213 protein-coding genes, 5 tRNA genes and 1 pseudogene (2 of these 219 running past the window's edge) are annotated in these 230,686 nt (G+C 37.4%); 91 read left to right on the forward strand and 128 right to left on the reverse strand.

Annotated elements, in window-relative coordinates; translation table 11 throughout:
• The 10 genes from Q0948_RS02305 to Q0948_RS02350 all read right to left on the reverse strand — a co-directional run.
• Positions 1–391: the start of a DEAD/DEAH box helicase family protein gene (locus Q0948_RS02305; protein ID WP_298347934.1), read on the reverse strand. The gene continues 2,642 nt to the left of window position 1, outside the view; 391 of the gene's 3,033 nt are visible here — the first part of the coding sequence; it begins with the start codon at positions 389–391; its stop codon lies beyond the left edge, outside the window.
• On the reverse strand, positions 392–3,307 hold the full coding sequence (locus Q0948_RS02310) for an NACHT domain-containing protein (protein WP_298347933.1): 2,916 nt from the start codon (positions 3,305–3,307) through the stop codon (positions 392–394). It abuts the gene before it with no gap.
• 71 nt (positions 3,308–3,378) lie between these two features.
• A complete protein-coding gene (locus tag Q0948_RS02315; protein WP_298347932.1) occupies positions 3,379–3,771 on the reverse strand; it encodes a hypothetical protein in 393 nt (130 codons plus the stop codon).
• Entirely contained in the window at positions 3,768–4,805 is a 1,038-nt protein-coding gene (locus tag Q0948_RS02320) for a DUF1643 domain-containing protein (protein ID WP_298347931.1), read from the reverse strand. The genes Q0948_RS02315 and Q0948_RS02320 overlap by 4 nt, the downstream gene beginning before the upstream one ends.
• 111 nt (positions 4,806–4,916) lie before the next feature.
• Positions 4,917–5,426 carry a hypothetical protein gene (locus Q0948_RS02325; protein ID WP_298347930.1) on the reverse strand — a complete coding sequence of 170 codons (510 nt, stop codon included), beginning with the start codon at positions 5,424–5,426 and terminating at the stop codon, positions 4,917–4,919.
• 3 nt (positions 5,427–5,429) lie between these two features.
• Complete coding sequence (locus tag Q0948_RS02330) at positions 5,430–6,761, reverse strand: restriction endonuclease subunit S (RefSeq protein ID WP_298347929.1); 1,332 nt, start codon at positions 6,759–6,761, stop codon at positions 5,430–5,432.
• 15 nt (positions 6,762–6,776) lie between these two features.
• Positions 6,777–7,988, reverse strand: coding sequence for a PD-(D/E)XK nuclease family protein (locus Q0948_RS02335; RefSeq protein ID WP_298347928.1), 1,212 nt, complete (start codon positions 7,986–7,988; stop codon positions 6,777–6,779).
• Positions 7,988–9,736 carry a class I SAM-dependent DNA methyltransferase gene (locus tag Q0948_RS02340; RefSeq protein WP_298347927.1) on the reverse strand — a complete coding sequence of 583 codons (1,749 nt, stop codon included), beginning with the start codon at positions 9,734–9,736 and terminating at the stop codon, positions 7,988–7,990. The genes Q0948_RS02335 and Q0948_RS02340 overlap by 1 nt, the downstream gene beginning before the upstream one ends.
• 242 nt (positions 9,737–9,978) lie before the next feature.
• Positions 9,979–12,135, reverse strand: a complete 2,157-nt coding sequence (locus Q0948_RS02345; RefSeq protein ID WP_298347926.1) for a hypothetical protein — start codon at positions 12,133–12,135, stop codon at positions 9,979–9,981.
• Positions 12,132–12,392 (reverse strand): helix-turn-helix transcriptional regulator, encoded by a 261-nt coding sequence (locus Q0948_RS02350; protein WP_298347925.1) that lies wholly within the window; start codon positions 12,390–12,392, stop codon positions 12,132–12,134. Before Q0948_RS02350 ends, Q0948_RS02345 begins: the two co-directional genes overlap by 4 nt.
• A 125-nt stretch (positions 12,393–12,517) precedes the next feature.
• Here Q0948_RS02350 and Q0948_RS02355 point away from each other — a divergent pair, with 125 nt between their 5' ends.
• The 3 genes from Q0948_RS02355 to Q0948_RS02365 all read left to right on the forward strand — a co-directional run bounded on the left by Q0948_RS02355 (position 12,518) and on the right by Q0948_RS02365 (position 14,093).
• Positions 12,518–12,910 (forward strand): lipocalin family protein, encoded by a 393-nt coding sequence (locus Q0948_RS02355; protein WP_298347924.1) that lies wholly within the window; start codon positions 12,518–12,520, stop codon positions 12,908–12,910.
• A 67-nt stretch (positions 12,911–12,977) separates the two neighbouring features.
• A complete protein-coding gene (locus tag Q0948_RS02360; protein ID WP_298347923.1) occupies positions 12,978–13,748 on the forward strand; it encodes a DUF6591 domain-containing protein in 771 nt (256 codons plus the stop codon).
• Between the two features lie 81 nt (positions 13,749–13,829).
• A complete protein-coding gene (locus Q0948_RS02365) occupies positions 13,830–14,093 on the forward strand; it encodes a hypothetical protein (protein ID WP_298347922.1) in 264 nt (87 codons plus the stop codon).
• 44 nt (positions 14,094–14,137) lie between these two features.
• Here the strand turns inward: Q0948_RS02365 and Q0948_RS02370 are convergent, their stop codons facing one another.
• Together Q0948_RS02370 and Q0948_RS02375 are read right to left on the reverse strand one after the other, a co-directional pair.
• Positions 14,138–16,018 carry a hypothetical protein gene (locus Q0948_RS02370; protein ID WP_298347921.1) on the reverse strand — a complete coding sequence of 627 codons (1,881 nt, stop codon included), beginning with the start codon at positions 16,016–16,018 and terminating at the stop codon, positions 14,138–14,140.
• A gap of 4 nt (positions 16,019–16,022) precedes the next feature.
• Positions 16,023–17,213 carry a hypothetical protein gene (locus Q0948_RS02375; protein WP_298347920.1) on the reverse strand — a complete coding sequence of 397 codons (1,191 nt, stop codon included), beginning with the start codon at positions 17,211–17,213 and terminating at the stop codon, positions 16,023–16,025.
• Between the two features lie 401 nt (positions 17,214–17,614).
• On the opposite strand from Q0948_RS02375, the gene Q0948_RS02380 reads away from it, so the two are divergent.
• From Q0948_RS02380 to Q0948_RS02390, 3 genes are read left to right on the forward strand one after another with little or no spacing between them, the layout of a single operon-like run.
• A complete protein-coding gene (locus Q0948_RS02380; protein WP_298347919.1) occupies positions 17,615–18,220 on the forward strand; it encodes a recombinase family protein in 606 nt (201 codons plus the stop codon).
• A gap of 1 nt (position 18,221) precedes the next feature.
• Positions 18,222–20,882 carry a UvrD-helicase domain-containing protein gene (locus Q0948_RS02385; RefSeq protein WP_298347918.1) on the forward strand — a complete coding sequence of 887 codons (2,661 nt, stop codon included), beginning with the start codon at positions 18,222–18,224 and terminating at the stop codon, positions 20,880–20,882.
• A gap of 38 nt (positions 20,883–20,920) precedes the next feature.
• A complete protein-coding gene (locus tag Q0948_RS02390) occupies positions 20,921–21,448 on the forward strand; it encodes a YqiA/YcfP family alpha/beta fold hydrolase (RefSeq protein ID WP_298347917.1) in 528 nt (175 codons plus the stop codon).
• Positions 21,449–21,489: 41 nt separating this feature from the next.
• Here Q0948_RS02390 and Q0948_RS02395 read toward each other — a convergent pair whose 3' ends face one another.
• From Q0948_RS02395 to Q0948_RS02420, 6 genes and pseudogenes are all read right to left on the reverse strand, one after another.
• Positions 21,490–23,202 (reverse strand): recombinase family protein, encoded by a 1,713-nt coding sequence (locus Q0948_RS02395; protein WP_298347916.1) that lies wholly within the window; start codon positions 23,200–23,202, stop codon positions 21,490–21,492.
• 53 nt (positions 23,203–23,255) lie between these two features.
• A pseudogene (locus Q0948_RS02400) lies at positions 23,256–24,098 on the reverse strand (magnesium chelatase domain-containing protein); the annotation flags it as partial.
• Positions 24,099–24,674: 576 nt separating this feature from the next.
• Positions 24,675–26,552 carry a CocE/NonD family hydrolase gene (locus Q0948_RS02405; protein ID WP_298347915.1) on the reverse strand — a complete coding sequence of 626 codons (1,878 nt, stop codon included), beginning with the start codon at positions 26,550–26,552 and terminating at the stop codon, positions 24,675–24,677.
• On the reverse strand, positions 26,553–28,568 hold the full coding sequence (locus Q0948_RS02410) for a thioredoxin family protein (RefSeq protein WP_298347914.1): 2,016 nt from the start codon (positions 28,566–28,568) through the stop codon (positions 26,553–26,555).
• A complete protein-coding gene (tilS, locus tag Q0948_RS02415; protein WP_298347913.1) occupies positions 28,565–29,872 on the reverse strand; it encodes a tRNA lysidine(34) synthetase TilS in 1,308 nt (435 codons plus the stop codon). Before tilS ends, Q0948_RS02410 begins: the two co-directional genes overlap by 4 nt.
• A 9-nt stretch (positions 29,873–29,881) precedes the next feature.
• Complete coding sequence (locus tag Q0948_RS02420) at positions 29,882–30,064, reverse strand: CAL67264 family membrane protein (RefSeq protein WP_035334232.1); 183 nt, start codon at positions 30,062–30,064, stop codon at positions 29,882–29,884.
• Positions 30,065–30,225: 161 nt separating this feature from the next.
• On the opposite strand from Q0948_RS02420, the gene Q0948_RS02425 reads away from it, so the two are divergent.
• Positions 30,226–31,854, forward strand: a complete 1,629-nt coding sequence (locus tag Q0948_RS02425; protein ID WP_035325179.1) for a carboxyl transferase domain-containing protein — start codon at positions 30,226–30,228, stop codon at positions 31,852–31,854.
• 63 nt (positions 31,855–31,917) lie between these two features.
• The gene (locus Q0948_RS02430) at positions 31,918–32,346 is read left to right on the forward strand and encodes a cytochrome c oxidase assembly factor Coa1 family protein (RefSeq protein ID WP_298347912.1); all 429 of its coding nucleotides are present in this window, start codon (positions 31,918–31,920) and stop codon (positions 32,344–32,346) included.
• Here the strand turns inward: Q0948_RS02430 and Q0948_RS02435 are convergent, their stop codons facing one another.
• Positions 32,347–33,735 carry a sodium:alanine symporter family protein gene (locus Q0948_RS02435; RefSeq protein ID WP_298347911.1) on the reverse strand — a complete coding sequence of 463 codons (1,389 nt, stop codon included), beginning with the start codon at positions 33,733–33,735 and terminating at the stop codon, positions 32,347–32,349.
• 106 nt (positions 33,736–33,841) lie between these two features.
• On the opposite strand from Q0948_RS02435, the gene Q0948_RS02440 reads away from it, so the two are divergent.
• Complete coding sequence (locus tag Q0948_RS02440) at positions 33,842–34,921, forward strand: DNA topoisomerase IB (protein ID WP_298347910.1); 1,080 nt, start codon at positions 33,842–33,844, stop codon at positions 34,919–34,921.
• 83 nt (positions 34,922–35,004) lie between these two features.
• On the opposite strand, the gene Q0948_RS02445 is transcribed toward Q0948_RS02440, so the two are convergent.
• Entirely contained in the window at positions 35,005–35,955 is a 951-nt protein-coding gene (locus Q0948_RS02445; RefSeq protein ID WP_298348792.1) for a phosphoribosylaminoimidazolesuccinocarboxamide synthase, read from the reverse strand.
• Positions 35,956–36,070: 115 nt separating this feature from the next.
• Positions 36,071–37,027 carry a PhoH family protein gene (locus Q0948_RS02450; protein ID WP_035325186.1) on the reverse strand — a complete coding sequence of 319 codons (957 nt, stop codon included), beginning with the start codon at positions 37,025–37,027 and terminating at the stop codon, positions 36,071–36,073.
• 185 nt (positions 37,028–37,212) lie between these two features.
• On the opposite strand from Q0948_RS02450, the gene Q0948_RS02455 reads away from it, so the two are divergent.
• Positions 37,213–38,049: an SAM-dependent chlorinase/fluorinase gene (locus Q0948_RS02455; protein ID WP_035325187.1), complete on the forward strand. Its 837-nt coding sequence runs from the start codon at positions 37,213–37,215 to the stop codon at positions 38,047–38,049.
• Positions 38,046–38,342 carry an antibiotic biosynthesis monooxygenase family protein gene (locus Q0948_RS02460; RefSeq protein WP_298347909.1) on the forward strand — a complete coding sequence of 99 codons (297 nt, stop codon included), beginning with the start codon at positions 38,046–38,048 and terminating at the stop codon, positions 38,340–38,342. The genes Q0948_RS02455 and Q0948_RS02460 overlap by 4 nt, the downstream gene beginning before the upstream one ends.
• Here the strand turns inward: Q0948_RS02460 and Q0948_RS02465 are convergent.
• The 30 genes from Q0948_RS02465 to Q0948_RS02610 form a co-directional block, all read right to left on the reverse strand.
• A complete protein-coding gene (locus Q0948_RS02465; RefSeq protein WP_298347908.1) occupies positions 38,339–39,355 on the reverse strand; it encodes an AraC family transcriptional regulator in 1,017 nt (338 codons plus the stop codon). The two genes, Q0948_RS02460 and Q0948_RS02465, sit on opposite strands and share 4 nt — an antisense overlap.
• A 45-nt stretch (positions 39,356–39,400) precedes the next feature.
• On the reverse strand, positions 39,401–39,976 hold the full coding sequence (locus tag Q0948_RS02470; protein WP_298347907.1) for a biliverdin-producing heme oxygenase: 576 nt from the start codon (positions 39,974–39,976) through the stop codon (positions 39,401–39,403).
• Positions 39,973–40,518 (reverse strand): response regulator, encoded by a 546-nt coding sequence (locus Q0948_RS02475; protein WP_298347906.1) that lies wholly within the window; start codon positions 40,516–40,518, stop codon positions 39,973–39,975. The genes Q0948_RS02470 and Q0948_RS02475 overlap by 4 nt, the downstream gene beginning before the upstream one ends.
• Before the next feature lie 2 nt (positions 40,519–40,520).
• Complete coding sequence (locus Q0948_RS02480; RefSeq protein ID WP_298347905.1) at positions 40,521–40,928, reverse strand: response regulator; 408 nt, start codon at positions 40,926–40,928, stop codon at positions 40,521–40,523.
• Positions 40,928–43,135, reverse strand: a complete 2,208-nt coding sequence (locus Q0948_RS02485; RefSeq protein ID WP_298347904.1) for an ATP-binding protein — start codon at positions 43,133–43,135, stop codon at positions 40,928–40,930. Before Q0948_RS02485 ends, Q0948_RS02480 begins: the two co-directional genes overlap by 1 nt.
• 4 nt (positions 43,136–43,139) lie before the next feature.
• Positions 43,140–46,736: a CheR family methyltransferase gene (locus Q0948_RS02490; RefSeq protein WP_298347903.1), complete on the reverse strand. Its 3,597-nt coding sequence runs from the start codon at positions 46,734–46,736 to the stop codon at positions 43,140–43,142.
• A 269-nt stretch (positions 46,737–47,005) separates the two neighbouring features.
• On the reverse strand, positions 47,006–47,326 hold the full coding sequence (locus Q0948_RS02495) for a DUF3467 domain-containing protein (protein WP_298347902.1): 321 nt from the start codon (positions 47,324–47,326) through the stop codon (positions 47,006–47,008).
• A 247-nt stretch (positions 47,327–47,573) separates the two neighbouring features.
• Entirely contained in the window at positions 47,574–51,875 is a 4,302-nt protein-coding gene (gene rpoC, locus Q0948_RS02500) for a DNA-directed RNA polymerase subunit beta' (protein WP_298347901.1), read from the reverse strand.
• A 96-nt stretch (positions 51,876–51,971) separates the two neighbouring features.
• A complete protein-coding gene (rpoB, locus tag Q0948_RS02505) occupies positions 51,972–55,793 on the reverse strand; it encodes a DNA-directed RNA polymerase subunit beta (protein WP_021778474.1) in 3,822 nt (1,273 codons plus the stop codon).
• A gap of 194 nt (positions 55,794–55,987) precedes the next feature.
• Positions 55,988–56,362, reverse strand: coding sequence for a 50S ribosomal protein L7/L12 (rplL, locus tag Q0948_RS02510; protein ID WP_021778473.1), 375 nt, complete (start codon positions 56,360–56,362; stop codon positions 55,988–55,990).
• Positions 56,363–56,418: 56 nt separating this feature from the next.
• The gene (gene rplJ, locus Q0948_RS02515) at positions 56,419–56,940 is read right to left on the reverse strand and encodes a 50S ribosomal protein L10 (RefSeq protein ID WP_021778472.1); all 522 of its coding nucleotides are present in this window, start codon (positions 56,938–56,940) and stop codon (positions 56,419–56,421) included.
• 15 nt (positions 56,941–56,955) lie between these two features.
• A complete protein-coding gene (gene rplA, locus Q0948_RS02520; RefSeq protein WP_298347900.1) occupies positions 56,956–57,654 on the reverse strand; it encodes a 50S ribosomal protein L1 in 699 nt (232 codons plus the stop codon).
• 21 nt (positions 57,655–57,675) lie between these two features.
• The gene (rplK, locus tag Q0948_RS02525; RefSeq protein ID WP_021778470.1) at positions 57,676–58,116 is read right to left on the reverse strand and encodes a 50S ribosomal protein L11; all 441 of its coding nucleotides are present in this window, start codon (positions 58,114–58,116) and stop codon (positions 57,676–57,678) included.
• 82 nt (positions 58,117–58,198) lie between these two features.
• The gene (gene nusG / locus Q0948_RS02530; RefSeq protein WP_021778469.1) at positions 58,199–58,753 is read right to left on the reverse strand and encodes a transcription termination/antitermination protein NusG; all 555 of its coding nucleotides are present in this window, start codon (positions 58,751–58,753) and stop codon (positions 58,199–58,201) included.
• Between the two features lie 10 nt (positions 58,754–58,763).
• Positions 58,764–58,967, reverse strand: a complete 204-nt coding sequence (secE, locus tag Q0948_RS02535; protein WP_298347899.1) for a preprotein translocase subunit SecE — start codon at positions 58,965–58,967, stop codon at positions 58,764–58,766.
• 102 nt (positions 58,968–59,069) lie between these two features.
• A tRNA-Trp gene (locus Q0948_RS02540) sits at positions 59,070–59,142 on the reverse strand.
• A 131-nt stretch (positions 59,143–59,273) separates the two neighbouring features.
• Positions 59,274–60,461: an elongation factor Tu gene (gene tuf / locus Q0948_RS02545; protein ID WP_021778467.1), complete on the reverse strand. Its 1,188-nt coding sequence runs from the start codon at positions 60,459–60,461 to the stop codon at positions 59,274–59,276.
• 116 nt (positions 60,462–60,577) lie between these two features.
• A tRNA-Thr gene (locus Q0948_RS02550) sits at positions 60,578–60,649 on the reverse strand.
• Positions 60,650–60,698: 49 nt separating this feature from the next.
• A tRNA-Gly gene (locus Q0948_RS02555) sits at positions 60,699–60,771 on the reverse strand.
• Positions 60,772–60,819: 48 nt separating this feature from the next.
• Positions 60,820–60,901 (reverse strand) — tRNA-Tyr (locus Q0948_RS02560).
• Between the two features lie 101 nt (positions 60,902–61,002).
• Positions 61,003–61,076 (reverse strand) — tRNA-Thr (locus Q0948_RS02565).
• Positions 61,077–61,186: 110 nt separating this feature from the next.
• Complete coding sequence (locus Q0948_RS02570) at positions 61,187–61,492, reverse strand: HPF/RaiA family ribosome-associated protein (protein WP_298347898.1); 306 nt, start codon at positions 61,490–61,492, stop codon at positions 61,187–61,189.
• Between the two features lie 69 nt (positions 61,493–61,561).
• On the reverse strand, positions 61,562–62,452 hold the full coding sequence (locus tag Q0948_RS02575) for a tyrosine-type recombinase/integrase (RefSeq protein WP_298347897.1): 891 nt from the start codon (positions 62,450–62,452) through the stop codon (positions 61,562–61,564).
• Positions 62,453–62,614: 162 nt separating this feature from the next.
• On the reverse strand, positions 62,615–62,809 hold the full coding sequence (gene rpsU / locus Q0948_RS02580; protein WP_013749868.1) for a 30S ribosomal protein S21: 195 nt from the start codon (positions 62,807–62,809) through the stop codon (positions 62,615–62,617).
• A gap of 83 nt (positions 62,810–62,892) precedes the next feature.
• Positions 62,893–64,077, reverse strand: coding sequence for an acyl-CoA dehydrogenase family protein (locus tag Q0948_RS02585; protein ID WP_298347896.1), 1,185 nt, complete (start codon positions 64,075–64,077; stop codon positions 62,893–62,895).
• A 54-nt stretch (positions 64,078–64,131) separates the two neighbouring features.
• Positions 64,132–65,016 (reverse strand): helix-hairpin-helix domain-containing protein, encoded by an 885-nt coding sequence (locus Q0948_RS02590; RefSeq protein ID WP_298347895.1) that lies wholly within the window; start codon positions 65,014–65,016, stop codon positions 64,132–64,134.
• Positions 65,017–65,027: 11 nt separating this feature from the next.
• Complete coding sequence (locus tag Q0948_RS02595) at positions 65,028–66,713, reverse strand: sodium:alanine symporter family protein (protein WP_298348790.1); 1,686 nt, start codon at positions 66,711–66,713, stop codon at positions 65,028–65,030.
• Positions 66,714–66,810: 97 nt separating this feature from the next.
• On the reverse strand, positions 66,811–67,830 hold the full coding sequence (locus tag Q0948_RS02600) for a TrkA family potassium uptake protein (protein ID WP_298347894.1): 1,020 nt from the start codon (positions 67,828–67,830) through the stop codon (positions 66,811–66,813).
• The gene (locus Q0948_RS02605; protein ID WP_298347893.1) at positions 67,827–68,057 is read right to left on the reverse strand and encodes a PspC domain-containing protein; all 231 of its coding nucleotides are present in this window, start codon (positions 68,055–68,057) and stop codon (positions 67,827–67,829) included. The genes Q0948_RS02600 and Q0948_RS02605 overlap by 4 nt, the downstream gene beginning before the upstream one ends.
• Before the next feature lie 103 nt (positions 68,058–68,160).
• Entirely contained in the window at positions 68,161–70,356 is a 2,196-nt protein-coding gene (locus tag Q0948_RS02610; protein ID WP_298347892.1) for an ATP-dependent DNA helicase RecQ, read from the reverse strand.
• Between the two features lie 85 nt (positions 70,357–70,441).
• Between Q0948_RS02610 and Q0948_RS02615 the strand changes: the two genes are divergently transcribed.
• From Q0948_RS02615 to Q0948_RS02635, 5 genes are all read left to right on the forward strand, one after another.
• The gene (locus Q0948_RS02615; RefSeq protein WP_021778458.1) at positions 70,442–71,407 is read left to right on the forward strand and encodes a KpsF/GutQ family sugar-phosphate isomerase; all 966 of its coding nucleotides are present in this window, start codon (positions 70,442–70,444) and stop codon (positions 71,405–71,407) included.
• Entirely contained in the window at positions 71,407–72,246 is an 840-nt protein-coding gene (gene tatC / locus Q0948_RS02620) for a twin-arginine translocase subunit TatC (RefSeq protein WP_298347891.1), read from the forward strand. The genes Q0948_RS02615 and tatC overlap by 1 nt, the downstream gene beginning before the upstream one ends.
• A 70-nt stretch (positions 72,247–72,316) precedes the next feature.
• Positions 72,317–72,676, forward strand: a complete 360-nt coding sequence (locus Q0948_RS02625; protein WP_021778456.1) for a carboxymuconolactone decarboxylase family protein — start codon at positions 72,317–72,319, stop codon at positions 72,674–72,676.
• 98 nt (positions 72,677–72,774) lie between these two features.
• Positions 72,775–73,512: an LPS export ABC transporter ATP-binding protein gene (gene lptB / locus Q0948_RS02630; protein ID WP_021778455.1), complete on the forward strand. Its 738-nt coding sequence runs from the start codon at positions 72,775–72,777 to the stop codon at positions 73,510–73,512.
• Positions 73,513–73,564: 52 nt separating this feature from the next.
• The gene (locus Q0948_RS02635) at positions 73,565–74,413 is read left to right on the forward strand and encodes a phosphatase PAP2 family protein (RefSeq protein WP_298347890.1); all 849 of its coding nucleotides are present in this window, start codon (positions 73,565–73,567) and stop codon (positions 74,411–74,413) included.
• A 1-nt stretch (position 74,414) separates the two neighbouring features.
• Here the strand turns inward: Q0948_RS02635 and Q0948_RS02640 are convergent, their stop codons facing one another.
• Positions 74,415–74,792 (reverse strand): MotA/TolQ/ExbB proton channel family protein, encoded by a 378-nt coding sequence (locus Q0948_RS02640; protein WP_298347889.1) that lies wholly within the window; start codon positions 74,790–74,792, stop codon positions 74,415–74,417.
• A gap of 211 nt (positions 74,793–75,003) precedes the next feature.
• Here Q0948_RS02640 and Q0948_RS02645 point away from each other — a divergent pair, with 211 nt between their 5' ends.
• The 7 genes from Q0948_RS02645 to Q0948_RS02675 all read left to right on the forward strand — a co-directional run bounded on the left by Q0948_RS02645 (position 75,004) and on the right by Q0948_RS02675 (position 80,928).
• Entirely contained in the window at positions 75,004–76,077 is a 1,074-nt protein-coding gene (locus Q0948_RS02645) for a histidine kinase (protein WP_298347888.1), read from the forward strand.
• On the forward strand, positions 76,053–76,751 hold the full coding sequence (locus tag Q0948_RS02650) for a LytTR family DNA-binding domain-containing protein (protein WP_298347887.1): 699 nt from the start codon (positions 76,053–76,055) through the stop codon (positions 76,749–76,751). The genes Q0948_RS02645 and Q0948_RS02650 overlap by 25 nt, the downstream gene beginning before the upstream one ends.
• Before the next feature lie 120 nt (positions 76,752–76,871).
• Positions 76,872–77,555 carry a GTP cyclohydrolase I FolE gene (folE, locus tag Q0948_RS02655; RefSeq protein ID WP_051583766.1) on the forward strand — a complete coding sequence of 228 codons (684 nt, stop codon included), beginning with the start codon at positions 76,872–76,874 and terminating at the stop codon, positions 77,553–77,555.
• A 115-nt stretch (positions 77,556–77,670) separates the two neighbouring features.
• The gene (gene cysS / locus Q0948_RS02660) at positions 77,671–79,155 is read left to right on the forward strand and encodes a cysteine--tRNA ligase (RefSeq protein ID WP_298347886.1); all 1,485 of its coding nucleotides are present in this window, start codon (positions 77,671–77,673) and stop codon (positions 79,153–79,155) included.
• Entirely contained in the window at positions 79,155–79,409 is a 255-nt protein-coding gene (gene yidD / locus Q0948_RS02665; protein WP_298347885.1) for a membrane protein insertion efficiency factor YidD, read from the forward strand. Before cysS ends, yidD begins: the two co-directional genes overlap by 1 nt.
• A gap of 96 nt (positions 79,410–79,505) precedes the next feature.
• Positions 79,506–80,444, forward strand: a complete 939-nt coding sequence (gene lgt / locus Q0948_RS02670; protein ID WP_298347884.1) for a prolipoprotein diacylglyceryl transferase — start codon at positions 79,506–79,508, stop codon at positions 80,442–80,444.
• Positions 80,431–80,928: a DUF192 domain-containing protein gene (locus tag Q0948_RS02675; protein WP_021778445.1), complete on the forward strand. Its 498-nt coding sequence runs from the start codon at positions 80,431–80,433 to the stop codon at positions 80,926–80,928. The genes lgt and Q0948_RS02675 overlap by 14 nt, the downstream gene beginning before the upstream one ends.
• Before the next feature lie 176 nt (positions 80,929–81,104).
• Here Q0948_RS02675 and Q0948_RS02680 read toward each other — a convergent pair whose 3' ends face one another.
• From Q0948_RS02680 to Q0948_RS02710, 7 genes are all read right to left on the reverse strand, one after another.
• Complete coding sequence (locus Q0948_RS02680; protein WP_021778444.1) at positions 81,105–81,257, reverse strand: DUF4295 domain-containing protein; 153 nt, start codon at positions 81,255–81,257, stop codon at positions 81,105–81,107.
• A gap of 3 nt (positions 81,258–81,260) precedes the next feature.
• Positions 81,261–81,443, reverse strand: a complete 183-nt coding sequence (rpmG, locus tag Q0948_RS02685) for a 50S ribosomal protein L33 (RefSeq protein ID WP_013749890.1) — start codon at positions 81,441–81,443, stop codon at positions 81,261–81,263.
• A gap of 19 nt (positions 81,444–81,462) precedes the next feature.
• Entirely contained in the window at positions 81,463–81,702 is a 240-nt protein-coding gene (gene rpmB / locus Q0948_RS02690; RefSeq protein WP_021778443.1) for a 50S ribosomal protein L28, read from the reverse strand.
• Between the two features lie 191 nt (positions 81,703–81,893).
• A complete protein-coding gene (locus Q0948_RS02695) occupies positions 81,894–83,144 on the reverse strand; it encodes a competence/damage-inducible protein A (protein ID WP_298347883.1) in 1,251 nt (416 codons plus the stop codon).
• Positions 83,145–83,480 carry an Hpt domain-containing protein gene (locus Q0948_RS02700; protein WP_298347882.1) on the reverse strand — a complete coding sequence of 112 codons (336 nt, stop codon included), beginning with the start codon at positions 83,478–83,480 and terminating at the stop codon, positions 83,145–83,147.
• Between the two features lies 1 nt (position 83,481).
• A complete protein-coding gene (locus Q0948_RS02705; protein ID WP_298347881.1) occupies positions 83,482–84,096 on the reverse strand; it encodes a fumarylacetoacetate hydrolase family protein in 615 nt (204 codons plus the stop codon).
• Positions 84,097–84,099: 3 nt separating this feature from the next.
• Positions 84,100–84,873 carry a 3'-5' exonuclease gene (locus Q0948_RS02710; RefSeq protein WP_298347880.1) on the reverse strand — a complete coding sequence of 258 codons (774 nt, stop codon included), beginning with the start codon at positions 84,871–84,873 and terminating at the stop codon, positions 84,100–84,102.
• A gap of 98 nt (positions 84,874–84,971) precedes the next feature.
• Between Q0948_RS02710 and Q0948_RS02715 the strand changes: the two genes are divergently transcribed.
• Positions 84,972–85,442: a hypothetical protein gene (locus Q0948_RS02715; RefSeq protein ID WP_298347879.1), complete on the forward strand. Its 471-nt coding sequence runs from the start codon at positions 84,972–84,974 to the stop codon at positions 85,440–85,442.
• Positions 85,435–86,088, forward strand: coding sequence for a hypothetical protein (locus tag Q0948_RS02720; protein ID WP_298347878.1), 654 nt, complete (start codon positions 85,435–85,437; stop codon positions 86,086–86,088). Before Q0948_RS02715 ends, Q0948_RS02720 begins: the two co-directional genes overlap by 8 nt.
• Positions 86,089–86,166: 78 nt before the next feature.
• Here the strand turns inward: Q0948_RS02720 and Q0948_RS02725 are convergent, their stop codons facing one another.
• The 4 genes from Q0948_RS02725 to Q0948_RS02740 form a co-directional block, all read right to left on the reverse strand.
• The gene (locus tag Q0948_RS02725) at positions 86,167–87,486 is read right to left on the reverse strand and encodes a dihydrolipoamide acetyltransferase family protein (protein WP_298347877.1); all 1,320 of its coding nucleotides are present in this window, start codon (positions 87,484–87,486) and stop codon (positions 86,167–86,169) included.
• A gap of 79 nt (positions 87,487–87,565) precedes the next feature.
• The gene (locus Q0948_RS02730) at positions 87,566–88,696 is read right to left on the reverse strand and encodes a glycosyltransferase family 2 protein (protein WP_298347876.1); all 1,131 of its coding nucleotides are present in this window, start codon (positions 88,694–88,696) and stop codon (positions 87,566–87,568) included.
• A gap of 35 nt (positions 88,697–88,731) precedes the next feature.
• Complete coding sequence (gene recR / locus Q0948_RS02735; RefSeq protein WP_298347875.1) at positions 88,732–89,349, reverse strand: recombination mediator RecR; 618 nt, start codon at positions 89,347–89,349, stop codon at positions 88,732–88,734.
• Between the two features lie 58 nt (positions 89,350–89,407).
• Positions 89,408–90,049 (reverse strand): protein-L-isoaspartate(D-aspartate) O-methyltransferase, encoded by a 642-nt coding sequence (locus tag Q0948_RS02740; protein ID WP_298347874.1) that lies wholly within the window; start codon positions 90,047–90,049, stop codon positions 89,408–89,410.
• 181 nt (positions 90,050–90,230) lie between these two features.
• On the opposite strand from Q0948_RS02740, the gene Q0948_RS02745 reads away from it, so the two are divergent.
• The 7 genes from Q0948_RS02745 to miaA are packed head-to-tail and all read left to right on the forward strand — an operon-like array spanning position 90,231 to position 97,276.
• Positions 90,231–91,190: a Gfo/Idh/MocA family oxidoreductase gene (locus Q0948_RS02745; RefSeq protein ID WP_298347873.1), complete on the forward strand. Its 960-nt coding sequence runs from the start codon at positions 90,231–90,233 to the stop codon at positions 91,188–91,190.
• 58 nt (positions 91,191–91,248) lie between these two features.
• Positions 91,249–92,136 carry a 3-hydroxyacyl-CoA dehydrogenase family protein gene (locus tag Q0948_RS02750; protein WP_298347872.1) on the forward strand — a complete coding sequence of 296 codons (888 nt, stop codon included), beginning with the start codon at positions 91,249–91,251 and terminating at the stop codon, positions 92,134–92,136.
• A gap of 29 nt (positions 92,137–92,165) precedes the next feature.
• A complete protein-coding gene (locus tag Q0948_RS02755) occupies positions 92,166–93,386 on the forward strand; it encodes a DUF1015 domain-containing protein (RefSeq protein WP_298347871.1) in 1,221 nt (406 codons plus the stop codon).
• Positions 93,386–94,033, forward strand: a complete 648-nt coding sequence (locus tag Q0948_RS02760) for a YggS family pyridoxal phosphate-dependent enzyme (RefSeq protein WP_298347870.1) — start codon at positions 93,386–93,388, stop codon at positions 94,031–94,033. The genes Q0948_RS02755 and Q0948_RS02760 overlap by 1 nt, the downstream gene beginning before the upstream one ends.
• A gap of 59 nt (positions 94,034–94,092) precedes the next feature.
• Positions 94,093–95,472 carry an exonuclease domain-containing protein gene (locus Q0948_RS02765; protein ID WP_298348787.1) on the forward strand — a complete coding sequence of 460 codons (1,380 nt, stop codon included), beginning with the start codon at positions 94,093–94,095 and terminating at the stop codon, positions 95,470–95,472.
• 39 nt (positions 95,473–95,511) lie between these two features.
• Positions 95,512–96,372, forward strand: a complete 861-nt coding sequence (locus tag Q0948_RS02770) for an ion transporter (protein ID WP_298347869.1) — start codon at positions 95,512–95,514, stop codon at positions 96,370–96,372.
• Positions 96,323–97,276, forward strand: a complete 954-nt coding sequence (gene miaA, locus Q0948_RS02775) for a tRNA (adenosine(37)-N6)-dimethylallyltransferase MiaA (RefSeq protein ID WP_298348785.1) — start codon at positions 96,323–96,325, stop codon at positions 97,274–97,276. Before Q0948_RS02770 ends, miaA begins: the two co-directional genes overlap by 50 nt.
• A 46-nt stretch (positions 97,277–97,322) precedes the next feature.
• Here miaA and Q0948_RS02780 read toward each other — a convergent pair whose 3' ends face one another.
• From Q0948_RS02780 to Q0948_RS02840, 13 genes are all read right to left on the reverse strand, one after another.
• The gene (locus Q0948_RS02780) at positions 97,323–98,033 is read right to left on the reverse strand and encodes a response regulator transcription factor (RefSeq protein ID WP_021778425.1); all 711 of its coding nucleotides are present in this window, start codon (positions 98,031–98,033) and stop codon (positions 97,323–97,325) included.
• Between the two features lies 1 nt (position 98,034).
• The gene (locus Q0948_RS02785) at positions 98,035–99,618 is read right to left on the reverse strand and encodes a HAMP domain-containing sensor histidine kinase (protein ID WP_298347868.1); all 1,584 of its coding nucleotides are present in this window, start codon (positions 99,616–99,618) and stop codon (positions 98,035–98,037) included.
• Between the two features lie 70 nt (positions 99,619–99,688).
• Positions 99,689–100,288 carry a dephospho-CoA kinase gene (gene coaE / locus Q0948_RS02790; RefSeq protein WP_298347867.1) on the reverse strand — a complete coding sequence of 200 codons (600 nt, stop codon included), beginning with the start codon at positions 100,286–100,288 and terminating at the stop codon, positions 99,689–99,691.
• Between the two features lie 2 nt (positions 100,289–100,290).
• Entirely contained in the window at positions 100,291–101,235 is a 945-nt protein-coding gene (locus Q0948_RS02795) for a hypothetical protein (protein WP_298347866.1), read from the reverse strand.
• A 15-nt stretch (positions 101,236–101,250) separates the two neighbouring features.
• Positions 101,251–102,261 (reverse strand): glycosyltransferase, encoded by a 1,011-nt coding sequence (locus Q0948_RS02800; protein WP_298347865.1) that lies wholly within the window; start codon positions 102,259–102,261, stop codon positions 101,251–101,253.
• Positions 102,262–102,369: 108 nt separating this feature from the next.
• Positions 102,370–103,197, reverse strand: coding sequence for an SDR family oxidoreductase (locus Q0948_RS02805; protein WP_021778420.1), 828 nt, complete (start codon positions 103,195–103,197; stop codon positions 102,370–102,372).
• Positions 103,198–103,287: 90 nt separating this feature from the next.
• Positions 103,288–104,940 carry a DNA repair protein RecN gene (gene recN / locus Q0948_RS02810; RefSeq protein ID WP_298347864.1) on the reverse strand — a complete coding sequence of 551 codons (1,653 nt, stop codon included), beginning with the start codon at positions 104,938–104,940 and terminating at the stop codon, positions 103,288–103,290.
• Between the two features lie 108 nt (positions 104,941–105,048).
• The gene (locus Q0948_RS02815) at positions 105,049–105,939 is read right to left on the reverse strand and encodes a DUF4835 family protein (protein WP_363317789.1); all 891 of its coding nucleotides are present in this window, start codon (positions 105,937–105,939) and stop codon (positions 105,049–105,051) included.
• A complete protein-coding gene (gene coaBC, locus Q0948_RS02820; RefSeq protein ID WP_298347863.1) occupies positions 105,936–107,141 on the reverse strand; it encodes a bifunctional phosphopantothenoylcysteine decarboxylase/phosphopantothenate--cysteine ligase CoaBC in 1,206 nt (401 codons plus the stop codon). Before coaBC ends, Q0948_RS02815 begins: the two co-directional genes overlap by 4 nt.
• Positions 107,142–107,145: 4 nt before the next feature.
• Positions 107,146–107,484: a DNA-directed RNA polymerase subunit omega gene (locus tag Q0948_RS02825; RefSeq protein ID WP_021778416.1), complete on the reverse strand. Its 339-nt coding sequence runs from the start codon at positions 107,482–107,484 to the stop codon at positions 107,146–107,148.
• 11 nt (positions 107,485–107,495) lie between these two features.
• Positions 107,496–108,308, reverse strand: a complete 813-nt coding sequence (bamD, locus tag Q0948_RS02830; RefSeq protein ID WP_298347862.1) for an outer membrane protein assembly factor BamD — start codon at positions 108,306–108,308, stop codon at positions 107,496–107,498.
• Between the two features lie 123 nt (positions 108,309–108,431).
• The gene (dapA, locus tag Q0948_RS02835; RefSeq protein ID WP_298347861.1) at positions 108,432–109,307 is read right to left on the reverse strand and encodes a 4-hydroxy-tetrahydrodipicolinate synthase; all 876 of its coding nucleotides are present in this window, start codon (positions 109,305–109,307) and stop codon (positions 108,432–108,434) included.
• Positions 109,307–109,828 carry a hypothetical protein gene (locus Q0948_RS02840; RefSeq protein ID WP_298347860.1) on the reverse strand — a complete coding sequence of 174 codons (522 nt, stop codon included), beginning with the start codon at positions 109,826–109,828 and terminating at the stop codon, positions 109,307–109,309. Before Q0948_RS02840 ends, dapA begins: the two co-directional genes overlap by 1 nt.
• A gap of 57 nt (positions 109,829–109,885) precedes the next feature.
• Here Q0948_RS02840 and Q0948_RS02845 point away from each other — a divergent pair, with 57 nt between their 5' ends.
• Both Q0948_RS02845 and Q0948_RS02850 read left to right on the forward strand, forming a co-directional pair.
• The gene (locus Q0948_RS02845) at positions 109,886–110,659 is read left to right on the forward strand and encodes a 5'-nucleotidase C-terminal domain-containing protein (RefSeq protein ID WP_298347859.1); all 774 of its coding nucleotides are present in this window, start codon (positions 109,886–109,888) and stop codon (positions 110,657–110,659) included.
• Positions 110,656–111,579 (forward strand): bifunctional UDP-sugar hydrolase/5'-nucleotidase, encoded by a 924-nt coding sequence (locus tag Q0948_RS02850; protein ID WP_298347858.1) that lies wholly within the window; start codon positions 110,656–110,658, stop codon positions 111,577–111,579. Before Q0948_RS02845 ends, Q0948_RS02850 begins: the two co-directional genes overlap by 4 nt.
• 1 nt (position 111,580) lies before the next feature.
• On the opposite strand, the gene Q0948_RS02855 is transcribed toward Q0948_RS02850, so the two are convergent.
• The 6 genes from Q0948_RS02855 to Q0948_RS02880 form a co-directional block, all read right to left on the reverse strand.
• On the reverse strand, positions 111,581–112,297 hold the full coding sequence (locus Q0948_RS02855) for a hypothetical protein (protein ID WP_298347857.1): 717 nt from the start codon (positions 112,295–112,297) through the stop codon (positions 111,581–111,583).
• Complete coding sequence (ligA, locus tag Q0948_RS02860; protein ID WP_298347856.1) at positions 112,290–114,284, reverse strand: NAD-dependent DNA ligase LigA; 1,995 nt, start codon at positions 114,282–114,284, stop codon at positions 112,290–112,292. The genes Q0948_RS02855 and ligA overlap by 8 nt, the downstream gene beginning before the upstream one ends.
• Before the next feature lie 76 nt (positions 114,285–114,360).
• Positions 114,361–115,062: an aquaporin Z gene (aqpZ, locus tag Q0948_RS02865; protein WP_298347855.1), complete on the reverse strand. Its 702-nt coding sequence runs from the start codon at positions 115,060–115,062 to the stop codon at positions 114,361–114,363.
• Positions 115,063–115,208: 146 nt separating this feature from the next.
• Positions 115,209–115,805, reverse strand: coding sequence for a TIGR00730 family Rossman fold protein (locus Q0948_RS02870; RefSeq protein ID WP_298347854.1), 597 nt, complete (start codon positions 115,803–115,805; stop codon positions 115,209–115,211).
• Between the two features lie 49 nt (positions 115,806–115,854).
• Positions 115,855–116,724, reverse strand: a complete 870-nt coding sequence (gene prmC, locus Q0948_RS02875) for a peptide chain release factor N(5)-glutamine methyltransferase (protein ID WP_298347853.1) — start codon at positions 116,722–116,724, stop codon at positions 115,855–115,857.
• The gene (locus Q0948_RS02880; protein WP_298348781.1) at positions 116,721–117,206 is read right to left on the reverse strand and encodes a GNAT family N-acetyltransferase; all 486 of its coding nucleotides are present in this window, start codon (positions 117,204–117,206) and stop codon (positions 116,721–116,723) included. Before Q0948_RS02880 ends, prmC begins: the two co-directional genes overlap by 4 nt.
• A gap of 26 nt (positions 117,207–117,232) precedes the next feature.
• Here Q0948_RS02880 and ribD point away from each other — a divergent pair, with 26 nt between their 5' ends.
• From ribD to Q0948_RS02895, 3 genes are all read left to right on the forward strand, one after another.
• Positions 117,233–118,234, forward strand: a complete 1,002-nt coding sequence (ribD, locus tag Q0948_RS02885) for a bifunctional diaminohydroxyphosphoribosylaminopyrimidine deaminase/5-amino-6-(5-phosphoribosylamino)uracil reductase RibD (RefSeq protein ID WP_298347852.1) — start codon at positions 117,233–117,235, stop codon at positions 118,232–118,234.
• A complete protein-coding gene (locus tag Q0948_RS02890) occupies positions 118,231–119,100 on the forward strand; it encodes a DMT family transporter (protein WP_298347851.1) in 870 nt (289 codons plus the stop codon). Before ribD ends, Q0948_RS02890 begins: the two co-directional genes overlap by 4 nt.
• A gap of 187 nt (positions 119,101–119,287) precedes the next feature.
• On the forward strand, positions 119,288–119,596 hold the full coding sequence (locus Q0948_RS02895; protein WP_298347850.1) for a hypothetical protein: 309 nt from the start codon (positions 119,288–119,290) through the stop codon (positions 119,594–119,596).
• A 4-nt stretch (positions 119,597–119,600) separates the two neighbouring features.
• Here the strand turns inward: Q0948_RS02895 and Q0948_RS02900 are convergent, their stop codons facing one another.
• The 3 genes from Q0948_RS02900 to Q0948_RS02910 all read right to left on the reverse strand — a co-directional run bounded on the left by Q0948_RS02900 (position 119,601) and on the right by Q0948_RS02910 (position 121,839).
• Positions 119,601–120,050: a hypothetical protein gene (locus tag Q0948_RS02900; protein ID WP_298347849.1), complete on the reverse strand. Its 450-nt coding sequence runs from the start codon at positions 120,048–120,050 to the stop codon at positions 119,601–119,603.
• A gap of 17 nt (positions 120,051–120,067) precedes the next feature.
• Positions 120,068–121,243: a GlmU family protein gene (locus Q0948_RS02905; protein ID WP_298347848.1), complete on the reverse strand. Its 1,176-nt coding sequence runs from the start codon at positions 121,241–121,243 to the stop codon at positions 120,068–120,070.
• A gap of 131 nt (positions 121,244–121,374) precedes the next feature.
• The gene (locus Q0948_RS02910) at positions 121,375–121,839 is read right to left on the reverse strand and encodes a DUF4442 domain-containing protein (protein ID WP_021778401.1); all 465 of its coding nucleotides are present in this window, start codon (positions 121,837–121,839) and stop codon (positions 121,375–121,377) included.
• A 143-nt stretch (positions 121,840–121,982) separates the two neighbouring features.
• Between Q0948_RS02910 and Q0948_RS02915 the strand changes: the two genes are divergently transcribed.
• The 5 genes from Q0948_RS02915 to Q0948_RS02935 all read left to right on the forward strand — a co-directional run bounded on the left by Q0948_RS02915 (position 121,983) and on the right by Q0948_RS02935 (position 126,092).
• A complete protein-coding gene (locus Q0948_RS02915) occupies positions 121,983–122,513 on the forward strand; it encodes a DUF4870 domain-containing protein (protein ID WP_298347847.1) in 531 nt (176 codons plus the stop codon).
• Between the two features lie 112 nt (positions 122,514–122,625).
• The gene (locus tag Q0948_RS02920) at positions 122,626–122,967 is read left to right on the forward strand and encodes a PadR family transcriptional regulator (RefSeq protein WP_021778399.1); all 342 of its coding nucleotides are present in this window, start codon (positions 122,626–122,628) and stop codon (positions 122,965–122,967) included.
• Positions 122,964–124,760: a PspC domain-containing protein gene (locus Q0948_RS02925; RefSeq protein WP_298347846.1), complete on the forward strand. Its 1,797-nt coding sequence runs from the start codon at positions 122,964–122,966 to the stop codon at positions 124,758–124,760. The genes Q0948_RS02920 and Q0948_RS02925 overlap by 4 nt, the downstream gene beginning before the upstream one ends.
• A 6-nt stretch (positions 124,761–124,766) precedes the next feature.
• The gene (locus Q0948_RS02930; RefSeq protein ID WP_298347845.1) at positions 124,767–125,213 is read left to right on the forward strand and encodes a nuclear transport factor 2 family protein; all 447 of its coding nucleotides are present in this window, start codon (positions 124,767–124,769) and stop codon (positions 125,211–125,213) included.
• 141 nt (positions 125,214–125,354) lie between these two features.
• Positions 125,355–126,092: a head GIN domain-containing protein gene (locus Q0948_RS02935; protein ID WP_298347844.1), complete on the forward strand. Its 738-nt coding sequence runs from the start codon at positions 125,355–125,357 to the stop codon at positions 126,090–126,092.
• Between the two features lie 82 nt (positions 126,093–126,174).
• Here Q0948_RS02935 and Q0948_RS02940 read toward each other — a convergent pair whose 3' ends face one another.
• Positions 126,175–126,930: a helix-turn-helix transcriptional regulator gene (locus Q0948_RS02940; RefSeq protein WP_298347843.1), complete on the reverse strand. Its 756-nt coding sequence runs from the start codon at positions 126,928–126,930 to the stop codon at positions 126,175–126,177.
• Positions 126,931–127,196: 266 nt separating this feature from the next.
• Between Q0948_RS02940 and Q0948_RS02945 the strand changes: the two genes are divergently transcribed.
• From Q0948_RS02945 to Q0948_RS02970, 6 genes are all read left to right on the forward strand, one after another.
• On the forward strand, positions 127,197–127,592 hold the full coding sequence (locus tag Q0948_RS02945) for a hypothetical protein (RefSeq protein WP_035334318.1): 396 nt from the start codon (positions 127,197–127,199) through the stop codon (positions 127,590–127,592).
• 11 nt (positions 127,593–127,603) lie between these two features.
• Positions 127,604–128,317 carry a PspA/IM30 family protein gene (locus tag Q0948_RS02950; RefSeq protein WP_298347842.1) on the forward strand — a complete coding sequence of 238 codons (714 nt, stop codon included), beginning with the start codon at positions 127,604–127,606 and terminating at the stop codon, positions 128,315–128,317.
• Between the two features lie 28 nt (positions 128,318–128,345).
• Positions 128,346–129,059 carry a hypothetical protein gene (locus Q0948_RS02955; protein WP_298347841.1) on the forward strand — a complete coding sequence of 238 codons (714 nt, stop codon included), beginning with the start codon at positions 128,346–128,348 and terminating at the stop codon, positions 129,057–129,059.
• A 54-nt stretch (positions 129,060–129,113) separates the two neighbouring features.
• Entirely contained in the window at positions 129,114–131,180 is a 2,067-nt protein-coding gene (locus Q0948_RS02960) for an SPFH domain-containing protein (protein ID WP_021778391.1), read from the forward strand.
• 147 nt (positions 131,181–131,327) lie between these two features.
• On the forward strand, positions 131,328–136,205 hold the full coding sequence (locus Q0948_RS02965) for a DNA repair ATPase (protein WP_298347840.1): 4,878 nt from the start codon (positions 131,328–131,330) through the stop codon (positions 136,203–136,205).
• Between the two features lie 123 nt (positions 136,206–136,328).
• Positions 136,329–137,315: a hypothetical protein gene (locus Q0948_RS02970; RefSeq protein ID WP_298347839.1), complete on the forward strand. Its 987-nt coding sequence runs from the start codon at positions 136,329–136,331 to the stop codon at positions 137,313–137,315.
• A gap of 268 nt (positions 137,316–137,583) precedes the next feature.
• Here Q0948_RS02970 and Q0948_RS02975 read toward each other — a convergent pair whose 3' ends face one another.
• Together Q0948_RS02975 and trxB are read right to left on the reverse strand one after the other, a co-directional pair.
• Positions 137,584–137,967, reverse strand: a complete 384-nt coding sequence (locus Q0948_RS02975; protein WP_298347838.1) for a hypothetical protein — start codon at positions 137,965–137,967, stop codon at positions 137,584–137,586.
• A 4-nt stretch (positions 137,968–137,971) separates the two neighbouring features.
• Complete coding sequence (trxB, locus tag Q0948_RS02980; protein WP_035325262.1) at positions 137,972–138,970, reverse strand: thioredoxin-disulfide reductase; 999 nt, start codon at positions 138,968–138,970, stop codon at positions 137,972–137,974.
• 283 nt (positions 138,971–139,253) lie between these two features.
• Between trxB and Q0948_RS02985 the strand changes: the two genes are divergently transcribed.
• The 9 genes from Q0948_RS02985 to Q0948_RS03025 all read left to right on the forward strand — a co-directional run bounded on the left by Q0948_RS02985 (position 139,254) and on the right by Q0948_RS03025 (position 147,411).
• Entirely contained in the window at positions 139,254–140,369 is a 1,116-nt protein-coding gene (locus Q0948_RS02985) for a PQQ-dependent sugar dehydrogenase (RefSeq protein WP_298347837.1), read from the forward strand.
• Positions 140,369–140,794, forward strand: coding sequence for a cytochrome c (locus tag Q0948_RS02990; protein ID WP_298347836.1), 426 nt, complete (start codon positions 140,369–140,371; stop codon positions 140,792–140,794). Before Q0948_RS02985 ends, Q0948_RS02990 begins: the two co-directional genes overlap by 1 nt.
• Positions 140,795–140,898: 104 nt before the next feature.
• Positions 140,899–142,011 (forward strand): outer membrane beta-barrel protein, encoded by a 1,113-nt coding sequence (locus Q0948_RS02995; protein ID WP_298347835.1) that lies wholly within the window; start codon positions 140,899–140,901, stop codon positions 142,009–142,011.
• A 118-nt stretch (positions 142,012–142,129) separates the two neighbouring features.
• On the forward strand, positions 142,130–142,897 hold the full coding sequence (locus Q0948_RS03000) for an AAA family ATPase (RefSeq protein WP_021778385.1): 768 nt from the start codon (positions 142,130–142,132) through the stop codon (positions 142,895–142,897).
• A gap of 3 nt (positions 142,898–142,900) precedes the next feature.
• The gene (locus tag Q0948_RS03005; protein WP_021778384.1) at positions 142,901–143,800 is read left to right on the forward strand and encodes a ParB/RepB/Spo0J family partition protein; all 900 of its coding nucleotides are present in this window, start codon (positions 142,901–142,903) and stop codon (positions 143,798–143,800) included.
• On the forward strand, positions 143,790–144,389 hold the full coding sequence (locus Q0948_RS03010) for a DUF5683 domain-containing protein (RefSeq protein WP_298347834.1): 600 nt from the start codon (positions 143,790–143,792) through the stop codon (positions 144,387–144,389). Before Q0948_RS03005 ends, Q0948_RS03010 begins: the two co-directional genes overlap by 11 nt.
• Position 144,390: 1 nt before the next feature.
• On the forward strand, positions 144,391–145,095 hold the full coding sequence (dapB, locus tag Q0948_RS03015; RefSeq protein WP_298347833.1) for a 4-hydroxy-tetrahydrodipicolinate reductase: 705 nt from the start codon (positions 144,391–144,393) through the stop codon (positions 145,093–145,095).
• Between the two features lie 51 nt (positions 145,096–145,146).
• Positions 145,147–146,766, forward strand: coding sequence for a signal peptidase I (lepB, locus tag Q0948_RS03020; protein WP_035325268.1), 1,620 nt, complete (start codon positions 145,147–145,149; stop codon positions 146,764–146,766).
• A 9-nt stretch (positions 146,767–146,775) separates the two neighbouring features.
• Entirely contained in the window at positions 146,776–147,411 is a 636-nt protein-coding gene (locus Q0948_RS03025) for a WbqC family protein (protein ID WP_298347832.1), read from the forward strand.
• Here the strand turns inward: Q0948_RS03025 and Q0948_RS03030 are convergent.
• The 7 genes from Q0948_RS03030 to Q0948_RS03060 form a co-directional block, all read right to left on the reverse strand.
• A complete protein-coding gene (locus tag Q0948_RS03030) occupies positions 147,392–148,423 on the reverse strand; it encodes an endonuclease/exonuclease/phosphatase family protein (protein ID WP_298347831.1) in 1,032 nt (343 codons plus the stop codon). The genes Q0948_RS03025 and Q0948_RS03030 overlap by 20 nt on opposite strands.
• Before the next feature lie 3 nt (positions 148,424–148,426).
• On the reverse strand, positions 148,427–149,311 hold the full coding sequence (locus tag Q0948_RS03035) for a rhomboid family intramembrane serine protease (protein WP_298347830.1): 885 nt from the start codon (positions 149,309–149,311) through the stop codon (positions 148,427–148,429).
• A 9-nt stretch (positions 149,312–149,320) separates the two neighbouring features.
• On the reverse strand, positions 149,321–150,055 hold the full coding sequence (locus Q0948_RS03040; protein WP_298347829.1) for a rhomboid family intramembrane serine protease: 735 nt from the start codon (positions 150,053–150,055) through the stop codon (positions 149,321–149,323).
• A 3-nt stretch (positions 150,056–150,058) separates the two neighbouring features.
• Entirely contained in the window at positions 150,059–151,939 is a 1,881-nt protein-coding gene (mutL, locus tag Q0948_RS03045; protein WP_298347828.1) for a DNA mismatch repair endonuclease MutL, read from the reverse strand.
• Between the two features lie 14 nt (positions 151,940–151,953).
• Positions 151,954–152,241: a riboflavin synthase subunit beta gene (locus Q0948_RS03050; protein WP_298347827.1), complete on the reverse strand. Its 288-nt coding sequence runs from the start codon at positions 152,239–152,241 to the stop codon at positions 151,954–151,956.
• A 125-nt stretch (positions 152,242–152,366) separates the two neighbouring features.
• On the reverse strand, positions 152,367–152,864 hold the full coding sequence (gene ribH, locus Q0948_RS03055) for a 6,7-dimethyl-8-ribityllumazine synthase (protein WP_298347826.1): 498 nt from the start codon (positions 152,862–152,864) through the stop codon (positions 152,367–152,369).
• Positions 152,865–152,926: 62 nt separating this feature from the next.
• Positions 152,927–153,712, reverse strand: a complete 786-nt coding sequence (locus Q0948_RS03060) for a tetratricopeptide repeat protein (protein WP_298347825.1) — start codon at positions 153,710–153,712, stop codon at positions 152,927–152,929.
• A 46-nt stretch (positions 153,713–153,758) separates the two neighbouring features.
• On the opposite strand from Q0948_RS03060, the gene Q0948_RS03065 reads away from it, so the two are divergent.
• From Q0948_RS03065 to Q0948_RS03080, 4 genes are read left to right on the forward strand one after another with little or no spacing between them, the layout of a single operon-like run.
• Positions 153,759–153,884 (forward strand): hypothetical protein, encoded by a 126-nt coding sequence (locus tag Q0948_RS03065; protein WP_298491189.1) that lies wholly within the window; start codon positions 153,759–153,761, stop codon positions 153,882–153,884.
• Positions 153,856–154,947: a DNA replication/repair protein RecF gene (locus Q0948_RS03070; RefSeq protein ID WP_298347824.1), complete on the forward strand. Its 1,092-nt coding sequence runs from the start codon at positions 153,856–153,858 to the stop codon at positions 154,945–154,947. The genes Q0948_RS03065 and Q0948_RS03070 overlap by 29 nt, the downstream gene beginning before the upstream one ends.
• Positions 154,948–154,995: 48 nt before the next feature.
• The gene (locus tag Q0948_RS03075; protein ID WP_298347823.1) at positions 154,996–155,412 is read left to right on the forward strand and encodes a hypothetical protein; all 417 of its coding nucleotides are present in this window, start codon (positions 154,996–154,998) and stop codon (positions 155,410–155,412) included.
• Positions 155,412–155,705, forward strand: a complete 294-nt coding sequence (locus Q0948_RS03080) for a DUF721 domain-containing protein (protein ID WP_035325280.1) — start codon at positions 155,412–155,414, stop codon at positions 155,703–155,705. The genes Q0948_RS03075 and Q0948_RS03080 overlap by 1 nt, the downstream gene beginning before the upstream one ends.
• A gap of 78 nt (positions 155,706–155,783) precedes the next feature.
• Here the strand turns inward: Q0948_RS03080 and argS are convergent, their stop codons facing one another.
• Positions 155,784–157,562 carry an arginine--tRNA ligase gene (argS, locus tag Q0948_RS03085; protein ID WP_298348779.1) on the reverse strand — a complete coding sequence of 593 codons (1,779 nt, stop codon included), beginning with the start codon at positions 157,560–157,562 and terminating at the stop codon, positions 155,784–155,786.
• A 181-nt stretch (positions 157,563–157,743) separates the two neighbouring features.
• Here argS and Q0948_RS03090 point away from each other — a divergent pair, with 181 nt between their 5' ends.
• Positions 157,744–158,175 (forward strand): hypothetical protein, encoded by a 432-nt coding sequence (locus tag Q0948_RS03090; RefSeq protein WP_298347822.1) that lies wholly within the window; start codon positions 157,744–157,746, stop codon positions 158,173–158,175.
• A gap of 3 nt (positions 158,176–158,178) precedes the next feature.
• Complete coding sequence (locus Q0948_RS03095) at positions 158,179–159,615, forward strand: SDR family oxidoreductase (protein WP_298347821.1); 1,437 nt, start codon at positions 158,179–158,181, stop codon at positions 159,613–159,615.
• A 252-nt stretch (positions 159,616–159,867) separates the two neighbouring features.
• On the opposite strand, the gene Q0948_RS03100 is transcribed toward Q0948_RS03095, so the two are convergent.
• The 5 genes from Q0948_RS03100 to trkA all read right to left on the reverse strand — a co-directional run bounded on the left by Q0948_RS03100 (position 159,868) and on the right by trkA (position 165,208).
• Positions 159,868–160,275, reverse strand: coding sequence for an Rrf2 family transcriptional regulator (locus Q0948_RS03100; RefSeq protein WP_035325284.1), 408 nt, complete (start codon positions 160,273–160,275; stop codon positions 159,868–159,870).
• A gap of 14 nt (positions 160,276–160,289) precedes the next feature.
• Positions 160,290–161,231, reverse strand: coding sequence for a citrulline utilization hydrolase CtlX (gene ctlX / locus Q0948_RS03105; protein WP_298347820.1), 942 nt, complete (start codon positions 161,229–161,231; stop codon positions 160,290–160,292).
• 151 nt (positions 161,232–161,382) lie between these two features.
• Positions 161,383–162,357 carry a YpdA family putative bacillithiol disulfide reductase gene (locus Q0948_RS03110; protein WP_298347819.1) on the reverse strand — a complete coding sequence of 325 codons (975 nt, stop codon included), beginning with the start codon at positions 162,355–162,357 and terminating at the stop codon, positions 161,383–161,385.
• Positions 162,357–163,853 carry a potassium transporter TrkG gene (locus tag Q0948_RS03115; protein ID WP_021778363.1) on the reverse strand — a complete coding sequence of 499 codons (1,497 nt, stop codon included), beginning with the start codon at positions 163,851–163,853 and terminating at the stop codon, positions 162,357–162,359. Before Q0948_RS03115 ends, Q0948_RS03110 begins: the two co-directional genes overlap by 1 nt.
• A gap of 5 nt (positions 163,854–163,858) precedes the next feature.
• Entirely contained in the window at positions 163,859–165,208 is a 1,350-nt protein-coding gene (gene trkA / locus Q0948_RS03120; RefSeq protein WP_298347818.1) for a Trk system potassium transporter TrkA, read from the reverse strand.
• A 247-nt stretch (positions 165,209–165,455) separates the two neighbouring features.
• Between trkA and ubiE the strand changes: the two genes are divergently transcribed.
• Both ubiE and Q0948_RS03130 read left to right on the forward strand, forming a co-directional pair.
• The gene (gene ubiE, locus Q0948_RS03125) at positions 165,456–166,184 is read left to right on the forward strand and encodes a bifunctional demethylmenaquinone methyltransferase/2-methoxy-6-polyprenyl-1,4-benzoquinol methylase UbiE (RefSeq protein WP_298348777.1); all 729 of its coding nucleotides are present in this window, start codon (positions 165,456–165,458) and stop codon (positions 166,182–166,184) included.
• Positions 166,185–166,188: 4 nt separating this feature from the next.
• Positions 166,189–166,893 (forward strand): porin family protein, encoded by a 705-nt coding sequence (locus tag Q0948_RS03130; RefSeq protein ID WP_298347817.1) that lies wholly within the window; start codon positions 166,189–166,191, stop codon positions 166,891–166,893.
• A gap of 10 nt (positions 166,894–166,903) precedes the next feature.
• On the opposite strand, the gene Q0948_RS03135 is transcribed toward Q0948_RS03130, so the two are convergent.
• Complete coding sequence (locus tag Q0948_RS03135; protein ID WP_298348775.1) at positions 166,904–167,644, reverse strand: RNA methyltransferase; 741 nt, start codon at positions 167,642–167,644, stop codon at positions 166,904–166,906.
• 38 nt (positions 167,645–167,682) lie between these two features.
• On the opposite strand from Q0948_RS03135, the gene Q0948_RS03140 reads away from it, so the two are divergent.
• The 3 genes from Q0948_RS03140 (at position 167,683) to accD (ending at position 172,543) form a co-directional block, all read left to right on the forward strand.
• Positions 167,683–170,253 (forward strand): BamA/TamA family outer membrane protein, encoded by a 2,571-nt coding sequence (locus Q0948_RS03140; protein ID WP_298491185.1) that lies wholly within the window; start codon positions 167,683–167,685, stop codon positions 170,251–170,253.
• Positions 170,254–170,434: 181 nt separating this feature from the next.
• Entirely contained in the window at positions 170,435–171,502 is a 1,068-nt protein-coding gene (gene fbaA, locus Q0948_RS03145) for a class II fructose-bisphosphate aldolase (protein ID WP_298347815.1), read from the forward strand.
• Positions 171,503–171,685: 183 nt separating this feature from the next.
• On the forward strand, positions 171,686–172,543 hold the full coding sequence (gene accD, locus Q0948_RS03150) for an acetyl-CoA carboxylase, carboxyltransferase subunit beta (RefSeq protein ID WP_298347814.1): 858 nt from the start codon (positions 171,686–171,688) through the stop codon (positions 172,541–172,543).
• An 85-nt stretch (positions 172,544–172,628) separates the two neighbouring features.
• Here the strand turns inward: accD and Q0948_RS03155 are convergent, their stop codons facing one another.
• Positions 172,629–173,606: a polyprenyl synthetase family protein gene (locus tag Q0948_RS03155; RefSeq protein ID WP_298347813.1), complete on the reverse strand. Its 978-nt coding sequence runs from the start codon at positions 173,604–173,606 to the stop codon at positions 172,629–172,631.
• A 130-nt stretch (positions 173,607–173,736) separates the two neighbouring features.
• Between Q0948_RS03155 and Q0948_RS03160 the strand changes: the two genes are divergently transcribed.
• On the forward strand, positions 173,737–174,585 hold the full coding sequence (locus tag Q0948_RS03160) for a choice-of-anchor J domain-containing protein (protein WP_298347812.1): 849 nt from the start codon (positions 173,737–173,739) through the stop codon (positions 174,583–174,585).
• 73 nt (positions 174,586–174,658) lie between these two features.
• Here the strand turns inward: Q0948_RS03160 and rlmN are convergent, their stop codons facing one another.
• The 4 genes from rlmN to aceB all read right to left on the reverse strand — a co-directional run bounded on the left by rlmN (position 174,659) and on the right by aceB (position 180,536).
• Positions 174,659–175,699 (reverse strand): 23S rRNA (adenine(2503)-C(2))-methyltransferase RlmN, encoded by a 1,041-nt coding sequence (gene rlmN, locus Q0948_RS03165; RefSeq protein WP_298347811.1) that lies wholly within the window; start codon positions 175,697–175,699, stop codon positions 174,659–174,661.
• A 138-nt stretch (positions 175,700–175,837) separates the two neighbouring features.
• On the reverse strand, positions 175,838–177,001 hold the full coding sequence (locus Q0948_RS03170) for an alanine--glyoxylate aminotransferase family protein (protein WP_298347810.1): 1,164 nt from the start codon (positions 176,999–177,001) through the stop codon (positions 175,838–175,840).
• Positions 177,002–177,265: 264 nt separating this feature from the next.
• Entirely contained in the window at positions 177,266–178,876 is a 1,611-nt protein-coding gene (locus Q0948_RS03175) for an isocitrate lyase (RefSeq protein WP_298347809.1), read from the reverse strand.
• A gap of 64 nt (positions 178,877–178,940) precedes the next feature.
• Positions 178,941–180,536: a malate synthase A gene (gene aceB / locus Q0948_RS03180; protein ID WP_298347808.1), complete on the reverse strand. Its 1,596-nt coding sequence runs from the start codon at positions 180,534–180,536 to the stop codon at positions 178,941–178,943.
• Positions 180,537–180,661: 125 nt separating this feature from the next.
• Between aceB and Q0948_RS03185 the strand changes: the two genes are divergently transcribed.
• Positions 180,662–182,134, forward strand: a complete 1,473-nt coding sequence (locus Q0948_RS03185; RefSeq protein ID WP_298347806.1) for a helix-turn-helix domain-containing protein — start codon at positions 180,662–180,664, stop codon at positions 182,132–182,134.
• 197 nt (positions 182,135–182,331) lie between these two features.
• On the opposite strand, the gene queA is transcribed toward Q0948_RS03185, so the two are convergent.
• The 7 genes from queA to rsgA form a co-directional block, all read right to left on the reverse strand.
• Positions 182,332–183,381 carry a tRNA preQ1(34) S-adenosylmethionine ribosyltransferase-isomerase QueA gene (queA, locus tag Q0948_RS03190; RefSeq protein ID WP_298347804.1) on the reverse strand — a complete coding sequence of 350 codons (1,050 nt, stop codon included), beginning with the start codon at positions 183,379–183,381 and terminating at the stop codon, positions 182,332–182,334.
• A gap of 103 nt (positions 183,382–183,484) precedes the next feature.
• On the reverse strand, positions 183,485–184,738 hold the full coding sequence (locus Q0948_RS03195) for a 3-phosphoshikimate 1-carboxyvinyltransferase (RefSeq protein ID WP_298347802.1): 1,254 nt from the start codon (positions 184,736–184,738) through the stop codon (positions 183,485–183,487).
• Between the two features lie 3 nt (positions 184,739–184,741).
• Positions 184,742–185,068, reverse strand: coding sequence for a nucleotide pyrophosphohydrolase (locus tag Q0948_RS03200; RefSeq protein WP_021778348.1), 327 nt, complete (start codon positions 185,066–185,068; stop codon positions 184,742–184,744).
• A gap of 191 nt (positions 185,069–185,259) precedes the next feature.
• Positions 185,260–187,266, reverse strand: a complete 2,007-nt coding sequence (locus tag Q0948_RS03205) for a DUF3857 domain-containing protein (protein ID WP_298347798.1) — start codon at positions 187,264–187,266, stop codon at positions 185,260–185,262.
• A 5-nt stretch (positions 187,267–187,271) separates the two neighbouring features.
• Positions 187,272–189,167, reverse strand: coding sequence for a DUF3857 domain-containing protein (locus Q0948_RS03210; protein ID WP_298347796.1), 1,896 nt, complete (start codon positions 189,165–189,167; stop codon positions 187,272–187,274).
• A gap of 56 nt (positions 189,168–189,223) precedes the next feature.
• Complete coding sequence (gene dtd / locus Q0948_RS03215; protein WP_298347793.1) at positions 189,224–189,676, reverse strand: D-aminoacyl-tRNA deacylase; 453 nt, start codon at positions 189,674–189,676, stop codon at positions 189,224–189,226.
• A complete protein-coding gene (gene rsgA / locus Q0948_RS03220; protein WP_298347791.1) occupies positions 189,676–190,629 on the reverse strand; it encodes a ribosome small subunit-dependent GTPase A in 954 nt (317 codons plus the stop codon). The genes dtd and rsgA overlap by 1 nt, the downstream gene beginning before the upstream one ends.
• Before the next feature lie 142 nt (positions 190,630–190,771).
• Here rsgA and Q0948_RS03225 point away from each other — a divergent pair, with 142 nt between their 5' ends.
• On the forward strand, positions 190,772–192,421 hold the full coding sequence (locus tag Q0948_RS03225; protein WP_298347789.1) for a hypothetical protein: 1,650 nt from the start codon (positions 190,772–190,774) through the stop codon (positions 192,419–192,421).
• Positions 192,422–192,504: 83 nt separating this feature from the next.
• Here the strand turns inward: Q0948_RS03225 and Q0948_RS03230 are convergent, their stop codons facing one another.
• The 4 genes from Q0948_RS03230 to Q0948_RS03245 form a co-directional block, all read right to left on the reverse strand.
• Positions 192,505–193,596, reverse strand: a complete 1,092-nt coding sequence (locus Q0948_RS03230; protein ID WP_038600953.1) for a bifunctional 3-deoxy-7-phosphoheptulonate synthase/chorismate mutase type II — start codon at positions 193,594–193,596, stop codon at positions 192,505–192,507.
• Between the two features lie 57 nt (positions 193,597–193,653).
• The gene (locus tag Q0948_RS03235) at positions 193,654–194,505 is read right to left on the reverse strand and encodes a prephenate dehydrogenase (protein ID WP_298347786.1); all 852 of its coding nucleotides are present in this window, start codon (positions 194,503–194,505) and stop codon (positions 193,654–193,656) included.
• 74 nt (positions 194,506–194,579) lie between these two features.
• A complete protein-coding gene (locus Q0948_RS03240) occupies positions 194,580–195,725 on the reverse strand; it encodes an aminotransferase class I/II-fold pyridoxal phosphate-dependent enzyme (protein ID WP_298347785.1) in 1,146 nt (381 codons plus the stop codon).
• Entirely contained in the window at positions 195,722–196,540 is an 819-nt protein-coding gene (locus tag Q0948_RS03245; protein WP_298347784.1) for a prephenate dehydratase, read from the reverse strand. The genes Q0948_RS03240 and Q0948_RS03245 overlap by 4 nt, the downstream gene beginning before the upstream one ends.
• Before the next feature lie 563 nt (positions 196,541–197,103).
• Between Q0948_RS03245 and gldA the strand changes: the two genes are divergently transcribed.
• The 9 genes from gldA (at position 197,104) to Q0948_RS03290 (ending at position 208,874) form a co-directional block, all read left to right on the forward strand.
• On the forward strand, positions 197,104–198,000 hold the full coding sequence (gene gldA / locus Q0948_RS03250; RefSeq protein ID WP_298347782.1) for a gliding motility-associated ABC transporter ATP-binding subunit GldA: 897 nt from the start codon (positions 197,104–197,106) through the stop codon (positions 197,998–198,000).
• A gap of 97 nt (positions 198,001–198,097) precedes the next feature.
• A complete protein-coding gene (rpsO, locus tag Q0948_RS03255) occupies positions 198,098–198,367 on the forward strand; it encodes a 30S ribosomal protein S15 (protein WP_298347780.1) in 270 nt (89 codons plus the stop codon).
• 452 nt (positions 198,368–198,819) lie between these two features.
• Positions 198,820–201,048 carry a polyribonucleotide nucleotidyltransferase gene (locus tag Q0948_RS03260; protein ID WP_298347778.1) on the forward strand — a complete coding sequence of 743 codons (2,229 nt, stop codon included), beginning with the start codon at positions 198,820–198,822 and terminating at the stop codon, positions 201,046–201,048.
• Positions 201,049–201,404: 356 nt separating this feature from the next.
• Complete coding sequence (locus Q0948_RS03265) at positions 201,405–201,830, forward strand: hypothetical protein (protein WP_298347776.1); 426 nt, start codon at positions 201,405–201,407, stop codon at positions 201,828–201,830.
• Complete coding sequence (locus Q0948_RS03270) at positions 201,827–203,068, forward strand: hypothetical protein (RefSeq protein WP_298347774.1); 1,242 nt, start codon at positions 201,827–201,829, stop codon at positions 203,066–203,068. Before Q0948_RS03265 ends, Q0948_RS03270 begins: the two co-directional genes overlap by 4 nt.
• 218 nt (positions 203,069–203,286) lie before the next feature.
• Positions 203,287–204,534 (forward strand): hypothetical protein, encoded by a 1,248-nt coding sequence (locus Q0948_RS03275; RefSeq protein ID WP_298347772.1) that lies wholly within the window; start codon positions 203,287–203,289, stop codon positions 204,532–204,534.
• 174 nt (positions 204,535–204,708) lie between these two features.
• Entirely contained in the window at positions 204,709–205,845 is a 1,137-nt protein-coding gene (locus Q0948_RS03280) for a hypothetical protein (protein WP_298347770.1), read from the forward strand.
• A gap of 36 nt (positions 205,846–205,881) precedes the next feature.
• Positions 205,882–206,706: a M23 family metallopeptidase gene (locus tag Q0948_RS03285; protein WP_298347768.1), complete on the forward strand. Its 825-nt coding sequence runs from the start codon at positions 205,882–205,884 to the stop codon at positions 206,704–206,706.
• A gap of 203 nt (positions 206,707–206,909) precedes the next feature.
• A complete protein-coding gene (locus Q0948_RS03290; protein ID WP_298347766.1) occupies positions 206,910–208,874 on the forward strand; it encodes a DUF2075 domain-containing protein in 1,965 nt (654 codons plus the stop codon).
• A gap of 166 nt (positions 208,875–209,040) precedes the next feature.
• On the opposite strand, the gene Q0948_RS03295 is transcribed toward Q0948_RS03290, so the two are convergent.
• Complete coding sequence (locus tag Q0948_RS03295; RefSeq protein WP_298347764.1) at positions 209,041–211,440, reverse strand: O-antigen ligase family protein; 2,400 nt, start codon at positions 211,438–211,440, stop codon at positions 209,041–209,043.
• A gap of 307 nt (positions 211,441–211,747) precedes the next feature.
• On the opposite strand from Q0948_RS03295, the gene Q0948_RS03300 reads away from it, so the two are divergent.
• The 10 genes from Q0948_RS03300 to Q0948_RS03345 all read left to right on the forward strand — a co-directional run bounded on the left by Q0948_RS03300 (position 211,748) and on the right by Q0948_RS03345 (position 220,032).
• Entirely contained in the window at positions 211,748–212,515 is a 768-nt protein-coding gene (locus tag Q0948_RS03300) for a hypothetical protein (RefSeq protein ID WP_298347762.1), read from the forward strand.
• Positions 212,516–212,721: 206 nt separating this feature from the next.
• Positions 212,722–213,852, forward strand: coding sequence for a hypothetical protein (locus Q0948_RS03305; protein WP_298347760.1), 1,131 nt, complete (start codon positions 212,722–212,724; stop codon positions 213,850–213,852).
• A 481-nt stretch (positions 213,853–214,333) separates the two neighbouring features.
• Positions 214,334–214,999 carry a hypothetical protein gene (locus tag Q0948_RS03310; protein ID WP_298347758.1) on the forward strand — a complete coding sequence of 222 codons (666 nt, stop codon included), beginning with the start codon at positions 214,334–214,336 and terminating at the stop codon, positions 214,997–214,999.
• Positions 215,000–215,233: 234 nt separating this feature from the next.
• Complete coding sequence (locus Q0948_RS03315; RefSeq protein ID WP_298347756.1) at positions 215,234–216,013, forward strand: FRG domain-containing protein; 780 nt, start codon at positions 215,234–215,236, stop codon at positions 216,011–216,013.
• Positions 216,006–217,127: a DUF262 domain-containing protein gene (locus tag Q0948_RS03320; RefSeq protein ID WP_298347755.1), complete on the forward strand. Its 1,122-nt coding sequence runs from the start codon at positions 216,006–216,008 to the stop codon at positions 217,125–217,127. The genes Q0948_RS03315 and Q0948_RS03320 overlap by 8 nt, the downstream gene beginning before the upstream one ends.
• A gap of 237 nt (positions 217,128–217,364) precedes the next feature.
• Positions 217,365–217,880 (forward strand): NUDIX hydrolase, encoded by a 516-nt coding sequence (locus tag Q0948_RS03325; RefSeq protein ID WP_298347753.1) that lies wholly within the window; start codon positions 217,365–217,367, stop codon positions 217,878–217,880.
• An 11-nt stretch (positions 217,881–217,891) separates the two neighbouring features.
• Entirely contained in the window at positions 217,892–218,203 is a 312-nt protein-coding gene (locus tag Q0948_RS03330; protein WP_298347751.1) for an immunity 53 family protein, read from the forward strand.
• A 77-nt stretch (positions 218,204–218,280) separates the two neighbouring features.
• Entirely contained in the window at positions 218,281–218,766 is a 486-nt protein-coding gene (locus tag Q0948_RS03335; protein WP_298347749.1) for a MepB family protein, read from the forward strand.
• Between the two features lie 75 nt (positions 218,767–218,841).
• Complete coding sequence (locus tag Q0948_RS03340) at positions 218,842–219,405, forward strand: TetR/AcrR family transcriptional regulator (protein WP_298347747.1); 564 nt, start codon at positions 218,842–218,844, stop codon at positions 219,403–219,405.
• Positions 219,406–219,474: 69 nt separating this feature from the next.
• On the forward strand, positions 219,475–220,032 hold the full coding sequence (locus tag Q0948_RS03345) for a carboxymuconolactone decarboxylase family protein (RefSeq protein ID WP_298347745.1): 558 nt from the start codon (positions 219,475–219,477) through the stop codon (positions 220,030–220,032).
• Between the two features lie 151 nt (positions 220,033–220,183).
• Here Q0948_RS03345 and asnB read toward each other — a convergent pair whose 3' ends face one another.
• Positions 220,184–221,854 carry an asparagine synthase B gene (asnB, locus tag Q0948_RS03350; protein ID WP_298347743.1) on the reverse strand — a complete coding sequence of 557 codons (1,671 nt, stop codon included), beginning with the start codon at positions 221,852–221,854 and terminating at the stop codon, positions 220,184–220,186.
• Between the two features lie 251 nt (positions 221,855–222,105).
• Here asnB and Q0948_RS03355 point away from each other — a divergent pair, with 251 nt between their 5' ends.
• Positions 222,106–222,642: a DUF2911 domain-containing protein gene (locus Q0948_RS03355; protein ID WP_298347741.1), complete on the forward strand. Its 537-nt coding sequence runs from the start codon at positions 222,106–222,108 to the stop codon at positions 222,640–222,642.
• 89 nt (positions 222,643–222,731) lie between these two features.
• Here Q0948_RS03355 and Q0948_RS03360 read toward each other — a convergent pair whose 3' ends face one another.
• The 8 genes from Q0948_RS03360 to tgt all read right to left on the reverse strand — a co-directional run.
• Positions 222,732–223,262: a hypothetical protein gene (locus Q0948_RS03360; RefSeq protein WP_298347739.1), complete on the reverse strand. Its 531-nt coding sequence runs from the start codon at positions 223,260–223,262 to the stop codon at positions 222,732–222,734.
• A gap of 5 nt (positions 223,263–223,267) precedes the next feature.
• Positions 223,268–224,452, reverse strand: a complete 1,185-nt coding sequence (locus tag Q0948_RS03365) for an asparagine synthetase B (RefSeq protein WP_363317793.1) — start codon at positions 224,450–224,452, stop codon at positions 223,268–223,270.
• Between the two features lie 74 nt (positions 224,453–224,526).
• Positions 224,527–225,108 carry a hypothetical protein gene (locus Q0948_RS03370; RefSeq protein WP_298347736.1) on the reverse strand — a complete coding sequence of 194 codons (582 nt, stop codon included), beginning with the start codon at positions 225,106–225,108 and terminating at the stop codon, positions 224,527–224,529.
• Between the two features lie 161 nt (positions 225,109–225,269).
• Positions 225,270–226,826 carry a replicative DNA helicase gene (gene dnaB / locus Q0948_RS03375; RefSeq protein WP_298347734.1) on the reverse strand — a complete coding sequence of 519 codons (1,557 nt, stop codon included), beginning with the start codon at positions 226,824–226,826 and terminating at the stop codon, positions 225,270–225,272.
• 167 nt (positions 226,827–226,993) lie between these two features.
• A complete protein-coding gene (locus tag Q0948_RS03380) occupies positions 226,994–227,947 on the reverse strand; it encodes an acetyl-CoA carboxylase carboxyltransferase subunit alpha (protein WP_021778310.1) in 954 nt (317 codons plus the stop codon).
• An 80-nt stretch (positions 227,948–228,027) separates the two neighbouring features.
• Complete coding sequence (locus tag Q0948_RS03385) at positions 228,028–228,933, reverse strand: DMT family transporter (RefSeq protein WP_298347731.1); 906 nt, start codon at positions 228,931–228,933, stop codon at positions 228,028–228,030.
• The gene (locus Q0948_RS03390; protein WP_298347729.1) at positions 228,920–229,996 is read right to left on the reverse strand and encodes an LptF/LptG family permease; all 1,077 of its coding nucleotides are present in this window, start codon (positions 229,994–229,996) and stop codon (positions 228,920–228,922) included. Before Q0948_RS03390 ends, Q0948_RS03385 begins: the two co-directional genes overlap by 14 nt.
• Positions 229,997–230,686 carry the 3' portion of a tRNA guanosine(34) transglycosylase Tgt gene (gene tgt, locus Q0948_RS03395; protein ID WP_298347727.1) on the reverse strand. It continues 441 nt past the right edge of the window, so 690 of the gene's 1,131 nt are visible here — the last part of the coding sequence; its start codon lies beyond the right edge, outside the window; its stop codon occupies positions 229,997–229,999.

A 230,686-nucleotide genomic window follows, 5' to 3' on the forward strand; every position in this document is an offset into this window, starting at 1 on the left:
AATAAAGCTGTCTAGTAATGCTTAGATGGTTTTTGTTATACAGTGCTTCACTTTCAGGATTTAAGCTCGTCTCAGGCTTAAAATAGCCCATTTTAAACTTCACTCCGTAATCTGTGAAACCATTTCGACATATATCCAGAGTACCTCTCAAATCCAACTCACGAATAAGGCGCTGAACAACTTTAGTCTCAACGTCATCCTTATGTATGTTTGAAAGCCTATCCCATTGTTCAGGTTGAGTGACTTTTAAAAAATCTATTATGTAGGAAGGAAACAAACCGAGCTGAGCATCGAAATCTTTTGAATCTCCTTTGACGTAACCACCGTCTGAAAGTAAAGAAGCCTCTATAGCTTCTTCAAACGTTAACTCTGTATGTATTCCTTTTGCCATTTAATTTATGTAATTAATATCTTTATTGCATATTTTGTCTAACTCCTCAAACAGAGTAATAAACCCACTATACAAATCAGGATTTACTTCATTTAGTATAAGTTTATTAAATTTTGTTTTGCCACCTGTCACCTCGTATACACCATCTATTCCTGTTTCGGCTATCATACTTTGCTCTTGAAGAAATGCTTTAGGGAAATAGTGTTCAATTTCAAAAAATTTAAAAGCTTGTTTATCTTGATTAAATGAAATTAAGTCCTCTGGTATAGGTAATAGAATCGCATATATATTCAGGATTTTATGTTTTTTAATAATGCCGTTGATTGACTCAAAATCTTCACCTAAACTTCCATTATACTCTTGAAACCCTTTTGCATCGTTATCAAAAACCCCTATAACTGTTTTGCTTTTATCAGCATCGGTTTGAATTTTCTTGGATAGACTTTCTAAGTGTTTCGCAAGCTGCTGAGCACCGCCAGCTTTAGCAGAAATTATGTCCTCAACAGCTGTTATATTCCAATATGGTTCTTCATTCATTGTGCATACTCGAAAAGCGTGACTAATAATTGATGCATCTGTTTTTCCCTCAGTAAAAATCTCTACATTTTTAATTGGCTGTAACCTTTCAAAAGTAGTGTGCCTAAGGTCTGATGTTTTATTATCTAATAAAAAACGTATTCCATTTATGTGTTTATTCTTTCTAGATTCAAGTTTATAATCTTTTCTTATTTGGGATTGATTACTATATTCTAAAAGCTCGATAGCTTCATTGAATAGAAAAACGAAAAGAGGTATAGAAAGAATTTTGTCTTCTTCAAATAGTAAATTAAGTTTTGTGTTGTCGGCAACTCGCCCTGTATTTAATGTTGAAGCAATACAGAAAAGTTTATAGTACTCTGTGATTAAATCACTTTCAAACACAGTATCAGCGAGAGCTTTCGCATTTTGGTGTAGCTCTTCAAAAGCAAGAATTAGTGGGTCTCTCAATGTTATAGAGTTATAATGCAAAAAGAACCATCCAAGATTAGATAGTGCTATGTCCGTGTCCTTGATGCCATTAAAAAACGGAAAACCTTGCTCAGCCATTTGCTTAACCCCTGTATCAGCTTTCATCAATAAATCAAGTGCTCTTAAAACAGCATTTTTTCTATCTTTTGAGTCGGTCATCCATAGAGATTGCAAAACGTAACCTAAACCTGATATAGACAGTAACTGGTCAGGCAGTCTTCTATATTCATCAACTCTATCAACCAATTTGTCTAAAAACTTAGACATTTTTTTTGTTCGACCTGTATAGAATATTGCTGTGTTCTGCCAATTGTACTCCGTAAATTTTTTAATAATTTCATCTTCTAACTCTACTCTGTTCTCACTATTAAAAATCTCACGTGAAGCATAATACTCTAAGAAGTGGTCGTGCTGATATGTTACATATTCTTGTTCATCTATACTTAAGATACCAGTTCCATCAGTCATACCTTTAATCAACTCTGGAATAACTCCTTCTTCAATTGTTTTAGATTGCCCCTCAAAATAGTCTACAAGATATTTAATGAAATCATCTTTCTTCTTGCGTGTTCTATTAGGTGTTTGAATAATCTCTAGGGCATACATTTCAAGTATAGCTTCCTTTAGATTAATTTTTAAAAAATCAAGATTTGAGTTAACGCTAAGCCTGCCTAATAGGAACGTGTTGAAATTATCATAGACATCAGTTATCGTCGCAGGTACTTCATAGCCATTTTCCTCATACAGAATTGAAAGTAAAGACAAAGTTAAAGGTGTAGCAGGTATCTTATCAAGAATTTTATTTTCAAGGAGGCTATCCCACAGCTCGTCTGACTTCTTTAAGTCTTGCTTAAAAAATGTTGTCAAATACTGTTTAACCTGTCTTAAATCAAAGTTTGAAATGAAAGTAAGTAAATGCGGAAGCACTTCACATTCCTTGGAGAGAGATTCGTAATTTCTAGTCGCTAAAATGAAATTTGTACCTTGATTATCAGTCAAAGTGGTCAACTCCTTAAAAATGCTATTTTGCTTTTCTATCTCAAACTCGTCTATAGAATCTAATAAAATCAGCACTCTGTAATCGTCAAAGACCTTATTATAATTCTCTTCTCCTACAAAGTCAGTAATTTCCTTTGTTATGGCAGTTTGAATACTGTAATTAGAAGTAACAATTAGGTTGGTTTTTAATCTAATAGGTAAAACTTTCTCTGTTACCGTATCATTTAGTTTTACAGCGAGTCTCCCTATTTCTTTTAACAGAGTTGTTTTACCTGTTCCTGCATCACCTGTGATAATATAGTTGCCTTTTGTGAGGTAACTTTCCAACTTGAATTTAACTCTAATCTGCCTTTGAGTTTCTGCACTTTCTTTTAAATAAAATATTTTCGGCTCAATGAAGAAATTAAGAAGCTTCCCAAATTTGTCATCTAATTTAAGTACTTGATTTAATTCAGAATTACCTTGTGTAGAGGCTATAAATGCGTCTTCAAATGCTTTTAAAAAAACATCATTATGACCCCAGTATTCTGGCAGGTGCACATCTATTGATTTTGAAATATCCACGGCATTCCAAAAAGCAATCTTGTCAGTGTTTATATTTTTTTTAATCCAATTCTGAAAATACGAGGATATACTTTTTCGATGACTAGAGATAAGGATTACATTGTCGTCATCTTGATAAGTTTGTTGAATAGTTTCTAAAACAAAAGGTGTCTTCCCATTTAGTTCACTTAGAAAACAGTAGACCTTAAATGGTCTATCGTCAACTATACTTTTTTCAATTGCAGAGATGGTATATTGGTCAATAATCTTAACCTCAGTAAAGCCTATTTTTTCTAAAAGTTTTGCTGTTAGTGTTATTAAACTTTCAGTGTTTTCTATATGCTCTAATCTATATTTATCTCCCATCTTAATTCTTGTAATAATTCTCTAATTTAACACTTCTTCTTTAACAACTACTTTACCAGTAAACACATTACCTAATTATTTCTCTTTTCTAATTCAACCATTATTAAATCACACTTCTCATTTAACTCATCTAAATCTGGGACTAGCTCCATAGAATTTGCTTCTGCAAGCCATTGCTGTGGGTTACTCCAAAACTTACTCTTCTGTCTTAATCTTTCTGCCAGAGCTTTATCAATTTTAATCATTGCGGTAAAAGCACTTAGCCAAAGAGTGGATAAGTTTAAATTAGGCTCGTAGTTGTTTTCTCCTGCTACAAGAAATGCTTTTGTTGCATTTATCGCTAACTGCATAGTAGAGACCGCATCTACCTTATTTTGAATACGAGTTCCTTTCTTAGACAATACTTTGCCTACTAGTGAGTCTGCGGTTTTTATTCCCGAAAATAGCGTGCTTAATTGTATCATCCTTTTAAATAATTTTTAATGTCGAAACTACTAAACCCTTTTGAGTATGAAACATACAAAGGATGTCTAGGATGACCATACTTAGTACACTCATCATAATGAAGCCATTTGTATGAATCATCAAAGTTTTTTGAAAGTTCTACTAAACAGTCTTTGAGAAATGGTCTATGCTCAATTGTAGTTCCCCAAGCTGCCCATATATCTTGAAAGTTATATCTATTCAAGACTTCCTTAATTGCTCTGTTGTTTGCTTTGACACCTTCGTCATTGCTTACTAAATCAATATTGTCTGGGTAGGTATCTCTCTGAGGATAGACATTGAGCATTAGCCAACCGTCATAACCGTTTAGTCTTGCTATCTCACTTACCTTTTTAAGTGTTGGGTCAAGGTCTTCTGGTGTTGCTGTACTAGGATTAATACCAATGCAAATAAGGTTACGAGCACCTACTTTACCAAGTGTATATCTGATACTATTATCCTCATTATGGTCATAGACCCATTTGTTCTTATTTGAAGTAAGCTTTAAGAAATAGAAGCTGCCAACAGTTGTCCATTTAAAAACATAACTACCATCAAGTTTTATAGACACATCATAACCACCTATAGGTGTGTTAATGGTTGCTCCATTCGTAATAGTAGCACCCTGTGAAATATCGTAATGCCACTTTTTACCTTTTTTTGATTTTGGAAATGGAATTATCGAATAATCAGTCATTACAAGGCAAATACCACTCAAATAAGATTCTAGACTCTCATAGCTTTCAAGTAATTCTAAATCGTGATACACGTCTTTAAAAAAGATATCAGAAGCACCTCTTTTACCACCGCTAGAAGCATATTCTTTATAGCATTTCATTTCAATAGGTAAGAAAGCTTTTTGGTCGCCCTTTTCAATCTCGATTACGATGTCACATTCTCTAGTACGATTTCCTAACTTGATACCAGTTTCTAGTTCTAGCTCTACTGACTCATCATCATTATAAATAGCTAAATCTAATGTGTTTTTAAGTAGATAGGCGAATTGCAATTGCATTGAAGCTTCTTTATTAATAGTAATCAAGCCACAGCCTACTTTTGCTGAGAAGCTATCCCAACATAAGTCTATAGTCTTATGAATTCTATTAATTAACGCTATCATTGGGTCTTATAAATTATTAATAAATGTATTTCTTAGTTGAATATCTAGGCTCCAATCATTAGCACCTTTTGCTTTTAATATGGCTGTAAAATCTGTTACTTCTCTTACTATTGTCATAGAGCTATCTACATACTCTTTTACTGTCCATTCCCTTTGTGGATTCCAATATTCATTACCTAGAGCTTCAAGATGACGATGGTTTTGCCCCAAATTACCTATTAAATCTGACAGCACTATTGGAGCAGAAATAGGACTGGGCATTTCAACTTCATAAACATAGTATACATCATTTGTACATTCATTCTTACTAAAATAATAGAGGCAGTGAGCAACTTCGGCAAACGCAAAATAGGCTTTAGACCTAGGAAAAGCCACAGGATTTATTTCTTCTAAAAAATCATTTACCCAACCATTTTCTCGCTCAACCGCTCTGAGATGAAAATCACTATGTTCATCTCTTTCAATAAATGAACGACCTTCTTCGTAGTGATTACAAGATATATGATATAATGGCATAGTCTAATTTAATATTTCTTCTCTTACGTCTATTTTACCAGTAACGACCTCGCTTATTAAAGTGGATTTGTATTCTTTGAGGTAGTGTATTTCGTTAATTAAATTTTGCTTAGCTATATCAATTTGATTGTTTTTTTTATCAAGATATTTAACAATAACCTCTAATTCTTCCATTTTAGGAATAACAAAATAGATGAGACTTCTTAAATCACCTAGTGATAAAAAGCCTTGTGCTCCACCTCTCGAATTTAAATCTATCTGTATTTGTAATAAAGAACTTTTTAGAATATAGTATAGGTGTTTAGCAATAATTGGTCTACCTGTGGTCTTAAATAGACAAACATTTTTAATAGAAAATTTTTTATCAGTATCAACAAGAACCATATTACCGATGTTTCCACCAATCATTGACATCAAAATATCTCCTCTCTCAGTGTTTGACCGCTTATATATTATTTCGTGGTCTTCTGGTGATATGTTTTTTGCATTTTCAAAAACTATATTTCCATTTTTAAAGTCTTTTGATGTAATTAGAGGAAATGTTTCTTCACTTTTAGGTAATTGACTTGGTGAGTCGTGAGTACCATCTTTTACTTTAATTACTCGGTTAATCCTTGTTGTCATCCAATGCTCGGGAATCTCACCTAACCAGTCAATACCAGAGTCTTTCATTGGCACAGATAAATCAAGCCCTTTTGTGACCGCTTGATTAATAATAGCTGTACGCTCTTCTTCTAGTAAGGCAATGAGGCGTTCTTTTTTGGCTATTAAACTATCGAGTTGTTGAGTCTTGTGGTTAAGGTAGTGTGCTATTTGGGTTTGTTCTTCTAAAGACTCAGGAATAGCTATATAAAAATTATTTAGTGTCCCAGAAGTTAATTGATTTATTGTAGATGTAAGAAATAATCCAGATTGAGATTTAAAAATAGGAGAGTTAAAGAAGTGTGATAAGAACTTCCAATAACCAGACCTAAATACCATCATAAATGCTCCAAAAGTTTGACCTTCTGTTCTTTCATCAATACAGATGTTTTTCCCAATTAACCTTTTACTTCCATTTCTAGAGCAAATTAAAATATCCCCTTTCCTAATAATTTTCTTTTCAGGAATTTGTGCATTAATGTAAACTGTATCCTTTAAGCATAACGTACTATTTTGAATATTAGAAGACCTAAGAACAAGAGCGTCATTCGTATTATCTGTTATGTCTCTAGGTGAATATGTGACACCTCCAAAAGCATCACCTAGGAACTTCATTCTCGTAAGTCTCCATTCAGATGGTATCTTCCCTATCCATTTAATTCCTGAATCTTTATATGTGTCGTATTTCTTCATTTAAGTATGTGCTACTTAGCTTTGCCCTGATGAGGAATTTTTAGATTTTTTATGAGGTAAGGCTAACGAGACTATAAACTTTTCTGCCTCTTTAACTAGACCTTTATCACCCATATATGTTTCTTCTAACGCTTTCGCGAAAGCGGTCTTTAAATCTGTCTTTTCAGTAATCACATCTTGGATACTTGTAATGGCTATATGTGTATAGCCAGAGCGACTTTCTTTGTTAGCACGAGTTTTATTAAAGCGAGAAATAATCGGTTTAAAGTGATTAAATAATGCATCTACATTATTTGTGTTTCTAATGGTTTTATTCAGCTCGTTGCGCACTTCTAGGGTGAACCATAACTTATTATCTTTAAGAATAGATACACTTCTAGGTACAAAAAAATGTAATGGTATAGTAGATTCTTTGTTCGTATACCAACTACCTACCTTCTCGTAACCATATTCAGAAAATACATCTGCTATCTGCTGGTCTAAAAACTTAGCTGTTTGTGCTACTTTGTTTTGAATTTCTTCTACTTTATTACGGTGTTCTGTAATAGTCAAGGCTATTTTATTGTATTCTGGTGCGCTCATCTGTGTTTGATAATGTGAGTCAATGGTCTTGATGTATTCTTTTAGGTATAGTAATCCCTCAATAGTTTTTACATCACCTACATTGAGTTGATTTTGAACTTCATTAATCCATTCTCTATGGGTAATGTTGAGGTAGATTACTTTTGTGCCCTTTACTGTGACTTCAATCTTCTCTTTCTTAGTAGGGAATAGCGTAAGCACAATACCTATGATATTTTCACCACAGTACTTTCTAGTGTGTTCCCAATAGGCTTTTAATGGATTTACCAGATTGTGATACAGTTTGTTTTCAATAATGACTCCCCACTTTTCTTCACCTAAAATCGATATGTCAATACGTTTTTTTGTTTCCGTCTCAGCATAGGCAGTAGTGTCTTCTGTAAGTACATTAAACGCTCCGCTAAAAAATTCTAGAAATGTAGTATCTGCGTAATCTTTTGCTTCGATTATGCTTTTTAAGCTATCAAAGAAAACTGATTGTAAGCCATGAGATTCGTTGATGTCAAGAAAATAAGCAAGGATTCTAGAATTTATAGTTTCCTTATTACGAACTCCTAAAATATCAAACAGATTTTTAGGAGCTTGCTCAGGTAAGTCTGGCAGGCGTAGTGCTACATCTTCTATGAGTATTTCTAAATCTTGCATTAGCTAATAGCCTTTTTTAAGAGTCCATCAGTATCATTTTCTAAAGCAAGAATATCTGCTCTTATTTCATCTAAAGAGCGTAAAGGTTTGTATTCATAGAAATACTTTGTAAAATTAATTTCATAACCCACATTTGTCTTTTTCTCATCCACCCAAGCATCTGGAACGTGCGGTAATACTTCACGCTCCATATAGGCATCAATATCTTCTTTAAGAGGTATGTTCTCAGTGTCACGTAAACTACTATCAGGTTTTGCATTTCCTTTCTTGTCAACGACTACGTTTCCATTTTTACGCAAAGGGCGTTCTACAGTAACTTTTGAATAACCGAAATCAGTATTGTCAAAAATTTTGCAGTGTTCGCTTTCCCTAAAGCTACCGTACATTGCGGTTATTTCATTGATGTGTTCTTCACTAAGCTCGTTACGTTTGTCACCTAAAGACTTACTCATTTTCTTGAAAAAGTCTACTCCATTAATAAGTTGAACTTTTCCTTTACGTTCTTTACTCTTGTGATTACAAAGCATCCACACATAAGTGCTAATGCCTGTGTTATAAAATAACTGATTAGGTAACGCTATTACAGATTCTAAGAGGTCGTTTTCTATAATCCATTGGCGTATGGAGCTCTCATTTTTCTTACTACTAGGAGAGCCTGAGAATAATGGAGAGCCGTTAAATACAATTGCCAAACGAGAGCCACCGTCTTCGGGACTCTTCATTTTACTAATGAGGTTCATTAAGAACAAGAAAGAACCATCGCTTACAGAAGGTAATCCTGCACCGTAGCGACCACCGTGACCTAGTTCGCTATGTTCTTCTTTTACTTCTTTTTCTACCTTTTTCCATTTAACACCGAAAGGAGGATTTGTAATGAGGTAATCAAATTTATGATTGACAAATTGGTCTCCTTTTAGTTTTAGTCCATCCTTTCGTTTTAAGCTATTACCACGTGCTACGTTAGAAGGGTTTTGCCCTTTTATAAGCATATCACTTTTACAGATAGCATAAGACTCAGGATTTAACTCTTGACCAAATACTTCAAGTCGAGCATCTGGATTTAATTCGTGTAGATATTCCTCAGCAACGGAAAGCATTCCGCCTGTACCTGCACAACAGTCAAAAATAGTTTTTACAATGCCTTTTTGAGTTAGTATCTCTCTATCATTCATAAAGAGCAGGTTTACCATTAGGCGAATAACTTCTCGAGGTGTAAAGTGCTCCCCTGCTGTTTCATTTGAGATTTCAGAAAACTTGCGGATAAGCTCCTCAAACATATATCCCATCTCCATACTAGAGATTTTCTCTGGATGTAAGTCTACTTCCTGAAAACGTTTTAAAACCATAAAAAGAAGGTTTGAATCTTCTAGCTTGGTTATCTGATTGTCAAATTCAAATTGCTCAATAATCTCTCTGGCATCTTCTGAGAAACCATTGATGTAGTTTCTTAGATTAGAAGCAATGTTATTTGGGTCGGCAATTAGTTTTTCAAAATCGTAACTGCTTTTATTGTGAAAGTTATATCCTGCGACTTTATTTAGAATTGGGTCAAGATTCTGAATATTCATCGTCTTGGTTTGCTCGTGCTTTTTTAAAACATTTTCTTTAGTGTTTTCAAGAACACAGTCAAGCCTTCTAAGAACGGTTAGCGGTAAAATAATTTTACCGTAATCACTTTGTTTATAGTCTCCCCTAAGCAGGTCTGCGATAGACCATATAAAATTTGCTGATTCCTTCGTGTTATTCATTTGTGAGTTGGGTTAATTAAAAACCGACCAATCTCGCTAAGATAAAAAATACTTTAATCTGTAAACGAATATTTTAAAATAAATATTTGATTGACAGTTTTATTATAATCTATACAATAAAAGCTCAAAACTGCTATCTTAAAATATCATTACGGTATTATACTCTAAGACATAAATAGGATTTAGTAACAAATTTTTAAGGAAAATAACAAAGACTGGTGGAGCGGTAAATAGTTATGAAATTAGAAAGGTAAATCAGATTCTACATCAGTATTGTAATCCCCCAGATTAAGCTTATCCACAAATATTTTATTCCTAATTTTTGCTCTTTTAAGTAAGGTTGAGTATTTAATCACCTCTGTATACAAAGAGCCATCCTTTCCTTCATTAGAGTAAATTCCTGCTACAGTTTTTGAAGGTCTGAATAGATAATCAAAATTATGAGCATTCTTAAAATCTGCATCGTGCGCTCGTACATCATTCGGCGCTATTTTTTCACCTATCAAATAGCCGTAGAATGTTGTGAGTTGTAACTCAGGTATAGAAAAATTCCTAAGTAACGTAGCGTAGTTATTTATCTGTGTTAGATGTTTAGCTACACTTACATCTGGATTTTTAAATTCTAATATCACACATTTCTGTTCTTGTGGAAATAGTAAAATATCTGGTTTCTTTCCAAGTCGATTTTCACCTAATGATGTAATGAAACCCTGCTCGGCATCACTCAAATCTTTTCTGATTATGTTTTTTCCATTCAATCGAACATCAGAGATTTTACTTTCAGATACTCCATTAAAATGAATAAAATCTTCATTGATTATCCAAAGGTCACTGGAATTTGTATCCTCGCTCCCTTGCTTAAACATCAGGTTGTGTAACAAGGCTTCATCCTTATTCCTGACATCTCCTTGTTGTACTAATAGCTTCTTACCTAATATTCTAGTGAAAAGTTCTAGTACCAACTTCCTACGAGCGATGTAGTGGGTAAGTTCGATTTTATTCTGTTGCGGAATCGATTTCACTAATTCATCTATTTGCTGCCCCAGCTCTTCATCGTAATCTTCACTAGTAGTGTCTAACTTATCAAGATTGTCAATAGATGCTTTTAAGTGCGAATCAAGTTCAGCTTTCTTCTTAGCTTCTGCGATGTAGAACTTCTCTAAAATCTTCTTACTACTATCATTAATGGAAATTTTGAGTTCACCAGCAAGGTCATCAGAAAGTAAGAACATTTCTTTAAGTGACTCTAAATCTTGATGATGTTGTTTTTGAACTTCCTCTATTTGTGGATATAACTCCCAAATACCAGCATTAATTTGGTTTTCAAGCAAGTCTAAAATAATCTCTTCATCTTGATAAAAAAGATTAGCTCCATTTATGAATTCATCATAGTTGGGAATATTAAAACTACCTCTTTCATCAGTATCGATTTCATCAAGATACTTGCTTGATACAAGAAATAGAAAATGATGATTATCAATACTATCCTCTTTTGCAAGCACTTCTAAGTTAATGTCAAAATTCTCAACAATCTCGTCTTTACTAGTTAATTTTAGTTCGTTATGATTTAAGAAGGACTTATTAAGTTTATAAGAGTTTAATGTAAACACTTCTTTTTTGTCACTACTTACCAGTTGCTTCCCATCATCAGATATCTTAGAATATTCGACAACAACCTCTTTAGTGTCATCTATTGATGGAAGGTCAGATTCAGATATCGTTGAAGTGCTTTCCAAATCATTGAACAAAAATTGTTTAATGATAATCTTCGGGAGACTGTTTTTATTTAAGCAAAAATATTGAATGTATCTTTTTAAAAGTTTTGCTTTAAGCTCAATATCGCTGAGACTGTGATAAACCATAACATTATCATCCAGTAAGCCTTCAAAAGTAACAGTAGTTCTAAAAAATGAGTCCTCTGACTCACGGTTATATTTGTGGAATATAATAGAGTCATTATTTAGAAAATCATCTTTTTTAGAAAGTAAAAATTCTCTTTTTTTAAATGAATCACTTTCCAAATAATTACTAGTGAACTTTGTGCTATCAAAATAATGTGCATATTGAATTCTTCCTGAACCTAAGTTCTTGAACCCCTTAGTAAAATCCTTGTAAGTAGAGAACCTTTTAAACTCATCGTCATTAAAGCCGATACCATTATCCGAGACTTGTAATTTAGAAAATAATGTAGTCTGGTCAGTGGTTTGGGTTTGATATATACGAATCTCGATTTCACCATCAAATTGTTCATCTCTTTGACGTATTTTGATGGATTCAAGAGCATTTGTGAAGGCTTCATAAACTGGTTGCAAAACCACAGGAGACCTCTTAACATCTCTAAAAACACCTTTATAATAGATTCCTTCTCCCGAGATATATGTGTTATCCTTATAACTCATTCTTCGTTCTCTTTTAGGATATCAAAATTTAAAAGCTCAGAAGTTGTAATAGAGAAAGCAGTGGCAATTCGTTTCAACATACCCACTTTCATCTCTTGTTTACCTAACTCATATTTTCTTAGATTTTGTGCATCAATTTCTGCTTTAAACGCAATCTCCTCGATAGTGATATTGTTTTCTTTTCTAAGATTTCTTATACGCTCTCCTAAAAGCCCTACTATCTGGGGCATTTCTTTTTTGCTTACTTGTTTTGACATACTCCACAAAGTGCAAACAATCCATTATTTTTAACGAATTGAATATAACAGGTTGTTTATAACCTTTTATTCGAGTAGTTTTGTTGCAAACATTTAATATGAAAAAAATTAAAATACTTCCATTTATGGCAATAATGTCAATACTATCATCTTGCACAACAGATGATGAAAAAATGATAAACCCTGACTATATAGGTGATGTGAGTATGTTCATTGGTACTTGGAAAGAATCAAACGTACTGATTAATGGAGTTCAAAGTCAAAATCAAATTATCTGTAATGGAGAGAGAGAACAATATATGTTTAATGATGACAATACATTTACAGAGAGGGACTTTGGAGACAACTGTCAAGAAAGAATAGAAGGTGGCACATTCTCTGAAACAGACACCTCATTCACTCTAGAGTTTACAAATGATTCTGAAGTATATGAGCTTATAGAGTTGACTGACACTACGCTTAGATTTTCATTTAATGATGGAGGTAGCGTTATTGAACAAATTTATACTAAACTATAAGTAAAGAATTAGCCAACTATCAGCTGAAAGTCAAAATGTTAAATTCAAATTAATTAAACCAAAATAAATGAACCAAATCAAACTTATCCTAACTGTTATTATTTTAAGTATTATCATCTCTTCTTGTGAAGAGAAAAAGATTGATAATGCTATTGTTTCACCGCAATCAACATCTGTAAAAGGAGACTTAACAGAATTCATATCTATAGAAAATGGTAATTATGAAATAGCCGATGGAAACGGAGGTAAAATGGCTGTAAAGATAAATGCTTTAAAGCCGTATCCAGATGATATAAAAAAATTGAAAATTACCTTCACAGCATCATTACTCGACGCAAATGGGATGCCTTTATCTGGTGTTAATGACTTTAAAATAGATTATCAAGGAGAAGAAAAAATTAAAACTCTATTAAAAAACGGTATAGGTCAAGAAGTTATTTCTTTTAAAGGTTTCTTCGGAGATTATAAATCCGAAAAGTATGCGAATAAAGTTAAGTCGTTCTCTGTATCTTCATCTCTAAAACAAAAGAAAGTAAAAAGCAAAAGTAATCAAACAAATAAGGCTGTAACAAGTCCTACTAGCACAGCAAAAGCTTCTAATAAGTGGGATAAGACATTAGATACTTACTCAGAGTACGTTGACCAGTACGTAGTCCTTATGAAAAAAGCAAATAAGGGAGATTTAGATGCATTATCTGAATACCCATCAATGATGCAGAAAGCAACTAAGCTAAATGAACAACTTAAAGATGCTGGTAACGATTTAACACCAAAGCAATTGAAAAGAATGACCGCTATTCAAACGAAGATGACTAACGCTTTATACGATATGCAATAGACGGAAATTCGCCTATTATTTGAAGCAATAATTAATTTACAAGCCACTCTCACAAAGAGTGGCTTACTTATTTTTGGAAGTATGAGCAGTAAAAATCAGTTTAAAACATATTACGGAAGTAATAAATTAAAATACACTCTGGTATTCACCAAGAGAAAAAACATTGTATTTAAAACTTATCCAACAGGTGAAATAAAGGCTTTTGCTCCATACGGCACTGCTTTGACCCTTATCCGAAATAGGGCTGATTTAGAGTCAGAGAATTTATTCCGTCAAGTCTTTTTTCATATGCTTTTAAATCCTTATGTTAATAAGAAGTTTATTATCACAAATAATACGATTTAGAATCACTTAATATTTATAGAAAGAATTAATATCACATAGAGACCTTATTTATTGTAAATCTTATTGAACTCTAAATATTTTGGTATTATTAACCATTCGCTCGTATCAATTGTATTTACTTCTTCTTTCTCAATTAAGAAGCATAAGAAAGGGAATCTATAAAATTGCTCGTAACTTTCTTGTAGTTCCTCAAAACCATCAGACATGTAGTTTTCTTGTAATTCGATATCTGGATTTTGTAAAAACTTCATTTTAGTGTAAATTAAATTTACGTTACGCAGATAATCCATTGGGGGTAGATTGCCGTTCTCAATCACTCTATTTAGCCAAAATAAATAAGTAGATATGTTATTAACGTAATACAGATTTTCAATTTTATTATTAACCACATTTGGTGGAGAGGACAAAACAGAACTTCTAACACTATTAGACTCACTGATATCAATTTCTAATGATTTTAATCTATCAAAATCAAGATGTCCATTATAATCAACTAAAATCGGCGTAGAATATTGAAAAAATCTTGAAAAATTAACTCGTAAGAATGTTTTATAACCGCTGAAACTCTTTCTGAATGTCCCAGATTTATGTCCAAAAATATCAGTTTTGTCCTTCTCAGTGATGGTGTCTTCAAAATATGGACTAATGGTCATCACCGCTTCGTTATTTTCATTATAAAATGTTGCCCTAGTTTCTAGTTTTCTAACTTTATTAAGTTTGCTTTTAAATATTTCTACTTTAATATAACCATTGGAGGTATCAAATACAACCATAATGCCTTTATCAGTTGATGTAATGAGCTCAGTTGCTAAATTCACCAAATTATCCACAGGCTCATCATATCTAGATTCGATACCCACCACTCTCAGGCTATGCTCTCTTATGTTTTTAATAAGATTTTTACTGTTTTTTGAGTTTCCATTTTTTAGCTCTAATATCAATTCAATTCTTTTAAGCTTATCTATAAGCTCCTTTCGGTTTGTTTGAGATGATGCACTACCTAATTCTTTAATAGTATCATGCAGTACATTAGACCAGTTATAATCATAACTATTCCATGCATTCTTTTTGATTTTTTCACCCGTGAGTTTACTATTAAATGAAAGTGTCAAGGTGGATGGATGCTCTACATCTATACCTCCAATTATTTCAGTCCCATGATGATTTTCAACTTTACGACCTCCTACATTATATTTTTTATTGTTCCTATTGATATTAAAAATCATCGAAACAGGTGAGTCTTTATCTAAAAATGTAAGTCTTTCCCCATCGAAATAGACGTCTTCTGGTGCTTTAATAGTGTCCAAAAATCGCTTGTTAGCATCCTTTTTTTCTTTGATATGATTTACATATGATATTACTTTTAAATCGATATTATTGTTTTCATAATCGATAAATGGGTTAACCAATGTCTTCTCATTATCAAGCGTATAGTAGTCCTTAAGTTCAATTTGAGAGTTAGTTATGCACTCTTGTAGCCTTCTGTAAAACTCCAAATCTATTGGGTTTAGACTTGCTAAGATTTTACAATGAACAAATTTTCTATGCCTCATTATGATTCGCTTTTCAACGTCAGGCAAGTAAGAATCCTCAAACACTTTACAGTCAGGCTTATCGTCTGCATCTTCCAATAATGAAAGCTCGATTATCTTTTGTACTGAGATGTCCATACTTTTATCTATTGAGCGTAGTTTCCATAGATATTTCATCAAAAAAACAACATTAACAGCTGCTAGATTATCTAAAAAAAGATGGTCGATATGTTTGTATTCCTTTTCTACTACTTGTTCAAGGTTATTTGCTTGATAGAGGTAAATAGGGATACTACTATCAAACTCTTGAATATAACTCAATAATGGCTTTTTACTTTTTTCACTTGATTCAAATATCAACTCCAAAAAAATACTCGTTTTGTTTTTATTCATAATATTAAAATCCCAATTCACTGCCCTTTAAAGAGTCGCACCAACTTTTATACATCTCATCATTTTTATCTACTATCAGAAATGACTTTACTATTGATTTTGCTATCTTCATCTTTTTTCCATTTATTATTTTGTATTTATCCGTGTGTTGGATTTCTTCAAACTTATCTTTCACTATGTTTAGTTCTTCAACACTTAGATTGTAATGGTGTCCTTCATATTCCCATTCATTACTAAGAATCATTTTTATAAAATCACCATTAGCTAATCTGCCAATTTTAATAAGCTTATTTGGCTTGTAATTGTCTTTCAAATCTTTAAGAAAAGCCCTGTAATTTCTATCTAATTGAAGTATCTCTTCATCTTCATGCGATTCCCTGGTGTTCCAAGTTTTGTAATTAAGTATGTCGTATGCGTTTTGTAAAGAAATATTAAACCTATGAGCAAGTTCATTAACCGATAAATTCGAGCCTCGGATACTTAAAAGATTGCTGTAGGTAAGCTTTTTTTGGTATGTTGGAATCATTTTTGTTGATTTTGTCTTAATCCAATAACAGTTCTCAGGTGCATAGTCTCCTTTATTATTATAACGCTTTAATTCAAAAAAAACATTTTTATATCCATTTGTCGTTGACCAGTCAAAAAAGGTAGTCTCGTCCTCAACCCATTTTTTGTCAACTTTAATTACTGAAGCTTGTCCTCTTACACTGTTGTATACCCTTAGTTTAATAGATTTTAAGATTTCGTGAAGTCTTATATGTAATCCATTTGCCATCTCGTATTCTGACATATCCACCCATTTGCAGTTGTCTGGTTCAAACCCTCTTGATTCATCTAAAAGGATTAGTTTTTTATTTTGCTCATAAGCATTTTCGGTAGACCACTTATGAAAGCTTTGTTCATCATTAACCCATTGATTATAAGTTTCAGATGTTGGATGCTTCAACATTTCTTCATACGTCCAAGAAAGCCTTGGGCTATTTTTATTCAATTCAGCTTTTGTAGAATTCAATTTTCTTCTAAGACAACCACAAGATTTAGTTCGTCCTCTTTTCACATTATCTAAATCCGCTTCAAACTCATTCCCACAATTACAAACGAACTTTCCTCTTCTAGCTTTTGGGTTTATCCTCTGAACTTCTTTGACTAGCAGTAAGCCATTTACCGTATCACCAGTATTTATTTTTCTTCTCATAAGTAGTTTCTATATCTTATATATGGTTTAGAGTATTATACAGTAATGATAATTTAAGATAGTAGTTTTTAAGCTTTCTTACATAAATTAAAATAACACAGGATTTATACTTTTAAGATTGATATTTAAAATCTTCTACACTTAATTTTAGGAAAAGGTCTCTTCGAATTCATTTTATACCGTACTGACAATTTAAGATAGTTGTTTTCGAGTGTTTTTACTTAATTAATAAATTAAACTAGGTGTGCCTAGATGGTTATAATAATTAATGGAATTGACTGTTTATCACTTTTAGGCTATGCCCTAAAATGACACACCTATATTAGTTAAATAGCTTTATATACAGTGTATTTTTTAGCCATCCTAAATATATACACTATATTGCAAAAAAATTACCTTTTATGAAAGTGAAATATATAAGAGTATCAACTTTAGAACAAAATACTCAAAGACAACAAAAGAATGAAAGTGAGTTCGACAAAGTATATCTCGAAAAAATAAGTGGCGTAATTTCTTTTTTCGAAAGACAAGAAGCAAAAAAACTAATTAGAGAAATAGAAAAAGGTAACATTGATGAAGTACATGTTACATCAATTGATAGGATAGGTAGAAATATACTAGATATATTGACAGTTTGTGAATTTTTGAATAATAAAAAAGTCAATCTATATGTTGAAAATATAGGAATGTTTTCACTGGTAGATAATGAATCTAATCCAATATTTAAGATGATTATTAGTGTACTTGGTAATGTCTCTGAAATGGAACGTATCTATATGCTTCAAAGACAGAGGCAAGGAATAGAAATTGCAAAATCAAAAGGAAAATATAAAGGACGTTTACATGGAGCATCAATGAGTGATGAAGATTTCCTTAAAAAATATAAGAAAGTAAAACAAGAGCTAGAGAATGGCGAATCACTTAGACGTGCAGCAAAATTAGGAGAATGTTCTCTCGGTACTGCTCAAAAAGTAAAAAAAATACTTTTAAAACCTGAATTAGTATAATATGTGGTACTTAATAGGAGGAGCTGTAATTGTTGCTTCGGTAGCAATAAAAAATGCTATTGACAATAATAAAAAAAGAAAAGAAGAAGAACTTAAACAGAAACAAGATAAACAAATAAGACAAAATCTTTTTGATAAAAACATTTTAAAACTCACTTTGGTAGTCTCTCAGTTTAAAGAACTAATAACATTGAGAGATGGTAGTTACTTTGATAATAATAAACTTAGTCAATGGTTACTATCAAATCCATTTTATCCCAACTCTAATATATTATCTACTAAATTTAAAGACTTACAACTTACTGAACAGCAGAAAAAAGATATAGAGTATTTAATTCATTTTACTAAAAACTCAGAATCTATAAGAGAGCAATTTAATAATGATTTTTTGCAAAAAGAATTAAGCTCATCTAAAGCCTTGTTAAGTGATATAGACAATGGGAAATCACTAGACGGTCAACAAAGGGAAGCTATAATCAGGGATGAAGACAATAGTCTTGTTATAGCTGGTGCAGGCTGTGGTAAAACGACAACAATAATGGGTAAAGTGAAATACCTAACGGAAAGATTAAACGTTTTACCCAACGAAATACTTTTGATTTCATTTACTAAGAAAAGTGCAAATGACTTAGTTTCAAAGCTTAATTTTAAAGGAATTAATGCAAGTACATTTCATAAATTAGGATTAGATATAATCAAGCAGGCAGAACATAGCCCTCCTTCTATTTACGACCAGAGCAGTCAATACTTTATAGAAAACAAGTTCAAAGAATTTTTAAAACAAGATGAATATTTAAAAAAAACGATAAGATATTTTACTGATTTTATGCGGCTTGAAAAAGATGATTTTCAAACAGAAAATTTCGAACAACACATCCAACATTTAAAAGACCAAAACTACAGACCATATAAAAAGAAAATAATAGTAAAGAATGGTAGAGAAACTATTCTAAGAGAGATTGTGAAAAGTCAAGAAGAATGTAAGATTGCTAATTTTCTTCTTTTCAATGGATTAAAGTATGAATATGAGCAGAAGTATGAGATAAATACACGGACACCTGATTACCGACAGTACGCACCTGATTTCACAATTTATCAGAACAATAAAAAAATATATTTAGAACACTACGCTATTGATAAAGACGGTAATGTTCCACCTTTTTTTGCAAACGAAACTATTAATCTTGAAGAGGCTAAGATTAATTACAACAATGGAATTAAGTGGAAAAGAGATTTACACTTATCAAACAAAACTACTTGCCTAGAGACTTATAGCTATAACTTCAAAGAAGGTACAATTTATAAATCACTAGAAAAACAGCTTAATGATAATGGTTTTCATCTTAACGAATTAACCAATGAAGAAAAATGGGCGTTAATAAACGAAACTGCTTCTGATGAAGTAAAAGGTTTAACAAGACTTTTTAATACGTTTTTAAGTCTTTATAAATCTAACAATCTGACCTTTGAAGATTTGAAGTCTAAAGTAGAATCTTTATCAGGGTTTAATAAGACTAGAACAGTTTTATTTATCAATCTATTTAATCCAATTCTTTGGGCTTATGAGAAAATGTTACAACAAAGAGAACAAATCGATTTCAACGATATGATAAATAAGGCTACCGATTATGTAGTTTCTGGTGCTTATAAATCAAATTTTAAATACCTAATAGTAGATGAATTTCAAGATATATCGTTCAGTCGGTACAATTTATTAAAGGCATTAAAAGAACAAACAAATACTAATAAAGTTTTTGCAGTTGGAGATGATTGGCAATCTATATTTCGTTTTACAGGGAGCGATATAAAATTGTTTAATAATTTCGAAGATTATTTTGGGTTTACTTACACTTCAAAAATTGAAACAACATATCGCTTTGGTCAGCCACTCATTGATATTTCTAGTGATTTTGTAATGAGTAATCCTTCACAAATTAGAAAAGATTTAAAAACTAAGCTTGATATTCAAACAAACATCAAAATCTATTATAGTCAGGAAGTTGTTAATGATGATACAAAAGCGCTTGAAGAAGCTATAAAAGATATTGTAGAAGAAGCCTTAGCTAAAGGTGAAAATATAGGTCTTTCACAATCTGACATTATTGGTATACTTAAAAAGAAATCATTCTACATACTCGGAAGGTATAATTTTGACATAAATAGAATTGATGTTAGTGATTCTAGTAATTTTAAATCTACTGGTCAAGAGGAGCTTGAATTCAAATACAATGATACTTTAACTATTAAATTAAGTTTCTTTAGTGTTCATCGTTCTAAAGGATTGGAAGCAGATTTTGTATTTATTCTTAACTGTAATTCAGGCAAAATAGGATTCCCCAGTGAAATGATGGATGACCCTGTTTTAAATCTTATTTTAGGTAACTCAGAATCATATCCAAATAGCGAGGAAAGAAGATTATTTTACGTCGCACTGAGCAGAGCTAAAGAAAAAACAGTTTGTATTAGCAATGCAAATTTCACATCAAAATTTATAATTGAACTTAATAATGAAATAAATGAAGGAACAGGTTACAAATGTCCAAGATGTAAAACTGGTGATTTAACAACTAAAAGAGGAATATCTAACACTAATAAACCTTGGGCTTTCAAGAGTTGTTCAAACTATGCAGCATATAATTGCACATACAAAGTATGGCTTTAAATGATTATCTTACTTAAAAATGTAATTTTATATTGTAAATGAGAATACTATACTTACATGGCTTGATGAGCAAGCCGACCTCGGTAAAAGTTGAGTGGTTAAAGGATATCGGACATAAAGTGACAAGTCCCCTGCTAGACTACAAGAAAGAATCTGATAAAATATATCAAATGCTTCAAGAGTTATGTATTAAGTCTGATTTTGATTTAATTATTGGGAGTAGTATGGGGGGATTTTTAGCTTGGTCATTATCTAATCAGTATGATATCCCAAGTTTATTATTTAATCCTTCACTAGCTGCAAACAAAATAAAAAAACCATCAGTAATTAGTTTTGTTAATCACTCTATTCTTCATACCGTAATATTTGGTAGAGATGATATAGTTGTTATTCCATCGGAAACACTAGAGCATCTAAAAGATGCTAAATCCAACTTCGAGTATACTTATGAATCAAATGGGCATCGTACTCCATTTAGTACGTTTTCTAAGCACTTTAATGCTTTAGAAAAAAATAATGATAGAGAATTTGAATTATATATTAGAAGTGTTGATTTTAATGGTTAAGTTGTTTGAATAAGAATTGAAATAACTTATTATAATTACTTTTAATTGAATTTAAGTAGATTACTATGAATAAGCATGATATCGTTAAACTTATTCATAATGTTGTTTTCAGTAATTGCTTTATTAAATAGATATCCGTCAATCGCTTTATTTGTTTCGGTATTTGTAAAATTTGCAGTTTGAAATACTCTTGACCATATAAGGTTGGGGCGTTTAGATACCCAAGTCATTTTATCAGAGTTATTTATATTCAAGTTTTTATATTCTATATTAATCTCGAATACTACAATATCTTCATTATCTCCCACTTCTATTACATTGCTCTTGTAACTATTAATTTTGATTTCTTGAATTAATTCTCGAATTGCTTTTTCAAGAGACAAGAAATCTGTTTTGTTATTTAATTTTTTTCCTACTTCATCATAAATTTTTACCCCCTGCTTTTTCTCAATATCCTTTAGAACCGAAGTAAGTGTTTTCTTTTCTCCTATTAATCTTAATTGTAACGATTTCTTCGATTTATATTCTCTTTTAAAATCTTCATCGCCAGCAAACTCACCAAACATCAATTTAGTATTAACCCTAATAACTCTTTCTACTTCGGCTAAGTCTTTGTTTACCTTTTCTAATTTAAATGATATTTCTTTATAATAGTCAGATTTTTCATCAATATTTTTAAGTGCTTTTCTTAAATCTGTATAAACAAATAAGTGTTGTATAATGAAATTTTCCAACATTGTAATATTAATCCCTGCATTACCACACTTAGTTGCTGCTGTGCGTGTACTAGAACATATGTATATATAATCTTTAGATGATTTATTGATTCTTCCGTAATAGTTGCGACCACATTTACTGCACCTAATAAGTCCTTTAAGTAGATATCTATATTTTGATGTATTCGCCCTTGTTCCTCGCTTCTCTTTCAATGACTTTTGAACTTTGTCAAAAATCTCATATTTTAAAATGGGCTCAACGGAGAAACTTTCACCAGCATAGATTCGCTCACCGATATACCATTTATTTTTAAGTATTAGCAAGACAGTACGGTCGCTCCACACTATATCCTTATAAGGTTTATATGTGATTTTTTTCGTGTATTTGTTTTTCAGTTTCTTAGACTTGTCGCCGTATTTATGGTATTTCGTAGTGATTCCGTCTCTATTCAAACCATTTGCAATAGCTTGCGCTCCTTTGCCTTGAAGATATTCATCATAAATTCTTCTGACGATAATAGCCTCTTTTTCATTGACCTGTGGTTTATTATCGATAATCTCATATGCATAAGGGATAATCCCCCATACACGTCCCTCTCTTGCACTATCTCTTAATGCTTTCTTAGTCTGCGCTCCTTGAAGTTTTGCCTGATATTGATTTATAACAGAGAAAAGAAGGCTTTGAAATTCAGAATTTGGGTCTTCGTAATCAACTCTTTTATCACCGTAGTAGACAATAACATGATTTTTCACTACTATATCAACGAAAAGTAGGAAAGAGGATGTATTACGTTCTAGGCGATTTTGATTTCTCATCCAAATTGATGAGACCTTATTATCTAGTATATCTTGAATTAACCTACCTAACTCTTCACGTTCAGTTAGTTCTGACGTTCCACTAACACCTTCACCTTCGTTATAAAACTCAAACTCTTTAAAACCGTTTTTTTGGGCGAATGTTTTCCCCTCTCTCATTTGGTTTTTGATACTTGATGAAGAATCATCTTCTCGTGATAGTCTGGTATATATAGCTAACATTACTTTTTTAACAAAAGTACTAAATCTAATCTACCCACACATAACTACAAAACCACATCTGATATAGTATGATGCGGACTTCTAAAGGGTCGCTCGCTCATTAAACCTTGATTATCTTTTACCCTACCTACTACCGAATGTATTTTTGTAGTCTCTAGCGCTTCACGCAATGACATAGGTGGTAATATACTAGGTAATCGCTTACTCAACATTGTTTTACCAGACCCTGGAGGGCCTATAAGAATAATATTATGACCGCCAGCGGCAGCTATTTCCATACAACGTTTTATAGACTCCTGGCCTTTTACATCTGCAAAGTCAAATTCTGGATGCTCTAGACTTTTATAAAACTCAGCTCGAGTATCTATTACGGTTGCTTCAAGGGGTACATCTTTATCAAAAAATTGTATCACTTCACTTATATTCTCTACACCATATACCTCAAGACCATCTACTATAGCTGCTTCTTTTGCATTTTGTGCTGGTAGTATAAAACCTTTAAAGCCTTCTTCACGGGCTTTTATTGCAATAGGTAATGCTCCTTTTATAGGTTGCAAGCCACCATCTAGTGAGAGCTCTCCCATTATCACATACTTATCTACTTCATCACCCTTTATTTGCTCTGTAGCAATGAGAATGCCTATCGCAAGTGATAAATCATAAGCAGATCCTTCTTTGCGGAGGTCTGCCGGTGACATATTAAGAATAAGTTTTTTACCTGGTATTTTATAGCCGTTATTTTGAAGTGCTGCGGCAATACGATAGCTACTTTCTTTTATAGCATTATCCGGAAGTCCTACTAGATGGTATCCTACACCTTTATCTACATTTACCTCGATTGTTATAGTTGTAGCATCCACGCCAAAAACGGCGCTTCCATAAACTTTTGTGAGCATTAGCTTATAATTTGCTTAAATATAGGAAAGTAGATTGAAAGCTTAAAGCACTATTTCGTCATCACCATAATAACATTTGTTACAATACATAGGAGTAAAAGGTAACGCACACTCATTATGTTAATGATTACACCTGTTAAAATCCTATATAGGGGCAAACACCCCTACTGTAAAAACTAATGGCATATTAACTTTACTATCAAATAAAACTACGATTTGTTATGGTAAGTTTTAAAAGTTTTGAATTTCATTTGTTTTAAGATTAAAGTCGCAATGAAGATTTGAACTTACAAATTTAGGGGTGAAAGGCATCCTTGCTTTGCAAGGGTGTTTTTCTTTTTAACAAGTTAAAAATTAACTTTTTATCCTCTCATTATTTAAAAAACAAAGTTATATTTGGCGCGCCTTAAGACATTAAGGTTTGGGAGCTATTTATTTAGCTATCATAAATTTAGGGGTGAAAGGCATCCCTGCTTAGCAGGGGTGTTTTTCTTTTTTTTACAAGTAAATTGTTGTCACAAAAAAAAGGTCTGAGATAAAATATATCTCAGACCTTTTTTTATCGTATTCTCTGCACTACTCTATTAAAATACTAAACTCAATCTTAGAATTATGGAATACTGAGTGTGTTTGCTTAGTAAAATCTTCTTCCTTTGCTTCAAAGATATTATCTACATACGTCTGAGGATTCAAATCTATAAGTGGAAACCAAGTACTTTGTATCTGCACCTGTAACTTGTGTCCCTTTTTAAAAGTATGAAGCACATCTTGTAACTTAACAAAAACCTCATCTTTTTCTCCCGCTACAAATGGTTGAGGACGCTCAAAACTTTTTCTAAAACGACCACGCATTACCTCACTACGCACCATCTGGTGGTAACCAGCCATCTCTACTCCTTCTTCTGTTTCTTCAGTGTTAGGGACATCATCTGGATATACATCTATAATTTTTACAATCCAGTCTGCAGATGTTCCGGTGGTTGCTACATTAAGCTTTGCCATTATATCACCTACAAGAGTAAGATCATCTTCTAGCACAGGCGTTTCATAAACAAGTACATCCTCACGAGCCGCAGCAAATCTCTGATCGTCAGACATATATTTACGTGGTGTAAATACCATCTTTTTACCCTCTGCATATGGTACAGGGTTTGCTGGATCACTTACAAACTTTTCTGCATCATATTTTGTAGAAGGACTTCCCGTAAGAGCATTGTCTTTTCCTAAAAAGAAAGAAGCTTTCATTGATTTTTTAGGTGGCCATTGCTCAAAGGAGTTCCACTCTTTACTTCCTGAGTCAAAAACGTGTGCTTCTGGTAATCCTGTTGCTCCACCTTTATCACCTCCTTTTAAGAAGTGATTAAAGAATTTTGTCTCAATATCTCTTTGAAAATAGTCTGAAATATTATCGCCAAAATAAACATTACCTACAGCCTGTCTCTTTTTGTTACGTGCCCAGTCTCCGTGACTCCAAGGTCCAAAAACAACCGTATTGTAATTATTACTGCGTTTCTCGATGTTTTTGTACGTCTCCCAAGGTCCGTATAAATCTTCGGCATCATATAGTCCTCCTACAACCATTACGGCTGGCTCTATATTTTCTAGGTGCTGTATAAGCCCTCTAGATTGCCAGAATTCATCATAGTTAGGGTGCTCTTTTAATTGCGTCCAGAACTCATTAGTTTCATCATAATATTTATCTAAGTTTGATAAAGGACCTGTTTTTAAGAAAAAGTCAAACTGGTCATCACTATCTAAATCTGGAAAATCATACCAAGACTCTGTAGTAGGTGCATCCTTCTGATATCCAAAAACCGCCGTAGCTCTCCAGTAACTTAACAAGTAAGCTCCGTTATGGTGAAAGTCATCAAAAAAGAAATCACCTATACACGCTTGTGGTGAGGCTGCTTTAAGCGCAGGGTGTCCACTCAAGAGCGAGTAGGTTGCATAAAAACCTGGGTAAGAAATTCCCCAAGTACCTACATTACCATTATTATTTTCTACATTATTAACAAGCCACTCTATAGTATCATAAGTATCACTTGCCTCGTCTACCTGAGTACCTGTTTTATTAGGTATAAAAGCGCGCATATTATCATACTTACCCTCACTCATCCAGCGACCACGTACATCTTGATATACGATAATATTACCCTCTTGCATTAAATAAGCATTAGGTGCTATCGCTGTGCGCATCTTTCCTTCTCCATAAGGTTTAGAGCTATAAGGCGTGCGCTGCATTAAAATAGGATACGTTTTTGAGGTATCCTTTGGCGAGTAAATAGTAGTATGAAGATGTACGCCATCTCTCATTTTGATGCGTACTTCTTGTTTATTATAATGCTCAGAAACCTGATAAGTAGTGTCTAAGATTGTTTCTCGTGATTGTGCAGATGACGCTTTCGCGAAAGCAAAAAAGCATACTACACAAAGTAGTTTGAAGATGTTATTCATTTATTGATTGTTAAAAGTTATGATGGCTTTCTCCAGCCACTTTTCATATTTTTTTGCATTAGGTGTGTACCCAACAGGTTTATTTAGGAGTGTTTCGTCGTGATCTAGCATTACGTAATAAGGCGCCGCAACAATGTTATAACGCTCTATCTGGAAGTTGCTCCACTTATTACCTACCGTTTTAATACGACGGCCAGAAGCACTCACGCCTTGCTCTTCTTCTGGTAACTCCTCTTGTGAGTCTCCATAGAGAGAGATAAGTACAACATCGTTCTTTAGTAAGTTAAGCACCTCAGGCTTAGACCACACCAGCTCCTCCATACGACGACAATTTACACACGCCTTACCTGTAAAGTCAAGTAAAACAGGTTTATTTTCTTGACGCGCATAAGCCATACCTGCTTCATAATCTGTAAAGGATAATAATCCGTGAGGACCTATCTCTGCATTATCCGGAAACTCCTCAGACGAGTTAGACAGTGTGTTTTGTCCTCCTATACCGTAAGGTGACTCGCTATAATTCATAGGTGGCGGGAAGCCGCTTATAAGTTTAAGTGGAGCACCCCAAACACCTGGTATGAGATAAAGAATAAATGCCGTTGTGAGTATACCTAGTAGCAAGCGACCTACCGAGATATGTTTTACTTCTGTATCGTGTGCTAGTTTAATTTTTCCAAATAAGTACAAGGCAAGGCCTATCATTATCGCAATTAAGAGTACTAAAAATACTTCTCTAGGCAAGTAATTACCATCTACTACAAGATCTGCATTTGATAAGAATTTGAGTGCTAGCCCTAGTTCTAAAAATCCTAGAACTACCTTTACTGTGTTGAGCCATCCGCCAGATTTTGGCAAACTATTTAACCATCCTGGAAACATTGCAAATAGTGCAAATGGCAAGGCAATCGCACTAGAGAAACCTAGCATACTTATGATAGGTGTGATACCACCCTCTGTTATAGACTGCACTAAAGCGACACCTACTATAGGTCCCGTACAGCTAAAAGAAACAATAGCAAGTGCAAGCGCCATAAAAAAGATACCTAGGTAACCTCCTCTATCTGCTTTACGATCTATCTTATTTGCCCATTTTTGAGGAAGCATAATCTCAAATGCTCCAAAAAATGAAATAGCAAACACTACAAGTAATACAAAGAATACTAAATTAAAAGTGACACTTGTAGACACCTCAACAATTGCAGTCGCGCCAAAAATTGCCGTGACCGTAAGACCTATAACCACATATATAATAATGATAGAGATACCGTAAATAATCGCGTTACGTATACCAGCTGCTCTAGACTTACTTTGTTTTGTAAAGTAACTCACCGTCATAGGGATCATAGGGAATACACAAGGTGTAAATAATGCTGCAAGACCTCCTAAAAATGATAAGAAAAAGACCGTCCACAGCCCTTTGTTGCTTGTGCTTTCATCCTCTTCATAATCATCATCGCTATCGCCTTTATCCTTTTGTGCTGGAGTAGCACCATATTTTTCAAACTCATTATAATCTGTAAAGACTTTTGCCTTTCCAGTTTTTAAGTTGTGAGCAATGTAAAAGTCTTGAGGAATACACACCTCTTTACAAACCTGATAGTTTATAACCGACTTGACAATGGTTATACTCTTATCTGTAAGTGTAATAGGCATAGAGAGCACAGGGTTCTGCCCTACATACTTTATGACATCTTCTTCAAAAATCTCATCAAAGTCTGTCTTTGTCTCACTCTCTTGTGCAAACTTCTCACGAGTAACTCCTGCGTCCTTTTGTAAAAACTCAAAATTAAACGGAATACCAGCTGGCGATTTTTGAGCATAAATATACCATCCCTCTTCTATGGTGGCCTCGTAGTTTAAAATATATTCTGTGTCCGATTTTTTCTCTACGCTTCCAGCCCATTGTACTGGATCTACAGTAACTTCAGAAATGCCAAAACTAAAATCTTGTGCACTTACAGCAGTCGCCATAAGTACTATAAACGAACTTAATATTATGAATGCTTTACGCGTCATATAGTTGTAAATTTTATCATTTTTTGTGTGTCATCAGCTACCTTAAAACGGTCATCTGCTCTGTGACCTATCACCCACACAATATCTTTACCATTACAAAGCAGCCACACGTGCTCCTTTGCTATCAAAGATACCTTTTCATCTTTTAAATACTTACTCAACTTCTTTTTTCCTTTCATCCCAAAAGGATAGAAAAAATCACCTTCTTCCCACTTTCTTATCGTAAGCGGAAATGTCAACTTTGTCGCATCTACCACTATCTCCTTTCTTGAGGTGCTCTTAAAAGTATCGCTCGTCTCAAGCCTTAATTTACCAAAGTCACCTTCCATCATACTTACACCAGATTCCCAGGTATAAGTTGTAGGTTGTGCAACGGCATTTTCTGTAAGTAATAGCACGTCTCTATCTTTTACTAAACGATGCGTTTCAGAAAATATTTGCTTGCCAGATTGTGCATCAAGCAGCTCATAAACATCACTCCACGCTGTAAAGTTATAAGGCTGTAGTAACTGGTATAAAACCGCCTGTGGCTCCTCGTGTTTCTTTAGCGCTGGTACGTCTATTACTTGTAGCCCATCTCGTGTTGCCACATACGCCTTCCTTAAAGACGCTGTGTAGATTGCTAGTAACTTATCTGTTTGATGTAAATGTTGCTGCGTGGTCTGTAAACCCTGCAAAGTAGCTGGTTGCGCTGCCACCATACTCGGTATCGCGTGATGCCTCAAGTGGTTGCGTACGTAGTTATCTGTTGCATTACTGCTATCCTCACGCCACGCTATTTTTTCTTGTAATGCATATTCTTTTATACGCTTTCGCGAAAAAGGCAACAGTGGTCTCACAACCCGTCCGTTTATTTCTGGGATGCCAGTAAGACCTTTAACACCCGTACCGCGACCTAAGTTTATGAGAAACGTTTCTAACTCATCATTGAGATGATGGGCAGTTAAGATATAATCCAAACCTTCGGTAGCCGAAAGTTCTTTAAACCACTGATAACGCAGCTCTCTTGCGGCGATCTGGGTTGATGTTTTTTCAATTTTCGCGTAAGCTGAAGTATCAAAACTCTTTATGTAAATAGGAATGTTATGAAGCTTGCAATAGCTTTCTACAAAAGCCTGATCACCATCACTCTCTACTCCTCTTAAATTAAAATTGCAGTGTGCTACACGTATCGTAAGGCCTGCCTGACGACACAGTAACAATAAGAGCATACTATCAAGCCCACCACTTACTGTGACGAGGATCTTACTATCAAGAAGAAATGGTAAATCTTTTGCGATATGGTGCTTAAAATCCTCAAGCATCCTCACACATTATACACGACCCTTAAGGGCATTAAATACCCAAGCAATGGCAAAGAATCCAACACCTACAGAGGCAAAGCCCCATCCGGCAACATCGGTATATTTAAAAACGCCTAGAGCAATAAGTCCTAAACCTACTAAAATCATTATAAAAGTGGCCCACGCCAAAACGGTATTTTTATTCATACCCATAGTTTTATTTTTAGGGAAAATCTTATGTAATAAGACAAGCTACAAATATCGGTTATTTATTGGAATTTGGGTAGTCGGTAATTTTTACAATTCTCATTTCAAGCTTGTGCTACAATACTTACCTTTATAGACAGAAAAACATTCAAGCACACACACATTTTATGGATTTAAAATTCAATAAAAACGAAGATCATAATAAGCTACTCTTATCAGAGATGAGAAACCGCCTTGCCGAAGTAAAACTAGGTGGTGGGCAAAAACGTATAGATAAACATAAAGCTAAGGGTAAAATGACTGCCCGAGAGCGCATAGATTACCTAGTAGACAACCCAAAAAAGTGTATTGAGATTGCCGCTTTTGCTGGAGAAGGGATGTATGAAGAACACGGCGGATGCCCTTCTGGTGGTGTGGTTGTAAAAATAGGATACGTATCTGGCAAGCAATGTCTCATCGTTGCTAACGATGCTACTGTTAAGGCTGGAGCCTGGTTCCCTATCACAGGAAAGAAAAACCTAAGAGCACAAGAAATCGCTATGGAAAATAAACTCCCTATTATCTACCTAGTAGATAGTGCAGGTGTTTATCTCCCTATGCAAGATGAGATTTTTCCAGATAAGGAGCACTTTGGACGCATCTTCCGTAACAATGCGGTGATGAGTAGTATGGGTATCACACAGATTTCTGCAGTAATGGGAAGTTGTGTTGCTGGTGGTGCATACTTACCTATTATGAGTGATGAAGCGCTTATAGTAGATAAAACGGGAAGTATTTTTCTTGCGGGAAGCTACCTTGTAAAAGCAGCAATAGGTGAATCTATAGATAATGAGACACTAGGAGGAGCCACTACACACTGTGAGATTTCTGGTGTGACAGATTATAAATCTAAAGATGACAAGGACGCTCTTGATACCATTAAAAAATTGATGGGAAAAATAGGCGATTATACAAAAGCAGGTTATAACCGTATTGAACCTGCAAAGCCTGCAAAAGATCCAGAAGAACTTTTTGGCATCCTTCCTGCCTCTCGTGCAGATCAATATGATATGCGAGACATTATAGACAGACTGGTAGACAACTCTGAGTTTGACGAATACAAGGAAGGCTACGGGCAATCTATACTTACGGGTTATGCTCGCATTAATGGATGGGCAGTAGGTATCGTTGCAAACCAGCGCAAGCTTGTAAAAACTAAAAAAGGCGAAATGCAGTTTGGAGGAGTGATTTACTCCGATAGTGCAGATAAGGCGACGCGCTTTATAGCCAACTGTAACCAGAAAAAAATACCGCTTGTATTCTTGCAAGATGTAACTGGCTTTATGGTAGGTAGTAAAAGTGAGCACGGTGGTATTATAAAAGACGGAGCAAAAATGGTAAATGCTGTTTCAAACTCGGTCGTGCCTAAGTTTACTATTGTTATAGGAAATTCTTATGGAGCAGGAAACTACGCAATGTGTGGTAAAGCTTACGACCCAAGACTCATAGTAGCCTGGCCTAGTGCAGAGCTTGCGGTAATGTCTGGTAATAGTGCTGCAAAAGTATTACTACAAATAGAAACTGCATCTCTTAAAAAGCAAGGGAAAGAAATTACACCAGAGGTAGAAAAAGAACTTTTTGACCGTATTAAGTCTCGTTATGATGATCAAGTATCACCATACTACGCAGCATCAAGAATCTGGACAGATGGCATTATAGACCCACGAGACACGCGTAAGTGGATATCAATGGGTATCGAAGCCGCAGACCACGCTCCTATCGAGAAGCCTTTTAATCTTGGGGTGATCCAAGTGTAATCACAATAGCTGTAACAGATATGAAGGTTGTTCGTTTACTCTATAAACGAACAACCTTTTTTTATGCCTTATAACAACGAACTCATTACAAAAAAGCCTTGGCTACATCGCAACTGGAAGTGGTTTGTGCCCACCACTCTTATCATTGTTTGTTTTACACTATTCATTATGGCTGCTGGTGATTTTATAAACGCAATGGGAACTGCAATGGCAGATCCAGAACTTATTGAGAAAGCTAGAGAAGAGGCAGAAAAGAATAAGGAGGTAACGACCTACTTTGGATCACCGTTACAAATAGGCAATATTATAGATGGTGATATTCTCATAGATGATAAAGCAAAAACCATACGCATTACTGTCCCTCTTAAAGGAAACAAAGGTTCAGGCAAGATTGATATTTATGCACATCTTGCAGAGGAAAAATGGCAGCACGACTCTATAGATGTTCGGCTTAAAAAACCAGAAAAGCGCACCTTTAAGGTATTGCGATAATTAACCCAACTCCTTAAAATACCTCCTCGCTTCCTTCATCACTCTTGGTGCGAGATACAGGGTTGCAATCATTGTTGGTATTGCCATTATGGCAAAAAATCCGTCTATCAAGTTAATCATCATACTAAGTGATGTGGTCGCTCCTATCAAAATACTCGCGATGTAAGCGATGTTATAGTACTTCTTGTTGTGCGCTCCAAAAAGGAAACTCAAGCACTTGGTCCCGTAGTAACTATATGAGAAAAGCGATGAGATACTAAACACGGCGATGCACAATAATAATATGTATTTACCTGCGGGTGATAACGCTTTCGCGAAAGCGGAAGCCGTAAGCGTAACTCCATTTGCATCTGTCGTTTGCCACACGTCTGTTACCAAAATTGCAAGCGCAGTAAGTGTACACACGACAATGGTATCTATTGCAGGGCCCAGCATTGCCACCAGTCCTTCACGTATGGGTTGTACAGTTTTTGCAGCGCCGTGCGCCATAGGTGCCGTACCTACACCAGCCTCGTTTGAAAAAGCTCCACGTTTTATACCTAATAAAATCAATCCACCTACCACGCCACCCAGCAGTTTATCTCCCGTATAAAAATCGGCAGAGAAGGCATCTGTAAATATGAGACCCAGATATTTAGGAACTACATCTATGTTTACAAAGAGTATAGCCATTACTGCTACAAAGTAAATAAAGACCATCGCAGGCACTAGTCTTGACGCAGTTTTAGAAATACGATCGAGTCCGCCTAGTATGACAACTGATGTGATAGCAACAAGCACAAGCCCGATAATCAAGTTAGAGGTAAAACCCACCTCAACTCCCTGAGGTACGAGCAATATATCATTTACCGCCTGTGTGAGTTGGTTTACATTAAAAACCGGCAATGCTCCCACGAGTCCCGCAATGCTGAAGATTACGGCAAGCGGTTTCCAAGCTTTACCCATTCCTTCTGTGATAAAATACATAGGTCCTCCCTGTGTTTTGCCCTCACTATCTTTACCTCTATACATTATGGCAAGTGAGCCTGTAAAAAACTTTGTTGCCATACCCACAATAGCACTCATCCACATCCAGAAAACAGCACCTGGACCTCCTATGGCAATCGCTACTGCCACACCTGCGATGTTACCCATACCTACAGTTGCACTAAGCGCTGTAGTGAGCGCCTGAAAGTGTGTAATCTCTCCTTCATCATTTTCTCCATCGTACTTTCCTCGCAAGACTGCAACAGCGTGACCTAGATATCTAAATGGCAAAAATCTCGAATAGATGAGCAAAAACAGACCGCCACCTATAAGTAAGCACACGAGCGGGATTCCCCACATAGCGCTAGAAAAATCTGCTATAAGTTCATTAGCCTGATCGTAAAATGATGGTTGTGCTTGCATACAAGATCTATTTATATGGTGAAGTAACAAAAATTAAGAGCAGTTTACCAAAACGTTCACATATATTTTTGAACAGGCATTTGTTTTCGTCACTAAATTTACTCTTATGACACTCACCGCCAGCCAAATCGAGAACATCCTAAGAAACCCAGAGGAAACTGCAGCCGCAGCAAATCTCATTTACGTCTCTGATGCAGACCTCAACATAAGAAGGAAAAAGAAGAAGAAAAACTTTCACTATTACTTTAATGATAAGCCTCTTAAGGACAAAAAGGAATTAGAACGCATCAATAATCTTGTGATACCGCCTAACTGGGAGAAAGTGCGCATTGCATATCCTCCTAACGGACATTTACAAGTGGTAGGACGAGATGCTAAAAACAGAAAAGTATACCGCTATCACGACCTATGGTCAAAAATTAGAAACCAAACTAAGTTTTATAAACTAGCCAATTTTGGAAACGCACTGCCTAGCATACGCGAGCGCATAGATGAGGATCTTGATGCTCCAGAGATGTCAAAACGCAAGGTGCTTGCACTTGTCCTCAGGCTTATGGAAGAAACCCACATACGTATAGGTAACGACTACTACGCAAAGCGCAATAAAACCTACGGCCTCTCTACCTTACGCACCAGACACGTGACAACTACCAAAGAGAAAATTCGCTTTGAGTTTGTGGGTAAAAAAGGTAAAAAGCACAATATCACCCTACGCAATAAGAAACTGGCAAAACTTGTAAACCGTTGCGAAGAAATACCTGGCTGGGAGTTATTTCAATTTTATGATGCAAATGGCGAAAAGCACCGAGTAGATAGCACGATGGTAAACGATTACATACACGAGCTGAGTGGCGACTTATTTTCGGCAAAAGATTTTAGAACTTGGGGAGCTACAAAAACTTTCTTTGAAACCGTGCACGACCTAGGCTACACAGAAGACGAAAAAGAAAACAAAGCAAACATACTCACCGCCTTTGATGCCGCTGCAGAAGCTCTAGGCAATACACGCAATGTATGTCGCAAGTACTATGTGCATCCTCAAATAGTAGATGCCTATGAGTCTGGATCTATCGTCGCTGAGTTTAAAAAGGTAGATGCTCATCAAGGAGCAAGGCCATTCTTTACAGAAACTGAGGAGGTATTACTGCAAATGATTTCAAAGTTTGAATTAGATTTTAGTAAATGATATAAGTACGCTTTCGCGAAAGCGTACCACAAAAAAAGCCCCTTCGTAACGAAAGGGCTTTTAGTTTTTAGAATGCTATGCTGTTATTTTGCAAGGTATGCGAGCACGTTTTTCTCGATACGCTCTTGAATGTTTGAAGTATCCGCTTTCGCGAAAGCGTCACCTGTAATATTCTCGTACAACTCAATATATCTTTCTGATACAGTCTCTATGTACTCATCTGTCATCTCAGGCACCGTTTGCCCCTCTAGACCTTGAAAGTTATTTGAGATAAGCCACTGTCTCACAAACTCTTTAGATAGTTGTTTTTGAGCTTCGCCAGCTGTTTGACGCTCCTCATAACCTTCTGCATAGAAGTAACGAGAAGAGTCTGGAGTATGTATCTCATCTATGAGAACAATCTCACCATCTGCGGTTTTTCCAAATTCATACTTAGTATCTACCAATATAAGTCCTCTAGATGCTGCAATCTCACTTCCTCTTTGAAAAAGCTTGCGTGTGTAATCTTCTAGAACGAGGTAATCCTCTTCCGAAACGATGTTCTTTTTAATAATATCTTCTCTTGAGATATCCTCATCGTGGTCACCCATCTCTGCCTTAGTAGCTGGCGTGATGATAGGCTCTGGAAAGGCATCATTTTCTTTCATTCCTTCTGGCATCGCAACACCACAAAGTATTCTCCTACCTGCTTTATACTCTCTAGCCGCGTGCCCAGACATATAGCCACGTATTACCATCTCCACTTTAAAAGGCTCACATCGCTTCCCTATTGCCACATTAGGATCTGGAGTAGCCACGAGCCAGTTAGGCACAAGGTCTTCTGTATCCTTCATCATTTTAGTAGCAATCTGATTTAAGATTTGTCCTTTGAAAGGAATTCCCTTAGGCATTACAACGTCAAAGGCGCTTAGCCTATCTGTTGCAACCATAAGTAATAAATCATCTTCGAGTGTGTAGACTTCTCTCACTTTACCCTTATAGATAGATTTCTGACCAGGGAAGTTAAAATTAGTGTCTGTAATAGTGTTCACTATAGGTTGGTTTGAACGGTTATATTAATCCTTTTGAGGTATTAAAACAACACGATTAGTTATTCTTCAAAAGTAAAATTCTGAATGATATATTACGAATTAAAAGTATAGAAATATATTAGTCGTTTCTATTTTCTATCTCGCGATAAGCCGCAATCATTTTCTTTACTAGAGGATGGCGCACCACATCTTTATCATCAAGATAAATCATCCCTACTCCTTTTACGGTTTTGAGGATAAGTAATGCTTCCTTAAGACCACTGGTGACACGTCTAGGTAAATCTATCTGCCCTGGATCTCCAGTAATCATAAACTTTGCATTACGCCCCATACGAGTAAGGAACATCTTCATCTGGGCGTGTGTTGTGTTTTGAGCTTCATCAAGTATCACAAAAGCATTATCAAGTGTACGACCACGCATAAAAGCCATAGGTGCAATTTGTATCACTCCTTTCTCAATAAAGGTCTCTAGCTTTTCACTAGGTATCATATCCCTAAGGGCATCATAAAGTGGTTGCATATAAGGGTCGAGCTTCTCCTTCATATCACCAGGCAGAAAACCTAAATTTTCTCCAGCCTCTACAGCAGGTCTCGTGAGTATAATACGTTTTACTCGCTTCTCTTTAAGGGCTTTTACGGCTAGTGCAACGCCTACATATGTTTTACCAGTACCGGCAGGACCTATAGCAAAGGTTAGGTCATTCTTTTTTGAAAGCTCTACAAGTTTACGCTGGTTTGCCGTTTGTGGTTTTATGAGTTTACCACTCACGCCGTGTACAAGTACATCGCCACTCTCTACAGGCGTCTCATAATCTTCTTTACTCACACTTGTAAGTACGCGCTCTATTGAGTTTTCATCTATCTTATTATACTTCCCAAAGTGATCCATTAGCATCGTCATACGCCTATCAAACTCTTCTAGAAGATCTTCATCTCCGTAAGCTTTAATTTTATTACCTCTAGCTACTATCTTCAGTTTAGGAAAATACTGCTTAAGGAGTTCTATATTAGCATTGCGCTGTCCAAAAAATTCGCGCGGATTGATTTCTGAGAGTTCTAAGATTAATTCGTTCAAAAGGCAGAAGGATTTAGTGAGTTACGTCCGTAAAATATTTTAGCTTTGTTTACTACTAAAATACGTCTTTTTTAATCAGCAAAACACGAGTTCAACACCCTGTTAACGATTAAATAATAAACAATGATGGTTTATAACTATTTTAAACAAGTAACTCTTTAAGAAAACAAAGCACAGTACTTTATATGAAATTAATCACTCTTACAACAGACTATGGCGAGAAAGATCCTTTTGCAGGAGCCGTAAAAGGAGCGATTTACTCAGAGCTAGAGGATGTGCGTATTGTAGACATATCGCACTCTGTATCGCCTTTTCATCTTATGGAGGCAGCTTATATTATTCAAAATGCGTATCAAAATTTCCCGAAAGGGTCCATACACGTTATAGGTGTAGACAGCGAGCTCACACCAGAAACAAACCACATAGCCGTAAAACTAGATGGTCATTATTTTATATGTGCAAATAATGGTATCATATCGCTACTCACAAAAGATATCGTACCAGAAGAAAAAGTAGAGATAAACATACACGACCGCACACTTACTAACTTTACTGTACTAGATGTGTTTGTAAAGACGGCCTGCCATATCGCACGCGGCGGCACCCTTGGTGTGATAGGTAAAAACATAGATAACATAAGACAACTTACAGGTATCGCACCTGTTATAAACACGGCTCGCAACCAGATATCTGGTAACGTCATTTATATAGATAACTATGGTAATGTGGTAAGTAACATCACAAAAAAACTATTTGACGAAGTGGGCAAAGGTCGCAGCTTTAAGCTTGAAGCACGTGGTGCAGACATCACAAAAATCTATAAGCAGTATAGCGATGCCATAAACTTTGACATAGAAAAGTCTAAGCGAGAAGAGGAAGGCAAGAAACTAGCCGTTTTTAACTCTGGTGGTTACATCGAGCTTGCTATTTATAAAAGTAATCCAAGCACTGTGGGAAGTGCTGCTAGCCTCTTTGGCCTCAACTATAGAGACACGGTAATGATAAATTTTACAGATAAATGATCGTAAGACTGGTGAAATTACGCTTTCGCGAAAGCGAGATACCCTCTTTTTTATCCAACTTTGAGAAGGTAAAAAATGATATACGTGCTTTTAAGGGTTGTCTCTACTTAGAGCTACTGCAAGATGCCGAAGATCCTTCTATATTCTTTACACACAGTCACTGGGAATCTAACGAGGCTCTGCAGGGTTACCGCAACTCAGATCTCTTTAAAGGCATATGGGCCAACACAAAACCAAAATTTTCTGGAAAACCAGAAGCCTGGAGTACAAATTCTCTTGATAAACAAGATTAGAGCTCTGGCACCTTGCGCAATGAAGAAGGAGGAATACCATACTTTTCTTTAAATATTTTTGAAAAGTAGCTCCTACTGGATAGTCCAAGTGCATAAACAACCTCAGAGACATTCTTATCTTCTGAGGTGAGCATTGTTAAGGCTCGTTTTAATCGATACTCTTTTATATAGTCATTTACGGTCATCCCGTAATTGCGCTTAAAGCCATCTTGTAACCTATGAGCTTCTATACCTACGGCTTCGGCAATTTCTGGTATGGTCTCAAGTTTTGAAATGTTATTTTCTATATAGTTTACTGCAGCTACCACAGTATCCATATCTGATAGTCTTAATGTGGTACGTTTATTACCTTCTAGCGAGTCCTCCCTATACAGTTTAAGCATAAGTGAGGTACACTCAAGTGCCTTTGCTCCTAGGTAATTAGTACGAACCAGACCTTGATCTTCGTTATTGAGAATACTATCTATGATATCAGAAATCTGTAGACTGTAGTAACCTTTATGGGTAATTTGGGTTAGCCCATTTACATCTGCAAAAAGCGAATAATAAGCTGCGTCTATCTTATTAAGATCATACGATAACTGCTCTTGAAACTTAACTTTATTTATCTCCAAATAACAAATAACGGCCGGACTATCTTTTTTTATAATATAAATCTGGTCTTCCTCATAGGTAGGTGCGGCAATAAGATGCTCTGCACGACGTATAGCAATCTCTTCTTCGCTAGATGAAAACTTATGAGCAATCTCCCCTTTCATACAGTATATGAACCTTAGAGAGTTTATACCATTATTTTCAAAATAGAACTCGGTATCATCGTGCATATCACAGTTTATGATATGTAAACCTATACCGTTAGGAAAATTAATACCCTTTATCTCTCCAGTACCTATGTGAGATGGCATTCTCACCGCAAACTCTCCAAAACTATTTGTAAAATTTACGCCAAAGGCATCTGCAATCTCAGGTACAAAGTCATCTACCTGTTCTATTTTAAGTTTGTAAGATTTCATAAGTCTCTAAAAAAAAGTAAATCGTAGTAATGATATGAGGTGATACTACATTGTGGGCTTTTTATAAGCTTTTTTAAAGTGCTCAAAAATATGAATGGCACTTACACCAGCCTTATCTATATCCTCACTTGTAAACTTGCAACTCAATACAGCTTCCTTAAATGATTTCCATCTAGTAGCAGCTACTTTTGTGTCTGTGTTATAAAAATTATGCGCTTCTATATGAGACAACTTCTCACAAGATTGTAGTTTTTTACTCATCATCATCCCTCCCATCATAGATCCCTCTATTACATATAAAGCTCCTACAAGCGTACCTAAGTCACGAGGGCCTGTAATGGCTGTAGGTTGTGGTAATGGGAAGTTAGAAAAACCAGCTATATCCTTTGCCAGTGCATTTGTTTTTTGATAACCAGCAAAGGGCTTAAGCTCGTCTGGCAAGTTATCATAACGTGCGTTTATAAAATCTTCAACCGCCTTGTAAACAGAAAAGTTTTGCCTCAAGAGCTCTTCGTATTGCGCTTGATTTATACTGCCATCCATAATAAAGCCCGTAAGGTTATCTTCTTCTACCTCATCGTGTATCGCTTTAGTCTTTTCTTTAAGATGTTCTAATATCATAGGGATTTTTTAATTTTTTCTAGATGTTCTCTTATTTTAGCAATGCGCTCTTGATGAGTAATGTTTTCTTTATTAATATCATCCATATAATCTTTAATGTCATTAACAAGATCTGTACTCTGTTTTATTCTGTTTCTTGTGTTTTGAACGATTATAGGTCTATTTTTTATTTTATCTATATAAGGTGACAACTTAGATGCTAGTACGTTTATATGCTTTTTAAGTATGAAACCATCTGCGCCATTTAATATAGTTTCTGCCGCTAGTTCTTCATCTTGTAATGTGCCTGTAACAAAAAGAAAAACAGCAGTAGGTGACTTATCTCTAGATAACTCTAACACCTCCATCCCAGTACAAGTAGGAAGGTTGTAATCAGAAATTATGAGTTGAGGATTAAAAGTTTTTATCGCAACCTCTAGATCAGACAGATTATCTACTACTTGAACTTTATAATTTTTATCTAATTTGTGTATTTGTCTAGTGATAAGAGCAGCATCAGAGTCTGTATCTTCTACTAGTAATATATGTACTTCTGTTGCCATAATTATTTATTTAGGGTTAACCAGTAGTTTGAAATTACAGGTAACATTTCTTTTAACTCTGTATAACTTTTAGGCTTTTCTAAATAGCTATTTGCACCGTATGCATAAGCCTTATCTCTATCACTTAGTTGGTCTGAAGAGCTCATTATAACAATAGGTGAATTTGTAAAAAGCTCTATTTTTCTAATTTCTTTTAGTAAGCTTAGCCCATCTAATTTAGGCATTTTTATATCTAACAGAATTAAATCTGGAGTATTTTTAACATCCTTAAAGCTCTGAAACCAGGCTAGCGCAGTAAGAGAGTCCTCTAAAATATGGATTTTTACTAAGGGCATCTCACGCTCAAAAATGCGCCTCATTAAGGCACAGTCATTTGCGTTATCTTCTACAGAAACTATAAATCCTTTCATTATCTAATAGGGAGTTGAAAATAAAAAGTGGCTCCTTGATCTACCTTTCCTTCTGCCCAGATAGTTCCCTTATGTTTATCTACAACACGCTGTGCTATGGCTAGGCCTATACCAGATCCCTCAAACTCATCTTTTACAAGTCTATTAAAAACGCCAAATATTTTTTCCTTATGAGCCTCATTAAAACCTATACCATTGTCTTTTATAAAAAAAACTGCTGGAGACTCATCTCTTCTTGCTCCTATATATATGGTAGGATTTTCCTCTGTATGACTATATTTTAAAGCATTACCTATGAGGTTACTTAATAACTGAAAAATCATCCCTCTATCTCCATATGCTTTGGGTAAATCTCCCTCTACCTCTATAGTGTTGTTATTATATTTTTTATCGAGCTGTAAAAATTGCAACACCTCACCTACTAGCTCTTGCATATCAAAAACTCCCATAGCAATTTGATCCTTCCCTATACCAGAAAATGCTAGTATATCATCTATAAGGGTGTTCATCTTACTTGTTGAGTCTATAATGGTCTGTATGGCATTCTTACCATAATCATCTAGGCTCTCAAAATAATCTTCCTTTATTATCTGAGCAAATCCATCTATACCTCTTAATGGTGACCTTAAATCGTGAGAAACACTGTAACTAAAGGACTCTAATTCCTTGTAAGCCTCTTTTAATTTATCATTAAGCTCTTTTACTTCTTGATATCTACTTATAATGATATTAGATATACTTGTTCTTAAAGCTTGTGCAGAAGCAATTTCATAATCTTTCCAAGGTAGTGACGTAAGTACTTGCTCTTGGTTCCATTTTGCAAAAGATTTACGAGGCGTCAAGCGCTTACCTTCTTCTACCACAGCTTTTTCTGGATTTCCACCCCAAGATATTACTTGTTTCAACTCTGGCTTAAACCAGAGAATACAGTCTTTTTCACCCTTTGCAATAAAAACACAAAGTACTCCGGAAGCCATTTTGGCGAAAGCCTTACCCTTATCATACTCTTTTGTGAGATTATGAGAGGTGTATGTATCACCCATTTGCGAGTTATAAATCCAGTCTACAAGGTCTAATATATCTTCACTTGCAGGTGTCTCCCCTACTGTAGAAATCTTATTTTCTAAAAATATAGCGCCACCAGTTGCCTCTGTGATGCTCAACATAGATGTGGTTTTTTCTGTAAGACCACTATGTACATCCCACCCATCACTCATTTGCTCCACGAGTTTTGTTCGGGTGGCTACAGTTGCATTAATACGAGTGAGTACCTCATTTGAAGATCGCAATGTAAGCTGCGTAGAGAAAACCTGTGTCAAAAATTTTATAGTCTGTCTCTGGTAGTAATTTATAAACTTAGGACTGTAATGGTGGCAAGCAATAAGCCCCCACAAGTTACCATTGCTTATTATTGCTGCCGTGAGTGTTGCTCCCACTTTCATATTCTCTAGATACTCTATATGTATAGGAGAAGATGCTCTGGACTCGCAATTTGTGAGGTCTAAAGGAAAACCCTGTTCATTAAGTTCTGGATAAACAGCAGCTGTCTTAGATTTTACATCTGCTATAATACGCACGCCTTGCGTTAAAAATGCCTTACGTGCTTGCTGTGGTATATCTGTGGCAGGATAATGCATCCCTAGCCAGCTTTCTAGGGCTACATCACGAGACTCAGAGATAATGGTCCCGTTCCAGTTTTGGTCAAATTTATAAACCATTACTCGGTCGTATCCAGTAAGCTCTTTTATAAGGTTTGCCGTTTTATCACACATCCCGCTCACCGTAATAGCCTGACTGAGATCTGTAATAATATCAGAAAGCTGTCGCTGCACTATGTGAGCTTCTGCTTGTGCCACTATAGGCTCTAGCTCTATATAAATAAGGTCTTCTTTGTAATGAGTAATTACTACATATCTCTTCTCTTTAACTTCGACTTCAATAGCCTGGGTATTTTTACCTTCAATATGAGTATTGATAGTGCCAGCAGTTGATCCAAATATATCTTCAAGAGAGATTGTATGAATGTCTTCACGCTTTCGCGAAAGCAAATTAAATACATTCTCAGAAACACGTACGAGTTGTTTTTTAAGTGCATCTATCACAAAAAGATAGGCGTGCGACTGTACTTGTCCTAATAAATGTATAGGCTCCTTATCACAATTAGTAAGGTCTATCTTTTTTGGATATAATTTCGAAGGGGTTGACATATGCTTACTTTTTAATTTTAAAGTAAAATGTACTACCCACATTTACTTGAGAGTCTACCCAGATACTACCATCGTGCAGTTTTACAATTTTCTCACAATGTGCAAGACCTACTCCAGTACCTTCATATTTATGCTGTGTAGATGCTCTACCAAAAATTTTAAATACATTATCCAGGTCTTCTTGAGCAATGCCTATACCGTTATCATTTATAACAAATGTCCAGAAAACATCATCTTCAAAAGAAGATATTCTTACCATCGGGCTTACATCTGGCTTACAATACTTAAGAGAGTTACCTATTAGATTTTGAAACAATAATCTAAGCTCTGTCTTATATGCCCAGATAGATGGCATCCTGCTTAGGTGTATTTCACCTTTGCATTCTCTTAATCGTTTACCTAGGTCATATTTTACAATCTCAAGTAATTCTTGCACATCTACCTCTGTACGCTCTAACTCTTGACCTATACGACTATGCTCTAACAATCCTTTTATTTGGTCTGCCATTCTACCCGCTGCACCATAGATATAACCTAGATACTCTGTAGCTTTTGGATCAAGATTTTCACCAAATTTCTTTAAGATTACATCACTACTAAAGCGTATTGTACCTAGAGGTTCTTGTAAATCGTGCGAGCAAATAGAGACAAACTGCTCTAGGTCTGTATTAATGCGTTGCAGCTCCTCGTTCTTATCATACATAAGTTGCTGCGCCTCTTGTAGGTCAGATATATTTACTAATGTAGATCTTGAGTACGAGGGTCCTTCATCTGGTATAACAAGTTCTGAATTGAGAATAATAGGTATTTCTACTCCATCTATATCTACCAGAGTCATTTGTTCCCCCTCTATAACACCTGTTTTTTGAATTTGATCTAGAAGTCCCAGGCCTTTTGCCTTAGACTTATCTGTATAAAAATCAAAGATGCGTCTGCCTATAGCTTCCTCCCTTGACTCGAGCTTAAGGGTGTCTATAAATATTTTATTACACTCTACAATACGTCCTGTAGAAGGATCTACACTAGCGTGCATCACTGGGTCATTTTCATAAAAGTCCTTAAACTTCTGCTGGCTTTCTTTCAGTTTCTTTTGAGATTCTACTGTTTTTGTAATGTCTACAAAGGTAATTACAGAGCCCTCTATTTTATTAGTTCCTGTATAAAATGGTGATATACGTCTTATATATGAGCGACCATCTCTTTTATTAATTTGAGTCTCATTTACATTACCTGTCTTCATCACTTTTTCAATCTTTTCTTTAAGTGATGATTTTTTTCCAGTTCCTAGTTGCGTTAAGAAATGCTCAATGGGTCTCCCCAGGTCTTGTTTCATTAACTTAAAGTGCTCTTGTATAGATGGCGTAAATTTTCTTATAGTAAGCTGCCTATCTAAAAATATGGTAGCAATTTGCGTACTATTAAGAATGTTGTCCATATCTGCATTAAGTAATGCTAGATCATCCATTTTTTCGATATGCTCAACATTTACTGTATGTAGCTCCTCGTTTACACTTTGTAATTCTTCATTTGTGCTTTGTAGTTCCTCATTTGAGGCTAGTAGCTCTTCATTAAGTGTTTGTAATTCTTCATTACTAGTCTCTGCGTCCTCTAAAGCTTTTTTGAGCTCACCACGAGTTTCTTCTATCTCATCTATGAGGTCTTTAATACGCTCGTCTGGTTGTGCAGCAAGATTCATAGTGCCTCGTTCAATCGCAGCATCAGGATTTAAGGCTTGTTCTATAAAGGTGATGACATAGCTACAGTCATCTGTGTTATTATTAAAAACTGGCTTTACTAGTACGTTAATTGTGGTCTCAACACCTGCTTTTATAGCCACTACATTATTATAAATAAAATCTTTTTTAGAACGTTTTGCCTTCCTAGCTGCAGAGTTTACCGCAGTTTTGAGATTATCGGGAAGCATCTTAAGTAGATCTAAAGAAAAACCACTGTCTGGTAGTTGTGCATATTTAGAAAAAGATCCCATTGCATCCACCACCTTAAAGTCTTGATCTACAAAAACGCTGGCTGTATCAAATTGAGAAATAAGCGCATTGCTTATTTTCATTTTAATATCACTAGTAAATGTCTCCTTTGGTTGTACCTGGGTCTTTTTTTGCTTTCGCGAAAGCATAAAGCTACTCTTATCTGCATTTGAAGTAAGTAACTCACTATGTAATCGCTCTGAGGGGTGTATGTTCTTAAATATTTTAAGCTTTGCATTAATGGTCTCAAAATAGTTACGCAAAGCCGTATTAGACTCGCTAGAGCCTAAAAATAAGTAACCATTAAGCTTTAACGCATAATGTAATGTATGTAAAACGGCAGTTTGCACTTCTGGCTTTAAGTAGATAAGTAAATTTCTACACACGACCATATCCATATTTTTAAAAGGAGGATCCTTTAAAATATCGTGATTAGAAAAAATTATTTTCTTTCTTAAATCTGGATGAATTCTATACTCATCATCATCTTTTATAAAGTATGTGTGTAATTTACTAGGAGGTACACTCTGTGTCACTGTGCTAGGAAAAACTCCTTGAGATGCTTGCTGTATATGCTCTTCAGAAATATCTGTAGCAAATATTTTGAGCTTTATATCCTTATCCTGTCTTTTTATCTCCTCTTGAAAAAGTATCGCCAGTGAGTAAGCCTCTTCTCCAGTAGAGCAAGCAACGTCCCACACTTTTACAGTATCACCATCACGCTTGTTTGTAACGATATTAGGTATTGTCTCAGCTTCTAGTAAATTCCAAGCTTTTGTATCCCTAAAGAACTTTGTCACACCTATTAAAAACTCTTTATATAGAATTGAGACTTCTTCTGGATGAATTTTGAGATATGCTATATAAGCATCAAAACTTCCCATCTTGAGGTTAGTCATACGCCTTTCTGTACGGCGTAAGATGGTAGGTCTTTTGTAATAATTAAAATTAATATTTGTGTTAGTGTGTAAGATATTTAAAATTACACGTAGACGCTCGTTGTCTTCTATCGTAATTTCATCTCCAAAGTTAAGTGCGTCTCCACTATTGTAATAACGATGTATCTCGTCTATCATTTCTCCGGCAGGCACGATATAATCTACATCACCCGTATTTATAGCACTAGATGGCATTCCGTCAAAACTTGCATCTTCCGGTTGTTGCACAAGTACTAGGCCTCCTGCTTTTTTTATAGCCTGCACACCCTTTGTACCATCACTACCCGTACCACTTAAAATAACACCTACAGCTTCTTTACCATAAGCATTACCTAATGACTCCATAAATAAGTCTATAGGTAAATTAAGTGTTTTGGCTTCTGGCTTGTCTAATAATCTTAAATGGTTTTCATCTATGATTAAATTCATAGATGGAGGTATTACATAAATGTGATTCCTCTCAATTATAGAATCGTCTGTAACTGCCACGATAGGCACCTCTGTCTTTTTAGAAAGCAGCTCTGCCATAAGACTTTTATGGTCTGGAGATAGATGTTGTATGATAACGTAACTGTAGTCATAATTTTCTACTACATTATCAAAAAAAGCGTTTAGAGCTTCTAGACCTCCAGCACTTGCTCCTACAGCAACAATGATGTGTTTTTTATTTTCTGACACTTTAAAAAGTAGGGATTTAGTGCGATATATTTTACATATTTAAGACACTTACTACTACAGCAAAGACTTAAAAATATTTCGCATTAGAAATTTACGACTTATTTTAACATTTTCATAATGTGTTAAATTAAATCGGCATTGTGTGGTTTGCAATATTGTAATAGCGTTTACAATTGTATCAATAGCGACCTATTTAACAAATAATTAAGAAATCAAAATTAGGCAAAATTATCAACTCTGCTATTGTCTATGCCTACTATAAAAATTTATTAAGCTTGACCTGTAGGTCCAAAATTAAGCGGCACTGGCTGCTTCTCGTAATCTTTAATAACGCCGTGCGCATTTTCAAAACGTTTTACATTATCTGCTAGTGCCTTTGCAAGACGCTTTGCGTGTTGAGGTGTAAGGATAATGCGACTCTTCACTTTACTTTTAGGAGTACCAGGCATAATGTTTACAAAATCAACCACAAACTCAGATACTGAATGATTTATTATTGCAAGGTTAGAATAAGTTCCTTGAGCCATATCTTCAGTAAGTTCTATGTTTATTTTCTTCTGGTTTGCATTTTGTTTTTTATCGTCTGCCATTAGGGTGTCTTTATAGATTTGTAAATAATTAAAGGGGGTAAATGATATCTATACCTCACTTTGTATATGGTGAAGGTAAGGATTGGTGCGCTTTCGCGAAAGCGTAATAAACAACTTCATCCTCTCACACAAAATCATAACTACCGTGTATGTAAAAAATGTAGTGCATTTCTGAAATAAAAAAAATCCCGTTTGGCTCTAGCCAAACGGGATTATATATCTAACTGTTACGTTAGTACAATAAGTACTAGTTATAGTTTACTTCTTGCTTTTCTTGCATCATATTTGCTAGATCTTCCTTGCTACCTACAAGAATGTCATCATAACGACGCATACCTGTTCCAGCTGGAATCTTATGACCTACAATTACATTTTCTTTAAGACCTTCTAAGTAATCTATCTTACCGCTTACAGCAGCTTCGTTAAGTACTTTTGTTGTCTCTTGGAAAGATGCTGCAGAGATAAATGACTTAGTCTGTAGCGATGCTCTTGTAATACCTTGAAGGATAGGAGAAGCAGTAGCTGGTTGTACATCACGTGCAGTTACTTGATTCTTATCTTCTCTTCTTAGTAAAGAATTTTCATCACGAAGTTCACGTGGAGTTACTAGCTGTCCTGGTTTCAGGTTTTCAGATTCTCCTGCATCTTCTACGACTTTCATTCCGTACATAGCATCATTCTCTTCGATAAAGTCTGCTTTGTGAATAAGCTGGTTCTCTAAGAAAATAGTATCACCCGGATCTTGTATACGTACTTTACGCATCATCTGGCGTACTACAACCTCAAAGTGCTTATCGTTAATCTTCACCCCTTGTAGACGATATACTTCTTGTACTTCGTTAACAAGGTACTGCTGTACTGCAGATGGGCCTTTGATATTTAATATATCGTTAGGCGTTACAGAACCATCAGAAAGTGGCATACCTGCTCTTACATAATCATTTTCTTGTACAAGAATCTGGTTAGATAATTTTACTAGGTACTTCTTAACTTCACCAAGTTTTGACTCTACGATAATCTCACGATTACCACGCTTTATTTTTCCGAAAGATACTACACCGTCTATCTCAGACACTACTGCTGGGTTAGATGGGTTACGCGCTTCAAATAATTCTGTTACACGTGGTAGACCTCCTGTAATATCTCCAGCCTTTGCAGACCTACGAGGTATTTTTACAAGAATTTTTCCTTCTTTAATCTTATCTCCATCATCTATCATAAGGTGAGCTCCTACTGGTAAGTTGTAAGAACGTAGCGCGTTTCCTTTGCTATCCTCAATGATTAATGTTGGTATTTTCTTCTTATCTCTAGATTCAGAAATTACTTTTTCTTGGAAACCTGTTTGCTCATCTGTCTCTACACGGTACGTTATACCTTGCTCAATAGACTCAAACTTAATTTTTCCAGCAAATTCTGAAATCACAACTCCGTTAAATGGATCCCACTTACAGATTACCTCTCCAGCTTTCACCTTATCACCAGACTTGGCAAATATTTGTGAACCGTAAGGAATTGTATTTGTACTAAGTGTGATACCCGTCTTAGGATCTGAAACTTTTGCTTCAGAAGTACGAGAGATTACGATTTCTGCAGGGTTACCTTCATTATCTTCTCCCATTACTGTCTTAAGATCTTCTATCTCCAGTTTACCATCAAACTTAGCTGTTACGCTAGAGTCTTCAGATACACCTCCTGCAACCCCTCCTACGTGGAAGGTACGAAGTGTAAGCTGTGTTCCTGGTTCTCCAATAGACTGTGCTGCAACTACTCCTACTGCCTCACCCATTTGTACCGTTTTATTAGTAGCTAGGTTACGACCGTAACATTTTACACAAATACCTTTCTTAGCCTCACAAGTAAGCGCAGAACGTACTTCTACAGTTTCTATTGGTGCAGCGCCTATAAGCTCTGCGATATCTTCATCTATCTCAACACCAGCCTCAACGATTACCTCGTTAGTAAGCGGGTTTATAACATCATTAAGAGATGTACGACCTACTATACGAGCACTTAGAGATTCTATCACCTCTTCGTTTTTCTTTAACGCAGCTACTTCTACTCCTCTTAACGTACCACAATCTGTACTGTTTATGATTACATCTTGAGATACATCTACTAGACGACGTGTTAAGTAACCTGCATCTGCCGTTTTAAGAGCGGTATCTGCAAGACCTTTACGTGCACCGTGCGTAGAGATAAAGTACTCAAGAATTGAAAGACCTTCCTTAAAGTTAGAAAGAATCGGGTTTTCAATAATAGCCCCACCTCCATCGTTAGATTTCTTAGGTTTTGCCATAAGACCACGCATACCTGTAAGCTGACGTATCTGCTCTTTAGATCCACGTGCTCCTGAGTCAAGCATCATATACACCGAGTTAAACCCTTGTTGATCCTCACGGATACGCTTCATAGAAAGCTCAGTAAGAGTAGCGTTTGTAGATGTCCACACATCAATAACTTGGTTATAACGCTCTGTATTAGTAATAAGACCCATATTATAAGATCCTGTAATACCTTCTACCTGCTCGTTTGCTTCGTCTATCATACCGTGCTTTTCTGCTGGTATAATGATATCTCCTAGTGAGAATGATAATCCTCCACGGAATGCAAATCCATATCCCATAGTCTTAATACGGTCAAGGAAAGCTGCAGTAACTGGTACACTTGTAACCTTAAGAATACCACCTATAATATCACGAAGTGACTTTTTAGTCAATACTTCGTTAATATATCCAGCTTCTTCTGGTACAGCCTCATTAAATAGCACACGACCTACAGTCGTCTCCATTACTTTGTATACAAGCTCTTTGTTTTCATTAAAATCCTTAGCACGTATTTTAATGATAGCATTAATGTCTACACGTTTCTCATTGTAGGCAATGTTTACCTCTTCTGCAGAGTAGAAAGTAATTCCTTCTCCTTTTACGTGAAACTCTGGAGTCGATTTTCTGGCCTTTGTCATATAGTAAAGACCTAATACCATATCCTGAGAAGGTACTGCTACTGGAGCACCATTTGCAGGGTTTAAGATATTGTGAGACGCTAGCATTAATAACTGTGCTTCAAGTATCGCCTCTGGCCCAAGTGGTAAGTGCACTGCCATCTGGTCACCGTCAAAATCGGCGTTAAATGCTGTACACACAAGTGGGTGTAATTGTATCGCTTTACCTTCAATAAGCTTAGGCTGGAATGCCTGTATACCTAGACGGTGAAGCGTAGGAGCACGGTTAAGGAGGATAGGGTGTCCTTTAAGAACGTTCTCTAATATATCCCAAACTACTGGCTCTTTTTTGTCTATTATTTTCTTTGCAGATTTTACAGTCTTTACAATACCACGCTCTATAAGCTTACGTATTACAAAAGGCTTGTAAAGCTCTGCTGCCATTCCCTTAGGAATACCACATTCAAATAACTTTAATTCTGGTCCTACAACAATTACAGAACGTGCTGAGTAATCTACACGCTTACCAAGTAAGTTCTGACGGAAACGTCCTTGCTTACCTTTTAAAGAATCAGAAAGAGACTTTAATGGTCTGTTAGAATCTGTTTTTACTGCAGAAGATTTACGTGTGTTATCAAAAAGTGAATCTACAGATTCCTGTAGCATACGCTTCTCATTACGTAAGATTACCTCTGGCGCTTTGATTTCCATCAATCGCTTAAGACGGTTGTTACGTATAATTACACGACGGTAAAGATCATTAAGGTCTGATGTTGCAAAACGACCCCCATCTAGTGGTACTAGTGGGCGTAATTCTGGTGGAATTACTGGTACAACCTTCATAATCATCCATTCTGGAAGATTCTCACGGTTTTTATTTGCATCACGTAGTGCCTCTACAACTTGAAGACGTTTAAGTGCCTCCGTTTTACGCTGCTTAGACGTCTCGTTATTTGCTTTGTGACGTAACTCATAAGAAAGCTCGTTAAGGTCTATTCTTCTTAAAAGTTCGATCAAACATTCAGCACCCATTTTGGCGATAAATTTGTTTGGATCTTCATCATCAAGGTATAGGTTTTCTTGCGGTAAACTATCAAGTATGTTTAAGTACTCTTCTTCCGTAAGGAAATCCATTTTATTAAGGTCTTCACCCTCTTCATTCTTTGCAATACCTGGTTGTATAACCACGTAGCGCTCGTAATAAATGATCATATCTAATTTCTTAGATGGTAGACCAAGTAAGTACCCTATTTTATTAGGTAAAGATCTAAAGTACCAGATGTGAGCCACAGGAACCACAAGGTTAATGTGTCCTACACGATCACGACGTACTTTCTTCTCTGTCACCTCTACACCACAACGGTCACAAACGATCCCTTTGTAGCGTATTCTTTTATATTTACCACAAGCACACTCATAATCCTTTACGGGACCAAAAATACGCTCACAGAACAACCCATCACGCTCTGGCTTGTGCGTTCTGTAGTTGATTGTTTCCGGCTTTAAAACTTCTCCTCTTGATGCCCCTAGAATAGATTCTGGAGACGCAAGACCAATAGAGATAGCGTTAAACTTCGGCTGTTGTACATTGTCATTATTTCTTGCCATAATTCTGTGTATGTCGAATTAATTATTGTTGTGAATGGTTGTTGTTACGCTTTCGCGAAAGCGGAATCCCGAGAGACTCCACTTTCCAAAAACCATTTACTTTTCTTCTAGACGAATGTCTAGTCCCAGTCCTTTAAGCTCGTGCATTAATACGTTGAAAGATTCAGGAAGACCTGGCTCTGGCATAGGCTCTCCTTTTACAATACTTTCATACGTCTTAGCACGACCAATCACGTCATCAGACTTTACAGTAAGGATCTCACGCAATGTTGCCGAAGCTCCATATGCCTCAAGAGCCCATACCTCCATCTCACCAAAACGTTGCCCTCCAAACTGCGCCTTACCTCCAAGAGGTTGTTGCGTAATAAGAGAGTACGGCCCGATAGAACGCGCGTGCATCTTATCATCTACCATATGCCCTAGTTTAAGCATATAGATAACTCCTACCGTTGCTGGTTGATCAAAACGATCTCCAGTACCTCCGTCATATAAATATGTATGACCAAAGCGTGGTATACCTGCCTCGTCTGTAAGTGCGTTAATCTGATCTAGTGTTGCTCCATCAAAAATAGGCGTCGCATAAGTTCTTCCTAATTTTTGACCTGCCCATCCTAACACGGTCTCATAAATCTGACCAATGTTCATACGTGATGGTACACCTAGTGGGTTAAGAACGATGTCTACAGGAGTTCCATCCTCAAGGAATGGCATATCCTCTTGACGTACGATACGTGCAACGATACCTTTGTTACCGTGACGTCCCGCCATCTTATCTCCTACTTTAAGCTTACGTTTTTTAGCAATATAAACCTTAGCAAGTTTGATGATACCAGCTGGTAGCTCATCTCCTACTGAGATTGTAAATTTCTCACGACGTAAGTTACCTTGTAGATCGTTTTCTTTAATCTTATAGTTGTGTAATAAGTCTGCAATAAGTGTATTAGTCTTATCATCTGTAGTCCAAGTACCTTGTGTAAGGTGCGTGTAATCTTCTACAGAGTTAAGCATCTTGAGTGTAAATTTCTTTCCTTTAGGAAGTACTTCTTCACCTAGATCATTCATTACACCTTGAGCAGTCTTACCATTTACAAGTTTGAATAATTTTTCAATTAATACAGCCTGTAAATCGTCAAACTTCACATCATACTTATCTTCGAGTACTGCGATGTCTTCTTTATCTTTTGCACGTTTACGCTTATCTTTTATCGCTCTAGCAAACAATTTCTTGTTTATAACTACACCGTGTAAAGATGGTGATGCTTTAAGGGAAGCATCTTTTACGTCTCCTGCTTTATCTCCAAATATTGCGCGAAGTAATTTTTCTTCTGGAGTAGGATCAGACTCTCCTTTTGGAGTAATCTTACCTATTAATATATCTCCAGGTTTTACTTCTGCACCTATACGAATCATTCCGTTCTCATCAAGGTCTTTTGTAGCCTCTTCAGAAACGTTAGGAATATCATTAGTAAGCTCTTCGTTACCTAACTTCGTATCTCTTACATCAAGAGAGTACTCATCAATGTGTATAGAAGTAAAGATATCGTCACGCACTACCTTTTCTGATATTACAATCGCATCCTCAAAGTTATATCCCTTCCAAGGCATAAAGGCCACCTTCATATTACGTCCTAGTGCAAGCTCACCTTTCTCGGTAGCATACCCTTGACATAATACTTGACCACGCTCAACTCTATCTCCTACTTTTACAATAGGTTTAAGGTTGATATTTGTACCCTGGTTAGTCTTACGGAATTTAATAAGATTGTAAGATTTAGAATCCTCGTCAAAACTTACGAGACGCTCATCATCTGTACGATCATATTTTATAGTAATCATATTTGCGTCTACATACTCTACTGTACCTGCACCTTCTGCATTAATTAGTACTCTAGAATCTGTAGCTACTTGACGTTCCAGACCTGTTCCCACGATAGGCGCATCTGCCATAATAAGTGGTACTGCCTGGCGCATCATATTCGACCCCATCAGTGCACGGTTTGCATCATCGTGTTCCAAGAATGGAATAAGTGATGCAGAGATAGATGCAATCTGGTTAGGACTAACATCTGCATAATGTACTGTATCTGGATCTACTACTGGGAAATCACCTTCCATACGTGCAATTACTTTTTCTTCAGTAATTGTACCTTCATCATTCATAGGGTTGTTTGCTTGCGCTATTAACATCCCTTCTTCTTCCTCAGCACTTAAGTATTGTGGTTCTGATTTTAAATCTATCTTACCACCTTCAACCTTACGATATGGAGTCTCAATGAATCCCATATTATTCACCTTAGCATAAACAGCTAGTGAAGATATAAGACCAATGTTTGGTCCCTCTGGTGTTTCAATAGGACATAATCTACCGTAGTGTGTGTAGTGCACATCACGCACCTCAAATCCTGCACGCTCACGTGATAAACCTCCAGGCCCAAGTGCAGATAGACGACGCTTGTGCGTAATCTCAGCAAGTGGATTAGTTTGGTCCATAAACTGTGACAACTGGTTTGTACCAAAGAATGAATTAATTACAGAAGACAATGTCTTTGCATTAATCAAATCTATAGGAGTAAACACTTCATTATCACGTACGTTCATACGCTCACGTATTGTACGAGCCATACGAGCAAGACCTACACCAAACTGGGCAGAAAGTTGCTCACCTACAGTACGTACACGACGGTTTGATAAGTGATCAATATCATCAATCTCTGCTTTTGCATTGATTAACTCAATTAGGTATTTTATAATGGTAATAATATCTAGCTTAGTAAGCACCTGCTTATCCATCTCGATATCAAGACCTAATTTCTTATTCATTCTATAACGACCTACTTCACCTAAGTTGTAACGTTGGTCTGAGAAGAATAACTTATCTATAATACCACGTGCAGTTTCCTCATCTGGCGGTTCTGCATTACGTAATTGTCTATAGATATGCTCAACAGCTTCTTTTTCAGAATTTGTTGGATCCTTCTGTAATGTATTATGGATAATCGCATAATCTGCCTGCTGATTATCTTCTTTGTGAAGTAATACAGTTTTTGCTCCAGCCTCAAGAATTTCTTCTACGTGCTCTTTTTCTAGAACTGTATCACGATCAAGTACTATCTCATTACGCTCGATAGATACTACTTCACCTGTATCTTCATCAACAAAATCTTCGTGCCAAGTGTTAAGAACACGTGCAGCAAGCTTGCGACCAAGATATTTTTTAAGCCCTGTTTTAGAAACTTTAACCTCCTCTGCAAGATCAAATATCTCAAGGATATCTTTATCTCTTTCAAAACCGATAGCACGGAAAAGTGTAGTAACAGGTAATTTCTTTTTACGATCAATATAAGCGTACATAACGCTATTAATATCTGTCGCAAATTCTATCCACGAACCTTTAAAAGGAATTACACGTGCAGAATATAATTTTGTTCCATTTGCGTGGAACGACTGTCCAAAGAATACCCCTGGAGAACGGTGTAATTGAGAAACAACAACACGCTCTGCGCCGTTGATCACAAATGTTCCGCTAGGAGTCATATATGGGATTGTACCAAGATATACATCTTGTACGATTGTTTCAAAATCTTCGTGTTCCTCGTCTGTACAGTATAATTTTAGACGCGCTTTTAACGGCACACTATAAGTAAGTCCACGCTCTATACACTCTTGTATAGAATATCTAGGTGGATCAACAAAATAATCTAAAAACTCGAGTACAAAGTTGTTACGAGTATCTGTAATTGGGAAGTTCTCGAGAAAAGTATTGTAAAGACCCTCATCACCTCTCTCATCAGACTTTGTTTCCAGCTGGAAGAAATCTTGGAAAGACTTTACTTGAATATCCAAAAAGTCTGGATAATCAGGTCTATTCTTTACCGATGAGAAACTGATTCTTTCTCCTTGTTTTGCATCTTGCATCATCAACGAACGGAATTTGATTAGAACTAAACTTGCCCCTTAGCAAGTCTAAAAAGATTTTATATTAACGACCAAAATCGAGAAAAAGTCGAGTTACATAAAAAAGGTAACTACTTTATACGACAAATGGTTTAGACCAAATTGCGCCTTTGACAGACACAACTAGTCTAAACCTTTATCTATTTATTATGGTAAGCTTACTTAAGCTCAACTTCTGCACCAGCTTCTTCTAACTGAGCTTTAAGTGCTTCTGCCTCATCTTTAGCAACACCTTCTTTAACTGGAGATGGAGCACCATCTACTAATCCTTTAGCGTCTTTAAGACCTAATCCAGTTAATTCTTTTACAAGCTTAACTACAGCAAGCTTAGAAGCTCCAGCAGCCTTAAGGATTACGTCAAATTCTGACTTCTCCTCAGCAGCGTCTCCACCACCAGCTCCACCAGCAGCAACAGCTACAGCTGCAGCAGCAGGCTCGATACCATACTCATCTTTTAAAATAGTAGCTAACTCATTTACTTCTTTTACTGTAAGGTTAACTAATTGTTCTGCGAATTCTTTTAAATCTGCCATTTTCTATCGTTTTTGAAAATTGTAATTGTTATATAATAAATAATAGTGCGTACTGCTTAACCTTCCTTCTCAGAAAGGGTTTTGATAATACCAGCAAGGGTTCCTCCACTTGACTTAAGAGCGCTAACAACGTTCTTAGCAGGCGATTGAAGTAATCCAATGATGTCTCCAATAAGTTCCTCTCTTGATTTGATATTTACCAGGTTATCTAGTTGATCATCTCCAACGTAGATAGCTTCTTCTATAAATGCTCCTTTTAATAAAGGCTTCTCAGATTTCTTACGAAACTCCTTAATTACCTTTGCTGGTGCATTTCCAGTCTCAGAAAACATAATTGCAGTGTTTCCTTTTAAAACTTCAGGAAGTTCTGCAAAATCTTTGTCTGATGCTTCCATTGCTTTTGCAAGCAATGTGTTCTTAACTACAGATAAACTTACTCCTGCCTTGAAACAAGCACGACGTAAATTTGAAGTCGTCCCAGCATCTAGTCCAGAAATATCAGTAAGGTATATGTGAGCGTTCTCTCCTAACTGCGTAGTTAAATCTTGAATTACTATTGATTTTTCTTCTCTTGTCATAATCTAAAATTTAAACTAGTCAGTAGCAAAACGCTTAGTATCAACCTCTACAGAAGGGCTCATTGTACTTGACATAAAAATACTTTTTATGTAAACACCCTTTGCAGTTGTAGGCTTAAGCTTTACTAATGTTGTTATTAATTCTCTTGCGTTACCAGCAATTTTTTCTGCATCAAAAGATGCCTTACCTACAGAGGCGTGGATGATACCAGTCTTATCAACTTTAAAGTCAATTTTACCAGCTTTCACATCAGAAACTGCTTTTGCAATATCCATAGTTACTGTACCTGTCTTTGGGTTAGGCATTAAACCACGTGGTCCTAAGACACGTCCTAAAGGTCCTAATTTACCCATTACACTAGGCATTGTGATTATAACGTCTACATCTGTCCAACCACCTTTGATTTTCTCAAGGTACTCATCAAGACCTACGTAGTCTGCTCCTGCTGCCTCAGCTTCTCCCGCTTTATCCGGAGTAACAAGAGCTAGCACTTTTACGTCTTTACCTGTTCCGTGAGGAAGAGTTACCACGCCACGCACCATCTGGTTTGCTTTACGAGGATCTACATTAAGACGTACAGCAATATCTACAGAAGGGTCAAAGTTTACGTTACTTACTTCTTTGATTAAAGCAGAAGCGTCAGCTAGATTGTAGGTTTGACCCGCTTCAATCTTAGACTGATTTTCTTTTTGCTTTTTTGTTAATTTTGCCATTATTGTTTTCTTTTTAAGCTGTTAAGCTGGTGCATCTCCACCTTTAACCGTTATACCCATTGAACGAGCTGTACCTGCTACCATTTTCATTGCACTTTCTACAGTGAATGCATTAAGGTCAGGCATTTTGTCCTCTGCAATTGCACGTACTTGATCCCAAGTAACTTTTGCAACCTTCTTACGGTTTGGTTCACCAGATCCACTCTTTACTTTAGCTGCTTCCAATAGTTGAACTGCTGCAGGAGGAGTCTTGATTACAAAATCAAAAGACTTATCCTTATATACAGTTATCGCAACAGGAAGTACTTTACCAGCTTTATCTTGAGTTCTAGCATTAAACTGCTTACAGAACTCCATAATATTTACGCCGGCAGCACCTAAAGCAGGTCCTACTGGTGGAGAAGGGTTTGCGGCACCTCCTCGTACTTGTAACTTTACAACCTTACTTACTTCTTTTGCCATTTCTAAAAATTTAAACTGATCTGTTCATAAAGTGGAAGCAATAGAACAAAATCCAAAATATATTAATGTAACAATTAATTTCTTATACCTTTTCAACCTGCATATAGCTAAGCTCTAATGGTGTTTTTCTTCCAAAAATTTTAACCATCACCTCAAGCTTACGCTTCTCTTCATTTACTTTTTCAACAGTTCCATTAAAACCATTAAAAGGACCATCTATTACCTTGATAGTCTCTCCTATAGTAAATGGTATTGCAACGCTGTCTTGTTTTACAGCAAGCTCATCTACCTTACCTAGCATACGGTTTACCTCTGCCTTTCTTAACGGCACAGGATCACCACCTTTTACTTCTCCTAAAAATCCTATAACACCATTAATAGACTTAATGATGTGAGGTATTTCTCCAGCTAGATTTGCTTTAACCATTATGTAACCTGGAAAATAAACACGTTCTTTGTTTACTTTCTTACCGTTACGTATTTGAATAACCTTTTCTGTAGGCACTAAAACCTCCTCAATGTTATCTTCTAGACTTAATCGTGAAATTTCTTGCTCGATATATGCCTTAACTTTATTCTCTTGACCACTAACGGCCCTTACCACATACCACTGTTTGGTGCTGTTTGCTTTAGCCATATCGTCTTAATTAATTTATTCCTACTATTTTATCAAAGTATAACTTAATTACATTGCTAAAAACAGTATCAACACCCCATATAGCTAAAGAAAATAATATCGAAAACACAGCTACTACAACCATAAGACGCTGAGCCTCTGGAAGTGGTGTCCACGTTACGTGATTTTTCAATTCGTTATATGATTCTTGAACGTAATTAATTAATCCAGCCATAATAGTTATATCGTTTTAGAAGTAGATAAGATATCTAATAATCTTCTAGTAAATTCCAAAATTCTAATGAGCAAGACACATTGTGTAAATACTCATAAATTGCACGGGTTGAGAGACTCGAACTCACGACACCTGGTTTTGGAGACCAGTGCTCTACCAACTGAGCTAAACCCGTATCCGTAGGACTAACCTACTTGAGATAAATTTTTACGCTTTCGCGAAAGCGCAATAACCTTCTCTTTAACAAAAGTCAAGGCGTTCTGAAAAAACAGAACACCTTTACTTTTATTTATTATCTAGATAAAATTAATCTAAAATCTCAGTAACCTGACCAGCTCCTACAGTCCTACCACCTTCACGTACTGCAAAACGAAGTCCGATGTTAAGTGCAATAGGCTGGATAAGCTCAACAGTAATAGTTAAGTTATCACCAGGCATTACCATCTCGATTCCATCAGGAAGACCGATGTTACCAGTTACGTCAGTTGTACGTACGTAAAACTGTGGACGGTAGTTATTGTGGAATGGAGTGTGACGTCCACCTTCTTCTTTCTTAAGGATATAAACCTCAGCTTTAAACTTAGCGTGTGGTGTTACAGATCCTGGCTTAACGATTACCATACCTCTAGAGATTTGAGACTTCTCAATACCTCTTAATAAGATACCAGCGTTATCTCCAGCCTCACCTCTATCAAGGATCTGACGGAACATCTCAATACCTGTAATAGTAGAAGTAAGTTTCTCAGCACCCATACCGATGATCTCAACAGGATCTCCAGTGTTTGCGATACCAGTTTCGATACGACCTGTAGCAACAGTTCCACGACCAGTAATAGAGAATACATCCTCGATAGGCATTAGGAAATCTTTTTCAGTCTCACGTAATGGCTCTTCGATCCAAGAATCAACAGCAGCCATAAGCTCTAATACTGTATCAACCCATTTTTGCTCACCGTTTAACGCTCCAAGTGCAGAACCAGCTACAACAGGACCATTATCTCCATCATACTCGTAGAAAGAAAGAAGATCTCTGATCTCCATCTCTACAAGCTCAAGAAGCTCCTCATCATCAACCATATCTACTTTATTCATAAATACAACGATACGTGGAATACCTACCTGACGACCAAGAAGGATGTGCTCACGAGTTTGTGGCATAGGACCATCTGTAGCAGCAACCACAAGAATAGCACCATCCATTTGAGCAGCACCAGTTACCATATTCTTTACGTAATCGGCGTGACCTGGACAGTCAACGTGTGCGTAGTGACGGTTTTCAGTCGCATACTCAACGTGTGAAGAGTTAATTGTTATACCTCTTTCTTTTTCCTCAGGAGCATTATCAATTTGATCAAAAGCAGAAGCTTCTGAAAAACCAGCATCTGCCAATACTTTCGTAATCGCAGCAGTTAAAGTTGTTTTACCGTGATCTACGTGCCCGATAGTTCCAACATTTAAATGGGGTTTCGAACGATCATATGTTTCCTTTGCCATAATGTAATTATTTAATCTTAGTTATTATTAGTGTACTATTTACTAGTGATCGAGTCCCTTCTCATTTAAACACGAAAAGTGAGTGCGACCAGCACTCATTATTAATATTTTTTTTGAGCCAACGACGGGAATTGAACCCGTGGCCTCTTCCTTACCAAGGAAACGCTCTACCCCTGAGCTACGTCGGCTGGTAAATTTTACGCTTTCGCGAAAGCTCAACACCTCAAAGGTATTTAGAGCGGGAGACCAGGTTCGAACTGGCGACATTCAGCTTGGAAGGCTGACGCTCTACCAACTGAGCTACTCCCGCATTTATAAACTCACTCTATATTACATATATAAAGTGAGATTAAAGGTGTGGGGAGAGCAGGATTCGAACCTGCGAAGTTAAAAACAACTGAGTTACAGTCAGTCCTCGTTGGCCGCTTGAGTATCTCCCCTATTTGTTATCAAATTTCAGTGCGCAAAACTAAGCAAATCTTTTTGATAATAAAACAATATTTTAAAGAACTTTTTAACTTTATTTTTAAGTTAAAAAAAGAGCCGATGGAGGGACTCGAACCCACGACCTGCTGATTACAAATCAGCTGCTCTAGCCAGCTGAGCTACATCGGCTTTTTACTCACTCATACTTCCCAAAAGAAGCATAAAAAAGTCCGCTATTTCTAACGGACTGCAAATGTAGGTAATTTTTATCCCTACCCAAACTTTTTTTTGAAAAAAATTTACATCACACGTGATCTTATTTTTTCTTTTCTTTTTAAAAGTATCCTCTCCATAGACTGAACACACACATCTGTAGCCTCTTCGAAAGATTTTGCCATCTTTTTAACGATAAATTCATCACCTGGCACACTTACTAATAATTCTACAATTTTATTATTTGGTCTCTCGTTTGGCTCTAGTTTTAGATAAACATCAGTATGAATAATCTTATCATAAAAATGTTCCAATTTCCCGACTTTCTTCTTTATAAAATCAGTGAGTTTGACATCTGCATCAAACTTTGGGGCTTCTACAGTTACTTTCATAAGAATATGGTTTAATTGGTTACAACATAAAACACTCTCATAGTGCTCTACTTACTAAACGTCCCCTCACTACTTTTTAGTACGAGGATGTGCCTTAGAGTACACGTCTTTTAATGCCTTTATACTATTATGAGTATACACCTGAGTAGAGGCTAGACTGGCGTGACCTAAAAGCTCTTTCACAACGTTTAAATCTGCTCCTTGATTAAGTAAGTGAGTTGCAAATGAATGTCTCAATATATGCGGGCTCGTCTTAAACTTATCTGAAGCCTCACTAAAGTAACGATTTATAACTCTGTAAACAAGGGTGCTATACACTTTTAACCCTTTTACAGTTACAATTAATGGCTCCGAACTCCCCTCTCCAGCTATACGAGACCTCTCAATTAAATACCTATCAAGAGTACTTATCACTCCTGGAAGAAGAGGAATGAGACGTTCTTTGTTGCGCTTACCTAGTACTTTTAATGTTTTTTGAGAAAAATCTACACTACCTAGTGTTAGGTCTATAAGCTCTGCTCTTCTCATCCCAGTACCATATAACAATTCAACCATAAGAAGATCTCGCAAAGAGACAAAATCTTGTGTCTCTCGCAAATCTTGCAATACGAGACCCACCTCCTTTTCTGAAAATGGAATCTGTACACGCTTAGAGACCTTAAGAGATTTGTGTTTCACCAGAGGCGATATAGCCACATCCCCCACTTTGAGCAAAAATTTATAGTAAGCCTTGAGAGATGACACCTTTCTATTTACACTCTGGTTAGAGACTCCAGCATCTACTAAAGAAACGATCCACGCTCTTATTTGCGCATACGCAACAGCAATAGGATCATCTTGCCCGTAATTCTCCTTTAAAAAGACAAAAAAAGCAGTCACATCCTTTTCATAAGCCAGCACTGTATGCTTACTATAATTCTTCTCAAGGTTGAGATACTCTAAGAAAGGATTGAGGGACATTACAACTATATATTTAAAAGTAATAACTTATTCTAGACAACAAAAAAAAACCGTTGCACTGTAAAGATACACTTTACAACACAACGGTTATATATGGTTGAGAGAGGATTAGTCTCCCTGTTAATCCAGATCACGTTACACGTGACGACGGATTAATGAATATTAGATATTCTCTGCATCTCTCATTCCTTGAATGTATGATGCTTTTTGAATCTCACGTCTTCTTACTACAGAAGGCTTTGTAAACTGCTTGCGCTCTCTAAGATTACGCATAGTCTTTGTGCGATCAAATTTACGCTTAAAACGTTTAAGCGCTCTATCTATATTTTCTCCGTCTTTTACTGGTATAATTAACATAGTGGGACCTCCTTTCTTTAAATTCTTATTCGGTTTTCAGACTGCAAAGATACGCTTAAAAAACAATCCCGCAACAGTAACCTTTATTTTTTTGAAATTTCTTCAGTTTTAGGCTTGTAAGTCTTCTTATCGATAACCATTTTTGCGATGATTTCTCGTAAAATTTCAGATGTTCCTCCACCTATAGGACCTAGGCGACTATCACGTAACATACGTGCTAGCGGGTATTCTTCCATATAACCGTAACCTCCTAACATCTGTAAACAATCATAAATTACCTCATCTGCAATTTTTGTTGCTGTAAGCTTAGACATCGTAGCTTCTTTTACAACATACTCGCCATTACCTAGGCGATGAGCCACTGTATAATTAAAAGCTTTAGACATCTCCACCTCTGCAGTACGTTCTGCTAGCTTGTGACGTAATGCCTGAAACTTATCTATAGTAACTCCAAAAGCGGTACGCTCTTTCATATAACCTAACGCATACTCTATAGCATACTCTGCTCTAGCGTGTGCATTAATACCCATAATTAAACGTTCTGATGCAAAGTGCTGCATTATGTACCCAAAACCAGCATTCTCCTCTCCCATTAGATTTTCGGCAGGAACTTTTACATTGTCAAAAGAAATCTCACCAGTATCTGATGCTCTCCAACCTAGTTTATCAAGTTTTGTAGCGTTAATACCAGGCATATCTCTATCTAAAAGGAATATACTCATACCCTTCCCTCCTAGTTCTGGTGCCGTCTTTGCAGCAACAACTAGATAGTCTGAGTAAACACCATTTGTAATAAAGGTTTTTGATCCATTTATAATGTAGTGATCACCTTCTTTTACAGCTGTTGTGCGCATACCTGCAACATCACTTCCCCCAAAAGGTTCTGTAATACACAAGCACCCTATTTTATCACCTGCAATACTTGCTGCTAGATATTCAGATTTTATTCTAGTATCTCCCTCTGCATTAAGGTGCGTCATTGCTAGATAAGCGTGCGCCCATATGGCAGCAGCAAATCCACCACTATTAATTTTCTGTAACTCTTCTAGTAGTATTACAGTATAAAAGAAATCAAGGTTCATCCCTCCATACTCTTCTGGATAAGCAATCCCGAAGAATCCCATATCTCCAAATTTCTTCCAGATAAAACGTTCTATCTGTCCAGTTTCCTCCCATTTATCAAGGTGTGGGACTACTTCCTTTTGAAGAAAATCTTTTAAGCTTTCGCGAAAGAGGTTATGTTCCTCTGTAAAATACATATCTGTCATATTCTTATTTTTATCCCTGCTTACTGAAGATATCGCAGGCAATCATAGCACATTTTAATTTATTTGTAAATATAACGCTATTATATCATATTTGAAGTCTGTCATACCCTCCAAATCTTTCAATTCTTCTAGTGAGCTAATTCCCTCTCTAAGCGTACGATAGTCTACTATTTCTTTTGCCAAATCAAAATTAAGCAATGGAACGGTAGAAAGGTCTGATGCTGTCGCGGTATTTACGTTTACAAAACGTATTTCTGGTTTGTTTTTTACCGTATAATGATTAAGCACAAGTCTCTTTATAGATTTATCTACACCATAGACACTGTAAATCTGAAAATCTACTTGATAACCTCCCACCTTATCACGGTGTCGTATAATAGCAGTAGCAGCATTTTCATCTACGCCCTCTATTGCGAGTAAATCTTCATAAGTTATGCTATTGAGCATTCCTTTCTCTTCGGCGGTTTTCCACTTCTTCTTATAATTATTTTTCTTTTGTGGATTCTTGCGTTGCTCTAGCAACCATTTTGGCCATTTAAAATAGGGAGATATTTGCGCCAGTAGTGAGTCTGATACTTTTGAGACTTGCTGAAACTCTGCTGCAGAGTTAAACCATTTTCCGCTTTCGCGAAAGCGTACTACTCTATCTATCTCTTCTGTACTCATCCCGAGTTTATACCCATTATAATCTGTGAGTAATGTAGGGTTAAAAGGATAAATTTTAGGCTTTCTTCTTTCTAGTTCAATCGCTTTAAGCGAGTCTATTTCTTTTTGAAAAGCAAGCACACGAGCATCTTCTTGCAGTGGCGATACGGGTGAATCTGTAAGATTTTTACTAACAGCAATAACTCCTAGACACGCAAGACAAAGTATGGCAAAAAATAAAATCCCATTTCGCTTACGTCTGTCGTAAACAAAATGGGATTTAAATAGTCTCATTTTATATGATCTTAGTCTATAGCTTGCTCCTTAAGCTTTATAGCATCAAGGTATCTTTTAAGCTGCTTTTTCACCACTGGGAATAAGAAGAAAAGACCTACCATATTAGGAAATACCATTGCAAATATCATTGCGTCTGAGAATGCCCATATTGAATTCATACTTGCAGAAGCTCCTACCACTACAAAGGTTAAGAATAACATTTTATATACAAGATCTGCTACTTTACCACGCCCGAAAAGGAATTTCCAAGACTGTAACCCGTAGTAAGACCAAGAAATCATAGTTGATACTGCAAATAGTACAACTGCTATCGTTAAGAACACGTTAGAGTAAGGAATATATTCTGCAAAAGCCTTTGATGTAATACCTGCTCCCTCAAAAGATTCTCCACCTATTAATACTGCTCCAGAACCATCACCACCGTACTCAAAGAATCCTCCAAAGTTGAAAATGATAATTACTAATGCAGTCATAGAACAGATAAGTACCGTATCAATAAACGGCTCTAGTAATGCTACTAGACCTTCACTTGCAGAGTATTTTGTACGTACTGCAGAGTGTGCAATAGAAGCAGAACCTGCACCTGCCTCATTTGAAAAGGCAGCTCTTTTAAATCCAACTAGTAGTACTCCTATAAATCCACCCACACCAATTGCTGTAGGGTTAAATGCTTCTTGTACAATAAGTGCTACTGCGTCATCTATAAGACTAAAGTTACTTAGTATGATATATAAACAAGCAAGTACATACATAATCGCCATAAATGGTACTACCTTCTCAGTTACCTGAGCAATACGTTTTATACCGCCTATGATGATAATACCTACTATAATAGCAAGAACAATACCTACTATAAAACCAGAGGCTGCACTTGTCATATTAAACATTTCTTTAAGTACAATAGTTGCTTGGTTAGATTGTGCAGCGTTACCTCCACCAAAAGATCCACCTATACAGAAGATTGCAAAAATTACAGCTGCTACTTTACCTAGCGTTGCAAATCCTTTTGCTTTAAGTCCTTTAGTAAGGTAATACATAGGTCCTCCGTATACGGTACCATCTTCACCTACATCTCTGTATTGTACTCCTAGAGTACACTCTACAAATTTTGTAGACATCCCCAGTAAACCACAAACTATCATCCAGAATGTTGCACCTGGTCCTCCTAATGCGATTGCTAGTGCAACCCCTGCAATGTTACCATTACCTACGGTTCCAGAAACTGCTGTTGCCAGTGCTTGAAAGTGAGAAACTTCACCATCTGAACTTTCATCACGTATCGTGTCTACAATGTCGCCATCTATAGCGAGGTCATCATCTATCTTTTCAATATGATCTTCAATATCTACTTTAGTAAGATCTTGCCCTTGAGCGATACCATCTTCACCATAAAGCTCTGCAGCCCCGTGCTTTTCAATATCCTCATATTTACCACGTACTGTTTGAATAGCTCTCCAAAAAAATCTAATGTTTGGAAAACCAAAGTAAATTGTAAAAAATGCAGCACTTGCTACAAGTAATATAAGTACAAACGGTGTACCTGCTACTTCAAAAAATACGATAGCAGAAAAGAAATCTGAAACAGGCTGGAATGCTTGATCAATTTTTTGATCAATTCCTACTTCTTGATTGTTTTGTGCAAATGAAATTAATGGAATAAATGCTGATAAAATGAATAGAAGATATTTCTTCATCATATGTATGTGTTTGGTTATAATAAAAATTCAGCTAGCAATATCTAAAAAAATGCACCTTATTCAAAGGAAAGTATCTTAAAATCCTACACATTTACTAAATACCGAAAGTAGCGTGTAGTTTTTTGATTTGTTCAGGTCTTCCTATAACGATGAGTTTAGACTCTTTTTCTATTCTCATATCTGCCTCAGGGTTAACTATGTACTTACCAGATGGAGACCTATATCCTATAATTGTACACCCAGTTCTGTAACGTAAGTTAATTTCTTTAATAGTAGCTTCTTTACCATCTAGACATACCTGGCTAAAACCTATTTCCTCTACATTAATACTATCCTCCTCTCCCACTACAGATAAGTTGTCTAAAAATTCAATAAGGTCTGGAACAACCACAAGAGATGCCATATGGTCTCCACCTATGCGATCTGGCATAATCACATTATCTGCGCCAGCAAGTTTGAGTTTTTTTTGTGAAGTTTCTGCCGTGGCTCTACTTATAATTTTTAATGTACTGTTAAGCTGCCTTGCACTTAAAACAATAAAGAGATTATCTGCATCTTCTGGAAGCGCACATAATAAAGCAGATGCTCTATCTATACCGGCTTTTTCCAGTGTCTCATCTTCATTTGCATTACCATTTACAAAGTGAATATTTGTATCAGACTCATACTTCTCTATGATATCTGTGTCCATCTCAATCACAACAAATTGCTTATTATAAGCCATTAATTTTTGCACAGCCTCTTGACCATTACGACCATAACCACACACTATAATGTGATCATTCATTTTATCTATTTCCTGTTGCACCTTTCTATGTATTAAATCATTGTACGAGCTCCTACTCAATATATATTCTGAAATTACCGTAATGGCAAAACCAACTATAACCACACTAAGGAGGATGAGTATTATTGTAAAAATTTTTGCTTCTGGGGTGAGCGGCACTACTTCACCAAAACCAACCGTGGTAATGGTTATGACCGTCATATACATAGCATCTACCCAAGTATAATCTGCAATAAATCTATACCCTACAATACCAATAAAAAGGGTAATTACAAGAAGTATAACAGCAAGATAAATCTTATGTTTAAATAGAGAGAATAGTCTCATAGATCAAAAACAGAGGTTCGTTTTGTATAAATGAGATCCTTTAATTTAAGCCAGAAAGCTACAGTCAAGTACAAGGCAAAACCAACACCTAGGGTTGCAAATGAGACGTAGATAAAAAATAAACGCACATTCTTTGCTCGCATTCCTAGTCTATCTGCCAGTCTAGATGACACGTAAAAACCACGTTTTTCAAAATAGTGTCGTATGTTATAAACAAATTTTAGCATCGTGATATTTTCAAAAACTATAGTAACTAAAAGTGGATGTGGTTGAGATGGTTTTTGTTACGCTTTCGCGAAAGCGTAACAAAAACCATCAAGTTACAAATAACTAGTTTGCAACCTCGCTCATAAACTTGATTCTATACAGACGTAGCTCCTCATCTTCATAATCACCATCAAACTCTTCCATAGCGACATCTATTTTATCTGTCTCTGCCTCCATAAAGTAATCGTGTAACTCTTCTTGTTGATCTTCATCAAGTATGTCATTAATCCAATAGTCTATATTGAGTCTGGTACCACTAAAAACTATGGCTTCCATCTCTTTTATAAAATCTGGCATTTCCTTACCCTTTGCAGATGCAAGATCATCGAGAGGTAACTTACGGTCTACGTTTTGAATAATATACAATTTGAGACCACTGTTTGCACCTGTACTTTTTACTACGAGATCATCTGGACGAAGAATATCATTTTCATCTACATAAGCTTTTATGAGGCTAACAAAGTCCTTACCGTACTTTTTTGCTTTTCCGTCTCCTACACCGTGCACGTTACCTAGCTCTTGTATCGTAATAGGATACTTTATCGCCATATCTTGTAATGATGGATCTTGAAAAACTACAAATGGTGGTACGTCGAGCTTTTTTGCAACCTTCTTACGAAGATCTCTGAGCATTTCCATAAGTTTCTTATCTGCTCCCCCTTGCTTTTGAGATGAGATAATAGCATTATCTACATCTGCCCCAAAGGTATGATCATCTGTCATCATAAATGACACAGGCTTATCTATAAAAGCAAGCCCCTTTGGCGTCATTTTTACAACACCATAAGTTTCTATATCCTTTTTGATATATCCAGCAACAATAGCTTGTCGCATTAATGCAAACCAATATTCTTTACTTTGATCTTTACCTATACCAAAAAATGCTTGTTCGTGTGTTTTATGAGAAGTGATAATAGCATTTTCTTCTCCTCTTAAAGTAAAGACTACTTCCTTACTCTTATATATTTGTTTTGTATCACGTATAACAGTAAGCACTTTTACAAGCTCATCTTGTGCCTCGTGTTTCTTTTTTGGGTTGCGCATATTATCATCTAGCATCCCACCTTCTCCTGTAGCGTTATCAAATTCTTCACCAAAATAATGAAGGATAAACTTTCTTCTAGAAATACTCGTCTCTGCAAATGCAACTACTTCTTGTAATAATGCGTGACCTATTTCCTGCTCTGCAACAGGCTTACCACTCATAAACTTCTCAAGCTTCTCAATATCCTTATAGGCATAAAATGCGAGACAATGTCCCTCACCTCCATCGCGACCAGCACGACCTGTTTCTTGATAATAGCTCTCTATACTCTTAGGTATATCGTGGTGAATTACAAAGCGCACATCTGGCTTATCTATACCCATACCAAAGGCTATAGTTGCAACCACAACATCTACATCTTCCATTAAGAACATATCTTGATGTCGCGCTCTAGTCTTTGCATCTAGGCCTGCGTGATAAGGCACTGCTTTAAGACCATTAACTTGTAAAGTCTGGGCAAGCTCTTCTACACGTTTACGTGCAAGGCAATAGATTATGCCACTCTTACCTTCATTTTGTTTTACAAACCGAATGATATCTGCATCTACTTGTGCTGTTTTAGGGCGTACTTCATAATAAAGGTTAGGCCTATTAAAGGATGCTTTAAAAGTATTTGCATTTGTTATCCCTAAGTTTTTAAGAATATCTTCTTGCACTTTTGGTGTGGCAGTTGCCGTAACAGCTATAATAGGTATTCCCTCACCTATTCTTCCTATAATCTTTCTAAGGTTTCTATACTCAGGTCTAAAATCGTGTCCCCACTCTGAGATACAGTGTGCCTCGTCTATAGCTAGAAAAGATATTTTCTGCTCGCGTAAGAATTCTACATTCTCTTCTTTGGTAAGTGATTCTGGGGCAACATACAGCAATTTTGTAACACCACTTGCTATATCCTCCTTAACCGTTTTAATCTCTCCTTTGGTAAGAGAGCTATTTAAAACGTGGGCAATGCCCTCATCTTGTGAGATACCTCGTAAGGCATCTACTTGATTTTTCATAAGAGCTATGAGAGGAGATACCACAATAGCGGTTCCCTCTGCTATAAGAGCTGGCAGTTGGTAACAGAGTGATTTACCACCACCTGTAGGCATTATAACAAAGGTGTGATTTCCTCCTACAATGCTTTTAATTACCTCTTCCTGCAAACCCTTAAACTGACCAAAGCCAAAATATTTCTTAAGTTCTTTGTGTAAGTCTATTTGTTCTGTCTTCATCTATTCAAATGCATTTTTACATACCTTTGTGTTTTCTAAAGATAGTAATTTCCCCACGTTAAACAAATCATAACAAAACCAAGTTTTGAACATTACTCAGCAAATCATTGCTAGCGCACAGAAAACCATTAACATAGAGCAAGCCGCCATTGCAAATCTATCGTCTCTTATAGATGAAGAATTTGCTCAAGCAGTGCAAGCTATTTACTCATCAAAGGGTAGAGTTGTTATTACAGGTATAGGTAAAAGCGCCATTATAGCTCAAAAAATAGTTGCAACACTTAACAGTACAGGTACTCCTGCACTATTTATGCACGCGGCAGATGCGATACACGGCGACCTAGGGAGTATACTTATAGATGATATTGTAATATGCATCTCAAAGAGTGGTACAACACCAGAGATTAAAGCCTTAGTCCCACTTATTAAAAAAACTGAGAATACACTCATTGCAATTACTTCAAATAAAACATCATTTTTAGGTAATGAGGCAGACTATGTTTTACACGCTTTTGTAAAAGAAGAGGCTTGCCCCAACAACCTTGCTCCTACTACAAGCACAACTGCACAGCTCGTTATAGGCGATGCGGTTGCTGTAGCCCTACTAGATCTAAGAGGTTTTACAGAAAAAGACTTTGCAAAGTATCACCCAGGAGGTGCGCTAGGCAAACGATTATATCTTACAGTACAAGATATATGTGCTACACACCAAAACCCTGCAGTAACACCAGATGCAAGTATTAAAGAGGTTATCGTTGAAATCTCTAAAAAAAGATTAGGTGTAACCGCCGTCGTTCTAAACGGAGTTATCCAAGGAATAATCACAGATGGAGACCTACGTAGAATGCTTGCAAAAAACGACTCACTAGAAGGCCTTACAGCACAACAGATTATGAGCGAAAATCCAAAAACTGTAAATCACACAGCTATGGCAATTGCTGCAAAAGATATTCTAGAAGAACATAACATAAGCCAGCTACTGGTTGTAAAAGATGGGAACTATGCTGGCGTTGTACATATACACGACCTCATAAAAGAAGGAATCGCATAATGGCAAAAAAAGAAAAAAAACACCCAGATGAGATGTCCTTTCTGGATCATCTTGAAGAATTAAGATGGCATTTAATAAGGGCAACCCTAGCAGTAGTTATCATAGGTGTAGTCGCTTTTATTTTTAAGGGAACACTTTTTAAAATCATCTTTGGGCCACAAAGCCCTGACTTTGTTTCTTACGACATACTTTGTGAGATATCACGCTTCTTTGGGGCCGAAAAAGGATGTATTGCCGATGGTGATATGGATTTTATCATACAGAGTAGAAAGGTTGCAGGACAGTTTAGCGCAGCTATATGGACCTCCATTATGGCGGGCGTTGTGATAGGTTTTCCATACATACTTTATGAATTTTGGAAATTTATCTCACCAGGCTTATATGAGAATGAGCGCAAATCTAGTAAGGGTTTTATAGTAGTTGCCTCATTGCTTTTCTTTATGGGAGCAGCATTTGGATACTTTGTAGTAGCACCACTTTCTATAAACTTCCTTGCCACTTTTAAAATATCTGAAGCCGTTCAAAATGAATTTGACATAGACTCATTTATAGGGCTCGTGCGTGCATCTGTACTAGCTTCTGGTTTTATATTTGAACTACCTATCATTATGTATTTTTTAACTAAAATAGGCCTAGTTACACCAGAATTTTTAAAGAAAAACAGAAAGTATGCGCTTGTAATTGTATTAATTTTGGCGGCCATAATCACACCGCCAGATATATCAACACAAGTAATTGTTGCTATACCTATAATTATACTTTACGAGGTTAGTATTTTTATCTCAAGAGGTGTAATAAGAAGAGAAAAACGCCGACTCAAGAAAGCCGGTCTCGCATAAGGAACAGGTGAAAATTATTAATAATTAATCGTTGTACGCTTTCGCGAAAGCGTAAACCCCCACTTACATTATGAGTAACAATATAATAGACGACTTTAATAGCTATCGTTCAAAAATGAATGATAAAATACTCGCAGACAATAACAAAATTGTAAAGCGCATCTTTAACCTTGACACAAACGCTTTTACCGCGGGTGCTCTAGACAAAAAGACAAAAGAACTTTTAGGTCTTGTTGCCTCTACAGTGCTACGTTGTGATGACTGTGTAAAATATCACTTAGAGAGCTGCCACGACGAGGGCGTGACTAAAGAGGAGGTGATGGAAACACTTAGTATAGGTACTCTTGTAGGAGGAACTATAGTAATACCACACCTACGCCGTGCTTATGAGTACTGGGAAGCCCTAGATGAAAAAAAAGGAAATCAATAAGCATTTCTTTTTTGTTATAAAGATCTACAATGCTCGTTCTTAATGAGCGTTATAGATCTTTAAAATAAAGGCTTAAACAATACGTATATTTGTTACATATGAAACTACGCGCAGAAAACTTAATGAAATCTTACAAAGGCCGAAAGGTTGTAAAGGGGATTTCTGTAGAGGTTAACCAAGGTGAAATTGTAGGTCTCTTAGGCCCTAATGGAGCCGGGAAGACTACGTCGTTTTATATGATAGTGGGTCTTGTAAAGCCTAATGGCGGTAACATATACCTAGACCAGCAAGATATTACTAAATACCCTATGTATAAAAGAGCGCAAAACGGTATAGGCTACCTAGCGCAGGAAGCTTCTGTTTTTAGAAAACTGAGTATAGAAGATAATATACTAAGCGTTTTACAACTTACTAAACTGTCTAAAAAAGAGCAACTTCACAAGATGGAGGAGCTTATAGAAGAGTTTAGCTTAGGGCATATACGTAAAAGCCGTGGTGACCTTTTATCTGGTGGAGAGCGTAGACGTACAGAAATTGCTAGAGCTCTTGCTACCTCACCATCTTTTATATTACTAGATGAGCCCTTTGCCGGTGTAGACCCGGTTGCTGTAGAAGATATACAGCGCATCGTTGCACAGCTCAAAAATAAAAATATAGGCATCCTTATCACAGATCACAATGTGCAAGAAACGCTGGCTATCACAGACCGCACTTACCTAATGTTTGAAGGAAGTATACTCAAACACGGAGAGCCAGAAGAACTCGCAGCAGATGAGATGGTGAGAAAAGTTTATCTAGGTCAGAATTTTGAACTAAGAAAAAAGAAGCTTTTTTAATTAAAGCTTACATACAATCTTATAATTAAGATCACCCTCTATACATCTTGTTATGAAATATACTTATACACTCATACTCGTAGTCCTATTTTCTGTTTTTTGTAAAGCACAAACACCTATTCCTTCTCAAGAGCAAGATACTCTGGGGATTTTAAAACTTGCTTTTTACGATACAAAGGTGATGCTTAAAGGTATAGGCCACGCATATACAGGCCCTCTGCGATGGAAAAAAGATGACTTTATTGTGGCAGGAGCCATTGTAGGTGGTACTGCGCTCCTCTACTTTGTAGATGATAATGTAGAAAACTATTTTATAGATAGAAGAGAAGATATCCCTACGGTACTTGATGAAGCTGGAGAGCGACTAGGTAGCCCTCAAGTAGCTTATGGAATTACAGCCGGCACTTATCTTTTTGGGTTATTTACAAAAAATGAAAAAGTACGTCGTACTGGAGCTTTAATGACCTCATCTGCAGTAACCGCTGGATTATTACAAACACTTCTTAAAGCATCAACAGGAAGAAGTAGACCTACTAATGGTCAAGGTAAATTTAGCTTTAATCCTTATAGTGGCGAGGCTGGTTTTAGAGCATTCCCTTCTGGTCACACCATTCTTTCTGTAACAATGGCCCACGCAGTAGCAAAGCAATTTGATAATGTTTGGGTAAAGGTTGGTATTTATGCTATAGGCTCTATAGCTCCTTTACAAAGGTTATGGGGTGGAGCGCACTGGCTTACAGATGTGGCCCTTAGTGCTGCACTTAGTATTGTGATTGTAGATTCTATAGATAACTATATGAACAAGGCAAATGTATATCCCGACGGCTCTAAGAAAAACAATAGCATTTCTTGGAAATTTAATGTAGGCTTAGGTCGCGCCGGGCTTACTGGTACTTTCTAGATTAACTTACTGGTAAATTTTCTTGCTTCTGTGCTTTTATAGTAAGCACAAGCATTGCTACCCTACTTATCACAAAACATAACAATCCAAAAACGGTACATAGCAAGGCTACCTTGAGCCCTCCTGCCATCATAGGCTGTGAGATATTTCCATTTCCCTCTATAGCATCAAAAGCTGTAATAAGACCTATAGTAGACCCGAGAAGTCCCCACATAAGTGCAAAAAGACTGAGATGACCTATGAGCTCTAGTGTATTTCTTACACGCTTTTTACCTACAAGTGCTAAAATAAATAAGACTAGTACTGCAAGTAAAACTAGTAAAATAGGCACCATAAATAGTGGCCCTCCTTCATTAATACGATCGATAATTTGTGACATAACTTTAGTTTTTAAGATTAATGTGATGTAAATCTAGAGAGATAAAACACTTCTTAATATTATTTGCGACGAGTGCCCATTTATACTTCCAATATAGCAATTTAAAATCCGTCAACGAATAACCACCAGCCTGTTAGGTTATAGACAGCATATAAAGCGTTATTCATCTCAAAATAAATAAGGGCTATCATTTTTTTGTCATCTTTGTGAGATGCTAGCACCATTGCTTAAAAAAACCATTTACTTACCTATACATATTGTACTATGGGTATTAGTATGGTTATTTTACATTTATTTCTTTAGCTATGCGGCAGATAATGATCAGTTTGTCATACACTTTGCAACTAGTCTCTTGCCTATTACTATCGTAGTAACCTACATTATTGCTTATTATCTAATACCACGTTTCCTTCTCAAAAAGAGATATATTGTTTTTACTGCATACCTATTATACACTGTAGTAGGCTCACTTTTTTTAATAATTATCATCACCTTCATAAACTTTATCTTCTTATCTAATTATGATATGAAGCAAATGCCCTTGCTCACGCGCAACTTTGTTTTTGTTTTTATACTTGTGTACCTCGTGGCTGGATTAGTCTCACTTGCACAACTGCTCAAATACAACTACAAGGCAATACATCGCAATAGTGTATTAGAAAATAAAATTCTAGAAGGGCAATTACTACTTAAAGAAAAGGAACTCCATTACCTTAAAGAACAAATACACCCACATTTTTTATTTAACACACTTAATACGATTTATGGAGCGGCCCTAAAAGAATCTAAGCACACTCCTGACCTCATTCTCAAATTATCTAATTTACTAGACTACTCGCTTAATCAAATAAAGAAAAAGACCGTTGCCATATCTGAAGAGACTGGATATATAGATTCTTATATAGGTCTTGAGCAGGTGCGTTTTAGAGAGTCTCTAAGTGTCACCTTTACAAAAAACATACAGCGAGATATTCAAGTCCCGCCTATGTTATTTATCGCCTTTGTAGAAAATGCTTTTAAACACGGAGGGCCTATAGATGAGTTCCTTATTATAAACATACATCTCGAGGTGGTAGATAAACGATTACATTTTACAATAAAAAATACAGTAAAAGTTGCTCAAAACAACACGCTTAATCACGGTCTTGGGCTTAAAAACAGTAAAAAAAGACTTGATGTGCTTTACCCACAGAGATACACACTCACAAGTGAGCTAAAAGATAACTGGTTTTACCTAGAAGTAAACATTACATTAGATCAATGGGAACGTACAATGCAATCATAATAGACGACGAGCCTATGGCACGTGAGATTTTAGAAAGTCACCTTTCAAAAATTGGACAAATAAGCGTGGTAGCCTCTTGTAAAAATGCCGCACAGGGTTTTAGCGCTCTAAGTGCTCACGATGTAGACCTTGTATTTTTAGACATAAATATGCCAGAGGTTACAGGTCTTATGTTTGCCAGAGCAATACAAGGTAATACTAAGATTATTTTTACCACCGCTTATCGTGAGTACGCCATAGATGGTTTTGATCTTCAAGCAGTAGACTACCTACTTAAACCTATCTCATTAGAAAGATTAATGAAGGCCCTACAGAAATTTTATAACGAAGTAGAAAAGCCAGCGCAAAAAACCATTACAGATACCTTTACATTTTTTAGATCTGACCGTAAAATGGTGAAGGTAGACTTTAACAGTATACTTTATATAGAAAGTCTAGGTGACTATCTAAAAATTCACACGAACGATGAGATTATTGTTACCCGAGAGACACTATCATCTGCTATAGAAAAATTGCCCACAAAACAATTCTTAAGAACCCATCGCTCATACGTAGTTGCTGTGCAAAAAATAGATAGCTACACAAATGAGCACATCACTATAGATAAAACCGTTATCCCTATAAGTAGAAGCTATCGAGATACAACGCTTCAGTCATTAAGTTCTATAAAATAACGCAGTTTATTGCGTACCTTTGCAAGCCTTTAAAAGTCTTAACGACTGAGGTGAAAATAATGTGTTGATTACGCTTTCGCGAAAGCGTAAAAGACCCCATTAAAAGGAGTACCGCATACTATGAAAACAGAATTAGAAAGACAATTAGATCAAATTGAAGCAATAGGTGATGACCACATAGGGACCAGCGCGGTTACCCCATTGCGTGCAGATGCTTTTGAAATGAGCAATGCAGATAAACTTGCAAGCATCCAGAAGGACGTCGCTCACATTATGGAAACCCTAGGGCTAGATATGACAGACGACAGCCTTAAAGGAACACCAAAACGAGTGGCAAAGATGTTTGTAAACGAGATATTTTCTGGTTTACATCCTGATAATAAGCCTAATGTTTCAGTATTTGATAATAATTACAAATACGGAGAGATGCTAGTTGAAAAAAACATCACAGTATACTCTACCTGTGAGCATCACTTACTACCTATAGTAGGTCGTGCACACGTAGCATACATCTCAAACGGAACCGTGGTAGGGCTTAGTAAAATGAACCGCATTGTAGACTACTATGCAAAGCGTCCTCAAGTACAAGAGCGACTCACTATGCAAATCGTGCAAGAATTACAACGTGCTATGGGCACAGAAGATGTAGCCTGCGTTATAGACGCAAAACACCTTTGTGTAAACAGCCGTGGTATACGTGATATAGAAAGTAGCACGGTAACCAGCGAGTTTGGCGGGAAGTTTAAAGAAGAAGCTACACGTAGAGAATTTTTAGACTACATCAAGCTAGACACAGATTTTTAAGAAGCTACAGCTTGCTTATGCATACCTATAAAAAAGCGGTTTCTTTTTAGTGACCGCTTTTTGAGTTTTACAATTAAGATATTTACCTTCGTTACACACATAAATAGCACATCAAATGCCTTTATACCAAGATCAAGAACTCACAGTTTACAACTCGCTTTCTGGAAAGAAAGAAATCTTCACACCTCTACTCGAGGGTTATGTAGGTATGTATGTGTGCGGTCCTACGGTATATAGTAATGTACACTTAGGTAATGTGCGCACCTTTATGAGTTTTGATATGATATTTAGGTATCTCAAACACTTAGGTTATAAAGTGCGCTATGTGCGTAATATTACAGATGCTGGTCACCTCACAGATGATGCAGATCAAGGAGAAGACAAGATTGCAAAAAAAGCAAGACTAGAGCAAATTGAGCCTATGGAAGTTGTACAGAAGTACACGCTAGACTTTCACGACATTCTCAATAAATTTAACTTCTTACCTCCTAGTATAGAACCTACAGCTACAGGTCACATCATAGAGCAAATAGAAATAATCAAAAAGATTATAGACAACGGGTATGCTTATGAGAAAAATGGCTCTGTATACTTTGATGTAATAAAATTTAATGAAGACCACGAGTATGGTAAACTCTCTGGCCGCAAGCTAGAAGATATGATTACAAACACTCGTGCCCTTAGTGCGCAAGATGAGAAGAATAATCCTCAAGATTTTGCACTTTGGAAAAAAGCCGAACCTGAGCACATAATGCGCTGGCCTAGCCCGTGGGGTGATGGCTTCCCAGGGTGGCACCTAGAGTGTACGGCAATGAGTACAAAATATCTAGGAGAACAGTTTGATATACACGGTGGTGGTATGGATCTTAAGTTCCCTCACCACGAGTGTGAGATTGCTCAAAATGAAGCTGCAATAGGTACAGAGCCAGTAAAGTACTGGCTACACGCAAATATGCTCACTCTTAACGGCCAGAAAATGGCAAAGAGTACTGGTAACAGTATCAACCCAGGTGAGATTTTTACTGGAGACAGTCCCCACTTAACAAAAGGATTTGCTCCTAGCGTTGCACGGTTTTTTATCTTACAGAGTAGCTACCGCAGCATTATGGACTTCTCAAACGATGCATTACTAGCGAGTGAAAAAGGTTTTAACAGACTAATGGAAGCGCTTAAGATTGCAAAAAATCTAGACACATCTAAAGAAAGTAGCTTTAATGTAAACGACTGGAAGGCGTCTTGCTACGCCGCGATGAATGACGATTTTAACACTCCGATACTCATTGCACATCTTTTTGATGCAGTAAAGCAAATACACCTTATTAAAGACGGAAAAGCAACCATCACTGCAAGTGATCTGAAGTTATTACTTGAGACGATTAATGCTTTCGTTTTTGACGTACTTGGACTTGAAGACAATAACGCTTTCGCGAAAGCGGACGACTCAAAATTAAGTGGCACCGTAGAGTTACTTATAAAACTTCGTAAAGAAGCACGTGAAAACAAAGATTTTGCACTAAGTGACAAAATACGAGATGAACTTATAGCGCTGGGTATCCAGCTAAAAGATGGTCGTGAGGGTACTACCTTTACTGTAAACTAATGGCTTCTGCAAAGAAAATAGCAATTGCTCCCTTTTTAGGAATCATCTGGTTTTACCAAAAATTTATCTCCTCGTGGACACCTAGCACCTGTCGCTACTTACCCACTTGCTCTCATTACACCAAGACCGCTTTACAAAGGCACGGACTTTTAACAGGTGGAAAGCTGTCATTAAAACGTATTTTATCTTGCCATCCTTGGGGTGGCCAAGGATATGATCCTGTGCCAGAAAAAGAACCCTTAAATAATGACTAAAGCTTTTTACTATCTGCCATTAAGGTTTTAACTTGCTGTCTATAATTATAAACACAGCGTCATAAGTACGGTGCTAGAAAGATCAAAATAGAAAATATGTTTGCACTCAAATTTACTTGGAACCCAGTATCTGGATTAGATTTAGGTTTTATAACCATTCATTTTTACAGTTTGATGTTTGTAGTGGCATTCTCACTAGGTTTTTACCTAATGAAAAAAATGTTTCAACGTGAAGAGGTTGCTATAGAAAAGTTAGATAGTCTTTTTATCTACGCAGTCGTTTCTATACTACTGGGAGCGCGGTTAGGTCACGTATTTTTTTATCAAACAGAGCTTTTATGGGAAGACCCACTATCTGTAATACTTCCGTTTAGGTTTGTTCCAGAATTTGAGTTTACTGGTTTTAGAGGCCTTGCCAGTCACGGTGCTGCCATCGCGACTATATTTGGTCTTTATTTATACAATAAAAAAATCTTACATAAATCTGTGCTATGGATTTTAGACCGCGTAGTTATTACCTGCGCATCTGGAGCCATTTTTGTACGCATAGGTAACTTTTTAAACTCAGAAATGGTGGGTAAGATTACAGATGGCCCACTAGGTATACAGTTTGTGCAAGATGAGATTTCTGAGCGACGTGCTGTAAGCCTTACAAACATACAAAACCCAAAAAAGGCATATCAAGCCCTTACAGAAGATCCACAATTTGCCGAAATAATAAGTAGTATTCCTTACCGATACCCGGGGCAACTTATGGAAGCATTTGGCTATGTATTTGTATTTATCATATTATACCTTTTATACTGGAAAACTGAGGCACGTAAAAAACCTGGATTCTTGTTTGGATTATTTTTACTTCTTCTTATGACAGTGCGTCTTGTGGTCGAAAACTTTAAGAGAGAACAAGTAGAAGGTAGAGAGGACTGGATATTTAACCTTAACACAGGGCAAGTATTGAGTATTCCCTTTATCCTTATTGGACTCTACTTTGTTATTACCGCATTTACTAAAAAACCTATTAATGAAACTAATTAAACCCTTTACGCTATCACTCGCTGCCTTATTAACATTAAGTAGTTGTAATAATACTAGTGGCTCTGATAAAGTAATAACTATGGAGACTCCCGCATTTAATAAAGAGGGAGAATTATCACTATATAAAGCTTCTGGCAAACTTATAAGAACAATAGATGTAGAAGTAGCAGATACTGCCTTTGAGCAAGAAACAGATCTTAAAAATAGAGACCTCTTAAAAGCCCACCAAGGTATGTTATTCTTGTACCCAGAAGAAGATTTACGTGGGTACTTTATGAAAGACATACGCTACCCACTAGATATTATATTTATAAATGGAGATAATAGAATCGTGAGCTTTGCAGAGAATACAACTCCTCTAGATGATAGTACATTTTTACCTTCTCAAGTACCAGCACAACTCGTATTAAAAATAAATGGAGGTCTGTCTGAAGAATGGGTTATAGAAGTAGGCGACTATGTAGAATGGAAATTTACTAACTAATACGATTTTACACCCACTAGTTACAATAAAGTGCTTTCTTAAAATAAACCACATAACAAATCCTCCTATCAAACTTTTGATAGGAGGATTTGTTTTTTGTGCTCTTTTAAATAGATAGAGCACAAAAAACCCGCCTCAATAAATGAAACGGGTTTTGAACTATCTTAAAGTAAAGCTTATTTCTTAGCTAAGAAATCGCTTACTTGATCTGGAGACATTACTGACTCAACAAAAGTGTAAGCTCCAGTTTTTGGAGATTTTACCATTTTGATCGCTTTAGTTAAACGCTTTGATCCTGTCTGTAACGATGCAACTGATTTCTTTGCCATAACTTATTTGATTTCTTTATGAACAGTCATCTTCTTAAGTACGTTGTTGAATTTCTTCAACTCCATACGGTCAGGTGTGTTCTTTTTATTTTTTGTCGTGATGTATCTTGACGTTCCTGGTTGACCAGTCGCTTTGTGCTCTGTGCACTCTAAGATTACTTGTACTCTATTCCCTTTCTTTGCCATCTCGGTTTACTTTATGGGATTATTTAGTTAAGAATCCGTTTGCGCGAGCCTCTTTAACAACCGCGTCGATTCCTTTCTTATTGATATTTTTTAATGCAGATGCAGACACTTTCAAAGTGATCCACTTATCCTCTGCTGGAAGGTAAAAACGTTTTTTCATAAGATTCACGTTAAATTTACGCTTCGTCTTATTCATCGCGTGGGAAACATTGTTTCCTACCATTGCTTTTTTACCTGTAAGCTCACAAACTCTAGACATTCCTAAAACTTTAAATAGTTATTTCAAAACAGGGTGCAAAAATACGTAATTTTATAGGTCACTACAAAACTTATTTCTAGTTTTTTCCTGTTAATTTATTTTATGGCTCTTATTTTTTACAATAGAGCTCTCTAATTTATATAATTGAAGGGGTTTTATCACGCTTTCGCGAAAGCGTACCAAAAAACATTTTATCCCTCCTTACGTATCACATCTCTTAATAGCTCAAGTGCTTTATTAACACTCTTACCTATTACTCTCTTGCGGTGATTACCCATCATAAAGTGATGTGCAGTAACTCCTTTATCTGTAGCGATACCTATGTATACTGTACCTACCTCTGCATCACTATCACCCTTAGAAGGTCCAGCATTACCCGTGGTAGATATCCCTATATCTGATTTATAGAGGCGCTTTGCGTTTACAGCCATTTGTGACGCTACCTCTGCACTTACTACAGAATGTTTATCTATAACAGCAGGGTCAACACCTAGTATGTCTATTTTAGACTGTGTGGCATAGGTTACTAGACTTCCTTTAAGATATTGAGATGCGCCACCGTGCTTTGTAAAACGCTCTACCATTTGACCTCCTGTACAGCTCTCTGCAATGGCTATTGTTTTATTATGATCTACCAGCAGTTTTGAAACAACTTCTTCTAGCTCTCCATCACTTTCAAAACCGATAAAAATATCATCTATAAGTGGCAAAAGCTTTTTAGTCTGGATAGCCATTTCTTTTTCAAGCACATCTTGTTCTGGTCCAGATGTAGATAGACGTAAGCGCACTCTACCTAGTGATGGTAAGTAGGCTAGCTTTATAGTAGCGGGCAACTCATTTTCAAAAGTTTCTATACGCTCTGCGATAGCACTCTCTCCCATTCCATAGGTCAGGAAGGTTTTATGCAGTATGTAGGGTAACTTAAACTGCTCTTGAAGCCTTGGTAGCACTTCGTTTTCCATAAGTCCCTTCATTTCATAAGGGACTCCTGGCATTGAGATAAAGACGGTGTCTTTATCTTCAATCCACATACCAGGTGCTGTACCAAATTTATTTACAAGGATTTGTGCCTTACTAGGCACTAGCGCTTGTGTCTTATTTGCTTCAAGCATAGGTTTTTTTACATACTCCTTAAACAAGTATGTCACGTGATCAAGCACACTTTGATCAAGTACTAGCTCATCGCTGAAGTATTCACAAAGCGTATGCTTTGTAATATCATCTTTAGTAGGGCCTAGCCCTCCTGTGATTATGACAAGGTCTGTACGACTTTGTGCTGCCGCAAAAGCTTCTAAGAGATGTGCCTTATCATCTTGTATAGACGTAATCTGATATACAGAAACCCCTATTTTGTTAAGAACTGAAGATATGTAAGCACTATTTGTATCTACAATCTGGCCTATGAGTATCTCATCACCTATTGTAATTATTTCTGCTCTCATCTAGAAGTCTTCTTGTAACTCTTCAATTACCGTAGTAAGTGTATTTGTAATATCATCTAGCTTAGTCTGTATGGCAGATGTAGGCTTATTTGTATCACTCCACTTCTCCATTGCCTTAATTTGATCTAGAAGATCTATACCAAACATATCTAAGTTCGGTTTCATCTTATGCGCAAACTGATATGCCATTTTATGGTTTACATTCTCAATAGCATTTTGCATAGACTCAAGATCTGGCGGTATCTCTTGTAAGAAAGTTGCTACTATTACTCCAACAAAATCTTCATCACCACCGGCGATCTCTCTTACTTTTTCTAGATTGTAATGTCTTGACATATTACTTTACGTTTATTGAGAACATCTCTGTATCTCCTATAAATCCTTTTAACTTATCATTTTCTTGCACTCGTGCAACACCAGCTGGGGTACCTGTAAATATAACATCTCCTATCTTAAGTGTAAAATACTGAGAGACATAGCTTATTAAAGCATCTATTTTCCAGAGCATCTCCTTTGTAGAACCCTGCTGCACAACCTCTCCATTAGACTCTAGTCTAAATGAGATATCATCTACAGTCTCAAAATCTGATACTGGTAACCATTTAGTCCCTATAACCGCAGCACCATCAAATCCCTTTGCCTTTTCCCAAGGTAATCCTTTTTCTTTAAGCTGCGCTTGTAGATCTCTCGCGGTAAAATCTATACCAAGACCTATCTCATCATAATAGGTAGCAGCAAACTTCTCATCTATATATTTTCCTATCTTTTTAATTTTAATAAGCACCTCAACTTCGTGATGCACATCATTAGAAAATGGTGGGATTACAAAGGGGTGTTTACTTAATAATATAGAAGAGTCTGGCTTCAAAAAAACAACCGGATGCTCTGGTCGTTCATTATCTAGCTCTTCTATATGCTTTGCATAATTGCGACCTATACAAATAAGTTTCATAAATTATCCTTTAGTATTAAGCTTACGTAGTTTTATTGCAGTAAGCACCTTCTTGGTATATAATGGAAAGTCTGCATTTTGAATCCACCCAAAATATCCTGGCTCTTTATCCAGCACTTCTTCTACCTTCTTACCCTTATGTTTTCCAAATGTAAAAATCTCTACATCATCCTTATCATAACCTATAAAACCAGCAAAATCTGCATTTCTTTTACGCGTACTGAAGTCGCCTAAAAATTTCATATCGTTCTCCAGCTCATCATATCTATCCAGCTGAGATTTTAAAACCTCATAGGTAGCCCAGGTATCTGCAGATGCGCTGTGTGCATTAGTTAGATCCTTATCACAATAAAACTTGTATGCTGCAACCAGTGTGCGCTGCTCCATTTTATGAAAAATATTTTGCACGTCTATCGCGTTGCGATTTTTCATATCAAAGTCTATGCCCGATCGCAGTAGCTCCTCAACCAGAAGCGGTATATCAAATCTGTTTGAATTAAAACCAGCAAGATCTGAGTCTTTTATAATATCATAAATCTCCTTTGCTCGCTCTGCAAAGGTAGGCTTGTCTGCCACATCTGCATCACTTATACCGTGTACTGCAGTCGTTACTGCTGGTATAGCTACCGTGGGATTTATACGTTCTGTAAACTCCTCCTCTCTTCCATCTGGAAAAACTTTAAGGATAGATATCTCTACAATTCTGTCTTTTGCAACATTGACACCAGTAGTCTCAAGGTCAAAAAAACAAATAGGTCTTGTGATTTTTAACTGCATCTCACAAAAATACTTGTTTATAATTACAATATTTAAACCTCTAACTATTAAAAATCAAAGAAATGTTATCTTGGTATAAGATTTGATTTCATTCTGTTATGAATATAAAATACTTAAGTATCATTGTTGTTTTTTTCGCTTTCGCGAAAGTTTCCTTTGCCCAAACCTCGGCCTTTACTACACAAGATGTGATAGGGACCTATACAAATGATTACAGAAAAGCACTCATCACAAACCCCGAAGTGACTAGCCTACCTGTGCAATGGCATCTTATACTATCGCCAGATGGAACTTTTGAATACCACAACTCAAGACAATTAAAAGGACAGCCAGAAGAGCATTGGTATGCAAGAGGGCAATGGACTTTTAAAGGTAAAATAGTGTCATTTACAAGCTCATCACAAGATATAGATGATAAGTACGCCATAAATCTAAACGGTTCAAAGGCCCGATTTTTTAAAAAATCACCACGTAATAACTCCCCAAAACCTCAACCTACCTACATTCATTTTTTCAAATCTGAGTATGCAGTAACCAAAAGCTTAAAACTTCACAAAACCAATGAATAGATTAAAACTTATATACACCGTCTTACTTACTGTGAGTATGGTATTTTTCGCGAAAGCGCAAAACACCTCCACCCCAGATGTAGAGCTCATAGAAGAGAAGCAGCCTAAGCGATGGCTTCTTTATGCCCAAAACAATACAGATCAAGAACAAGAAGCTTTTCTCATTGTACAGGGCGAAGGCTTTAGACGTAGTGCAGATAGACCGGTTATAAAAAAAATACCGCCTAATGAAAAGGTACTTATGATTACTTTAATACCGTTAAGAGGTGCCACACCTACGTATACTAAGATATTTAACTACAACAACAAGCTACAATCTATAAGTAAGCGCAAAGGCGAAGACGACGAAGCTTACGTAAACATACGTCCTATTATAGCAAGTGAGTTTACGGTCTTTACAGAAGATAACTGTGACAAATGTGAAGTGCTTATTAATTACCTAAATGACAACCACCTTAAATACCGAACTCTCGTCGTATCAAAACATAAAAAGGTAGCAGATTTTATGTTTCAACATCTCAAAAGTGATGGCCACGATGGCAGTAAAGTAGGTTTACCCGTTATTATGCACAAAGGCAAAAAGAACTATGATATAGAAGATATAGATGCTTTTATAAGTAGTTATGACTGGAGCACCTTAGAATAGAAAACAATAAGTGATCTTATAAAAAAAGCGCAACCTGAGGTTGCGCTTTTTTTATATAGTCATTGATAATAAATATAATTATATCTCTCTATTTACATCAAAGTTTTCTAAGTACTCTGCTACTCTCTTTACAAACTGACCCCCTAGCGCTCCATTTACCACGCGGTGATCATAAGAGTGAGATAAGAACATCTTCATACGTATACCTATAAAGTCCCCATCTGGAGTTTCTATCACTGCAGGCACTTTGCGTATAGCTCCAAGAGCAAGTATAGCAACTTGTGGCTGGTTTATAATAGGTGTTCCCATTATAGATCCAAAGGTACCTACATTAGTAACTGTATACGTTCCTCCAGCGGTATCGTCTGGTTTTAACTTACCGTCACGAGCTCTACCAGCAAGATCATTTACAGATTTTGCCATTCCTACAAGGTTAAGCTGGTCTGCATTTTTTATAACCGGTACAATAAGGTTACCATCTGGTAAAGCTGCCGCCATACCTAGGTTTATGTTTTTACGTTTTATAATACGATCACCATCTACTGCGATGTTTATGAGTGGGTAATCACGTATTGCTTTTGCCACTGCCTCCATAAATATAGGAGTAAATGTAAGGTTCTCACCTTCCTTCTTTGCAAATGCATCTTTATTCTTCTTACGCCAGTTCCAGATGTTAGTCACATCTGCCTCAATAAATGATTGTACGTGAGCACTGGTCTGCACAGATGCCACCATATGGTGCGATATGAGTTTACCCATACGAGTCATCTCTATCACTTCATCTTCACCATTTACACTTACTGGAGCGGCTTTTTTGGCTGGTGCGCTTTTTTGTGCTGGCTGCGCCTTAACACCTTGTGCTGCTGGAGCGGCTTTTTGAGTACCGCGATTTGCAAGGTATGACACCATATCATCCTTAGTCACACGACCGTCCTTTCCAGATCCTTGTATTGCATCAAGTTCAGATTGAGAGATTCCTTCTTGCTTTGCCATATTGCGCACAAGCGGCGAGTAAAATCTATCTCCAGAACTTACTGGTGCTGCTACCGCATCTTGGGCTGCTGTTACCGTTTGAGCCACGGCAGCTGCCTCTGCAGGAGCTTCTTCTACAACCTCTTTTACAGTAGTCTCTGTAGTTGCTGTATCACCACCTTCACCATCTGTTTCTATAATAGCAATGGTTTGCCCCACTTCTATCACAGCATCTACATCAAAAAGTTTTTCGACTAGTACTCCGTCTACTTCACTAGGCACTTCACTATCTACCTTATCTGTTGCGATCTCAAGTACAGGCTCGTCTGCCTCTATGACATCTCCTACTTCTTTTAACCACGATGTAAGCGTTGCTTCTGCAACACTCTCTCCCATTTTTGGTAGCTTTAATTCAAATCTTGCCATATTCGTAAAATGTAGCTGTTTTCAATTGTTATTTTTACAAAAATAGTAATTTATTCAGTTTTATGGTGAGAATAAATCACTATTCTATTTCAAACGTGATTATCTCTCCTCTTCCCTCACTACTATTACTGCCTATAGCAAAAGTACTCTTTTTAGGTATTAGTTTATAAGAAACACCACTACTGGCGTGTGTTATAATTTCCTTAATTATTTTCTCATAGCCCGTATACTGGGCATCAAAGAGTATTTCTCGACCCTTCTTTGTCGCAGATAGCTCGTTTTGGGCCACTACCGTCTTTTTCACACTTTGTGACAACTTTCTCGCCAGATCATCATTATTAGACAGCAGTATATACTCTTTAATTTTTTGATGATCTTTTATGACCGCTTGGTTTTTAAAATGAGTAATCCAAGACTTGCCTTTTGCAACACCTAAACCTAGTCTCACTATTGTTTGTTGAAATACATTTTTATACAAATGCTTATCATAAAAGAGCTGCATTGCTCCATAAAAACGCTTTCTGTAACGTTTATCTTTTACGGTACTTTCTCCCTTAAAGTGTATAATAGCAGTATCCCCAAGGTAATAATTTACATAACCCGCTTGCAATACGGTATACGAGAGGTCTATATCTTCACCATACATAAAATAACGCTCGTCAAAACCGCCTACTTCTGTATAAACTGCACGAGGCATAAACATAAAAGCACCTACAAGTACAGATACCTCTCCTATTTCATTGTTTGTAAGGTGTGAAGCATAATAATGTCTAGCATCACCTATCATCTTATTGAGCGATACTTTAAGTGTGGGGATGTTTCTTTTACTTTCTGGTAAAAATCTACCGGTTCCGTCCACCAGCTGTACTCCTATAATGCCTAATTCTTGTTGCGCTTTCGCGAAAGCGTATACATCATTAAATGTGTTTTCACCCACTACCGTATCTGGATTGAGAATACAGACATACTCGCCTTGAGCTACAGCTACGCCTTGATTATTTGCTTTAGAAAAACCTACATTATCTTTATTTGCAATAAGAATAACCTGAGGAAACAGGTCTCTTACCATTGCTGCACTACCATCTATTGACGCATTATCTACGACTATAATCTCTGCATCTAGATTTTGTATACTAGCAGTAACACTATCTAAACAGAGATATAGATAGTCTTTTACATTATAGTTTACAATGACAATAGATAATTGCAAGCAGGATTTTTTAAAGTGAGTATTCTATAAACTTTCTAACTCTTTAAGGAATTTTCGAAAGGTATGCGATGTAAGATACTTCTTCCTAGGGTAACCTCATCTGCATACTCAAGTTCATCACCTACAGAAATACCACGGGCAATGGTAGAGGTCTTAATGTCATAAGCCTCCAGTTGTCTATAAATATAAAAATTTGTAGTGTCCCCTTCCATTGTGGAGCTCAATGCAAATATCACCTCCTTTACCTCTCCGCTTTTTGCCTTGCCTATGAGGGAGTAAATATTAAGATCTTGTGGACCTACACCATCCAGCGGACTAATCTTTCCGCCCAGCACGTGGTACAAGCCACGATACTGGCTTGTATTCTCAATAGCCATCACGTCTCTCACATCTTCTACCACACAAACTAATGATGCATCCCTATTAGGGTTAGAGCAAATCTCGCATAACTCTACATCAGATATATTATGGCATTTTTTACAAAACTTGATGGTGTCTCGCATCGTGTTAAGCGCCTCAGTAAGATGGTGCGTCTGGCTCTCTGGCTGCCTTAATAAATGCAGCACAAGTCGTAAGGCTGTGCGCTTACCAACTCCCGGGAGTTGAGACATCTCATAGACTGCGTTTTCAAGAAGTTTTGAAGAGAATTCCATAGGTTACAAAGATACTTCTTTAGAAAATAAGTAGTAGGCTCGGAACAATAGCCGTCCTTTAATTTTTATCCTCCAGTAATGGCACAAATCTAAATTCTCCATACTCTTTCTTTTCAAAAGAGGTTGCAGAGGTTCTTATATAGCGATGCATTATTTGCGGGTCGTCGCCTACGGGTATTACAAGCTTCCCTCCTATCTTGAGTTGTGCTAGTAATGGCTTAGGTACAAATGGTGCTCCGGCTGTCACTATAATGCTATCAAAAGGTGCATATTCTGGTAATCCTTTATAACCATCTCCAAAACTTAGATAACGAGGTCTGTATCCCAGCTTTGTGAGGAATAATTTTGTCTTTTTGTACAGCTCCTGCTGGCGCTCTACAGAATATACTTTTGCACCAAGCTCACACAACACCGCTGTTTGATACCCACTACCCGTACCTATTTCTAGTACATTGTGTCCTTTTTCTATCTCTAGCAACTCGCTCTGAAAAGCTACCGTATAAGGCTGAGAGATGGTTTGATCTGCCGCGATAGGAAACGCTTTATCTTGATAAGCGTGATGCTCAAAACTGCTATCCATAAAAAAGTGACGTGGTATTTTACCTATAGCCTTAAGTACTAGACTATTTGTAATACCCTTTTCTTTTAATATTTGTACGAGTTGGCGGCGTTTTCCTTGGTGGCGAGTAGTGTCTTTCATCGGTTACTAAAATAGTTTTTTTACAATAAAACTCGCTCTCAATCACAAATGATTTATCAAGAGCACCGCATTTTATTTTCAAAATCAATGCTACCAGCTGGTTACTTAAAATCTTCACACCCTAAAATCAGGACATCATAAAAGCAACTAAAAACCTTATTTTTGTAAAAAACAATATACTATGCTCAAAGCTGGCGTTCTAGGTGCAGGCCACTTAGGAAAAATACACTTAAAACTTCTTAAACTATCAGAAAACTATGAACTGGTAGGCTTTTACGACACCTCAAAAGAGGTACGTGACGCCATATCAACAGAGTTTGGCTATGTAGCATTTGATAGTGAAGAAGCACTTATAGACGCCTGTGATATGGTAGATGTTGTAACGCCTACCACATACCACTTCACAAGTGCAGAAAAAGTAATTAAAGCTGGAAAACATCTCTTTATAGAAAAACCTATCACAAGTACGGTAGAAGAAGCAGAGCAATTGCTCGCCCTAGCAAAGAAGCACAATGTGTTAGGACAGGTAGGTCAAGTAGAGCGTTTTAACCCAGCATTTATGGCGGTAAATGATGGTATAAAGAGCCCTATGTTTATAGAAGCGCATAGACTTGCAGAATTTAACCCTAGAGGTACAGATGTACCTGTTGTGCTAGACCTTATGATACACGACATAGATGCGATATTAAGCGTGGTACAAAGCCCTGTAAAAAGTGTAAACGCTAGCGGTGTCTCTGTTATATCTGAAACACCAGATATTGCAAACGCACGCATTGAGTTTGAAAACGGCTGTGTGGCAAACCTCACTTCTAGCCGCATCTCTATGAAAAATATGCGCAAGGCTCGTTTCTTTCAAAAAGACGCCTACATCTCTGTAGACTTTTTAGAGAAAAAAGTAGAAGTTGTAAAAATGAAGGATGCACCAGAAAATCCAGATGATTTTGCGATGATTCTTCAAAATGCAGAGGGGCTCAAAAAGCAAATATATTTTGACAATCCAGAGGTACCTAGCAATAATGCAATACTTGATGAGCTAGACGCTTTCGCGAAAGCAATAAAAGATAACACCACTCCTATCGTCTCACTTGAGGCAGGTACAGAGGCACTGCGCGTAGCCAAAATGATTATCGCAGATTTTTAAACACACATATTCAAACACACACCCTTTCCCACTGGGAAAGAAACTAAGCATCACAATTATGAAAAACATAGCAGTTATAGGAGCAGGAACAATGGGTAATGGTATTGCTCACACTTTTGCCCAGAGCGGTTACAAAGTACAGCTTGTAGATATCTCACAAGAATCACTAGATAGAGGGATGAACACCATCTCAAAAAACCTAGATAGAATGGTTGCAAAAGAGCGTATCACTGCCATAGAAAAGCAACAAACGCTAGATAACATAACCACTTTTACTAACCTAGAAGAAGGTGTAGAATATGCTGGACTTGTAGTAGAGGCTGCTACAGAAAACGTAGATCTCAAACTCAAAATTTTTGAATCGCTAGATGAAGCTACTGGTGATGACTGTATCCTTGCCACAAATACTTCTTCTATCTCAATCACACAGATTGCGGCAGTAACAAAAAGACCTGAACTCGTTATAGGGATGCATTTTATGAATCCTGTACCTATTATGAAGCTTGTTGAAATCATAAGAGGATACTCTACTAGTGATGCAACCACGCAAACTATTATGGAGCTTTCAGAAAAGCTAGGCAAGGTACCTGTAGAGGTAAATGACTACCCGGGCTTTGTAGCAAACCGTATCCTTATGCCTATGATTAATGAGGCTATTGAGACTTTATATAATGGTGTAGCTGGCGTTTATGAAATAGACACCGTGATGAAGCTAGGTATGGCGCACCCTATGGGACCATTACAACTAGCAGATTTTATAGGTCTTGACGTATGTTTATCTATACTTGAAGTAATGTATGAAGGTTTTAAAAACCCTAAGTACGCACCGTGCCCATTACTAGTAAATATGGTACGCGCAGGAAAGTATGGAGTTAAGTCTGGCGAAGGTTTTTATGATTATAAAGAATCACGCAAGGCAGATAAGGTAGCTGCAATGTTTTCATAATACTACACAACTAAGATACGCATCATATTATGGCAAAAATTTCCCCCTTCTGCGCTGTGCGACCTACAAGAGATAAAGTAGGTCTCGTAGCTACGCGCGCTTATCAATTTTATGATCAAGAGGGGCGAGATCATCGTATGGCACGTAATCCGTTTTCATTTTTACACATTATAAACCCTGGATATAAATTTCACAAAGAGATTACGGGTAAACAGCGATTTGAGCTTGTACGTAATAGGTATCAAGAGTTTAAAGAAGATGGTATTTTTATAAAAGAAGAGCGGCCTGCTTTTTACATATATAAGATTGTAGATAGAGACCAGAACACCTTTCACGGTATTGTGGCAAGCGCCTCTGTAGAAGACTATAAAAATGATGTCATAAAAAAGCACGAAGACACTCTGCAAGATCGTGAGCTACTCTTTAAAGACTACCTTGAGACGGTAGGTTTTAATGCAGAGGCTGTACTACTCACCTATCAAGATGACTCCAGTATAAAAGCGATATTGCAAGATGTAATGAGTACACGTGCAGAGTATGAATTTACAACCACGTACCGAGACACCCATTACCTATGGCCAGTTACAGATACTCAAACCATCACTACACTACAAGAAGCTTTTCATAAACTAGACAATCTTTACATAGCAGATGGGCACCATCGCTCCTCCTCCTCTGCGCTGCTATCTGATGCACACCCGGAGCATCAAGGTGCTTATCATCACTTTATGAGCTTCTTAATACCAGAGTCTGAGTTGCTTATTTATGAGTTTAATAGACTTATAAAAGACCTAAACGGTTTGAGTAAGGAGGCTTTTCTTATAGCATTAGACAGCCATTTTAGAATAGAAAATAGAGGCAATTTACCCTATAGACCATCTAAGAAACACCACTTTAGTATGTACCTAGATGGTGAGTATTATAGTCTGTATTTACGTCATAAACTCAGAACTTTTAACACACCACTTGAGCGACTAGATACTCAAATATTATATGAGACTGTGTTAAAACCTATTTTGGGTATCACAGATTTACGCAATGACAAGCGTATAGAATATATAGACGGGAGACGTGATATTGCGAGTCTTACAGACCGTGTAGACAGTAAGGAGTTTGTTGTGAGTTTTGGTATGCTTCCTATCACCATAGAAGACTTAAAAGAAATTGCAGACGCAGGGCTTAAAATGCCACCAAAAAGTACGTATATTGAACCTAAACTACGCAGCGGCGTAACGATTTACGAATTTTAATGAGTATAGCAGAAAATATTTTACGCTTTCGCGAAAGCATCCCACAAAACGTAACTCTTGTAGCGGTTTCAAAAACAAAACCCGTAGCAGATCTTATGGAAGCCTATGAGGCTGGACAACGCATTTTTGGAGAAAATAAAATCCAAGAAATGACCGAGAAGTGGGAAGAAATGCCAAAAGATATACAATGGCATATGATAGGCCACGTACAGACTAACAAGGTTAAGTTTATGGCTCCCTTTGTAAGTCTTGTGCACGCGGTAGATCGCATAAAGCTCCTTAAAGAAATTAACAAACAGGCACTTGCAAATAATCGTGTGATAGATGTACTTATACAGGTGAAAATTGCGCGAGAAGATTCAAAATTTGGTATGGCGGTAGAAGATGTTACGGCACTTTTTCAATCTAAAGAGCTTGACAACTATCCTAATGTAAACGTGGTAGGCCTTATGGGTATGGCAACCTTTACAGATGATCAACGCCAGGTACAGGCAGAGTTTGAGTTGCTAGAAGGGTTATTTTTACGCTTTCGCGAAAGCGCAAATCTCACCATTTTATCCTCAGGTATGAGTGGTGATTACAAACTAGCCATAGATAATGGAAGCACTATGATACGTGTAGGGAGTAGTATATTTGGCGCTAGATAGCCATTATACAAACAACAATTTAATTATAGCACTCGTTTTACGAGCAAAACAACAGACTTATTTACGCAATACTAGACATAGAAACCACCGGTGGAAAATACAACGAAGAAGGTATTACGGAGATAGCTATTTATAAATTTGACGGGCAAACAGTTGTTGATGAGTTTGTCACACTTGTAAACCCAGAGCGACCTATACAAGCCTTTGTAGTAGGCCTTACGGGTATTAACAATGAGATGTTACGGGATGCACCAAAATTTCACGAGGTTGCAAAACGTATTATAGAAATCACAGAGGGTTGTACCATTGTTGCTCATAATGCACAGTTTGACTACCGCATACTTAGTCTAGAGTTTGATAGGCTAGGATACAATTTTGAGAGAACTACCTTATGTACGGTAGAGCTGTCACAACAGTTACTGCCAGGGCACGACAGCTATAGCTTAGGTAAACTTACAAAGGCTTTAGGCATCTCAATGTCTAACCGCCATCGTGCAGATGGTGATGCCATTGCTACTGTAAAACTATTTGAACTCTTATTATCAAAAGATCCAGAGCAAACAGTTTTTAAAAATGCAACACGCTCTTTTCCTAAAAAGCATATGGATACTAAGCTCAAGGAGCTCATAAAATCTGTTCCTTCTGAGACTGGAGTGTACTTTATGCATAATGTAAATGAGACCATTATTTACATTGGGAAAAGTAAAAATATGAAGAAGCGGCTTACCCAGCATTTTACAAACGACAACCGAAAAAGTAAAAAAATACAAGATGAGGTTGAGCATATTACGTTTGTACAAACTGGAAGTGAGCTAGTAGCTTTACTTAAAGAAAATGAAGCTATAAAGCAATATAAACCTAAATACAACCGAGCTCTGAGACGTACAAAGTTTAAAGTACAACTCACACACTTTACAGATGAGCAGGGCTACATACATCTTAAGACAGAACGTGCAGATGGTCGTAAGGAGTCTATAACTACTTACAGTAATACTATGAGTGCAAAGAGCAATATGGAGCGCATTATAGCTTCTTACGACCTCTGTATGAACAAAACGCAGTTTAACTCAAAAACAGGTAGCTGCTTTAACTATGGTATTGAAAAATGCAATGGAGCTTGTGTAGAAAAAGAATCTCCAGAATCTTATAACAAACGTGTACAACAGTTTATAGATAAGCACAGTTATAAAAATAAAAGTATGATTATTACAGAGCGCGGGCGCAAGTCTAATGAGCGATCTTTTGTATACATAGAAAACGGAACTTTTAAAGGTACTGGCTTTTATGACCGCACTGTAGATATAAAGAACTTAGACTTTCTTGCTAGCGTTATAGAACCTATGACAGACAATAGAGATGCAAAGCACATCATACAAAGCTACTGTCGCAGTAGAAAGCGACTCAAGGTTATTGCTCTAGAGCAAATAACTAACTCATAGATAAGTAGTACATTTATCACATAATAGGCATTACAAATAGTGACAAAAAACAGTACATCACCCTGGCGTAGAAAACTTCACGATATCATTTATGAAGCAGATACGCCTGCCGGAAAGTTATTTGACGTAGTATTACTTATACTAATACTCGCAAGTATAGCCTTGGTAATGCTCGAGAGTGTTAAGAGCATTGATGCTAGATTTCACGATTATTTTGAAATAGGAGAATGGATTATCACCATATTCTTTACGCTAGAATATTTTGCCAGAATAATTACCATCAAAAAACCTAGCACTTACATTTTTAGTTTTTACGGTCTTATAGACTTCTTTTCTACCATACCACAATACTTAGCATTCTTCTTTATTGGCTCTAATGCACTATTAACCGTAAGAGCACTGCGCTTGCTTAGAGTCTTCAGGATTTTAAAGATTACAAGATATGTGGGGGAGTCTAATAAATTATCAAAAGCACTTAAAGACTCTCGTGCAAAAATTAGCATCTTTTTATTTGCCGTTCTTATACTTTGTATCATAGCGGGTACTGTTATGTATATGATAGAAGGAGAAGAGAGTGGCTTTTCTAGCATACCTGTAAGTGTATACTGGTGTATTGTAACGCTTACAACGGTAGGTTTTGGAGATATTGCACCTGTCACACCTCTTGGTCAATTTATAGCTGCCCTTATTATGATTTTAGGATACGGTATTATTGCTGTACCTACAGGAATCGTAAGCGCAGAGTATGCAAAAGATACAGAGCCTTCTAAAGTTACTATAGACGGTGAAGACTATGTACATATGAATACACAGTGCTGCCAAAATTGTAATGCAAAGAAGCATCGTGATGATGCAGAGTTTTGTCATAAATGCGGTAACTCTCTTGATCGTGACTTCTAAGTATCTCATTGCCATTGTAGGACCAACCGCTATAGGTAAAACGGCTCTCTCTATAAAAGTCGCCCAGCATTTTAATACAGAGATTCTCTCTGCAGATAGTAGGCAATTTTTTAAGGAGATGTACATAGGTACGGCTGTACCAGAGCCAGAAGAACTTGCAGCAGCAACCCATCACTTTATACAACACTTATCTGTAGATGAGCCTTACAGCGTAGGCCATTTTGAAAAAGATGCCATAAAAAAGATTACAACCTTGCACAAAACGCATAATGAACTCGTTATGGTAGGCGGTTCTGGAATGTATGTAGACGCTGTCATAAATGGTCTAGATGAATTTCCAGAGGTAAAACCTGGCGTGAGAGAAAATCTTAAAACTTTACTAGCAACAGACGGCAAAACAGCTTTACAAAAGCTTCTTAAAGAAAAAGATCCCACCTATTATTCTCAAGTAGACATAGATAATACACAACGAGTGATTAGAGCACTCGAGGTCTGCCTATCATCTGGGGAGGCATTTTCATCTTTTAGAGATAAGCCCAGACCTGCCCGTGATTTTCAAACCATTAAAATAGGCCTTAAAGCAGACCGTGAAATTATGTACGATCGCATAAACAGGCGTGTAGATATTATGGTTGAAAATGGACTCGTTGAGGAGGTAGAAAGTTTGCTTTCGCGAAAGCAAAATAATGCACTTATCACTGTGGGTTACAGAGAGCTTTTTGAATATTTTGAAGGGAAAGTTACACTAGAGCGTGCTGTAGAAAATATAAAAACAAACACCCGAAGATTTGCCAAAAGACAAATGACCTGGTACCGTAAAGATGCGAGTATACATTGGTTTGATTTTGAAACTCCTTTTGAAAAAATCGCTTCGTTTTTAAACAAGAAAACGCACCACTCATAAAGTGGTACGTTTTATAAACTCACTAATATCTTTTGATATTAAATGCTTACTCGTCTTTCTTAACTACTAGACGGAAACCTTCTCCGTGTATGTTAAGAATCTCAACAACGTCATCTTTCTTTAAATACTTACGAAGCTTTGCGATGTATACATCCATACTACGTGAAGTAAAGTAGTTATCATCTCTCCAGATTTTTGTAAGCGCTAGCTCACGTGGCATAAGATCATTCTCGTGCAGGGCAAGCATACGTAATAGCTCATTTTCCTTAGGAGATAATTTTATAGGCTCTTCTTCTTTATACGTTAAGAAACGTAACTTAGAGTTAAGGTGGAAGTTCCCGATGTTAAACTCAAACTGTTTTGAGTCTGCGACAGAGTCTACAGCTTTGCGCTGTATGATTGCCTTAATTTTCATAAGTAAGACCTCACTATCAAAAGGCTTATTAAGATAATCATCTGCTCCTACTTTGTATCCTTTAAGAACATCTTCTTTAAGCGCTTTTGCAGTAAGGAAGATAATTGGAATTTCTTCGTTCTTCTCTCTTATTTCTTTTGCCAGTGTAAATCCATCTTTGTAAGGCATCATCACGTCTAAAATACATAGATCGTAATCATCTTTTTTGAATTTTTCAAAACCTTCCATTCCATTCTTTGCGTGAGTGACATCATAGTCATTCATCATAAGGTAATCCTTAAGAACAGTTCCAAAGTTTGGATCATCCTCTACTAGTAAAATCTTTTTGTTTTCAGTTTCCATATTATAATGATATTAGTGGTAATTTGATTATGAATGTGCTCCCCATTCCTTTTTCGCTTTCGACAGAGATTTCACCTTGGTGATCATCTACTATTCGTTTTGCATAGGCAAGACCTAAGCCGTGTCCTTTTACGTTATGTATATCTCCCGTGTGCTCACGGTAAAATTTATCAAATACTTTTTTCTGCACAGTTTTAGACATTCCATCACCTTTGTCTTTAACCTTAATGATGATGGAATCTTTAGAGTTTTCTGTGTACACATCAATTTCTGGCGCTCTATCCTCTGGAGTATATTTTACTGCATTGTCCATTATATTGACTAACACATTTGTAAAATGCGACTCATTTGCCAGTACTGGTGTGCGCTCTGCATCTAGATGTAAGTTTATATACCCACCACGATCTTCAACTAAAAGAAGTATGTGGTTACTAGCATCTTCAACAAGTTCGTGCATATCAAGGCGCTCCTTATTGATATCTAGTTCATTTTTTTCAAGCTTAGAGATGCGTAATACATTTTCTACTTGACCGTGCATACGTTTATTTTCTTCCCTTATAAGACCTTGATAATAGCTTACCTTTTCTGGGTTACTTGAGATCTTTGAGTTTTTAAGTGCATCTAGCGCTAGGTTTATAGTAGCGATAGGTGTCTTAAACTCGTGGGTCATATTGTTTATAAAGTCTGTCTTTATCTGTGATATCTGTCGCTGCTTATTAAGCTGGTGTAAAGCACTAGAATATGCAATCACGATAATGAGAGTAAAAATAATAGACAACCCTGCCATACCTAGTATAGAAGAAATTACAAATTTCTTTTCACCAGGAAACTGAACGTATAAAGAGTAATCGCTTACATCCTTATTATATAGAAAAATAGGCTCACTATACCCTGGCGCCGATTTTCTAAATTTAAAATCTTTAGATCGTACTCTTGTTAATAAATCATTACTATATACTCCAAATTCAAAATCTGTTTCAAGATTGCGCTCTACAAGCTCTATAGTAAGAAGTTTACTAATCTCCTCCTCTGTAACTCGCTTGTGTATAGGGATTCTATTTGCTATATCGCTTACAATTCCAGAAAATTGGTATTTTTCGTAATCGAGCAATCTAGAAAATTCTTGTATCCTATTCGACGTTGAACTTTCATTACCATCTAGACTACCCTTTTTTATGATTTGAGTAGATCTTCTGTTTGCATATCTTTTAAACTCTATACTATCTCCTTCTTCACCTGTAAATCCTGGAGCTGTGATTTTAAAGTCCTCTTGTAAAATGCCGCTACTGTATAAAGTAATCTCATTATTTACGAGATCTTCATTAATATAAAAATATTCTTCAAAAGACAACTCGTCTGGAAGTCCAATACTATCTACCATTTTCTGTACCGGATAATAGTAATCCTCTAGCTCTCGATTTTCTATCCTATCTACCGCAGCAGAGAGTGCCTGAGTAGCGTTAAAGCTAAATTGCTCACGCTTAGCATCTACACTACTAGATATCCAATAGCCTTGTACAAATATGATACCTATAAGCGATAAGCTCATAAGCACAATTAATAAGTAAAATAGTTTTTTGTTCACTACCCAAAAATAAGATTTTAACATTTCAGGCGGTTTCGGTTTAACCAAATGTTAACAAGCGGTAGTTATGCTATGTCCAGCCCTTGCCTATACGCACCATAATATGGGTGTGAATGCGTGCTACGGCCTTTTTTGCATCTTCAAGTATGATGTTTTCTATCACAACATCTGCCATTGCAGCCTTACGATCGTCAGACCATTGTGCTTTCATTCTCTTAATTACCTCGTTTTCTGTCGTACCATCTCTTTTTATAGTACGTGAGATACGCTCTTTAATAGGTGCTGTAATTAATATGGTAAAGTCACATAATTTATATCCTCCATTTTCAAAAAGTATTGCAGCTTCTTGCATTACATAAGGAGCTTTTTGAACAGAAACCCACTCTTCAAAGTGTTTTCTAACTGTAGGATGTACTATAGCGTTGAGACTAGATAGCATTTTTTTTGAGTTAAACACTTTACTAGCAATAAATGGCCTATTTAAAACTCCATCTACATAAGCCTCTTTTCCGAGGAGGTTAATTATTTCTTGTTGCAATTGCTTATCTGTATTCATAAGCAACTTTGCTTCAACATCTGCAATATAGACAGGTATGCCTAATTCTTCAAAAAAACCAGAAACGGTTGTTTTGCCACTTCCTATACCTCCTGTGATTCCTACTACAACCATAATTAATTAATTACAATAAACTTAACCTGCTTATTAATGAGTCTGGCAACCTTAACACTTGCAGGTGCTTTAGATATTTTAAGAGGTAGGTAAGCATCTGTATCTGTTGCATTTGCATAATCACAAGTTACTAGAAAATCTGACGCAGTTATTTTGTCAAAATTTTCTAGCTCGACTATATAACTTACTTCTGCTATTTTAGGAAGAATTTTAACCTGAGCATCTGCGTCGTTTAATATAGTAATAGGTACCACTATCTTACCTTCGGTAAATTTTGATACATCTTGTATTACTGTTACTTCCTTTTGCGATAAGCGCACATCTTCTGGCAATTCTAACATAGATAGTGCAACTTGATCTTGTATCTTACTATCTATCTCCAGTAATTCTTTTGAAGTCGTAAACACCTCGTTAACCTTTGTGATTGAGCCAGCCGGCCCTACTATGGTAATACTATCTGGTTCAATACGCATTTTACTCTTAGCGCCATATCCCGTTTTATATGAAAATGTAATTTTTGATAATACAGGTATACGCTTTGATGCTACAGAGTCTACCGCTATTACTACTTGAGAAGGAGCGATTGCAAGAACAGAGCCTTCATTATCTATAACCTCCTTAAGAGCAAGTGATCTTGCCGTAATATTATATTGATACGTCTCACCAGACACCTTATTAAGTTCATTAAAGGGCAATCTTAATACCGGTGTGTCTATTGCATTTGTGAGTAAAGAAAAACCAGACCCCTCTGCATTTATCTTTATAAGTTCTGGATTTATCTCTTGTATCGTTCTGTCTAAAGGAATATCTACAACTTCGACAGTTACCTCATATTGCGTTTTATATGTCTTAGATAATTTTATGAGACCAGCAATGATAGTTGTAAACAGCAAGAAGAATAAAAACTCTCTTGCACTCACACTGTTAATCTTATTTCCTCTAAACATTTATGATGGTTCCTTTTATTTATCTAATGTACTAAAAAAAAGATGTGGATAACGCTTTCGCGGAAGCTCTCTCAACCATTTTACTGCTATTGTAGAAGATAGAAAACCCGTACCATAGCCATAAAACTGAATACCGGTTGCAACAATACTTAGACAACCTATCACAAGGCTTTTATTTATGATACTTGAGTGCACAAAAATAATCACAACATACAATGCGTAAAGCTTGAGCAGTATTGTATTACCTAGCAATGTTATCATCAAGCTTACTACTAGACCTATGATAAACAAAGTGGGAAACCAGTAAGTGAGCTTTGCAGTACTGGGGTGCCATAAATTAAGTATAGGTCGCACTAGTCCAAATTTATGAACTTGAGTATAGAACTTTTTCCAAGAGATGCGACGTTTATGATAGACAAAAGCTTCTGGTATAAGCGCCGTTTTAAAACCTAGATCCCATAATCGCAATACAAGATCTGGATCCTCTCCGGGATGAATATCTCCAAAACCTTTACTAGCTTGAAAAGCCTTTTTAGACAATCCCATATTAAAACTACGAGGTTGAAATTTTCCGGCATCTTCACTTCCGCCGCGTATACCTCCCGTGGTAAAAAACGACGTCATACTATAACTTATAGCCTTCTGCAAGTTAGAAAAGTCTGGATGTGCTGCATCTGGACCGCCAAAACAATCTACATATCGCTCCTTTAACTTTTTATCCATTACCTCAACATACTGTGGAGGCAACATACAATCTGAATCTAGTATGATAAAATAATTACCTCTCGCTCTCTCCATCCCATAGTTGCGAGAACTCCCTGGGCCTGAGTTAGGCTTTGTTAAATAAGTAATATCAAGATCTGGGTAAGCGTCTATAACTTCTTTACAAGGTATGCTGGAGCCATCTTCAATAATTACAATCTCATAAGGAATAGTGGTTTCTTGCTGGTCAAAACTAGCAAGGAGTTCGGCCACCTCATCTGGTCGATTATAAACGGGAATAATAAATGAATATGAAAGTTGCATATAAAACAAAGCTAAGACATAGCTGCAGGCTAGACAATAAAAAACCACCGACATATAGACGGTGGTTGGTATGGGTTTGATTCCGCTTTCGCGAAAGCGTACTAAAGTTTATTCGTGTCCTTCGGCCTTCATAAAAGCGTCCATCACCTCATTACTTACTCCCGTGTTGCTGAAACCTCCGTCATTATAAAGGTTTTGCATCGTTACACGCTTTGTAAGGTCTGAAAATAGTGAGATGGTATAATCTGCACAGTCTTGTGCCGTAGCATTACCTAGCGGGCTCATCTTCTCTGCATAAGCGATAAAACCGTCAAAACCTTTTACTCCTTGACCTGCCGTAGTAGGTGTAGGTGATTGTGATATTGTGTTTACACGTACGTTCTTTTCTTTACCATAAAAGTATCCAAAACTACGTGCGATAGACTCTAAGTATGCCTTATTATCTGCCATATCGTTATAATCTGGAAATACACGCTGCGCTGCCATATAGGTAAGAGCTACGATACTTCCCCACTCATTCATAGCATCTTGCTTGTAGAGTGTTTGCATTACTTTGTGAAAAGACATTGCAGATACATCTGTACCTTTTTGTGTCCAGTCATATTTTTGATCTGTATAAGCACGTCCTTTACGTACGTTTACAGACATCCCTATAGAGTGTAGTACAAAGTCTAACTTACCTCCTAGTATTTCTTGCGCTTTTGTAACAAGGTTTTCTAGATCTTCTAGCGATGTAGCATCTGCAGGAATGATTTCTGACCCAGTCTTTTCTGCAAGCTCGTTAATCTGACCCATACGCATAGCGATAGGTGCGTTAGTAAGCACAAAAGATCCTCCTTCTTCGTGTACACGCTCTGCTGTTTTCCAAGCGATTGAATTTGCATCTAATGCTCCAAAAATAATTCCGCGTTTTCCTTTAAGTAAGTTATAACTCATAATAACAGTAATGGTTTGATGTATTCTAGTTAGGTTTTCGGCCTGCGCCGTTATGGAGGTGTAAATATCGTGGTTTCTGCTTAAACCACACTAGTTTAGTAGATTTTTTGCGTGAGCAATTGCCGCGTCACTGTGTTGCCCCCCGCCTAGCATAGCCGCTATCTCTACAATACGTTCATCCTCATTAAGGCGTTCTATGTAAGTCTGGGTGCGCTCATTTGTATCTTTCTTATACACTTTAAAATGTGAAGCACCCTGGCCAGCAATTTGTGGTAAGTGGGTGATACTTACAAGTTGCATTGTACGTCCCATTTTCTTCAAGATAGCTCCCATCTTTACTGCAATATCTCCGCTCACACCGGTATCAATCTCATCAAAAATAAGTGTAGGCAATTGTTTATGTTTACTAAGAACAGACTTAAGAGCGAGCATTACTCTAGAGAGCTCACCGCCAGAGGCTCCTTTACCTAAAGGCTTTAGATCACTCCCTTTATTTGCCGAAAATAAAAATTCTAAGTTATCTGTTCCTGTTGCTGTAAGAGTATCTTGAGAATCTAACTGAACTGCAAACTGTGCATTAGGCATACCAAGTTCAACAAGTAGTTTTTCTACTAGTGAGGTAAGATGTGGTATTGCAGCAGCACGATCTTTATGTAACTGAGAAGCAAGTGCAAATGCACTTTCCTTTTCTAATTGTATCTGAGCTTCTAGCGCTTCTATCTTATCATCTACCCCTGCGATATCTTGTAAATCATTATCTAGTCTATCTCGTATCTCAATAAGTTCTTCTACACTGCCTACTTGATGTTTTTTAATAAGCGAGTGCAATAACTGCATACGTGTATTGAGTCTTTCTAGTGTAAGTGGGTCTGCATCTACATTATCAGAAACCTGACCAAGTACTTCTCCTATATCTTCTAGTTCAAGTAGTGTACTATTAAGCCGCTCATACAATTCTGTATATTGAGTACCATAACTATTTAGTCTACCCAGCGCTGCTCTAGCTGCGGCGAGTTGATCTATAGCCCCAGTTTGTTCTAGAGATACATTTTGCACAGCTGTAGCCAGCTGCTGCATTATCTCATCTGCATTGCTTAATGTGTTAAGCTCCTCTTCTATCTCTGTATACTCTCCTACCTTTAAGGTTGCCTCATCAAGCTCTGTAAAAAGAAAAGATTGATAATCATACTCTAGCTGGGCTTGCTTCTTTTTTTCTAAAAGTTCGACCAGGGCCGCTTTTGAAGCCTTCCACTGAGTGTAGGCCGTTCTATATTTTTTTAATAATGCCACACTGTTTGAGAAAGTATCAATCATCTCAAATTGAAAATCATTTTCTACCACCTGCAGCGTTTTATTCTGGCTATGTATATCTACCAGCCTAGCCCCCAGTGTGGAAAGTTGTGCCAGTGTTACGGGCGTATCATTTATAAAGGCTCTACTTTTTCCAGAAGGTAAAATTTCTCTTCTTATAATAGTAGATGCATCATAATCGAGATCATTAGCCTTAAAGAAAGTTTTGAGATGGTAGTCACTTATAGCAAAAACGCCCTCTACTACACATTTTTGAGACGCATCTCCTGCGCTAGACATATCTGCACGTTTTCCTGTAATAAGACCTAGTGCGCCAAGCAATATAGACTTACCAGCACCTGTCTCTCCTGTTATAACAGTAAACCCTTTATCAAACTGTAATTGTACAGATTGAATAAGTGCATAATTTTTTATAGAAAGAGAAGTAAGCAATGATGATAGATTTAAGTAAAATAGATACGCAACGCGCTTATAATATTTAATAAAAAATTCCCGTAACACGGGAATTTTAAAATTAAGGATTGTCTTTATTATATACTATTAAAATGTGATTTGTCTCCAGTAATTTGACTTAGTAGGCGCTACCTGATTAAGCACCTCTGTAAGAGATTTTACATTTACAGAAGGACCCCCAGAAAAGATTGATGCAATCTCCTCTCCCTTAGTATCAAAAAATACACGGGTTAAAAAATTATTAGGCCTCTTATTGTACATAGACCTAAATTGAGATAAGGTGGTAGCAAGTGTTTGTTTACTACGCTTTTTATCTTCACCCATAAAATCAAGACCTGTACGATGATACGTATACATTATACCTGCAAACTCTCTAAAGTTAGGAGAAAGTAAATCTTCATTTAACCTATATCTAGACTGTGACCCGTCTTGAGGGTTCCATCCGGTCTCACTACTAGGTTGTGCAGTAGTTACTATTTGCTTTGCAATCTGAAAATACCCATCACCATCATTGAGCTTAAACGTATTTGCATCCATACCTAAGATAGTATAAGCATAAAAGGCAATTACAGAAACTAAGTTTGAGTCAAACGTATTAGGGTTAAAAATAAGCGGCTGAAACTCTGTGTACTCAAAATCAAACTGCTTATCGTTAAAGTTAAACGTAGGCGTATCATAATTAGAACCAAAAACAGGTCGCGATGCTCCTACTTGTACGCTTGCGCGAAAGTTGTTACCATCCTGCTGAGTAATAATTACATTAAAAGAACAGTCTATACGCTCTTGTTGCTTAAAACGTTTATCTGTCCACTTTGTGGTATTTATAAACTCTGTAAGTGAGCGTTCTAAAGTTTTAAAAACTTGTAAATCTGCTTTATTAGTTTGCTCTGCGTTTATAATCACAACAGCATTAAGCTCTTGTGCTACAAGGCTAAATGAGCAAAATAGAACCACTAAGAATGTAAGTACTCTCATCATATTTTTTCGGCTATTATATCAAATATATCAATAGACACTTCGGCTTTAGTCTTTAAATCATACTCCGTAACCGAACCGTCTTTTTCAATAAACGTAATTTTATTGGTTTTGGTCTGAAACCCTGCACCTTTATCTCGCAAAGAGTTTAAAACAATCGCGTCAAGATTTTTCTTCTCGAGCTTTTTCTTTGCATTTTCTAGTTCATTTTGGGTTTCTAATGCAAAGCCTAAAAGATATTGATCTTTTTTAATAGTTCCCAGTGATGCAAGAATATCCTTAGTTTTTACTAAGTCTATTTGCATCGAAGTGTCTTTTTTCTTGATCTTCTCCTCTGCTACTTGCGCTGGCTTATAGTCTGCCACTGCTGCTGCTGCGATTGCTACATCTACCTTATCAAATACGGCGTGTGCAGCATCATACATTTGCTCACCAGAGACTACATTATGTACTGTAATTAAACTATGATTTACTTTTATAGCACTAGGTCCCAGTATAAGATCTACTGTCGCACCTAGGTCTGCTGCTCTTAAAGCAAGCTCGCATCCCATCTTACCACTACTGTGATTTCCTATAAAACGTACGGGATCTATTGCTTCATAAGTAGGTCCTGCTGTAATCATCACACGTTTACCTCTTAGAGGCAACTTACCCATTACATCATTCTCAATAAATGTCACGATATCCTCTGGCTCTGCCATACGTCCTTTACCTACCAGACCAGAAGCAAGTTCACCACTGGTAGCCTCTATCATTACATTACCGTAAGACTGCAGTTTCTGAAAAGAATTTGTAGATGAAGGATGGATATACATATCAAGATCCATTGCTGGAGCAAAATACACAGGACACTTTGCACTTAGGTATGTGGCTAGCAGCAAATTATCTGAAGCCCCATTTGCCATTTTTGAAAGCGTGTTTGCTGTTGCAGGAGCTATAACCATAAGGTCTGCCCACAGCCCAAGCTCCACGTGATTTGTCCACACCGCATTATCATCACCCTCAAGTGTAAATGATGAGTGCACCTCATTACGAGAGAGTGTACTTAATGTAAGCGGAGTAACAAAGTCTTTTGCCTTCTCTGTCATTACTACTTGCACAGAAGCGCCAGCCTTTATGAATGCTCTCACAAGACTGGCGCTTTTATATGCTGCAATGCCAGCGGTTACTCCTAAAAGTATTTTTTTACCGCTTAATACTGACATCTATCTAGTCGTTACTTTTTTCTTCAGTAACAGATGGATCTCTGTGGTAAATACGATCTTCTAACCACTCTTGCACTGCTAGTGCGTGAGCTTTAGGTAGACGCTCATAAAACTTAGATACTTCTATCTGCTCTTTGTTCTCAAAGATTTCTTCAAGACTATCATTAAATGTAGCAAACTCATCTAGTTTTTCTGAAAGCTCCTTTTTGATCTCAGTATTGATCTGTGAAGCACGTTTTGCAATTATAGAAATTGCCTCATAGATGTTATCTGTAGGGGCATCTACAAGATTCTTGTCAATTGTAGTTGTGCTTAAAGGTGCGTCTAAGTCCTTAATATTCATAATATTCTTCTTTAATTTAAAGTTTCCATTGCTAGCAGCGCTTCATTTACAGCTGCTACTTCTTCTGCTGCCTGCTCGCTATACTTCCCTTCTGGAAAATACTTCTCTAAGGCGTTATATGCTTCTTTTGCATCCTCAAGTCTTTCTGCCTGGCGACGTCTTACACTTCCTAATGCTAGTTGATAAGTAGAGTTAAACTTCCAGTACAAAGCATCTTCACGATACTTAGACCCTGGAAAATCTAGTAAAAAGTTATCAAACGCTTTTATCGCGTTTGGAAATGTACCTCTACTCTCTCCTATTTTATTATATCCTTTTGCTATCTCGTAAGCCTTGCGCTCTATCTTCTGGTTAAGCTCCTGTACCTTTGCATTTGCATCATCTAGACGCTCAGAATCTGGATACTGATTTATAAAATCTTGAAGTTTACCCATTGCTATGTATGTATCGCCTTGATCTAAGTTAAATCTAGGTGATCTATTATAATAGCTCTCTGCACTTTTATAAGCTGCCTCTTCTCTCTTCTCACTCTGAGGAAAAGATTTTACAAAACGCTCAAATTGGTACCCACCTTGATAGTAGTCACCTAGTTCATAAAACGTATTTGCATAAAGATATGAGACACGCTCTGCTTGAGGGCGTCCTCTGTAAAGTGGCACAATTTGCTCCCAAAGCTTTAATGCTTTTTTGTATTTACCTTGAGAATACAAGGAATCTGCAAATGTGTACTTTGCTTTTATATCATCGTTTTTGAGAACATCTTGATACGCCGAACAAGAGCTCAATAAAACAACTGCAACTAGTAGGAAAAATATATTCTTCATAAGTGTTAAAAACAGCAGGCAAAATTACGTAAAATCAATCACATAACATAACTTAATTAATGTAGCCCAAAAATAAACGCTTTTACCCTAGTATTTATTTTGTTAGCATACGTTTAACAACTTCTATAAAGTGTTTAAAAACGCTCCTATCTTTTGATGCAATTCATCTGTAGCTTTTACTAGTGGCAATCTCACAAAGGGCTTGCACACACCCTGATGCGCTAGCAATGATTTAATACCAGCAGGGTTACCCTCTTCAAAAATAAGATCTATAAGTTCTAATATTTTAAAGTGTTCTTTATACGCTTTCGCGAAAGCGTTATCTAAACCATTATTTATAATCTCTGTAAAAACTTCTGGAATACCTTGCCCTATTACAGATATCACACCACTACCACCAGCCGAAACTAATGATAAAGAAAGTGTATCATCTCCAGAGATCACCATAAAATCATCTGGGGTTTTGTGTATTAACTCAAGCACCTGTGACATATCACCGGTAGCTTCTTTAATAGCTATGATATTATCAAAATCTCTGGCAAGTCTCGCCGTAGTTTCTGGTAACATATTACTAGATGTTCTACCTGGCACATTATATAAGACAACCGGCAAAGAGCTAGCTGTAGCTACAGCCGCAAAGTGCTGATAAATTCCTTCTTGAGTAGGTTTATTATAAGCCGGAGATACCGATAGTATAGCGCTTATACCATCGTACTTACCATTTTTAAGTTCTGCTACAACTGCGGCAGTATGATTACCCCCCACACCTAGCACGACAGGTAAGCGACCGTTTGTTACTTTAATAATATGAGCAACTACCGCCTGCTTCTCCTCACTAGATAACGTAGCACTCTCTGCTGTGGTACCTAGCGCCACTAGATAATTTACACCGCCAGAAATACAATATTTTACCAGCTTAGTAAGTCCATTATAGTCTATAGACAAATCTTCATTAAATGGTGTAACGAGAGCAACACCTGTACCCCTTAACTCCTGCATTAATTTATAACTTTTAAAATTTTTAAATACTTTTCTAATTCTTTTGTAAAAACAACTTCTTGATCTGTAGCTACGTGTATCGTAAGATCGTTGTAGGCTTCCATCTCTGGGTTGATACCTACTTTAAACTTTGCAACAGAGAGTGCTGTCATTGCCTTAAGCGATAAATTTTCTGGCGTGTAGTAGCTTATTAAAATATCAAAAGGGGTTGCACTAAAATCTTTGAGCGATTTTGTTTTAAAAACTCCTTTCCACCCTACTTGCTTGTCTGAAAATAACTGTGGTTGCTCACGCTGCTCTTTTGTCAAGGTTTTTACATACTCAAGTATTGTTACATCTTTAGGTTTTACCCCCATAGCTTTACACAACTTTGTAAGATGCTTTGTGTCAAAAGGCTTATCCATCTCTTGCAAAATTGCAACCGTCGCCACGCCACCCTTGCTCGCCTTATAATTGCGCGCAAGTTGCACCTTATCTATTTGCTTGAGAATGGATTTTGCTTTTAATCCGTTTAAAAACATGTAACTTTACTTTTGAACAAATGTAGATAAAATTTACTGCTACCTACGCCATAAATTATGAGGAGGACTACGCTTTTAACTATCATCTATGCTATTGTTATATATACAACAGCAATCTCTTGTAAGGAAGAGTCTCACTATGCTCCAGAGCGCATAAAAGGTGAAATTATCCCTGTAAATCAAAATAGCCCAACGAGTGAAGAGATAACTCAAGCCATACTTCCATACAAGGAAGCTATACAGGCAGAAATGGATAGTGTGCTAGCCATTGCACCCGCTTCATACACAAAAAAGGATGGCAAGCTCAACACAGCAGTAGGCAATATGATGGCAGATGCTGTTTATGAAATGGCAAACCCTGTATTTCAAAAAAGAACCGGATATCCCTTTAACGCAGTGTTACTCAATTATGGAGGTATACGCTCTGCTCTTAATAAAGGAAACATTACCACCAGAACGGCTTACGAGTTAATGCCTTTTGAAAACGAAGTGGTTGTCGTAGAGCTTAGTGGTAAGCAAATGAGATCTCTTTTTGAATACTTAAAAGGTGGAAGTGCACACCCTATCGCAGGTATGGAAGTACAACTTTCGGCCACAGGTGATCTTCTAAGGACACAAGTACAAGGTCAAGATATTGATGATAACGAAACTTACTTTATCGCAACTAGCGACTACCTTAAGAATGGTGGTGACCATATGACCTTTTTTGAAAACCCGGTAAGCACGCTTCCGCTAGATTATAAAATAAGAAATGTGCTCATCGATTATTTTAAAAAGTATGACACCATCGCACCCGTAAGAGATAACAGATTTACAAGAGATAGCAAATGATACGTAGAACTTTTATAAAGCAAACCGCCGCAGCAACAAGTCTTGTAGGACTAGGAGGGTTAACAATGGGTATGGGTGTAGATACGCTTTCGCGAAAGCAAAAAAAACACATTACCATTTTACATACTAATGATGTGCATAGCCACATAGAGCCTTTCCCTTCTAACGATCCAAAATATGCAAACCTAGGTGGTGCTGCTAGAAGAATGGGAGTTATCACGGCTGTACGTAAAGAAAACCCAAACACATTACTTCTTGATGCAGGTGATATCTTTCAGGGTACTCCTTACTTTAATTTTTATGGAGGTGAGCTTGAGTTTAAACTTATGTCTATGATGGGATATGATGCCGCTACCATAGGTAATCACGATTTTGACAATGGTATAGGTGGGCTAGCTGCTCAAATGCCTAATGCATCTTTTGAACTTCTCACAGCAAATTATGACTTCTCAAACACCATAATGGATGGCCTCACAAAGCCTTATAAGGTTTTTGTAAAAGATGGGGTACGTATTGGTGTTTTTGGCCTAGGGATAAAACTTAGTGGCCTTGTAAATCAAAATATGTTTAAGGAGACAAAATATCTAGACCCTTTAGAAATGGCCACAGATACCGTTAAAACTCTAAGACAAAAGGAGCGCTGCGACCTTGTTATATGTCTTTCTCATCTAGGTTATGAGTATCGCAATAGAGACACCATATCTGATATAGCACTTGCAGGAAAGACCGAAGGTATAGACCTCATTATAGGAGGTCACACACATACATTTTTAAAGAAACCTACAATTGTTCAAAACAAAAACGAAAAATTTGTACTCGTAAACCAGGTAGGTTGGGGAGGTATTAATCTAGGAAGAGTTGATTTCTACCTAGATGACAAAAATAATCTAGAGAGTTCGAGTTTAGTGCTAGATATATAATCTAGATATACTCCTGATATGTACTTTCTTTTTCTATTCGTTTAAACCTAGTTATATAAGTGGCTAAGGTTACTTTCATAAATACCATCATAAATGTGGCCATTATAAGCATAGGAATTTCATTATAAAGAAAGTAGTATATGAAGCCAAATACCGTACCTGCTATATAACTCCCTCCTATCATAATAAGACCCACATTATCTGGGTGAAGATTGTAATTAGGTATTATAAAGCAAACACTCATTGTAATTCCAAAAACCACCACTGTAAGCAAGAAGAGGCTCGTTTCTGGTATAAACGGCATTACTAGATAGACAATGTATAGCAGCACAAAGCTAAGTGTTATAAACCCCACAATGAGCTCTACGAGATTATGCTTTGAAAAGGCCGTCACTCGTTTTTTTAATACAGGTTTCATAATAAACAAGAGTGCCGCATACCCTATAATAGATACTAGGCACGTGAGTGTTATATTTTTCTCATAATCTGTTAAAAACAAATACTCCGACAGTAGCGTTGCTACTAAAAATATTAAAAAGGAAATACTAAACTTACCTGTTACTTTAAAAACGTATATAAATAAGAATAATGACCCTAAAGGAGTCAAGTAAAATATTGCGTTTTGATCAAAGAAAACAGGTATAAGCATCATCATAAATCCTAACAGAATACTGATAGATCTATGTAGTCTATATCCGGTAAAGTTCTCTCTAAGCATTAGTTAAAGCTAAGAATTCTATTTCAGAAATAATAGTAATTCCTAGTTTTTGAGCTTTTTCTAGTTTGCTAGGTCCCATTTTTTCGCCTGCAACGAGGTATGATGTTTTAGATGAGATAGAACTCGAGACTTTCCCTCCGTTATCTTCTATGAGTTTTTTAAGATCATTACGTGGCATCTCAAACACACCAGAGACCACAAAAGTCTTACCCGCAAGCACATCTGACTGGCTTGCAAGCTTCTCTGCAGAAATTTCTAGTTGTACTCCGTAAGATTTTAAACGCTGTATGAGTGCTATATGTTCCGCTTTCGCGAAAAATGCTACTACACTCTCAGCAATCTTACTTCCTATTTCATCTACAGCAACCAGCTCCTCCTCTGTTGCCGAAATAATCGCATCAATAGACTTGTAATGCTTTGCAAGTTTCTTTGCAACAGTCTCTCCTACGTATCGTATACCTAAACCAAACAACACCTTCTCAAAAGGAATCTTAACAGAGGCCTGCACACCATTTACTAAGTTTTCGGCACTTTTTTGAGCCATTCTTTCTAACGGAAGCAACTGTGCTACTGTAAGCTCATATAGATCTGCATAATTTAATATAAGCCCCTCATTTACAAGTAAAGCTACCGTCTCACCTCCTAGCCCATCTATATCCATTGCTTTTCTAGATATATAGTGCTGTATGCGACCTATAATTTGTGGTGGGCAACCCATATCGTTAGGACAGTAATGCTGTGCTTCTCCCTCTTTACGCACTAGCGAAGTATCACATTCTGGACACTGAGTTATATATTCGGTAGGCTCAGAATCTGCTGGGCGTTTTGTAAGATCTACTGCTATGATTTTTGGGATGATTTCCCCTCCTTTTTCTACAAAAACCTCATCACCTTCTCGTATGTCTAGTCGTTCTATCTGATCTGCATTATGGAGGCTGGCTCTTTTAACGGTTGTACCAGCAAGCTCTACAGGCTCTAGGTTTGCCACTGGTGTGATGGCTCCAGTACGACCTACCTGGTATGTTATTTCGCGTAAGCGGGTAGATACCTGTTCTGCTTTAAACTTATAAGCCATAGCCCATCGCGGAGCTTTTGCCGTATACCCCAACTCCTCTTGCTGCTGGAGTCCGTTTACTTTTACTACAACACCATCTGTCTCATATGGTAAATCGTGACGAGCCTTATCCCAGTGATTAATAAAATCTAGCACCTCATCAATACTCTTTGCGAGTACTGCCGCATCTGGCACCATAAAACCCCAGTCTCTAGCTTTTTGCAAACTTTCCATCTGGGTAGTTATTTCTAGATTATTACCGGTGATATTATAAAGTAAGCACTGCAATGGTCGCTTTGCAACCTCTGCACTATCTTGAAGTTTTAGAGAACCACTTGCGGTATTACGTGGGTTACGATATAGCTCAAACCCTAGTTCCTCGCGCTCTGCATTCATCGCGTGAAAACCGTCCCAAGGAAGCACAATCTCACCACGTATGTCAAACTTAGGAGGATAATCTCCTTTTAACTTTAAAGGAACAGACTTTATGGTTTTAATATTAGTAGTTACATCATCTCCCTGTAATCCATCTCCACGGGTTACAGCTCTGAGCAGCTCTCCATTTTCATAGGTAAGACTTATAGAAGCACCATCATACTTGAGCTCGCAGGTATAATGCACTTCACCATCTACCATTTTCTTAACGCGGGCTTCCCAGTCCTCAAGATCTTCCTTTGAGTAGGAGTTATCTAGGGAGTACATTCTATGCTCGTGTACAATAGTCTCAAAATTTTTAGTCACTGCACCACCTACGCGATGTGTAGGTGAGTTAGGATCATCATATGCTGGATTTGCAAGTTCTAGTGCCTTAAGTTGTTCTAATTTTTTATCAAATTCAAAATCAGAAATAGTGGGCGTATCTAGCGTGTAGTAGTTATAGTTGTGCTCGCGTAGCTCTTGACGAAGCTGTAAGATTTGTTCTTCAATAGTCATATGTAAAAATAACCAAAAAGAAAGGCTGTTACAATGAAGATTGCAACAGCCTTTACACTATTTATTATATAAAAAGTTAGTCTTCTATAAACAGATTTCTAACTAATGCAGCACAAATACCTCCTGCAATAGGTGTAACAATAAACAACCATAACTGGCTCATCGCTTTACCTCCAGCAAATAGCGCAGGACCTAAACTTCTTGCAGGATTTACAGATGTACCTGTAATAGGGATTGCAACCATATGTATTAATGCTAAAGAAATCCCAATTGCTAGACCTGCCATAAGAGGAGATGCATTTTTTGCCGTTGTTCCAAAGATCACGAGTAAAAACAAAAATGTAAATACAAACTCTGCAATGAGAGCAGATGTCATATTATAATTACCCAGATAGCCTTCACCCCAGCCATTACTACCTAGACCCCACTCTGGCATAGTAAAACCAGCACTTCCAGAGGCTAATAGATATAACACGCCTGCAGCTAGTATCGCTCCAATGCATTGTGATATCACATAACCTACGGTATCTTTTGCGCTAAGTTTACCTGCAACAAGCATTGCAATTGAAATAGCTGGATTAATATGACAACCAGAAATTGGACCAATAGCATATGCCATCACAACTACCGAAAATCCAAAAGCAAGCGAGATACCTAAGAGTCCTATTCCTTCGGGACCAGATTGTGAGACACTAGCAATAGTGGCCGCTCCACAACCAAACAAAACCAAGGCAAATGTGCCCAAACCTTCTGCAAAAAATTTTTTCTTTATGTTCATTTGTAAATAATTGTTTTAGTTAATTACTACAAACTAGACATTTTTAGACAAAAGCTTAAACAAAATAGAGATACCTCTCAAGTAATAGACAAAAAACGCTTTTGCATCGCTTAAGAGTAAACTACGTGTAAACTAACGTAGTCAAACTACTCATTATCAGACAGCGAAGCTTTTAACCACTTAGGCATTGCCATAGGCTTAAAGTTCTCCATCTGATCTAGAAGACCATCAATGGTAGTGTCTACAAGAAGGATGTCATAATTTTCTTGTTTAAGAAAACCTTTGTCTACCATATTTTTAAGCGCACTTAGAAGATCATCATAAAAGCCATTTACATTGAGCATCCCCACAGGTTTTTTATGCAACGCTAGCTGGCTCCAAGTAAGCACCTCAAAGAGCTCTTCCATCGTTCCGAAACCACCAGGAAGTGTTATAAAACCGTCAGACAGTTCTTGGAGCTTCATCTTGCGCTCGTGCATCGTCTCATTTACTATAAGCTCTGTAAGGCCTGTATGCACCACTTCTTTAATTTGTAAAAATGCCGGAATCACCCCAATCACTTTACCATTTGCATCAAGAGCGCCCTGAGCAACAGCTCCCATAACTCCTATTTTGGCAGCACCGTATACGAGTGTCATATCCTTTTTTGCCAGTGTGGCTCCTAGCAAGCGCGCTTGATTTATAATCTCTGGATCAGTTCCTGCACTGCTACCACAGTACACACAAATAGATGCTAACTTCATACGATTTCTTTTTTCTAACAATTGTTTTGATATTTAGACGCATTTAGGTTTAAGCCATACACGCCCTTATCATTCTATCTTTACCAAACATATCTTTTCTAAGCACAACGTCTGTAAAGCCTATATCTTTTAATAACGCTACAGTCTCTCTACCCAGATATTCATTAATCTCAAAATATAGTGCTCCCGCAGGTGCTAAGCTCTTACTGGCCAGCTCACCTATCTTTCTATAAAAAATAAGAGGATCTTGATCTGAAACAAATAGTGCACTATCTGGCTCATTGCTCAGCACGTTTTCTCTCATCATTGCCTTTTCTTGCTCACGCACATACGGCGGGTTGCTCACGATAACATTATAAACCTCATCGAGGGCTTGCGTCTCAAGGATGTTCTGGTTATAAAAGTCTACTTTCACGCCATTTGCCTTAGCATTTTGATATGCTGTGGCAAGTGCATTCTGGGAGATATCTACCGCTTCTACTGTCGCTTTATTGGTATTTTTTGCAAGTGTAATGGCTATACAGCCAGAACCTGTACCTATGTCTAAAAGACGTAGCGTATCTTTGGCTTCCCCTTTTAATAGACCTTGCGCCATATCATCTATAATCCAGGCGACGAGTTCTTCGGTTTCTGGCCTAGGTATTAACGTAGCAGGGTTTACCTGAAAGTCAAGCCCGTAAAATGACGAGCTACCTGTGATATATTGTATAGGCTCACTCTTAGACAGTCTAGCTGTTATTTCTTCAAGCTCTTTATGCTGTGATGGGAGTATGTTTTGCTTTCGCGAAAGCGAGATCTCAACCCTATTCATTTTTAATACGTGCTCAAGCGTTAAGAAACATAGGTTCTCGACCTCTTCTGGCTCATAAAGTGCGGCCAGTTGCTTCCTAAAATCTGCGCGAAAATCGTCTATACTCATAGTTTTATAAGCATATGAACGGGACACGAAAAGTGACCCGTATTACCCATAGGCCCATCTATATAGTCAAAGCCGGTGCGCTTGTATAATTTTTGTGCTGCCTCCATATAAGGCATCGTCTCCAGATAGCATTGCTCAAACCCAAAATCACGAGCCGTATCTAAGCACTTCTTCATCATAGCCGACCCTAGCCCCTTGCCTCGTGCTTCTTCTAAGAAGTACATCTTTTGCAACTCGCACACATTACCATCATAATTATCAAGTTGTGCGATGCCCGCACAGCCTATTACCGTACCATTATCTTCTACCACAAAGTATGCAGCTTTAGGCCTATCATAATGCTCATACATAGTATGTAGCGCCGCATCTGCATAAGCAGTTCCTTCCTTTGGAGCGCCCATATCTAAAATTACCTTACGCACTAAGGCCGCTACCTGTGCATTATCTTCCTTTTGAATAGGTCTAATGATTGGTTTGTTCATCACAATTAAACGTTTACTTTTGCGATGTGAAGATACACAACACCTATATAAAAAGATGTATTGCCCTTGCAAAAAATGGGCTTCCGGCAGCAACACCTAACCCCTCGGTAGGAGCCGTACTTGTGCATAATAACACGATTATTGCAGAAGGTTATACAAGTGCATATGGCGGTCCTCACGCAGAGGTAAATTGTATCGCTTTCGCGAAAGCGAATACCCCAGAACTCATTGCCAAATCTACCTTATACGTATCTCTAGAACCTTGCTCACACTGGGGAAAAACCCCTCCTTGTGCAGATCTCGTTATAGATTCAGGAATTAAACGCGTAGTGATAGGCACCATAGACCCTTTTGCCAAAGTAGCCGGCGCTGGCATAAAAAAACTTATACAAGCTGGAGTTGATGTTACCGTAGGTGTTCTTGAAAAAGAATGTCAAGAGGTAAATAAACGTTTCTTTACATATCACAATGAGAAGCGACCATTTATAATTTTAAAATGGGCCGAAACCGCAAATGGTTTTATAGCTCCTGCTAGCAGAGATAAGCAAGAACCGGTGTGGATTACAAATTCCCACTCTAGACAACTAGTGCACAAACTACGTAGCGAGGAGATGGGCATTTTAGTGGGCGGCAAGACCGTTATAGAAGATAACCCTACACTTACCACACGTGACTGGCACGGCAGCAACCCGACCAGAATCGTGATTGACACACAAGGCAACCTCCCTGAGGAGTTACACATATTTAATAATGAAGCTCCTACAATAGTGCTTAAAGACAGTGACCCAAAAAGCATCTGTAAAGAACTTTTTGAGCATAACATACAATCCGTTATTGTAGAAGGTGGCGCTGCTACCCTACAACGTTTTATAGACGCGGCTTTATGGGATGAGGCTAGCGTATTTACAGGCCTTACAAACTTTAATGCAGGTATAAAGGCTCCCAAGAAAACAAGCCAATTTACACTACAATCTACTCAACACATACAAGGTGACAGGTTAGATACTTACACACGCAGCGACTCTTGATTTACTTACTACTAAGCATAGCGGCTTCCAGTCTCATATTTGTAATCTTCAAGTTATTTTCAAAATTTGAAGTAAATACGCTACAAGCTATTATCGTAAACTATGTGGTCGCCTTTACTTGTGGCATCTTGTTTTATGAGGGCGGTACTACACTAGCACAAGTCCCAAAGCAGGAGTGGTTTTATGCATCTGCTGGGCTTGGTGTGCTCTTTATTATCGTATTTAACTTAATGGCATACACTACACAAAAGAGTGGACTCTCTGTGGTATCGGTTGCGACCAAGATGAGTGTGGGTATTCCCATACTTTTTGGCGTTTTCTATTACAACGAGTCGCTAGGGCTCTATAAAAGCATTGGGATTATACTTGCTTTAATAGCCGTTTATCTCGCCTCTGTAAAAGCAAAAGATGGGATTGCTATAAAGAAAGAAAACCTCATCTTCCCAATTCTTGTGTTCTTAGGTAGTGGCGCGATAGATACTAGTCTTAAATTTATAGAAGGTGCTTATGTAAGTAATGGAGATGTACCCATTTTTAGCGCAACTATCTTTGGCGCTGCTGCTTGTATTGGCTTTTTAATTATAGGGTATCAAATCATCACTAAGACATTTACATTTAAGCTCAAAAATATTGTGGCAGGTGTCTGTCTGGGTATACCTAACTATTTTTCTATCTATATGCTTGTGCAGGCTTTGCGAGATCCAAGATTTGATAGCTCTACACTTTTTACCATAAACAATGTTGCCATTGTGATGGTAAGTACCTTTATAGGAATCTTGTTTTTTAAGGAAAAACTTCTCCTCAAAAACTGGATAGGTATTGCACTTGCCGTGGTAAGTATTTTGCTAGTAAGTTTATTTAATTAGAAAATAATTATACTTTTTTTTACGCTTTCGCGAAAGCGTACCCAACCACCCTCGCACTATAATTCTACTAGCCTTATTTATCTAAACATCACGCTAAAACCCCATCAACAGAGGGATTACAACACACAAGCTCTGTAACATTTTATAAAATACCTCAACATATCTATGTAACCAAAATGAAAATGATATGGGATTCGGTGGAGCAGCTCTTGCAGCAAATCAAGTAATGAAAAACAACAGAAACCTTCTTAAGCAAAAGCGTAAGAGAGGTGATCTATCTTTTGTCTCAAGTACGAATGAAAAGTGGGTAGATCCTAAAAAAGCGTCTTTTGACCAACTTATGGAAATACGTAAACGTATACGTAGAGATAACAAACGCTATAGACGTAAGGTCCTAATGGTGACAATTATTGCCTTTATACTATTTGTACTTGCGATAGCTGTAATACCCTGGGATCTCATTTTTACAAATGGATTTAATCCTCATAAGTATTAAAATTTTAAACCTTTTTCTTTAAGAGTTTTAGCAATGCAAATACAAATACTGTAAGCGGAGCAACTACTTGTGTTGAGATTGTTGCACAATACTGTTGTACTGTAAAAACCTTTATATACGCTTGTGATGCTCCATTACTTAAACCAGAAACTGAGGATATCCCAGATATTATACCCAAACCAGAAACAAAGAGCACTAAAATTAATAAGACAAAAATGGTGGTAAGTGATGGTGTTGTACCCCTATAATATCTTTTATATACCATTACAAATGCCACACCAGAGAGAATACCTAACAAGATATGAATTACACCCACTAAGAAAGAGTTATCAAATAGTAAGTTTGAGTTAAGGCCAATGACCCCATCGTTGAACACCTTTACGAGCCCTATAAAAAGTAAGAAAAGTAAAATAGAAGCTAGCGCAATTTTTATTCTAGATTGTTCGTCCTTCATTACCTTACTTTATAAGTCTAGTCTCTACGGTACTGCTTTGTCTCTTCAAAAACGTGATCAAGTATAGCGATGTCTTGTTCAGTAAGTTCTATATCACGACGTGCCATTGCTATTTTTGCCGTCTCGTAGGCCTTATTTGTTTTGTGGGTTACAAAGCCACTAGCACCTCCCCAAGAAAATGAAGGAACAAAATTACGTGGGAAGCCACTCCCAAAAATATTAGAAGCCACGCCCACTACGGTACCGGTATTAAACATTGTATTAATTCCACACTTAGAGTGGTCACCCATCATAAGACCACAAAACTGTAGACCTGTATTTGCAAAGCGACCTGTCTCATAATCCCATAACTTTACGGGAGCATAATTATTTTTAAGGTTTGAGTTGTTTGAATCTGCACCTATGTTACACCATTCTCCTAGCACACTATTGCCTAAAAAGCCATCGTGACCTTTACTTGAATATCCCATAAGCACGGCGTTATTTACCTCTCCTCCTACTTTACAGTGAGGACCTAAGGTTGTGCCGCTATAAATTTTGGCGCCCATTTTTACAGCTCCGTGATCACATACTGCAAAAGGTCCTCTTACGAGTGCACCTTCCATAATCTGGGCATCTTTACCTATATAAATAGGGCCATCTGTCGCATTAAGATGTGAGTAGTGAACTGTTGCTCCTTCCTCTATAAATATTTGATCTTTATTTATTGCTATTACGTGCTCTGGAATGTCTTGAGACTCTCTATCTTCGGTAAGCATCTCAAAATCTCTGGTGATTGCTTCACCGTTTTTGGCAAAAATATCCCAAGTATGGGCTACCGTAAGAATATCTGGAGCAGTGTATTGTATACAGTCATAGGTGTCAAAATCTACTTCTTCACCCTCCTTTACATAAAAGGCAATGATCTCTTCTCCATCAAAAATGGCTTGTTGTGGTTCTAGGCCTTTAATAATCTGGGCTAGATTAGGAGAAGGGAGATATGATGCATTAATCATCACATTTACCTCCAGCTCTACCATAGGCCATCTTTCTGAGAGATACTCTTCTGTAACGGTAGAGGTTGTTGAACCTAGTACAAACTCCCATTTCTCACGTATGGTAAGTATCCCTATGCGTAAGTCTGCTACGGGTTTTGTATAAGTAAAAGGTAAAAGTTGATTGCGTACGTTACCGTCAAAAAGGATATAGTTCATCTCTAAGTACTGTTAGTCTGTTGTAAAAAATCGATTGCAAAAATGAGCATCGACTTATATCGCAAATGTAAAGACTCTTAGATAAAGAAATGTATCTAGTTATAAAGAATACACACTAGTACAACTGTGTCTTACTTCTTCTTTTTTACAAGAATAGTCCACTCAAAGTTAAACTCAGAAACCTGAACACCGTCTTTGTTTGTTCCTACAGCTTTCATCCAGCAGGTTTGACCCTCACCAGTAGCAACCGCTTTATCTATAGCCTCTTTAATCTGAGGGCCATTATCACACACAAAGTGTATTCTGCCCGTTGCTTTTTTTGTAAAAGTGGCATTATTATTTGCCACAAGCATCGATATTTTTTTTCCGCTCTTTTGTATGTGTGCGATAACAAGTGCTCCCGTAGCAAGCTCTGCCGCCATACCCTGTACTGCCCAAAACATACTATTAAAAGGATTTTGATTAATCCAGCGATGTTTTACTGTTGTGGTACAAGACTCTGGTGATAGTGACTTAACACGCACTCCCGTAAGCCACGCAGAGGGTAGCTTAAACATTGTGAACGTATTGAATTTACTAGGTGTAGGAAAGGACATATCTATTGCTTTTAGACAAAAGTAACAATATTTATTAATACTATGCGTGCATATTAATATCTTAAATAAATGTTAATATTTAGTACTATGCGTAACAAAGTACCTTTTTTTAGACATATATTTGCATAAGACATTAATATACTATGGAAACTAGCATACCCACACATCACAAAAATGTAGGAACCCTAATACACCTTTCTACCTTCTGTAAATACCTTTTCCCTTTTGGAAATTTTATTGCTCCGCTCATTTTATGGAGCGCTCAAAAGCGCAACTCTTTATTTATAGACAAGCACGGTAGAGATGCCATAAACTTTCAGCTCAGTATACTTTTATATTTTATTGCGCTGGCGGTAATAAGCATTCCGTTCTTTATTTATTTTATAGTAAGTGCTGGTGAGGGAAGTGCTAGTTTACTTAACAATGGATACATAAATGACCCTAGTGACTTTGCAGATCTAGGTGGTTTTCTCATCACTGCCATTGTGGTAGGTGTACTGGCTATAGGATTATTTCTTATAGAGGTTATCACAGTAATTTCGGCAGCAGTGCAGGCATCACAAGGAGGCATTTACAAGTTTCCGCTTCTTATAAATTTTATTAAAGCTTCTGCCGTAGCAGAAACCCCAGATACTCAAGAGGACTCATCAACTCAAGAGCAACCTACTATGTAATGTAGTGGTATGACTATGTACGCTTTCGCGAAAGCGTAACAACAATTAATCAATCACCTGACCCAAATCAGGACCAAAACGAACAGTTTAATGTATTTAAAAATGGAAATCTATGAAGATTGAAAACACCAAAGCGCAAATGCGAAAAGGCGTGCTAGAATACTGTATCCTCTCTGTATTAAAAGACGAAGATGCATATGTAGCAGAGATCTTAGGCACGCTTAAAGACGCCAAGTTGCTGGTGGTAGAGGGTACAATTTACCCGCTTCTCACTAGACTTAAAAACGCTGGTTTACTCAACTATCGCTGGGAAGAATCTACCAGTGGTCCACCACGTAAATATTATGGACTTACCGAAACGGGTAAGATATTTTTAAAAGAACTCTCAACCACTTGGGATGAGTTACAGACAGCAGTAGCCGTAGTTACATCCACTAAAACCACAAAAAAATGAACAAGACAGTTAATATAAATTTAGCAGGAGTATTTTTTCATATAGATGAGGATGCTTACGGTAAATTACAGAGATATCTCGCTGCCATCAAACGTTCTTTTGAAGGTATGCAAGGTGAAGATGAAATTATAGCAGATATAGAAGCTCGTATCTCTGAGCTATTTTCTGAGCGCATTAAAGACGAGCGCCAGGTAATAGGCTCACAAGAGCTAGACGAAGTGATTGCTGTAATGGGACAACCAGAAGACTATATGGTAGATGACGATATTTTTGAAGATGAGCCTGCAGCTAGCAGCAACTCCTCAAAAAAGTCAAAACAAGCACCACGTATCGCACAACGCCGTTTTTACAGAGATACAGATAATGCTTACATAGGCGGTGTATCTAGCGGTATGGGACACTATCTGGGTATAGATCCTTTATGGGTTCGTATAGGCTGGGTATTACTTATAGCGCTTACTTGGTTTACACTAGGAGGTACTGCACTTATCTATCTTGCCCTATGGGTTTTTGTACCAGAAGCACAAACCACGGCAGATAAACTCGCAATGCGGGGAAAGGCAGTTAACATTGACAATATCACAGAAAAAGTAAAAGAAGGATTTGAAAATGTGGCTGATACCGTAAAGAGTGTAGATTATGATAAGTATGGTAATAAAGTAAAAACAGGAGCTCAAGGTTTTTTCGGGACCATTGGTAAGATTATTATGTTTTTCTTTAAAGTCCTTGCAAAGATTATAGGGGTACTCCTTATTATAACGGGAGCTACCGTAGTTATCTCTTTACTTATCACCTTTTTAACAGGTGGTGTAGTAGATATTTTCACCCCTAATCTAGCCGATTTACCGTGGGTAAATAATGAGACAGGATTGCCTATCTGGCTTGTACTTCTTCTCACGTTATTTGCAGTTGGGATACCTTTCTTCTTCCTGTTTTATTTAGGACTTAAGATTGTTTCTTCTAACTTAAAATCTATGCCGGTGAGTGCAAAGCTTAGCCTCTTTGGTCTATGGCTCGTATCTGCGATAGTAATAGGTGTATTTTCTGTAAAAGAAGCTATTAAGTATTCTAACACAGAAACTGGTAAAGTAGTAGAGCGCACAGAGCTTGCTATAACGGCAAGTGACACGCTGCGCATACAGATGCGAGAGAGTGATCGTTATGAGATTCCTTTTGGGCGATCTACTGGATTTATGAGAACAATTAAGAGTGATACAGAAAATGTGACTATAGAGCGTGACGTACGTCTTATTGTGAGAAGTACTAAAGATAGTAATGGCTACATCCAGATAGAAAAACGGGCAGATAACTTCACGTATGAAGAAGCACGTGATCTAGCCTCATCTATACAGTATGATTTTAAACTAGAAGACGGTGTTTTATCACTAGATGGCTTTCTTACCTCACCTACTCAAAAATCATATGGCCACTGGAATGATCGCGAGGTACAAGTGATTGTATACCTTCCAGAAGGAACTACCCTCATTGCAGATGAAAATACATACTCATACCACCGCAATGATAGCAGGTACCGTGACATACTAGATAATGGAACAGAAGAGCAATACCTTACCGTAGGTAATGGCAAGCTTCTTTGTGACGGCTGTCCAGAAGATCGCAGTTATGATTATAATGATGATGATAACTCTTGGGAGCAATCTGGTAATGATTCTTGGGAAGAACGCAGTTATGAAGAAGGAGAAAATGCTCCAGAATGGGATCGTGAGCCAGAAGCACCACAAGCTCCTACGCCACCAGAAGCTCCTGACACAGACGCGCTACGAAATAACTAACCTACTATGAAAAACCCAACCAATCTTCTTTGGATCCTGTTGCTACTCCCCTTGATCGGAGTGGCGCAGGTGTCTGAGGATAGCAAACTTTATAAAGAAATTCTTGCTATAGATACTGCTCTTTTTGGCTCGTATAATAATTGTGACCTCGCAACTCACGAAGCTCTCATCTCAGAAGATCTTGAGTTTTATCACGACAAGGGTGGACTTTCTACTAGCAAAACAGAGTATATGAAGGCTCTCAAGGAGAATATTTGTAATAAAGTACAGAGAACACTTACTCCGGGCACCTTCGAGGTGCACGAGATAGCAGGTTTTGGCGCTGTATCATTAGGAAAACATAGTTTTCACAACCTAGTAGAAGACAGCCACTCAGAACCATCTAAGTTTATTACCATATTAAAAGACACCCCAAAAGGCTGGAAAATCACACGAGTGATAAGCTTGCACTAGCAATCTATACAACTCAGTCATAAATTATTACAGTTGGGTAGGTTACGCTTTCGCGAAAGCGGACTTATCTACATCTTTACATCATCAATCAAAAACAATCAATCAAACAAAAACGAACCAATCACCAAAAAACCAATCATTATGACAACGCTCATCAAAACAATTTTAGGAATCCTTACTGCTTTACTCGTCACCTCTTGTCAGTTTGACATTAATCTAGGGCAAATAAGCGGAAACGGAAATGTAGTTACAGAAGATCTGAACATCACAGAAGACTTTGACGAAGTAGTCGCTGGAAATGGCTGGGAAGTATTTTTAGAAAAAGGAAGCACAAACGCCGTAATACTTGAAGCAGACCAAAACCTCGTAGACGCTGCCGAAATTTATGTAAAAGACGGGAAGCTTAAAATATACTGCGAAGACAATATCAAAAGTGCTACCTCAAAAAAGGTGTTTGTAACCTACTCAGAAAATCTTACTGATGTGAGCGTAAATAGTGGTGCAAGTCTCACTACAAAGGAAACACTTACTGGAGATGATATTGAATTTGACGCATCTTCTGGAGGGACAATGCGCGTACAAGTTTCTGCAAAAAATGTAGAGACAGATGTAAGTAGCGGTGGCGTGGCACGTATCTCTGGTAGTGCAGAGCGACTAGATGCTTCGGTTTCTAGTGGTGGTGTAGCGAGAATAAGCCAACTCAAATCTGTGAGTGCAAAGGCAGATGCTTCATCTGGAGGTGTGATGGACGTTTATGCTTCTCAAGATCTTAAGGCAGAGGCCTCTTCTGGAGGAATTATAAATTACTACGGTAGTCCAAGAAATGTGGATAAGCCTAAAAAGAGCTACTCTGGTGGGGTTATAAGAAGTAAGGAATAATTACAACAAATAACATCAATCAATCAACACAAAAAATGCTCGATACTATCGAGCATTTTTTTATGTGTATAATAGTCAAGAGTTACAATCCAGCCTTTATTTTCATAAACTGGGCTTCTAGCATTGCCATCTTTTCTTCTAGTCCATCTGCCAGTTCTGGCACTCTGTGATAGAAGACGTAGCGTATGCGCCAGAGTTCTTTAATTTCTTTCATAGGAAACTCTAAGTCGTCTATATTTTTATGATCTGCTCTAAGGGTGATAGTGTTACCAGAGAGGTAGCAACGTCTTAATACTAGTCTATCATTAAAAACGGCTAGAATGAGATGTCCATTATTGAGCTTTTTATAAACGTTTTTTGGGATGTGCTCACCTATTACAATATCCTTTGGGAAGAGTCCTTTGTCATTACTACTCATCTCCAAGTTATCTACAGTAAAGGCTCTGAAATCTTTTTCTGGATTTACGGGTAGTTGTAAGATAGGCATATCTGCTACAAAAGCTTCCCTGTCATTATATAGTAGATAGTCATTTGTGTTTTTTGGGGTGATACAAGGTATGGTAGCAAAGGTTTCTTTTGTAATCTGCTCGTGATCTGTAGTAAGGTCTGCTTTAAATTTGAGCAAACTATTTACGGTAAGCTCTTTTGTGAGCAAGTCATCTATAGGAATGCTAAAATAATTAGCAATTTTAATAACCGTATCTATTTTAGGTTCACTCCTACCCTCCTCATAAGCCCCTAACGTCCCTCTTTTCAGGTCGAATAGCTCTGCAAACGACTGCTGACTAAGCGTCTTTACGGTTCTTATTTTTCGAATGTTTTTACCAAAGAGTGACATATTTTGCTAATTTTATTTGCAAATGACAAAATTGTTTGTATATTTACCTAACAATTTTAGCAAAAAGAATTCACTTATGCTAATTTATTTAGCTTTTTCGCGAAAGCGTAATAGCATCATCAAACATTCATCAATCAAAAATCAAACATTATGACCACTTTAATTATTTACATCCTGAGCCACTTATAAACAATTGGGTATTTACAGAGACAAGTTTTCGTATTATTAACCTTCCAATGTATTGGAACACAACATTGACACTCTTTATGAAGAACCACTTTACAATTACTCGAGATTTTTTATTAGAACTCAACTTTAATATCACTACAGAAAATACGGCAGATGGTATTATGGTTGTACAAAAGGAAAACTCAGGTATCAAAAACCTGATTCTGGGCATTGCTCCTCCTATTCTAATTATCGAGCAATTTATTTTTACCATCAATAACCAGTCAGAAAAGATTTTTAAAAGTCTGCTGCAAAAAAACCGAGATATCATACACGGCGCTTTTGTACTAGATGATACTGGTAAAAAGGTCATCTTTAGAGATACCCTACAGATAGAAAATCTTGACCTCAACGAGCTAGAGGGTAGCTTGAACTCCCTGAGTTTACTTATGAGTGAGTACTCAGAACAGATTATAGAATTTTCAAAATATTAAAAAACGACATTATGAACATATTTAAACGACTTTTTAAAATAGGACAAGCAGAGGCAAATGCATCTATAGATAATATGGAAGATCCTATCAAGATGACAGAGCAAGGCATACGAGATATGAAAGAAGATCTTGCCAAAAGTGTAGAAGCAATGGCACAAGTAAAAGCAATGGCCATACGCGCAAAAAACGAGCGTGACGAGCACGATGCAAAAGCAAAAGACTACGAGAGCAAAGCCATCGCTATTCTTAAAAAGGCACACGCAGGATCTATGGATGCGACAGATGCAGACAGACTAGCCAAAGAAGCCCTGGCTAAAAAAGAAGAAGCACAGTCACACGCTACACGCGCTGGTGAGGATACCTCAAAATTTGAAGGTAATGTAGCTCAACTACAAGGTACTATCCAGACTATTAAAGACAATATAAGCAACTGGGAGAACGAGCTTAAAACACTCAAGGCACGTGTAAAAGTGAGCGATGCTACTAAGAATGTAAACAAGCAAATGGCGGCCCTAGATAACACTGGTACCGTGAGTATGCTAGAACGTATGAAAGAAAAAGTAGCGCAAGAAGAAGCACTTGCAGAGGCTTATGGAGACATCGCAGATACTAATAAAAGTATAGATGATGAGATAAACGCCGCTGCAGATACTAGCGAGGAGAAAGTAGATGACGAGCTAGCAAAACTTAAAGAACAATTAGGGCTAGGTAAAGACAACGCCTAGCCATCACAAACCTTAAAACCATCAACCATTGGACAACTTTATAAATCTCATATTTTCAGAAGTTAATATCATCTTGAGCGTCTTATTGATACTCTTGATCATTTACTGGATACTTACCTCGGTGAGCGGTATTGATTTTGACTACGATATGGACATCGACATAGATCTCGATGTAGATGTAGATGCAGATTTTGACATCAACACCGTAGACTCTGGTAGTATGGATTTTGAAGATGTCTCAAGTGCAGAGGTAGACAGGTCACACGTTGTAAATAAAAGACGTAAACCGCTTAAGTGGTGGCAAGTATTTTTAATTTACTTCAACTTTGTAGGTCTTCCATTTATGTTCACCTTTACGGTATGGGTATTTTTATGGTGGCTTTGCACCCTAGTAACCACAAGTATTACCGGTAGCTATGCAACTAGTTTTGGTTACATACTTATGTTAAGCTGTATGATCCCTGCTTTGTTCCTTACTAAGATATTTACCACTCCATTTAAGTCGTTTTTTAAAAACTTAAATAAAGATGGTGATAAGGCTACAGACTTTTTAGGTCGTGACGCAGTGTTGCTATCTACCATTTCTGGAGATAAGATGGGTAATGCAGAGGTACTAGCAGATGGTAACCCTATGAGTATTTATGTAAAATCACTAGATGGGTCAGAAATACGCTTTCGCGAAAGCGTACTCATCATAAAACAGTCACCAGATAAAAATTACTTTTTAGTCAGCAAATATTAATTAAGCGTGTAAACGCACATTCATAATCAACCAAAAACAAAAATCATCAATTTTATGGAAAACCTACCATCTATCGCCATCGCCCTTGTTGTGGGTATTGTGGCACTCATTGTTATTTACTTCCTCATCATCGCGATGTTCTACAAAAAGGTACATCAAGGTCAAGCCTTGGTTCGTACAGGTTTTGGCGGAACAAAAGTAGCTACAGATAAAGGGCTCTACGTGGTTCCGGTCTTTCACCGTGTAGAAGTAATGGATATTTCTGTAAAGAAAATCCAGATTGAGCGTCTTGCATCAGAGGGTCTTATTTGTAAAGACAATATGCGTGCAGATATCAAGGTAGCCTTCTTTGTACGTGTAAATAATGAAGTTGAGTACATTAAGAAAGTAGCTCAAACCATAGGTGTGCAACGTGCATCACGTCAAGAAACGCTAGAAGAGCTTTTTGAAGCAAAATTTTCTGAAGCGCTTAAAACCGTGGGTAAAAAGTTTGACTTTATACAGCTTTATGAGGCTCGTCGTGAGTTTCGCGATGAGATTGTAGACATTATAGGTACAGATCTTAATGGGTATACTCTTGAAGATTGTGCGATAGATTACCTAGAGCAAACTGCAGTTACACATCTTAAGGCAGATAACATACTTGATGCAGAAGGTATTAAGAAAATCACAGATCTTACAGCTGCACAAAACATCAAGGCAAACCTTATTAAACGTGATGAGGAGAAAGTAATACGCAAGCAAGATGTAGAGGCTCGCGAGGCGATACTAGAACTAGATAAGCAACTCGCCGAAAAAGAAGAACAGCAAAAACGTGAGATCTCAAACATAAAATCTCGTGAAGAGGCAGAGATTCTTAAAGTTGCCGAAGAAGAGCGTCTCAAGTCTGAAACAGCTCGCATTGCTACCGAAGAAAAAGTAAAAGTAGCCGAAGAAAATATGCAACGCCAGATCATCGTAGCTGAGAAAAACAAGCAACGTACAGACAAGGTGGAGACAGAGCGTGTGGAGAAAGACCGTATGCTAGAACTTACCGAGAGAGAGCGCGTAGTAACACTGGCTCAAATCGAAAAAGAGAAAGTTGTTGAAGTTGAGAAAAAGAACATTCAAGATGTGATACGCGACCGCGTGATGCTAGAGAAAGGTGTGGTAGAGGAGCAAGAAAATATGAAAGATATTGAGGCTTTTAAAACTGCAGACCGTTCTAAGCAAGTAGCAATCACAAATGCAGAGGCAGCAGCTCAAGAAGATCTTATTAAGACCATAAAAGCAGCCGAAGCATCAAAAGAAGCAGCAAAACAAAAAGCCGAAGAAATTAATATCGAAGCACTAGCGCATAAAGAAGCAAGTGAGAAAGAGGCAGATGCACGTAAAATTCTTGCCGAAGCACAAGCTAAGGAAGAAGCAACCGTGGGTATGTCTGAGGCACAAGTAATGCACGCTAAGGCAGATGCAAACGAGCGTCAAGGTATTGTTGAGGCAACCGTTATCGAGAAAAAGGCACTTGCAGAAGCTGCCGGAATTGAAGCAAAAGCTGAGGCAAAACGTAAGGATGGTCTTGCAGAGGCAGATGTAATTAAAGAGAAAGCCCTTGCAGATGCCGCAGGTATCGAAGAGAAAGCAAATGCTATGAAGAAACTTGACGGTGTAGGTAAAGAACACGAAGAGTTTAAACTACGTCTTGATAAAGAACTTCAAGTAGATCTTGCAGAGATTAATATCCAGAAAGATATTGCAGATGCGCAAGCACAGGTTATAGGCGATGCTCTTAAAGCTGCAAATATTGATATTGTAGGTGGTGAGACTATGTTCTTTGACCAGATTATAGGGCAAATTACAAAGGCCAAAGGTTATGACAGACTCGTACACCACTCAGAAACGGTGACAGAGGTAAAAGATGCCATTTTAGGTAGTGATGATGTAAAAGGAAACTTGCTTGAAAAAGTAAAAGAATTTGCAGATAAGTACGGCATCTCTTCTGAGGATCTTAAAAATGTGACCATTGCTAACTTACTGATGGATTTAAAATCTAAATCTTCAGACAGCGATGAGCAAACCTTATTCAGTAACCTATTTAACCTTGCAAAGGGATTAGGATTATCTGATAAGAAACTGAAATAAAACTCAGTAAACAACGGCAGCTTGCACCCAGTGAGATGGCAAGCTGCTGGTTGTTTTTATGCTTTCGCGAAAGCGTAATTACTACTACATCTCACAACTTTCATCACAAGAATCAATCAACAAACCAACGATTAGTTTCCAATATTTATGGCAAACGAAACTCCAGATATACAACCTAAAGCAACGCAAACTCTTGACGGCGGCACCTATGAGATTATACAAGGTAGACTGCAAAAACAAAAAACCGACTTACAAAAGCGGTTACAAGAACTTAACGAGGAGCGTAAAAATGTTTTTGGTTCACTAGAAACAAAGCTCATTGCAAATGACCGTATCAATACAGAAAATAACTGTATTGCTCGTGATATTGTATCGCTTAAAAACTTGTGTTTATTTGGCTACAATGTGCATTTTGGATTACGCACAGACATACACTTAGGAGATGTTTTTAGTGCCTACGAGTTTAAAGACAATCGTTTTGAACCTCGTAATCTTTCACTTTTACAAGACGACACTTTTCTACTAGACTTTGCAAATCTGTACAAGTATTACCGTAATACCATTTTTTCAAAGTTTGCGATTATAGGTAACTACCTGTATATGGTTTTTCAGCTTAGTGATAGTGTTACAGATATTAAAACATTTAAGTGGCTCATAAAAGAAGATACGTTACAGTATGTAGATAACCGTAGTGAGCACGAGTATCGCTTCCCACAGCAACACGATTTTAAGTGGCAAGAGGCTACGCGTGATATGCACCGTTATGGTGAGCACGCTCACGTGTCTATTTTAGACAAGGTGTTTGTAGAGACTATAGGTGGTGATCTTACCATAAAAATAGAAGATAATACAGACCAAGGTAAAGGAATACTAGATGAGCCGGTAGAGCTTATAGACCAGACACTAGATGATGGTCAGTATCGCTATGCAGATCTGGGTAACCTACTTGCGCTGGAGATTAAACCCTTTCAAGAAGAACCTCGCTATTTTGTATTTAACAACAAACTAAAGGAAGTTCAAAAAATACAGAGTGTTAAAGACACCTGTGTCTTACTTCCAGATGATCAAGGTATCATTTTCCCAACAGGCTACTATCTTCAAACAGGAGAATACAACATTTTCGATAATGCCATCCCAAACGTAAAATTTCAGCAGAAGGTGAGTTCGCCTAACGGGGAGGACTTTTTATATGTCTTTTACTCGCCAGAAGAGGCGCTGTACAACTTGATGTCATATAATGTGATTACTCAAGAGATAAAAACTCCTATTATCTGTAATGGTTTTACCGTATTGCAAGATGGGCAGCTATGCTATTTTAGAACCGAAAATGAGCAAACCAAGCATCACGTAATACAGATCTGGCAAACCCCATTTTTAAAGGGTGACTATATGCCTTCTCAGCACGAAGACACCCTGCTTTATAAAATAGGAAATAAGGATATTGTAAAAGCAATGGCAGAGGTTAATAGCCTCATCACACTGCTCAACAAAGAAGATAATTACGACGGACTGTATAGCGATATTGCTAAGTTCTCAAAAGATATACTTGATGCTTATTACTGGCTTCCAGAAGCCGAAACCAAGCAACTCAACGTACCACTTGCAGAAATAAATGGTGCTGCAAATGCTGCTATAGATGAGTTTCAAAAAGTAGTACAGCTCAAGCGTAACGCTGCCAAACAAACTAAAGAAGTTGAGACCAAAGCCTCTGAGGTTTTTGGCAAAATAAAAAGCACCTCTTTTAAGTCTATTAATGATTTTGTGGCGCTGCTCACGCAGTTGCGATCATTACGTGGAGAGACCATCTCGCTTAATGACATACGCTATGTAGATCCCACTTTTGTGAAAACGCTAGAGGAAGAAATTGCTGTGCAAACACAAAAAATTTCTGAGAAGTGTGTACAGTTCTTACTAGATGACAAAGCGTTAAAACCGTATCACGATGCCGTAGCCGAAAAGAAACAGGCGATGGATGGCATCAAGAAAGTAATTGAAGCCAAAAAACTCGAAGAAGAAGTTAACCAGATTGCAACAGATCTTGAATTACTTATCGACATCGTTTCAAATCTTGATATAGAAGACACCTCCCACTCTACTAAGATAATTGATGATATCTCGCTCATTTTTGCAACTATCAATCAGTTAAAGGCTGGGATTAAGAATAAGAAAAAATCACTAGGAAGTGCAGAGGCACAAGCCGACTTTGCTGCGCAATTGAAGCTTATTGATCAAAGTATCATAAACTACCTAGATATTGCCACCACGCCAGAAAAGTGTGATGAGTTCCAGACTAAAATCTCTATCCAGCTAGAAGAGCTAGAAGGAAAGTTTGCAGACTGGGATGAGTTTATCACACTTATTATTGAAAAACGTGAGGAAGTATACGGAGCTTTTGAAGCACGTAAAAATGCACTGATAGAAAAGCGCAACAAAAAGGCAATGGCATTAAAAAATGCCTCAGAACGTATCTTGAAAGGTGTACGTAAAAAAGCCGAAAGCTTTAAAACAGCCTCTGAAATAAACGGATATTTTGCCGCAGACCTTATGATTAATAAGGTACGCGATATCATACAGCAACTTAAGGAGCAAGAAGATACCGGTAAGGCAGAAGAGATTGAGACTGGACTTAAAACAGCTCGTGAAGATGCGCTGCGCAAGCTCAAGGACAAACTAGATCTCTATGAAGATGGAGATACGGTGATACGACTTGGCAAGCACAAATTTGGTGTAAACAAGCAACCGCTTGACCTCACTATTGTGCTTAAAGATGGCGCACTTAACTATCACCTCACAGGTACCGATTTTTACCAAGAACTCTCAAATGAAACACTTCTCGCCTCTCGTCACATCTGGGATCAAGAATTTGTATCAGAAACTAGCGAGGTGTACCGCAGTGCCTACCTAGCTTATAAATTATTTAATAAACTAGACAAACCTACGCTACTAGAAGCTGGTGATGACACGCTACTTGGGATAGTGCAAGAAGAAAGCCGCAATGATTATGCAGAGGGCTATGTAAAAGGGGTACACGATGTAGACGCGACTAAAATTTTAAAGGTACTCGTACACAAACACAACGAGCTAGGACTACTCACCTACGCCCCAGAAATTAGAGCATACGCTCAGTATTTCTGGAACAGCATTGACCCAAGTACTCAAAAAACGCTCAACCAGTCTATAAAGGCTTCGGGAGAGGTGTTGCAGTTTTTTCCAGATGCAAAGGAGTACCAATTTATCGTTGAGACTTTAAGTGAGGAGATACACGCTTTCGCGAAAGCGGAATCCCTTTTCTCACCAGAGTTAAGTCAGACCATTGCGACCTATATCTTTGATGAGCTTCAAGGTGACACAGAGTTTGTGCGTAGTAGTGTTGCGGTGCGTTTAAAAGACGCTTTCGCGAAAGCATTAAAACAACAACAGGCAGACCTTAAGTTTAAAAAGAGTTATGAGTCGCTCCCTAGCTTAAAAGGGAAAGTGCAGCTCGTAAAACAGTGGGTGACGGCATTTGTACGCACCCAAGAAAGTCTTACCGATGTGCGCTACGTAGATGAAGTGGTGTGTTTACTACTATTTGAAGATGAGTCGGTTTTAAAAACAAAAGCCGCTTCTCCAAATGAGAAAATCACTGGCTTAAGCGGTGATCACAACACGATAACCGAAGGTGTTTTTAACTTTAACTACCACGACTTTACGGCAAGGCTCAACTTATTTGTAACAGAGCAAGTACCTGCATTTGAAACATTTAAAAAAGCAAAACACACGGTTACTGAAGAGTTAAAAGAAGCTTTAAAACTGGACGAATTTAAACCAAGAGTCCTTACATCCTTTGTGCGTAACAAGCTGATTGACCAAGTGTATTTCCCATTGTTTGGTGATAACCTCGCAAAGCAATTAGGAACCGTGGGGGATAATAAACGTACTGACCGTATGGGTATGTTGCTGCTCATCTCTCCACCAGGATACGGAAAAACCACCCTGATGGAATATATCGCAAACCGTCTAGGTCTTGTTTTTGTAAAAATTAACGGCCCAGCGATAGGTCACGAAGTTACGTCTGTAGATCCAGAAAGTGCTACAAATAGCGCTGCACGTGAAGAGCTCAAAAAACTCAACGTCGCTTTTGAGATGGGTAACAATGTGATGCTATACCTAGACGATATACAGCACTGTAATCCTGAGTTTTTACAAAAATTCATCTCCTTATCTGACGGTACACGTAAGATAGAAGGTGTGTACAACGGGAAGTCAAAAACCTATGACCTACGTAGCAAGAAATTCTGTGTGATAATGGCGGGTAACCCGTATACAGAGAGTGGAGAGAAATTCCGTATACCAGATATGCTTGCAAACAGGGCAGATATTTATAACCTGGGAGACATCATAGGAGATACGGAACACCTGTTTAAATTGAGTCTTATTGAGAATTCGCTCACTGCAAATCCGCTACTGCAGCAGTTAAGTAGTAGTCATTTTGAAGATGTGTACACCTTAATAGACCGCATAGAAAATGGGACGCAGGATAGTCAGCTAAAAGGAAATCACACCGCTCAAGAAGTGGCAGATTACACAAAGGTACTAGAGAAGGTAATCACCATTCGCAACACAGTACTCAAGGTAAATGCAGAATACATACGCAGTGCCGCGCAAGAAGATGCTTATCGTACAGAGCCGTCTTTTAAACTTCAAGGGTCATACCGTGATATGAACAAACTAGTAGCCAAAGTAGTTCCCATTATGAACGACACTGAGCTCGCGACCTTGCTCCTATCGCATTATGAAAGCGAGTCACAAACACTCACTTCAAGCGCAGAAGCAAACCTCTTAAAGTACCGCGAACTCATAAATGCGCTAGATGAAACGCAGCAACAGCGCTGGAACACGATGAAAGAAACCTTTGTAAAGAATAATAAACTCAAAGGTTTTGGTGACAAGAACGAGATGGCACAAGTACTCTCTCAAATGATGGAGTTTACCGAGAATCTAGAAGGGATTAAGAAAGCGCTTGAGAAGGGGTTGGAGCGGTAAAAGGCTATCAATACTCAATACATATACTCAATACATATACTCACTACATAACTCATACATACTATTGACTCATTTATAGTATGTATGAGTTTTATTTGGCGCTACTTTTAAATAAAAAATAAAATGAAAGCACTTCATTTACTTTGGTTATTAGCTTGTCTAAGTTCTGTTTCTTGTAATTCTTCTCTAAAGACTTTTAGCGGCAATGCTCAAGGGACTTTGAACAAACACAATAAAATCGTAATCACTAGAAATGACAGCCTAAACAAACTTAAAGCAGCACTTACTAGAGGCGAAATTTCAAGTGCTGAGTTTATTTCACTGGGTCAAAATATCATTAAAAACAAAATACTCGTAAGGGCAAAGAATAATGGAAATTTTAGAATAAGAGCATCTAGAAAGGATACTTTCGTGTTTAGTTCTTATCGATTTATAAGTCAAAAAATAGCTATAGCTGATTTTGAAAAAAATAAAGGTATTCACATAAGATTAGAACCTCAACCGTGCAAAGAGTATGTACCGTGCGAGGAGAAGCCTAAATTACATATTGCCATATTAGAAAAGATTAAGGTTGAAGGAGAAGAATACACATACTATTGCAATAGAACTAGCATCCCGTTTGACAGAAAATTTAAAGGCACCTATAAAGTAATAGAAAACGTTTACGGTGACTTTAAAACAGATACTATATCTTTTAGCATTTACGATCACTACGGAAGACCTCCTGTTGAGCAATATGATAAAGTTATTTTCTATGTGTATGATAATTGCGGCGTTCTCAATAGTAGAAAATACACTTACACCGTTCCTGTAAGATCAAATAATGGTGAATGGGTTGTTCCATTTCGATATCAATCAAAAGAGTTTTTACAATTAAAAAAAGAAGGATTTTTAGATTTACTACCGAAACCTATGACTTTTGAAAAAAAGATTAATTTCATCGTCAACGAAAATATATCTAATGACTCAATAAAAAAATTATATCCTTCACCTTATTTTATAACAAAAGGTAGACAAGTCGAGGTAAAATATGGATATACGCTTGAAGAATTATTAGAAATAAAAAGAAGAACGATTTTTGATAACACCGATTTATTAGATTTAAACTAATCTAGGTTTCAATTGTTAGAAGTAAACTAATCCGTCGTAAAACATCTCCCCTAACCCCTCTTCGAAGAGGGGAAAACACTCACGATACTTTTTATTTTGCTTTGCAAAATTAAAAAGTATCAAACCACAACAGTGTCCCTCTTTGAAGAGGGAGTCAGGGAGATGTCCGCAAGGAGGAGAAAAGTCGCAAGAAGGGAGATGTCCACAAAGAATCACAAACAAAAAACGACAGCTCTCGCTGTCGTTTTAAATATATAAATTTTCGATTTTACAAATCTTCTGGAGATGTTACAACAGTAATTCCCGTCACACAATGCTCAATCATATCTCTTGGGAAATTTTTGATTTCTCCATTTCTTGTTTTTATAAAGTCGAGGTCTTGACTAAAATAGCAAGTTCCATCAATTTGCAGAAAATCAAAAACAAAATTTTTAAATTCCTGATCAATAGAGGGTCTATGTAGCGAAAGTTGACTGAAATTATCTTTTGTAAAAGTTCCACTTTCAAATAAGTCTCTGTCAGCTATGAGTTCTATTTCAGATGAAGTTTCTCTAATACTACCATATTTCGAAAAACCATTCTTGATATCATCAACAGCAATTTTTGCTGGCTCTCCATCTTTAAACTTCCCAATAAAAACAGTATAACTCATTGATTTAAGCTTTCACCTCATCCACATAAGTAGAGCCTACTCCTGGCTCGTCTTGTGGAAGTTCATCTTTTGACGCTAGGTAACGCTCTGCGTCTAGTGCAGCCATACACCCTGTTCCGGCAGCGGTAATTGCTTGACGGTACACGTGATCTGCTGCATCTCCAGATACAAATACGCCTGGTACGTTTGTTTTAGAAGTTCCTGGTGTGTTGATGATATATCCAGTCTCATCTAAATCTAAGTAGTCCTTAAAGATATCTGTATTAGGCTTGTGCCCTATCGCTACAAAAAATCCTGTTGCTGGGATATCGTGCTCCTCACCGGTTACATTATTCTTTACTCTTGCTCCAGTCACACCTACATCGTCACCTAGCACCTCAACAGTTTCTGTGTTGAAAAGGATTTCGATGTTTTCTGTTTTCTGTACACGAGCAGCCATAATTTTTGATGCTCTAAACTCGTCACGACGTACGAGCATTGTTACTTTCTTACATAATTTAGAAAGGTAGTGTGCCTCCTCACAAGCGCTATCTCCAGCACCTACAATTATGGTTTCTTGCCCACGGTAAAAGAATCCGTCGCAAACGGCACAGGCAGATACACCTCCACCCATTTTTAAATACTTTTGCTCAGAAGGTAATCCTAAATATTTTGCACTCGCTCCTGTAGATATAATCACAGACTCTGCGTGTATTTCCTTTTCTCCGTTGATCCACGCTTTGTGCACATCTCCAGAAAAATCTACTTTAGTCACCCATCCGTCACGTACATCTGTATCAAAACGCTGTGCTTGTTTCATTAATTGCACCATCATTTCTGGTCCAGTCACACCATCTACATAACCAGGGAAGTTCTCCACCTCGTTAGTCGTGGTAAGCTGTCCTCCTGGCTGCTGCCCTTGGTAAAGAACTGGTGCCATATTTGCACGTGCTGCATAAATTGCTGCGGTATATCCCGCTGGTCCTGAACCTATGATAAGGCATTTTACTTTTTCTACTGACATACTGTATTATTTTTAAGCTTTCGCGAAAGCATAATAAACACTTTTACAATCGCACAATTCTTATTTATATCTTCCTTACAAAAGTAGGTTTTACAAGCCAAACCTTACAATCAAGTTATCAAGAAAACGAATGGCTTTATCACCAAAAGTGATATAACTCATCACGAGCTTACTCTTGCATAGATTAAAGATAAGATTCTAAGCTCTTACACGTGTTTTCAAATTGTTAATACATCATAGAGTGTGATGATAATTCTGTAATTTGCCGTTAAAATCTGATACTATGAAAAGTCGTTTTACTTATATCTTATTATTACTTGTTGCAAGTGTGGCTTGCGCGCAAGAAACTAGAGAAAATGATGTCACACTAACCTCAAACCTAGATTATACCTATGAGGTAATTGTTCCAGAACTTACTAACCCTTGGGGACTAGCTGTATTGCCAGATGAGTCTATGCTTATCACTGAAAAAAGCGGAGAACTCATACACTTTAAGGATGGTGAAAAAACAATGATTACTGGTGCTCCAGAGGTGGTGACGCGTAATCAAGGTGGTTTACTTGACATACGTTTGCATCCAGATTATGCGAGTAATGGCTGGATATACATCACGTACTCATCACCAGAAGGCGAAGAAGATGGAGCGATGACAGCACTTATGAGAGCAAAATTAAAAGACGGCGCGCTTACCGAAAAGAAGGTATTATATAAAGGAAGTCCAAATACGAGAAAGGGACATCACTTTGGCAGCCGCGTGCGTTTTGACAAAGATGGTTATGTGTACTTTTCTATAGGAGATCGTGGTGCGAGAGATGAGAATCCGCAGGATATTACTCGTGATGGAGGTAAAATTTATAGACTTAATGCAGATGGTAGCATCCCTGCAGATAATCCCTTTGTAGGTAAAGACGGAGCAAAAGAAGCCATATTCTCTTATGGACATCGTAATCCGCAAGGAATGACTGTGCATCCTGAGACAGGTAAGATATGGATACACGAGCACGGACCTCGTGGTGGGGATGAGATTAATATCCCTGAGGCTGGTAAAAACTTTGGGTGGCCAGTAATCTCATACGGTATTAATTACAGCGGAACTACGTTTACAGAAATTACAGAAAAAGAGGGAATGGAGCAGCCAGTGTATTACTGGGTTCCTTCTATCGCTCCTTCTGGGATGGCTTTTGCAAACGGTACTGGTGATGCAAAACTTGATGGTAACTTATTAATAGGTTCGCTTAAATTTGAATACCTAGAACTTGCCATTTTAGAAAATGACAAGGTAGTTGCTCGTGAAAAGTTACTAGAAGATGTAGGTCGTGTGCGCAATGTGATTAATCACAATGGCACTATCTATGTAGGTGTAGAAGGAAAAGGAATCCTTAAACTAGTTAAGAAATAATGAAGCTACTTATAAGTTTATGTACGGCAGGAGTTAGTGTGTTTTTATTTTTCGCGAAAGCGGAAAAAGAAGTTTACACCTCTCAAGACCCACTTGCAGAATCTATAGAACGTGGTGCAGAGGTATACCAAGACTTTTGTATACAGTGTCACCTAGGTAAGGGTGAAGGTGTGGCAGGAACTTTCCCGCCGCTTGCTGGATCAGACTGGCTTACAGAAGATCGCTATAAAGAAGCCATAAAAGCTGTAAAATATGGCCAGCAAGGTCCTATTACCGTAAATGGTGTCGCATATAATGGCGTGATGGCAAACCTTGAGCTTTATGAAGATGAAGTGGCAGATGTAATGAACTACATTATGAACAGCTGGGGCAATAAACAGACAGAAATGGTTACCGAAGAAGAGGTGAAAGCGGTGACAGAATAATATCAACACGCAGAAAGCTTAGGGAGTAAATTAAGATTTTTTAGTAAAGAATTGGCTTTTAAAACGACAAAAAAGTGCTAACTTTTTATGTAAAAGAAAATACTATGAAAAAAATCATTACATCCCTATTTCTTATGATTGCTTTTTGCTGTGCAATTACAGCTCAAAATTACTCATCGGGAAGCATTACAGTACTTAACAACAACCCGCTAGAGGGTAACGTAGCTATAGATTACCTTACTCAAACAGTACTTTACAAAAAGAATTATAAAACCACAGTTTACACTTTTGACCAAGTAACGAGCGTTTCTCTCAACAATAGAAACCTTGATAAAATAGAAGTAGACAACATCGTTTATTTTGCCACACCATTACAAGACGGAAAAGCTTCTCTATATCAAGTAAGCCCCTCAGAATATCTTATTGCAACCTCTACAGGAAACTCAAAGGTTATAAACTTAAATAACGACAGAGCAAATATAGCTGGCACTCTTGCCGTACTGTTTTCTGATTGTAATTCCATAAGAAGACCGCTTAATGCTATAGATCAATTTAATGAGTCTGCACTTATACGTAATGTGCAAGCCTATAATGCTTGTGATTATGAGATTTATGCTCCCACGCCTAATGAAGTAGATGCTGCTGCTGCTTATAATACCGATGCTGCTAGCTTTTATATTGGTGCAGGTACAAGCGTTAATAATTTGAAGTTTTTTGATAGTGACGATTCTGAGTCTATCGTTACAGGGCAGGTACAACTTGGTGTAATTGCTACCCCAGGCTTTTTAGGAGCTTTACAAGGAAACCTTTACTTCTCTCTTGAAGGAAATGCTGCCTTATCTGGTGATAATAGTTTTGAGAACTTGCCTAATGATTTAAATTTTAAAATGAGTTCTTTTAGACTGTTGTTTGGTCTAGAATATCAATTTAATAAAGAAGGAAAATTTAAGCCTTTTATCGCAGCTGCGGTAGGTCCTACTGGTGATTATTATGAAGGAACTCTAGATGGTAATGATTTTGACATAAGTGGTGGTAATCCCATTTTTGTTCCGCGTGTAGGCGTGAGATATGAATTAAGCAATGGGCACCATCTAGGTGCTAGCCTAAGTTATATAACCGGTTATGATAATGACTTAACATTTCCTACAGAAGAAGAAGTTATTCCTCTTAAGATTGATGTAACAACACTCACACTAGGGGTAAACTATTACTTTTAAGACCACTATCACTCACAATATTAAAACCGAGATGTATAATCTCGGTTTTTTCATTTCTAATCCATTTTAATAACCCATTTTAAATTGTATTTTTACCTCCTAATCGTCCTCAAATTTTATGGGTAAAATAATTGCTATTGCAAACCAAAAAGGTGGTGTAGGCAAGACCACGACTTCTGTAAATCTCGCAGCCTCTCTAGGCGTGCTCGAGAAGAAAGTACTTCTCATAGATGCAGACCCACAGGCTAATGCAACCTCTGGCTTAGGTATAGATGTAGAGAGTGTAGAAGTAGGAACATACCAGCTACTAGAACATACTAACAAGGCAGAAGATGCTATTGTAAAAACCTCTTCTCCTAATCTTGATCTAATACCTGCACACATAGACCTTGTAGCTATAGAAATAGAGCTTGTAGATAAAGAGGCGCGTGAGTATATGTTAAAGAAAGCGATTTCTCACCTAAAGGATGTATATGATTACATCTTGATAGACTGTGCGCCATCACTAGGCTTGCTTACTCTTAATGCACTTACCTCTGCAGACTCTGTAATTATCCCTATACAGTGCGAGTACTTTGCACTAGAAGGGTTAGGTAAGTTGCTTAACACGATAAAAAGCGTTCAAAAAATACACAATAAGGATCTTGACATAGAAGGATTACTTCTTACAATGTTTGACTCACGACTACGATTATCTAATCAGGTAGTAGAAGAAGTTCAAAAACATTTTAGCGAGATGGTCTTTGAGACAATCATACAGCGTAATGTGCGTTTAAGTGAAGCACCTAGTTATGGAGAGAGTATTATAAATTATGATGCTGCAAGTAAAGGCGCTACTAACTACTTGAGTCTTGCTCAAGAACTTATTACAAAAAACAATAGCTAACAAATGGCTAAAGCAACAAAAAAACAAGCACTAGGGCGTGGTCTCTCGGCTCTGCTCAAAGACCCTGCAAATGATATAAACAGTGCAGAAGATAAAAATGCAGACAAGGTTGTAGGTAACATCGTAGAGTTAGATCTAGAAGATATAGATGTAAACCCGTTCCAACCGCGTACTAGCTTTAATGAAGAAACTCTTAGAGAGCTCGCCTCATCTATAAAAGAGCTAGGCGTGATACAACCTATCACGGTACGTAAGATAAGCTTTGGTAAATATCAACTTGTATCTGGAGAGCGTCGTTATAGAGCTTCTAAGCTTATAGGTAACAAAACAGTACCTGCATACATACGTATTGCAAATGATAATGAGAGCCTCACGATGGCCCTTGTTGAAAATATACAGCGTCAAGATCTTGACCCTATAGAAATTGCCCTTTCATACCAGCGCTTAATAGACGAGATAAACCTCACGCAAGAACAAATGAGTGATCGCGTGGGTAAAAATCGCTCTACCATCACAAACTATTTGAGACTACTTAAACTAGACCCAATAGTACAAACAGGTATGCGAGATGGTTTCTTATCTATGGGGCACGGTCGTGCACTCATAAATGTAGAAAACACAGGTGACCAGCTAGATATATATGAGAAGATTTTACAAGAAAAGCTCTCTGTGAGACAAACAGAAGCCCTTGTGAAAAACTATCACGCTACGGCAAATATTGAGACACCAGCAAAGGAAGAAACACCTAAGTTCATAAAGAAAGGCACAAAAGACTTTGCCGAATATTTTGGTGCAAAGGTTGACATCAAAGTTTCAAAGAATGGGCGTGGTAAGATTACCATTCCGTTTTCTTCAGAAGAAGATTTTAGTCGATTACAGAAACTCATTAAGGGTGCAAAATAACAAACTCCTCTTACTGGTAGTACTCTTGTTTTTTTACGCTTTCGCGAAAGCGCAAGAAGACCCAGCATCTACACTTCTAGATCAAGAAACAGTTACTGCCGTGAGCGATAATGATCCTTATGAACCGTTACGACCTGCAAAGGCTGCCTTTTATGGCGCAGTTTTACCGGGTCTAGGGCAACTCTACAATAAAGATTACTGGAAGTTACCACTTGTATATGGCGCACTGGGGTCAAGCATCTATGCCGTATCATATAACTCTACACAATCTGAGCGTTTTAGAACCGCCTTTAAAGAACGACTCGCGGGACGTATAGATGAGTTTACTAACGTAGATGAAGATGGTGTAGCCACCGAAAGATTTTCTGATGACGCCTTACTTAATGGCCAAGAGCAGTTTAGAAAACGTCGTGACCTGTTTATTTTAGTATCGGCAGGAGTGTATATACTTCAGATAGTTGAGGCAAATGTAGATGCGCATCTATCGCAATTTGACGTAGATGATGAGCTTACCTTTGGACCAGCAATTTACAATGATGATATGGGCCAAACTATGAACTACGGTCTAACCATAAATTATAAGTTTTAATATGAAAATAGCACTTCTTGGCTATGGTAAGATGGGGCAAACTATAGAAAAAATTGCCGAATCTAGAGGTCACGAGATTGTAGCTCGCGTGAGCTCACCAGAAAATTTCACCCTTGCAAATGCAGATATTGCTATAGACTTTAGCATTCCAGATAGCGCGGTAAACCAGATCACAAAATGTTTTGAAGCGGGTATTCCTATTGTGTCTGGCACCACAGGCTGGCTAGATAGTTATGAAGATATGGTGGCACTTTGTAAAGAAAAAAATGGTGGCTTTATCTATGCATCAAACTTTAGTGTAGGTGTGAATCTGTTTTTTGAGTTTAATAAGAAATTAGCTCAAATTATGGCTCCTCATAACGACTATAAAGTAGATATGACCGAGATACACCATACACAAAAACTAGATGCTCCTAGTGGTACGGCCATCACCCTAGCAGAAGGAATTATAGAGACTACTCCATATACAGACTGGTCACTTGCCGAAGGACAATCTATAAAAGATAACCACATACCCATCACTGCCGAAAGAGAGGGCACTGTACCTGGCACACATATTATAAATTACAAAAGCGACATAGACACCATAACCTTAAGTCACGAGGCGCACTCAAGACAAGGCTTTGCGCAAGGTGCCGTAGTTGCAGCCGAGTGGTTACTAGGCAAACAAGGAAATTTCTCAATGCGTGATGTTTTAGGTCTATAACCGTAACATAATAGACAAACTTAAGACCTATCACAAACTAAAAGTATACAGATGACACTTACACAATGGTTTATATTTTTTCTTATCGTTCAAGCAGTACACTTTGCCGGAACGTGGAAACTTTACGTACGCGCTGGTAGAAAAGCCTGGGAAGCAGGAGTACCTATTTACAATGCCGTAGTACTTATGGGTATCATAAATAGACCTAAGTGGTGGACTATCTTACTCTTTGTACCTATTGTAAATCTTATTATGATACCAGTAGTGTGGGTTGAGACAGCAAGATCTTTTGGGTTTAACAGTTTTAAAGATACAGCGCTCACAGTACTTACAGGAGGACTTTACCTTTACTATATAAACTATGCAACAGATGCACCGCATATAAAAGGGAGAGATATTAATCCAAAATCATCTAGTGGTGAGTGGACGAGTTCTTTACTATTTGCCATCGTTGCCGCGACCATTGTGCATACGTATTTTATGCAGCCTTTTGTTATTCCTTCTTCTTCACTAGAAAAGACACTACTTGTAGGTGACTGGCTGTTTGTAAGTAAGTTTCACTACGGTGCTAGAACACCTATAACCACAGTAGCAACACCTATGCTACACGACACTATTTATGGTACAAAGACTAAGAGTTACTTAACAAAACCGCAACTGCCTTACTTTAGATTACCAGGTTTTCAAGACATAGAGCGCAATGACATTGTTGTTTTTAGCTGGCCTGTAGACACTCTTGTAGATATTACACCTGGTAATATGCGCGGCAGTGTGAGAAAACCTATAGACAAGAAGTCTAACTATGTAAAACGTGCTGTAGGTGTCCCTGGAGATTCTCTTGAAGTACGAGATGGTTATGTATATATTAATGGTGAGAAGAATGATTTACCAGATCGTGCACGCATACAATTTAGTTACACAATTGTCTCTAAGGAACTTCTTGTAAAAAGAGCTCAAGATGCAAACGGAAACTATGTATTTCCTTCAGATCTTATGAACGGTCGCTATGAGATTTCTGACATCTACCTCTCTGGCGTTCAAGGTGACAATGGACCTTATGTACACACTGCTCAAGCAAGTGAAGCTTCTATAGAAAAGCTCAAAAACAACTCAAACATTATAAGTATAGAGCGCACACATTATGATGCGATAGAAAATAACAAAGCGATTTTTGGTGCAAAACCAGGACGCGCATCTAGTGTAGATAACTTTGGCCCTATATACATTCCTGAAGAAGGAAAGACAGTGGCAATTAACCCAGAAAGCCTTCCATATTACAAACGAATTATAGAAGTGTACGAAGGCTATGAAATGGGTAGAGAGCGCGACATCACGGTTAATGGCAATGAGATATTAATGAATGGTGAGCCGCTTACAGAGTACACCTTTGAGCAAGATTATTACTGGCTTATGGGTGATAATCGTCATAACTCTCAAGACGCTAGAGCGTGGGGTTACGTGCCTTTTAATCACGTAGTGGGTAAACCAGTTTTTGTATGGTTTAGTAAAGATGCAAATGTACCTGGTCTTGCCGGCATACGCTGGGATCGTGTATTTACCACAGTAGGTGGTGAAGGACCACTAGTGAGCTATAGATACTGGTTTTTAGGAGCGTTACTGCTTTATATAGGTTGGTCATTTTTTAGAAAGAAAAAACAACCCAAAGCATAACCCATTATAATGAAAGCTGCTCTTATCACACACGGCTACTGCGCCCCTATCATTCAATATGCTGTAATTGCTCAAACTGAGCAGCTGCATATAGAGGCTAATGGAAATTTCCAGAAGCAGTCATACCGCACCCGTATGAAGATTGCCACATCTACAGGTACGCTCACACTCATTATACCTATCCTCCACCGCAAGGATAAAACAGAGAGACAGCGGTATTATGATGTAAAGATTGAGAATAAATTTCACTGGCAGCGTGATCACTGGAGGTCTTTAAAAATAGCCTACCAGACCTCTCCGTACTTTGAGTATTATGAAGATGAGTTTGAGCCACTTTATCATACCGAGTATGAGACACTCATAGATTTTAATAAAGCGTGTCACGCGATTATTATGGAGTGTTTACAGCTGGATATAACGCCTATACCAACGGTAGAATATTTCAAAAATCCAGAGCAGATAGATTGCAGACAGCTTGTAAATGCAAAAAAGGAGCCTCAATATCCTCTAACAGAATATCATCAGCTTTTTAATGAAAATCACGGGTATTTAGAAAACCTCACCATTTTAGATTTACTTTTTAATCTTGGTCCTAGTGCACAAGATTACCTCGAGAAGATTGATCTTACTGCCTTAAGCGCTTAAAGGTTGCCATAGAAGGTTTGTGATCAGAAAGATCTATATCTCCATACGTTTCAAAATCTAAGACTTCTAGTTGCTCATCTGCAAGTATAAAGTCTATGCGTAATGGTATGATGTCAAACCAAAAGGTTGCTCCTGTACCTGATCCCGCTTTCGCGAAAGCGTCAACCTTATCACCACGCACTTTTCGATACATATATGAAGTTGCGCTATTATTAAAATCTCCTGCTACGATAACCTTATGCGGAGATGCTGCCTCACTTTGTAAAAACTTTTTAACCTGATCTTCTTGTTTTTCAAAAGCAACTCCTAGTCTACCAAGTAGCTTTTTTGAATTTTCCTTTTGTAGGTTGTTTAGACTAGGCGACAATCGAAAGGATTGAAAATGCATATTATACACTCTAATCGTATCCTCAGCCACCTTGATATCTGCATAAATGCCGTTGTTCCCTTTTTTTCCAAAATCAAGCGAACCGCTATGAACGATAGGAAACTTTGAAAAAATCACTTGTCCAAATTTGCTATTTACAGGACGCATTACTTTATGCTTAAATGGATACTTCTTTGCATCTAGCTCAAAGTCGGGGTGATACTCTTGCAGGCAAACAATATCTGGATTTTGATCTTCTATAAATGCAATGGCACGTTTGCCAACGTTTGCCTCTTCTACCCATCCATAAACATTAAACTGGTGTACGTTATAAGTTAAAAGTGTGAGTGTGTCAACTTGTTTTGTATCACTACCACCACCAAAGCGTATGAGCGAGAATATATGTGTTATCCCTAATGCTAAGATTACGGCAGACAAAAGTAATTGTCTTTTGGCTTTAAATAACCAGAATAAGAAAAATAAAAAATTAATAATAAGCAGCACCGGAAGCAATAGGCTCAGGACTGACAGTGCCGGAAAAATATGTGGCGGAATGTAAGGTAATAAGTAACTAAAAAGTAATAGCACCGCGCAGATACTATTTATGAGAAAAATAAACTTCTCAAGAAGATTTAGGTTTTTCATTAGTTACTCCTTACCAGCTTTAAAAAGGAAATCTTTTTCGGCTTTTGAGAGGCTGTCATAGCCGCTCTTACTTATTTTATCAAGTATGGCATCTATGCGCTGTTGTTGCTCACTCTTAGTTGCTGTGGCTGTTTTCTTTACAGAGCTAGCACTGCTCTTTTTATTTTTATGCACGGTGCGTAGTGGGCTTTTCTTTTGTCTTTTTGGTTTTTTAGTAAACCAGCCACTCACATTATCTATAAGTCTTTCAAACCAGAGGCCTATATCATTACCTGCTAGTAATTGTTTTGCATAATAAAACCCAAAGGCCGCACCACCCAAGTGTGATATGAGACCTCCAGCGTTACCAGCATCTAGTAATAAAATATCCTTGACTACTATAAATGCAGCAATCCACCATAGTTTTACATTAAACGTAAATATTCGCACCTCTGCATCTGGCGTGTATGTACCTATAAACACCACAATAGCATTTACTGCGGCAGATGCTCCCAAAAGTACACCAGTACCTCTAAAGACGGGTAAAACATTATATAGTAATGCAAATAACACACCCCCTGCAATAGCTCCTAAAAGATAAATCGAAAGAAACTTCTTTTCTGAAAACAGATTTAAAACAAATCTTGAAAACACGTAAAGGAATACCATATTCCAAAAGAGGTGTCCAAAACCAGAGTGCAAAAAAGCATAAGTCACAACGCTCCACGGTTGTTGTAAAAAGCGTATCACATCTGATGGTAACACAAAATACTGGCTAAAAGTGCCAGAGCCCAAGCCCACTAGCCACGGGATAATATTAAACAGTACATAAACAAGCACATTTACAACAATGAGCTTTATTGCAATATTTGCCGTTTTGTATTTATATGCTAGAGATGTGTTTGCCATATGTGTACTTTAATACTTTCCTAAGCCTTGTTTTTTCCAGTAGAACATCATTATAAAACCAAATAACGCACCACCTAAGTGCGCCCAGTTTGCAATGTTTGCCCCAAATATTGAGAACCCTGTAACACCAGAAAATAAATCTATTCCTACTAAGATAGGTATAAAGTACTTTGCTTTAATAGGTACAGGTATAAATAGTAGCCCTAGTGACGCGTTAGGAAATAACATACCAAACGCTACAAGCACACCCATTATTGCTCCAGAAGCTCCTACTGCTGGAACAGAAAATGATTCATAAAGCGATTGTGCAGTCTCTCTAGGTATTCTCTCACTAAAAGAGCCACTAGTAAGAATATCAGTAATATCTTGGGCATTAAACCCTAAAGCCATTATAGCCTCACTCGCATTATTGAAGTGGTAGTAATTAACCAATGTATGTATCAAAGCTGCTCCAAGACCTGCTGAGAAGTAAAAGAATATAAAGCGTTTTTGCCCTAAAGCATTCTCTATAGGACTACCAAACATCCATAAAGCATACATATTAAATGCTATATGCATAGGGCTTGACAAGTCGTGCATAAACATATGCGTAAGTGGTTGCCATACCTGCCAGCTAGGGTTTTCGACAAACCACAATGCAAATAATTGCATTGCTGGATCTGGCTTTATAATAAACAATGACCCTAAGTAAAAGATCACATTTACTATTAATAATATCTTAACCGTTTCTGTGATTCTTCCCATAGGTTATTTAAATTTTCTATCAAGATCATCACCTGTGATGGTGATAAATGTTTTCTTGTTAGTAGGCGATATACTAGGTTCTTTACAAGCAAAGAGACTATTTACTAAGTGTTCTCTAGAAAGGCTGTCTAGCGTCTCCCCTCCTTTTACCGCGAGGCTTTTTGCCATACTCTTTGCAAGTGTGTCTGTCTGGCTAAAACCGCTGTCTGGCACCTCGTTTTCTAAATCACTAAGTAATTGATCTATGACAACTGGCACTTGACTTTCTGTTATAGAAGTAGGGATACCGTTTATTTCTAAAATATCTCCGCTTATGAGACCAAAGATAAAACCGGTATTCTCCAGTCCTTCTTTAAGCTCTTCTATTAAAGCAAGCTCTGTTGTAGAATACGTAAGCGTTAACGGAAATAACAATTGCTGACTCACAGATTCCTTTACCGTTATATTACGTAAAAACTCTTCATACAACACGCGCTGGTGCGCCTTATGTTGATCTATGATCACCATACCACTCTTAATGGTACTTACGATGTATTTTTTATTGAGTTGATACGTAGAAGATTCGTCTTGACTGCCTGCTGTCGAAGCTATAGGTGCAGCTGCTTTTGTATTAAGACCGCTCTCAAACATATTACCCGTACTCACATCCTTCTCAAAAGTGACGGTACTACCTGCAGTTGCTTGCGACTCCATTCCCTCATACATCTTCTCCCAGCCAGTTACGTCTGGCTTCTCATAGTCTGGGCGCTGTGCTCCTCTTTTTGGCGCAGGAACGCTCTCAAAAGGATTAAATGTGCGATCTACCTCAATCTTAGGAGTTACCACTCCTTTATTTTTGTAATCATAAGGCGTATCGAGCTCGCTATCTCTATTAAAATCAAGCACAGGTGCAATACTAAACTGGCCTAAGCTATGCTTTATGGTACTACGTAACATCGCATATAAAGCGTGCTCATCGTCAAATTTTATTTCGGTCTTTGTAGGGTGTATGTTAATATCAATCGTAGCTGGGTCTACTTTGAGGTATAAAAAGTAACTTGCTCTCGCTCTATCTGGAAGTAGTCCATCAAAGGCTGCCGTTACCGCGTGATTTAAGTAAGCACTTTTTATAAATCGATCATTTACAAAGAAAAACTGCTCACCACGCGTCTTTTTTGAAAACTCAGGTTTTACTACAAACCCATTTATGGTAAGTATATCTGTCTCCTCTTGCACGGGAACTAACTTCTCATTAGTCTTCCCACCAAAAATGCCAACAATACGTTGTTTTAAATTCCCTTTTGGTAATTGAAAAAGCTCCCCCTCGTTATGATACATTGCAAATGCAATATCAGGGTGTGCTAGTGCCACACGCTGAAACTCATCTATCACGTGACGCAACTCAACACTATTTGATTTTAAAAAATTACGACGTGCTGGTATGTTAAAAAAGAGATTCTTTACCGCAAGTGAGGTGCCCTTAGGCGTGGCACATACCTCTTGGGTAATAATCTTACTACCTTCTATCTCTATATGCGTACCCACCTCTGCTCCTTCTGGGCGCGTCTTAAGTGCCACGTGAGCGACAGCCGCTATAGAGGCAAGCGCCTCTCCTCTAAAACCTTTTGTATTAAGATTAAATAAATCATCTGCCGTAGTGATCTTTGAGGTAGCGTGACGTTCAAAACTCATACGAGCATCTGTATCACTCATACCCTTACCATCATCTATAATCTGGATAAGTGTCTTACCTGCATCTTTTACGATAAGCTTTATAGAAGATGCTCCTGCGTCTATGGCATTTTCAAGTAATTCTTTAACCACAGATGCTGGGCGTTGCACAACTTCTCCCGCAGCGATCTGGTTTGCTACGTGATCGGGTAAGAGTTTTATAATGTCTGCCATTAGGACCTACTACTTTATAGAGGGTTGGTAAAGATGGATAAATCAAAATCTATTATCCAGAGAAAGAGAAAAATCAAAATGAGTACAATAAAAAATATAGTGCGGTTATAACCTCCCTTTCGGTTTTCTTGAAGTTCATCCCAAGCGGTTGTAAACTTCTTCTTTAAACCTTTGTTATAAGTTAAGGTCTTACGATGCTCATCAAAGCGGCCTTCCATCTTAAAAGGACTCCCTTCTTTATCGCTATTGTAATAGCGAGGCTCGTAGCTATACTTCTTATTTGTGCGTTTTACAAATCCCATAATATTGTTATTTCAAATATACGATTTCGTATCCAAAAAGCATACCGAATTTATACTCGCTATGCGTTAAAGAGATTTGTTTTTGGGGTAAGTACGCTTTCGCGAAAGCGTAAAACTTCTACGTATTAAAACTTTGCGTCTTTACGTAATTGTGCCATTTTTATAGCTGCAATAGCGGCTTCTGTACCTTTATTACCGTGCTCCCCACCACTACGAGCTCTAGATTGCTCAATATTATTATCTGTAAGTACACAGAAAATAACAGGAATATCTTGCTGAATGTTAAGGTCTTTAATGCCTTGAGTAACGCCCTCACATACAAAGTCAAAATGCTTAGTTTCACCTTGTATCACAGTACCTATAACGATTATAGCATCTAGCATATCATACGCCTGTGTCATTTTTTTTGCTCCATAGATAAGCTCAAAAGCGCCTGGCACGTTCCAGCGTACAATGTTATCGTTTATAGCGCCACAATCTTTAAGCGCATCAAATGCTCCTTGAAAAAGTCCTTCTGTAATCTCATCATTCCACTCAGAAACAACAATCCCAAACTTGAAATCTTTCGAGTTTGGGATGGTTGTTTTATCATAGACAGAGAGGTTGTTACCTACTGTTGCCATAATATTATGTTTTAAAAGTTATACACTAAAGTTACAATTAACTTTAAGAATACCTTCTTTTATTAATTTCCTGCTTGTGCTCTACCTAGGTATAAATCTACCTGGTTTGCATACTCAGAAGCTGCATACTCTTCTTTTACCTTTGTAAGGTACTTTACAGCAGCATCCATCTTACCTAAGTCTATTGCAGTAACTCCTGCTTTAAATAAGAAACGTGGAGTTGTAAAATCGTTTGCATTAAGTCCTGCTGCCTTCTCGTAGTATCCTAGAGCCTCTTCTGGTTGACCTAGTTGCATAAATGCATCACCTATCGCTCCTTTTGCAAGTGGCGCAAGCATCTGATCGTCTGATGAGAAGTCTTGAAGATGAGAGATTGCTTTCTGGTAGTCTTTTACCTCAAGGTATGACATCCCTGCATAGTAGTTTGCTAGGTTTCCTGCTGCAGTACCACCGTAGTTATCTGCCACATCTAGAAGACCGTACTTACCATTCTTTCCTTCTAGAGCCACCATATATAGTGAATCTTTCACAGAAGTGTTAGTCGCCTCTAATGCAGTAGTAAAGCTATCTTGAGCTAGTACAAGCTCATTTGCCGCTTCTGCCTCTGCAGGTTCTGCCACAAATTTATTGTAAGCTAGATATAATAAAGCGATTACAAGAACACCTACTATAATACCTATTACTGGCTTTTGATTTTTTTCAAACCACTCCTCTGCTTTATTTGCCCCTTCGTCTAGTGATCCAAAAACCTCTGCAGTTGTACTCTCGCTATCGTCTATAAACTCTTCAACTTCTTCCTTTACGGGCTTTGTTTTCGGTTTATATCCTCTTTTATTATATGTTGCCATATTTCGTCGTTTATTAGTCGGGCAAAAATATAATATTTATTGAATTATGAAAGGGAAATTAATGCTTAATTTTGAAGACCTAATAAGCAATATTACTAGATGTTTACCGCTTTCGCGAAAGCGCGCCACACCTACCCCACCCTATGATCTTAAAATCGCTCTCTCTTATTAACTATAAAAACTTTGAGTCAAAGGCCTTTACCTTTGATGCAAAAATTAATTGTTTTGTTGGAAATAACGGCGTGGGGAAGACAAATGTGCTCGATGCGATTTACCACCTTTCTTTTGGGAAAAGCTACTTTAATCCCGTCACAAGTCAAAACATAAATCACAATGCAGACTTCTTTGTAATAGATGGGTTATATAAAAAAGAAGAACGAGATGAGAAGGTTGTAGTAAGTGCAAAAAAAGGCCAGAAGAAGGTCATAAAACGCAATGCAAAAATATATGACCGCTTTGCAGATCACATAGGTTTTTTACCGCTAGTTATTATCTCTCCGGCAGATAGAGACCTCATCACAGAAGGGAGTGACACGCGCCGTAAATTTATAGATGGTGTTATATCACAAAGTGACAAAAGCTATCTTTCTGACCTACTAGGCTACTCAAAAATACTATCGCAACGCAACGCCCTGCTCAAATACTTTGCTGCAAATAATACATTTAATGCAGATACGCTTGCTGTATATAACGAGCAACTAGAAGGTTTTGGCACTCCTATTTTTGAAAAAAGACAGCAGTTTTTAGAGCGCTTTGCACCTATTTTTAATGAGCGCTACAAAGCCATAAGTGGCGATACAGAAAATGTAACCCTTACGTATAACAGCTCACTAAGTACAATGCCGCTCAAGCACTCACTTACTAATGCACTAGCAAAAGATCGCTCTCTACAATATACAAGCGTGGGAATACACAAAGACGACTTACAGTTTGAGATAAATGGACACCCTATAAAGAAATTTGGCAGTCAAGGGCAGCAGAAATCTTATCTCATCGCTCTCAAGCTTGCGCAGTTTGATTTTATAAAGCAAGAAAGTGGTACTACACCGCTATTATTGCTAGATGATATTTTTGACAAGCTAGATGAAAACCGTGTGCAACATATCATCGAGCTAGTAAACACAAATGACTTTGGCCAGCTGTTTATAAGCGATACTCACCCGGAGCGCACAGAAAATGTAGTAAAAAAAATACACCAGAGTTATGAGCTTTTTCATCTAGAACGAGCACAATAAGCTGTTGTTTTTATCGTAATTTGCAGTACTCATTATTAGAACACTTACGTGAAAAAACTAGTTTATACCCTTCTCGCCCTCCTCATTTTGAGCTGTAGCTCATCACCGCAAGAAAAACTTGCAAACATAAACGGTTACTGGGAAATTGCCGCGATAGAGATGCCAGACGGCACCTCAAGAACTTATGGAATGAGTCAAAATATTGACTTTTTTGAAATAAATGAAGACGGCACTGGCGTACGTAAAAAAGTACAACCTAATGCGCTAGGAGAGTTTATCACATCAAACGATAGCGAGAACATCAATACAATTATAGAAGATGATATTCTTATACTATCATATACCACAGCTTTAGACAACTGGCAAGAAACTGTAAAAAAAGCTAGCAAAGAAGAGCTCATTCTTATTAATAAAGACGATATTATCTATAAATACCGTAGATATCAACCCCTTATCATAGAGTAATGGCAAAAAGAAACGCAGACCCAATTTCTATAAGTCAAGCGCTGGGAGAATTTGTAGAAAAAAACAAACTAAGCAAAGGTATGGACAAAGTAGATGTCACAGCCGCTTGGTACAAGCTCAATCCAGCATTTGAGACATATACTACTTCTATACGTTTTGACAGAGAGACACTCTTTGTAAACCTAAGCTCTTCTGTCTTTAGGGAAGAACTCTCTTATGGTAAAGAAAAAATACGCACAATGCTTAATGAGGAATTAGGCCGTGAGGTTATAAAAAAACTCATCTTGAGATAACAACAAGCTACATTCTAGCATAAAAAAATGCGAGACTATTGTCTCGCATTTTTTGTTTCCTATTTCCAGTACTAAGGACTACATACGCTCTGGAACGTCTATTCCTAATAATCCAAAGGCACTCTCTATTACCTGCCCTACTTCTTTACTAAGTGCTACTCTAAAGCTTTGGTCTGCCACGTTATCTGTACCAAGAATCTGCACCTGCTGGAAGAATGAGTTATACTCTTTTACCAAATCATATGTGTAGTTTGCAATAATAGCTGGGCTCTTCTGGGCCGCGGCAAGCTGTATCGTTGCTGGATAGTCTTGTACAAGCTTAATAAGCTCCTTTTCTTTAGGGTGTAAATCTCTAGCTCCCTCTACACTCGCAGGAACATTAAGCTCCTTAGCCTTGCGTAATATGGCTTGTATACGAACGTATGTATATTGTATAAATGGCCCCGTATTTCCTTGAAAATCTACAGACTCCTTAGGGTCAAAAAGAATTCTCTTTTTTGGGTCTACTTTAAGGATGTAGTACTTAAGAGCTCCCAGACCTATCGTTTTATATAGCGCCTTCTTCTCCTCATCTGTATATCCATCTAGTTTACCTAGCTCCTCAGAGATTTCTCCGGCGGTAGCAGCTACTTCATTTATAAGATCATCTGCATCTACTACGGTACCTTCACGAGACTTCATCTTTCCAGAAGGAAGGTCTACCATACCATAACTAAGGTGAAAAAGGTTTTCTGCCCAGTCGTATCCTAGTTTTTTAAGTATCAAGAATAATACTTGAAAGTGATAATCTTGCTCGTTTCCTACTGTGTAAATCATACCACCTACATCTGGATGGTCTTTTACACGTTGTATCGCAGTACCTATGTCTTGCGTCATATATACTGCAGTACCATCTGCACGCAATACAATTTTTCTATCTAGACCATCTTCTGTAAGGTCACACCATACAGAGCCGTCTGGATCTTTTTCAAAAACGCCCTTTTTAAGACCTTCTTCTATATTGTCTTTTCCTAGTAGGTAGGTGTTACTCTCGTAGTAGTAGCTATCAAAATCTACTCCTATATTTTTATAAGTTACTTCAAAACCGTCATACACCCACTGGTTCATTTTTTTCCATAGTGCAACAGTCTCGGCATCTCCAGCTTCCCACTTGCGTAGCATTTCTTGGGCTTCGAGTAATAAAGGAGCCTCTTTTTTTGCTTCCTCCTCGCTCTTACCTTGAGCAACCAGCGCAGCTACTTCTTTCTTATATTCTTGGTCAAACTTTACGTAGTAATTACCTACTAATTTATCTCCTTTAAGACCTGTAGACTCTGGAGTCTCTCCGTTACCATAACGCTCCCAAGCCAGCATAGACTTACAGATATGAATCCCACGGTCATTAATGATTTGAGTTTTATAAACTTTAGAACCTGCTGCCTTAATAATTTCTGACACAGAGTATCCTAATAAAACGTTACGTACGTGACCTAGGTGAAGTGGCTTATTTGTGTTAGGCGAAGAATATTCTACCATTACCGCTTTACCAGCTTCTGGTGTTTTTCCAAAATTTTCGGTGGCTTGTATCTCTGCAAAGGCGTTCATATAAAACGCATCTGCTACTACTAAGTTTAAAAAACCTTTTACTACATTAAAAGCAGTAATCTCTTCAACTTGTGCTACGAGGTACTCTCCTATTTGTGTTCCTATCTGTACTGGGTTTCCTTTTACAACACGTAACATAGGAAAAACCACTACTGTGATATCTCCTTCAAATTCTTTGCGAGTTGCTTGAAATTCGACAGCTGGAAGTGCAGCGTTATAAATTTCGGCAACAGCGGCTTTTACGTGAGTTTCTATAGTAGATTGTAACGACATAGGATCTTGATAGTTGAAAATATAATGAGACTTATTGCGCTTTCGCGAAAGCGTAATTATAACCACGCCTGTGCTGCACATTTTTAAGTCTTAAAGTGTCTAAAAATATGGCACAAATATATGTGAAAATTGAAAGAGCGCATAGAGAAACACTAGCGAAACTCGTATCTTTAAAAGAAAAATGCTTCTTAACGTATCTTACAACAATCCTGATGTAAAACGCAAAATTAATCAAGAAGTAGGCGAGCCCTACGGATTGCGTGAGCGCATCAAACAAGGCGGCATAGGTATAGGTCACCTTGTCATTACAGAATCCAGCATACAGATCCAGAATTTTCTTGCTCTAGATAAATATCGCAATAAGTGCAATATAGAGCTTAGACCCCAAGGTATCATTGTAGGTTTTAGAGCCTTACTAGACAGCTATGCACTAGTAATTCCTTACTGGAAACTTAACCTTTACAAAGGTCGAGCAGAGGAGTATAGCATCTATAGAGATAATTATTTTATCAAAATTGAGGCTAAGGCAAAAGACAAAAAAGTACACAATTTTATGAAGCGTATACTTGACCAAAAGGCATCACAAGCACCTACTAATATTGAGGATCTATAGATTATGAAAATACTACTTACAGGTGCAAATGGTTATATAGGAATGCGATTACTCCCTATGCTACTCGAGGCAAATCACGAGGTGGTATGTGTGGTGCGCAACGAGGCGCGACTGTCTGTGAGTAAGAAAGTAAAGGAACAGATTACAATAGTTGAGATTGACTTTCTAGACAAACCAGATAAGAGTAAATTACCTAAAGATATTGATGCAGCTTATTATCTTTTGCACTCTATGAGCTCGAGCACATCAGATTTTGATGAGAAGGAAGAGCTCTCTGCGCTTAACTTTAACACCTACCTAGCTGCTACTCACTGCAAGCAAGTCATCTATCTAGGGGGCATTGCAAATGATGAAAACTTAAGTAAACACCTACGCTCTCGTCAAAATGTAGAGACCACTTTACAAAAAGGTGAAGCGGCACTCACTGTACTTAGGGCAGGGATCATAGTAGGCTCTGGGAGTTCTTCTTTTGAGATTATAAGAGATTTATGTGAGAAGCTACCTGTGATGATTACCCCAAAATGGGTACAGACCAAGTGCCAGCCTATAGCCATACGCAATGTGATACAATATCTCACTGGCGTTTTAGGCAATGAAGAAACATACCATAATCAATATGATATAGGCGGTCCAGATGTATTGAGCTACAAAGAGATGATGCAACGTTATGCAAAAGTGCGCAACTTGCGTTTATACATATTTACGGTACCCGTAATGAGCCCTAAGATATCTTCATACTGGTTATATTTTATCACCTCAACATCTTATAAACTGGCACTTAACCTTGTAGACAGTATGAAGGTAGAGGTCATCTCAAATGACACAAGACTTCAAGAAATATTAAATATTACTCCCATTAGCTATGAGGAAGCTATTGATTTGGCTTTCGCCAAAATTGAACAAAATCAAGTAGCCAGCTCTTGGAAAGATAGCCTTGTAAGTGGAAGAATTAAGACCAATCTTGATGATTATATACAAGTACCCAGTTTTGGATGTCTTAAGGACAAGCAAACCATAAAACTCAAAAATAGAGATCTAGCTCTTAAAAATATCTGGGCAATAGGCGGCGATAGAGGATGGTACTATGGTGACTGGATGTGGAAGATAAGAGGCTATATAGACAAGCTGGTGGGAGGTGTAGGCCTGCGTCGCGGAAGAACACATCCTGACAAAATTTTTACAGGCGATGTACTAGACTTCTGGAGGGTGTTACTTGCAAATCAAGATGAGCCTAGATTATTACTCTTTGCAGAAATGCGTGTTCCTGGAGAGGCCTGGCTTGAGTTTACAATAGATGATAATGATGTACTGCACCAGAAGGCAACCTTTAGACCAAGAGGTATTTTTGGCAGACTATACTGGTATAGTATGCTACCCTTTCACTACTTTATTTTTGGTGGGATGATAAGAAACATTGCTACAAAGCGATTTGAGCAATAAAAAAAGGCGAACCAGAACGTGTATTATCTGAGAGATAAATTCGGTCGCTTTTTAAATCCTACTAAAAAAAATTACCCGTACTGTTTTACCAGTTAATTTTAAAAGTGAAAACTACAAACACTTATAAAATTGCTTCTCTCAATACATTATTCTAGAACGCCTATATGTGATAAATATAATGCGTTATTCTCTAATTTCCTACACTTTAGATACCGATTCGCGTGAATTTAATACACTTTTACACTAAATCGTTTAAATAAGGTCTATAAGTGATTTATTTTCTAATACTTTTAATGTCTGGTCTCTTACTTCTATCATAAGTATATGAAGACTACACTCCTCTTCTTTGGGACAATCATCACAATGCTCATAAAAGTTAAGACTCACACAAGGCAATAACGCAATAGGTCCCTCTAGCGTGCGTATCACAGATGATATCTTTATATCTTCTGGCTTTTTAATAAGGTAGTATCCGCCACCTTTGCCTTTTTTACTACCTAGGTAGCCCGCTTTACGCATAGAAAGTAAAATACTCTCCAGAAACTTTTTTGAGATATTTTCAGAATCTGCGATTTCTTGTATAAGCACTGTTGTATTCTCTGGCTTTTTTGCTAGAAAAGTGAGTGCCTTTAATCCGTATTTTGTTTTTCGCGAAAGCATAATACGAATATACTTTATTCTTCCTTAGGAAGAAACACCTCTGCCATCATACATCTTGCACTACCTCCTCCACAAGTTTCTATCGTACTTAAGTCGCTACTTAAAATCTCACAGTGTTTTTCTATCTTATTAACTTGATCTTTAGTAAGGCTCTGGTGTGCATCTGCACTCATTACTAGGTACTTCTTATCATCTGCTCCCAGTACCTGTAACATATTACCTGCAAAGTGATGCATTTGCTCTTCTGTGATAGATATCACTTGCTTACCCGTTTCTTTCAAGTGTTTAAGCACATTTTTACGCTCCTTTTTATCATCTATAGTATCAAGACAGATTACACAAAACCCCTCTGCAAGACACATCATCACGTTAGTGTGATAAATAGGTAATCTCTTACCATCTACCGTTTGGTTTGCAGTAAACACGACTGGTGTGTACTCAAAATCTTCACAAAACTCTATAAACAAACTCTCGTCTGCTCTTGCAGATAAGGCACAGTAAGCACGCTCGTTCTGGCGGTCCATAAGAATACTACCTGTACCTTCCAGAAAAACATCTTCATCTTCTGCCTCTGTATAGTCTACAATATTGTTAATCGTAAATCCTTCACTTTCTAGCCTTGCAAGAACTTCTTCTCTGCGTTCTCTTCTTCTATTTTCGGCAAACATAGGATACAGGGCTACATTACCACTTTCGTGAAAAGATACCCAGTTATTTGGAAAGACAGAATCTGGAGTGTTCCCTTTTATATCATCATTTTCAACAATAACGTTTACACCCACGGCGCGCAGCTTTGCAACAAAGTCATCAAACTCTTGTTGTGCTTTTGTGTTGATCTCATCATTTTTAAGACTTATATCTTCTTGAAAATAATTATTAACCGCCGTCTCCTCGTTCATTCTAAACTGAACAGGACGTATCATTAAAATTGTATTTGTAATTTGTCGTGATGCCATAGCTTACCTCGTGTATGATATTTTTATAAGTAGTGGTGAATATAAAAACTATATCGATTGCGAATTTAGTCGAGAATTTGAGGAATACCTATCTCTTTTTGACTTTTTTATTACCAAATAATCGCCCTAAAAATAACTGGGTTTATGTGTCTTAAAGTTTAGTAATAAGATCATCTATAATCATATCGCCGTGCTCACGTGTATTCTCTATAAAGAGTTTACTTGTGCGCATTCCTGCAGCAATTACCCCAGCAACATATACACGCTCTAGAGGCGTTTCTAGTGTCTCTTCATTATGAATAGGTGTGCGTGTCTCGTCATCTGTAACAGGCAGGCCTAACTTTTCAAACAAGGTATAATCTGGCTGGTAGCCTATCATTGCGAGTACGAAGTCATTTTCTAAGACGACCTTCCCATCTGGAGTATTTAAAACTACGGTAGACGGTGTTATTTCTTTTACTGTGGTATTAAAGTAAGCCTTTATGGAACCTTCTTTAATTCGGTTTTCAATGTTAGGCTTGATCCAATATTTGGTTTTTTCATACAGGCCTTCCCCACGTATTGCCATTGTCACCTCTGCATTTTTGTAGTAGGTTTCTAGCGCAACATCACAGGCAGAGTTTGCAGCTCCCACCACAAGTAATTTTTGATCTACATACGGGTGCGGACTGTCATAAAAGTGTTTTACCTTAGGTAAGTCTTCTCCGGGTACGCCTAGTGTGCGAGCGACATCATAAAAACCGGTGGATACTATAACCGCTTTCGCGAAAGCATTACCCTTATCTGTCTCAATCTCATATCCGCCATCTTTAGGCGTCATATTCTGTACCTGAGTATAGAGTTTTAATCTTAGTTTCCAGGTGTCTTGCACTCTTCTATAATACTCAAGCGCCTCCTTACGAGTAGGCTTATCTGTGTGAGATACAAAAGGAACGCGACCTATTTCTAGCAACTTTGAGGTACTAAAAAAAGTCATATTTTCTGGATACCTGTAGATGGTATTTACAAGCGCTCCCTTTTCTACAATAAGATAATTAAGTCCTTTTTTATGAGCTGCAATACCGCAGGCAAGACCTATAGGTCCTGCGCCTATGATAATGAGATCGTATGGTGATTGTGCAAACATTATCTATTTCTCCAGAAAAATGGGGTTAATAAAATAAGTACGGTAAAAAGCTCTAGACGCCCTATAAGCATTAAGAATGCCATCCACCATTTTGCTCCTATAGGTAACCACCCATAACTATCTACAGGACTTAATCCTCCAAAGGCTGGACCTACATTACCTAGTGCAGATGCAGATCCTCCTAGGGCTGTTCTAAAATCAAGTCCCATCGAGGCAAGTACACTTGCGCCTATAATCCAAGAGAGCATATATAATATAAAGAATGCAAGGATGTTAAATATAATAGAGCGATCTACAGATTTTGAATTGTAGCGCACAGGTAGTATAGCGTTAGGGTGCAGTGTTCTTTTAAACTCAACTATAGCATTACGTATGGTAAGCAGGTGGCGCACAACTTTAATACCTCCAGATGTTGACCCTGCAGATCCACCTAAGAACATAAGTCCGAAGAAAATAACGGTGAGAAAGGGTGTCCACATTGTGTAGTCTGCCGTGACAAATCCTGTTGTTGTGATAACTGCTAGCACTTGAAACAACCCGTGACGAAAAGCAGCTTCTGCCTTACCCCACACCATAGGGTGTTCTATTGTAGACAGACTAAGGTCTGCATTAAAGTACATTACTAATGATACTAAAATACCAAAGCCAAAGACAAAAGCCATATAAAGTCTAAACTCCTCATCCTTTAAAATCTTCTGGATTTTACCCTTAAATGCAAAATAGCTTAATACGAAGTTTGTACCCGCTAGGAGCATAAAGAACGTTATGATGTACTGTATAACTGGCTTATCATTCCAGTAAGCTACACTTGCATTTTTTGTAGAAAACCCTCCAGTTGAGAGTGTACTCAATGCGTGGTTTACCGCATCAAAAAATGACATACCAGCCAGCTTAAGCAAGATGGTTTCAATCACAGTAAAGCTTACGTAAATTAGCCAGAGACGTTTTGCCGTATCAGTAATTCTAGGGTGTAACTTATCTGCACTAGGTCCTGGAGCTTCGGCCGCAAAGAGCTGCATCCCTCCTATACCTAGCAGTGGCAGTATGGCAATAGCAAGTACGATGATACCCATACCCCCTATCCAGTGTGTGGTAGAGCGCCAGAAGAGAATACTCTTAGGCAACGCTTCTATATCTGTAAGTATGGTGGCGCCTGTTGTGGTATACCCACTTATAGTCTCAAAAAAGGCGTTTGCCACGCCCGGTATAGCTCCTGTAAAAAGGTAAGGCAACATACCACTAAGTGACATAAATAGCCACCCAAAGGTGACAATAATATATCCTTCTCGTTTTTTTACAATTTTCTCGTGCCCACGTGTCATAAACATAAGCAACGTACCGGCAAATGCAGTAAGCAATGCTGCTGCAGAGACTTCTAGACCTACGCCATCTTTTGCAAGAAAACTTACAAGTGCTGCAATGAGCATAAAGCCGCCATTAAAAAGCAGCAATAATCCCATTAAGTGAAATATAATCTTGTAATTAAGTTTTGGCATTGGGGCTAGATAAACATTTCTTCTACTTTTTTAATAGATCTAGGTAAACAGCATACTACTACACGGTCACCCTTTTCTATTCTAAAAGCACCTAAGGCTATAAGACCTTGATTATTTCTTACTACTCCTGCTATAGTCGCACTTCTAGGGAAGTCTATGTCTCGTATACGTTTCCCCTGTACCTCAGAAGAGTCCTTTACAATAAACTCTAGTAGCTCTGCATTCATATTATTGAGCTTAGTCATTGCTACTACCTCTCCTTTACGGATGTATCTAAAGATATTATTTGCAGCTAGTAGCTTTTTATTGATAAGGGTATCAATACCTATACTCTGTGAGAGCTGGAAGTAATCCATATTCTCAACCAGGGCTATAGTTTTTTGTACTCCTTTTGACTTAGCAACCAGACACGACATAATATTAGTCTCACTATCTCCTGTTACAGAGATAAAGGCATCCATATCGTGTATATTTTCTTCATCTAGTAGTTCTACATTACGACCGTCACCATTTATAACAAGTGCCTTGGGTAGTAAATCTGCTAGATCAATTGCTTTCTCACGGTTCTTCTCTACTAGTTTTACATTAAATCTATTACTACATAAATCTTTTGCAGTTTTTGACCCGATGTTACTACCGCCCAGTATCATAACATTTTTGATGTTTTGACGTATTTTACCAGTGAGCTTGTAAATCTCTTCTACACCGCCCTGCACCGTCACAAAATAAATATGATCACCTTCCTTAAAAACAGTATCACCTCTAGGGATCAATGTATATTGTGTTCCTTCTCGCTGTATCGCGATAGGCATAAAGTGTAACTCTGGAAAGATTTTTGCTGCCTCTTTTACACTTTTACCTACAAAAGATGCGGTACGTGATAAGGTAGTCCCTACCATAGTAAGTGCTCCATTATCAAACTCATAACTGTCTGAAAAACCACTCTGGTTAAGTAGTAACTCAATCTCACTTGCCGCTAGACTCTCTGGAGAGATTAACTCATCAATCCCAAATTTCTGAAAGCCTGCCAGCTCCTTGTGCTCAATAAACTCTGTGTTAGATATACGAGCAATCGTGCGCTGTGCACCCAGCTGTTTTGCCAGTACACAAACCGTGATATTTGTAGTCTCGCTTGCTGTAACTGCGATGAGAAGATCTACTCCCTCAACTCGTGAGTCTTGTAGTATCGCAATAGAGGTTGCGTCCCCTTTTATAGTTCTGATATCTAGATGCGTGTCTGCATATGACAGACTCTCTCTATTAGTATCAATAAGGGTAATATCTTGAGATTCGTAAGAGAGTAATTTTGCTAAGTGAAACCCTACTTCTCCTGCTCCTGCAATGATTATTTTCATAAATGGATGTGCTCAAAAATGCGTACAAAGATACTACATAGGTGATGGATTAAAAAAATTGCAAGGGTTTATTGCCAGTTTGGAGGGCTTTGTAGGTGCGCTTTCGCGAAAAAAACGAACGGTATTCAAAATAACTAAGCATCTGGAGTTGAAACCCAGACCAAGACAAATAAGCTTTCGTCAAGAAGATAAAGGGGTTATGGATTATAATTTTTCGCGAAAGCGTTATCTTTGTAAAAAAATTGAAATGGCCAAAAAGGTAACCCCATATAAGTCTTCAGACCAGTCTAAAAAAGAGCAAGTAGAGCAAATGTTTGATAACATTTCTGGCGAGTATGACGGTCTTAACCGTGTGATCTCTTTTGGGATAGACGTAAAGTGGCGCAAGAAGGTGGTACAACTTGTGGCAGATACTAACCCAGATTCTATCCTTGACATTGCAACAGGTACAGGAGACCTCATTATTAATATGGCAAGTACAAATGCTAGTAAACTAGTAGGTCTTGACATCTCTGAAGGAATGCTATCTGTAGGCCGAAAGAAAATTGCTGCCAAAGAACTTGATGACCGCATCGAGATGATGCAGGCAGATAGTGAGAATATGCCCTTTGAAGACCATACTTTTGATGCTATTACTGTAGCCTTTGGGGTACGTAATTTTGAAACATTAGAAAAAGGCCTAGCAGAGATACTACGCGTACTAAAACCAGGAGGGATTTTTGTGATATTAGAAACCTCTGTCCCTACAAAAACACCTTTTAAACAAGGATACAACTTCCACTCTAAAGTGATCTTACCTACCGTGGGTAAACTCTTTTCTAAAGACAAAAATGCTTACGGCTACCTGAGCGAAAGCGCAAATGCATTTCCTTTTGGAGAGGTACTCAACAATATTTTACGTAAAATTGGGTTTAAAGACGTGCAACATAAGCCACAAACCTTTGGCGTTGCAACAATTTACACGGCTACAAAATAATTTTATGCGCACATACATTGCTGTAATAGCACTTGTTTTAGGTTTTTCTTCGGTTAATGCTCAGTGGTTATCTAGACCCAGAGTTCAGAATGATCAAAACTTTGATAAAAAACCTATTTCTTGGGGATACTACTTTGGTGTAAACTCAATGGATTATAATTTTGATTATCAAAATGAACAAGAAGACATACAGGTTGAAAAAACTGTAGGTTTTAATGTAGGCCTCATAGGTGACTTACGACTCTCTGAGTTTGTGAGTTTACGTACTGAGCCAGGACTTATCTACACACAGCGTAATCTTATGTATGCGCCAGACCCACGTTTTGACAGTGAGGCAGACTTACTAAGAGAAGTACCTTCTACCTATATATACCTACCGCTTGCGCTTAAATTTAATACGAGAAGGCTTAATAATGTGCGCCCTTATGTACAGTTTGGCGTAGCTACTGTAACGAATTTATCTAGTAATGAGGAGAATCCAGACGACAACTTTGCTGGACAGTTCCGTACAACCTCTAGTCCTTTCTTTTATGAGATGGCTATAGGTGTAGAATTATATCTCTACTACTTTAAATTTATACCTAGTATAAAAGGTGTCTTTGCCGCGTCTGACGAGTTAGTACGTGATAATAGACCCAACAGTCCTTGGACGGGTAATATTACAAAGATGCAAACCAGAGGTGTGTTCTTAAACTTCACCTTTCAGTAAGACGGCGCTACTACCCTCTTTTAAACTCACTTAAACAAATTGCCGTTGCCGTTGCTACGTTAAGACTTTCGGTAGCTTGTGTGATGCCAAATCTAGGTATAGCAACACGCTTTGTAACAAGCTGCTCGATACCTGTAGAGATTCCGTTTGCCTCGTTACCCATTACAATCACACCCTCTTGCGGCAGTGATGCTGCATAAATATTTTCTCCATCCATAAAGGTTCCAAAAACGGGACGGTCTTCATTAGACAAGTATGTATCAATATCTGTATAAATAATATCCACTCGCGTGAGCGAGCCCATTGTGGCCTGCACCACCTTAGGGTTATAACAATCTACAGTAGCCTTTGAGCACACCAGCTGCTTTATCCCAAACCAATCGCAAAGACGTATAATAGTACCCAGGTTACCAGGGTCACGTACATCATCTAGCACAACGGTAAGCCCAGACCTATCTATAGCTATTGCTTCTGGCATTTTAAATGTTGCCACTGCCTTCTGTGCGGTTTTTAAAAAGGTGAGTTTCTTAAGCTCAGCTGGAGTTGCTTCATTTACTTTAGACTGGTCTTGGGGTGATAACGCTTTCGCGAAAGCGGAAACATCTTCCGTATGTAATTCTACAAGCTCTAGTGATGATAAAAGAAGTTCATTTACAACCTTAATACCCTCTGCAACGAAAACACCTTCGCGCTGGCGGTACTTTTTTTGCCCTAAACTCGTTATTCGTTTGATTGTATTTTTGCTTACCACGATTAAGATGTACTTTTGAAAATGATGAAAACGCCCTATTGAAAACAACTTGTACAAAAATATCACTATTTCTGGTAGTGGCACTCTTTCTGTTAGGTTGTAACGCAACAAAACGAGTTCCCGCAGATGGTCACCTCCTTACAGAAAACACTATTTATGATGGTGAAGATAAAGTAGGCGAGCCACGTCTTTACAATTACCTCTATCAAAAACCTAACACTAGGCTACCCCTCATAGGTACGCCCCTACGACTATACATTTATAATCTAGCAAGGCCTAATATAGATTCTATACTAGATGTACAACGTGCTGCAAGTGCAAAAAGATATACCTTTTGGGAGCGCGTACTTTCTGAAAAGCAAGTAGAAGCCGTGCGTAATTTTAAAAAGAATTTTAATAATGGTATTAAAAAGACTGGTGAAGCACCAGCCATCGTCACAGAAGCCATAACCGAAAAATCTGCACAACGCCTTACTGCTTATTATGTAAACAATGGCTATTTTAATGCTAACGTAGCTTATGATATTAAGAAAGACAGCAACCAGCGAGCATCTATAGATTATAAGGTTAAGAAGGGCAACCCCTACTTTTTAGATAGTATTACCCCTATCATTGCTTCTCCGGTAGCAGATTCTATTTATTATGTACATAAAGACAAGTCTGTTCTAAAACCAGGAGAGCGATATGCCACAGCAAATATTAATGCAGAGACACAACGCCTTACAGAGCTTTTTAGAAACAACGGGCTCTACCATTTTGAGTCTGATTATATACGTCTAGTAGGTGACACCGTTAAAACAAATCACAAGGCAAATCTTGAATATATTATAGACAACCCTACAGAGACTGTAAATGACTCTACGTATGAGGTTCCTTTTAAAGTGCACAAAGTATCTAGCGTGAACATCATCACAGATTATAGTTATGAGAACCGCAATAAAACTTTTAACGACTCTCTTATAAGTGATAGCTTTAATATCTATGCTTATGATAAAATAAACTATAGACCTAAAGCACTTACAGACATTATCCCCCTTAAGCCTGGCACTATCTACCGCGATGTAGACCGCATACAGAGTTTGAGCAGGTTGAGTAGGCTTGGTACATTTAAATACCCAAGTATCTCGTACATCGAAGACCCGGCAGATAGTACACGTTCTGATCTCATAGCGAGCATACGACTCACCCCGCTAGAAAAATATAAGCTTAGGGCAGATTTTGATGTCTCTACCTCAAATATTCAAGACTTTGGGATTGCTGGTTTTGGGTCGCTATTAATTCGTAATATCTTTAGAGGAGCAGAAACACTTGAAATCTCTGGTCGTGGAAGTGTAGGAGCATCTGATGATGCGGCAAACCCAGACGATAGTTTCTTTAACATCTCTGAGATAGGTGCAGATATGCGTCTCACCTTCCCACGTATATTTTTTCCTTTTAACACTAATAAATGGATACCTGCAGAGTGGCAACCTAACACCCGTTTTAACCTAGGTGTAGGCATACAACAAAATATAGGTCTAGATAAACAAACTGTGAGCGGTAGTCTAACATATAACTGGAGCCCCTCTTGGAAAAGATCTTTTAGCGTAGATCTTGTAAATGCACAATATGTGCGTAACCTTAACCCAGATAACTATTTTAACATCTACAGAAATAGTTATGATGATTTAAACACCATAGCTCAAAACAATCAGGCAGATGTAAACCCAGCATACTTCACTACAGATGCTAGTGGCGAGGTAAATCTCTCTATCCCTTTTGGCGCAGAGCAGTTTATAAATGATGTAGATAATGGCGCTTCAGGCAGCATTGCCCAAGGCGATGTAGATGATATACAAGCCATAGGAGAGCGTCAAGAAAGACTTACTGAGGATAACCTTATTGTATCTCTTAACATATCACATATATATGACAATAGAGAAAACCTGTTTGATGAGACATTTAGCCGTTTTAGAACACGTATCGAGCTTGCGGGAAATGCGCTAGCGCTCGCTGGCAACATTGCAAACACAAGTAGAAATGAAGATGGTAACAAAAGCCTCTTTGGTGTAGTATACTCACAGTATGTAAAGACAGAGCTAGACTACTCTCGTCACTGGGACTTAGGTAATAATAATATCATCGCCGCAAGAGCATTTGGTGGTATTGCCATTCCTTATGGCAACTCTGGGAGTATTCCTTTTATACGTAGTTTCTTTGGTGGTGGGTCTAATGATAACAGAGCCTGGAGAGCCTATGACCTAGGTCCAGGAAGTAGCGGTAGCCCCAATGAGTTTAATGAAGCAAATATGAAACTTGCTTTTAACTTAGAGTATCGTTTTGACCTCATAGGCCCTATAGAAGGTGCGCTCTTTACAGACGCTGGTAATATCTGGAACGTGTTTGATAATGTAGAAGATGAGGCCTCAAGATTTACTGGGTTTGAGAGTTTACAAGAGCTAGCATTAGGTTCAGGTTTTGGATTACGATGGGATTTTGACTTTTTTGCGCTTCGTTTTGACGTAGGTTTCAAAACCTACAACCCTGCGCTTGCAGAGGGTGACAGATGGTTTACCCAGTACAACTTTTCAAATGCAGTATATAATGTGGGAATCAACTACCCTTTTTAAGCATTATAGCTAGTATAAAAATCCTACCATAGTCACCTCACTTTAAATACTTGATGTGGTTGTTATTATGCTTTCGCGAAAGCGTAATTCTCCTAAAACGTTATCGTAGTAACCCACCTCTCAAGGACAATAAACGAGTAATATTTACTACTTTTACTACATAAAATTTTAAACTCATACAATGTCGCATTCTATAAAACCAGGTGTTGCCACAGGGCACGAAGTACAAGCAATTTTTAACTATGCAAAAGAGAAAGGCTTTGCCCTTCCTGCTGTAAATGTTATAGGGTCTAACAGTATAAACACTGTACTAGAAACTGCAGCTTCACTTAACGCCCCTGTAATCATACAGTTTTCTAACGGTGGTGCTCAGTTTAACGCTGGTAAAGGACTAAGCAATGAAAACCAGCAGGCAGCCGTACTAGGTGCTGTAGCTGGAGCAAAGCACGTACACGAGCTTGCAAAGGCATACGGAGCAACAGTTATTTTACACACAGATCACTGTGCAAAGAAGTTACTGCCTTGGATAGACGGTTTACTAGATGCTAGTGAGGCTTATTATAAGGAACACGGTCACTCTCTCTTCAGCTCTCATATGATAGACCTAAGTGAGGAGCCAATAGAAGAAAATATAGAAATCTGTAAAGGATATCTTGAGCGTATGGCAAAAATGGATATGACGCTCGAAATAGAACTAGGTATCACTGGTGGTGAAGAAGATGGTGTAGATAATAGCGATGTAGATGACTCAAAATTATATACACAACCAGAAGAAGTTGCTTATGCTTATGAAGAACTAAGCAAGGTAAGTGATCAATTTACTATCGCAGCAGCCTTTGGAAACGTACACGGAGTTTACAAGCCAGGTAATGTAAAGCTTACACCAAAAATTCTTAAAAACTCACAAGAGCATATTTCTGAAAAATATGGAAAAGAGCACAACCATATAGATTTTGTTTTTCACGGAGGAAGTGGCTCAACTGTAGAAGAAATACGCGAGGCTATAGGATACGGTACTGTAAAGATGAATATTGATACAGATTTACAGTATGCTACCGCAGAGGGTATACGTGATTACTTTGGAGAAAATGCCGAGTATCTTAAAACACAAATAGGAAACCCTACCGGTGATGATTCTCCTAACAAAAAGTTTTATGACCCACGCGTATGGTTACGCAAGGCAGAAGGAACAATGGGAGCACGTCTCAAAAAGGCTTTTGAAGACCTTAATAATATAGATACACTCTAGTAATCAATATATTATTACTTACAAAAAGGGATTATATCAAAATTGCTTGATATAATCCCTTTTACGTATTTTTACAGCTTATTATTTTGAATTTTTAAACGCTTACGCGAAAGGTTGATAACACACATAGACGCCTTTGCTAAGAATAACTAATATACCCTTAACCAAATTCAAACACCTTATATGGCTTGGTTTAAACGTAAAGACAAAGGAATACACACAGCAACAGAGGATAAAAAGGATACTCCTAAAGGACTCTGGTATAAATCACCTACTGGTAAAATAGTAGATACAGAAGAGCTAGAAAAAAACTTTTACATCTCTCCAGAAGATGGGTACCACGTACGCATAGGGAGTAATGAGTATTTTGAAATACTCTTTGATGATAACAAATACAAAGAGCTAGATGCAAAGCTTACCTCTAAAGATCCTCTAAAATTTGAAGACAAAAAGGCGTATGCAGATCGTCTAGTTGCCGCTCAAGAAAAGACTGGACTTAAAGATGCTGTGCGTACAGCTGTAGGTAAATCAAAAGGTGCAGATCTAGTGATAGCTTGTATGGATTTTAGCTTCATAGGTGGATCTATGGGAAGCGTTGTAGGAGAAAAAATTGCACGTGCTGCAGACTACTCTCTTAAAAATAACATCCCTTTTATGATCATCTCAAAATCTGGTGGTGCTCGTATGATGGAAGCTGCGCTTTCTCTTATGCAACTAGCAAAAACAAGTTCTAAACTTGCCCAACTAGCAGATGCTGGCATACCTTACATATCACTATGTACAGATCCTACCACTGGAGGAACAACTGCCTCTTTTGCAATGCTAGGAGACATTAATATCTCTGAGCCAGGAGCACTTATAGGCTTTGCTGGACCACGTGTAGTGCGTGATACTACTGGTAAAGAATTACCAGAAGGCTTCCAGACTGCAGAGTTTGTACAAGAACACGGTTTCTTAGATTTTATAACACCTAGACAAGAACTTAAAGGTAAAATAAATCTCTACTTAGACCTTATTCTAAATAGACCAGTGAGAGCTTAACTCTCTTAATAAATAAAATAAAAGCGGCTCTTTGAGCCGCTTTTTATGTTTGTACGCTTTACAAAACATAGAGTTTTTACAAGCATTACTTCTTTCTATCTATCACATAATTTACCATAAGCTCAAGCGAGTCACGGTATGTAGATTGAGGATAGGTCATAAGTATATCGAGCGCTTCTTGCTGTAACGCCTTCATTTTTGATATCGCATAATCGAGACCGCCATTATCTTTTACAAAGGCAATCACTTCTTTTACACGCTTCTTATCTGTATTCTTATTTTTTATACTATTGATAAGCCAGTCCTTCTCTTTTTTTGAAACTGTATTAAGTACATATATAAGCGGTAAGGTCATTTTTTGTTCCTTAATATCAATACCTGTAGGCTTACCTATTTTTGCAGTACCATAATCAAAGAGGTCATCTTTTATTTGAAAAGCCATCCCTATGAGCTCTCCAAATTTATGCATACGCTTTACTTCCTTACCTTTTGCGTGAACGGCTTGAGCACCCATTGCACAGCAGGCCGCAATAAGTGTTGCAGTTTTTTGTCTAATGATCTCGTAGTACAACTCTTCTGTGATATCTAGTTTTCTTGCCTTTTCGATCTGGAGTAGTTCTCCTTCAGAAATTTCGCGTACAGCGACAGAGATAATTTGTAATAAATCTGTGTCACCATTATCTATAGAAAGGAGTAATCCTTTTGAAAATAAGAAATCACCCACTAATACAGCAATCTTATTTTTCCATAAAGCATTAAGTGAAAAGAAGCCGCGACGCATATTACTATCGTCTACCACATCATCGTGCACGAGGCTTGCCGTATGTATTAATTCTATAACAGAGGCGCCTCGATATGTACGATCATTTACCTCACCGTTATTCATCATTTTTGCAGTAAGAAAAACAAACATAGGCCGCATTTGCTTACCCTTACGATTTACGATATAGTGTGTGATACGATTAAGAAGCGCGACTTTAGAGCGCATAGAAAGGGCAAACTTTTCTTCAAAAAGCTCCATTTCATAGGCTATGGGTTCTTTAATTTGAGCTACTACTTTCATTATAGTAAAGATACCACTTACAAATAGGATTGTATTTATAAACTTATTGTATAGATAGTGTTAAATTTTCATTAAGAACCTATAATTTCTGTACCTTAAGCCTCGTATTAATAATCCTAATTAAAAAAATATGAAAAAAATTACTCTTATTGCTGCTTTTCTAGCAGCCTTTACTATGAATGCTCAGTTTACCGATGACTTTGAAGCGGAAACCGTTGATGCTACCGAATTTGCAAATTGGAACTCTATTGACGTAGATGGAGATGGGAATTTTTGGGAAGTTGGAGATATAGATGCGGCAGCTACGGGTGCTGAAATGTCAATACTAGATGGACTTGTAGCTGACTCAGACTCTTGGGAAGGAGCAGCATTCACGCCTGACAACATATTAGTTTCTAAAGTTGCTATTGATCTTGCGGCTGATGCATCTACGCTATCCTTTACAATGGGAACATATCAAACTAACGGAAGTTTTATTGCTGATAGATTACAAGTATATCTTACTGCTACAGACAATGTTGATGATATTGTTACAGATACACCAATTTTTGATATGACAGTTGGCGATGTAACTGCAGCTACAGATGGACCAAGTGCAGCAACTACAATAGATATTGATATTTCAGGATTTGCTGGACAATCACTTTTCTTAGCATTCCGTCATTTTGATTCAGTTGATGAAAATTCAGTACTTCTTGATGACGTTACAATTGATGGTGTATTAGCAAATGAAGATGTTTCTAATATAGCATCATTTAGCCATTACAACGTGCAGGATGGAAATGGATTAAGACTTGTTTCTAATGCTCCAATGCAAATGATTACAATTTTTAATGTATTAGGTCAGAAAACTTTATCTACTACACTTGAAGACACGACAGACAGAATAGTAGACATCTCAAGCCTTAGAACTGGAGTTTATATTGCACAAGTAACTGTAGGTGACAACACAGAAACTTTGAAGATTATCAAAAAATAATTCTTGATATCTAGATATAAAAAAAGCGACTCAATTGAGTCGCTTTTTTTATGTCTTATTTTGAGTTTACCAACTACTGCTTATTTGCAAGTTGTCCGCAAGCGGCATCTATATCTTTACCACGTGATCTTCTCACTGTTACAGTGACTCCATTTGCTTCAAGTACATCTACATAACGGTCTATAGCTTGAGGGTTTGCTTGTTGAAACTGACCATCATCTATAGGGTTGTACTCTATGATATTTACTTTACTAGGCACTGCTTTACAAAAGTCTAAAAGTGCGTCTATATCTATCTGTCTATCATTTATGCCATCCCAAACTACATACTCATAGGTAATGCGCTTTCCAGTTTTTTCATACCAGTAAATAAGCGCTTCTTTGAGATCTGCGAGTGGCATTTGCTCATTAAAGGGCATAATCTCTGTACGTACATCATCTAGTGCAGAGTGCAGCGATACAGCAAGATTAAACTTCACCTCTTCGTCTGCCATTTTTTTAATAATCTTAGGCACACCAGAGGTAGAGACTGTAATTCTCTTAGGTGACATACCAAGTCCTTCTGGATCTGTGATCTTATCTATAGCCTTAATCACATTATTATAATTCATTAATGGCTCTCCCATCCCCATAAAAACAATGTTAGACAGGGGTCTATCGTGATATAACTTACTTTGCCTATCTATGACCACCACTTGATCTACGATCTCATCTGGGTTGAGATTACGCATTCTCTTTAATCTCGCTGTCGCACAAAATTTACAATTAAGACTACAACCTACTTGTGAAGATACACAGGCGGTTGTTCTACTCTTAGTAGGTATTAAAACAGACTCAACCGTAAGACCATCGTGCAGCTTTACAGCGTTCTTTATAGTACCATCACTACTACGTTGCATCTGGTCAACACGTATATGGTTAATCACAAAATGCTCATCTAGTAAGATGCGTGTCTCCTTTGAGATATTAGTCATATCTACAAAGTCGTGTGCGCCCTTTTGCCATAACCACTCATAAACCTGATTACCTCTAAAGGCTTTATCACCTTGGTCTACAAAAAAAGTTCTAAGATCTTCTTTGGTTAATTTACGTATGTCTTTCTTTTCTGTTTTCACGATGCAAAGGTACGGAGTTGTTTGTTGTTTCCCGCACTAGATCTTATGGATACAACCAGGTCGTAATACTACATCCATCATAAAGCAATAAAACCCTCTATAATGAGGGCTGTATTATTTTAAATATGTTAGTCGATATTAAACGAGACTATCTTGAAATGTTCTAAGACTTACTCCCATTTCAAAAGGATAGTTCTGAGATTGTAGCGCACGCTCTAGCGCTCCTAGCACGGCTAGTAAATCATTAGATGATACAGACCCCATATGCCCTACTCTAAAATATGTTGTCTTAATTTCAGAAAGCAATCCTCCTGCTACGATAACATCATCTGCTACCATATGTGCTCGAAGTAACGCTCCATCTATATTTTTTGGATAATAAACAGCTGTTAGTGTATGAGCAGCGATCACATCTTCTATAGGTAAAATAGATAAATTAAGAGAGGCTATTCCAGCTCTAAAGGCTCGAGCAAGCCTTTTATGTCTTTGTACTCTCGCACCCATCCCCTCATCACAAATAATACCCAAACTTTTCTCTAAGGCCAAAATAAGATTTACAGGCGGTGTTCCAAAATAAGAAGGTCTCCCTTCTTGATAAGCAATCATAATAGGCAGCCAGTTATTCCAAGAAGCATAATAGTTACCTACGGGTGTTTTTCTATTTTTCCAGACGTCTAGCGCTTTTTGAGAAGCAACAAGCAGTGCAAGCCCCGGCGGTACGCCTATGGCTTTTTGAGATCCAGTTAATACCACATCTACTCCCCACTTTTCTTGTAAAATTTCTTCCCCTGCTACAGAGCATACCCCGTCAAGTATAGTGAGTACTCCATACTTTTGCGCAAGCTTACATATAGCCTCTGGCGCTACCATAACTCCTGTAGATGTATCTACGTGTGTAAACGTGAGTAATTTATAGGAGCCTTCTTTGAGCGTTTCCTCTATAATATCTAAAGGCACTACTTCACCTATAGGCGCACTAAGAACCGTAGTTTCTGCGCCATAAGTTTCTAAAATATCTTTAAACCGCTCACCAAAATATCCGGTAGAAATGACAAGCGCACTATCTCCTTTCTCAATAAGGTTAGACGCCGCCATATCCATAGCTAGCGTTCCGCTTCCGGCAACTATAAAGGGCTGACCACTAGTTGATTTCCAAACTTCCTTCATCATATCTAGAGCGTTTCCAAAAACGTCTATAAAATTTGGCGCAACGTGACTTGTGGTAGGCACAGCCATTGCTTGCAATACATCTGGTTCAAACTCTATTGGTCCAGGTATCATAAGTAATTTTCTGCTTTTCATAATTTTCAATAATATGTTAAGGCTCTTTTCTGAAGTGAGTAAATCATTACATAAAGATGCTCATTATAATGATACAACTTTTTAGGTTTACGCTTTCGCGAAAGCGTAATAACACCCCACACAGCCATTATACAAATAAGAAATTCCAGCCAGATAGTGTAAACCAATACTTCCTACCAAAGACTATATCTGGACTGAAATTTCTTTAATTTCAAAAAGACGATGAGAGCAAGCATCGCCTTCTTACAACAAATTGAGGTTTACTTACTCTGCGAGCACAGCCTTTTGCTTTGTTACGGGTTCTTTTACAGTAAACTGGTTACTAGTATTATTTGCTCCACCAGCCTTAAGAGCTCTGTCTCCTGCATAAAATGTTTTGTGATCATCTCCCAGATCTGAGCCAGCCATTCTCTGGTGTTTTACGCAAGAAACACCTTTGCGTATTTCTTCTCTCTGCACATCTTTTACGTAGGCTAGCATACCTTGATCTCCAAAATAGCCTTCGGTAAGATTATTCATATGCAACGCAGTGGTGTGATATGTAGGCAATGTAATAAGGTGGTGGAAGATACCAGCCTCTCTTGCACCATCCATCTGGAAGGTTTTAATCTTCTCATCTGCACGGTGTGATAACTCTGTATTATCATACTCTACATCCATAAGATTATTACGGTCATAAGCTGTCATATTCTCTCCTTCTTCTAGCATCTCATCATAAGCTTGATTACGGAAATTGAGTGTCCAATTAAATGACGGTGAGTTGTTGTATACCAGCTTTGCATTGGGCATTACCGCTCTCACTCTGTTAACCATATGAGCGATTTGCTTTACATTAGGTGTAGGGGTTTCTATCCATAAAAGATCTGCTCCATTTTGTAGACTCGTAATACAATCTAGTACTACACGATCTATATTTGTTCCGTTTTTGAATTTATACAATCCGTTAGGTAGTCTTACTGGACGTACAATTTTACCATCGCGTTTTAGCAGCACATCATCTTCTTTTGCAGTAGCAATATCTATCTCTTCTGCCTCTACAAAGGCAAGATATTGTGATGCAAGATCTCCTGGCTCCTGACTTACCGGTAGCTTTTGAGTAAGACCAGCCCCCTCAGAGTCTGTTCTTGCTACAATGACACCTTGCTCTACTCCTAGTTCTAAAAAGGCATAGCGTAGTGCATTAATTTTTGCAATAAAATCTTCGTGTGGCACGGTTACTTTTCCATCTTGGTGCCCGCACTGCTTAGCGTCAGACACTTGATTTTCTATTTGAAGAGCACAAGCACCTGCTTCTATCATTTTTTTGGCGAGAATGTAAGTTGCCTCTTCATTACCAAAACCTGCATCAATATCTGCAATGATAGGCACAACGTGCGTCTCATAATTATCTATTTGATCCTGCACATCTTCACCAGCATCTAGACGACGAAATAGATCGTTGAGCTCTACAGCATCTGCCTGGCGTAAAAAAGTGTAAATCTCTTCTATTAACTTAGGCACGGCAGTTTTTTCGTGCATAGATTGATCTGGTAATGGCCCTAGTTCTGAACGTAAAGCGGCAACCATCCATCCAGAAAGATATAAGTATTTTTTATTTGTAGTGCCGTGATGCTTCTTTACAGCAATCATTTTTTGCTGCGCTACAAACCCGTGCCAGCAACCTAGTGATTGCGTATAATTCATAGGGTTTGCATCATATTCTTCCATATCCTTACGCATAATAGCTGCGGTGTATCTGGCAATATCAAGACCGGTTTTAAATCTATTTTGCACCGACATACGAGCCGTGTTTTCTGGGCTTATAGAACTCCACGAGTTTCCGTGCTTTGCTTTAAGTGTACGAATAACTTCAAGGGCTGAATTATAATTTGACATAGTATTAAGTATTAAGAGATTATTTTATTTAAAAGCCTGTAAGGCTATTCTATATAGATTGTGTTTATAAATAGGTGTATGCTGGTGTGGTTAAAAATTCTTCAAAATCTTCTGATAAGACGAGATCATTAAAAAGATTAAAAGCATTTTCAAATTGGGTTGCCTCTATCTTATCTGCACCCACCTCTGTTATTATTTTTTCTACCTCTTCATCAAAAAGCATTGTGTACAGATCTTTAGTAAGCACATTTCCATCCTCTAAGACGGCTTTATTTTTAAGCCAGTGCCAGATTTGAGTTCTTGAGATTTCGGCTGTAGCAGCATCTTCCATAAGGTGATAGAGTGCCACTGCTCCCTGGCCACTAAGCCAAGCATTGAGATACAGAATACCTACGTTGATATTTTTACGAACCCCCTCCTCTGTAACAGTACCTTCTGGAATAGCTATAAGATCATTTGCCGTGACGGTTATATCATCTCTTGTGACTTCCATCTGGTTAGCTGCTGGCATATATGCATTAAACTCATCTATCGCAACTTGCACCAGTGCTGGATGCGCTACCCAGGTACCATCGTGTCCATTTTTCACCTCACGCTCTTTGTCCTTTCTTACTTTTTCTAAAGCTGCCTTATTTGCCTGAGGGTTGTTTTTTATTGGTACTTGTGCTGCCATACCACCTATGGCTAAGATTTTTCTTTTGTGACAGCGTTGTATAACAAGTTTTGAATAGGCATCCATAAATGGTGCGGTCATCCCTACCTGGTCACGATTAGGCACTAAGAAGTTTGGATCATTTCTAAACTTCTTGATGTATGAGAATATATAATCCCAACGCCCACAGTTAAGACCTACGATGTGGTCTTTTAATTCATAAATAATTTCATCTAGCTGGTGACTTGCTGTAATAGTTTCTATAAGTACTGTACATTTTATTGTACCTATAGGTAACTCCAGGTACTCTTGTGCAAACTCAAATACATCATTCCAGAGTCTTGCCTCTAGATAGTGCTCTAGCTTTGCCAGATAGAAATAAGGCGCTGTGTTATTTTTTAAAAGTTGGGAAACGTTTGTAAAAAAGTATAATCCAAAATCTACCAGTGAACCCGATACTTCAACATTATCTATAAGTAAATGCTTCTCATTGAGATGCCATCCTCTAGGTCTTACTAGTAAGGTGGCAACCTCATCGTTAAGTGTATATTTTTTATCCTTAGTAGGGTGATGATATGTTATCGTTTTATTTACAGCATCACGAAGATTAATCTGGCCTTCCATCACATTCTGCCAGCTAGGTGCGGTACTATCTTCTAGATCTGCCATAAAAGTTCTTGCTCCAGAGTTGAGCGCATTTATAACCATTTTACGATCTGTAGGCCCAGTAATCTCCACTCTTCTGTCTTGCAAGTCGTGAGGAATCTCTCCTGCAACCCACTCCCCCTCTCTAATATCTTTCGTCTCAGTTGGGAATAAAGGTTTCTCACCTTGATCAAACAATAGCTGCTGTTGCTCTCTTGCTTGTAGTAATTCTAACCGTCTGGAATTAAACCGTTCGTGAAGGGCTTTTATAAAGTCTAAAGCTTCATCTGTTAATATCTCTGAGTAATAGCTTTTAACATTACGGTTAAAACTTATTGCATACTGGTTTATTTCTGGTGCCATCCTTTGATGTTTTAAATTCTACACCACAATGTTAAAAAAAATACTTTGATTAAAAAAGCGAACGTTCGCTAAAAATATATTTTCACTAAAATTAAGTATTCGCAAAAAGCCTTATATTTGTGTATATGGATGAAGAAGATATCAAACTAATTTTTGGGCTTAAGCTACGCCAGATAAGGACTGACAAAAACCTATCTCTTTTTGGATTGTCAAAACTAACCGGACTTTCAAAATCATATTTAAATGAAATTGAACACGGAAAAAAATATCCAAAACCTGATAAAATTTTTACGCTTTCGGAAAAATTAGACATTCCGTACGATCAAATGGTGTCTTTAAAGCTGGATAAAAACCTCGCTCCTATAGGTGAAATTTTAAAATCAAAGATTCTAAAAGAGATTCCTCTAGAGCTTTTTGGTATAAAAGAAAGTGATCTCATAGATATTGTATCTAATGCGCCAGCAAAAGTCAACGCCTTTATAAGTACAATCATAGAAATTGCACAGCACTACAACTTTGGGAGGGAAAGCTTTTTTCTTGCTTCTGTGCGCTCATATCAAGAAGCAAATAACAACTACTTTGATAACATAGAGCAAAAGGTACTCGACTTTGTAAAATCGTATCAAATAAACATAGGGCAAAGTATCTCATCAAACGAGCTAGAGGAAATCCTCATAGAAGAATACAACTACTCCATAAAAAATGATGAACTAGATAAGTACAAAGATCTAGATAACTTACGATCTGTTTTTATACCTAAATCACGCACACTACTAGTCGCAAATGATATAGACGAGTCACAACGCACCTTTATCTATGCAAAGGAAATAGCCTATAATTTTCTAGAAATCAAAGAAAGGTTGTACACCTTCCCGTGGATACTTTTTGAAACTTTTGACCAGGTACTTAATAATTTTTATGCCTCTTACTTTGCAGGAGCATTAATCATACCTCGTAAAAACCTTACGGCAAAAATTAAAGATATTTTTAAGGAACCTGTTTTTCATAAAGATTCTTTTGAGCACATCACAAATGAGTTTAACGCATCACCAGAGTCTTTTTATCAAAGGCTTACTAATATTCTACCTAAGGAGTTTAATATAAAGAACTTGTTTTTTCTGCGGTTTACACACAAACTTAACGACACAAAATTTCACCTTACAAAGGAGTTGCACCTAGCGCACCAGCACGCGCCACGAGCAAATGAAAGTGATGAGCATTACTGCAGGAGATGGGTGTCTTTACAGGTGCTCAAAGATTTATCTAAGAGTAGTGACAATAGTAAGTTTGACTTACAAATATCTAACTATGAGAATGAGGGCGTACAGTATCTAGTGCTCTCTACTGCAACAAAAGATCCTTTTAAAGAGAACAAGTTTAGAAGCATAAGTATAGGGCTACTCATAAATAAACAACTTGAGCGCAAAATAAAATTTCTCAATGACCCAAATATTCCTACTCGTAACGTAGGGGTTACTTGTGAACGTTGTGCCATTACAGATTGTGAAGTGAGACAAGCTCCTCCAAAGGTTTTAAATCGAACTTCAAAGAATAAAAAAATAGCCGCTATTGTAGAGCAGCTTAATGATACATATTAATCACACTAAAAGATACAAACCGACTATACCTAATAGCCCCGATTGTAATGTAAATCCCGCAGTTGCCTGGCGTAGCCGGCACGAGGAATTGCAATGTAAAGCGGGATACTACCTATATAAGCACACCATAAGATAGTGCTACAAACAAAAAAAGCCCAAACTTTACAGTCTGGGCTTTTGTACATTATGGCAATGTATTAGATAATTAACATTGCATCTCCATAAGAGTAGAATTTGTATTTTTCTTTTACTGCCTCATCATAAGCACGCTTCATAAAATCGTGACCTGCAAAGGCAGACACCATCATAAGCAATGTAGACTTAGGCGTGTGGAAGTTTGTAATCATACAGTTTGCAATACTAAAGTCATACGGTGGGAATATAAATTTATTAGTCCAACCACCAAACTCGTTAAGTGTACCGCTACTAGATACTGCACTTTCCATCACGCGCATTGCGGTAGTACCTACGGCACACACACGACGCTTTTCTGAAATAGCTTTATTTATAATCTCTGTGGCTGGCTTACGTATGTATGCTTCCTCACTATCCATTTTGTGCTTTGAGAGGTCTTCTACCTCTACCGCGCTAAATGTACCAAGACCTACGTGTAAAGTTACCTCAGCAAAGTCAATACCTTTAATTTCTAAACGCTTTAATAGGTGCTTTGAGAAGTGAAGTCCTGCGGTAGGTGCTGCTACGGCTCCTTCTTCTTTTGCATAGATAGTCTGGTAGCGCTCCTCATCTTCTGGCTCTACCTCACGGTTTATGTATTTTGGTAATGGTGTTTCTCCCAGTGAAGTAAGTTTTTTTCTAAACTCTTCATAAGACCCATCATATAAGAAACGTAACGTACGGCCACGTGATGTTGTGTTATCTATTACCTCTGCAACAAGACTCTCATCATCACCAAAGTATAGCTTATTACCTATACGTATTTTACGTGCTGGATCTACAAGTACATCCCACAGTCGTGTCTCAGAGTTTAACTCTCTAAGTAAGAATACCTCGATACGAGCTCCTGTCTTCTCTTTATTACCGTATAAACGTGCCGGAAAAACCTTTGTATTATTAAGTACCATAACATCTTCTGGCTCAAAATAATCTATAAGATCTTTAAACATCTTATGCTCGATGGTTTGCTCCTTGCGATTAAGGACCATTAATCTAGACTCGTCCCTGTTTTCGGCAGGGTGCTCTGCTAGTAATTCATCTGGTAAGTCAAAGTTAAAGTGTGATAACTTCATAAAGGGTTCTGGTTTTTGTTTTTTAAGTCAAGCTATAGCACCTATATAGCGCTAGCTCGCAAGACGGCAAATATACAATCTCGAGATAGGGGTTGTCAAGTCTTTAGCCAATTATCTCTTGACCAAAGCCTAAAACTTCTAGATCTGTCCAAAAATCTGGGTATGATTTTGACACAACACCAGCATCTTCTATAAGTAATGGCACTTGTAAAGCAAGTGGTGCAAAGGCCATTGCCATACGGTGATCGTGATATGTCGCTATGGTGATATTTTCATTTATAGCAGCTTTTTGAGGTAATAGTGTAAGATCTTGATCTGTAACCATAATACTACCTCCCAGCTTTGTAATCTCCTCACGCAGTGCCTCTAGCCTATCTGTTTCCTTTATTTTAAGTGTGTGCAAGCCCGTGAGGTGACACCCTACGCCTAGACCTAAACAGCTTACCGCTATAGTTTGTGCAATGTCTGGTGAGTTTGCAAGATCTAAGGTTATCGTTTCTGGCAACTCAAAATCTTGATTAAGCGAGAGTGTGAGCTTATCTCCTGCAAAGCTAGAAACCACGCCCAGTTGCTTGTATATTTCTCTAAGAGCAGCATCTCCTTGCAGGCTACTCTCTTTATAACTAGCTATGGTAATGGTGTGTGGGGTGTTAAAATTACGCTTTCGCGAAAGCGCAACAATACTATAAAAATACGACGCACTACTCCAGTCTGACTCGACCGTTATCTCTCTAGCTACCGCTGAAGTTCTACCCGGTTTTATCACTATTTTTTGCCCCTCAAAGGTAGCCTCTATATCTAGTTGATGTAATAACGCAAGCGTCATATTTATGTAAGGAACCGAGGTAATCTTGCCATCAAGACGTACGGTAAGACCATTATCTAGCTTTGCTCCCATCATCATAAGTGCAGAGATATACTGGCTGCTCACATTTGCCTTGAGTGTTACCTCATTGCGCTGTAATGCTTTCCCTTTTATTTGTAATGGTGGGTACCCTTCATTGTGAGTAAATGTGATTTGAGCTCCCAGCTCTTGAAGCGCTTCTACCAGTATTGCCATAGGGCGTTCTTGCATACGAGCACTACCGGTAAGGAGTGTATCTCTACCTTCTTGAATAGAAAAATAGGCCGTAAGAAAACGCATAGCAGTACCCGCGTGATGTATGTCTACCACCTCATCACTCGATGATAGTGCCTTTTGCATAACCTGGGCATCATCGCTATTTGATACATTTTTTAATGTAATACCATCAAAGAGTGCTTGTAAGATAAGTAGCCTGTTAGTCTCACTTTTGGAACCTGTGATCTGTATATCGCCGCTGCAATGTGCCGCTGTATGGTGAACTTTTAAAAGCATAGCTTACTTTAATTTTTCATTGTTATGATGACGGTCGTGATCACGTTTTGTTTTTATGTCCAGCTTCTTATCAAATGCTTCTTGTAAATCTACACCTGTCTGGTTTGCTAGGCATAGCACCACAAACATTACATCTGCAAGCTCCTCTCCTAGATCTTTACCTTTATCGCTTTCTTTCTCACTTTGCTCTCCATAGCGGCGTGCAATAATTCTGGCTACTTCTCCTACTTCTTCGGTAAGTTGAGCCATATTTGTGAGTTCATTAAAGTATCGCACACCGTGAGTCTTTATCCAGTCGTCTACAGCCTGCTGAGCGTTTGAGATATTCATAATTTATTTTTTTACCAAAACTATGGTTTCTTTTTCTTTGCTTACAATTTGGGTAAAGAATTTTTTTATCTCATTATACATCTCTGCATAAAAGAGTGTGGTTTTTTGCAGAAAACCTTATTCAAAAAATACAACAAAAGACTTATAGAATTGAATTCAAATTAGCCATTGCAACTAAGATTTGCCTCAATTTATATCTTCTTAAACACAATTTTCTCACTCTCCTTTGCAACTATCATTTTCAAATAGGCTTGCAAATCTTTATAGTAGTTAGAGTTAACAAGAGCCGCACTCATCGTGTTTTGCAGTCCTACATTTACTTTATCTCCAGATACTGTCACACCAAAACGATAAGACCCCATATTGTCCACAAGGTTTATTGCCAGATCATCTGGCACAGACTCCACTTCATATCCTGCAGGAATTTTTATTGAAACCGTATACTTATCTGACCAAGGATACACATAATCTACGGGATGATTTCTTGACTCTGCAGTTAGGTAATTTTTATTTGTTCCCAAATGTGCAAGGGGATTTACATATAGTTTATCACCAGCTTCATCTATCATATCCTCGGCTTCAAAATTATACTCAAGCGTAAGTGGCTTAGATGCAACTTTTAAATCTTTAAAAGAAACATCTATCGCATCTATACTTTCATAATAACTATCTAGTTTTTTTAATTGCTCATCACCAGTAAGAGCAGCAAATCTATTACGCTCAGACCTTGCATAATGACCAGAAAACCTATTCTTAGCGTTTCCAGAAATTATCATATCATCTGTAATTTCCAGATTGAGCATCCCTATATGAGTAGCAGGTCTATTTGGAAATAAATCTACTAACCTTGAAGACCCATCTGCCTTAACCATTCTACCCATCCAGTTTAAAAGTTCTGGCTTTAAAATATTCGGAACTCCAGCTTTATCAGCCCCATCTAGTAAGTAGAGTTTCTCATTTACAATAGCTCCTGCTATAACGTAATTAAAACCTGTACGAGTAGGAAAAACAGGTATACCATTATTCTTTGTACTCAATAATACGGGACTACACCTTACACCGGCGTATCTAAGCATAGAAGAGAGCATTAAATTAATGTCTGCCACATTACCTACGCCGTCCTTATATGCTTTTTTTACACCAGCATCTACATAAACACCATAGTAGTCATTCCAAGTCATCTTGCTCTTTACATAATCATAAATAAGAAACATCTTTTCTGTCTGAGATGAAGCTTCACTTATAATATTATCAATATCCTTTTTGTAATAACTCTCACGATCTAACTCTTTACCAAACCCGGTAGATTGATATATTTTACTAGCTACATCTTCCCAAGACGTTGCGTATGATCTAATCTCACTGTTTGGAAATTTAGTCATTGCCAACTCGAACTTTAATGCAGACATATAGTTATTAAGATTACCAGAGTATGGCTCATTCTTAATAGGAGGTACATTAGTCAAGTTTACTATATATCCGTTTTCTGTAAACTCGACCTCTTCATTTGAAGAACTAGATCTTGCTACATTAGCAAGTTTGGTACTTGTATATCTATATCTCAAAGTGCGATTCTTTTTTTCTGTAGTAAGATTAAGGGGTATTACACCTTTACCGTGTGTGCGATACATTAAGTACTCTGGCGCAAAAAATCTCATATCTACTCGATCTACTGGTATCTCTTCTTGAAATCTAAACTCGTCTATATTTGAGTAAAAGGGCGATTTGAAAGTATACTTATATTCAATTACAGAGCCATCGCGTATATCTGGCATTGTAAATTTAGTCACCTTCCTATATTTAGATTTTTCTTCTTTGAAAATATCGCGTGATTGCAGCTTACTTTCGATAATTTTATCCCCTTCTACATTATAAGTATAAGCTTTTAAACCTGTAACCTGCTCTTCATCACTTGCACCTACATACTGGCTCAACATAACTGTCGCCTCGTCATAGCCATCTTGATTGTAAATTTTAACGCGCTCTTGCACTTCTGTTTTTATATAGAAACCTTCATCTTGGCTGTAGCCAAATTTTGTATCAGTGTTTCTGTATAAAATACTCGCATTTGCATCAGGATAATTAGGATGTTCCTTTTGCAAAATCTCTTCTTTAGAAACTTTTCCAAAGTCATAATCTTGCGCAGTAGCACCTAGAGCAAAAAATATTAAAATAGTGATGGATAGTAATTTTTTCATATGATTTATTGTTTTTTGATGACGATTTTTTGTTGATCATTTCTTATTGCACTTCTTATAAAGCTTCTAAGTTTTGCATAATTTTCTTTACTATAAGTCCCTTCGTTAAATATAAAAGACCTCTTATAAATTATCTTTGAATTCTCTACTTCCTTTATACTATAACTATATGTTCCAAATGGCGATTTAAGTTGTTCACCCTTTGGAACACTTACTACCTCAAATCCATCAGGAAGATTAATCTCGATAGTTTCTTCATCCTTAAATCCTCTTGATATTTCGACCTCAAACATTCTATTCTTAACACGATCTGGCAGCGCTGTATATCTATTAAATAAATTGAGAGAAACAAGCATCTCATCACCAGCAAATGAAGCATAATTTTCTACTTCAAGTTCTATATTTTCGGTGGTTATAGCTTCATCACGATTATTAAGAATGTTAATGTTGGTTAAGGATACATTATTTAGGTAATTCCAAAACTTATAGTAATACTTCTTTTTATCGTCTTGGTTTTCTGTGACTAGCCTGTATTTACCTGCATATTGTAAACCTCCAGATTTAATACTTACCCCTCCTTGAGCATTACCGCTGGCATCTATGGTAAAAGAACCATTCATTATCTGATAGTTATCTTGAGCCGTATATTTTTTGGTATGGACAATTTCGCCTCCATCTGGTTTTACGACAAGTACATCTCGATCATCTGTAAAACCAGCTATAAAACCAAATGGCACTTCTTGATCTGTACATTCTAACCATACATAATCATCACCTGTGGGTACTGATAAAATTGCGTGGTTACCCTGTATAGCCGTAAAGTCATCTTCTATATCGCGCTTGTCACGGCTCCCATAAAGAATAGTATAATAGGATGGCACCCCCACCGCTTCAAGTAAAGATTTTGTGTAATTTGTAAGCGCCTTACAATCACCATAACCCAGTTTATCTACTTGTGAGGCAAGCATAGGTTTCCAGCCACCTATACCTACTTGAACACTTATGTACCGCGTCTTATTCTGCACAAAATCATAAATAATTTTAGCCTTTGCTATAGGATCTTTAATGTCTTTTACAAGTTCCTTTGCCTGTGTAATTGTTTCTTCTGGTAAGTCCTGCGCCCCTTGAAGTAAATTTTCATTCATCCACTGTCCAAAGACTCGCCAATCACGAGCGTCTCCATCTAGCCCCTCTAAGTGAAAATCATTAAGAGCAATAGCCACCCTACCCACTATATTTCTATAGCCAGGGCTATAATCTTCTGGAACAAGCGATGGAGAATTTTTAATTACAAGCCGTAGTGAATTTTGAGATTCTTCTACCTCTATGCGGTTATAATCCCCGTACATTTTATGCTTTAAATTAACCTCATCTGCATAGTTAATTTCAAAAACCTTTTCTTCTGTGCTTGAGTAATACCCCTCGTTTGCATAAAAAGATGGAATAGAAGCTGTGTTTTTTGAGACAATCTCGCTTTCTACCACGACTGTATAAGGATAGCTGGTAGGCGTAAAATCGAGATATAACAAGCGTGTATCTATATAGAGACTTATACCGTCTGCAGCGCTTACATCTTTAAAGTCGCGTTGTTTATACTTTTTAACCTCCTTACCGCTATCATCATATATTACAACAGAAGCATTTTTTATGCGAGTAACATCATCATAATACATATATGCCTCTACATCTCTATTACCACGTTTATTTAAAACAGTCACCACGCGTTTGTGAGCTGTTTTTATGGTAGATGAATTAGGTATATCTATGGTATGCTTTTCAAAACGCAAGACACTGTTTGCAGATTTTAAAAGGTCTTCAGGAATATTTTTTGACGTATATAAATTATCTTGAGAGTAGGCAAATAGTGCCCACATACATAGGAGGAAAGTAGGTATGCGCATTTTGATTTGATTGATGTGTCAGCAAAATATAAAAAAGACACCTACCGCACAAGTCGCTACACCCTATTTTTTGTATCTATAGTTATAGTAACTGGCCCGTCATTGAGCAGTTGCACTTTCATATCTGCACCAAACTCTCCAGTATAAGTGGGTTTATTACGCTTTCGCGAAAGCGTACTCACAAACTCCTCATACATAGGTATTGCGTGTTCTGGGCGTGCTGCTTGTAAGAAAGAAGGACGATTTCCTTTTTTTGTACTGGCAAATAATGTGAACTGACTTATCACTAAAATATCACCATCTATATCTCCTACCGAAAGGTTCATTGCGCCTTGCTCATCGCCAAAAATACGTAAGCCTATAATTTTATTACAAAGCCACTCTATGTCTTCTTGTGTATCTTCGTGAGTAACACCTAACAGCACCAGAAGGCCGCTTTTTATTTCTGACTTTACAACACCATTTATAGTAACCGAAGCCTGTGTAACTCGCTGTATGACTGCTTTCATTATTCTTCTGGATAAATATCTTTTCTATAATGCTGGTCATCATCACCGGCAAGCATTTGGGTATAACTCTTATAGCGAGACCACGGTATTTCATCATTTTCTAGCGCAGCTTTTACGGCACATTTTGGCTCTTCTAGGTGTAAGCAATTATTAAACTTACACTCACTCTTAAGAGCAAAAAACTCAGGAAAGTAATCTCCTATTTCTTCGCGTTCCATATCTACAATACCAAAGCCTTTTATACCTGGTGTATCAATAATGCGCGCATCAAAACCTAGGTCAAACATCTCTGCAAAGGTGGTGGTGTGTTGCCCCTGGCTGTGCTGTACACTTATTTGTTTTGTCTTGAGGTCTAGTGTAGGCTCTATGGCGTTTACCAGCGTAGACTTACCTACACCAGAGTGTCCGGTAAACATACAGGTCTTACCTTCCATCATTTCCTTTACAGTATCTACATTTTTACCGGTAATGGCAGATATACCTACACACTCATACCCTATCTCACGATAGATAGCTGCTAGGTATCGTATCTCCAGTATTTCTTCTTCGTTATAAGTATCTATTTTATTAAAAAGCAATACTGCTTTTATGTGATATGCCTCTGCAGTAACTAGAAAACGATCTATAAATGCTGTAAACGTGGGTGGATTGTTAAGGGTTACCAGTAAGAAAACGGTATCTACATTACTTGCTATGATGTGGGTTTGCTTAGAAAGATTTACAGACTTACGTACTATGTAATTTTCGCGCGGGTGTATGTTTGTAATCACACCAGTCTCTACATCACTTTTTGTATCTAGATCAAAATCTACCACGTCACCCACTGCAACAGGGTTTGTACTCTTGATTCCTTTAATACGGAACTTCCCTTTTATTCTACATTCAAACCACCTCCCGTCTTCTGCCTTTACGGTATACCAACTCCCTGTAGATTTATAAACTGTTCCTGTCATAGTGTATTGTGAGGTGTAAAAATAACCTCTTTTTTAATACTCCATAAACAAATGTGGTAAAGTCCGTAAATAATTGATCGATGTAGGAATTATCTCGTTAATTATGTTATTTTCGTCGCTTAATCAATCAAATTTATATTAAATGAAAAAAGCATTTAACCTTTTATTCTTATTAGTTACCACTAGCTTAATGGCACAGCTAAATGTAGGTAGTGTGCAACTGGATTTTGGAGAAGATATTTCTGAAACTGAAGGAAACATTGTAAATATTGCTGGAGTAAAAAATGGCTTAATCCACACCTTATCAAAAAAGGGAAAAAAGTTTTACCTACAGACTTTTGACACCGACAGCAAAAAAAATGTAGCAAGTAAACTTTTAAAACTTGAAAAAATTAGAGACAACAAAGCTTATGTAGAGGATGTTGTCGTAATACAAGACAAAGCCTACGTGATGGCAACGTACTATAGCAAAAAAGATAAAACATATAATTTTGCTGCTTTAGAAATACTTGACGGTCTAGAGCTTGGTGCGCCTAGAGTTATCTTGTCTTCGCAAGTAGACAGCAGATCTAAGAAAGGTGTTTTCTTATTTGAAATGTCATATGATGAGATTAACTATATGGTAACTCACGTTTATATAAACGACAAGAAAGAACTTCTTAGGTATGAGTTCTCTTTAGTAGATGCAAATATGAGTATTGTAAAGGAGGATGTAAACACCGTAAGCTTTGAAGATAGAAAAGATTTATTTTTTGATTTTGCAGATTTTGGAGTAAACGAAAATGGTGATGCTTTTATAGTATACACGGAGAGCTACAGAGATCGAAAAGCCAAAACCACAAAAAACAACATCACACTACAGACTTACTACAGAAATAAAAACTACGAATTAATTGAAACTAAAATCCCCCTCAATGGCAAGCGAGTAGTAAACTGTGATCTTATTTATACAGAAAATAGGATACAACTAGTAGGATTTTACTCAAAGCTAAGGAAGAGCGGAAGATCAGAATATAAGATAGAAGGAATTTTTGATATTGCAGTAAACACAACAAATAACGCTATAGACAAGAAAGTTTTTAATGACTTCACGGTAGAAACTAAATCTAAACTCATAGGAGAAAGAAGAGCAAAAAAAGGTAAGAACCTCAAACCATTTTACAGAAATACAGATTTAATTGAAAGAGAAAATGGAGGAGTAATTGTACTTTCTGAGTATTTCTTTAAAACCATAGGGAGATCTTCTGGAATAGGCATAGCAGGAGTAGGCATAAGTGCTACACCAGTTATATACGACACAAACGAAATTATTGTGACTGCCCTTAATGCAGATGGTACACTAGCCTGGAGTAATGTAATCCCTAAAGAACAAAAAGCAGCAATAAGTGTTATATCTGTAGGGCTTGTAGGTGGTGCCTCAAATGGATCTTTTTCGATATCTGCAGGAGTAATGTTTCCAGTTGCTTCTATGGGAGATGGTCCTGAGTACTTAAGCTCTATGCCATTTTACAAAGACAATAAATTAACTGTAATTGTAAATGATGACCCAAAGAACATAGGTATTACAAAAATGGATGATGTAAAAAAGGTAAGAAACATTAACAAAATGATTCCGGTAGCTTTTGAATTTGATGATGCTACAGGTAAAATGACTAGGATTGATCCTGAAGAATTTGAGAAAAGACAAATTGTGGTACGACCAGGAGTTGTTTATCCTATAAGTGAGAATGAAACAATCATTTACGGCTCAAACAAGTCAGAAACTAAACTAGGTATCTTAAAAATAGATTAACACCATACATCATTACAAAAAGAAGCCCTCTAGCAATTTATAAACTGCTAGAGGGCTTTTTAATTAACAAATACAGTATAGATTTAAGCTCCTTGCATCTGTGCCACTTTTTTCTGGTGGTTTATAGACTCTTGGTGCACGGCTTTAAACACACGTAAGATAAACTCCTCACTTAGGTTGTGTTGCTCTCCTTCTAGAATCATCTTCCCAAGGATCTCGTTCCAACGCTTTGTTTGTAGTATTGAGACATTATTTTCTGCCTTGAGCTCCCCTATTCCATCAGAGATTTTCATACGCTTCCCAAGGTTTTCAATAAGCTGGTGATCTATAACGTCTATCTGAGTACGTAGTGTATTAAGTTTATTATTATACTCTACCTCTGTACCTACTTCTTTACGGATTTTTAAATCCTTCATCATCTGTACAAGCGTAGCTGGTGTGATTTGCTGTGCAGCATCACTCCAAGCGTTATCAGGATCATAGTGTGTCTCAACCATAAGACCATCATAGTTAAGATCAAGACCTGTCTGACATAAATCGTGTATGATATCACGACGCCCTGCAATGTGTGAAGGGTCAAGAATTAATGGTAAATCTGGAAATTTATTCTGTAAATCTACAGCGATTTGCCACTCTGGATTGTTTCTGTAACGCGTCTTCTCGTATGTTGAGAATCCTCTGTGTATTACTCCAAGGTTTTTAATGTCTTGTGTGTAAAAACGCTCTACAGCTCCTAGCCACAATGCAAGGTCTGGGTTTACCGGGTTCTTGATAAGAACGGTTTTATCTGTTCCCTTAAGCGCCTCTGCAATATCTTGCACGATAAATGGAGATACCGTTGTACGTGCTCCTATCCATAAAATATCTATATCTGCCTCTAGTGCAAGATCTACGTGGTTTGCATTTGCCACCTCAGTAGTGGTAAGCATACCTGTTTCTTCTTTTGCTTTTTGAAGCCACTTAAGACCCAATGCACCTACCCCTTCAAAGTTTCCTGGGCGGGTTCTAGGCTTCCAGATACCGGCACGTAGTACCGTGGCATCTGTATCTTTAAGCTGGTGTGCAATTTTAAGCACCTGTGCTTCTGTCTCTGCGCTACAAGGTCCTGCTATCACGAGTGGGTGATCAAGGCCAAAAGCGTCTAACCAATTTCTAAGTTCTTTTTTATTTTCCATATTCATTTAATTTGTGCCGCTTTGGGCTTGTGATTCCGCTTTCGCGAAAGCGTAAAACTATTTTATTCCGTTTAATATTTCTTTTATGTGGTTTGTATTTTCCATCTCATTGTGTACTCCTGTATAATCTTCGGCTTCCAAAAGGGATTTGAAATCATTGAGATTTGCAATGTACTCTGTGAGTGTTTCTAATACGTTATCTCTATTTTGTTTAAAGATAGAGGTCCAGGTCACGGGATTACTTTTTGCAAGACGTACCGTAGATGCAAACCCACTGCCCGCCATATCAAAAATATCACGTTCATTCTTCTCCTTATCTATGACCGTTTTACCTAGCATAAATGCACTTATGTGTGACAGGTGGCTCATATATGCAATGTGCTTATCGTGAGAAACTGGATCCATATAACGCATACGCATTCCCATATTTTTAAAAAGGTCAAGCACTGGCTCTTGGAGCTTAAATGCAGTTTTTTCTACCTCACAAACGATGTTTGTTTTTCCCTCATAAAGACCAGTAATTGCCGCACTAGGACCAGAAAACTCGGTTCCCGCGATGGGATGACACGCTAGAAAGTTTCGGCGTTTAGGGTGATTTGTTACAACCTCACAAATAGCTTGTTTTGTTGAGCCCATATCTATCACTACAGTATCATCATTTATTATGTTAAGAACGTCTGGTAGCACGTGTATCGCTACATCTACTGGTATTGCTAGTACAACCAGGTCTGCTTTTGCAACATCCTCTAGTACACCCGCCTTATCTATAAAGCCTAACGTTAGTGCTTCATCAAGATGTCCTTTACTGGCATCTATACCACACACGGTTGCTTCTGGCAACTGCGCGCGCAAATCTCGTGCAAAAGAGCCTCCTATAAGCCCTACCCCTATGATACAAATGTCTTTCATTTATCTTTATTTCTACACTTTTATTTGAAAATCAACACCTTACACTTGTTAATTAACAATATTCAGCTTTCTTATTACTTTACTCTCTCTATAGCTTCTTTTATTTGTTCTTCCTTTACACAGAGGCTAAAACGTATATAGCCAGCTCCCATCGTCCCAAAAATGGTTCCTGGTGTGATAAATATGTATTTCTCTAGTAGCATCTTATCTATAAATGCTTCGGCGTCTATACCTGATGGCAACTTTGCCCATACAAAGAGTCCTACTTGGTTACTATCATAACTACACCCTAGCGTTTCTACTAGTTTAAAAACAAGAGCACGCCTTTGTGCGTAGATACCATTAATATGATCAAACCAATCTTTACCAAGACCTAGTGCTGCAATGGCTCCTTTTTGAATACCATAAAACATCCCGCTATCCATATTAGATTTTACACGTAATATGTGACCTATATGAGTTGCACTACCTAGCACCATCCCCACGCGCCAGCCTGCCATATTATATGTTTTACTTAAACTATTAAGCTCTAGCGCTACATCCATAGCTCCCGGCACTGCAAGCAATGACTGTGGGTTGTCATTAAGTATAAAACTATATGGGTTGTCGTTTATAACAAGAATATCTTGCGCTTTTGCAAAGGCGATTAATTCTTCAAAAAAGCCATCTGGCACCTTTGTGCCTGTAGGCATATGCGGGTAGTTTACCCACATTAATTTTACTTGTGACAGGTCCTGCTTTGCCAGTTCTTTAAGGTCTGGTAACCATCCATTTCCTGCAGTTAAATCATAGGTAAGCGCTTCTGCCTCTACGAGTCGTGTTACTGCCGCATAACTAGGGTACCCAGGATTAGGAAATAACACCTTGTCTCCAGGATTTAAAAAAGCCATAGAGATATGCATAATCCCTTCTTTTGACCCCATTAATGGTAAGATCTCGGTATCTGCTTGCGCAGTGACTCCATAATTATCTTTATAAAAAGTAGCCATTGCCTCTCTTAGTGCTGGTATACCGGTATAGCTTTGGTACTGATGTGCAACACTATCGTGCAAGCCCTTGAGCATTGCAGCTACTGCTGCTGGAGGTGCTGGCATATCTGGACTGCCTATACCCATATTAATCACAGGGTGACCAGCAGCTATGAGACCACGTACTTCTTTTAACTTTTTTGAGAAGTAGTACTCTTTAGTTTCTTGTAATCTATTTGCTGGCTTACTCATTGCTTCTGATTTTTATAGGCACCTAATACTTTAAAATCTTTTGCCATAAGTGAGACTAAAGTGGTTGCTTTCTTAAAACTTTCTACGCTATCAAAAGTGACATCTACAAAGAAGGCATACTCCCAAGGTTTCTCTATGATAGGCATAGATTGAATTTTTGTGAGATTCATCTTGCAATCACTTAGCACGTTAAGAATCGTTGCCAGGCTCCCACGCTTGTGGTCTGTCGTAAATCGCAGTGATGCTTTGTTTATAACCCCTTCGGCTTCTTTTCCATTTTTATTAAGGATAAAAAAGCGAGTAGCATTCTCATCTACGGTTTGTATAGATGACTTAATGATTGATAAATCATAGATTTCGGCCGCTGTCGTGCTTGCAATGGCGGCAATACCCGTTAGATTGCGTTCTTTTATTTCTCTTGCCACGCCCGCCGTATCTGTATCTTCTACCAGTTTTATAGATGGGTAGTCTCTAAAAAACTGTCTACATTGCAATATTGCCATAGGGTGTGACCATACTTCTTTTATGGTAGTAAGATCTTGCCCTTTGAGCGCCATTAAGTTGTGTTGTATATCTAGGTAGTACTCTCCTTCTATAGTTAGGTTATGATCATCTAGTAGGGCATAGTTAGGTAATATGGCTCCTGCTATGGTGTTTTCTATTGCCATCACGGCATCATCTACCTCACCATCTAGTAACGCATCTACCAGTCTAGGGAAAGACATACACTCCAGCACCTCCACATCTGCCCCAAAAAACTCTTGAGCTACCTTGTGGTGAAATGATCCTTGTACGCCTTGTATCGCTACTTTCATAATCTGTTTTCTATAGATGATTTGTAATCACCTTTCTAAATTTTATTTTACTTGAATTGACTCCAATAAAAAAGTCCTGATAAAAAATTTTATCAGGACTTTTCTAGTTTTGAGTATGTCTAATTACTGCAATACCAATCCTGATCTCTTCTTAAAAAAGAAGAAATAAAAAAAGTTGTTCCAATAATAAACTTGCGTTTGCATATTCAATTCTTAGACTGCTAATGTAGAAAAAAAATCTAATGAGAACCGACAAACCATCTCTTTTGCGAAATAAATTTTTATAACCTCTTTTTATTACGGAATTCATAATGGTTTTGAGTACGCTTTCGCGAAAGCGTCATTACCCACCCATTACACCTCACACACCACAAACCTAATCTCCCCATTATAAGGCCACTATCTCACCGCAACACGGTTATAAACTCAAAAACACCTAACCGTTACCTCATAAAAAGACATACACACATCACATAACACCCTTAGATTACAAGAAACTCGTGACTGTTACGTTTTATGCTCATCCCTTATTTACTAACTTTGTGTAAGAACAAAATCATCATATGTCTATCCAAGTACACGGAATTACAAAAACCTATGGCACTCAGAAAGCGCTAGATGATATCTCATTTACACTTAGTAAAGGTGAGATAGTAGGTTTTCTAGGTCCTAACGGTGCCGGTAAAAGTACAATGATGAAAATCTTAACCACCTACCTCACTCCTACTCAAGGTACCGCTCAAGTAAACTCGTACGACACGCGTAAGGAGGTACAACAGGTACGTAGCGCTGTAGGCTATCTCCCAGAGCACAACCCGCTATATCTAGAGATGTATGTAAAGGAGTACCTCGCTTTTAATGCAGGTATATATAAGGTAAGCAAAGAGCGCATAGCAGAGGTGATACAGCTCACAGGACTCACTCCAGAAGCACATAAAAAAATAAGCCAACTCTCAAAAGGGTATCGCCAGCGTGTAGGTCTTGCCACGGCACTGCTGCACGACCCAGAAGTGCTTATACTAGATGAGCCTACTACGGGTCTAGACCCTAACCAGTTGCTAGAGATACGTAGCCTTATAAAAAATATAGGGCAACACAAGACCATATTAATGAGCACTCACATTATGCAAGAGGTAGAAGCCATTTGTGACCGCGTGATTATTATTAATAAGGGACAGATTGTAGCAGATAGAAAGATGAGCGAGCTACGAGATGGCGAGCAGCAAGTGGTTATAGTAGAGTTTGACTACCGCGTAGAAGAAGTTGCGCTAAGCAGGCTAGATAAGGTAGCCAGTGTGAAAAACACGACAGGCTTCACCTATGAGATTACCTTTGCCACGCAAGAGGATATGCGTGCAAACGTGTTTGACTTTGCACACGATAATGAGCTCAAGATCTTACAGCTCAACCAGAAAAACGCCAGTCTCGAGAGTCTTTTTACAGAATTGACCGGAAAATAAGTGCCAACTGTTTTATAATTAAAAGAATAATGTATCTTTGCACGCTGATAGAGACACTATCACGACATACATCGATCTCATTTAAAACAATATTGGAATGTATTTATCAAAAGAAGCAAAAGAAGAAATTTTCGCAAAGCACGGAAAAGGGAAAAACGATACTGGATCTGCAGAGGGTCAAATCGCTTTATTCACGCACCGTATCACACACTTAACTGAGCACTTAAAGAAAAACCGTAAGGATTATAACACTGAGCGTTCACTAGTAATGCTGGTAGGTAAGCGTCGTTCTTTACTTGATTACTTAAAGAAAAAAGACGTACTACGTTACAGAGCTATTATTAAGGAGCTAGGTATCCGTAAATAAGAATTTTTTAAAAAAGGGAGCTTCACGGCTCCCTTTTTCTATATATTTAATACCGATGTTTTGAGAGGTACGCTTACGCGAAATTTCAAAACGGATCAAATTCTGAAAACACATTAGTACACAACCATAAAGGTTACTTACTAAAACTTCAGATTTTCGCCTTAAGGCAAGACATATTACATAAGACCTTTTGTATGATTACATATCATAACAAAACGGCAGAGAAAGCTTTCACAGCTAGTTTTTCATTGGTGTCCGATTTTTGGGAAGTAACTACCCATTTATCATCCCGTATCTGTTTGAGATACATCAACTACACAACACAACGACACTATGAATACCCACGAAGGGTGTTCTGAACTATTAACACTTTTTCGCGAAAGCGGGATTATAGCAATCCTCATACCGCGAGAAAATTTTCCCGATATACTCGGGAAGGAAAAACACATTTTATGATTCCAAAGGTTTACAAAGAGGTCATTGACCTTGGTGATGGAAGAGAAATCTCTATCGAAACAGGAAAACTTGCAAAGCAAGCACACGGATCTGTAGTAGTACAGTCTGGAAAGTGTATGATGCTTTGTACAGTAGTATCTAACTACGAGAGTAAAGACGTAGACTTCTTACCACTTACGGTAGATTACCGCGAGAAGTTTGCAGCAGCAGGACGTTACCCAGGTGGTTTCTTTAAGAGAGAAGCACGCCCGTCTGACGGTGAGGTATTAACGATGCGTCTAGTAGACCGTGTACTACGCCCACTTTTCCCAAAAGATTACCACTCTGAAACGCAGGTGATGATCCAGCTTATGTCTCACGATGAGAACGTAATGCCAGATGCTATGGCAGGTCTTGCAGCAAGTGCGGCAATACAACTATCTGACTTCCCTTTTGAGTGTGCAATCTCAGAGGCAAGAGTAGGTCGTGTAAACGGTGAGTTTATCATTAACCCTACAAGAGCACAGCTAGAAGAGTCTGACATCGATATGATGATAGGTGCCTCTGCAGATTCTGTGATGATGGTAGAAGGTGAGATGGACGAGATTTCTGAAGAAGAAATGGCAGACGCTATTAAGTTTGCTCACGATCACATTAAAGTACAGTGTGAGGCTCAAATGAGACTTGCAGAAGCTGTAGGACGCAAAGAAGTACGTGAGTACCCAGCAGAGCGTGAAGATGAAGATCTTAAGAAGAAAGTACACGATATGGCATATGATAAAGTATATGCTATCGCAAAGGCTGGTTCTTCTAAGAAAGAAAGAGGAATGGCTTTTTCTGAAATTAAAGAAGAGATCAAAGCTACCTTCACAGAAGAAGAGCTAGAAGATTATGGTGGTCTTGTATCTAAGTACTACCGCAGTGCAGAGAAGGCTGCAATACGTGACCTTACTCTTAATGAAGGACTACGTCTAGACGGTCGCCAGACGGTAGACATACGCCCTATCTGGTGTGAGACAGATTACTTACCATCTGTACACGGGTCTGCAGTATTTACACGTGGAGAAACTCAGGCACTTGCAACGGTAACGCTAGGTACCTCTAGAGATGCAAATAAGATAGATATGCCATCATACGAGGGAGAAGAAAACTTCTACCTACACTATAACTTCCCTCCTTTCTGTACAGGTGAGGCAAGACCTATACGTGGTACTTCACGTCGTGAGGTAGGTCACGGTAACCTTGCACAACGTGGTCTTAAAGGAATGGTACCAGATGATTGTCCTTATACAGTACGTGTCGTGTCTGAAGTATTAGAATCAAACGGTTCTTCTTCTATGGCAACAGTATGTGCAGGTACAATGGCAATGATGGATGCAGGTATCCAGATGACTAAGCCAGTATCTGGTATTGCAATGGGACTTATCTCAGATGCAGAGACGGGAAAATATGCAGTACTCTCAGACATACTAGGAGATGAAGATCACCTAGGAGATATGGACTTTAAAGTAACTGGTACGGCAGACGGTATTACGGCTTGCCAGATGGATATTAAAGTAAAAGGACTCTCTTATGAGATACTAGTAAATGCACTACAACAAGCACGTGCAGGTCGTTTACACATCCTTGAGAAACTTACAGATACAATTGCAGCACCACGTGAAGACGTAAAAGACTACGCTCCTAAGATGGTAGGCGTACGTATTGCAAATGAGTACATAGGTGCATTAATAGGCCCAGGTGGTAAAGTAATACAAGAACTTCAGAAAGAGACAGGTACCACTATCGTGATAAACGAAGACCCTGTAACAGAAGAAGGTGTTGTAGAGATACTAGGTACAGGTCAAGAAGGTATAGACGCCGTACTTGCAAAGATAGACTCTATTACCTTTAAGCCAGTTGTGGGTAACACATACAAGGTGAAGGTAATCAAGATGCTAGACTTTGGAGCCGTAGTAGAGTATCTAGACGCTCCTGGTAACGAGGTATTACTACACGTATCTGAGATAGCTTGGGAACGTACAGAAAACGCTAGTGACGTACTCTCTATGGGTGAAGAGCTAGACGTAAAATACTTTGGTATAGACAAGCGTACTCGTAAAGAGAAAGTATCTCGTAAGGCGCTTATGGAAAAGCCAGAAGGATATGTAGCACGCCCACCTAGAGAAAACAACGATCGCAACCGCGGTGGTCGTGATAATCGTGGTGGTCGCGATAACAGACGTGACGATCGTAAAAGGGACTAAGCACCTTATAACGATTTAATTGATTTTTAAAGAATCGGTTATCCTTTACTGGGTAGCCGATTTTTTTTGTGGTGCGCTTTCGCGAAAGTTGCCACGCACACCCTACAACCCCTTTTGTAAGAAAATGTTTATAAAAATGTGTACAGAATAAGGAAAACCGTAAAGAAGTATGAAAGCAGTACTGTATTTTAGAGCACTGTAGCGTAGCTATTTAACTAGTTGCGTTTATACAACTAAAAATGAGATGCGCCCTATTAACTAAAATAACCACCTGGCATATAGTTTTACTGGGCTTACGGGCCATAGATAGTAAACTTTCTGTTGTATGCTAGATAGTAGTAATACCCAAAAAACCTATGAAATATAAATTTCCGAAAGTCAAATTGAATGAAGATGGTAATTTTGGCCCAACTAAAAATGATAATTATTACCATCCAGTCTTTTATCACAATAAAACTGCAAAAAAAAATTCCGATAAGACGAAATGGATTTTGAAAAAGAACGAGCAATTTGAAGTTTTTCGACTTTCTGATGAAGGAAATTGGACTTGTAAAGAAAAAAATGGATTATTCGGAATTTTAGAAAATGGGAATATTGTTTTAGGAAATGGAGAAGAAAGACTATCTTTTTTCCCAAATCCAGCAAATAAAAATGATGCTTGGCACGGTTTCCCAGTTAATAGCGGAGAATTTGAACCAAGTACCAAAACTGTGGAAAAATGGTATAACGATGATGTTATTGACTATAGAATGAGAATTAAGATTTTAAAAGGAGCTATATGAAAACTCTCAAATTTACATTAGAAGTTGATGCAATAGAGAGCTATATTTATAGTGGTCATTTATTTCTTATTATGTTAAATGGTCGAATTGCATATTCGCCTTTATCTCGCATTATATATAAACTCATAAATGAATATCCTGATTTCGAAAATTTGATAAGAGTTTCCTTCCAAAGAAACGATTATCTCAACAACAGACAGGCAGAAGTATTTTTCGGCATTGGAGAAATGAAAAAAAGTTTCATTCAATTATGGGAAAAAGCTTCAGAAGAAATGGAATTCAAAATTATTCTTGACGAGGGTGATTATACTATAGTTGACGAAGTTCCTACTATGCCTGTTTTAGACCTTAAAATGTATGCAATGCGCTTATACATTGGAAGTAAAGAAGGGCTTTATGAAATCAAATTAAATTCCGATGACAGATATAATTTAGAACCTACTAAAGCTAAAAAACGTTTTGATGCAAAAGTCACTTGCTTGAATGCTAAATCTGGGGAAATAATTATTTCTTCAAATAGTAATGGCTTATTTCACGGAACTTTTTTAAACAGTTCTAACAACCTCATTGTTAATGAAACATCTGTTTCTAAAAAATCAATACGAACTAGTTGGTCAGGTTATGATGTGGTAAATTATGATAAACAAAATGATTTTGAGTATTACGTAAATGAGACAGAAAAAATTAAAGAAAAACCAACATATTCCAAATTTGATGAAAATACTGAAAGACGTAGAATAACGGATTTTGGTTCTTCTAAATTCGACCTTTCATCTTTATTGTCTTATTCACTAATAGAAAAAGAACAAATCAATTATTGCTTTAACAGTTCAACCTCTGGTTTCTTTTTTATGAAAGACGGAAGTTTTGTAAATATTAATTTAAAAAAACCAAAAGACAAACAGTTGTATTTCGTGTCAAGAAATAAAGCATTACCAACTTTGAAAAATGGTAGCGCAAAATTTTTAAAGCCTTTATCAACATCAATAGTTCCTGAAGGTTGTGTTGTTGAGTATTTTGACAAAGTTGTTCTTTATAGAAACTCGAAGGCGAAAATTATAGAAACGAGCCCTTCAATTAATGTTAGAACTTATCCTTCATCCAAAAGGTATCGAAATTTAATTTCTGTCACTAAAGAAAGTGAAATTACAATTCACTCTATTTTCCCATTTAAGGAAGATAATTTTCTTTTGACTGTAGACGATTTTGAAAACAATACAGCGTTTGAATTTGCGTAAATTACTACTGCTAACAGTGTATATAAAAAATAGCGCAAGTCATTGCTAAAACAATGGCTTAGGCATTTTGGAAAGTTGCTAAATTTTCAAATTTGACAAATTTCCAAAAATAAAATAATTAGTAAAATTTAAAAATCCGGCTTGTGTTTAATCCGAAAAGTAACAGCTTATTTTTAGCGCTACTTTTCATATACGGAGCCGTTGGCAATAATTAGAAAATGAAACTTAATAAGGAACAATTAGAAAAAATCAACGAAGGAATTAAAGCCCTTTTGGATTTTTGCCCGATAATGATAGACGATAATGAAGAATTAATTTTTACTGATGAAAGAATTAAAGAAATTATTGATGAAGAAGAGGATATTGAGGGTCTAGAAATTTTGTTTCCTGGAGAACACGATTATACGTTTATTGAACCTGATTATTTTATTGATAGTATAGATGAAATAAAAACCATTGAAATAATTGATAGCAGTTATATTAAGGCAAAATTGTCAAGGTATTACCTAGTAAGTGCAAATGACTTTACAGATGAACACATTTTATCTTTTCATTCATTACATACAAAAGGAAAAGGCTATCATATAAACTTAATTGATGAGTCAATAATAGTTGGAATGGCCGCAACAAAACTAGAGGAATATGAGAATGATGCTTGGGGAACTATTACGCCATATATATCTATCGGAATCGAATATGAAACTGATAATGATATTTTAAGCAAAGAAGATGAGGAAAATTTAATTAACTCATATATATTCGAAGTTGCTGACACAATGAATATTGCACTTACCTTCTCTGAAATAAGAAATCCAATTTATGATTTAACCGACATAACTGGAGATATTGCAGAAGGGGATTTTGAGAGTTTGAGAGAACTGGAACCTTACAATATCGGAATGGAATTTTTTGTTTCAGCTATACAAATCAAAGACCCAGAACTTAAATTTCTCAACTTTTATAAGGTATTAGAACATTTCTCGCCAATTGCTGTGAATATAGAAGCTAACGAATTGATGAGAAAAAAATTAGATGCGCCTAAAAGTTCCTTTGAAGATGGAGATTATATTCGCTCAATATTTACACTCGCGAATTCTATGCGTGACAGATATAATGATGAGGATTTAATTAAAGCTTCGTTCAATACTTGTTTCGATTTTGTAGGTTTATTTCCAACACTTCCAGCTTCGTTGATAAAGAAAATTAAATCGAATATTCAAGTAAAAGAATTAGATTATTCCACTAATAAGCAAAAATTAACAACAGCTTGTAATATTGCTGGAAAAATTATTTATAAAACAAGAAATAAAGTTGTTCACGCAAAATCAAATTTCAATCTGACTGGAGATGAAATACAGCCTTCAGAATATGATGAATTGAATGAGTTTATGAAAGAGGCAAGTTCGCAAACGATTAGATGGTACACCAGACAACCTAGTCATTTGAAATTAGAGATAATCAAATAACGTTTTACAACAAAGAACTGAGTTAAAAACCAAGTCTATTTGAAAATTACTTTTAGAATAGAAAAATTAAAAACAAAGCATAAAAATTCGGCTCTGTGTTAATCTGAAAAGTTAGTGTCTTTTTACACGCTACGTTTCATACATAAGACCGTTGGTCACCATAAAACTTAAAGAATGAGAATAACAATCATTATAATTATTCTGACAATTCAAATAAGTTGTAAAAACCGTAATGAGACCAATAATAAGTCTGATAATTCTGTCATCACAGAGTTAACAAAATGCAACTATAATAATGAAGCAATTACTGCATATTACACGCTAACTAATAAAGCTGAAATTGCAATTTGTAATGGTGATTTCGATAGAGCATCCAGAAATTACTCATTGGCATTTAGAGAAACCAAAAAACCTTTTGGTGCAGATGTTTATAATGCCGCACTTTCAAATCAACTCTCTAATAATTTTGATGAAAGAGATTTAAATCTTCAACTACTTATAAATAATTCTGATGATTTAGAATTGCTGAAGTCAATTTTTGTCAGCACCTATATAGATGAAAACCTTTGGAATTCTTTTATAAAGCAAAGAACGATTGAATATGATTCAAGATTAAGAAACGAATTCAAGTCAATTTATGAAAGAGATCAATTATTCAGACCTATGTATGATACTCATAATGACACTATTCAAGCTAATCGAGTGATTAATATGAACAGGATACTTTCAATAGCAGATTCTGTTGGCTTTCCTTCTCAGATGGAGCTCGGTTTTAGAAAATCTTTAAGAGGGCAAAATCACGATGTGGTTTTAGTTCATACATCTCAAAAAAGAAGCAGCAATAAAAATATAATTGATCTTGAACCAATTCTTTGCAAGGCAGTAAATGAGGGACGATTTGATCCTGAACAGGCAATCTCTTACCTACATTTCCAAAATGATAAAGACAAAGGAGATTTTGAGGTTTACTCAACTTGGCAATATAGACATCACTTGTTGCCAGATTCTCTAAATAACAAAATATGGCTTCCAAATTTATCTAAAGAAAAATATGAGAGTGCCAATAGAATAAGAAAAAAATGGAATGCTGATCAACTAGATGACATTGCAACAAAATCTGATTTTAATTCAAGAAGCAACATACCGTTCATATTTACATCAGTTATGACATTCGTTGAAAATATGCCAACAGATCTTACTCAGGAAGAGGCTTTGGAACAATATAAAATCAACACTTCAGATAAAAGACCATTTGAAAAGTCAAAATACGGTGACTATCAAAGAACTGAGTTAAAAAACAAGCCTATTTAAAAGTTACTTTTAGAATAGAAAAATTAAAAACAAAAAATGCACAGGGTATTTATATTCATATTTGTTCTCATAAATGTAAGTTGTAATTCAACAAAATTACCAACTGATAGATTTTCACAATATGAATATTTCAAATCATATAGTTTTGAAAATAACAATTTAAAAATTCAACTTAAAAACCCTTTACACTGTCCTTTAAGAGTATGGCTGTTTAATGATGATAATGAACTGCAAAATAGATTTAACCAGCTCAATCCAATAGAACTTAACAGTACATCAGACACATTAATAGTCCTTCCAAAAGTAAATCAAACCAATAGCGACATCAAGTTTAGTTCACGATTAGGAAGTGTTGCTAAGAACATAGACGAAATCAAACTTGAATTACCTTTCCCAAATAAAAAAGAATACAAAATAATTCAAGGAAATAATACTAATTACACTCATAGTACAGATTATTCGAGATATTCCATAGATTTTGATTTAAAAACAAATGACACTATTTGCTCTGCAACAAGCGGGTTTGTTGTAGGTGTTGTAGATAAATATAAACACGGTGGCAAAGGAGATCAATGGAAACCTTATGGCAATTATGTGACGATTTATGAGCCACAATCAGGTTTATTTACTCAATATGTTCACTTAGTTAAAAATGGGAGTCTCGTTAAAGTTGGCGATGAAGTTATTAGTGGCCAACCAATTGCCTTATCTGGTAAAACAGGTCAAACAGATATTGAACATTTGCATTTTAATTGTTTAGTACCAGTAAACAGTAATGATGGACTAAAATCTATCCCATTCGAATTTATAGAAGGTTATAAAAGTAAGAACCTGAAGAAGAATGATATAGTCCGAAAATAACTGTTTTACACCAACTCATATAGCTATTAGGTAAGCAGTTGCTTAATTAAGGTTGAGGCATATTTGGAAAGTTACCGTAATTTTAAATTTGACGTCTTATCAATAAAAAGATAACTAGTGAATTTCAAAATTAAAACTGTGATTTACAAAATACAAGCCCTATAGAAAACCGTTGTACTACATTAAAAAATTCTAATTAATAAATGAACAGAGCTTATTATAAAAATTTAATATCAAAATTTATTGCAGAAGATAATAACTCTATCTTAGGTCAATTAAGTTTGAATCATTCTAATAGGCAATTAGAGGACTTGCAAAAAAATGCCTGGGTTAAGCAAATTGAAATTTTAAAAGAGCAATTATCTGAATTTGAAGGTCAAATTTATTTTGAATTCGCTATCCCTAGAATGGGAAAGCGAGTTGACAATATAATTATCATTAATGACTCAGTATTTGTGGTTGAATTTAAGGTTGGTGATGGTGGTTTTGAAAGTTATGCTCAAGCTCAAGTTTTAGACTATACACTAGATTTAAAAAATTTTCACGAAGGAAGTCATAATGCAAAACTAATTCCCATTTTAGTTGCCACAAACGCAGAAAATCAAGCTATAGAAATAAATAATACTATCAATCACATAACTGTGGTTAAAACAAATAAAAAAAACCTAAAAAATGCTTTGAAATCTTTTATAACAGAGACTTCAGACAACATAGATTATGAAAATTGGGAATCATCAATATACAAACCTACTCCTACTATCGTTGAAGCAGCACAAGCACTTTACAAAGGACATAAAGTAGAAGAAATATCAAGATCAGATTCTGGAGCAATAAATTTATCTAAAACTGCAAACTGCTTAAATAGAATCATTAATGATTCAAAAAGAAACAACAAAAAAACAATTTGTTTTGTTACCGGAGTTCCAGGAGCAGGAAAAACATTAGCAGGTCTAAATATTGCAAATGAAAGATTAAAAGCAGATGAAGACGAACACGCAGTTTTTCTTTCTGGAAATGGTCCTCTGGTAGATGTGCTTAGAGAAGCCTTAGCCCGTGACTTAGTTAAAAACTCAAAAGAAAAAGGAGAAACAATAACAAAAGAAAATGCAAAAAGAGAAACAAATACATTTATTCAAAACATACACCATTTTAGAGATGAATATCTAAAGTACAATGTTGAACCAACTGAAAAAGTTGTCGTTTTTGATGAAGCACAAAGAGCTTGGAATAAAAAGCAGGTTAGCTCATTTATGAAACGTAAAAAAGGGATTGAGAACTTTGAAATGTCTGAGCCCGAATTTTTAATTGATGTAATGAATCGACATAAAGATTGGTGCACTATTATTTGCTTAATTGGTGGTGGTCAAGAAATAAATACTGGAGAAGCAGGATTAGAAGAATGGATAAACTCCCTTCAAAATAAATTTAAAGATTGGAATGTTCATTATTCCAACCTAATAACTGATAGCAAAAATTATATAAAAACACTTGAACAAAAAAACTGGCTTTCTGACAATGCAAATTCAGAAAGCGAATTGCATTTATCCGTTTCCGTGAGATCATTTAGATCTGAAAAATTATCCGCATTTGTTCACCAACTTTTAGAGTTAGACACGAAAAAAACTAGTAAACTTTATAAAGAAATTAAAGGTGACTTCCCTATAAAAATCACACGTGAATTATCTAAAGCAAAAAGTTGGATTAGAAAACAAGCAAAAGGTAGTGAAAGAACTGGAGTAATTGCTTCTTCTGGAGCTAGAAGACTGAGACCATTAGGAATTAATGTTAAAAATGAAATTTCTGCTCCCAACTGGTTTTTAAATGGCAAAAAAGATATAAGATCTTCATACTTTCTTGAAGAAATTGCAACCGAATTTGACATTCAAGGTTTAGAAATAGATTGGTCTTGCTTAGCTTGGGGTGCAAACTTTTATATTGATAATAATAATTGGAAGTTCCAGAATTTCAAAGGAAGCAAGTGGCAAAATATAAATCAAGAAATAAGTAAATCATACTTAAAAAACACATACCGAGTCCTTTTAACTCGTGCAAGACAAGGAATGGTAATATATTTACCTAAAGGATCTGAAATAGATCACACAAGGCCTGATTGCTATTATGATGGTACTTGGAATTATTTAAAAGAAATAGGAATTGAAGAACTATAAAAACGCAGTACACCAAAGAACTGAATTAAAAAGCAGGCCTCTTCGGCTATGCTCAGCACAAGCTTTTAAGCCCTAAAACCATAAAAATGGCCACCCTTTACTGGGTAGCCTTTTTTTATTATATGTACGCTTTCGCGAAAGCGGTCTTTTAAAAATTTAAGTACTGTTACTCCAGTTTACTTTTGGGGAGGTTTTGAGCGAGTTTATATCCCTTTTTCTTACTCACTATATAGTCGCGTTTTGCTCGCTCACTGTTACCTAGGCGTTCATAAGCCACTGCCCTATTATATTCTGGTCTTCCGTCTTTAAAAGCTTTTGCATCTATCACTTTTGTGAGATGCGCTACGGCATCTTCATACTGTTTCATCTTAACCTCTATAATACCTAGGTTAAGTAGTGTGGGATTATTAGACGGAGTCACTGCGAGTATTTTTAAGAACTCCTTTTTAGCCTCTGGATATTTTTTCTCATTAATAAAGTCAAATCCTTTTTTATACCAAGCACGTATAGATCCCTCATTCTTGCGGCTGGTGAATTTTTCTCTAAACAGAACTAGGCTGCTATCGCTAGGGTTGAGCTTTATGGCTTGATCTACTATTGCAGCGGCACGGTCTGTATCCTTATAGAATTCAAACACGCGAGAAGCTTTTGCTTTCCATTGCTGTACGTCATTTGGAAAACGTTCTAATCGAGCGTCGTATGTTTTAAAATAATTTACGGTATCTCCCTTATCACGGTAGGCATTAAGCAAGATGACGTAGTTATTCTTTATGGCTGGGTATTTTTCAAATCCCTGCTTTGCATAATAGATAGCGCTATCAAGATTTTTTTGACGCTGGCCAAATATAATCGCCTTGAGCATTTTAGACTCATACTGGTTAGGAGCAATAGCAATCGATTTATCTAGGTGTTGCAACGCCAGTTTATTATTACCCTCGCTCATTGCATACATAGCCATCACGTGCTCATTAGGTCTACCTGCACCACTTATTTCAAAAAAGCCATCTATTCTCCCCCTAGCTTGCCCGTATGAGTAGACATAGTCTGCGGTCATTAAGTTTTGAGATCCCGTATCTGCTACGATATAATTTTGGTTTACATACGAGTCATACTTGGCATATGAAATCACAGCTGCTACCAGCCCTACCATTCCTAAACCTATAAGTACCGGTACGAGTGGTAAAGCGAGTTTTGGCTTCTCGCTTTGGCTCTTCATCTTCACACCTTCGGTTTCCATAAGTGAGATGATAAGCGCCGCTAGTATGGCAAATAAACCTTGGATAGGCGTGCGCTCTAGCGGGAAATTTATAGAAGCATCAAGCCCGTAAGCAATAAGGGCTAAGGCAAGCACAAGAAAAGTCCATCTTTTTTCTGAATCTTGATTTTTAAAGAAGAGCAACAATATACCGCCAGATAACATTATAAATAACAAGACATAAGGTATAAAACCTAAGATGCCTGTCTCTGCCAGTATCTGTAAAAAGTCATTATGCACTCGTAAGGGATACAAAAATCGATCTGTATTAGACTGGTTATAATACAAGTCTTTATTCCCTAGCTTCCAGTTTCCTAATCCAACACCTACTAGGGGACTCCTCTTAAAGTCGTCCATAGCCATTTTATAGTATAGGAGACGTCCAGAAGACTTGGTACTAGTGACAGATTGTGTGGGCTTTACTGTGACAGCTGCTCCACTGTTTGCACGATAAGATGTGGTCAGTATATTTTTATAGCTATTGGCTTTGCTTCTATCCAGTCTATTAGAATTAGTTACTAGCAAGAAGCCCGCTATAAGAATACCTATAATAGGTAGGAGCGGATATTTAAGTCTTTGTACCAGAGCGCTAGAGCGCACCCCATCAATGATAAAATAAATGATAAATAAAGAGAATATAACCGTCGCACTTAATACTGCGGCACGTGCTCCCACATAAAATAATGCTGTAAAACTTACAAAGAGCGTAAGCAATGACATCACTCTCCAGCGCCCTGCGTGTTTTAAAACTCCAGAAATAATAAAGGGTAAAGTAATAGAAAGAAAAGCCGCTGTCACATTACGACTCCCAAAGAGCAGCTCCGTTTCTTTAAGTAGCGGTACGGTACGTGGGACACTCCAGTTATCAATAAAATGAAATATAATCTGAATCCCAATAATAAACACAATGACGTGTAATGTTTTGACTAAAAACGCAAATAAACGATGCGGCGCAACTTTAAAAATGAGATAAAGATTAAACACCCCTACCAGCGTGATTCCCACGCGGGCAATATCTTTTACTCCCTCAGAGATATTTAAACTCCCAAAAATGGATACCAAACAGGCAACAAAAAAGACCAGGTAGATGCCAAAAAACCAAAAGGCAACACGAGAAGAAGTGCGCAGCACCCCTAGCGTACGGTTGTTATAAAAAAATATAAGACCTAAAAGGTTTATAACCCCAAAGTAGAACCACTGAGATCCTACAGGGTCTATCGCTTCAAAACGAGGGATGATACTTATTACACAGTACAGAACTATTAATAGTTTAAACCCCAGTAGGTTTAAGGTGTCTCGAGAATTTTCCAAATGTCAAACTTCTTTTATTCTTGTCACCATTGACACGACGAAGTTAAGAAAACCTTTTTAACGTTTTATTAGCAAAACCGTGGACCCAAGAATAGCGCACAATTTTATGCAACAGCAACTCATAATGACGCTTTTGCGAAAAGTGCCACTCACAACCCTACAATCCGTTTTGTAGGAAAATATCATAAAAAATTAATAAGAATAAGGAAATCCGTAATGAAATATACTTCAAAATACATATTTTCGAGGTTTCAATGTAGGAAAAACCTATTTATAGTTAATGCTTAAAAACATCAATCAAGAAATTATGAAAAAACTATTACTTATTCTTTTAGCTTTAAACTTAAGCTGTAAAAGCGATATCAACTCAAATGCTAGTGGTGACTCTAGTGGTTCAATTCAAAAAAGTCTAGGTAAAAAGATTGAAATCACTGATCAATTAGAAAAGTATTTTTTACAAGACGGAATTGAACAAAGAAATAAGGAACTAGAAGATATATTATCCAAAGCTGATTCTAACACCTCAAATGCACTAGAAGATGCGCTAAATCGGAAATCTAGGTATAGTTACAGGTATGATTCTGTAGAAAACGAAAAGAACATAATTGAGGCAAAAAGCAATAGAGAGGTCTTCGTTACTATGCAGAAAAACATACAAAGCTATTTGTCATCACCAGAAAGTGAAAAGGCTTTTGTTTATCCATTACAAAAATCACCAAAGGATGTCGTTCTATATCTTTTTAAAGCGGTTACAAGTGGGGAATTTTCTAATTTAAAATACTTCAACGACCCATATTTAAAAGACTATAGTGACGCACATACAATGTTTCTGATGGCGGCATACCTTCCTGAAATGAACCTAATTTCTAACAAAAAAGCTCACAGAAAATTTACTGAACTTTTGGCTGAATCTGAGAATATTAGCATAGAAGTCCAGAATGTAAGAATTGAAAAAAATAAGGCTTTTGTTTTAACCTCTTTAATTGACAGTACTTCTACCAAAGGTTCAAAAGAATTTGTTATCGAGTTAGTGAACCGTAATGAATATTGGTTCTTTGACGGTATCAGAGACTAAAGTAAAAGTTTTTACTCATTAAAATCACAAAAATCCGGCTACACCTTACCGAGTAGCCTTTTTTTTTGTTGCGCTTTCGCGAAAAGTATCACCCACAACCCTACACCCCCTTTTGTAGGAAAATGTGCGTAGAATAAAAAAACAGCAGTTTGTATATCAGACAATTATTGAAAGATCTCATTAAACCATTAAATAAATAAAACTATATGATTAAAAAAGTACTATTCGGAATTGTGATTATTATATCACAAAACTTATTTGCTTCTCAAAAACCTATTTTAGTAACAGAATCTACAATTTCATTAAACCTTGACGAAACAGAGGAACTGTTTTTCAGTTTTGCCGAAGGTGATATTATTGAATTTGACTTTGAAATGGTAAAAGGCAAACACATAAAAGAAGTTGAGGTTTATGAAATGCCCAACAATAAGATTTTTGCTGATTTTAAAGTGCAAAAAATCTCAAAAAAACAAATTCATATAAGGAACAAAGGACTTTACAAGTTTAAATTCTATAGTTCTTCTTTAACAAAAAGGGTAGGCAAAATTAAAATTTTCAGAATTCCTGCTGATGAATCCACAAAAAAATTCAATACCAATTGGAAATGGAAGACCATAAGGGATACCATTTACACACCCTATACAATTGACAGTATTACGGGTTATAAAAAAATTCAGTATAAGGAAAAAGTAAGAGAATTAGTCAAAACCGAAAACATAGAAGATATTCTTTTCAATAAAAGCCAGCGCGTTCACTCTTATTATAATGACAATAGAAGTAGCACCTACTTAAGAGTAGATCTTCCCAACCCTATGGTATCAGATTTGAAAGAAGAAAGATTAATTGCTTGGGCATATTGGATTGGTGTTGGTCAAGAAGCTCAACAAGCATATAAAGAAAATGCAAGAGCAGTGGGTGAATTAGCAAACGGAGTTTCAGCAATTTACGGTACCCCACTTGCAGGGCTAGCAGTGGGTACAGTATCAGAGTTGCTTATACCTAAAACTGGTGAAGATGTATTTTATACATTTCTCCCAGATTATGAAAATGCTGAAAAATTTATAAATGGGCTAGAATACTTACAAAACGATACCGGTAAAGGTATTGCTGCATACGGGAAAAATTCAAACATCACGCAAGGAACTTTTTACATTGGATTACATAATGATAATCAAATACAAGGTATTGATGTCGATGTAAAAGTAGTGTCTATAAAAGAAGTAAAAACTTTTGAAATAGTAGAATACGATAGGGAAAGAGAAGAACCCATAACTGTAACTTTAAATAAGACAAGGATGGACGTAAAAGAGACAAAGATTAGAGTACCGTTTGAATAAATAGCTTTAGCTGGCAGAGATCTCCCTATGCGCTATTACATTTTATTTCAAAAATTCAAAACTTAAACAACAAAATAAAACGTAAAGTGCATTCTTTGAAAAACCCGGCTACCTTTCACTAGGTAGCCGTTTTTTTTGTTGCGCTTTCGCGAAAGTTACCACCCACAACCCCACAACTCCTTTTGTAGGAAAATGTTTATAAAAATGTGCACAGAATAAGGAAAACCGTAAAGAGGTATGATCGTAGTACTGTATTTTAGAGCACTGTAGCGTAGCGGTTTATAAGCTTACGTTTATGCAACCAAAAAAGAGATACGACCTATTAAACTAAAATAATCAACTAAGACGCAGGTTTTACTGGGCTTACGAGCCATAAATAGTGAACTTGCTGTTATACGCTAATCGGCGTTCATTTAAAAAAAACGGAGTAAACCGAAAATCCGACTAAATTAAAGAGTAGGTAAAGTTAAAAATAACCAAAATGACTAGAAAATTATTACTATTTGGAATGACAATTCTTTTTTTCGCTTGCAATTCACCTTTAGAAAAGAAATTTAACGAAGAGACTGCAAAAGAAGACCTTAAAGAAGTTAAAGAAGAAATCGATTCAACTGATTTAAAACTTTTAGCTGGCTCAATGATAAGGTTAAAATTTCAAGATAAAAATCTTGAAGATATGACTTATGGAGAAATATTAGAAAACGGAAAAAAATGGAAAGAGGAGCAAGATAAAATTGAAGCGGAACAAAAAGCACTCGCTGAAAAAGCCGCTAAAGAAGAAGCTGAAAGAACAAAAAGACTTAACGAGGCTGTTATGGTTTCCTGTTATGAAAAAGGATTCACTAAATATGATTATGAAGATTATATAACATACAAATTTGTAATTAAAAACAAATCAGATAAGAAAATAAGAGCGGTTAAAGGAGGAATAACATTCACAAATTTATTTGATGACAAGATTAGTTCATTGAGCTTTGTTTATGACCAACCAATTGAAGCAGGTAAAGAAATTACTTGGAATGCAACAACTGACTATAATCAATTTAAGGATGAAGACCAAGCTCTGAAAAACAAGGACTTAAAAGACCTAAAGGTTGTTTGGAAACCTGAGAAAATTATTTTTGATGACGGAACGACATTGGAATAGAAAACGAAACGCCAACACCGTATATAGCTCATAGTTAATCATTTGCTTAATCGAAGTTAAGGCATATTTGGAAAGTCGCCGAATTTTTAAATTTGGCGATCTTTAAGAGAAAATAGATAAATTTAAAAATTCGCTTGTGTTAAACAGAATGGTTCGTGCGTTTTTTCCGCCCTACTATTCTTACACAATCCCGTCACTCGTAATGTAAAAAAACAACGAACTAAAAACAAAAGAATGAATCCTGAAATAGAAATTATTACTACAGAATCATTTCCAGAATTCCTTACAGAGATTGAGAGAATTTCTCAAGCAGATAGTTCTGTTTGGTTTAGAGGTAATTCTAATCACAACTACACGCTATCGCCTTCTATCTTTCGGGGTAATTATGAGCCAAAATATGAACAATCATTTCAAACGAAATTCAAATCCAGAGCTTTGCCATATCTGACAAATAGACCTGTGGAAAATTATTGGGAATGGTTATTTATAATGCAACATCACGGAGTGCCTACTAGGCTTTTAGATTGGTCAAGTAGCGCATTAGTTGCACTCGGTTTTGCTATTATGTTTAGAGAAGACCATATTGATACAGATGCCGCTATTTGGTGTCTAAATCCAATTAATTTAAATGAAAGTACCAGAGTAGTTTTAACACCAGAAGACAAAATACCTGATATTTCAGTTAACGGAAATGCTCAAGCTTCTTTCAAAATTGAAGCCGCTGCTAGAGCTGACTACCCAATTGCGATAACCGGACCATTAAATAACAAAAGAATTGCAGCTCAGAAAGGGACATTTACTCTATTTCCGAATACAAATAAATTTAATTTAGAGGATAAAGCAGATGCACATAATTTTCTTACCAAGATTATAATACCAAATGCTAATATAGAAGCATTTAAAAATCAGCTATATTATTTAGGAATGACAGAAAGTACAATTTACCCTGATTTAAATAATTTAGCACTTGAAATAAAAAGAGAGTATAATCAAAATTTAGAGGCTGATGTTTAAGATATTAAAATTAGGCGAGATGGAACCTCTAAGTGTAGGTACATTTCATAAGATTCAAGATAAGATTGACTTCTTCCCAATTTATCAGAGATATGGTGGGATTTGGAGTAATGAACGAAAAAGGCTTTTAATCGACACTATTATAAACGGATTCGATATTCCAAAGTTTTATTTTAATTATTTCGTAGAAGCTAATAACATATTAAACCCCAAAGGTTTCAGTTACGCAGTTATTGACGGAAAGCAAAGACTACAAACAATTTTAGATTATCTTAATGATAAATTTAGTCTCTCAGATAACTTTGTATTTTATGAAGATTCTAATATAAATCTATCTAATCTACGATTTTCCGAATTGTCAAATAGACACCCAACTATCGCTAGCAGTATAGAGGAATATATTCTAGATATTGTTTATGTTGTAACTGACGAAGAGGATAAACTTGAAGAATTATTTTTAAGACTAAATGGTGGTTACGCTCTTACTAATGCTGAGAAAAGAAATGCTATTGGTGGCCATTTAAATAGGGAAATCCGAGAAATAGTTGAAAATCACAGCTTTTTTCAACAAAAAATTAGATTCAAAAATCCTAGATACCAACACCAAGATTTACTTACAAGAATATTATTTGTTGAGTCAAACAATGAACTTGTTTCTTTAACCAATAATGTTTTAGATGTATTTGTAAGGGCACATCAATATGAAAGTCAAGATTGCGGTGATTTAATTGCTAAAACTATTTCGGAACTAGACAAATTTGTTGAGGCCTTTGAAGATAAAGACGTACTTCTTAGAGGTAAAGGAATTATTCCTGTTTATTATTTTTTCATATCACGATTCAATCCCAACTTAACAACAATAAGAAAATTCATAGAACAATTCGAACAAATTCGAACAGAGAATAGGTCTTTACCAGACGAAGAACAAATATCGATTTTAATAGAATTTGACAGATGGAATCAACAAGGTGTTCACCGAGAAAAGTCACTAAATGAACGCTTGGAAATTATCATTAGATTTTATTCAAAATTTGAAGAAGATGGCAGTATTAGTATAGAAACAAACGTACTTTTAAATGATTTTGAATTAGATAATGAAGAAGAACTTATTTAAAACATTGCAGATGACAAAGAACTGAGTTAAAAACAAAATTACCTCAACAAAACTAAGCATAGGCTTTCACCTGGCGTGTACTTGCAAAATCACAAAAAAAACCACCCACCTCAAAATAGGAACGGGTGGTTTTTTGTTTTCGCGAAAGCGTAATCATAGTACTGCATACTTTACGACCTTTATAGCCGCAAAAAGCGAAATAAGTAGGTATTTTTGCGTGCTACTTACGTTACCGCAATGCAACACTTAAAGACACATTATCACCCAGATATCACAAGCCTAGAGGGCAAGTCTATCATCAAGCGGCTTACCACAAGGAGCATAGCGATGCAGGGTGATCACATACTGCTTATGTATACTGCTCGTTATGAAGATTACAGCCTGCCTGGCGGTGGTCTTGATGAGGGGGAAGATATTATCACGGGTATGATGCGAGAGCTGCGTGAGGAGACGGGAGCGATGGGTATTACAAACATCACGCCTTACGGCACCTATGAGGAGTACAGACCGTGGTATAAACCCACGCACGATATACAGCATATAATCTCTTATTGCTACACCTGTGAGGTGCATAAAGAACTGGGCACAGCAAGCCTAGAGCGTTATGAGACGAGCAACGGGATGAAAGCCGTATGGATCACCATACAAGAGGCCATTGCTCATAATGAGCATACCATAGCAACGAGTTCAAAAAAAGGGATGAGTATAGAGCGCGAGACGTTTTTACTCAAACACATTGCAAATACCTTATAAAAACACACCTTATGAATGATACCATACTAGACTGGATACAACAGTGGTTTTTAAACAACTGTAATGGTACCTGGGAGCAAGGCGAAGCCATACAAATAAACACCACAGATAACCCCGGCTGGGAAGTAGAGATAGATGTGTCTAACACCTCACTGGCTACACTGGCTATCCCACAAATACTTAACGAGAAAAATAAGAACGACTGGTATAGTGTAAAGATTGAAGATAAAACCTTCAGCGCCTCTGGAGATGCACAAAAACTACAGTTTTTGCTCGGGCTCTTTAAAGAAACCATTGAGAAGATAGAAGGCATCGAGCCATAAAGAAAGGTAGATGTAGTGGTGTCACCCACTACATCTACCCAGACCATAAAAACAGCTACAAGCTAACTAACTGATAAATGCATCCATCACTCTGCATACTTATAGACGTGTTTATTGCTCCACATCATCTGGAGCTGTCTAAGTATACAGAAGATGCAGAGAGCAAAGCATATGAGGGCTGTAGCTTTATAGTCGGGCAAAAGACCATCATCTACAGAAAAGCCAAACAGACGCCAAAAAAAGTAGGGCAGTTTGTGACCTTTTGGAAAAGAGAGGGCATAGCACCTATTGCACCTTTTCACATAGATGACCTCTTTGATTATTACATCATCTATGCAAGCAACGAGACCAAGGCGGGCGTGTTTGTTTTTACAAAAGACCGCTTGCAAGACAAGGCGATAGTAAGCACAGCTCACAAAGAAGGCAAGCGCGGTTTTCGAGTCTACCCTCCCTGGGATGTACCTACGAGCAAGCAAGCCATTGCCACACAAAGGTGGCAAGTACCGCATTTTTACAAACTAGATAATGCTAGTGATCTTAACAAACTAGCACACCTCTTCTAGCCACCATACACTAAATAAACGTTAAAAACTTGGCGATAACTAACCAAGTGGTTAGTTTTGTATCCTATTACAAGTATGGCAAGAAAAAAAGCATATAGAGAAGACCTGGTGATTGAGAAGGCGATGAACCTTTTTTGGCGTAACGGCTATGAGGGCACCTCTATGCAAATGCTTGAAAAGGAAATGGGGATTAATAAATTTTCTATTTACTCAAGTTTTGGCAGTAAGAACGGTGTTTTTTTAGAGAGCATTGCTTGTTATAAAAAGAAGCTGTACAAACTTGTAAATGAGCTCAAGGCAACACAAAAAGGCGTAGCAGGTATAAAGGAATACTTTTACAACTTTATAACTTTTACCAGAGAGACCGAGTATGGTAAAGGGTGCCTAGTGACAAATACGGCAAATGAGATAGGCCCAGATGCAGACCAAGGTATTAAGGATGCACTAGCAAGTTTTACCGGTGAGATTAAAACCATATTTGCAACCATCATAGCACAAGATGGCACTAAGACGCCGCAAGAAATTGCAGCCGAAGCAGATTACTTGCTTATCGCAATGTTTGGACTCTCATCTGCCACAAGGATGTTTACACAAGAGCAATTATCACATTATATAGAAAACATATTTAAAAACCAGTAACGGTTTTTTTTACACTAAAACTAAACGATTGTTTAGATATATTTAACAATAACTAGAAAAAGAAAAATTATGACTACTTTAAAAATTCACGACATTGACTCTGCACCACAAGAAAGTAAGCCTTTACTTGAGGGATCTCTTAAAGCCTTTGGAATGGTACCAGGCCTACACGGCGTACTAGCTGAGTCACCTCAGCTACTAGAAGCTTACCAGACACTTCACAAATTATTTGGTGAGTCTTCTTTTGATAATGATGAGCTTACCGTGGTATGGCAAACTATTAATGTAGAGCACGAGTGTCACTACTGTGTACCAGCACACACAGGGATTGCACATATGATGAAGGTAGACGCTGCCATCACAGATGCCCTACGCAACAAGACTACCTTACCGTCTGAGAAGCTTGAGGCACTACGTGACTTCACACTTACAGTTACTCGTAACCGTGGTAACGTAACTCAAGAAGATCTTGATACATTTTATGCTGCAGGATATGGTGAGAGACAAGTGCTAGATATCATTTTGGGTCTTTCTCAAAAGGTGATAAGTAACTACACAAACCACATCGCAAATACGCCAGTAGATGAGCCTTTCCAAAAATTTGCTTGGAAAGCCGAGACCGTATAAATACCCGATCCCCCTCTTAATGATTATAAAGCCTTAGTCCCCTACTAAGGCTTTTTTATTTTACGGGTATGAGTCCGCTTTCGCGAAAGCGTAAAAAAAACCCACTCATTACAAGTGGGTTCTTTACAATTAAACTAATAAAACAAAAATCTTAATAGGCATCATCGTGCACAAAGGCTACTGCCCTACCCGATGGATCGTTCATATTTTTAAATGCTTCATCCCACTCTAGTGCGATAGGGGTGCTACACGCCACACTAGGTACAGATGGGACACAAAGCGCTGCAGCATCACTTGGGAAGTGCTCTTCAAAAATACTGCGGTAGTAAAACTCTTCTTTGTTTTGTGGTGTATGCGTTGGGAAGCGGTGGTGTGCGTTTTCCATTTGGGTAGCACTTACTGCTTGATCTACCACATCCTTAAGTGTGTCTATCCACGAGTAGCCTACACCGTCAGAAAATTGTTCTTTCTGTCTCCAGGCTACACTTTCTGGAAGGTATTTTTCAAACGCCTTACGTAAGATCCACTTTTCCATACTGCGGCGTTCTTTGGTTATCATTTTATCTACTGGGTTGAGGCGCATTGCCACATCCATAAATTCTTTATCTAAAAAGGGTACACGTCCTTCTATACCCCAGGCAGCAAGTGACTTGTTTGCTCTCAAGCAATCATACATATGCAACTTGTCTAGTTTACGTACGGTCTCCTCGTGAAAATCTTTTGCCGTAGGCGCTTTGTGGAAATATAAGTACCCACCAAAAATCTCATCTGCACCCTCACCAGAGAGTACCATTTTTACTCCCATAGACTTGATTACTCTAGCCATAAGGTACATTGGGGTGCTGGCTCTTATGGTAGTGATATCATAGGTCTCTAGGTGATAGATCACATCTTTTATGGCATCTAGCCCTTCTTGTATCGTAAACTCTATAGGGTGATGTACAGTGCCTATATGATCTGCCACTACTTGAGCAGCCGCAAGGTCGGGGGACCCCTTGAGCCCTATACTAAAAGAGTGTAACTGTGGCCACCACGCTCCGGTTTTATCACCAGACTCTATACGCTTCTCAGAGTAGAGCTTTGCCACGGCACTAGTAATAGAGGAGTCTAGACCTCCAGAGAGTAATACCCCATAAGGTACATCACTCATAAGCTGGCGTTTTACAGAGGCCGCAAGTGCATCGTGTAACTCTTCTATACTAGACTCGTTATCTTTTACATTATCATACTCCATCCAGTCACGGGTGTACCAGCGAGTAAGCTCTCCCGTTGTGCTAGAATAATAGTGTCCCGGAGGAAATAATTCTATTTTTGAACAAACACCTTCTAGTGCTTTAAGCTCTGACGCTACATAAAAAGTACCGTGTTGATCCCATCCCATATATAAAGGGATGATACCCATATGATCACGAGCTACGAAGTACTCATCTTTTTCTACATCATAGAGTGCAAACCCAAAAATACCGTTGAGCATATCACAAAAGTCGTGACCGTGCTCTTTATAAAGCGCGAGTATAATCTCACAGTCTGATGCTGTTTGAAACTCATAATCTCCCGTGAGTTGCTCACGCAGCTCTTTGTGATTGTATATCTCCCCATTTGCCGCAAGCACAAGGCTTTTATCTTTTGAAAACAAAGGCTGCTTTCCAGAAGCGGGATCTACAATAGAGAGACGCTCGTGAGTCATTATCGCATTCTCATTATTAAAAACTCCATTCCAATCCGGTCCTCTATGACGAATTTTTTTAGACATTTCTAATAATTGGGGGCGTAAATCTTCGGCTTTCTCCTTTAGATCAAAGGCGCATACAATTCCACACATAATACTTGTTTTATTTGTTATTGATAAGTCAAAGATGCACTTACACTTTCATTAATAAAACATAAATAGCAATTATGATTACAAATTGTAACCATATATAGAGTAAGTATGTAAATGTATAGGTATACGCTTTCGCGAAAGCGTACTTTAAAAACATTTTGAAAGTTTTAATAAAATTTGCCGACCTACGTCTTAACTTTACACTATAACTCAAGGCCTTATAGGGCTTTTAACACAAAAATTAATTAACTATGAAAAATGTACTTATGACTGCGATGGTTGCTCTTGCCTTTGTAGCAGCACCATCACTTAATGCTCAAGATTTTAATGTAGACAAGAGTCCTATGGACCAGGCTGCTTTCCCTACAAATTACAAGGAGGCAAATAAAGACATAAAAGTGACTTACAGCAGACCACAACTTAAAGGACGTGAGATCTCTAAACTTGCCCCAGAAGGTAAAGTGTGGAGACTAGGAGCAAATGAGGCTGTAGAGGTTACATTATATAAGGATATGAAACTAGGTGAGACTCCAGTAAAAGCTGGAACATACACAATGTATGCAATGCCTAACGGTAAGGAGTGGACAGTAATTTTAAGCTCTGACCTTAACGTATGGGGATCTTATTTTTACAAACCAGAAAATGACGTAGCACGTATCACAGTACCAGTTACTATGGAAGATGAGTCTATAGAATATTTTGGTATGGAATTTACTCCGGAAGATAAAGGTGCACACTTACATATGGCGTGGGGTAATGCACGCGTAGAAGTACCTTTTTACAACTAAAAACAGGCTTTAGGCTAAGAAACAGAAAACTGGATTCTCAAAAATGAGAATCCAGTTTTTTTTATGTGTTAGAATAAGTATTTAGTTCTCTATTCTTCAAAGTTTCCATCGAGCCATCTGGCTACTCTAAGCTCCCATTGTAGTTCTTTCATATGATCTATAGAATGGCTAGACTCTTTATCAAATAATTTTTGGGTAGCAATGCGCTCTTGCTCTACTTCTTGGTAAATGGCTTTAATTTCTTCTAGGCCGTTTTCTGTAAAGTTATAGGCAGCAATGCGTGCCTGGAGTTTACGAGCATAGACCTCTGTAATATCAAAATGTGTTTGCTCGTGTGCGAGCAGGTGTTTTGTTTTTTCTTTATGTCGCACCCACGAGTATTCTGGATAAAAATGTGCGGTTACGGTAATGCTATTTTTATCTAAAAAGCCTTGACCATTTGAAGCATACCCCTGACTCATACCCGTACTAGAACTAGCTGCCCAGCCATCTAGCGTACCCGGTGATCCTTTAAAATCTGACCACTGCAACGCACGTGTCTCGCTCCACGCAAATCGCTCTGGAGCATCTGCAGTGGCCATAAGTGCAACTGCACACAGTATGTAGACTAGGCGTAACAACGTAATCAGGTTTTTTGTTTTTTCTTACGAGCCGCAGGAAACAATACATTATTTAGTATAAGACGATACCCAGGTGAGTTAGGATGAAGCTCAAGCTCTGTTTTTGGGTCTCCCACGCGGTGACGGTAATCCTCTGGGTCGTGCCCTCCATAAAATGTAAAAAAGCCCTTACCTTTTATACCGTGTATGTAACGTGCCTCACCATTAGTAAGATTTTCGCCCATCACGAGCACATTAGATTTTATAACCTCTGAGTCATAACTCGTGGTTTGCCCCATAAATCCTTTTACTAGTGCCGTATGGTTCTGGCATAACATTGTAGGAATAGGATCCCACTTTGCACTATAATCTTTGAGCGTAAAATAATCTGTACTAAAAGGAATCTTGCGCTTGCGGGTCATATCTATAGATGAGAACTCATACATAGTAGGCGATCGCTCTAGCGTGAAATTCTTAAAAGCAAAGGTCTTTTTAAAATCAATCTTTGAGCTATAACTAGGATCACTAGGATCTCCGTCAAACATAGGTTCACAAATATCTACACCCTCTGCAGCGAGTGCAATATCAAAACTATCTGTCGCGCTACACATTGCAAACATAAAACCACCGCCCACTACGTAGTCACGTATTTTTAAAGCAACATCTCGCTTCTCTTCAGACACTTTGCTGTAACCTAGCTCGGCAGCAAGTGCTTCGGCGGCTTTCTTTTCTTCTATGTACCAAGGTGCGGCTCTGTAGGCTCCATAAAATTTTCCAAACTGGCCTGTAAAATCTTCGTGATGCAAGTGTAACCAGTCATATAATATGAGTTGGTCGCTTAGCACCTCTTTATCATATATAGTCGTATAAGGAATCTCTGCATAGGTAAGTACCATCGTCACGGCATCATCCCACGGCACTTTACTATCTGGCGTATAAACGGCAATTTTTGGCGCTTTTTCTAATACGACAGCCTCCATATTTTGCGATGGACTCGCAATCTCTGTAAGAATTTTTTCGGTCTGACTATCTGAGAGTACCTCATAAGAGACGCCACGTATGGTGCACTCACGGCGTACCTCCTCAGTGTCTGGTAATAAAAATGACCCGCCACGGTAGTTGAGTAACCATTTTACCTTCTGGCTTTTATTAAGTGACCAGTAGGTAATCCCATAGGCTTTGAGGTGTTCCTTTTGTGTCTCTACATCCATAGGTATGAGGATGTATGACGCTTTCGCGAAAGCGAAATTCAACACAAGGAAAAACAATAATAGATTTCTTTTATTCAAGGTCTTGCTATTTTAATTTTTTTCTTATTCTCATATCGGAATTCATTTAAAGCATTCAATTTACCCTGTATTCGCTCCTTCCATTCAGATAGTTTTTGAGTATTACGACCACTTTCCGTTTCTCTAATAAGAAGTGCCCGCTCTTGAGAAAACTCAGACATTAATTTATTACTAATCACTTGAAGGTGATCAAAACCTTTGAGTACTTTTTTCTTCTCAATAAGTGCCTGTTTTCTAAACTTCCTAGTATAAACTTCACTAAGATCAAACTGCAGTTGCTGAAAAGCGAGTTGCGCTTGTTGATTTTCTAAAACAGTCTCATTTATCCAAGAAGCCTCTCCAAGAAATATATTGAGTATTTTTTGATTAAAATTTTTACTCAAAAATGAAAAACCACTTACCTGATATGACATCGAAAACTGGCTGTACAATGCCTCGTTTTCTGTATCATTTATTTTCATCTTAAAATTGGCTATTTCTAAGGGATTACTTGCTGACCATAACTTTTGACCTTGCTGTAATCGCTGTCCAAAAATAGACACTGAAATAAATAAAAATAGTACGGTAATATACTTCATCTAGTAGCTCATTGTATAACGTTAAAAATACAGATTTGTTATGACAAGCAGCGTGCCAAAAGACATCCTAAAAAAGATGAACTCTAGATTGTGGATTGTTATAAAAACAAAAAGCCTCAATAGCAATACTATTGAGGCTTTTTCTATAATTACATTATGTTCTAAAAAGGAACTCCATCATCTTCTTCTTCACTAGGTAGTCCTGGTGCTGGACCGCCAAAGGCGTCATCTGCGCTAGGTAGTGCATTAGGATTAAAGGTATCATCATTTGCAGCGGCATTCATACTACTTGCAAACTCATACGGTGTTGTAAATTCATCTAGGTTATCAAATTTACCTAGGTGACCAATAAACTTAAGACGGATGTTATCTAGACCCCCGTTACGGTGTTTAGCCACGATAAACTCTCCTTGACCTTCAGTCGGGCTACGCTCTTCATCATCCCACTCCTCTATCTTATAATATTCTGGACGGTAAATAAATGATACAATATCTGCATCCTGCTCGATCGCTCCAGATTCACGCAGGTCAGACAATAGTGGTCGTTTACTACCACCACGCGTCTCTACCGCACGTGATAGCTGCGATAGTGCGATTACAGGTACACTAAGTTCTTTTGCAAGCGCCTTGAGGTTACGAGAAATCATAGAAATTTCCTGCTCACGGTTACCGCCTCCTTTATTTGCAGATCCTCCCGTCATAAGCTGGAGGTAATCTATCATTATGATTTTAATACCAAACTGCGATGCTAGACGTCGCGCCTTTGCACGTAAGTCAAAAATAGAAAGCGACGGTGTGTCATCTATAAATAGTGGTGCTTTCTCAAGGCTCTTTACCTTTACGTTAAGCTGTTCCCACTCGTGTTTTTCTAGTTTACCAGTACGCAACTTCTCAGAAGAAAGCCCCGTCTCAGACGAGATCAAACGTGTGATGAGTTGTACAGAAGACATCTCCAGAGAGAAGAAGGCTACGGGCACATTCTGGTCTACCGCCATATTACGAGCCATCGTAAGGGTCATAGCCGTTTTACCCATACCTGGACGAGCCGCCACGATAATTAAATCTGATGGTTGCCATCCTGAGGTAAGTTCATCTACCTTATGAAAACCAGTAGGTATACCCGAGAGCCCCTCTTGGTTTGCTATTTCTTCAATTTTCTTTTTAGCTTGTATTACGAGACTCTGCGCACTTTCTGAACTACGCTTTACGTTACCCTGTGTTACTTCATATAGCTTAGTCTCGGCAGTGTCTAGTAGGTCAAAAACATCTGTGGTCTCATCATATGCTTCTTCTATAATCTCGTTTGAGATTTTAATAAGTGATCGCTGTATAAACTTCTGTAAGATGATACGTGCGTGGTACTCAATGTGTGCAGAAGAGGCTACTTTTTGAGTAAGTTGTATAAGGTAATAATCACCTCCAGCCGCTTCCAGCTTTGCCATTTTCTTGAGCTGCTCAGAAACGGTTAATAAGTCTACTGGCTGCCCTTCTTCAAAGAGTACGCGTATCGCCTCAAAGATGTGTTTATGCTGTTCTTTATAAAAAACCTCTGGTGATAAGATGTCTATTACCTCATCTACACCCTTCTTATCAATCATAAGCGCACCTAGCACAACTACCTCAAGATCAAGTGCTTGTGGTGGTATTTTACCTTTCTCAAGGCTAATTACCTGACCCTTAGAAGTATTATATGCTGGTTTTGGCTTGGTTTGTTCCATAGCTACGAATGTAAAAAAATAGTTGTGCGAGTTACGCTTTCGCGAAAGCGTAGTACTCACAGGTCATTAACAATGCAACTGTTAACAACTTGAAAATATTGTTAATAAGGGTAAAAAAATCCGCACTTACAAAGTGCGGATTATGGCATCAAGTGAAAAAGGTCTTGTTAGCCCTTGAAGACTCCCATTTGAGAATACTTTTCCATACGCTGATCTACTAATTCTGTTGGTGATAAGTTCTTAAATTCATCAAACGCTTTCAGAATTGAATCTTTTACTGTAAGGAAAGTCTCAGGACGATTTGCGTGTGCACCACCTAGTGGTTCTTTTACAATCTCGTCTATGATTTTTTGCTTTTTCATATCTTTTGCAGTAAGCTTAAGTGCCTCTGCAGCTTGCTCTTTAAACTCCCAGCTTCTCCATAATATAGAAGAACAAGACTCTGGTGATATTACAGAGTACCACGTGTTTTCTAGCATTAATACTTTATCTCCTACACCTATACCTAGAGCTCCACCACTGGCTCCTTCACCTATAATCACTACAATGATAGGCACTTTAAGGCGTGTCATCTCTAAGATGTTACGAGCAATTGCTTCTCCTTGACCACGCTCTTCGGCTTCAAGACCTGGGTATGCTCCTGGTGTGTCTATAATAGATACTACAGGTACTCCAAATTTTTCGGCGCTTTTCATAAGGCGTAGTGCCTTGCGGTATCCTTCTGGGTTTGCCATACCAAAGTTTCGGTACTGGCGTGTTTTTGTGTTGTAACCTTTTTGCTGCCCTATAAACATAAACGACTGATCGTCTATTTTACCTAAGCCACCTATCATCGCTTTGTCATCTTTTACATTACGATCTCCGTGTAGCTCTAAGAAAGTATCTCCACAGATGGCGTTTATGTAATCTAATGTATAAGGACGGTTAGGGTGTCTAGACAGCTGGACACGTTGCCAGGCTGTAAGATTTTTATAAATATCTTTTTTGGTAGCAGCTAGTTTTTTCTCTATTTGCTTGCAAGTCTGGGTAACATCAACATCGCTTTCTTGCCCTATTAAGGCACATTTCTCCAGTTGTTCTTCAAGCTCTTTAATGGGTAATTCGAAATCTAAATATTCCATCTTCAGGGTTTTATGGTGTCTTACGACACTATCTTTTCGGTTAGGATTAGTCTACAAATATAATGGTTTTCTTAACAGACTCAAGCCTCTTTAACAGCCTTGAATTTTTTAGTGTTTTTTAAGATGCCATTTGCGATTACCACGGCAAGTATAACTAAGGCTCCGTAGTAAAACTCTGTACTCATTTGCTCTGTATCGCCTAGCACCATAAAGGCTAGCAATATCCCATAAACAGGCTCTAAATTTATAGTAAGCATTATAGTGTATGGACTCAAATGCTTCATTACAGCCACAGCAGCTATAAAGGCATAAGCCGTACATATAGAGGCTAGTATGCCTATGTACACCCAGTCCATCGTAGGGAGATTAAAAAACTCCATAGAAAAAAATGTAGCTGGCTGTGCTATGACAAAATATAAAGTGATGCAAGCTGTACCTATAAGTAACTCATAAAATGAGATCTTAGTAGGGTTATGATTTGCAATAAACTTCCCATTTATCAAGGTAAATACGGCAGATAAAAAAGCAGACAGTAAGGCTAGTAATATCCCTGTACGATATGCCGTCTCTACCTCAAAAATCATATATAAAGCAGCTATTACAATTCCTCCAAAGAGAAGCTCATACCAAATTAATTTTCGTTTATAAAAAATAGGTTCAAGCAAGGCTGTAAAGAAGGCCCCAGTACTCATCATAGCCAGTGTTATAGATACATTAGATGCCTTTATTGCTCCAAAGAAGGTAAGCCAGTGTATGGCAATAACCAGACCCGCAATAGAGAAACCCAGTAACGCTTTTCGCGAAAGCGCAAGAGAGATACCACGTACTTTTATATAGATAAATATAAATAAACTGGCGAGTCCCATTCTAAACCATACAAGTGGCACTGCATCTATAGTGATAAGCGCGCCAAGCACGGCCGTAAAGCCCCAGATAAAAACTATGAGATGAAAATGTAAATAGGCTTTGAGTCTATCGTTTTGCATTTTGGAGGAGGTATGCTGCAAGTATTGCAAATAGAATATTAGGCGTCCAGACTGCCACCAGCGGCGGGAAGTCTGACTGCTCTGCTAGAGTACCGAAAACTTTATCAAAAAATATAAATACAAAGGCTAACACAATACCAAATGCGAGGTTAATACCCATACCTCCACGACGCTTCATTGCACTAACAGCTACCGCTATAATTGTGAGTATGTATGCGGCTACAGGTAGACTGTAACGTTTTTGTAACGTTACCTCATAACGGCTTATGTATGAAGACCCTCTTGCCTTCTCTTTTGCTATAAATTCTCTAAGCTCTGGTGTGTTAAGTGTTTCTGCTATATACTCTACAGGGGTTAGGTCATCTATGTCAAACGCAAAGGTGGTGTCTATTTTTGCTTGTTTTATAAGCACATCTCCATCTTCTCCTATAATGCGTTTTTTAAAACCATAGAGTGTATAGGTCGTATCTTCTTCATTAAATCTTATTTGAGTAGCACTCATCTTATAGGTCATTTTATTACCTTCAAAATGCTCCCAAGTAAAATTACGGCCACGTTTTGTGCGCGGGTTAAAGCTACTCGCGTAGATATAATCACCAGCGTTTATCTGTCTATATACGTCTCTTGTATTTTTATCCTTCTTATTTTTTTTGAGATACTCAAAAATAAACTCGTTATAACCCTTGTTTGCTCTTGGAGCTAGATACGTACCCATTATAAAGGCTCCAGCACAAACTACTGTGGCGCCTATGAGATAAGGACGCAAGAAGCGTGTAAAAGACACCCCACTACTCAAAAAGGCTATCACCTCAGTATTGTTTGCCAGCTTAGAGGTAAACCATATTACCGAGAGAAATAAGAATAAAGGAAATAACAGATTTGCAAAGTAGATTGTAAAATTAAGGTAGTACAAGGCCACTTCTCCAAAGGGCACCTCGTTTGCCAGAATTTTATCAATCTTTTCGGCAAGGTTTACGATAATCCCTATAGGTATAAATAGCACAAGCATCGTGACAAATGTCCCGATGTAGCGCTTTATGATATACCAATCTAATATTTTCAATTATAAACGATTATCCATTTGTTTAACCATTTTCTCTTTCCAAGTTGAGAAATCTCCAGCCAAAATATGCTTTCTTGCCTCACGTACGAGCCACATATAAAATCCTAGATTATGTATAGTAGCAATTTGCATACCTAATAACTCGTGACACTTAAACAAGTGACGTAAGTAAGCCTTACTATACTCTGTATCTACCCAAGTAATACCCATCTCATCTATAGGAGAAAAGTCATCTTCCCACTTGAGATTTTTAATATTAATACTACCGTGAGCGGTAAATAACATACCATTACGTGCATTACGAGTAGGCATCACACAGTCAAACATATCTACACCTAACGCAATATTCTCCAAAATATTTATAGGTGTACCTACACCCATAAGATATCTAGGTTTTTCTTCAGGTAAGATAGCTGTTACAACCTCTGTCATACCATACATCTCCTCTGCCGGTTCTCCTACAGAAAGACCACCTATGGCATTTCCAAAAGCACCAGCATTTGCAATATACTCTGCAGACTGTGCTCTTAAATCTTTATACGTACTTCCCTGTACTATAGGAAAGAGTGCTTGCTCGTGACCATATAACGCAGGAATTTTATTAAAATGATTAATACAACGATCTAGCCATCTATGTGTCATATGCATAGAGCGTTTTGCATACCTATAATCACAAGGATACGGTGTGCA

It is taken from the genome of uncultured Dokdonia sp., assembly GCF_947496725.1.
Taxonomy (GTDB): Bacteria; Bacteroidota; Bacteroidia; order Flavobacteriales; family Flavobacteriaceae; genus Dokdonia.

Bases quoted from the DNA above. Each gene is read 5' to 3' on its own strand.
- Q0948_RS02310 (WP_298347933.1), bottom strand. From the start codon at position 3,307: ATGGGAGATAAATATAGATTAGAGCATATAGAAAACACTGAAAGTTTA.
- Q0948_RS02315 (WP_298347932.1), bottom strand. From the start codon at position 3,771: ATGATACAATTAAGCACGCTATTTTCGGGAATAAAAACCGCAGACTCA.
- Q0948_RS02320 (WP_298347931.1), bottom strand. From the start codon at position 4,805: ATGCAATTGCAATTCGCCTATCTACTTAAAAACACATTAGATTTAGCT.
- Q0948_RS02325 (WP_298347930.1), bottom strand. From the start codon at position 5,426: ATGCCATTATATCATATATCTTGTAATCACTACGAAGAAGGTCGTTCA.
- Q0948_RS02330 (WP_298347929.1), bottom strand. From the start codon at position 6,761: ATGAAGAAATACGACACATATAAAGATTCAGGAATTAAATGGATAGGG.
- Q0948_RS02335 (WP_298347928.1), bottom strand. From the start codon at position 7,988: ATGCAAGATTTAGAAATACTCATAGAAGATGTAGCACTACGCCTGCCA.
- Q0948_RS02340 (WP_298347927.1), bottom strand. From the start codon at position 9,736: ATGAATAACACGAAGGAATCAGCAAATTTTATATGGTCTATCGCAGAC.
- Q0948_RS02345 (WP_298347926.1), bottom strand. From the start codon at position 12,135: ATGAGTTATAAGGATAACACATATATCTCGGGAGAAGGAATCTATTAT.
- Q0948_RS02350 (WP_298347925.1), bottom strand. From the start codon at position 12,392: ATGTCAAAACAAGTAAGCAAAAAAGAAATGCCCCAGATAGTAGGGCTT.
- Q0948_RS02355 (WP_298347924.1), top strand. From the start codon at position 12,518: ATGGCAATAATGTCAATACTATCATCTTGCACAACAGATGATGAAAAA.
- Q0948_RS02360 (WP_298347923.1), top strand. From the start codon at position 12,978: ATGAACCAAATCAAACTTATCCTAACTGTTATTATTTTAAGTATTATC.
- Q0948_RS02365 (WP_298347922.1), top strand. From the start codon at position 13,830: ATGAGCAGTAAAAATCAGTTTAAAACATATTACGGAAGTAATAAATTA.
- Q0948_RS02370 (WP_298347921.1), bottom strand. From the start codon at position 16,018: ATGAATAAAAACAAAACGAGTATTTTTTTGGAGTTGATATTTGAATCA.
- Q0948_RS02375 (WP_298347920.1), bottom strand. From the start codon at position 17,213: ATGAGAAGAAAAATAAATACTGGTGATACGGTAAATGGCTTACTGCTA.
- Q0948_RS02380 (WP_298347919.1), top strand. From the start codon at position 17,615: ATGAAAGTGAAATATATAAGAGTATCAACTTTAGAACAAAATACTCAA.
- Q0948_RS02385 (WP_298347918.1), top strand. From the start codon at position 18,222: ATGTGGTACTTAATAGGAGGAGCTGTAATTGTTGCTTCGGTAGCAATA.
- Q0948_RS02390 (WP_298347917.1), top strand. From the start codon at position 20,921: ATGAGAATACTATACTTACATGGCTTGATGAGCAAGCCGACCTCGGTA.
- Q0948_RS02395 (WP_298347916.1), bottom strand. From the start codon at position 23,202: ATGTTAGCTATATATACCAGACTATCACGAGAAGATGATTCTTCATCA.
- Q0948_RS02405 (WP_298347915.1), bottom strand. From the start codon at position 26,552: ATGAATAACATCTTCAAACTACTTTGTGTAGTATGCTTTTTTGCTTTC.
- Q0948_RS02410 (WP_298347914.1), bottom strand. From the start codon at position 28,568: ATGACGCGTAAAGCATTCATAATATTAAGTTCGTTTATAGTACTTATG.
- tilS (WP_298347913.1), bottom strand. From the start codon at position 29,872: ATGCTTGAGGATTTTAAGCACCATATCGCAAAAGATTTACCATTTCTT.
- Q0948_RS02420 (WP_035334232.1), bottom strand. From the start codon at position 30,064: ATGGGTATGAATAAAAATACCGTTTTGGCGTGGGCCACTTTTATAATG.
- Q0948_RS02425 (WP_035325179.1), top strand. From the start codon at position 30,226: ATGGATTTAAAATTCAATAAAAACGAAGATCATAATAAGCTACTCTTA.
- Q0948_RS02430 (WP_298347912.1), top strand. From the start codon at position 31,918: ATGCCTTATAACAACGAACTCATTACAAAAAAGCCTTGGCTACATCGC.
- Q0948_RS02435 (WP_298347911.1), bottom strand. From the start codon at position 33,735: ATGCAAGCACAACCATCATTTTACGATCAGGCTAATGAACTTATAGCA.
- Q0948_RS02440 (WP_298347910.1), top strand. From the start codon at position 33,842: ATGACACTCACCGCCAGCCAAATCGAGAACATCCTAAGAAACCCAGAG.
- Q0948_RS02455 (WP_035325187.1), top strand. From the start codon at position 37,213: ATGAAATTAATCACTCTTACAACAGACTATGGCGAGAAAGATCCTTTT.
- Q0948_RS02460 (WP_298347909.1), top strand. From the start codon at position 38,046: ATGATCGTAAGACTGGTGAAATTACGCTTTCGCGAAAGCGAGATACCC.
- Q0948_RS02465 (WP_298347908.1), bottom strand. From the start codon at position 39,355: ATGAAATCTTACAAACTTAAAATAGAACAGGTAGATGACTTTGTACCT.
- Q0948_RS02470 (WP_298347907.1), bottom strand. From the start codon at position 39,976: ATGATATTAGAACATCTTAAAGAAAAGACTAAAGCGATACACGATGAG.
- Q0948_RS02475 (WP_298347906.1), bottom strand. From the start codon at position 40,518: ATGGCAACAGAAGTACATATATTACTAGTAGAAGATACAGACTCTGAT.
- Q0948_RS02480 (WP_298347905.1), bottom strand. From the start codon at position 40,928: ATGAAAGGATTTATAGTTTCTGTAGAAGATAACGCAAATGACTGTGCC.
- Q0948_RS02485 (WP_298347904.1), bottom strand. From the start codon at position 43,135: ATGTCAACCCCTTCGAAATTATATCCAAAAAAGATAGACCTTACTAAT.
- Q0948_RS02495 (WP_298347902.1), bottom strand. From the start codon at position 47,326: ATGGCAGACGATAAAAAACAAAATGCAAACCAGAAGAAAATAAACATA.
- rpoC (WP_298347901.1), bottom strand. From the start codon at position 51,875: ATGGCAAGAAATAATGACAATGTACAACAGCCGAAGTTTAACGCTATC.
- rpoB (WP_021778474.1), bottom strand. From the start codon at position 55,793: ATGATGCAAGATGCAAAACAAGGAGAAAGAATCAGTTTCTCATCGGTA.
- rplL (WP_021778473.1), bottom strand. From the start codon at position 56,362: ATGGCAGATTTAAAAGAATTCGCAGAACAATTAGTTAACCTTACAGTA.
- rplJ (WP_021778472.1), bottom strand. From the start codon at position 56,940: ATGACAAGAGAAGAAAAATCAATAGTAATTCAAGATTTAACTACGCAG.
- rplA (WP_298347900.1), bottom strand. From the start codon at position 57,654: ATGGCAAAATTAACAAAAAAGCAAAAAGAAAATCAGTCTAAGATTGAA.
- rplK (WP_021778470.1), bottom strand. From the start codon at position 58,116: ATGGCAAAAGAAGTAAGTAAGGTTGTAAAGTTACAAGTACGAGGAGGT.
- nusG (WP_021778469.1), bottom strand. From the start codon at position 58,753: ATGGCTAAAGCAAACAGCACCAAACAGTGGTATGTGGTAAGGGCCGTT.
- secE (WP_298347899.1), bottom strand. From the start codon at position 58,967: ATGGCTGGATTAATTAATTACGTTCAAGAATCATATAACGAATTGAAA.
- tuf (WP_021778467.1), bottom strand. From the start codon at position 60,461: ATGGCAAAGGAAACATATGATCGTTCGAAACCCCATTTAAATGTTGGA.
- Q0948_RS02570 (WP_298347898.1), bottom strand. From the start codon at position 61,492: ATGAAAGTAACTGTAGAAGCCCCAAAGTTTGATGCAGATGTCAAACTC.
- Q0948_RS02575 (WP_298347897.1), bottom strand. From the start codon at position 62,452: ATGTCCCTCAATCCTTTCTTAGAGTATCTCAACCTTGAGAAGAATTAT.
- rpsU (WP_013749868.1), bottom strand. From the start codon at position 62,809: ATGTTAATTATACCAGTAAAAGACGGAGAAAATATAGATAGAGCGCTT.
- Q0948_RS02585 (WP_298347896.1), bottom strand. From the start codon at position 64,077: ATGACAGATATGTATTTTACAGAGGAACATAACCTCTTTCGCGAAAGC.
- Q0948_RS02590 (WP_298347895.1), bottom strand. From the start codon at position 65,016: ATGAGACTATTTAAATCCCATTTTGTTTACGACAGACGTAAGCGAAAT.
- Q0948_RS02595 (WP_298348790.1), bottom strand. From the start codon at position 66,713: ATGAAGAAATATCTTCTATTCATTTTATCAGCATTTATTCCATTAATT.
- Q0948_RS02600 (WP_298347894.1), bottom strand. From the start codon at position 67,830: ATGAGACTATTCTCTCTATTTAAACATAAGATTTATCTTGCTGTTATA.
- Q0948_RS02605 (WP_298347893.1), bottom strand. From the start codon at position 68,057: ATGCTAAAATTTGTTTATAACATACGACACTATTTTGAAAAACGTGGT.
- Q0948_RS02610 (WP_298347892.1), bottom strand. From the start codon at position 70,356: ATGAAGACAGAACAAATAGACTTACACAAAGAACTTAAGAAATATTTT.
- tatC (WP_298347891.1), top strand. From the start codon at position 71,407: ATGGCAAAAAAAGAAAAAAAACACCCAGATGAGATGTCCTTTCTGGAT.
- Q0948_RS02625 (WP_021778456.1), top strand. From the start codon at position 72,317: ATGAGTAACAATATAATAGACGACTTTAATAGCTATCGTTCAAAAATG.
- lptB (WP_021778455.1), top strand. From the start codon at position 72,775: ATGAAACTACGCGCAGAAAACTTAATGAAATCTTACAAAGGCCGAAAG.
- Q0948_RS02635 (WP_298347890.1), top strand. From the start codon at position 73,565: ATGAAATATACTTATACACTCATACTCGTAGTCCTATTTTCTGTTTTT.
- Q0948_RS02640 (WP_298347889.1), bottom strand. From the start codon at position 74,792: ATGTCACAAATTATCGATCGTATTAATGAAGGAGGGCCACTATTTATG.
- Q0948_RS02645 (WP_298347888.1), top strand. From the start codon at position 75,004: ATGCTAGCACCATTGCTTAAAAAAACCATTTACTTACCTATACATATT.
- Q0948_RS02650 (WP_298347887.1), top strand. From the start codon at position 76,053: ATGGGAACGTACAATGCAATCATAATAGACGACGAGCCTATGGCACGT.
- folE (WP_051583766.1), top strand. From the start codon at position 76,872: ATGAAAACAGAATTAGAAAGACAATTAGATCAAATTGAAGCAATAGGT.
- cysS (WP_298347886.1), top strand. From the start codon at position 77,671: ATGCCTTTATACCAAGATCAAGAACTCACAGTTTACAACTCGCTTTCT.
- yidD (WP_298347885.1), top strand. From the start codon at position 79,155: ATGGCTTCTGCAAAGAAAATAGCAATTGCTCCCTTTTTAGGAATCATC.
- lgt (WP_298347884.1), top strand. From the start codon at position 79,506: ATGTTTGCACTCAAATTTACTTGGAACCCAGTATCTGGATTAGATTTA.
- Q0948_RS02675 (WP_021778445.1), top strand. From the start codon at position 80,431: ATGAAACTAATTAAACCCTTTACGCTATCACTCGCTGCCTTATTAACA.
- Q0948_RS02680 (WP_021778444.1), bottom strand. From the start codon at position 81,257: ATGGCAAAGAAATCAGTTGCATCGTTACAGACAGGATCAAAGCGTTTA.
- rpmG (WP_013749890.1), bottom strand. From the start codon at position 81,443: ATGGCAAAGAAAGGGAATAGAGTACAAGTAATCTTAGAGTGCACAGAG.
- rpmB (WP_021778443.1), bottom strand. From the start codon at position 81,702: ATGTCTAGAGTTTGTGAGCTTACAGGTAAAAAAGCAATGGTAGGAAAC.
- Q0948_RS02695 (WP_298347883.1), bottom strand. From the start codon at position 83,144: ATGAGAGCAGAAATAATTACAATAGGTGATGAGATACTCATAGGCCAG.
- Q0948_RS02700 (WP_298347882.1), bottom strand. From the start codon at position 83,480: ATGTCAAGACATTACAATCTAGAAAAAGTAAGAGAGATCGCCGGTGGT.
- Q0948_RS02705 (WP_298347881.1), bottom strand. From the start codon at position 84,096: ATGAAACTTATTTGTATAGGTCGCAATTATGCAAAGCATATAGAAGAG.
- Q0948_RS02710 (WP_298347880.1), bottom strand. From the start codon at position 84,873: ATGCAGTTAAAAATCACAAGACCTATTTGTTTTTTTGACCTTGAGACT.
- Q0948_RS02715 (WP_298347879.1), top strand. From the start codon at position 84,972: ATGAATATAAAATACTTAAGTATCATTGTTGTTTTTTTCGCTTTCGCG.
- Q0948_RS02720 (WP_298347878.1), top strand. From the start codon at position 85,435: ATGAATAGATTAAAACTTATATACACCGTCTTACTTACTGTGAGTATG.
- Q0948_RS02725 (WP_298347877.1), bottom strand. From the start codon at position 87,486: ATGGCAAGATTTGAATTAAAGCTACCAAAAATGGGAGAGAGTGTTGCA.
- recR (WP_298347875.1), bottom strand. From the start codon at position 89,349: ATGGAATTCTCTTCAAAACTTCTTGAAAACGCAGTCTATGAGATGTCT.
- Q0948_RS02740 (WP_298347874.1), bottom strand. From the start codon at position 90,049: ATGAAAGACACTACTCGCCACCAAGGAAAACGCCGCCAACTCGTACAA.
- Q0948_RS02745 (WP_298347873.1), top strand. From the start codon at position 90,231: ATGCTCAAAGCTGGCGTTCTAGGTGCAGGCCACTTAGGAAAAATACAC.
- Q0948_RS02750 (WP_298347872.1), top strand. From the start codon at position 91,249: ATGAAAAACATAGCAGTTATAGGAGCAGGAACAATGGGTAATGGTATT.
- Q0948_RS02755 (WP_298347871.1), top strand. From the start codon at position 92,166: ATGGCAAAAATTTCCCCCTTCTGCGCTGTGCGACCTACAAGAGATAAA.
- Q0948_RS02760 (WP_298347870.1), top strand. From the start codon at position 93,386: ATGAGTATAGCAGAAAATATTTTACGCTTTCGCGAAAGCATCCCACAA.
- miaA (WP_298348785.1), top strand. From the start codon at position 96,323: ATGCAGAGTTTTGTCATAAATGCGGTAACTCTCTTGATCGTGACTTCT.
- Q0948_RS02780 (WP_021778425.1), bottom strand. From the start codon at position 98,033: ATGGAAACTGAAAACAAAAAGATTTTACTAGTAGAGGATGATCCAAAC.
- coaE (WP_298347867.1), bottom strand. From the start codon at position 100,288: ATGGTTGTAGTAGGAATCACAGGAGGTATAGGAAGTGGCAAAACAACC.
- Q0948_RS02795 (WP_298347866.1), bottom strand. From the start codon at position 101,235: ATGTTTAGAGGAAATAAGATTAACAGTGTGAGTGCAAGAGAGTTTTTA.
- Q0948_RS02800 (WP_298347865.1), bottom strand. From the start codon at position 102,261: ATGCAACTTTCATATTCATTTATTATTCCCGTTTATAATCGACCAGAT.
- Q0948_RS02805 (WP_021778420.1), bottom strand. From the start codon at position 103,197: ATGAGTTATAACTTACTTAAAGGAAAACGCGGAATTATTTTTGGAGCA.
- Q0948_RS02815 (WP_363317789.1), bottom strand. From the start codon at position 105,939: ATGATGAGAGTACTTACATTCTTAGTGGTTCTATTTTGCTCATTTAGC.
- coaBC (WP_298347863.1), bottom strand. From the start codon at position 107,141: ATGTCAGTATTAAGCGGTAAAAAAATACTTTTAGGAGTAACCGCTGGC.
- Q0948_RS02825 (WP_021778416.1), bottom strand. From the start codon at position 107,484: ATGAATATTAAGGACTTAGACGCACCTTTAAGCACAACTACAATTGAC.
- bamD (WP_298347862.1), bottom strand. From the start codon at position 108,308: ATGAAGAATATATTTTTCCTACTAGTTGCAGTTGTTTTATTGAGCTCT.
- dapA (WP_298347861.1), bottom strand. From the start codon at position 109,307: ATGCAGGAGTTAAGGGGTACAGGTGTTGCTCTCGTTACACCATTTAAT.
- Q0948_RS02840 (WP_298347860.1), bottom strand. From the start codon at position 109,828: ATGTTTTTAAACGGATTAAAAGCAAAATCCATTCTCAAGCAAATAGAT.
- Q0948_RS02845 (WP_298347859.1), top strand. From the start codon at position 109,886: ATGAGGAGGACTACGCTTTTAACTATCATCTATGCTATTGTTATATAT.
- Q0948_RS02850 (WP_298347858.1), top strand. From the start codon at position 110,656: ATGATACGTAGAACTTTTATAAAGCAAACCGCCGCAGCAACAAGTCTT.
- Q0948_RS02855 (WP_298347857.1), bottom strand. From the start codon at position 112,297: ATGCTTAGAGAGAACTTTACCGGATATAGACTACATAGATCTATCAGT.
- ligA (WP_298347856.1), bottom strand. From the start codon at position 114,284: ATGACTATTGAAGAACAAATCTTACAGCTTCGTCAAGAGCTACGCGAG.
- aqpZ (WP_298347855.1), bottom strand. From the start codon at position 115,062: ATGAACATAAAGAAAAAATTTTTTGCAGAAGGTTTGGGCACATTTGCC.
- Q0948_RS02870 (WP_298347854.1), bottom strand. From the start codon at position 115,805: ATGAAGTTAGCATCTATTTGTGTGTACTGTGGTAGCAGTGCAGGAACT.
- prmC (WP_298347853.1), bottom strand. From the start codon at position 116,724: ATGAGTATAGACGATTTTCGCGCAGATTTTAGGAAGCAACTGGCCGCA.
- Q0948_RS02880 (WP_298348781.1), bottom strand. From the start codon at position 117,206: ATGAACAAACCAATCATTAGACCTATTCAAAAGGAAGATAATGCACAG.
- Q0948_RS02895 (WP_298347850.1), top strand. From the start codon at position 119,288: ATGGGATTCGGTGGAGCAGCTCTTGCAGCAAATCAAGTAATGAAAAAC.
- Q0948_RS02900 (WP_298347849.1), bottom strand. From the start codon at position 120,050: ATGAAGGACGAACAATCTAGAATAAAAATTGCGCTAGCTTCTATTTTA.
- Q0948_RS02905 (WP_298347848.1), bottom strand. From the start codon at position 121,243: ATGAACTATATCCTTTTTGACGGTAACGTACGCAATCAACTTTTACCT.
- Q0948_RS02910 (WP_021778401.1), bottom strand. From the start codon at position 121,839: ATGTCCTTTCCTACACCTAGTAAATTCAATACGTTCACAATGTTTAAG.
- Q0948_RS02915 (WP_298347847.1), top strand. From the start codon at position 121,983: ATGGAAACTAGCATACCCACACATCACAAAAATGTAGGAACCCTAATA.
- Q0948_RS02920 (WP_021778399.1), top strand. From the start codon at position 122,626: ATGAAGATTGAAAACACCAAAGCGCAAATGCGAAAAGGCGTGCTAGAA.
- Q0948_RS02925 (WP_298347846.1), top strand. From the start codon at position 122,964: ATGAACAAGACAGTTAATATAAATTTAGCAGGAGTATTTTTTCATATA.
- Q0948_RS02930 (WP_298347845.1), top strand. From the start codon at position 124,767: ATGAAAAACCCAACCAATCTTCTTTGGATCCTGTTGCTACTCCCCTTG.
- Q0948_RS02935 (WP_298347844.1), top strand. From the start codon at position 125,355: ATGACAACGCTCATCAAAACAATTTTAGGAATCCTTACTGCTTTACTC.
- Q0948_RS02940 (WP_298347843.1), bottom strand. From the start codon at position 126,930: ATGTCACTCTTTGGTAAAAACATTCGAAAAATAAGAACCGTAAAGACG.
- Q0948_RS02945 (WP_035334318.1), top strand. From the start codon at position 127,197: ATGAAGAACCACTTTACAATTACTCGAGATTTTTTATTAGAACTCAAC.
- Q0948_RS02950 (WP_298347842.1), top strand. From the start codon at position 127,604: ATGAACATATTTAAACGACTTTTTAAAATAGGACAAGCAGAGGCAAAT.
- Q0948_RS02960 (WP_021778391.1), top strand. From the start codon at position 129,114: ATGGAAAACCTACCATCTATCGCCATCGCCCTTGTTGTGGGTATTGTG.
- Q0948_RS02965 (WP_298347840.1), top strand. From the start codon at position 131,328: ATGGCAAACGAAACTCCAGATATACAACCTAAAGCAACGCAAACTCTT.
- Q0948_RS02970 (WP_298347839.1), top strand. From the start codon at position 136,329: ATGAAAGCACTTCATTTACTTTGGTTATTAGCTTGTCTAAGTTCTGTT.
- Q0948_RS02975 (WP_298347838.1), bottom strand. From the start codon at position 137,967: ATGAGTTATACTGTTTTTATTGGGAAGTTTAAAGATGGAGAGCCAGCA.
- trxB (WP_035325262.1), bottom strand. From the start codon at position 138,970: ATGTCAGTAGAAAAAGTAAAATGCCTTATCATAGGTTCAGGACCAGCG.
- Q0948_RS02985 (WP_298347837.1), top strand. From the start codon at position 139,254: ATGAAAAGTCGTTTTACTTATATCTTATTATTACTTGTTGCAAGTGTG.
- Q0948_RS02990 (WP_298347836.1), top strand. From the start codon at position 140,369: ATGAAGCTACTTATAAGTTTATGTACGGCAGGAGTTAGTGTGTTTTTA.
- Q0948_RS02995 (WP_298347835.1), top strand. From the start codon at position 140,899: ATGAAAAAAATCATTACATCCCTATTTCTTATGATTGCTTTTTGCTGT.
- Q0948_RS03000 (WP_021778385.1), top strand. From the start codon at position 142,130: ATGGGTAAAATAATTGCTATTGCAAACCAAAAAGGTGGTGTAGGCAAG.
- Q0948_RS03005 (WP_021778384.1), top strand. From the start codon at position 142,901: ATGGCTAAAGCAACAAAAAAACAAGCACTAGGGCGTGGTCTCTCGGCT.
- dapB (WP_298347833.1), top strand. From the start codon at position 144,391: ATGAAAATAGCACTTCTTGGCTATGGTAAGATGGGGCAAACTATAGAA.
- lepB (WP_035325268.1), top strand. From the start codon at position 145,147: ATGACACTTACACAATGGTTTATATTTTTTCTTATCGTTCAAGCAGTA.
- Q0948_RS03025 (WP_298347832.1), top strand. From the start codon at position 146,776: ATGAAAGCTGCTCTTATCACACACGGCTACTGCGCCCCTATCATTCAA.
- Q0948_RS03030 (WP_298347831.1), bottom strand. From the start codon at position 148,423: ATGAAAAACCTAAATCTTCTTGAGAAGTTTATTTTTCTCATAAATAGT.
- Q0948_RS03035 (WP_298347830.1), bottom strand. From the start codon at position 149,311: ATGGCAAACACATCTCTAGCATATAAATACAAAACGGCAAATATTGCA.
- Q0948_RS03040 (WP_298347829.1), bottom strand. From the start codon at position 150,055: ATGGGAAGAATCACAGAAACGGTTAAGATATTATTAATAGTAAATGTG.
- mutL (WP_298347828.1), bottom strand. From the start codon at position 151,939: ATGGCAGACATTATAAAACTCTTACCCGATCACGTAGCAAACCAGATC.
- Q0948_RS03050 (WP_298347827.1), bottom strand. From the start codon at position 152,241: ATGGGATTTGTAAAACGCACAAATAAGAAGTATAGCTACGAGCCTCGC.
- ribH (WP_298347826.1), bottom strand. From the start codon at position 152,864: ATGGCAACAGTAGGTAACAACCTCTCTGTCTATGATAAAACAACCATC.
- Q0948_RS03060 (WP_298347825.1), bottom strand. From the start codon at position 153,712: ATGGCAACATATAATAAAAGAGGATATAAACCGAAAACAAAGCCCGTA.
- Q0948_RS03065 (WP_298491189.1), top strand. From the start codon at position 153,759: ATGAAAGGGAAATTAATGCTTAATTTTGAAGACCTAATAAGCAATATT.
- Q0948_RS03070 (WP_298347824.1), top strand. From the start codon at position 153,856: ATGATCTTAAAATCGCTCTCTCTTATTAACTATAAAAACTTTGAGTCA.
- Q0948_RS03080 (WP_035325280.1), top strand. From the start codon at position 155,412: ATGGCAAAAAGAAACGCAGACCCAATTTCTATAAGTCAAGCGCTGGGA.
- argS (WP_298348779.1), bottom strand. From the start codon at position 157,562: ATGTCGTTACAATCTACTATAGAAACTCACGTAAAAGCCGCTGTTGCC.
- Q0948_RS03090 (WP_298347822.1), top strand. From the start codon at position 157,744: ATGCTTCTTAACGTATCTTACAACAATCCTGATGTAAAACGCAAAATT.
- Q0948_RS03095 (WP_298347821.1), top strand. From the start codon at position 158,179: ATGAAAATACTACTTACAGGTGCAAATGGTTATATAGGAATGCGATTA.
- Q0948_RS03100 (WP_035325284.1), bottom strand. From the start codon at position 160,275: ATGCTTTCGCGAAAAACAAAATACGGATTAAAGGCACTCACTTTTCTA.
- ctlX (WP_298347820.1), bottom strand. From the start codon at position 161,231: ATGGCATCACGACAAATTACAAATACAATTTTAATGATACGTCCTGTT.
- Q0948_RS03110 (WP_298347819.1), bottom strand. From the start codon at position 162,357: ATGTTTGCACAATCACCATACGATCTCATTATCATAGGCGCAGGACCT.
- Q0948_RS03115 (WP_021778363.1), bottom strand. From the start codon at position 163,853: ATGCCAAAACTTAATTACAAGATTATATTTCACTTAATGGGATTATTG.
- trkA (WP_298347818.1), bottom strand. From the start codon at position 165,208: ATGAAAATAATCATTGCAGGAGCAGGAGAAGTAGGGTTTCACTTAGCA.
- ubiE (WP_298348777.1), top strand. From the start codon at position 165,456: ATGGCCAAAAAGGTAACCCCATATAAGTCTTCAGACCAGTCTAAAAAA.
- Q0948_RS03130 (WP_298347817.1), top strand. From the start codon at position 166,189: ATGCGCACATACATTGCTGTAATAGCACTTGTTTTAGGTTTTTCTTCG.
- fbaA (WP_298347815.1), top strand. From the start codon at position 170,435: ATGTCGCATTCTATAAAACCAGGTGTTGCCACAGGGCACGAAGTACAA.
- accD (WP_298347814.1), top strand. From the start codon at position 171,686: ATGGCTTGGTTTAAACGTAAAGACAAAGGAATACACACAGCAACAGAG.
- Q0948_RS03155 (WP_298347813.1), bottom strand. From the start codon at position 173,606: ATGAAAGTAGTAGCTCAAATTAAAGAACCCATAGCCTATGAAATGGAG.
- Q0948_RS03160 (WP_298347812.1), top strand. From the start codon at position 173,737: ATGAAAAAAATTACTCTTATTGCTGCTTTTCTAGCAGCCTTTACTATG.
- Q0948_RS03170 (WP_298347810.1), bottom strand. From the start codon at position 177,001: ATGAAAAGCAGAAAATTACTTATGATACCTGGACCAATAGAGTTTGAA.
- Q0948_RS03175 (WP_298347809.1), bottom strand. From the start codon at position 178,876: ATGTCAAATTATAATTCAGCCCTTGAAGTTATTCGTACACTTAAAGCA.
- aceB (WP_298347808.1), bottom strand. From the start codon at position 180,536: ATGGCACCAGAAATAAACCAGTATGCAATAAGTTTTAACCGTAATGTT.
- Q0948_RS03185 (WP_298347806.1), top strand. From the start codon at position 180,662: ATGGATGAAGAAGATATCAAACTAATTTTTGGGCTTAAGCTACGCCAG.
- queA (WP_298347804.1), bottom strand. From the start codon at position 183,381: ATGAAGTTATCACACTTTAACTTTGACTTACCAGATGAATTACTAGCA.
- Q0948_RS03195 (WP_298347802.1), bottom strand. From the start codon at position 184,738: ATGCTTTTAAAAGTTCACCATACAGCGGCACATTGCAGCGGCGATATA.
- Q0948_RS03200 (WP_021778348.1), bottom strand. From the start codon at position 185,068: ATGAATATCTCAAACGCTCAGCAGGCTGTAGACGACTGGATAAAGACT.
- Q0948_RS03205 (WP_298347798.1), bottom strand. From the start codon at position 187,266: ATGAAAAAATTACTATCCATCACTATTTTAATATTTTTTGCTCTAGGT.
- Q0948_RS03210 (WP_298347796.1), bottom strand. From the start codon at position 189,167: ATGCGCATACCTACTTTCCTCCTATGTATGTGGGCACTATTTGCCTAC.
- dtd (WP_298347793.1), bottom strand. From the start codon at position 189,676: ATGAAAGCAGTCATACAGCGAGTTACACAGGCTTCGGTTACTATAAAT.
- rsgA (WP_298347791.1), bottom strand. From the start codon at position 190,629: ATGACAGGAACAGTTTATAAATCTACAGGGAGTTGGTATACCGTAAAG.
- Q0948_RS03225 (WP_298347789.1), top strand. From the start codon at position 190,772: ATGAAAAAAGCATTTAACCTTTTATTCTTATTAGTTACCACTAGCTTA.
- Q0948_RS03230 (WP_038600953.1), bottom strand. From the start codon at position 193,596: ATGGAAAATAAAAAAGAACTTAGAAATTGGTTAGACGCTTTTGGCCTT.
- Q0948_RS03235 (WP_298347786.1), bottom strand. From the start codon at position 194,505: ATGAAAGACATTTGTATCATAGGGGTAGGGCTTATAGGAGGCTCTTTT.
- Q0948_RS03240 (WP_298347785.1), bottom strand. From the start codon at position 195,725: ATGAGTAAGCCAGCAAATAGATTACAAGAAACTAAAGAGTACTACTTC.
- Q0948_RS03245 (WP_298347784.1), bottom strand. From the start codon at position 196,540: ATGAAAGTAGCGATACAAGGCGTACAAGGATCATTTCACCACAAGGTA.
- gldA (WP_298347782.1), top strand. From the start codon at position 197,104: ATGTCTATCCAAGTACACGGAATTACAAAAACCTATGGCACTCAGAAA.
- rpsO (WP_298347780.1), top strand. From the start codon at position 198,098: ATGTATTTATCAAAAGAAGCAAAAGAAGAAATTTTCGCAAAGCACGGA.
- Q0948_RS03260 (WP_298347778.1), top strand. From the start codon at position 198,820: ATGATTCCAAAGGTTTACAAAGAGGTCATTGACCTTGGTGATGGAAGA.
- Q0948_RS03265 (WP_298347776.1), top strand. From the start codon at position 201,405: ATGAAATATAAATTTCCGAAAGTCAAATTGAATGAAGATGGTAATTTT.
- Q0948_RS03270 (WP_298347774.1), top strand. From the start codon at position 201,827: ATGAAAACTCTCAAATTTACATTAGAAGTTGATGCAATAGAGAGCTAT.
- Q0948_RS03275 (WP_298347772.1), top strand. From the start codon at position 203,287: ATGAAACTTAATAAGGAACAATTAGAAAAAATCAACGAAGGAATTAAA.
- Q0948_RS03280 (WP_298347770.1), top strand. From the start codon at position 204,709: ATGAGAATAACAATCATTATAATTATTCTGACAATTCAAATAAGTTGT.
- Q0948_RS03285 (WP_298347768.1), top strand. From the start codon at position 205,882: ATGCACAGGGTATTTATATTCATATTTGTTCTCATAAATGTAAGTTGT.
- Q0948_RS03290 (WP_298347766.1), top strand. From the start codon at position 206,910: ATGAACAGAGCTTATTATAAAAATTTAATATCAAAATTTATTGCAGAA.
- Q0948_RS03300 (WP_298347762.1), top strand. From the start codon at position 211,748: ATGAAAAAACTATTACTTATTCTTTTAGCTTTAAACTTAAGCTGTAAA.
- Q0948_RS03305 (WP_298347760.1), top strand. From the start codon at position 212,722: ATGATTAAAAAAGTACTATTCGGAATTGTGATTATTATATCACAAAAC.
- Q0948_RS03310 (WP_298347758.1), top strand. From the start codon at position 214,334: ATGACTAGAAAATTATTACTATTTGGAATGACAATTCTTTTTTTCGCT.
- Q0948_RS03315 (WP_298347756.1), top strand. From the start codon at position 215,234: ATGAATCCTGAAATAGAAATTATTACTACAGAATCATTTCCAGAATTC.
- Q0948_RS03320 (WP_298347755.1), top strand. From the start codon at position 216,006: ATGTTTAAGATATTAAAATTAGGCGAGATGGAACCTCTAAGTGTAGGT.
- Q0948_RS03325 (WP_298347753.1), top strand. From the start codon at position 217,365: ATGCAACACTTAAAGACACATTATCACCCAGATATCACAAGCCTAGAG.
- Q0948_RS03330 (WP_298347751.1), top strand. From the start codon at position 217,892: ATGAATGATACCATACTAGACTGGATACAACAGTGGTTTTTAAACAAC.
- Q0948_RS03335 (WP_298347749.1), top strand. From the start codon at position 218,281: ATGCATCCATCACTCTGCATACTTATAGACGTGTTTATTGCTCCACAT.
- Q0948_RS03340 (WP_298347747.1), top strand. From the start codon at position 218,842: ATGGCAAGAAAAAAAGCATATAGAGAAGACCTGGTGATTGAGAAGGCG.
- Q0948_RS03345 (WP_298347745.1), top strand. From the start codon at position 219,475: ATGACTACTTTAAAAATTCACGACATTGACTCTGCACCACAAGAAAGT.
- asnB (WP_298347743.1), bottom strand. From the start codon at position 221,854: ATGTGTGGAATTGTATGCGCCTTTGATCTAAAGGAGAAAGCCGAAGAT.
- Q0948_RS03355 (WP_298347741.1), top strand. From the start codon at position 222,106: ATGAAAAATGTACTTATGACTGCGATGGTTGCTCTTGCCTTTGTAGCA.
- Q0948_RS03365 (WP_363317793.1), bottom strand. From the start codon at position 224,452: ATGGATGTAGAGACACAAAAGGAACACCTCAAAGCCTATGGGATTACC.
- Q0948_RS03370 (WP_298347736.1), bottom strand. From the start codon at position 225,108: ATGAAGTATATTACCGTACTATTTTTATTTATTTCAGTGTCTATTTTT.
- dnaB (WP_298347734.1), bottom strand. From the start codon at position 226,826: ATGGAACAAACCAAGCCAAAACCAGCATATAATACTTCTAAGGGTCAG.
- Q0948_RS03380 (WP_021778310.1), bottom strand. From the start codon at position 227,947: ATGGAATATTTAGATTTCGAATTACCCATTAAAGAGCTTGAAGAACAA.
- Q0948_RS03385 (WP_298347731.1), bottom strand. From the start codon at position 228,933: ATGCAAAACGATAGACTCAAAGCCTATTTACATTTTCATCTCATAGTT.